162 protein-coding genes, 1 tRNA gene and 1 riboswitch are annotated in these 198938 nt (G+C 34.9%); of the genes, 50 read left to right on the forward strand and 113 right to left on the reverse strand.

Features of this window, described 5'->3' with window-relative positions; translation table 11 throughout:
* Positions 1–171: 171 nt before the first annotated feature.
* From PL77_RS09260 to PL77_RS09275, 4 genes are all read right to left on the reverse strand, one after another.
* Complete coding sequence (locus PL77_RS09260; protein WP_044204050.1) at positions 172–750, reverse strand: RNA polymerase sigma-70 factor; 579 nt, start codon at positions 748–750, stop codon at positions 172–174.
* A 129-nt stretch (positions 751–879) separates the two neighbouring features.
* Positions 880–1587, reverse strand: a complete 708-nt coding sequence (locus tag PL77_RS09265) for a DNA alkylation repair protein (RefSeq protein WP_044204051.1) — start codon at positions 1585–1587, stop codon at positions 880–882.
* Positions 1588–1684: 97 nt separating this feature from the next.
* Positions 1685–2716, reverse strand: coding sequence for a bifunctional diaminohydroxyphosphoribosylaminopyrimidine deaminase/5-amino-6-(5-phosphoribosylamino)uracil reductase RibD (ribD, locus tag PL77_RS09270; protein ID WP_044204052.1), 1032 nt, complete (start codon positions 2714–2716; stop codon positions 1685–1687).
* Positions 2717–2759: 43 nt separating this feature from the next.
* Complete coding sequence (locus PL77_RS09275; protein WP_082026464.1) at positions 2760–4808, reverse strand: T9SS type A sorting domain-containing protein; 2049 nt, start codon at positions 4806–4808, stop codon at positions 2760–2762.
* Between the two features lie 224 nt (positions 4809–5032).
* Here PL77_RS09275 and PL77_RS09280 point away from each other — a divergent pair, with 224 nt between their 5' ends.
* Positions 5033–5938 (forward strand): RluA family pseudouridine synthase, encoded by a 906-nt coding sequence (locus tag PL77_RS09280; RefSeq protein ID WP_052444281.1) that lies wholly within the window; start codon positions 5033–5035, stop codon positions 5936–5938.
* 152 nt (positions 5939–6090) lie between these two features.
* Here PL77_RS09280 and PL77_RS09285 read toward each other — a convergent pair whose 3' ends face one another.
* From PL77_RS09285 to PL77_RS09295, 3 genes are all read right to left on the reverse strand, one after another.
* Positions 6091–6678 carry a phospholipid scramblase-related protein gene (locus tag PL77_RS09285; protein ID WP_044204056.1) on the reverse strand — a complete coding sequence of 196 codons (588 nt, stop codon included), beginning with the start codon at positions 6676–6678 and terminating at the stop codon, positions 6091–6093.
* A gap of 91 nt (positions 6679–6769) precedes the next feature.
* Positions 6770–7444, reverse strand: coding sequence for an alpha/beta hydrolase (locus tag PL77_RS09290; protein ID WP_052444282.1), 675 nt, complete (start codon positions 7442–7444; stop codon positions 6770–6772).
* A gap of 60 nt (positions 7445–7504) precedes the next feature.
* Positions 7505–9202 carry an AMP-binding protein gene (locus PL77_RS09295; protein WP_044204057.1) on the reverse strand — a complete coding sequence of 566 codons (1698 nt, stop codon included), beginning with the start codon at positions 9200–9202 and terminating at the stop codon, positions 7505–7507.
* 332 nt (positions 9203–9534) lie between these two features.
* On the opposite strand from PL77_RS09295, the gene PL77_RS09300 reads away from it, so the two are divergent.
* The 3 genes from PL77_RS09300 (at position 9535) to PL77_RS09310 (ending at position 11517) form a co-directional block, all read left to right on the forward strand.
* The gene (locus tag PL77_RS09300) at positions 9535–9957 is read left to right on the forward strand and encodes a DnaJ domain-containing protein (RefSeq protein WP_044204060.1); all 423 of its coding nucleotides are present in this window, start codon (positions 9535–9537) and stop codon (positions 9955–9957) included.
* A gap of 21 nt (positions 9958–9978) precedes the next feature.
* A complete protein-coding gene (locus PL77_RS09305) occupies positions 9979–10803 on the forward strand; it encodes a PspA/IM30 family protein (protein WP_044204062.1) in 825 nt (274 codons plus the stop codon).
* Between the two features lie 186 nt (positions 10804–10989).
* The gene (locus PL77_RS09310) at positions 10990–11517 is read left to right on the forward strand and encodes a hypothetical protein (RefSeq protein WP_156152303.1); all 528 of its coding nucleotides are present in this window, start codon (positions 10990–10992) and stop codon (positions 11515–11517) included.
* A gap of 260 nt (positions 11518–11777) precedes the next feature.
* Here PL77_RS09310 and epsC read toward each other — a convergent pair whose 3' ends face one another.
* The 6 genes from epsC to PL77_RS09340 form a co-directional block, all read right to left on the reverse strand.
* Positions 11778–12599 (reverse strand): serine O-acetyltransferase EpsC, encoded by an 822-nt coding sequence (gene epsC / locus PL77_RS09315; RefSeq protein ID WP_253273973.1) that lies wholly within the window; start codon positions 12597–12599, stop codon positions 11778–11780.
* Between the two features lie 228 nt (positions 12600–12827).
* Complete coding sequence (locus tag PL77_RS09320; protein WP_063769010.1) at positions 12828–13418, reverse strand: 1-acyl-sn-glycerol-3-phosphate acyltransferase; 591 nt, start codon at positions 13416–13418, stop codon at positions 12828–12830.
* 228 nt (positions 13419–13646) lie between these two features.
* Entirely contained in the window at positions 13647–14366 is a 720-nt protein-coding gene (locus PL77_RS09325; protein ID WP_044204066.1) for a ThiF family adenylyltransferase, read from the reverse strand.
* A 37-nt stretch (positions 14367–14403) separates the two neighbouring features.
* Positions 14404–15066 carry a TatD family hydrolase gene (locus tag PL77_RS09330; RefSeq protein WP_052444283.1) on the reverse strand — a complete coding sequence of 221 codons (663 nt, stop codon included), beginning with the start codon at positions 15064–15066 and terminating at the stop codon, positions 14404–14406.
* A 69-nt stretch (positions 15067–15135) separates the two neighbouring features.
* Positions 15136–16056, reverse strand: a complete 921-nt coding sequence (locus tag PL77_RS09335) for a PfkB family carbohydrate kinase (protein ID WP_044204069.1) — start codon at positions 16054–16056, stop codon at positions 15136–15138.
* Positions 16057–16349: 293 nt separating this feature from the next.
* The gene (locus tag PL77_RS09340) at positions 16350–16718 is read right to left on the reverse strand and encodes a hypothetical protein (RefSeq protein ID WP_156152304.1); all 369 of its coding nucleotides are present in this window, start codon (positions 16716–16718) and stop codon (positions 16350–16352) included.
* A 345-nt stretch (positions 16719–17063) separates the two neighbouring features.
* On the opposite strand from PL77_RS09340, the gene PL77_RS30385 reads away from it, so the two are divergent.
* The gene (locus PL77_RS30385; RefSeq protein WP_216595897.1) at positions 17064–18065 is read left to right on the forward strand and encodes an META domain-containing protein; all 1002 of its coding nucleotides are present in this window, start codon (positions 17064–17066) and stop codon (positions 18063–18065) included.
* Positions 18066–18237: 172 nt separating this feature from the next.
* Here PL77_RS30385 and PL77_RS09350 read toward each other — a convergent pair whose 3' ends face one another.
* Positions 18238–19341, reverse strand: a complete 1104-nt coding sequence (locus PL77_RS09350) for a lactonase family protein (protein WP_052444285.1) — start codon at positions 19339–19341, stop codon at positions 18238–18240.
* 101 nt (positions 19342–19442) lie between these two features.
* Here PL77_RS09350 and PL77_RS09355 point away from each other — a divergent pair, with 101 nt between their 5' ends.
* The 3 genes from PL77_RS09355 (at position 19443) to PL77_RS09365 (ending at position 23060) form a co-directional block, all read left to right on the forward strand.
* Positions 19443–19715, forward strand: a complete 273-nt coding sequence (locus PL77_RS09355; RefSeq protein WP_044204391.1) for a SelT/SelW/SelH family protein — start codon at positions 19443–19445, stop codon at positions 19713–19715.
* A gap of 71 nt (positions 19716–19786) precedes the next feature.
* Positions 19787–21439, forward strand: coding sequence for a glycerol-3-phosphate dehydrogenase/oxidase (locus PL77_RS09360; protein WP_044204073.1), 1653 nt, complete (start codon positions 19787–19789; stop codon positions 21437–21439).
* Entirely contained in the window at positions 21423–23060 is a 1638-nt protein-coding gene (locus tag PL77_RS09365; protein WP_044204081.1) for an FAD-binding oxidoreductase, read from the forward strand. The genes PL77_RS09360 and PL77_RS09365 overlap by 17 nt, the downstream gene beginning before the upstream one ends.
* A 485-nt stretch (positions 23061–23545) precedes the next feature.
* On the opposite strand, the gene PL77_RS09370 is transcribed toward PL77_RS09365, so the two are convergent.
* Positions 23546–25186 carry an ABC-F family ATP-binding cassette domain-containing protein gene (locus tag PL77_RS09370; protein ID WP_044204084.1) on the reverse strand — a complete coding sequence of 547 codons (1641 nt, stop codon included), beginning with the start codon at positions 25184–25186 and terminating at the stop codon, positions 23546–23548.
* 122 nt (positions 25187–25308) lie between these two features.
* Here PL77_RS09370 and PL77_RS09375 point away from each other — a divergent pair, with 122 nt between their 5' ends.
* The 6 genes from PL77_RS09375 (at position 25309) to pgeF (ending at position 30762) form a co-directional block, all read left to right on the forward strand.
* Positions 25309–25770: a hypothetical protein gene (locus tag PL77_RS09375; protein WP_044204085.1), complete on the forward strand. Its 462-nt coding sequence runs from the start codon at positions 25309–25311 to the stop codon at positions 25768–25770.
* Between the two features lie 448 nt (positions 25771–26218).
* Positions 26219–26464, forward strand: a complete 246-nt coding sequence (locus PL77_RS09380; protein ID WP_044204086.1) for a hypothetical protein — start codon at positions 26219–26221, stop codon at positions 26462–26464.
* A 61-nt stretch (positions 26465–26525) separates the two neighbouring features.
* Complete coding sequence (locus tag PL77_RS09385; RefSeq protein ID WP_044204088.1) at positions 26526–28382, forward strand: alpha-amylase family protein; 1857 nt, start codon at positions 26526–26528, stop codon at positions 28380–28382.
* 253 nt (positions 28383–28635) lie between these two features.
* Entirely contained in the window at positions 28636–29223 is a 588-nt protein-coding gene (gene hisH / locus PL77_RS09390; protein ID WP_044204090.1) for an imidazole glycerol phosphate synthase subunit HisH, read from the forward strand.
* A 1-nt stretch (position 29224) separates the two neighbouring features.
* Positions 29225–29959: a 1-(5-phosphoribosyl)-5-[(5-phosphoribosylamino)methylideneamino]imidazole-4-carboxamide isomerase gene (gene hisA / locus PL77_RS09395; RefSeq protein ID WP_044204091.1), complete on the forward strand. Its 735-nt coding sequence runs from the start codon at positions 29225–29227 to the stop codon at positions 29957–29959.
* Between the two features lie 11 nt (positions 29960–29970).
* Positions 29971–30762, forward strand: a complete 792-nt coding sequence (gene pgeF, locus PL77_RS09400) for a peptidoglycan editing factor PgeF (protein WP_044204094.1) — start codon at positions 29971–29973, stop codon at positions 30760–30762.
* Positions 30763–31061: 299 nt separating this feature from the next.
* Here the strand turns inward: pgeF and PL77_RS09405 are convergent, their stop codons facing one another.
* The 5 genes from PL77_RS09405 to PL77_RS09425 all read right to left on the reverse strand — a co-directional run bounded on the left by PL77_RS09405 (position 31062) and on the right by PL77_RS09425 (position 35211).
* Positions 31062–31670 carry a hypothetical protein gene (locus PL77_RS09405; protein ID WP_156152305.1) on the reverse strand — a complete coding sequence of 203 codons (609 nt, stop codon included), beginning with the start codon at positions 31668–31670 and terminating at the stop codon, positions 31062–31064.
* A gap of 101 nt (positions 31671–31771) precedes the next feature.
* Complete coding sequence (locus tag PL77_RS09410; protein ID WP_044204099.1) at positions 31772–32461, reverse strand: hypothetical protein; 690 nt, start codon at positions 32459–32461, stop codon at positions 31772–31774.
* Between the two features lie 351 nt (positions 32462–32812).
* Positions 32813–33310: a hypothetical protein gene (locus tag PL77_RS09415; protein WP_044204101.1), complete on the reverse strand. Its 498-nt coding sequence runs from the start codon at positions 33308–33310 to the stop codon at positions 32813–32815.
* A gap of 152 nt (positions 33311–33462) precedes the next feature.
* A complete protein-coding gene (locus PL77_RS09420) occupies positions 33463–34647 on the reverse strand; it encodes a PLP-dependent aspartate aminotransferase family protein (RefSeq protein ID WP_044204102.1) in 1185 nt (394 codons plus the stop codon).
* Between the two features lie 138 nt (positions 34648–34785).
* Positions 34786–35211 (reverse strand): OsmC family protein, encoded by a 426-nt coding sequence (locus PL77_RS09425; RefSeq protein ID WP_044204104.1) that lies wholly within the window; start codon positions 35209–35211, stop codon positions 34786–34788.
* An 87-nt stretch (positions 35212–35298) separates the two neighbouring features.
* Between PL77_RS09425 and PL77_RS09430 the strand changes: the two genes are divergently transcribed.
* From PL77_RS09430 to PL77_RS09440, 3 genes are all read left to right on the forward strand, one after another.
* Complete coding sequence (locus PL77_RS09430; RefSeq protein WP_044204106.1) at positions 35299–35607, forward strand: rhodanese-like domain-containing protein; 309 nt, start codon at positions 35299–35301, stop codon at positions 35605–35607.
* 150 nt (positions 35608–35757) lie between these two features.
* Positions 35758–36204, forward strand: coding sequence for a GNAT family N-acetyltransferase (locus PL77_RS09435; RefSeq protein WP_044204108.1), 447 nt, complete (start codon positions 35758–35760; stop codon positions 36202–36204).
* 141 nt (positions 36205–36345) lie between these two features.
* Positions 36346–36879, forward strand: a complete 534-nt coding sequence (locus PL77_RS09440; protein WP_044204111.1) for a dihydrofolate reductase family protein — start codon at positions 36346–36348, stop codon at positions 36877–36879.
* Between the two features lie 61 nt (positions 36880–36940).
* Here PL77_RS09440 and PL77_RS09445 read toward each other — a convergent pair whose 3' ends face one another.
* Both PL77_RS09445 and bcp read right to left on the reverse strand, forming a co-directional pair.
* The gene (locus PL77_RS09445) at positions 36941–37783 is read right to left on the reverse strand and encodes a transketolase (RefSeq protein ID WP_044204112.1); all 843 of its coding nucleotides are present in this window, start codon (positions 37781–37783) and stop codon (positions 36941–36943) included.
* 74 nt (positions 37784–37857) lie between these two features.
* Entirely contained in the window at positions 37858–38307 is a 450-nt protein-coding gene (bcp, locus tag PL77_RS09450; protein ID WP_044204115.1) for a thioredoxin-dependent thiol peroxidase, read from the reverse strand.
* A 274-nt stretch (positions 38308–38581) separates the two neighbouring features.
* Here bcp and PL77_RS09455 point away from each other — a divergent pair, with 274 nt between their 5' ends.
* The 5 genes from PL77_RS09455 (at position 38582) to gdhA (ending at position 44053) form a co-directional block, all read left to right on the forward strand.
* The gene (locus PL77_RS09455) at positions 38582–39640 is read left to right on the forward strand and encodes a glycosyltransferase (RefSeq protein ID WP_044204118.1); all 1059 of its coding nucleotides are present in this window, start codon (positions 38582–38584) and stop codon (positions 39638–39640) included.
* A 93-nt stretch (positions 39641–39733) separates the two neighbouring features.
* Complete coding sequence (locus PL77_RS09460; protein WP_044204121.1) at positions 39734–39988, forward strand: hypothetical protein; 255 nt, start codon at positions 39734–39736, stop codon at positions 39986–39988.
* A 34-nt stretch (positions 39989–40022) separates the two neighbouring features.
* On the forward strand, positions 40023–41294 hold the full coding sequence (locus tag PL77_RS09465) for an ABC transporter permease (protein ID WP_044204124.1): 1272 nt from the start codon (positions 40023–40025) through the stop codon (positions 41292–41294).
* Positions 41295–41315: 21 nt separating this feature from the next.
* Entirely contained in the window at positions 41316–42548 is a 1233-nt protein-coding gene (locus PL77_RS09470) for a PP2C family protein-serine/threonine phosphatase (protein ID WP_044204126.1), read from the forward strand.
* A gap of 161 nt (positions 42549–42709) precedes the next feature.
* On the forward strand, positions 42710–44053 hold the full coding sequence (gene gdhA / locus PL77_RS09475; protein ID WP_044204129.1) for an NADP-specific glutamate dehydrogenase: 1344 nt from the start codon (positions 42710–42712) through the stop codon (positions 44051–44053).
* Between the two features lie 168 nt (positions 44054–44221).
* Here gdhA and PL77_RS09480 read toward each other — a convergent pair whose 3' ends face one another.
* The 5 genes from PL77_RS09480 to PL77_RS09500 all read right to left on the reverse strand — a co-directional run bounded on the left by PL77_RS09480 (position 44222) and on the right by PL77_RS09500 (position 50631).
* Positions 44222–44875 carry a hypothetical protein gene (locus PL77_RS09480; RefSeq protein WP_044204132.1) on the reverse strand — a complete coding sequence of 218 codons (654 nt, stop codon included), beginning with the start codon at positions 44873–44875 and terminating at the stop codon, positions 44222–44224.
* Between the two features lie 146 nt (positions 44876–45021).
* Positions 45022–45426 (reverse strand): lipocalin family protein, encoded by a 405-nt coding sequence (locus PL77_RS09485; protein ID WP_156152306.1) that lies wholly within the window; start codon positions 45424–45426, stop codon positions 45022–45024.
* A gap of 152 nt (positions 45427–45578) precedes the next feature.
* Positions 45579–48539, reverse strand: coding sequence for a protein translocase subunit SecDF (gene secDF / locus PL77_RS09490; protein ID WP_044204137.1), 2961 nt, complete (start codon positions 48537–48539; stop codon positions 45579–45581).
* A 146-nt stretch (positions 48540–48685) separates the two neighbouring features.
* Positions 48686–49075, reverse strand: coding sequence for a hypothetical protein (locus tag PL77_RS09495; RefSeq protein ID WP_044204140.1), 390 nt, complete (start codon positions 49073–49075; stop codon positions 48686–48688).
* 113 nt (positions 49076–49188) lie between these two features.
* The gene (locus tag PL77_RS09500) at positions 49189–50631 is read right to left on the reverse strand and encodes a caspase family protein (RefSeq protein ID WP_082026465.1); all 1443 of its coding nucleotides are present in this window, start codon (positions 50629–50631) and stop codon (positions 49189–49191) included.
* Positions 50632–50832: 201 nt separating this feature from the next.
* Between PL77_RS09500 and PL77_RS09505 the strand changes: the two genes are divergently transcribed.
* On the forward strand, positions 50833–51570 hold the full coding sequence (locus PL77_RS09505; protein WP_044204147.1) for an SGNH/GDSL hydrolase family protein: 738 nt from the start codon (positions 50833–50835) through the stop codon (positions 51568–51570).
* Here PL77_RS09505 and PL77_RS09510 read toward each other — a convergent pair whose 3' ends face one another.
* Genes PL77_RS09510 through PL77_RS09520 form a run of 3 tightly spaced genes read right to left on the reverse strand, consistent with a single transcriptional unit; the run spans position 51571 to position 54210 of the window.
* The gene (locus PL77_RS09510) at positions 51571–52692 is read right to left on the reverse strand and encodes a glycosyltransferase (protein WP_044204150.1); all 1122 of its coding nucleotides are present in this window, start codon (positions 52690–52692) and stop codon (positions 51571–51573) included.
* 6 nt (positions 52693–52698) lie between these two features.
* Positions 52699–53505: a LysM peptidoglycan-binding domain-containing protein gene (locus PL77_RS09515; RefSeq protein WP_044204152.1), complete on the reverse strand. Its 807-nt coding sequence runs from the start codon at positions 53503–53505 to the stop codon at positions 52699–52701.
* Positions 53506–53529: 24 nt separating this feature from the next.
* Entirely contained in the window at positions 53530–54210 is a 681-nt protein-coding gene (locus PL77_RS09520) for a DUF4905 domain-containing protein (protein ID WP_156152307.1), read from the reverse strand.
* A 257-nt stretch (positions 54211–54467) separates the two neighbouring features.
* On the opposite strand from PL77_RS09520, the gene PL77_RS09525 reads away from it, so the two are divergent.
* Positions 54468–55805 (forward strand): nodulation protein NfeD, encoded by a 1338-nt coding sequence (locus PL77_RS09525; RefSeq protein ID WP_044204157.1) that lies wholly within the window; start codon positions 54468–54470, stop codon positions 55803–55805.
* Positions 55806–55888: 83 nt separating this feature from the next.
* Here PL77_RS09525 and PL77_RS09530 read toward each other — a convergent pair whose 3' ends face one another.
* Entirely contained in the window at positions 55889–57121 is a 1233-nt protein-coding gene (locus PL77_RS09530; RefSeq protein WP_044204160.1) for an ABC transporter permease, read from the reverse strand.
* A 287-nt stretch (positions 57122–57408) separates the two neighbouring features.
* On the opposite strand from PL77_RS09530, the gene PL77_RS09535 reads away from it, so the two are divergent.
* Positions 57409–58668, forward strand: a complete 1260-nt coding sequence (locus tag PL77_RS09535) for a hypothetical protein (RefSeq protein WP_044204163.1) — start codon at positions 57409–57411, stop codon at positions 58666–58668.
* Positions 58669–59129: 461 nt separating this feature from the next.
* On the opposite strand, the gene PL77_RS09540 is transcribed toward PL77_RS09535, so the two are convergent.
* The 5 genes from PL77_RS09540 to PL77_RS09560 all read right to left on the reverse strand — a co-directional run bounded on the left by PL77_RS09540 (position 59130) and on the right by PL77_RS09560 (position 67662).
* Positions 59130–61553, reverse strand: a complete 2424-nt coding sequence (locus tag PL77_RS09540; protein WP_172665826.1) for a DUF5686 and carboxypeptidase-like regulatory domain-containing protein — start codon at positions 61551–61553, stop codon at positions 59130–59132.
* A gap of 13 nt (positions 61554–61566) precedes the next feature.
* Entirely contained in the window at positions 61567–63021 is a 1455-nt protein-coding gene (locus PL77_RS09545; RefSeq protein ID WP_044204167.1) for a M20 family peptidase, read from the reverse strand.
* A 150-nt stretch (positions 63022–63171) separates the two neighbouring features.
* Positions 63172–64464 carry a HAMP domain-containing sensor histidine kinase gene (locus tag PL77_RS09550; RefSeq protein ID WP_044204170.1) on the reverse strand — a complete coding sequence of 431 codons (1293 nt, stop codon included), beginning with the start codon at positions 64462–64464 and terminating at the stop codon, positions 63172–63174.
* A 15-nt stretch (positions 64465–64479) separates the two neighbouring features.
* Complete coding sequence (locus PL77_RS09555; RefSeq protein ID WP_044204172.1) at positions 64480–65160, reverse strand: response regulator transcription factor; 681 nt, start codon at positions 65158–65160, stop codon at positions 64480–64482.
* 51 nt (positions 65161–65211) lie between these two features.
* Positions 65212–67662, reverse strand: a complete 2451-nt coding sequence (locus tag PL77_RS09560) for an outer membrane beta-barrel family protein (RefSeq protein ID WP_172665827.1) — start codon at positions 67660–67662, stop codon at positions 65212–65214.
* Positions 67663–67862: 200 nt separating this feature from the next.
* Positions 67863–67972, forward strand: a riboswitch (SAM riboswitch).
* A 172-nt stretch (positions 67973–68144) separates the two neighbouring features.
* Between PL77_RS09560 and PL77_RS09565 the strand changes: the two genes are divergently transcribed.
* The 3 genes from PL77_RS09565 to PL77_RS09575 all read left to right on the forward strand — a co-directional run bounded on the left by PL77_RS09565 (position 68145) and on the right by PL77_RS09575 (position 72517).
* Complete coding sequence (locus PL77_RS09565) at positions 68145–68738, forward strand: hypothetical protein (protein ID WP_044204177.1); 594 nt, start codon at positions 68145–68147, stop codon at positions 68736–68738.
* Positions 68738–70021 (forward strand): methionine adenosyltransferase, encoded by a 1284-nt coding sequence (metK, locus tag PL77_RS09570; protein WP_044204179.1) that lies wholly within the window; start codon positions 68738–68740, stop codon positions 70019–70021. Before PL77_RS09565 ends, metK begins: the two co-directional genes overlap by 1 nt.
* An 87-nt stretch (positions 70022–70108) precedes the next feature.
* Positions 70109–72517, forward strand: coding sequence for a patatin-like phospholipase family protein (locus PL77_RS09575; protein WP_044204182.1), 2409 nt, complete (start codon positions 70109–70111; stop codon positions 72515–72517).
* Between the two features lie 145 nt (positions 72518–72662).
* Here the strand turns inward: PL77_RS09575 and PL77_RS09580 are convergent, their stop codons facing one another.
* From PL77_RS09580 to PL77_RS09595, 4 genes are all read right to left on the reverse strand, one after another.
* Entirely contained in the window at positions 72663–74543 is a 1881-nt protein-coding gene (locus PL77_RS09580; protein ID WP_044204185.1) for a 7TM diverse intracellular signaling domain-containing protein, read from the reverse strand.
* A gap of 213 nt (positions 74544–74756) precedes the next feature.
* Positions 74757–75083, reverse strand: coding sequence for an iron-sulfur cluster assembly accessory protein (locus tag PL77_RS09585; RefSeq protein ID WP_044204187.1), 327 nt, complete (start codon positions 75081–75083; stop codon positions 74757–74759).
* 78 nt (positions 75084–75161) lie between these two features.
* Positions 75162–77201 carry a M3 family metallopeptidase gene (locus PL77_RS09590; protein WP_044204189.1) on the reverse strand — a complete coding sequence of 680 codons (2040 nt, stop codon included), beginning with the start codon at positions 77199–77201 and terminating at the stop codon, positions 75162–75164.
* Positions 77202–77292: 91 nt separating this feature from the next.
* Entirely contained in the window at positions 77293–77865 is a 573-nt protein-coding gene (locus tag PL77_RS09595) for a YqgE/AlgH family protein (RefSeq protein ID WP_044204191.1), read from the reverse strand.
* Between the two features lie 415 nt (positions 77866–78280).
* On the opposite strand from PL77_RS09595, the gene PL77_RS09600 reads away from it, so the two are divergent.
* The 4 genes from PL77_RS09600 to PL77_RS09615 all read left to right on the forward strand — a co-directional run bounded on the left by PL77_RS09600 (position 78281) and on the right by PL77_RS09615 (position 83424).
* Complete coding sequence (locus tag PL77_RS09600) at positions 78281–80518, forward strand: ATP-dependent helicase (RefSeq protein ID WP_044204193.1); 2238 nt, start codon at positions 78281–78283, stop codon at positions 80516–80518.
* 111 nt (positions 80519–80629) lie between these two features.
* Positions 80630–81727 carry a hypothetical protein gene (locus PL77_RS09605; protein WP_044204196.1) on the forward strand — a complete coding sequence of 366 codons (1098 nt, stop codon included), beginning with the start codon at positions 80630–80632 and terminating at the stop codon, positions 81725–81727.
* A complete protein-coding gene (locus PL77_RS09610; protein WP_044204199.1) occupies positions 81727–82713 on the forward strand; it encodes a YpdA family putative bacillithiol disulfide reductase in 987 nt (328 codons plus the stop codon). The genes PL77_RS09605 and PL77_RS09610 overlap by 1 nt, the downstream gene beginning before the upstream one ends.
* Complete coding sequence (locus PL77_RS09615) at positions 82714–83424, forward strand: SDR family NAD(P)-dependent oxidoreductase (protein ID WP_044204202.1); 711 nt, start codon at positions 82714–82716, stop codon at positions 83422–83424.
* Between the two features lie 106 nt (positions 83425–83530).
* Here the strand turns inward: PL77_RS09615 and PL77_RS09620 are convergent.
* A tRNA-Gln gene (locus tag PL77_RS09620) sits at positions 83531–83607 on the reverse strand.
* A gap of 798 nt (positions 83608–84405) precedes the next feature.
* On the opposite strand from PL77_RS09620, the gene PL77_RS09625 reads away from it, so the two are divergent.
* A complete protein-coding gene (locus PL77_RS09625) occupies positions 84406–86049 on the forward strand; it encodes an ATP-binding protein (RefSeq protein ID WP_082026467.1) in 1644 nt (547 codons plus the stop codon).
* Positions 86036–86743: a response regulator transcription factor gene (locus PL77_RS09630; RefSeq protein ID WP_044204205.1), complete on the forward strand. Its 708-nt coding sequence runs from the start codon at positions 86036–86038 to the stop codon at positions 86741–86743. Before PL77_RS09625 ends, PL77_RS09630 begins: the two co-directional genes overlap by 14 nt.
* 75 nt (positions 86744–86818) lie before the next feature.
* Here the strand turns inward: PL77_RS09630 and PL77_RS09635 are convergent, their stop codons facing one another.
* From PL77_RS09635 to PL77_RS09700, 14 genes are all read right to left on the reverse strand, one after another.
* The gene (locus tag PL77_RS09635; protein WP_044204207.1) at positions 86819–87250 is read right to left on the reverse strand and encodes a hypothetical protein; all 432 of its coding nucleotides are present in this window, start codon (positions 87248–87250) and stop codon (positions 86819–86821) included.
* Positions 87251–87860: 610 nt separating this feature from the next.
* The gene (locus PL77_RS09640; RefSeq protein ID WP_253273974.1) at positions 87861–88328 is read right to left on the reverse strand and encodes a hypothetical protein; all 468 of its coding nucleotides are present in this window, start codon (positions 88326–88328) and stop codon (positions 87861–87863) included.
* A gap of 96 nt (positions 88329–88424) precedes the next feature.
* The gene (locus PL77_RS09645) at positions 88425–88964 is read right to left on the reverse strand and encodes a hydrolase (protein ID WP_044204209.1); all 540 of its coding nucleotides are present in this window, start codon (positions 88962–88964) and stop codon (positions 88425–88427) included.
* 118 nt (positions 88965–89082) lie between these two features.
* Positions 89083–90129 (reverse strand): DUF3626 domain-containing protein, encoded by a 1047-nt coding sequence (locus PL77_RS09650; RefSeq protein ID WP_044204399.1) that lies wholly within the window; start codon positions 90127–90129, stop codon positions 89083–89085.
* Positions 90130–90616: 487 nt separating this feature from the next.
* Positions 90617–91210, reverse strand: coding sequence for a hypothetical protein (locus tag PL77_RS09660; RefSeq protein WP_044204212.1), 594 nt, complete (start codon positions 91208–91210; stop codon positions 90617–90619).
* Between the two features lie 47 nt (positions 91211–91257).
* Positions 91258–91803, reverse strand: a complete 546-nt coding sequence (locus PL77_RS09665; protein WP_044204215.1) for a hypothetical protein — start codon at positions 91801–91803, stop codon at positions 91258–91260.
* Positions 91804–91915: 112 nt separating this feature from the next.
* A complete protein-coding gene (locus PL77_RS09670; RefSeq protein WP_044204217.1) occupies positions 91916–92935 on the reverse strand; it encodes an adenylate/guanylate cyclase domain-containing protein in 1020 nt (339 codons plus the stop codon).
* Positions 92936–92991: 56 nt separating this feature from the next.
* Positions 92992–93192 carry a DUF2892 domain-containing protein gene (locus PL77_RS31510; RefSeq protein WP_082026469.1) on the reverse strand — a complete coding sequence of 67 codons (201 nt, stop codon included), beginning with the start codon at positions 93190–93192 and terminating at the stop codon, positions 92992–92994.
* A 112-nt stretch (positions 93193–93304) separates the two neighbouring features.
* Positions 93305–93604, reverse strand: a complete 300-nt coding sequence (locus tag PL77_RS09675) for a hypothetical protein (RefSeq protein ID WP_044204219.1) — start codon at positions 93602–93604, stop codon at positions 93305–93307.
* A gap of 419 nt (positions 93605–94023) precedes the next feature.
* Positions 94024–97212 carry an efflux RND transporter permease subunit gene (locus tag PL77_RS09680; RefSeq protein WP_044204221.1) on the reverse strand — a complete coding sequence of 1063 codons (3189 nt, stop codon included), beginning with the start codon at positions 97210–97212 and terminating at the stop codon, positions 94024–94026.
* An 18-nt stretch (positions 97213–97230) separates the two neighbouring features.
* On the reverse strand, positions 97231–98307 hold the full coding sequence (locus PL77_RS09685) for an efflux RND transporter periplasmic adaptor subunit (protein ID WP_044204222.1): 1077 nt from the start codon (positions 98305–98307) through the stop codon (positions 97231–97233).
* Positions 98308–98319: 12 nt separating this feature from the next.
* Positions 98320–99633, reverse strand: coding sequence for a TolC family protein (locus tag PL77_RS09690; protein ID WP_082026470.1), 1314 nt, complete (start codon positions 99631–99633; stop codon positions 98320–98322).
* 281 nt (positions 99634–99914) lie between these two features.
* The gene (locus PL77_RS09695) at positions 99915–101048 is read right to left on the reverse strand and encodes a DUF2971 domain-containing protein (RefSeq protein ID WP_044204224.1); all 1134 of its coding nucleotides are present in this window, start codon (positions 101046–101048) and stop codon (positions 99915–99917) included.
* A gap of 541 nt (positions 101049–101589) precedes the next feature.
* Positions 101590–102273, reverse strand: a complete 684-nt coding sequence (locus tag PL77_RS09700; protein ID WP_044204226.1) for a 2'-5' RNA ligase family protein — start codon at positions 102271–102273, stop codon at positions 101590–101592.
* 306 nt (positions 102274–102579) lie between these two features.
* Between PL77_RS09700 and PL77_RS09705 the strand changes: the two genes are divergently transcribed.
* Genes PL77_RS09705 through PL77_RS09715 form a run of 3 tightly spaced genes read left to right on the forward strand, consistent with a single transcriptional unit; the run spans position 102580 to position 104856 of the window.
* Positions 102580–103452, forward strand: a complete 873-nt coding sequence (locus tag PL77_RS09705; RefSeq protein WP_044204227.1) for a S9 family peptidase — start codon at positions 102580–102582, stop codon at positions 103450–103452.
* 5 nt (positions 103453–103457) lie between these two features.
* Positions 103458–103955: an SRPBCC domain-containing protein gene (locus PL77_RS09710; protein WP_044204228.1), complete on the forward strand. Its 498-nt coding sequence runs from the start codon at positions 103458–103460 to the stop codon at positions 103953–103955.
* A complete protein-coding gene (locus PL77_RS09715) occupies positions 103948–104856 on the forward strand; it encodes an AraC family transcriptional regulator (protein ID WP_044204229.1) in 909 nt (302 codons plus the stop codon). The genes PL77_RS09710 and PL77_RS09715 overlap by 8 nt, the downstream gene beginning before the upstream one ends.
* An 8-nt stretch (positions 104857–104864) precedes the next feature.
* On the opposite strand, the gene PL77_RS09720 is transcribed toward PL77_RS09715, so the two are convergent.
* The 3 genes from PL77_RS09720 to PL77_RS09730 form a co-directional block, all read right to left on the reverse strand.
* Complete coding sequence (locus tag PL77_RS09720) at positions 104865–105659, reverse strand: cation transporter (protein WP_044204231.1); 795 nt, start codon at positions 105657–105659, stop codon at positions 104865–104867.
* Between the two features lie 63 nt (positions 105660–105722).
* Complete coding sequence (locus tag PL77_RS09725) at positions 105723–106145, reverse strand: Fur family transcriptional regulator (protein WP_044204232.1); 423 nt, start codon at positions 106143–106145, stop codon at positions 105723–105725.
* A gap of 282 nt (positions 106146–106427) precedes the next feature.
* Positions 106428–108617: a T9SS type A sorting domain-containing protein gene (locus PL77_RS09730; RefSeq protein ID WP_044204235.1), complete on the reverse strand. Its 2190-nt coding sequence runs from the start codon at positions 108615–108617 to the stop codon at positions 106428–106430.
* Between the two features lie 220 nt (positions 108618–108837).
* On the opposite strand from PL77_RS09730, the gene PL77_RS09735 reads away from it, so the two are divergent.
* A complete protein-coding gene (locus PL77_RS09735) occupies positions 108838–109164 on the forward strand; it encodes a DUF2834 domain-containing protein (RefSeq protein WP_044204238.1) in 327 nt (108 codons plus the stop codon).
* Between the two features lie 92 nt (positions 109165–109256).
* On the opposite strand, the gene PL77_RS09740 is transcribed toward PL77_RS09735, so the two are convergent.
* The 14 genes from PL77_RS09740 to PL77_RS09805 all read right to left on the reverse strand — a co-directional run bounded on the left by PL77_RS09740 (position 109257) and on the right by PL77_RS09805 (position 128036).
* Positions 109257–110918 carry a PP2C family protein-serine/threonine phosphatase gene (locus tag PL77_RS09740; RefSeq protein ID WP_044204239.1) on the reverse strand — a complete coding sequence of 554 codons (1662 nt, stop codon included), beginning with the start codon at positions 110916–110918 and terminating at the stop codon, positions 109257–109259.
* Between the two features lie 124 nt (positions 110919–111042).
* Positions 111043–111861, reverse strand: a complete 819-nt coding sequence (locus tag PL77_RS09745; protein ID WP_044204243.1) for an ABC transporter ATP-binding protein — start codon at positions 111859–111861, stop codon at positions 111043–111045.
* Between the two features lie 46 nt (positions 111862–111907).
* Positions 111908–112792 (reverse strand): ABC transporter ATP-binding protein, encoded by an 885-nt coding sequence (locus PL77_RS09750; RefSeq protein ID WP_044204245.1) that lies wholly within the window; start codon positions 112790–112792, stop codon positions 111908–111910.
* Positions 112793–112797: 5 nt separating this feature from the next.
* A complete protein-coding gene (locus PL77_RS09755) occupies positions 112798–113880 on the reverse strand; it encodes an ABC transporter permease (protein WP_044204248.1) in 1083 nt (360 codons plus the stop codon).
* Positions 113881–114033: 153 nt separating this feature from the next.
* Positions 114034–115437 carry a CmpA/NrtA family ABC transporter substrate-binding protein gene (locus tag PL77_RS09760; protein WP_044204251.1) on the reverse strand — a complete coding sequence of 468 codons (1404 nt, stop codon included), beginning with the start codon at positions 115435–115437 and terminating at the stop codon, positions 114034–114036.
* 21 nt (positions 115438–115458) lie between these two features.
* Positions 115459–116736, reverse strand: coding sequence for an alginate export family protein (locus PL77_RS09765; RefSeq protein WP_044204252.1), 1278 nt, complete (start codon positions 116734–116736; stop codon positions 115459–115461).
* Positions 116737–117106: 370 nt separating this feature from the next.
* The gene (locus PL77_RS09770; RefSeq protein WP_044204255.1) at positions 117107–117469 is read right to left on the reverse strand and encodes a hypothetical protein; all 363 of its coding nucleotides are present in this window, start codon (positions 117467–117469) and stop codon (positions 117107–117109) included.
* 492 nt (positions 117470–117961) lie between these two features.
* Complete coding sequence (locus PL77_RS09775) at positions 117962–119122, reverse strand: TIGR03364 family FAD-dependent oxidoreductase (protein WP_172665828.1); 1161 nt, start codon at positions 119120–119122, stop codon at positions 117962–117964.
* A 205-nt stretch (positions 119123–119327) separates the two neighbouring features.
* On the reverse strand, positions 119328–120860 hold the full coding sequence (locus PL77_RS09780; protein ID WP_044204260.1) for a caspase family protein: 1533 nt from the start codon (positions 120858–120860) through the stop codon (positions 119328–119330).
* 166 nt (positions 120861–121026) lie between these two features.
* Positions 121027–121305, reverse strand: coding sequence for a DUF3144 domain-containing protein (locus tag PL77_RS09785; RefSeq protein ID WP_044204262.1), 279 nt, complete (start codon positions 121303–121305; stop codon positions 121027–121029).
* A gap of 336 nt (positions 121306–121641) precedes the next feature.
* Complete coding sequence (locus tag PL77_RS09790; RefSeq protein WP_253273975.1) at positions 121642–122190, reverse strand: bifunctional precorrin-2 dehydrogenase/sirohydrochlorin ferrochelatase; 549 nt, start codon at positions 122188–122190, stop codon at positions 121642–121644.
* Positions 122191–122498: 308 nt separating this feature from the next.
* On the reverse strand, positions 122499–123275 hold the full coding sequence (cobA, locus tag PL77_RS09795) for a uroporphyrinogen-III C-methyltransferase (RefSeq protein ID WP_044204266.1): 777 nt from the start codon (positions 123273–123275) through the stop codon (positions 122499–122501).
* Between the two features lie 79 nt (positions 123276–123354).
* The gene (locus PL77_RS09800) at positions 123355–125472 is read right to left on the reverse strand and encodes a HEPN domain-containing protein (protein WP_044204268.1); all 2118 of its coding nucleotides are present in this window, start codon (positions 125470–125472) and stop codon (positions 123355–123357) included.
* A 278-nt stretch (positions 125473–125750) separates the two neighbouring features.
* The gene (locus tag PL77_RS09805) at positions 125751–128036 is read right to left on the reverse strand and encodes an NADP-dependent malic enzyme (protein ID WP_044204271.1); all 2286 of its coding nucleotides are present in this window, start codon (positions 128034–128036) and stop codon (positions 125751–125753) included.
* 342 nt (positions 128037–128378) lie between these two features.
* Here PL77_RS09805 and PL77_RS09810 point away from each other — a divergent pair, with 342 nt between their 5' ends.
* Positions 128379–128912 (forward strand): NUDIX hydrolase, encoded by a 534-nt coding sequence (locus tag PL77_RS09810; RefSeq protein WP_044204273.1) that lies wholly within the window; start codon positions 128379–128381, stop codon positions 128910–128912.
* A gap of 9 nt (positions 128913–128921) precedes the next feature.
* On the opposite strand, the gene PL77_RS09815 is transcribed toward PL77_RS09810, so the two are convergent.
* Positions 128922–129779: a histidinol-phosphatase gene (locus PL77_RS09815; RefSeq protein ID WP_044204276.1), complete on the reverse strand. Its 858-nt coding sequence runs from the start codon at positions 129777–129779 to the stop codon at positions 128922–128924.
* A 183-nt stretch (positions 129780–129962) separates the two neighbouring features.
* On the opposite strand from PL77_RS09815, the gene PL77_RS09820 reads away from it, so the two are divergent.
* Positions 129963–130529, forward strand: coding sequence for an NAD(P)H-dependent oxidoreductase (locus PL77_RS09820; protein WP_044204279.1), 567 nt, complete (start codon positions 129963–129965; stop codon positions 130527–130529).
* Position 130530: 1 nt separating this feature from the next.
* Here PL77_RS09820 and PL77_RS09825 read toward each other — a convergent pair whose 3' ends face one another.
* Both PL77_RS09825 and PL77_RS09830 read right to left on the reverse strand, forming a co-directional pair.
* Positions 130531–131439, reverse strand: coding sequence for a lysylphosphatidylglycerol synthase domain-containing protein (locus PL77_RS09825; protein ID WP_044204281.1), 909 nt, complete (start codon positions 131437–131439; stop codon positions 130531–130533).
* A complete protein-coding gene (locus PL77_RS09830) occupies positions 131433–132809 on the reverse strand; it encodes a YfcC family protein (protein ID WP_044204283.1) in 1377 nt (458 codons plus the stop codon). Before PL77_RS09830 ends, PL77_RS09825 begins: the two co-directional genes overlap by 7 nt.
* A gap of 137 nt (positions 132810–132946) precedes the next feature.
* Here PL77_RS09830 and PL77_RS09835 point away from each other — a divergent pair, with 137 nt between their 5' ends.
* Together PL77_RS09835 and PL77_RS09840 are read left to right on the forward strand one after the other, a co-directional pair.
* Positions 132947–135517: a hypothetical protein gene (locus PL77_RS09835; RefSeq protein WP_044204286.1), complete on the forward strand. Its 2571-nt coding sequence runs from the start codon at positions 132947–132949 to the stop codon at positions 135515–135517.
* A 2-nt stretch (positions 135518–135519) separates the two neighbouring features.
* Positions 135520–137220, forward strand: coding sequence for a hypothetical protein (locus PL77_RS09840; RefSeq protein ID WP_044204288.1), 1701 nt, complete (start codon positions 135520–135522; stop codon positions 137218–137220).
* A gap of 449 nt (positions 137221–137669) precedes the next feature.
* On the opposite strand, the gene PL77_RS09845 is transcribed toward PL77_RS09840, so the two are convergent.
* From PL77_RS09845 to PL77_RS09870, 6 genes are all read right to left on the reverse strand, one after another.
* Positions 137670–139355: a DUF6377 domain-containing protein gene (locus PL77_RS09845; protein ID WP_156152308.1), complete on the reverse strand. Its 1686-nt coding sequence runs from the start codon at positions 139353–139355 to the stop codon at positions 137670–137672.
* A gap of 212 nt (positions 139356–139567) precedes the next feature.
* Positions 139568–140113: a hypothetical protein gene (locus PL77_RS09850; protein ID WP_156152309.1), complete on the reverse strand. Its 546-nt coding sequence runs from the start codon at positions 140111–140113 to the stop codon at positions 139568–139570.
* A 172-nt stretch (positions 140114–140285) separates the two neighbouring features.
* A complete protein-coding gene (locus tag PL77_RS09855) occupies positions 140286–142268 on the reverse strand; it encodes a glycoside hydrolase family 97 protein (protein WP_044204296.1) in 1983 nt (660 codons plus the stop codon).
* A 554-nt stretch (positions 142269–142822) separates the two neighbouring features.
* Positions 142823–143314 (reverse strand): Lrp/AsnC ligand binding domain-containing protein, encoded by a 492-nt coding sequence (locus PL77_RS09860; RefSeq protein ID WP_044204401.1) that lies wholly within the window; start codon positions 143312–143314, stop codon positions 142823–142825.
* A 352-nt stretch (positions 143315–143666) separates the two neighbouring features.
* Positions 143667–144515, reverse strand: a complete 849-nt coding sequence (locus tag PL77_RS09865; protein ID WP_156152310.1) for a hypothetical protein — start codon at positions 144513–144515, stop codon at positions 143667–143669.
* A 189-nt stretch (positions 144516–144704) separates the two neighbouring features.
* On the reverse strand, positions 144705–145196 hold the full coding sequence (locus PL77_RS09870; protein ID WP_044204300.1) for a GNAT family N-acetyltransferase: 492 nt from the start codon (positions 145194–145196) through the stop codon (positions 144705–144707).
* Positions 145197–145339: 143 nt separating this feature from the next.
* On the opposite strand from PL77_RS09870, the gene PL77_RS09875 reads away from it, so the two are divergent.
* Both PL77_RS09875 and PL77_RS09880 read left to right on the forward strand, forming a co-directional pair.
* Positions 145340–149248: a chemotaxis protein CheB gene (locus PL77_RS09875; protein ID WP_044204302.1), complete on the forward strand. Its 3909-nt coding sequence runs from the start codon at positions 145340–145342 to the stop codon at positions 149246–149248.
* A complete protein-coding gene (locus tag PL77_RS09880; protein ID WP_052444288.1) occupies positions 149248–149685 on the forward strand; it encodes a BLUF domain-containing protein in 438 nt (145 codons plus the stop codon). The genes PL77_RS09875 and PL77_RS09880 overlap by 1 nt, the downstream gene beginning before the upstream one ends.
* Positions 149686–149729: 44 nt before the next feature.
* Here PL77_RS09880 and PL77_RS09885 read toward each other — a convergent pair whose 3' ends face one another.
* The 10 genes from PL77_RS09885 to PL77_RS09930 form a co-directional block, all read right to left on the reverse strand.
* Positions 149730–150119: a response regulator gene (locus tag PL77_RS09885; protein WP_044204303.1), complete on the reverse strand. Its 390-nt coding sequence runs from the start codon at positions 150117–150119 to the stop codon at positions 149730–149732.
* Between the two features lie 263 nt (positions 150120–150382).
* The gene (locus PL77_RS30390; RefSeq protein WP_082026472.1) at positions 150383–152863 is read right to left on the reverse strand and encodes a SusF/SusE family outer membrane protein; all 2481 of its coding nucleotides are present in this window, start codon (positions 152861–152863) and stop codon (positions 150383–150385) included.
* 27 nt (positions 152864–152890) lie between these two features.
* Entirely contained in the window at positions 152891–154594 is a 1704-nt protein-coding gene (locus PL77_RS09895; RefSeq protein ID WP_044204305.1) for a RagB/SusD family nutrient uptake outer membrane protein, read from the reverse strand.
* Positions 154595–154611: 17 nt separating this feature from the next.
* Positions 154612–157584: a TonB-dependent receptor gene (locus tag PL77_RS09900; protein ID WP_253273976.1), complete on the reverse strand. Its 2973-nt coding sequence runs from the start codon at positions 157582–157584 to the stop codon at positions 154612–154614.
* An 859-nt stretch (positions 157585–158443) separates the two neighbouring features.
* Complete coding sequence (locus PL77_RS30395) at positions 158444–159523, reverse strand: SusE domain-containing protein (protein ID WP_052444290.1); 1080 nt, start codon at positions 159521–159523, stop codon at positions 158444–158446.
* A gap of 44 nt (positions 159524–159567) precedes the next feature.
* The gene (locus PL77_RS09910) at positions 159568–161181 is read right to left on the reverse strand and encodes a RagB/SusD family nutrient uptake outer membrane protein (protein WP_044204307.1); all 1614 of its coding nucleotides are present in this window, start codon (positions 161179–161181) and stop codon (positions 159568–159570) included.
* Between the two features lie 23 nt (positions 161182–161204).
* Positions 161205–164168, reverse strand: coding sequence for a TonB-dependent receptor (locus PL77_RS09915; protein WP_052444291.1), 2964 nt, complete (start codon positions 164166–164168; stop codon positions 161205–161207).
* Between the two features lie 850 nt (positions 164169–165018).
* Entirely contained in the window at positions 165019–165642 is a 624-nt protein-coding gene (locus PL77_RS09920; protein WP_082026473.1) for a DsbA family protein, read from the reverse strand.
* 232 nt (positions 165643–165874) lie between these two features.
* Complete coding sequence (locus tag PL77_RS09925) at positions 165875–166783, reverse strand: LD-carboxypeptidase (RefSeq protein WP_044204311.1); 909 nt, start codon at positions 166781–166783, stop codon at positions 165875–165877.
* Positions 166784–166993: 210 nt separating this feature from the next.
* Positions 166994–167602, reverse strand: coding sequence for a DUF3244 domain-containing protein (locus PL77_RS09930; protein ID WP_044204313.1), 609 nt, complete (start codon positions 167600–167602; stop codon positions 166994–166996).
* 380 nt (positions 167603–167982) lie between these two features.
* Here PL77_RS09930 and PL77_RS09935 point away from each other — a divergent pair, with 380 nt between their 5' ends.
* A complete protein-coding gene (locus PL77_RS09935) occupies positions 167983–169002 on the forward strand; it encodes a hypothetical protein (protein ID WP_044204314.1) in 1020 nt (339 codons plus the stop codon).
* Positions 169003–169047: 45 nt separating this feature from the next.
* On the opposite strand, the gene argH is transcribed toward PL77_RS09935, so the two are convergent.
* The 11 genes from argH to PL77_RS09990 form a co-directional block, all read right to left on the reverse strand.
* Positions 169048–170334 (reverse strand): argininosuccinate lyase, encoded by a 1287-nt coding sequence (gene argH, locus PL77_RS09940; protein ID WP_044204316.1) that lies wholly within the window; start codon positions 170332–170334, stop codon positions 169048–169050.
* 118 nt (positions 170335–170452) lie between these two features.
* A complete protein-coding gene (locus PL77_RS09945; protein WP_044204317.1) occupies positions 170453–171526 on the reverse strand; it encodes a M20 family metallo-hydrolase in 1074 nt (357 codons plus the stop codon).
* 148 nt (positions 171527–171674) lie between these two features.
* On the reverse strand, positions 171675–172454 hold the full coding sequence (argB, locus tag PL77_RS09950) for an acetylglutamate kinase (RefSeq protein WP_044204320.1): 780 nt from the start codon (positions 172452–172454) through the stop codon (positions 171675–171677).
* Positions 172455–172550: 96 nt separating this feature from the next.
* Positions 172551–173501, reverse strand: a complete 951-nt coding sequence (locus tag PL77_RS09955) for an N-acetylornithine carbamoyltransferase (RefSeq protein WP_044204321.1) — start codon at positions 173499–173501, stop codon at positions 172551–172553.
* A 70-nt stretch (positions 173502–173571) separates the two neighbouring features.
* A complete protein-coding gene (locus PL77_RS09960; RefSeq protein WP_044204322.1) occupies positions 173572–174711 on the reverse strand; it encodes an aspartate aminotransferase family protein in 1140 nt (379 codons plus the stop codon).
* Between the two features lie 30 nt (positions 174712–174741).
* Complete coding sequence (argC, locus tag PL77_RS09965; RefSeq protein WP_044204324.1) at positions 174742–175731, reverse strand: N-acetyl-gamma-glutamyl-phosphate reductase; 990 nt, start codon at positions 175729–175731, stop codon at positions 174742–174744.
* Positions 175732–175955: 224 nt separating this feature from the next.
* The gene (gene argG, locus PL77_RS09970; RefSeq protein ID WP_044204326.1) at positions 175956–177167 is read right to left on the reverse strand and encodes an argininosuccinate synthase; all 1212 of its coding nucleotides are present in this window, start codon (positions 177165–177167) and stop codon (positions 175956–175958) included.
* Positions 177168–177208: 41 nt separating this feature from the next.
* Positions 177209–177808: a GNAT family N-acetyltransferase gene (locus tag PL77_RS09975; protein ID WP_044204328.1), complete on the reverse strand. Its 600-nt coding sequence runs from the start codon at positions 177806–177808 to the stop codon at positions 177209–177211.
* Between the two features lie 453 nt (positions 177809–178261).
* Positions 178262–179992, reverse strand: coding sequence for a hypothetical protein (locus PL77_RS09980; protein WP_044204329.1), 1731 nt, complete (start codon positions 179990–179992; stop codon positions 178262–178264).
* 14 nt (positions 179993–180006) lie between these two features.
* Complete coding sequence (locus PL77_RS09985) at positions 180007–180690, reverse strand: hypothetical protein (RefSeq protein WP_044204331.1); 684 nt, start codon at positions 180688–180690, stop codon at positions 180007–180009.
* A 36-nt stretch (positions 180691–180726) separates the two neighbouring features.
* A complete protein-coding gene (locus PL77_RS09990; protein WP_172665829.1) occupies positions 180727–183687 on the reverse strand; it encodes an SBBP repeat-containing protein in 2961 nt (986 codons plus the stop codon).
* A 474-nt stretch (positions 183688–184161) separates the two neighbouring features.
* On the opposite strand from PL77_RS09990, the gene pulA reads away from it, so the two are divergent.
* Positions 184162–186141 carry a type I pullulanase gene (gene pulA, locus PL77_RS09995; RefSeq protein WP_044204335.1) on the forward strand — a complete coding sequence of 660 codons (1980 nt, stop codon included), beginning with the start codon at positions 184162–184164 and terminating at the stop codon, positions 186139–186141.
* A gap of 63 nt (positions 186142–186204) precedes the next feature.
* Here pulA and PL77_RS10000 read toward each other — a convergent pair whose 3' ends face one another.
* From PL77_RS10000 to PL77_RS10030, 7 genes are all read right to left on the reverse strand, one after another.
* Positions 186205–186666 carry a hypothetical protein gene (locus PL77_RS10000; RefSeq protein WP_044204338.1) on the reverse strand — a complete coding sequence of 154 codons (462 nt, stop codon included), beginning with the start codon at positions 186664–186666 and terminating at the stop codon, positions 186205–186207.
* 164 nt (positions 186667–186830) lie between these two features.
* Positions 186831–187292: a biopolymer transporter ExbD gene (locus PL77_RS10005; RefSeq protein ID WP_044204341.1), complete on the reverse strand. Its 462-nt coding sequence runs from the start codon at positions 187290–187292 to the stop codon at positions 186831–186833.
* A 55-nt stretch (positions 187293–187347) separates the two neighbouring features.
* Entirely contained in the window at positions 187348–187896 is a 549-nt protein-coding gene (locus PL77_RS10010) for a biopolymer transporter ExbD (RefSeq protein WP_044204344.1), read from the reverse strand.
* A gap of 2 nt (positions 187897–187898) precedes the next feature.
* Positions 187899–188246 (reverse strand): hypothetical protein, encoded by a 348-nt coding sequence (locus PL77_RS10015; protein WP_044204346.1) that lies wholly within the window; start codon positions 188244–188246, stop codon positions 187899–187901.
* A gap of 59 nt (positions 188247–188305) precedes the next feature.
* Positions 188306–189139, reverse strand: coding sequence for a MotA/TolQ/ExbB proton channel family protein (locus PL77_RS10020; protein ID WP_044204349.1), 834 nt, complete (start codon positions 189137–189139; stop codon positions 188306–188308).
* A 257-nt stretch (positions 189140–189396) separates the two neighbouring features.
* Entirely contained in the window at positions 189397–190476 is a 1080-nt protein-coding gene (locus tag PL77_RS10025; protein WP_044204352.1) for an asparaginase, read from the reverse strand.
* Between the two features lie 4 nt (positions 190477–190480).
* Positions 190481–191260, reverse strand: coding sequence for a TatD family hydrolase (locus PL77_RS10030; protein ID WP_044204355.1), 780 nt, complete (start codon positions 191258–191260; stop codon positions 190481–190483).
* Between the two features lie 148 nt (positions 191261–191408).
* Between PL77_RS10030 and PL77_RS10035 the strand changes: the two genes are divergently transcribed.
* Complete coding sequence (locus PL77_RS10035; RefSeq protein WP_052444293.1) at positions 191409–192239, forward strand: DUF3108 domain-containing protein; 831 nt, start codon at positions 191409–191411, stop codon at positions 192237–192239.
* A 61-nt stretch (positions 192240–192300) separates the two neighbouring features.
* Here the strand turns inward: PL77_RS10035 and PL77_RS10040 are convergent, their stop codons facing one another.
* Genes PL77_RS10040 through PL77_RS10055 form a run of 4 tightly spaced genes read right to left on the reverse strand, consistent with a single transcriptional unit; the run spans position 192301 to position 195640 of the window.
* Positions 192301–192810, reverse strand: a complete 510-nt coding sequence (locus tag PL77_RS10040; protein ID WP_052444294.1) for a shikimate kinase — start codon at positions 192808–192810, stop codon at positions 192301–192303.
* Positions 192811–192816: 6 nt separating this feature from the next.
* Positions 192817–193872: an ABC transporter permease gene (locus PL77_RS10045; RefSeq protein WP_044204357.1), complete on the reverse strand. Its 1056-nt coding sequence runs from the start codon at positions 193870–193872 to the stop codon at positions 192817–192819.
* Between the two features lie 9 nt (positions 193873–193881).
* Positions 193882–195036, reverse strand: a complete 1155-nt coding sequence (locus PL77_RS10050) for a BT_3928 family protein (RefSeq protein WP_044204360.1) — start codon at positions 195034–195036, stop codon at positions 193882–193884.
* A 49-nt stretch (positions 195037–195085) separates the two neighbouring features.
* Complete coding sequence (locus PL77_RS10055) at positions 195086–195640, reverse strand: DUF1599 domain-containing protein (protein ID WP_044204362.1); 555 nt, start codon at positions 195638–195640, stop codon at positions 195086–195088.
* A 79-nt stretch (positions 195641–195719) separates the two neighbouring features.
* Here PL77_RS10055 and folP point away from each other — a divergent pair, with 79 nt between their 5' ends.
* The 3 genes from folP to PL77_RS30400 all read left to right on the forward strand — a co-directional run bounded on the left by folP (position 195720) and on the right by PL77_RS30400 (position 198891).
* Complete coding sequence (gene folP, locus PL77_RS10060; RefSeq protein WP_044204365.1) at positions 195720–196568, forward strand: dihydropteroate synthase; 849 nt, start codon at positions 195720–195722, stop codon at positions 196566–196568.
* 206 nt (positions 196569–196774) lie between these two features.
* Positions 196775–197596 carry a diadenylate cyclase CdaA gene (gene cdaA / locus PL77_RS10065; RefSeq protein ID WP_044204367.1) on the forward strand — a complete coding sequence of 274 codons (822 nt, stop codon included), beginning with the start codon at positions 196775–196777 and terminating at the stop codon, positions 197594–197596.
* A gap of 413 nt (positions 197597–198009) precedes the next feature.
* On the forward strand, positions 198010–198891 hold the full coding sequence (locus PL77_RS30400) for a leucine-rich repeat domain-containing protein (RefSeq protein WP_052444295.1): 882 nt from the start codon (positions 198010–198012) through the stop codon (positions 198889–198891).
* Positions 198892–198938: the final 47 nt, after the last annotated feature.

The following is a 198938-nucleotide window of genomic DNA, read 5'->3' on the forward strand; positions in this document are numbered from 1 at the left end:
TTTTAAACCCATTTCTGAGACCAATAAATCCCACTAATTCATATTTTTTTTCTGATTACTGCCTTCAAAAAACTTTAAATAGAACCACTATTCATACGTTTTTTAGCGTTGTACTCACAAAAAATAATGAAGAATTAATTATTATTTATTTTTGGCTTGGTACTTACTTTCTTAAAGGAATAAGAAATAAAAAAGCAACATAGAAGTGACTGAAATATTTTCTTTTAAGAATTTTAATGCGTGCGAAATATGGGTTTCTACGGTTCTGATAGAGATGTCCAATCTTTTAGCAATTTCTTGATTGGATAAATGTTCAAATCGTGAAAGGTGAAATACTTCTTTACAACGATGTGGTAGCTCTTCTAATAAATGATGGACTTCTTCGTTAAGCTCATTGACAATGACAAGATCATCTGTATTTTGTTGACTAAATATGTGCTCTGCCAATTCTAATTGTTCTTCGGTGAGCACTACTTTTCGGAAATGTTTGGCTACTTGAAATTTTACGGCTTGATGTAAATAAGCGTTGAGGTGAGTAATCTGCAGTGTTTCTTTTTTGGTCCAAAGCGTAACAAAAATCTCTTGAATAATATCTTCACTTAATTGCTGATCGTTCAATATTTGATACCCGAACCGGAGCAAACGGTCAAAATAGCGGTTGTAAATTTCATCAAAAGCAGAAAGTTTTTTTTCTTCTAAAAGAAGCTTTAAAAGTTCAATATCAGATGATTTCGATAGTTTATTTTTCATTGTCTTAGATTTGTTACGCAAAACTAGTAAATAAAAATCGGCAACTATGTGATCACCATATTAACAAAAATGGAATAAATAGTGAAGAAAGAAACATGAAGTATTTCCTTCTTCAAACAGACTATACACTTAACACCTCGCTTTTTTCTTCTTCTTTCCCACTCTATCTTTTTCAATTATTTTCTGAATATAATCAGAAGCCAACGGTACCTTACAACTTGTGTCACCCACATTGACACTTACTTTCCCTATATTTTTAGCCACTTCCATTGCTTTTTCTGTCAAAGCTGAAATATAGGAACCAACAGAGATCACGAATCCATTTTTTGTATACCTCACTCTATTTAATGATTCATGAATATCGGTATTAACTTGGTCTAGTAGTTCTTCTATTTTCTTGATTTCAATTTGATCATCTGCAGTAATAGCTATATAATTGGAAAGCGTTGACCAACCTGCACTTTGTACTCCTTCATCCATATCATTGATCCACTCAAGCCCCAATTCCCAACCATATTTTGATTCAGAAGCAATCCACGCTACCGTATATTCCGACAGCATATACCAATTGGCTTGTTTTACCCACTCTTGTAAAGTTTCTTTAGTAATGATTTTGTTGTCCGCAATTAACCCTGCCAAATACATCGCATCAGAATTGCCTGTAGCATACAGTTCAAGTGCCAAATCATGGTCTTTTTTCACCTTCTTTTGAATGGTTTTCAAATCACCGACCTTCACGCCAAAAAAAGGTTCTTTAGCACCATGCTTTAAATAAATTGACTTTGTTCCTTCATTTCCCAATTGATAAAGGGCATCCATTACTTCATTTTTTGTCATCCTGAATTCGTTTGAGTGAATGATGTGAATCCTAAAATAAAAAAATCTCCTGATTAGAACACTAAGCAGGAGACTTCATTATAATTTTGTAATGGTTTTATCTTCTTTTGTAAATGGAATAATCATCTCCGTCAATCTGTTGAGAAGAAATTTTCCTAGCATTTGTCAAAGTGGGAGCTTCGATACCTTTTCCAAAAGTTGTAGTTGAAGACGTGAATATATGGGCTTCATCCCACAATCCTTTATTGATGAACTGCGTTAATAATCTACTTCCACCTTCCACAATTACTGAACGTACTTTTCTACCCATCAAATCCGTCAGAAGATCTTCAAAGAAAGTATCTTTTCCTAGTGGGATAAATGCTAAGTTTTCGTTTTCTTCATCGAAAGATGTAGTGTAACAAATGGTTTTTAACTCATTATCAAAAAGGCCTAAACTTTGATTAAGTTTATGCTCTCTATCTACCACAACTCGAAGAGGGTTTTTACCTGCCCAATCTCTTGTGTTTAAGGTTGGATTATCATGCTTTGCGGTATTGCTCCCTACCATAATTGCATCTTCCTCCGCTCTCATTTTATGTACCAACTGACGCGACAAACCATTACTGATCCATTTTGAATCATAATTTTCTCTTGCCACAAAGCCGTCAGCTGTTTGAGCATACTTCAAGGTCACATAAGGTTTGTTATGCACCATCGTTTTAAAGAAACGCTTATTAACTTCCAAGCCTTCTTCCTCTAAAATTCCAGTTTCAACATGTATCCCTGCATCTGTCATCTTTTTGATTCCTCTACCCGCAACCAGTGGGTTAGGATCAAGATTACAGACATAAACATTCTTTAATTTTGTTCTCACAATCAGATCAGCACATGGAGGTGTTTTTCCATAATGACTACAAGGTTCCAAAGTCACATACATATCTGCTTCCGTCAGGAACTGCTGATCCTCCTCTTTTACTGATGCAATAGCATTAGGTTCTGCATGGGGTTCACCATATTTTTTATGATACCCTTCTCCTATAATTCTATCTTTATATACTATTACAGCCCCTACCATAGGGTTCGGGCTGACACTTCCCATTCCCTTTTGAGCGAGCTGTAAAGCTCTATACATATATTTTTTGTCCATTGCTATCGTTTGTTAAGTTTTCGATAGCTAATTTAAGTATTCATCATTGGACTGTAAAACGTTGAATCTTCTTTTTTCCGGAGGCAGTAGAAATCATTAACATATAAATTCCTTTTGGTAAAGTGGAAATATCAATTGTGTGATGTGTTGCATCCCATTGTGTTTCACGATACCTTTTACCATTTAAGTCAAAAATCTGATAAGTACTGATCGTTTCATTGATTAACGCTGTAGTTTCAATATTAATCTCAGTGCTTGACGGGTTTGGATAGATGATGTAATCAAAATTATTGGGTAAATCATTATTACCGACCTGTACCCACTCTGAATAAGAAAATTGCCCATCGTAATCCGTCTGTTTCAAGCGGAAATATTGATATGTCTCCCAGAGACCTTTTGTGACTGTTTGAGTATAATTAATTTCTACATTTGAATTTCCTGCACCTTCTATTTTAGCCAGAACATTAGAATATTTTCGATCGGTAGACCCTTCCAACTCAAAATAATCATTATTGATTTCTTGTGCCGTTACCCAATTAAAATTTAGAGCATCGCCTTCTTTCTCTACTTCAAATGATTTCAAAGTAATAGGAAGGTCATGATCATCACTGTCTCCTCCTAAAGTAAATGGACTAAATGACTTTACAGCGTCCACTACAAAACCTGTAACACTTCCACCGGTATAAAGGCCTCCATTAGGAGTAACATGAGTTGAACCTCCTCCTACATTTCCTTCCGAAAACCATTCGGTTGCCCCACTATTATAATGCATAAGATGAAGTGAAGCTGTCTGACTTTCATTCACTCCTGAGTTAGAATGATAAGAGACTGCAACATTGAAGTTATAGTTGGTATTATCTACATCTACCGCTGATCCGTCTACCTCTATTTCCCAATGTTCAACAGAACTTACATTCACCCCCAAGTCACTAATATTTGAGACATCAGAATAAGGTGTATGAAAATATTGTGCGGTGAGTATATATGAACTTGGAGAAGCCACCAAATTTTGAACACCTCCCACTCTCAACATATTGGCATCTCCAATGGGTAATAAAACATACCCTTTTGTACCTGCCGCCACTTCTAATCTCATTTCACCGTCCACATGTGATGCATCTGAGCCACCTGAACTCGTTGCATTTAGGTTTTCAGAATAAGAGGCTCCATCAACGGACCCACCTTCCTCAATTGTAAGTCGATAAGTAGATGTTGTTAGTATTCCATTATCTAAGAATAATTCACCTCCCATCACCAAACTTCTGCCCAGCGTAATGCCTGAAGCAGTATTGATTCTTACGTTATTAAAAGGATTCGTATTTGTTGCCGTAAACGTTCCGGAGGCTCCCTCAAGAAACTCTATACTACCATTATCCTCTGCGTTGGCACTTGTTCCCGCTGCTATTGTAAAAGTCGAAGGAATGGCACTACTTACCTTCAGTGTATAGTCTTTATCCAACGTTATTGAACCTGTTTCTTCTAGAAATTCTGTAGGTAAATCTGCTAGTGTATTTTCTAATGAACCTGAAGGATAACGTAATGTATTATCTGCAGTAATAGTACCATCTATATAGTCACCCAGTAAGCCCGAAACAGTAGGAGAAGCAAGGTCTAATGTCAAAGTGGTGACACTATTACTATAAAACATCCCATTGTGTGTAATATTCGCAACTGATTCTGTTAGATTAAAATTTGAGCCTTCTAAGAAATAAATATTTTCAATCGTCAGGTTAACATAATTGTTCCTGATGTAAAGAATGCCTATCACATTCAAATTTGTCACTGTCAAAGTAGATTGTCCAGCAGTCCCTGATGCCATATGATAAAGGTATTTGCCACTTTTGATGACAATACTTTTTACGGAGATACTTGAACTAGGAAGAGTGACATTATGTTGTACTATAAAATCATGCGTGGAGGGATTACTTATTTCATCTCCTTTCACCCATTGTTCAGAAGAGGAACCACTTTCCGTGGTATACCAGATCGCATCTGAAGAAAAATTCCCGTTACTTTGAGAGTAATAAGTAGTAGCTGATAATTCGTGGGTAAGTGAACAAAGCACCAGTATAAATATTAGATAGACTTTCATGATAGTTTCAATTTGGTTTTAATACTAAGTCGGTTATTCCATCTAACACAAACTTATCTAAAGCAGTTTCCTCGGTTTTATTGTATCAATGTGATTATTTGAATGAAATAGGAGGTTATTTTTTTATCATTAAACTTAATTCTTTTCTTTTCTCTAACTTTATCTCAAAATCCTACAAGTTCATCTCAGTAAGGTTTCAGTGTTTTTTATATTTATTTTTCAGCATGGAGAAAGTAATCCTTGAACAGATTCAAACCCCTGATCAAATTGATCAACAAGAACGTTTTTTTGATTTTATTCTAAAGCAAAGCCAATTTGTGACATCAAGAAATGGCCTAAAAAAGGCTTTCAAAGAAAAACGGGTAGTTTGTAATGAGCAAGTTTTGAAGGGTGCTGAATGGATCACTCCTGATCAAGAAATTGTGATTTATGCTGAAGAAGCTAAAGCACCTAAAATATTTGAAATGAAACTTGAGGTCATTTTTGAGGATGAAGATTTGGCTGTAATCTATAAGCCTTCTGGAATACCGGTAAGTGGGAATCAATTCAAAACCATTGAAAATGCATTGCTGTACAATGTATCACAAAGCCCGCTCCTTGACGCCATGCCTTGGCCCAAACCTTGTCACCGATTAGATGCTCCTACCTCTGGACTTTTATTGATTGCAAAAACGCGATTGGCAAGAGTCAAACTTGGGCAACAGTTTGAAGACAAAACAATCAAGAAAAAATATCATGCTATAGCGATGGGAGCTTTTGCGAGTAAAATGGATGATATAAACTTCGACTTAGAGGGGAAACCTTGTCATAGTTCTTATAAAGTCATTAAAGAGATTCCATCGTTAAGAAGTGAAATTCTCACATTGGTGGAGTTAGAACCTCATACGGGAAGAACACATCAACTTAGAAAGCATCTTGCAATGATACAACATCCAATTGTTGGAGATAAAGAGTATGGAGAGGAAGGAAATACTTTAAAAGGAAAGGGATTATTCTTGAGTAGTACTTCCATTTCCTTTGTACACCCTAGAACCAATGAGAGGCAATTATTTTCTACTAATTACCCCTCAAAATTTGATGCTCTTTTAGAAAGAGAAACCAAAATGTGGGAAAAATATAAGGGTAAGTAGTTGTAACTCTTTTCTACAAGAAGAAAGAAGCTTGGAAGTAATACCTTTAAATTAGGTAGAAATGTTTCTTAAAAGAAAAGATATTGTAGCTTTCAATCTATACTTACCCTTATTTTTTGAAATATGTTCTATCTGCTGAACCTACTTCAACTTTATTCTTTTAATACCATATCGATACACATCACTGCAGCCATAATTAGTAATCTAAGCTTGTGATCTTGTGGTACCTCTGGATTGATTTCTAAACCATAATTATCCGCAGACGTAAATAATTCTTTTGCAAAACCTGCAAATTCTTTACTCACATGAGCAAACTCAAAATCATCTTTCATAAACCTGAAATCCCAGCTTGTCCACTTTCCTTTCAACATACAAAGTGACGTTCCTGCAGCATCAAATACTTCAAATTTACCACCTATTGAAAATAGTTTTTGCTTGAATACACCAATTAATTGATCATTTTCATCCAACACCTCAACGTCTGATAAGAAAATAGAAATTCCCCTTTTAACCGTCAGGATTTTTTGCCCTGATGTTGTTTTAATTTCAATATGAAAAGGGGTCATTCTTTTGTAATCTGTAAAGCGAAGGATTTTAGTAAAGAAACCTAATGAATCCTCACGACATTCCATGATGATCTCATTTGTTGCCGGATCATAAATATCATAGTTGTTCGCGGCTTTGAACATTCCTACATGTTCCTTTACAAAGAATTGATTTTTATTTAATATGGGATGCATAAAATAGTTTGTTTAGTATCTCTATATCTAAGCACAAGAAGGCACTTAATTGTTAGTAACTCAACCGAATAAAATAAGAGATATTAGTTCATTAAAATTTATCATCAAAATGCTTTACGCATTCTTCGAGAACATCTCTTCTCACGTGATGTCCTCCATCAAAGTTAATGAATTTTGAATTACAATTTAGCGAGTTTAATAACTCTTTTTGTTTTTTTATGTCAATGAAAGTTCTGAAAGGATCTCTATCTCCTAACACTATAAAAACAGTAGAATCAGGGGATAAGAAAGAATAATCATCCAGTGTAAATTCTTTTGGCATATCTGCCGCCCAGAGAATAAGGTTATCCACCTTAGGTTTATAATATTTAAGCCATCTTAATAAGGTTGCCCCTCCTTGTGAGAAAGCAAGGTAATTGAATTTTAAATGATCCTTTTGATCTCCCAATTCACTTAAACGATTTTCAAAAACGTTAGAAAGGTATTCCTGCTGATGTCTGATGTCTGCCTCTCTGTCTAATTTTGTCATCCAAGATGCTCCCACTTTTTGATATTGCTTATCCAAATAAAAGCGAGATAAACCTTGGCAGCCTACTACATGATGCCTGTCGGTGTTCAAAATGTCAAACCTCCTCATAAAATGATCCGCTAATTGACCATAGCCATGAAGCACCATCCATAGGTGTTCTGTCTTATTTGTTACTGTTCCGTTTGTGTAGAAAGGTGCCTCAACTTGGAGAGGGACCCATTGTTGATGATGTTCCATAATTTCATAAAAAAAGGTACTGTCTTTTAAACAGTACCTTCAGTTGTAATATTATATATTTTAATGAAGAACCTTTTTAGTATTCTCCAACTCTTCTTCTTTCAAGAATCTTCTCATAATCTTACCCACTGTAGATTTTGGTAATTCAGTTCTGAATTCATAATGCTTTGGTACTTTATAACCTGCCAAATTTTGTTTACAGAATTCCTTCAAAGCATCGGCTGTAAGATGTTGATCTTTTTTCACGATAAAACATTTCACGGCTTCCGTAGATTTATCATCTGGAATACCAATTACAGCACATTCGTCCACACCTTCATGCATGGCTAGTACTTCTTCTACCTCATTTGGGTATACATTAAATCCAGAGACCAAGATCATATCTTTTTTACGATCTACAATCTTGAAATAACCATGATGGTCCATCGTAGCAATATCACCAGTTCTCAACCATCCATTCGGGAAGAAAGTTTCTGCTGTTTCTTCCTCACGCTTCCAGTATCCTTTCATTACTTGAGGACCTTTCACACAAAGTTCACCCTCATCACCAATAGGTACTTCAACACCTTCTTCATTTAAGATCTTTACGTTGGTAGAAGGGTAAGGTAAACCAATGGTGCCAATCTTAGGACTATCCAAACGGTGTACACACACTACAGGAGAAGTTTCCGTCAAACCATAGCCTTCTGCTAACGTACAACCAGTCACCTCTTCCCATCGTTTTGCTACAGCTTCTTGTACAGCCATACCGCCACCAATAGTTACTTTCAATTTAGAAAAATCAATATCAGCGAACTTTTTATGATTTAGCATTCCATTGAAAAGGGTATTTACACCTGTCAAAATAGAGAATTTATATTTGCTGATTTCTTTTAAGAAACCATCCATATCTCTTGGGTTTGTGATCAATAAATTGTGTGCACCGATCTTCATCATCGTCATACAATTTACCGTCAAAGCAAATATATGATACAAAGGCAAAGCTGTAATCACCAACTCTTTTCCTTCTTCAAGACATCCTTGCAGCCATGCATTTGATTGCTCTAAATTGGCTACTATATTTCTGTGTGTTAGAATTGCACCCTTTGCCACTCCGGTAGTACCTCCTGTATATTGTAAGAAAGCATGATCTTGCCCTGTCATTGCCGGGCGTTTGTATTCTACTTTAGCTCCTTCACTTAAAGCTTTCTTGAATGGTACCGCGGTTGGCAATTTATAAGCAGGCACCATCTTTTTTACGTATTTTACAACAGAGTTGACAATAAGACTTTTGGGGAAGCCCAATAAATCGCCTAATTCTGTAATAATAATATTTTTCAGTTCAGGTAACCTACCTTGTATATTTTGGAGTTTATCCGCAAAATTGGCTAAAATCACTATCGTTTTTACTCCAGCATCTGAGAACTGATGCTCCATTTCTCTTTCCGTGTAAAGAGGGTTTGTATTTACTACAACCATCCCCGCTCGAATAGCCCCTATCATTGCAATAGGATACTGCAATGTATTTGGCATTTGAATCGCTATACGATCCCCTTTCTTCATTTTACATTGGTTCTGTAAATAGGAAGCAAAACGTTGTGATGCTAAATCAACATCTTCGAACGTTAATTTTCCTCCCATATTTTCATAGGCAACCTTATTTGAAAACTTCTGGAAAGATTCCTCAAATAATTTGAGTAATGAGTGGTAATTATCCGGGTCGATCTCTTTTGGAGTAAAATCGGCATAGTGTTTATGCCAAGGGAAATTCTGTTCCATTTGCACTTTCGGTTGTTATTAAAGAGGTAAACACCTCTTTTTGTGTATAGTATTAGATAATTAATCTAAGAAGTCAAATTCTTCAACAAGATCGAAGGCCATGACTGCTCAAAAATATAAAAAAAATGTTTGAGTGTGTACTTTCTAAGAGTGCTAATTAACAACTCTTTAGTAAACGTCAAATATACACCTAATGATGAATATCACAAATAAAATAAATGAAAAATCATTCACAAATAACTTTTTATGTATTAAAGTATCTTTTTTAGTAACTTTTCGTCTTATATAATAGAACATGTATTAAAGTTTATTAAGCGAATAAGATATAGAGGATGTTAGTCGACAGATTTAAGAATATATTAAAAGCAACAATCAACGATCAGATTGAAAAAAATCCTGTTTTTCAAAATCTCTTTGAAAACGATTTAAATGAAGATTGGAAAAAATATTACGAAGAAATAAAGAATGATAAATACCAATATCAGGAGCAACAACAGCAGTATCAGAATCATTCACAACAACAATATTCATCTCAGCAAACTCAACAAAAATCAAAAGAAGATGAATATTATAACGCTTTGGAAGTAAAAAAAGGAGATGATTTTGCTACGATAAAGAAATCTTACAGAAAATTGGTTAAATTATATCATCCAGATTTGTATGCCGGTGAACCAGCTAAACAAGAAATGGCACAAAAGGTTACATTACAAATCAATGAAGCGTACAATTACTTTGAAAAAAAATTAAAAAATTAATAATAAAATTAGATTATAAAAATGTTTGGATGGTTAAAAAGACTTTTTGGAATAGCAGAATCAGAGGCACACTCAGTTTTAGATAAATTAGAAAACCCTATTAAACAAACTGAACAAGGTATTAGAGATTTAAAAAGTGACCTTTCCAAGTCCATGCAAGGACTTGCAGAAGTAAAAGCACTTTCTATCCGAGAGAAAAAAGAATTTGAATCGAATAGTAGAAATGCCCGTGAATTTGAATCTAAAGCAGTACTGTTACTCCAAAGAGCACAAAGTGGACAAATTAATGCAGATGAAGCGGACCGTTTGGCGAGTCAGGCTTTAGAAAGAAAACAACAATACGAGCAAAGAGCAGGTGCTAATCAAAAAAATATTGATAATTACTCCGGTATGCTTTCGAAAATGGAAAGTAATGTTCAAAGTTTAAAATCTCAGATATCTAACTGGGAAAATGAATTGAAAACATTAAGAGCTAGAGCAACTGTAAGTGATGCTTCTGCAAAATTAAATAAGCAATTATCAAGTGTTGATTCTTCTACTACAATTGCACGATTAGAGAAGATGAAACAAAAAGTTGAAGAGAAAGAAGCATTGGCGGAATCGTATGGTGAAATTGCCGATATTCAAAATAAATCAGTGGATAGTGAAATCGATCAAGCATTAGGCTTAAGTGGAGGAGCCTCTACAGCTTCTTTGGGTACATCTGATGAGTTGAAAAGGTTAAAAGCGAGTTTAAATCAAAATACAGACAATTCGTCTACCAATGATACTTCTTCTTCTAGTTCAGCGAGTGGTGATACTTCAGAATTGGATAAATTAAAAGAGCAATTGAAAAATAAGCAATAATCGCTTTTAAGATAAATACTTTAATAGGGCAATATACTTCGGTGTATTGTCCTATTTTTTTACCCTTTCTATACTAAAAAAGAAAGTGAATGTTGTATTATTCCAACATGTTCAAATTATTATGTTAATGCCCTGCACTTATTTATTGTGAATAATGTTGTAAAAACGGAACAACCAACCCCTTTTATGCAACGACTCTTATTTTTACTGTTTTTAATTAACACTTTTCACTTTATGAATGCACAGCATCATGTTGTCGTTTCGGATATACATGAGGCTTACGACTACTATCAGTCGTCTCACGAAGGTGCAAACACAGCTTTACACTTTATTGGCGAATGCTTTGACTGTCACACTGTTGAATGTATTAAAGAAAACGTAGTTTTTGCAAAGCAAGAAGCCGAAGAAGCTATGAAAAATGCCCATTATGCAAAGGATGAATCCCATAGTGCACGGGCACAAGCTGAGGATATTTGCACTCATGCCAAAGATAAAGCCGACGATGCTCATGGTTCTTTCCAAGACGCAAAGGTGATCTTTGATATCGCTACCACAACCCTAACAAATGTGGATTATGCCGATGATATGAATGAAATGCATTCTCATCTTACTATTGCTATTGATCATATTCATGATGCCATTACACATTTAAATAACGGTGTTGATGGATTGAACAATGCTTTAGGACATATTGAATATTGTAAGAACCGTTAATAGGGCTTCAAAGAACAGCACCTTTATTTATTTTTCATTTATAAAAAATGCCTCAACGTTTCCGCTGAGGCATTGTCTTTTTATAAGTAGGTACCAAGACAAAATTATTTAATACTAATTCTATTTATTGTTTTGCGATTACTTCCTTCAAAAAACTTTCAATAGAACCACTATTCATACGTTTTTTAGCGTTGTACTCACAAAAAATAAATTAGAATTAACTATGATTTATTTTTGACTTGGTACTTATTTTTAGTTTCCTATATTTTTTTCTTTCTAACACTTACTGTACTCTGGTTATACACTGTTGAGTTAGGTTCAACGCTTTCGGTCAACCAAACATTTCCACCAATAATCGAATTCTCTCCAATTACTGTTTCTCCACCCAAAATAGTGGTACCTGAGTAAATGATAACGTTATCTTGGATTGTAGGGTGTCTTTTCATGGTAGCTAAATCCTTGCTCACACTCAAAGCACCTAAAGTAACACCTTGGTAAAGTTTTACATAGTTTCCGATATTGGTAGTCTCTCCGACTACAATTCCGGTACCATGATCAATGCAAAAGTATTCTCCAATTGATGCTCCCGGATGAATATCAATACCCGTTTTACTATGAGCATATTCTGAAAACAAACGCGGAACAATGGGTACTTCACATTTATATAGTTGATGTGACAGGCGGTACACAAAAACAGCAAAAAAGCCAGGATAAGCTAATATTACTTCTTCGATGTGATTTGCCGCTGGGTCTCCGTCATAAATGGCTTGAGCATCTTTCAATAACTTGGAGTGCACCATAGGTAGACATTCAAAGAAACGTTCTGCAGCACTACTACACCCTACCTCAAACTGATCACGGATGGGTAAGAATAGTTCTTGTAACTTTCCTTTTAATCGGATCAATGCCAATTCTGCAGCATAATGTCCTTGTTCTACTCCTGAAACTACAGGAAACAAAAACTCAAACATATCATCTATAAATTCTTCCGCTTTCTGTTTTGAAGGCATCTGAAACATACATTTGTTTGAATTTATTTGTGCGATTATATCTTTCTCCACGTTTTTTACTTTACTTTCCATAACCATATATTGGTGATTACTCCTTAATAAAGGTACTTAGAGCATTTTGGGATTAATAATTTATGAACGAAAATTATACATTTCGGGTTGTTATTCAAATGTAAATGAGGTTTTAAATCTATTATTGTTCATAAATCTTATTTTTTCTATTCTTTCCCCCTTCTTAGTACTTAAAAACAAAAAAAGTAGAAACTTTCATTTCTACTTTAATTTATCTTTTCCTTTTGACTAAGCAAACCTCTTGTCGTAGGTAAATAACTCTGGGAATTTCGGCCCTGGATTATGTTTCTTATAGACAGAAATAATGTATTTCATATCTTCTTCATAATTTCCTGTTGGATAAAAAGCCTCATAAACACCTGCCGTTTTTTTATCATAATCTAAATAAGCCAAAACGATAGGCACTTTAGCTGTAGTAGCAACATAATAAAAACCTGATTTCCATTCTTCTCTCAATGACCTTGAACCTTCTGGAGGAATTACCAACGAAAGTTCTTCTTTTTGTTGAAATAAATTAGCCATTGCTTCCACCATACTCAACTTTGTTTTTCTTTCGCCTTGAGGTCTTCTATCAATACCAATCGCCCCCATAGGTTTAAGTGCTATACTCAGTGGAAATCTAATCCATTCTCTTTTGATAGCAAACCTTAATTTCACTCCAATTTTTAACATAGCGGCTACCATATATACAGCATCCCAATTAGAAGTGTGAGGAGTAGCTAGAAAAACACTCTTTTTTAAATCATTTTGATCGATATGATCGATACTTAATGACCAACCATTCCACTTGAATAATAAACGAAAAATAAATCGTATCATACTTTGTTCCTTTTCTTGAAAGGATATATAGGTTATATTTTAATTGAAAGACATTAAAAATTCGTTTATATAAGACGGTTTAATAAGGTAGTTTGTGACAAAAGCATCATTTTTTTTACTAAATCAATGTTAATATAAAATGCTCAGCTATTAAAAGTACTTCAATAACTGAGCATCAATATATAAATTCAGAAGTAGTGCAAGATATCTTTATAAGACAACCTCTGTCTATTTCAACAAATCTCTAATAGCCACTGAAGCCACTGTCAAACCAAATACGGCAGGCATATAGGAAATTGTTCCAATTGTAGAAGCCTTATGTTTTACACCTTCTACGGTCACCACTTTATTTTTGTCAATCAATTCAGAAGAGAATACACATTTGATTTTTCTTCTAAAAGATTTCTTTGGAATACGCTTTCTTACTTGTTTTGCTAGAAGACAGTTGTAAGTATCTTTAAGTCTTCCAACTTTTGTTTGAGAGGGATCCATTCTTCCACCGGCACCCATAGAACTGATCACTTTGATCTTTTTCTCCATACAAGCAGATAATAATGCCACTTTAGGAGAAAGTGTGTCAATACATTCTACCACATAGTCATAATCATATTCTTCAAGAAGCTGATGAATTGCTGCTTCATCCTCCAAATATGTTTCTTTAATATCTAATACCACATCAGGATTAATGTCTTTAATTCTATCACCAATCACTGAGGCTTTAGGTTGGGCCGTTGTACTAATCAATGCCGCAATTTGACGGTTTCTATTACTTTCATCTACAACATCTCCATCTACAATTGTAATCTTGCCCACTCCTGCCCTTGCAATAGCTTCTGCCGCAAAACCTCCAACACCACCTACTCCAACGATAAGTACGTGTTTACTTCCTAATTTTTGAATGCCATCTTGACCAATTAATAACTCCGTTCTTTCTTGCCAGTGTCCCATCTTCTTTGAATGTAAATTTTAAAAATCGACTGCAAATCTAAAGAAGATCATTTATTTTGGGAAATAAGTTTTTAGCTATTTGTAATTTTTCTTCCACTACTTCATTTAAATTCTTTCCATAAAGCAAGGCTCCTTTTTGATAAACATCCTCTATTTTAAGGTCGTGAACATCATCCGTTTCAAATAAATGAAACTGAGAAGGAGTCTCTTGTATGACTTGATGAAGTTTGGGCCTTTGCTGCAAAATTCCTTTTCCAAAGGATAAAAAACATCCTTTATCTATTACCTGACGGGCAATTTGTAGGTTTCCCATAAACCCGTGAAAGATCCATGGCATTTTAGGTTTCATTTCCTTTCTTAATTGAAGAACATCTGAGTAAGCCCTAACACAATGAATAATCATTGGTTTTTGATAATACTCGGCAATATCAATATGTTTTTTGAAAATCACTTTTTGTTCTTCCAACGGAAATGCAATAACTCTATCCAACCCTGTTTCTCCGATAGCAGATAAATTATCAGCCTGCTCCTCCAATTTCAAAAAGCAAGAAGTCAGTTCTACTTTATCTAAATGCCAAGGGTGTATTCCTGCACTGACCAAATTTTCACTATTGGAAAAATCATCTTGAATAAATTGATTCACCAATTCCAATCTATTACTTGTTGGATGGTGAGTGTGTGAGTTGAAATATTGATGCATAAAAAAACTTCTCTACTTTATTCAAAAATAAGCAGAGAAGTTTAGTTTCAACAATTGATTCCTTTCTAATTAGAAAGTCATATCAAATGAAGTTAATTTATGGAATTCCTGAACACGTGCTTCTAAATCTTTTTCAGTGATTTCTAATAAACGCTCAGTACCAAATTTTTCAACACAGAAAGAAGCCATTGCTGAACCGTAGATCACAGCTTTCTTCATATTCTCAAAAGAGATATCATCTGTTTTTGCTAAATAACCGATAAATCCACCTGCGAATGTATCACCTGCTCCTGTTGGGTCAAATACTTCTTCCAATGGTAAAGCGGGAGCTGAGAAAATTTGGTCTTCATGGAATAATAAAGCACCGTGCTCACCTTTTTTGATGATTAAGTACTTAGGTCCCATTGCCATGATTTTCTTCGCTGCTTTTCTCAATGAATACTCTCCTGATAATTGACGAGCTTCCTCATCGTTTACAGAAAGAACATCTACCATTGAGATCGTTTTTGCAAGGTCTTCCATTGCAATGTCCATCCAGAAGTTCATTGTGTCCATTACAACTAACTTTGGACGATCTGTCATACGCTCAATAACTGTACTTTGAACTTGTGGAGAAAGGTTACCCAACATCACGTATTCTGTTCCTTGGTAACTTTCTGGAACGATAGGATCGAAGTGTTCTAAAACATTTAGCTCCGTTACTAACGTATCTCTTGAGTTCATATCATTGTGATATTTCCCTGCCCAGAAAAATGTCTTTTCACCTTCTTTGATTTGAAGACCTTCTGTATCAACACCTTGATCTTGTAAAGTTTTGATGTATTCTTGAGGGAAGTCATCACCAACGACTGCTACTACTCTAACAGGTTTTACAAAGAATGAAGATGAGATAGAGATATATGTACCTGCTCCTCCAATGATTTTATCAGTCTTGCCAAATGGTGTTTCAATTGCATCAAAAGCAACTGAACCTACAGTTAATAAACTCATAAGTTTAATTTTATTACTTTATGTGTACCAAGTCATCGTTTCATAAAACAAGGCGACTTAGAACTTAATTTCTAAATATTAGGAGCACAAAAGTAAAAAAATCTGAATGGAAATCCCTCATCCTATAAATTATCATTAAGATAATTACAAAATAAATTAAAACAACATGGGATAGGATTCCTTAAGGTAAGGTGATAATTACTGAAGAAATAAATGTCACACTTCAATGGTAAAGAACTATTTCAACTGATTATAGAATTACAAATCCTCTATAAAATAAATAAAATGTACGCCTAGTTAAAACTAGGGGCAATCTCTGTTTCACATTGGTGACTCAGACCTAAAACGTATTCTTTTATAGTAGCTAAATGATCTTCTGCTTCTCTATCGGTCTCAATACCATTATCTGTCAACACATAGTAGATTACAAGGCAGTTATAGTTATCATCTATAAAATCTACCGTTTCTGTGCTTGTTGATAGTATAGTTTCACAATCAGATTCACTTACTGCTCTGTTAAGAACCTCTTCAAATTCTCTAACCCTATTGGATACTCCTTCATTGTCACATACTGTCAGTGATGATTCTTCTTCTTGACTACAAGAGTGCAAAAAGCAGCAAATACACAACAATGTTAGTAAATTGATAATATATCTTGTCATAATACTTTGATTCTTCTACTATAACGACAAATAAAAAAATACTTAGAACAAAAATTTAGAATTAATTAAGAGGGATAAAAACCACTCTAAATATTCTATTGATTATTGAACGTTATTGTTTCTGTCAAACTTTAAGTCGAATAGAACCGCTTCTTTTTTTAAAAATAAATACCTAATCTTTTTTCTATTATGGTCTAATCGTTATTTCTTTTAACTATTTTTAATCTCAAATAACTGACTGGTTTACAGTATATTTAAAAAGTAATGTCTAAATAAATGATTTTAAAAAAAACTCAAACGTATTTGTATCGTTTAGTTTTACTCAACATAACTACATTAAATAACATGACAAAAGTACTAAAATTCGCTTTATTTATAATAAGCATCGGTTCATTAATCAGTTGTGCAACATCAAAACAACCTAATTTATCTACTAAAACTTTAATTATAGGCAGTAAAAAAGTGGATTGCACAGGTGTTGGTCCTCAAAAATGCTATCAGATCAAAGAAGATGGAGCAGAAGAATGGAGCAATTTCTATGGTACAATAGAAGGCTTTGAATATAAAGAAGGATATGAATACCAAATAGAAGTAGCAATGACTGAAGTTGAAAACCCTCCTGCAGATGCTTCTTCTCTAAAATATAAACTTGTAAAAGTATTGAAAGAAAAACAGGATCCATATATGACACTTGAAGGAACATGGGTCATTGAAAACTTAGAAGGAAAAACGACTGATCCTTTGAAAACATATATCGCTTTTGACCCTGCCACTGGTAGAATATCAGGATACGCTGGATGTAACGGTTTAGGTGGATCAATGAAGTATGATGCTGAGGCAGATACTTTAAGTGCTGGTCCATTTATGTCAACTATGATGTACTGTGAGGAAGTGGCAGAACATGAGCGTACCCTTGGTAAAGTATTGGAGCAATTCAACAAGTTTAAAGTTGAAGGTGAAGTACTGACATTATTCAAAAATGATGAAGTGCTTGTGACCGCTAAAAAAGGAGAAAATCATAGAGATTTATTTAGAAATTGGGAAGTAACTCAAATCGAAGGTGTTGCTGATTTAGGTGGTAACATACCGAATTTCTTTTTATCAAAAGATCTTGAAGCCAATGGTACTGGCAGCTGTAATAATTTCAAAGGGAAGTTTGAGCTAGATGCCTACTCTACAAAAATAAAAATTGGTCCTTTGGCAGCGACTAGAATGATGTGCCCTGAAAATGATGTTGAAGGAGCATTCTTCATGCAAGTAGATAAAGTTGACCGTTACGAAGTGAAGGACAAAGAACTTTATTTATACAGCGGTGATCAATTACTGATCAAAGCTAAACGAAAATAATGCAATAGAATGGTACTTGGTCATTAGACACAAGTACACGGACTCAAAATCCAAATTAATACTATTTTATCATTAAGCTAAAAACCCTGATGTTTTACATCAGGGTTTATTTTTTTCCTTTCAAGGATGTTGATTATACCTTTTTAGTTTTGGTCAAAGACTATAATAGCTTCTACCAAAAAACAACATTAACAGGTAATGGTACTTCCTCCTCATCTTTATATTCTAACATTCCTGTCTTTTTATTCCTTTTTAATAAAACAACATTATTGGATTGCTGATTCGATACCACTACAAAGTCTTGTTTTGGACTAATACTAAAATCTCTTGGTGAGTCTCCATGGATAGGCACAAAACCTAAGTTTTTCAACTTACCTGTTTTTTGATCAATTCTATACACCACAATGCTATTATGACCTCTGTTAGACGCATATAAGAATTTGCCATCTTTTGAAACTTTGATGGCCGCACATGTATTTAACTTGCTTTTATCAAAATCTGAAGGTAGAGTAGAAATTTCTTCTTTTAGTTCATAACCACTTTCCGACATTGAATATGATGATACCGTGCAAGAAAGTTCGTTGAGGACATACAAAAACTTACCACCTTTTGACCATACCAAATGACGAGGACCACCGCCAGGTGTAATTCCTATTGAATTCGTCTCTTCTAGTGCTCCATCCACTACTTTATACTCATGTACTTTATCACTGCCCAAATCTACAGTATAGACTCTTTCTTTTTGAGCTACATAATTTGAGAAGTGAGCGTGTGCTGCTTCTTGTCTGTTTGTTCTTGGACCTTTTCCTTCGTATTGAACTAATGAGGACTTCTCTTCTAAAATTCCATCTTTAATTTTAAAAACGCCTACATTTCCTCCAGAGTAATTGGCTACAAAAACGTTATTTTGGTCATCAAGTGATACATGACAAGGATGTGCTCCTCCACTATTTACCTGATTCACAAAAGTAAGATTTCCAGAAGCCTTATCCACTTTAAATAAACTCACTTGTCCATCCTTACTAGGTAGTTTATTATCTGAGTTTTCATTGACTGCCACCACATATTGATGATCTTTTGAAAAAGCCAGGTAGGAAGGCTGATCTGACTTAGCAGCCACACCATCCAAAATCAGTTTGTTGTTTTTTGCATCAATATGCATTTTATAAATTCCTTCTGATTTAGTGCTAGTATAGGTTCCTACATAAAAATTGTTTTGTGCAAAGATTGGGGTAGAAAGTAAGTATGCTAAAAAAGTTATCAATAATTTTTTCATCTCTTTATTTATTTTATTTAATGTCCCAAAGTACAAAAAATGTAATATTTATTTACTTTTATTTCTATAAACAACCATCATTTATAGATAGAAAAAGAATAATGGAAAAGATTAAAATTACGATTGAATATTGTACACTCTGTCAGTGGACACCTAGAGCAGTTTGGCTTCAACAAGAATTACTGTATACTTTCAATAACGAAATAGAAGAAATCAGTTTAAGACCTACTAACGGTGGTGTCTTTAAAATCTATGTCAATGAACAACAAGTTTGGGATAGAAAAGAGCAAGGTTTTCCGGAACCTAAAAAAGTCAAACAAACCATCCGTGATTTAATTGATCCTGAAAGATCACTAGGGCACACGGACAAATAAATGAATGATTTCTATTGAAATACGAATTGCATTCGTTATTTTTTGGGAACCAAACCAATAAATAAACACTTATGCAACACCCTATGACTCATAGAGGTTTTTCTGCTCCTCACTATGATGCTATCATCATTGGAGGCGGAATTACAGGTGCTTCCATTGCTTATGAATTAAGTCTAAAAGGAGCATCTGTTGCCTTGTTAGAAAAAAGTGATTTTGGTAGTGGTACTTCCGCTGCCACTTCCAAATTGATTCATGGAGGTTTACGTTACCTCAAAAACTTAGAAATAGGTCTTGTTCGAGAATCGTTAAAAGAAAGACGTTATCTGTCGGACATTGCACCTAATTTTGTAAGACCAATCCCCTTTATGCTTCCTTTTTATTCTTTGAAGGATCAATTGATGCTCAAAGCAGGTATGGAAGCTTATGATTATCTATCCTATGATAAGAAGAATACAAAATTAAAAGAGAATGCCCTTCCTAACTACCAAACGTTAAGTAGACGAAAAACCATTATAAGAGAGAAAACAATTCTAGAAGAAGGACTGCTAGGAAGCTATGTCTATTACGATTGTCAAAATGCTTACGCGGAAAGATTAACGTTGGCCTTTATTAAATCAGCCATGTTTCATGGTGCTGAAGTTTGTAATTATTGTAAAGTAACAGATTTCAAAGTGATCAATAATACAGTCAAGGGCATTGAGGGTATTGATCTTATTCATAATAAAAAAGTACAACTCAACGGTACAGTGATCATCAATTGTGCTGGTGCCTGGACCGACTCCATTTTACAACTTGAAAATTCTCCCAAAAGAACCTCCACTCCTTTAAGATCTGAAGGCATTCATATTGTCACTCCTTCTCTAGGAAATAAATATGCTGTTGCTTTAGTAACACCAAAGGGAAGACACATCATGTTACTGCCGTGGAGGGGGCACACTATTATTGGAACTACTGATAAACCCTACAGGGGAAAAGTTGAGGATTGGAAGGTGACTCAAGAGAGTATTGATGAACTGATCAGTGAAGTCAATACTTGCTATGGAAGTGATATCCTCAAAAAAGAAGACGTCACATATTATTATGGTGGTTTAAGACCTTTGGTTGATCAAACCACAGAAAACACTTATAATCAATCCAGAAAGCATGAAATACTAGATCACTCTTCAGAAGGTTTCAAAAACCTATGGACAGTGGAAGGTGGAAAATATACTACTTCAAGGCATTTAGCGGAACTGTTAGGTGAAAAGATTGCTTCACTGATTTCATTAAACAAAAAGCCTGAACAGACGGCAAAGCAACCTCTTTTTGGTTGTGGAATATTGCAAATTGAAAATTACAAAAAGTACTTAATGGAGGAATTTCCGAAGGCATCACATCAACAGATCGATACCTTGGTCAATATGTATGGTGATGAAGCCAAAGAAATTCTTGAACGTCATTTTAATTCTATTACTGAAACGCTTTCAGATGAAGGAGAGGTCGTAGCTCAGATTTATTATGCTATTGATCATGAAATGGCGTTCACTCTGGAAGATCTTTTTTTAAGAAGAACAGGGCTTGGTACTTTACATCAACCCTCTGAAGCTTTGATTCAAAAAATTAGTTTAATTTTAAAGAAAAAATTGAATTACAGTGACGAACAATTAATTCAACAAAAAGAAAACTTATTAAACCATTATCAATTGATTCGAAATCTAGACAAAAGAAATGAAAACATTGCTTAAAAACACTTACAGACAAATTCTTAAATGGGGTGATCCTAATTATAACGAAGAGCTTACTGATGATGTTAAGAAAACGATTCAAGAACTTGTCGGTATTCCTATTTCTGAGGTGAATTTACCCACATTTTTACCTGGAGAAAAAGAGGTTACAGTTGAAAAGGAAATTCAATTAGCACCAAAATATGTAAAGGAATTTACAGAAATTGTTGGAGCTGAAAATATTAAGACTTCAGATTTTGATAGAGCAAAACATGCTGCTGGTAAGTTCTACGGTGAACTTATGGAATTAAGGCAGGGGAAAGTTACCGCTCCACCTGACATAGTAGTAAGCCCCAACGATGAATCACAAGCGGATTTGATTGTTCAGAAATGTAATGAATGGAAAATAGCCATTTGTCCTCAAGGGCTAAGATCATCTGTAACAAAAGGGATTGGTCTTCCTGATGGTGGAATTGCGCTGGACTTGACCAAACATCTGAACCAAATTATTCAATTGGATGAAGAAAGTCTTACCGTCACTGCACAAGCGGGGATTAGTGGCCCAGCCCTCGAAAAGTTTTTAAATCAAAAAGGATATACTTGCGGGCATTTCCCTCAATCATTCGAGTTCTCTACTTTAGGTGGATGGATCGCAGCAAAAGGTGCAGGACAATGTTCTACAGGTTATGGTAAAATTGAAGATATGGTTTTAAGTATAAAAGCCATTACACCTACGGGAATTATTGAAAATGAGAGCTACCCTAAAGCTGCACAAGGTTGGGAAATTATGCCTTTATTTATTGGTGCAGAAGGTACACTTGGCGTGATTACACAAGCTACAATCAAAATCAGAAAGTTTGAGCTCAAAAACCGTAGAAATGCATGTATCATTTTCAAAGACTTTGAAAATGCACAAGAGGCAATGAAAGCTTGTATTCAAGGTCAATTTGGATTACCTCATTTGTTCCGTATTTCTGATCATGAAGAAACGGAAGTTGCCTTTAGAATGAAAGGTTTTGAAGGAACGTTTTCAGATAAAGCACTGCAAGCTATAGGCTATAAACCAAATAGCAGGTCTTTAATGTTTATCTCAGTTGAAGGTGATAAGGACTACACTTCATTTGTAGTGGACAAGATAAAATCTACAGCCAAGAAGTTTGGAGGAAGATCTATTGGCAGTCGTCCCACAAAAAATTGGCTTTCACAACGCTTCCACTCTGCCTACATGCGAGAACCTTTAATGGACCTTGGTTTGATGACTGATACAATTGAAACGTCAGTGCTTTGGAAGGATCTGAAAAAGCTTTGGAAGAATGTTCGTACCTATGTAAAATCAAGACCTAAAACCGTCTGTATGTGTCATATTTCACATGTTTATGAAAACGGTGCAAATCTCTATTTTACATTTATTTCTCCAACGGATAAAAGTGCACCTTTAGAAGATTATCAACAATTTCATGAAGGTTTAGTAAACACGATTTTGTCCAATAATGGTTCGCTTTCTCATCATCACGGAATTGGCAGGGCATTATCACCTTGGTTGAAAGAAAAAGTAGGAGAAAACAGTCATAACTTAATGAAAAACATCAAAAGTATCATTGATCCTAACGGCATTATGAATCCTGGGAGCGTGTTGAACTAAAAGCTCACAACACCAAACACTTATAATGTAATTCAAAAATAAAACCTCATTCTTAAACAGGATGAGGTTTTATTATAAAAGCCTTATTCAGTGACCTTTACCTTCTTGTATAATAATAAGAAGAACAAGAAAATCACAACGCATTGAAATGTTATGTAGAAAAGATTTGTTTTTACATCGAACATATAACGCAGTGCTTGAGGTGCAATAATTAGCCCCAATAACAATAATAGCCTTTTGTCGTTCATTTCCGATTAGTTTTTAATGAAAGTAATAATTTAGTTTTTGTCTTGTAGAAGTTTACGTCAGCGAATGTAAGTTTTTAATCAAATATTAACTAAACAACAACAAAAGATTAATAGTTTTATCCTATAAAAACTATAAATATTTCAATTAGATTTCTCTAAGATTAAAAAATTAGCAAAAAAAATACGGCTAAAGAATAAATCGTTAGCCGCATTTTCTCACATCTATCTAAAAGTGAACTACTTAGAGAGATTAATATCAGCAATACTTTGTATTCTGTTCCTTTCTAAGAAGGCATCAATCGTCTCAAAATGTTCAATCACTCTTTGTTCCTTAAATTCGAATACTTTTTCTGATAAACCTTGTAGGAAATCTCTATCGTGAGAGACTAATATTAAAGTTCCATCAAAATCTTTTAGTGCTTCTTTTAAAACATCTTTTGATTTTAGATCAAGGTGATTGGTCGGTTCATCGAGAATAAGAAGGTTTACAGGCTCCAATAATAATTTCACCATGGCCAAACGTGTCTTTTCACCACCAGAAAGCACTCCCACTTTTTTATCTACATCTTCACCACCAAACATAAATTGACCTAGGATGTTGTTGATATGCTTTCGGATATCTCCTTTTGCCACTTCATCAACCGTTTGGAAAATGGTTAATTTTGGATCTAATAAAGAGGCCTGATTCTGAGCAAAATAACCCACCTTGACATTATGTCCCAGTTCCGCTTCTCCAGCATCAACACCAATTTCTTTTAAAATGGATTTGAGCATTGTTGACTTACCTTCACCGTTTCTACCCACAAAAGCAACCTTCTCTCCTCTTCGGATCGACATGTTAGCATCTTTGAAAATTACTTTATCGTCATAAGATTTTGAAACATCAGTAACTGTCACTGCAATCTCTCCTGATCTTGGTGCAGGAGGAAATTTCAGTTTCAGTGCAGATGTATCTACCTCATCCACCTCTATGATTTCCAACTTCTCCAACATTCTTTCTCTTGAATTGACTTGATTTGTTTTGGAATAAGTACCTCTGAACCTTTCAATAAATTGCTTCGTTTCGGCGATGAACTTCTGCTGTTCCTGATAAGCTTTTAATTGCTGAGCTCTACGATCTTCTCTTAATTCCAAATAGTGAGAATAATTGGCTTTGTAATCATAAATACGTCCCATTGTCACCTCAATAGTACGGTTGGTGATATTATCAATAAAAGCTCTATCGTGAGAAATCACCATTACAGCGTTGGCTTTATTGACTAAGAAGTCCTCAAGCCAAATCACTGATTCAATATCAATATGGTTGGTAGGCTCATCCAATAGAATCAGATCTGGCTTTTGCAATAAGATTTTTGCCAGTTCAATACGCATTCTCCATCCACCACTAAACTCACTCGTCTGACGTTGGAAGTCGTCTTGCTTAAAGCCTAGACCTTTTAAAGCCTTTTCTACTTCAGCATCATAATTTATTTCTTCAATTGCATAGTATTTTTCACTAAGATCCGTCACACGTTCGATGATTTTCATGTACTCATCGCTCTCATAATCTGTACGTGTTTCCAGTTGCTTATTGAGTCCCTCCATTTCATCTCTCATTTCAAAAATATGCTGAAATGCTTTAGAGGCCTCTTCAAATACAGTACAGTTATCCTCAGTTAATAAATGTTGGGGCAAATAGGCAATAACCGCTTCTTTTGGAGCCGTCACTTGTCCTTTAGTAGCTTTTTGAACACCCGCTACTATTTTCATCATTGTCGATTTTCCAGCACCATTTTTCCCCATCAGGGCAATTTTATCAGTGGGGTTAATCACAAAGTTTACATCACTAAAAAGTGTCTGGCCGCTAAATTCAACGGCTAAATTATCAACTGAAATCATAGTCTATTATTTAATGAAGCAAAGATAATGTTTCAATCGGATAGAAATCAGAAGTTGTCAAATAATTTTGTCAAACGAGAAACCGTAATTGTCTTTAGGCGAAAGTAAACTCAAATTAAATCATGACTAAAAAACTCTATTTTGCAATCTTTCTTCTTGTTACACTTCTAACAGGATCATGTGATATTTTCAACAAATGTGAAGATGTTGCTTGTTTTACTCCCCCTCAACCATTCAATTTTCAATTAATTGATGCAGACAGTAATGAGGACCTATTTATCAATGGTACTTATGACTCACAACTTTTCTCTGTGGAAACAGATGACGACTTAGAATTCAATGGAGAAAACCTCACTGACCAATACATCATTACAACGGGCAGCATTGGATGGAAAACTCAGAAAGTGTCCTTCAAATTTTTATACGACGGGGAGACGTTATGCACGATCACGGTGGATGCTGAACGAAAAAGTGGCGATTGTTGCTCCTATACAGAAATCAATGATTTTAATGTAGAAGGGGTTAATTACGAACTAATAAGGAGTAAGGATATTTACCAATTAAAAATCCCAATTGTTCAATAACTGAATTCATAAGGTTGTAAGAAGGCTTGATTGATGTAAATTAATCGAGCCTTTTTTATTATTTATCAAATTAACAACTTCCATATTAGGTTAATTTTTAAAGATAAAATTAATTAAATCACCCCTAAAAAGTTCCCTTAAACAAGGTTTAATTTAAGAAATAAATAAATCACATTTTTGTAAAAACTTATTACAAAAAATTATGGTAATTTAATTTCAAATTCAACTCAAAATTAACTATTATTACTTTATAATATTTCTAAGTACTCAATCAAAATTACCTTTTACTACTTCTAATCCTTTTTCGTTATTACTGTCTTTCAAAAACCTTAATAAAACCAACAAAAACTCGGTTTTTAAAGCATTTTAATCCTAAAAAGTAATGAAGAACGAATGAAAAAATTTGATTTGGTACTGCATCAAATTCATCCCTATCCCTTATTACAATATGAATGAAATCGAGCAAATTGTTTTAAACGCAATCAAAAAAGACAAAGACTACTTGAATGCTTTAAGGAAACAATTAAAAGATACCAATCCTTTCACTGTAGCGGTAAAAATGCAAGATGATCTAAGAAATGTTGATCAGCATAGGTCCCTTTACGATACGATTTTAGAGCAAGTTGATTTATATAAAATCGCCAACTCATTAAACCAAAAGAGACCTTACAATAAGAAAAGTGCAAAGGAATAAGACCTAACCCAAAAACCGTTATTGCTGTTTTTTATTTATAAATTCCTTCTATTGAAATAAAATGATTAGAAAAATTACTATCCTTGGAGCACTCCTATCAATGCTTTTTGCTGGGTGCTCTACATCACATGACAAAGAAGAAAAGAAAGTGAAAAAATTATTGGGGGAATCCCAATCCACCGAGAAAATTGAAGACCACAAAATCATCATCTATCAAATGATGACCCGCCTTTTTGGTAATACAAATAACACAAATAAGCCCTGGGGTACACTTGATGATAATGGCGTAGGTAAGTTTAATGACATTAATGATGCAGCCTTACAAGGTATCAAAGAGTTAGGAACTACTCACGTTTGGTATACGGGCGTTATTGAACATGCTGTTATCACTGATTATAGAAAGTCCGGCATCCCTTTAGATGATGCTGATGTGGTAAAAGGCCGTGCGGGTTCTCCGTATGCCATCAAAGATTATTATGATGTCAACCCTGATTTGGCGGTGAATGTCGACCAAAGAGTGGAAGAATTCGAAGCACTGATCAAGAGAACACATGACAATGGTCTAAAAGTCATCATTGACTTTGTTCCCAATCACGTTGCCCGAAAATATCATTCCGATAAAAAACCAAAAGGAGTTGAAGATTTTGGTGCCTCAGACAATGTTAAAGCGGGTTTTGATGCTAACAACAACTTCTATTATATTCCAGGAAAGCCATTTGTTGTACCTGAGGGGTACCAACCTCTTGGAGGTGACAAATTCCCTACATCAGATGGCAAATTTAAGGAAGTACCTGCGAAAGTATCTGGAAATGGTGCTGTCACATTTGCTCCAACTGTCAACGATTGGTTTGAAACGGTTCGCTTAAATTATGGAGTAAATCATATTTCTGGAAATGGTGAAAAAGTATTTGATATCAATGGAGATGTTCCTTCTACTTGGAAAAAAACGTTGGCCGTTTTAACCTACTGGACAGAAAAAGGTGTGGATGGCTTTAGATGTGATATGGCAGAAATGGTACCTGTTGAATATTGGAACTGGATGATTCCTAAAATCAAAAAAATCAACCCTAAAATACGTTTTATTGCGGAGGTTTATAACCCAACAGAATACAAGAATTACATCTTCAATGGTAAGTTTGATTACCTGTATGATAAAGTAGGTGTTTATGATTCACTGAGAGCAGTGATGGAAGATAGAAACGGTTCATCATTGTCTAACCTTACAAAAGTATGGAAAGATATGGACGGCTTTAACAATCACATGTTACGTTTCTTAGAAAACCATGATGAGCAAAGAATTGCTTCCAAAGAATTTGCCGGCGACCCTGCTTTGGGTATTCCTGGTATGGCTGTAAGTGCAGCTTTAGGAAGCGGTCCTGTTATGGTTTACTTTGGACAAGAAGTGGGTGAACCTGCTATTGGAGCTTCTGGTTTCAGTGGTGATGATGGTAGATCAACAATTTTCGATTATTGGGGAATTCCTGAACATCAAAAATGGGTAAATGGTCACAAATATGATGGAGATCTTTTAAGTGATGAGCAAAAAACACTTAGAAATGACTATAAAAATTTACTGAAAGCTGCGAAGGGTTCTGAAGCAATTCGTAAAGGTCATTTGATCGATTTACAACAGTTTAACCGTACAAATTCTCAGTATAATGTGGATAAAACTTATAGTTTTATTCGTTACACAAATACTGACAAAGTTTTGGTTGTTGCCAATTTTGAAAACAAAGACATTACTACAGAGGTGATAATACCAAATGAAGTATTGACCTTAATTGGAATCAATGAGAAAAAAATCAATGCAAAAGATTTGATCACGGGAGATTCAATTGAGATTGATTTTGATAAAGCCAACGAAAGAGGTTTAAGTATTCCTATTAAAAAATATGGTGCTTTATACCTCTCATTCTAAGAGAAGTGCTCAGTCAAAAATAGATCATATTGAATTCTAATTTATTTTTTGTCTTAGTACTTATAGATTTAGTACAATATCATCTCAACATAAGATAAATTCAAAAAAAGGGAGTGATTTCTACTTATTTGGTAGATTTCACTCCTTTTTGTATGAAAAATAGTAATGTTTTTTTCATTCTATAGAAAGAGTTTTAATTTTGATTTTCAAATTTCAAATCGCGTAACTGCGTAACAATAAAACTATCTGTTAGATGAAAGTTGCCATTTTAAAATACAATGCAGGAAATGTACAATCAGTACGCTATGCATTGCAACGTTTAGGGATTGATCCCATCTTGACAGACAATGCTGAAGAATTGAAAAGCGCCGACAAGGTGATTTTTCCTGGAGTTGGAGAAGCAAAATCAGCAATGGACTATCTTAAGGCACGTCAATTAGATCAATTGATCAAAGATTTAAAACAACCTACACTAGGGGTTTGCCTTGGTCTACAATTAATGTGTAAGCATTCGGAAGAAAGAGATACGGATTGTCTTGGGATTTTTGATGTAAATGTCAAAAAATTTGAAAGCGAAACACTAAAAGTTCCTCACATGGGATGGAATAATATTCATGATTTAAAAACACCATTGTATGAGGGAATCAGCAATGATGATTATGTTTATTATGTACATAGCTATTTTGCTGAATTGTGTGAAAATACAATCGCAGTGACAGATTATGTCAATCCTTATAGTGCTTCATTACATAAAGACAACTTCTACGCAGCACAGTTTCACCCTGAAAAAAGTGGTGATGTAGGACAAAAAATTATAGAGAACTTTCTAACAAAAATCTAATATGTCTACGAAAATAGATATCATTCCAGCAATTGACTTGATTGATGGTAAATGTGTACGTCTCTCTCAAGGCGACTATAATCAAAAGAAAATTTATGCTGACGATCCGTTGGTTATCGCAAAACAGTTTGAAGATGCGGGAATCAAAAGATTGCATTTGGTAGACTTGGATGGTGCTAAGGCAAAACAAGTAGTCAATTATGGAGTGTTGGAAAGAATCACTAAAAATACTTCACTAGTGGTTGACTTTGGTGGCGGAATCCAATCGGATGAAGATTTAGAGAAAGTATTTGACCATGGTGCTGAAATGGTAACTTGTGGTAGTATTGCTGTAAAAGAGGTAGAGAAATTTACTTCTTGGATTACAAAATTCGGAAACGATAGAATCATTTTAGCGGCAGATGCTAAAAATAAAATGATTGCTGTAAGCGGATGGCAAGAAGATTCTAAACTTCCTTTATTTGAGTACTTGAAAGACTATACGGCTAAAGGTATTACAAAAGTGCTTTGTACTGACATCTCTAAAGATGGAATGATGCAAGGTCCTAACACTGAGTTGTATGGCGAAATCATGAAAGACTTCCCACATATCGAATTAATTGCGAGTGGCGGTGTAAGTAAATTTGATGATTTAATTGCTTTGGAAGAAGCAGGTATTCCTTCTGTAGTAGTTGGAAAAGCCATTTATGAGAATACGATCTCAATTGAGGATATATATCAACACATGTCTAAATAGATTGGTAAGAAATGAGTATTGAAACCTTAGTTTTTAAGCAGTTCAGTGAATACAAAGGTCAGATTGATCATTTCATCACCACAAGAAATGGAGGGGTTAGTGCCCCTCCTTTTGCTTCTTTGAACCTAGGCAATATGCTTCATGATGATCATGAGGCTGTTCTTAAAAACAGAGCAATTGTCAAAGGCACTTTAGGCTGTCAACGCCTTTTTATTGCCGACCAAAAACACACCAATAAAGTCTACTCCATCACAAAAGATAATGTTGAACAATACCTGAAAATGGAAAATCCATTTCCTGATTCTGATGGTATGTTGACCAATGTAAAGAATATTGGATTGCTGACTTTAGCCGCTGATTGCACTCCTATTTTATTATTCGATCCTATAAAAAAAGTAATTGGCGCGGTGCATTCCGGTTGGAAAGGAACGGTACTAAAAATTCTAACAAAAGCAGTCGAGCAGATGGTTTCTGATTTTGATTCTGAGGTTAAAGATATCAAAGTCTCTTTCGGTCCATTTATCAAAGAAACTCATTATGAAATTGGAAAGGATGTAATCATCCAATATGAAGATGCTTTTCCAAACGATATAAACAAAATTCTATTACCCCACCCCAATCCTGAAAAAGCCTACCTTAATATCACAGAAGCTCAAAAATCACAATGTAGTGCTTTAGGCATTCTTGATGAAAACATTGAATTCCTACCTTTTGATACCTATAAGGATGAACGGTTCTTCTCTGCGAGAAAGGCATCTCCTGGACAAACGGGAAGGTTTGGTGGAGCGATTGTACTTCGATAAATTTGCAATAAAAACACCAACTTCCAATAGTTCCAAATTTGGTATTCTAATCTCCCCCTGGCGCAAGTGTTAAGCCGGAGGCGTCACTTGTGTCTATATTTAGAAGGAGTCTGTTGACTCCCTACACCACAAATTAATGGTCAATTTTTACTGATGAAAGGATTTATAGAATTTGTTTAGTTGATTCGGAAGTCTGGAGACTTTTCCGATTGTTAGACACAAGTGACGCCTATCGGCTTAACACTTGCGCCAGTGAGAGGAGGACTGATTTATTTTTTAGAGACCCGGCTTATTTCAAATCACATTTTAATGTTATTACTTGGACTTGTAGGAGATGTTGGTTCCAAAGTCAACCATTCATTTAAAAGTTTTAAGCCATCAACAACGTTCAATACTTTCTCCTCAGGTGGAATATATAATAGACTAGAATCATAACTATATTTTCTTTCAATAGATAGCAAAACAACCCACTTAGAAGTGTCTTCGTAATGAGTAACAGCCTCCTTTTTAAAAGGGTAAAACAACTGCAAAACATGACACACACTATCCGACACAGGTTTAATTGCTATATCACTTTCATATATAGGTTCATTTTTCTCTAATTGAATAAACTTTAAATAATAATATGGAGGACCAATTTCATAGTCTTCAGAATTAAACAAATCAATTACGTTATTTGGATTGTGCTTTTTAGAAAAAGTCATTATTTCGTAATCATCTTCATAACTACTCACCCAAATTGAAGGGATTTCTAGAATGTTTTTTTGGGCCCTATTGCCATTGTTTGATATACTAAGTTTTTCAAATTTATTATCACTATTATTCGCACTACAGGATAATAATAACATTAATAATAAATTAATCACTCTATTTCTTATTAAGAGAATCAACATAATCCGTGCTTCCATGATAGGTCTTAAACTCTTCTTGTAAAAATTTATAAACTTTGCCCCCCAACTAGCACAAGTGTTAAGCCAGGGAGACACTAACACGTTGAAGAGAGGGAATACTATACTTTCAGTTCAAAAGGAAGTTTTTTAAAATTGAATCCTACTATATGATTTTCTTCCATTGCATTTTTTAGCCTTTCAGAAATGATTATTTTATCATGAAGTCCATCAAAAACAAATAAATCCAACTTCAAATTAATTTCACTTTTCAATATCAGTTGTATTGGTACTATATCCTTTTTTCCAGCTACATTTTTACTAAGTTTTTCAAAATCGTAATAGCTATCTAGATTAACAATTTCTTTATTAAAATCCCAGTTAGGAATATTCCAAGGAGGTAAGGTCTGAATTGAAATTATCGAGCTTTTAAAATCAATGTATTTACTAAAATCTTCTTGAAAATGTAGGACAAAATAATTATCAATTATGTTTCCTTTTTTTCTTTTTAAAATTACATCATAAAAATCATGCAAAGGTAGCACGAATTGTTCTAATAAGCGTTTCACTTTATGATTGACAATAAAACTATAAGAGGTAATTAAACCACTACTAATAACATCAGTTTTTTTTGCCTTATCACCGAGTATTATTGTATTTAAATCTGGTTTTATACTTGGAATTTTCAAATTCGGTAGTCTAGTGATTGAATTTTGACTATGATAATTATCAGTATATTCTAAACATTTTGCTTGAGGAAATATTTCCCCTATTTCATCCCCTGTTGATTCATGTATTACAAAAAAAGTCATAATTAACTATTGCGTTTTTTAATTATTATCTGTTAGCTTAACTCCCACTCTCTCCTCTATATTTGTAAGAAGTATGTTAACTCCCTGCACCACAAATTAATGGTCAATAGTTATTGATAAAAGGGTTCGTAGAATTTGTTTAGTTGATTCGGAAGTCTGGAGACTTCTCCGATTGTTAGACACAAGTGACGCCTATCGGCTTAACACTTGCGCCAAGGGGAAGACTGATAGCCAACCTACATGCGGATAGACTGACTCTTTTTTTTGTTATAAGTTACAAACTTATTCAATTGGTTAGTTCGAAGTAACGCCTACGGCTTAATACATCGAACAGTGTGAGGGATACAAAAATTAATTTATAAAAGGATCATCTAATTCTGGTTTATTCATTTCCATTATAATCTGATTTTCCAATTCTCTTTTTGCCTTATCTGCTTTTTTCATCGCATCGAGTAATATATCATTATAAACTTCCCACATATTCTGATTTAAACATAATGAATCAAAAAGATAAACTTTCTGTCCATTCAATAAATTAACCTCTATTGTATCATCATTAATTACTAAATATGTATAATTATAGTAATACAAGTTGTAGAAGTCACCCATACTTATGTATGAAATATATTTATTATGTTGTTTATTAAACAAATTATGTTTCCCTGCTATAAAAAAAGAAATATCACTAATAGTGTCATTAGGTATTTCAACTATTAGTTTGCAAGTATCATTAGTATAGATGTTTGATTGTGGCTCAATGACCCAATAAAAATCTAGGTTTTCTTTCTTGGCACAAGAACTTAATAATATTATTATAAATAAATATTTAATCCAATCGATCTGTTTCATCTTTCTGATTATAAAAAATTCTGGGTTGGTAATTTTCCAACTGGTGTAAGTGTTAAGCCGGGAGCATCACTTGAAACATGAATTTATATAAAAAACACCAACTCAGGAATAGCTCCCAAATTGGTGTTTTAATTTATTTTTAAGGCTGATGATTAGCTTTGACTTTTTGCTAAAGCTTGTTTGATATCAGCTAAAATATCATCTACGTGTTCCAAACCAACTGAAATACGGATTAGACCTGGCGTGATACCTACGGCTAATCTTTCTTCCTCTGTTAATTTAGAGTGCGTTGTTGATGCGGGGTGAGTTGCGATTGTTCTTGTATCACCTAAGTTCGATGACTTAGAAATCAACGCTAAGCTGTTCCAGAATTTCTTTCCAGCTTCCACACCACCTTTTATTTCAAAGGAAACCAAAGCACCACCTAATCTCATTTGCTTTTTCGCTAATTCATGACCTGGGTGTGACTCCAAGAATGGGTACTTCACTAATTCCACTTCAGAAAGACCTTCTAAAGCAGTAGCAACAGCATGAGCACTTTCACAGTGCTTCTCCATTCTGATTGATAATGTTTCCAACGATTTCGAAAGAATCCAACCATGGAAAGGTGATAATGCAGGACCTGTATGTCTTGACATAAATTTCACTTTCTCCATCAATTCTTTTGAACCTAGAATAGCACCTGCCAACACTCTACCCTGCCCATCAATGAACTTAGTCGCGGAGTGTGTCACAATATGAGCTCCTAGTTTCAAAGGATTCTGTAAATAAGGAGTAGCAAAACAGTTATCTACATTCAAAATGATACCATGCTTATCAGCAATTGCCGCTAAAGCTTCAATATCAATAATGTCCAATGCTGGGTTGGAAGGAGTTTCGATAAAAATCATCTTCGTTGTTGGAGTGATCGCTTTATCAAATCCTTCTAAATCATGAATATCAACATATGTATGAGTGACTCCCCATTTTGGTAATAACTGCGTTAGGATTTGGTGAGTAGAACCAAATAAAGAACGAGAAGCTACAATATGATCTCCTTGACTTACAAAAGAAGCGATACTCAAAAACATGGCTGCCATACCTGAAGAAGTGGCAATACCCGCTTCTGCACCTTCCAATTGTACTAGCTTATCAATAAACTCGTCATTGTTAGGGTTAGAATATCTTGAATAAATATTACCTTCTACCTCATCTGAAAATAGTGCATTCGCATGGTCAGCATCTTCAAATGTAAAACTTGAAGTGGCATAAATGGGCACAGAGTGCTCTCTGTTTTGCGAACGGGGTGTTTGCGCTCTTACCGCAATAGTTTCAAATTTCTTCTCTTCTTGACTCATACAGTTTGTTAGTTAGATACTTGATTATCAATCAAGTTTCAATATTACTAATTAATAATGAAAATAAAGTCTTCCATTGTGATTTTTTAAGAGCAATTAATGCCAGTTATCGCACACAATAGACTTTCTAGGACTGCTTTATTCTGCAATAATTTCAAAAGAATGCGTAATTGTTGCAGTTGATTTTACCATCTCAGCTACTGAACAATATTTCTCTACGGCTAACTCTACCGCACGCTTTGCTTTTGCCTCGTTGATTTCACCGAATAGCTTAAAATGAACATGTACCTTTTCGAAAGGAGCAGGAACAGCATCTACACGGTCACCTTCTACTGAAATTTTCACATCGTTGATTACTTGACGTTGTTTTTTCAGAATATGAATCAGGTCAAAACATGCACAGCCAGCCACACCTGTTAGAACTAATTGCATTGGACTAAAAGCACTTCCTTCGCCCATGCCATCCATTTTGCCCTTACCAGCATCAATGAATAAAGAGTTCCCTTCTTCTGAGGTAGCTTCGAATTTTACGCCTTCGTTTACTCGATTTAGTTCAATTTTCATGACTGAATGTAATTTTTATACTTGATTATTTGTTCAATACACAAAGGTTTGATAAAATTACGAGAATACAAACTAAATTAGGGAACTATGAAAAGTATTACTGTAGAAGAATTCAAAGAATTACAGGATAGCGGTGCTGACTTCCAGCTTATAGATGTACGTGAAGACTACGAGTATGACGAGGCTAACTTAGGTGGAATCTTGATTCCATTGGCTACTGTTGTTGAAGAAGTAGAACAATTCAGCAAAGACAAAAGAGTGATCGTTCATTGCCGTAGCGGTAAGAGATCTGCTAACGCTATTCAAGCTCTTGAAAGCATGTTTGGCTTCACCAACCTTGAAAACCTAGAAGGTGGTATCTTAGCTTACATCGACGAGTACGGATTAGACGACTAATTCTATTCTAAAAAATACACCTTTTTAGCCTTCTTGATTTAGACCTCCTAATTTCAAGAAGGCTTTTTATGTTTTAATTTTTTAACTGATTATCTATTCCTAAGATCTTTTCCGATATTTGCCTCATTCAAAATCTTAATTTAATTATCAATGTCTGATACATTATCCATTGTCATTTTTCAAGGTACTGACTCTGATTGGTGGCCTGCTGTAATGCAAATCCGTAAAGAAGTTTTTGTGGATGAACAGGAAATCGATATTTCTCTGGAATTTGATGAGCTTGAGCCAAAAGCTTTTCACTTGTTAGTGTTGGATGACGGACATCCTGCGGGAGTTTGTAGGTTTTTCCAAACAGAAGAAGGATACAAATTAGGACGCTTTGCTGTATCAAAGCCTTACCGCGGTCAAGGTATTGGTAATGCGTTACTTCAAGCCAGTCTTTCTGAAATTGAAGATATTGCCGAAGAAGGAACTAGAATGTATCTCCACTCTCAGACCTACGCTACTGCCTTTTATGAAGATGAAGGGTTTACTGTAAAAGGTGATGAGTTTATGGAAGATGGAATTCCACATGTTTTAATGGAACAATTCGTCTAAAACAATATATAGAGGCTGTTAATTAAACAGTCTCTTTTTTTTATGATAGATATTGGTTATTATGTATATGAACTAGGACATTAGTACCAAGACAAAATTATTGAACCCTTTTGAATAACCTAACACATAATAACTACTGAAATGAATAACAAAGTTTATATCGCCACTAGTATTGATGGTTTTATTGCTGACAAAAATGAAGGACTGGATTGGCTACAAACCGTCCCCAATCCCAATAATGATGACATGGGGTTCAGTTCTTTTATGGATTCCATTGATGCTTTAGTTATGGGTAGAAACACCTATGAAATCGTAAAAGGTTTTGGTGGAGAATGGCCGTATTCTAAACCTGTTTTTGTACTAAGTACTTCCATCAAAGAAATCCCCGAGCATTTAACCAACAAAGTATTTATTATTAATGGCACTTTAAATGAGGTATTGGAACAACTTTATGCTCAAAACTACTTAAACTTATACATTGACGGAGGTTCTGTCATTCAAAGCTTTTTAAAGGAAGACTTAATTGATGATCTCATCATCTCTACAATCCCAGTGGTACTTGGAGGAGGTTTCCCATTATTTGGAGAAACAGACAAGCTATTGGAATTCGAATTTGTAAGTTCTAAAGTACATTTAGGGCAAATTGTTCAGACGCATTATTCAAGAAAGAGATAAAACAAAAAGGCTAGGTAATTCTAAAATCACCTAGCCTTTTCAATATTCAGAAAATTACTGATTAGTAATCACCTAAAGTTTCTTCTAATTGTGCTAAAGCTGCTTCAGTTTGCTCTGCGTTTGGAGCAACACCGTGCCACTTGTGCGTACCTACCATATAATCGATTGGGAAGCCCATCTCAGTCTTCATTACGATCATGATTGGCTTACCGTTTCCTGAAAGCTCTTTTGCTTGCGTCAATGCAGCATCTAATTTTTCCATGTCGTTACCTTCAGCAACGATAGTATCCCAACCAAATGCTTTATACTTCGCTTCAATATCGATCAAGCTCAATACGTCAGATACGTCACCATCAATTTGACGGTTGTTGTAATCGATAACACCTACTAAGTTGTCAATTTTGTTGTGAGCGGCATACATTGCTGCTTCCCAAATTTGACCTTCTTGTTGCTCACCATCACCCATTAAACAATACACCATTTTGTCGTCATTGTTTAATTTCTTCGTCAATGCAGTACCTGCAGCAACTGATAAACCTTGTCCTAATGAACCAGAAGCCATACGTACACCTTCTAAGTGCTCATAAGGAGTTGGGTGACCTTGTAATCTTGAGTCGATTTTTCTGTGAGTAGCCAATTCAGATACTGGGAAGTAACCAGCTCTAGCCAGCGTGCTATAAAAAACAGCTGAAATATGACCGTTTGAAAGATAGAAAACATCTTCACCTACAGCATCCATTTTGAACTCTTTGTTGTGTTCCATGTGCTTAAAGTAAAGTGCTACAAATAAGTCAGCACATCCTAGGGCTCCACCTGGGTGACCGTTTCCTGCACCGTTTACCATTCTAACGATGTCACGTCTTACTTGAGACGCTATTCTTTTCAATTCTGCTATCTCTGCCATCTTTCTTTGATGTAAGCTATTTATTATATGTTTATTGGGTTTTTACACCCAACTATTATTTTCCGACTGCAAACTTAACCAATTATCTGTTTAGTATGCTCTTTCGTCTTCACCTTTTTAATAATGTCCGTTAAAATTCCCTCTTCATCGATGATAAAAGTGGTTCTGACCGTCCCCATGTACTCTTTTCCGAACGTTTTTTTCAATTGCCAAGTACCATACAGGTCGTGAACTTTGTGATCTACGTCTGCCAAAAGCGGAAATGGCAACTCATGTTTAGCAATAAATTTCTGATGACGCTCTTCAGAATCAGTACTCACGCCCAATACCACATAACCTTCAGACAATAACTTTTCATAGTTATCTCTCAAGTCACAAGCTTGTGCTGTACACCCTGGAGTCATATCCTTTGGATAAAAATATAAAACTACTTTCTTCCCTTTAAAATCGGATAGTTTTACTGTATTACCATTTTGATCTACGCTCTCAAATTGTGGAGCTGCTTGTCCGATTTCTAATGACATAATTGTACTGTTTTAGTGTAATTTGTTGTGTGTTGACAAATGTAGAATTTTCAAAGGGAGTTACAAAAAATGCGATCTCCTTAAATCAAAAAAACACATTATTGAAACAACTAACGATCGAGAATTCGTTTTGTTTATGATAACACACATATTTTTATCGTAAATTTGGATGAAAAATATATCAAATCATCATCAAGATTAAACACTAAAGTATCTATTGGAATTCTTTTTTTTAATACTAAGTATCCTCTACTTTTTTTATTTGTTAAGGTTAATGCACCTTTGGAATACTTCTATTTCTATTCCAACGAACAAGGATTTCGCTACTTCTGTTACCGTAGTGATTGCTTTGAGAAATGAGGAAAATAACATCGAAGCCTTATTTGATTCATTAAAAAAGCAAACCTACCCTCACTTCCAATGTATTTTTGTCAATGATCACTCTGAAGATAACACACTAAACCTTTTAGAACAGAAAGTAAAATTATTACCCCATCAGTTTCAAGTTATTTCTTTAGGAAAAGATCAAGAAGGTAAGAAAATAGCCATTCGCAATGGGGTTGAGTTGGCTCAAAGTGAGTTAATCATCACGACAGATGCAGACTGTATACATGATCCTGACTGGATGAATACTATCATTGCACATTATCATTATTTTCAAAAACCAGCTCTCCTCTCTGGGCCTGTTCAGTTTTCGCCGAGCTCTTCCTTTTTACAAAAACTGATGGTCATTGAATTTGGAAGTCTTATACTTACAGGAGCTACATCGATCATTAACAAACAGCCGAACATGTGTAATGCAGCAAACTTGGCATTTCAGCGAGAGGCATTCCTCACACAAAACGATTACGAAAAACACATTCATATCCCCACTGGTGATGATGAATTTTTAATGCATCAAATTGCAAAAGAAGACCCTACCAAAATAAAGTTTATCAAAGACCCCAAAGCAATTGTAAAAACGCCACCACCTGCTACATTACCTCTGTTTATACAACAAAGAATAAGATGGGCAAGCAAATGGAGACATTATGAAAATAAATCACCTCAGTTCAGTGCAGTTTTTATTTTCTTATTACATTTTAGTTTTTTAGCTTCACTATGCACTGTTATTTTCTTTTCAGGAAATTGGTTAATATTGCTCCTGGGTTTAGGAATTAGGGTACTCATTGAATACTTTTTCAATAGGATCATTCTAAGATGGCAGACTGATTATCAGCTTCTAAAATGGATTCCGTTTGTCTCACTTCTTTACCCATTTTATGCATTTAGCATTGGCTTGTTAGCTACATTTTCTAAGTATTCATGGAAGAATAGAAAATATAATGTTTAGAATAACAATTAAAATACTGTTTTAATGAAAAATATTTTCTAAACCTGCGCTTAATCTTCCAAATTTATTATTTTTGAAATAAGATTTTTTTTTATGACTGATATTGAATACAACATTCTTGATGAGCTCTATTTTGTTGTGAGTTTCAAAGATTTACTTTCAGAAACATCACTTCAAGAAAATACTTTAAGAAATGAATTAAAGAGTTTGATTGAAAAAGGTTGGGTACGTTCTTTTTCCTCTCCTTCAGAAGAAATTGAAATTGAACTTTCAGATTATGAGAAATTATACTCATCATTGTATTATCTTGCCTCCAAGAAAGGCTTGTTAGCTCATAATTCTCAATAAAGACACTAACTTTTATTCTTTATAAATTGCATAGATGACACCGTACGAAGTACATAAACCACCATCACACTTTGTCAAAAAGAGATTAAGGAGGAATACTCCTGCCATGATTTCTATTGTCTATATTTTTATATTGGCATGTATGGCAATTGCCGGTTATTTGATTATGCCCGATGGTACACACTTTGCCAACGATGGACTTTTGGAAACAGCCAAAAAGCCACCCATGTTTACGGTAGATGTGCTAAAAAAGAAGAAAGATATAGTAGTGCACACACCATCTGTTATTGATATTTTATTAAACGGAGAGGAAAATAAATTCTTCGAAATACCAATAATTGGCCAACCTAAAATATTGGGTGATTCTGTCTTTTTTGTGGTTTATCCGGGCTTAGAAAAAAAATCACTGCACACTACCAAACGGCTCGAAATGGGACTTCCTTTGGTAGAAGTTGTAAAATCAATTTATTCTTCTCCTTCAGAAATTTTGGGTAAAAATCTACCTCATAATTATATTACTAGAGGCGACTCTACTATTTATTTAAATGAAAGACAAAACGTTCAAAAAGCATACAGAAGCGACTTGATCAAAGAGTTTGAGAGTAAACATATAGAAAAGAAAACTTTTATTCTCGGCACTGATAAAATAGGTAGAGATGTACTTAGTCGATTAATTTTTGGAACCAGAGTATCACTAACCATTGGATTTATTTCCTTAATCATATCCTTGACCATTGGTATTTTAATTGGTTCAATGAGTGGATATTTCGGTGGTTACATTGACAAGGTTGCCTTATGGCTCATGACCATTACTTGGTCTATCCCCGCCATTATGCTCGTTGTTGCAGTCCGATTGGCCTTACAAAGTGAAGGAGTATGGGTGACTTTCGTCGCAGTAGGATTAACGATGTGGGTAGAAGTGGCTCGTGTGATCAGAGGTCAGATTTTATCGATCAAACAAAAAGATTATGTAGAAGCAGCGAGAGCTTTAGGTTATTCTAATGCAAGAATCATTTGGCATCACATTTTACCAAATGTTTTAAGTCCACTCGCTGTAATATGTGCCTCCAATTTTGCTTCTGCAATTCTAATTGAGGCAGGTTTAAGTTTCCTAGGTTTGGGTGGTCCTCCATCTATGCCATCATGGGGAACGATGATTAAAGAAGGTTTAACAGAATTAACACCTAGTGGACATTGGCATCTTATCATTTTCCCTTGTCTTGCTATTAGCCTTACAGTTTTGGCCTTTAATTTAATCGGGAATGGGCTTCGTGATGCCTTTGACCCACATTCTAATTCAAAATAAAAATATTGTATTCATATACCTATGGCGAATCCTATTGATAAACGATTAATGCTAAAAGAAATGCAGTTAGAATCTCTTTTTGAGACGATAAGTGCTATCAACGCAAATAAATCGGAAGAAGATCTTTATACCATTTATAAACTAACACTTTCTTCTAACCCAAGTGTTTCAAATCTTCTTCTATTTGTTTTTGATGAGGATTTGCAGGAACATGTTCGCTATGTAAATTATGGCAACCATGATCATGAATTAACGGAGCGTTTTCCGAAAGTGTTTGAAGAATATACCAAAACATCAAAGCTTCAAACAAAACCAGAAGGGTTCCAGAATTTTGATACGATCATTCCGATCAAGCATAAAAATGATGTATTAGCCTATGCGTTGGTTGGAGTAGCATCAGAAAAACATATTGATTTTCATGACTCAGGATTTACCGAAGCTCTGAGTAATATAATCTTAGTAGCAATTGAAAATAAAAAGCTTGCTCGAAAAGAGGAAAAGCAAAAAGAGACCAAAAAGCAATTAAAGATTGCTTCTCAAGTACAGACAATGCTATTCCCAAGAAAACTGCCTTACGGTGATAACGTGCCAGTTTCAATTCACGCAAGCTACATGCCTCACCACTCTATTGGCGGCGATTATTATGACTTTATCCAAATGACGGATACAAAGTTTTTGATATCTATTGCTGATGTTTCAGGCAAAGGCGTTCCGGCTGCAATATTAATGTCCAATTTCCAAGGTACTATACGTGCATTAGCCAGAAGGAATATGGATATTGAGAGTATCGTACATGAAGCCAATACCCAAATTTTAGAAAGTGCACAAGGTGAAAATTTCATCACAGCTTTCTTTATGGTGTACGATACCGATACACAATGCATTCATTACATTAATGCAGGTCACAACCCACCTTTCCTGTATAATGAAAACAAATTCTCTCGTTTAGAAGAAGGTACAACAATTTTGGGGTCTTTTACAAAATTACCTTTCATTGAAGTTGGAGAAATTAATAACTTGCGAAAGTTCTTCATTTTTGGATTCACTGATGGTTTTACCGAAACCTATAATGACGAAGATGAAGAACTAGGAGATGACAAATTATTAGAGTTCTTGGATGCAAATATTCAATACGACCAGAAAAAAATGCATAAGAATCTTATTGCACTCCTAAACACTTTCAAAGGTCACCAGGCTTATGCTGATGATATCACTTTATTGTCATGTAAAGTCGACCTTGACAAGAGTCTGTAAAGGACAAAACTTTGAAATGAATAACCTGAATTTGTAAGTCCATTAATCAAAATAACCAGCTTACTTGTGAGAGGTATTTCTTCTCTAAAGTGATGTCTTGCACACGCTCTAGCAATAAACACATATTTTATTACTTATATTAATTACTAACCTTTAATTAAATGCAAAAGCTCGAGTTAAAAAGCTTCATGCAGGGTTTAATCAGAAGAAATCCTGGACAACCAGAATTCCACCAGGCCGTGGAGGAAGTGGCAGAGAAATTAATTCCATTCATCAACGAAAACCCCAAATACTTAGATGCTTCGATCCTGGAGCGTATGACAGAACCTGACAGAGTAATCAGTTTCCGTGTAACGTGGATGGATGATGAAGGTAACATTCGTGTCAATAGAGGTCACCGTGTACAGTTTAATGGTGCTATTGGCCCTTACAAAGGTGGACTTCGTTTCGACAAGTCAGTATCATTAGGTACTTTAAAATTCTTGGGTTTTGAACAGGTATTGAAAAACTCTTTAACAACCCTTCCAATGGGTGGTGCTAAAGGTGGTTCTGACTTCAACCCCAAAGGAAAATCAGATGCAGAAATCATGAGATTCTGTCATGCATTTATGACGGAACTTTACAGATATATTGGTAAGGATACAGACGTTCCTGCCGGCGATATTGGTGTTGGCGGTAGAGAAGTAAGTTATATGTTTGGTCAGTACCGTCGTATTGCCAATGAATATACAGGTGTTCTTACAGGTAAAAACTTAGCATTTGGTGGATCAAATGCTAGAACTGAAGCGACAGGTTACGGTTCAGTTTATTTCGCTAAAGAAATGCTTGCCGTTAGAAATGATGATTTCAATGGCAAAAAAGCAGTTGTATCTGGGTCTGGTAATGTCGCTCAATACACTGTTGAAAAATTAATTCAGCTAGGTGCTACAGTTCTTACTGTTTCAGACCGTGGCGGTTTCTTACATGATCCTGATGGAATTGATGCGGAGAAATTAGCTCATATCCAACAACTGAAAAATGTAGACCGTGTTTCTTTAGGTGAATATGTGAAGAAATATCCTGGTGCAACTTATACTGAAGGTCAAAGACCTTGGAGTATCAAAACAGATCTAGCTTTCCCATCAGCTACTCAAAACGAGTTAGATGAAAAAGATGCTGAAACATTGATTGCCAACGGATGTATCTTAGTTTGTGAAGGTGCTAACATGCCTTCAACCAACAAAGCCGTAAAAGTATTTGAGAAAAATAAAATTATGTACGGCCCTGGTAAAGCGGCTAACGCAGGTGGTGTTGCTATCTCAGGTCTTGAAATGACACAAAACTCAATGCGTTTACAGTGGAGCTTTGAAGAAGTAGATGAAAAACTTCAAGGTATTATGAAGAAAATCCATGAAAAGTGCCTAAAATATGGTCAAGAAGACGGATGGGTTGACTATGTGAAAGGAGCAAATATTGGTGGCTTTGTGAAAGTCGCTGATGCTTTATTGGCATACGGTGTGATCTAATCCACTCGCTTTTATAGATAAAAAACAGGCTAAGTCGTTTCATTATGACTTAGCCTGTTTTTTGTAGAATAAAAAAACTTTCTACTCTTCTTAACACTTGAAAAGTTAAACAAAAAAAAGTGCAAGCTTTCACCTGCACTCTAATATTATTCTTCAATAATTCAGTTCCTAAAAACCAAATCCACTTGTACTCATCGTTGTATATCCAGCTGTTGATAAGTTGTATTTCTTATTTACAATTTTAGTAGCTTGGATGTCTAATCTTTGGTTTTTCGCTTCATCAACAAAGCTAAAACCTAACAACATTTCTCCATCTGAAAGTTTCACGCCAACTTCTTTTGTGATTACTTTCGTCAAGCTTTCTAAACCTTTTGCTGGTACTGATAACTTACCAATATAAATGTAGACCTTTTGTCCGTCCTTTTCTCCTTCATATACACGGCATTTGCTACCAAGAATCTCTTTTTTGATTTTCTTATTTTCCTTTGCCTTTACAGAATTGATACCATAAACATCTACTTTTGAAGGATCAACAGGTGATTCAATAGCGATCTTTTGGCCAAACTGACGCATTAAAATCAGGTATTTATTATTTGTAAAATCACATAACATATACTGAGTACCAGCATCTTCTTCTGTCACTACTCTTGCTCCTAAAGTGGATTGGTCACCAATCATCAAGGTCACTTTTGGATATTCTATGACCTTACCATTCATTGCTTGAGTAAATACCAATTGATTTTCAAATGGATATGATTGTGCAAAAGCTGAAAGTGATAATGAGCTTAATAATGCGATAATTGCGATTTTTATAAGTTTCATTCCTGTAAAATTTGTGTTATTTAATTCTAGTCAATAAGACTCAAAGCTTATTGATAGATTACTCAAAAATAATCAATTCCGTTACAAAATTACCTTATTATTGATTGGCAGGTAATTAAAGGAAGTTAAATAAAGAAAAATTGGGGCTACTTTGAAGGTCTCGTAGGCATTGAATGGAATACTACCTTACTTCCATAAGCTGTATCAATTAATAAATCTCCCTCTTTTATTAACCTAATATCAGGTCGTTGAGGGTTTAAATGATCCATTTTAATTCCAGCTGAATTCTCACCATGACCTTCAGCAAGGGTTACATTTATTTTCCCTTCAGAAGTGGTGTAAGTCCCTTCATATTCATAATAACTACCATCAGAATAATCTAAAACATATTGTACTTTACCATTGGGCTGAAATGAGAATGCTGCAGTCCCGTAGGCTCTTTTATTGATATAAATTTCATCATCTTCTCCTTCCGAAGCTACTCCCCAAAAAGACACAAAGGTAAAAATGGCAGTCATTAGCAGTTTTGAAATATTCTTTAGATTATTCATAGTTGTCCGTGTTGGTTTGTTGAACTTTTACAAACGTTCAACAACAACCAATTGATAATCCTTAGAAACACTCATTTAAACAATACAACCTATTTTAACGAAAAAAGCCTCCCGATTTCTCAGGAGGCTTCAAAAATTTATCTTTTAAAGAACTAAGCTTTAATCACTTCAGGATCTTTTTTGATTTCTTTTTTAGAAGTATCAAATACTACTGGAGCAGCGATAAATACTGAAGAGTATGTACCGACCATGATACCAATAAATAATGAGAATGAGAATCCTCTTAATGCCTCACCACCGAAGATTAATAATACTAAGATTACTAATAATGTAGTGAATGAAGTAATGATCGTACGGTTTAATGTACCGTTGATCGCAGAGTTCATCACGTCAATTGTTTTTGTACCTGCTGTCGCGTTTGAAGTTTCTTCACGAACACGGTCAAATACTACCACTGTATCGTTGATTGAGTAACCAATTACAGTAAGGATCGCAGCGATAAATACTTGGTCTAATTCGAAACCAGCACCTAATAAGTTCGCGATACCAAATGCACCAAATACAACTAATGTATCGTGGAATAAGGCAACAACTGCACCAGCACCGAAGTTCCACTTACCGAAACGTAATAAGATGTATAAGAAGATACCTGCTAATGAGAACAATACTGCCTCGTTTGCACCATCTGTAATATCATCAGCGATAGTAGCACCTACTTTTGAAGTTGAAGGAATCACGAATGTTCCCGCATCTACTTTTTGCTTATCTGAGTATTTTAAGCCAGTGAATGACTCAATACCTTTGATAATAGCAGTTTGTACTTTATCATCTGCTTCAGTTGACTCATCGTCTACTAAGTATGCAGTAGTGATTTTTAAGGTATTGTCGTTTCCGTAAGTTTTTACTTCAACTGACTTACCTTCTACTTCTTTCACTAATGAACCTTGTAATTTTGAAGGAACAACAGCTTCTTCGAAGTTTACGATATATGTACGACCACCTGTGAAGTCTACACCTAAGTTAAGACCATTTACAGCTAATGAACCAATACCTAATGAAATAACAACTGCTGAGAAAATGTAAGCCATTTTACGTTTACCCATGAAGTCGATGTTCGACTGACCCGCTAATTTCGAAGATAATGCAGTTTCGAAGTTTAAGTTTACATTCTCACCATGCTTCTTAGTGAAGTAAGAAACAATCAAACGAGAAATGAATACTGCTGAGAAGAATGAACAAACGATACCGATCATTAATGTTACCGCGAAACCTTTGATTGGTCCCATACCGAACGTGTAAAGGAAAGCACCAGTCAATAACGTTGTTAAGTTGGCATCAAAGATTGTCCAGAATGCACGGTCGAAACCATTGTTGATTGCTTCTAAAATACCTCTACCTGCTCTTTGCTCTTCACGAATACGTTCGAAGATAAGTACGTTGGCGTCAATCGACATACCGATTGTCAATACGATACCTGCAATACCTGGTAACGTTAATGCTGCACCAAGCTCTGCTAAGATACCGAAGATAAAGAAGATGTTTGCACCCAATGCAACGTTTGCAATCACACCACCTTTCGCATAGTAAGCAATCATAAATACGATTACTAAACCTAAACCGATAAGGATTGAAGTCATACCTTCTGATTGAGCGACTTTACCTAATGAAGGACCAACAACAACTTCCTCGATGATACGAGTAGGAGCTGGTAATTTACCTGCTTTTAATACGTTTGCTAAATCTTTTGCTTCGTTGATATCAAAAGAACCAGTGATTTCTGAACGACCGCCGTCGATTTCAGAGTTTACAGTTGGAGCAGTATATACTTCGTTATCTAAAGAGATAGCGATACGACGACCTAAGTTTTGACCAGTCATTTTCTTCCATTTCTTAGCACCTTCTACGTTCATTGACATAGAAACTGCAGGTTGAGCTCTTTGGTCGAAAGATTGTACAGCGTCAGTGATTACATCACCTGAGATTTTAGCCTCACGGTCTTTCTTTACTACGAATAACTCGAAGTAGCTAATACCTTCTTGAGTAGCCACTGGCTTGTGACCCCATAAGAATTTCATGTCTGAAGGAACTACTGAAGTTACGTTTTCATCACGTAACATTTTGTTTACGTCTGAAGTATCGTTTTCAGAGTAAACCAAACCACCTTGCATTTTTGATAAAAGTGGAGAGATTACAGTTTCGTCAACTTGAGCTGAATCAGCAGCTGCGTTAGTTGAGTCACCTTCGAATAAAGAGTTGTTATCAGCAGCAACTTCTTTTTCTTCTTTTTGAGCAGGAACGTCACCTGCTAATTTCTTACGAGCTTCTTCTTGTTTCACCCACTCTTGGTTCATTTGGAAAATGAATGGCTGAGCTTCTTGGTTAGTCCAAACTTCTAAGAACTCTAACTTTGCTACACCTTGTAATAAGTTACGTACACGCTCAGGGTTATCTACACCTGGTAATTCGATTGAAATACGGTTAGTACCTTGTAGACGTTGGATGTTTGGTTGAGTAACACCAAACTTGTCAATACGAGTACGGATAATTTCGAATGCTCTATCTACAGCACCATCTACTTCGCTTTCTACTAAATCAACTACTTGCTTGTTTGGAGAGTTGAAAGAAATACGACCACGGTTTGCTGAAGAAGCAAAGTAAGTTGCGAAAGGAACGTTTGGAGCAGACTCTTCTAACGCATCGAAGAAGTTAGTAGTGAATGACTCTCTGTTTTCTTTTTGAGCTTTTGCAGCTTCTGCTAATGCTGTTTCAAATGCAGCATCAACGTTAGCACCTGCCATCGCTTTGATTACCTCTACTGGAGATACTTCAAGCGTTACGTGCATACCACCTTGTAAGTCAAGACCTAATGCTAATTCTTTGTTCTTTACTTCTTCGTAAGTATACTGAGTGAAACCTAAATCGTAAACTGGAGTTTTCCATAATGAATCGATGTAAGCTTGTTTTTTGAAGTAGTCAACATGACCTTCTGAATCCATTGCATACTCGTCCGCGTCGCTTTGAATAGAGCGAGATACGAAAGAGAATGACAAGTCAAATAAACTGAATGCAGTCACAATGACAGCAATAAACAGGATAAAACCTCTGTTTCTCATAGTTGTAATTATATAATACTATATGATAGCGGAAATGATTAATTTAATCTATATGTACACACGACTTTGATATATTGTGTATAAGGCTATACACGCCATAAAAGCGTTAAAACGGTGTCAATACGTAAAGGGGGAATTAGAGATAATTAGGGTGCATTGGGTGCTGCATAATAAGAATATATGCAGGTAGCAGTTGTTGATAAGATTGTCTCAACAACTTCTTTAGTAGGTTTGATTTTAGCGACAGGTTTTAAAGTCAACCTGAAGTTTACCAATTGATGAAGTGTTTTTACAAATACATTACACCAATTGACTGTTTCAGTACTCTGCGGGATTGCAGTAGACTGATCTTTCAAGACATTGTAAGTAGGCTTTTGTTGTCCTTCTTCTTGATCAACATCTTTTTCTACGCTAACACTCACCTCATTTCTTTCCGATGTAACAGCATATGCTGCCTCAGCACCTAGTGCTACAAGCATCAGTATCGCCATTAAGAATGGAAATAATTTAAATGATATGGTTGTGTTTTTTTGCATAGATATTTGTTATCAATGGCAAAAATAGAAATCATTTGGAAAAAATCACAGTTTAGACCTCGTTTTTTTGAGTTTAAAAGGGGAGTGCTATCTAAGAATAGTGAAACTTACCCTTATTTTTTTATAATAAAGTCAAGTTGTCCGTGAATTTCAGGTGTTTGCGTTCTCTCGTGCAAGATCCTCGCTTTATAAGAAATTTTTTCATTCAGGTATTGAGAAAGCTCTTTCAACGTGATATTTTTATCTTTATTTACATCAGCAGCTCCTTTTAACCCCTTCAAATAATAATAAGTCAACAGTCCATGGTATTGCTCAGCATAACGTGAAGCCACTTGTTCAGATGAAGCCGCTGTAAGAATTACAGCTTTTTCGTCATTAAGAACTTTATTCTCTGTCTTAATAAAAACAGGAGAAATATTTTTCAATAACATACCGTCATCAGTTGCACCACTAAAAGACACATCCAACACCACTTGAAGAGATTTGTAAGGTACTAAACCTATATTTTCATAAAATGTACTTGCTGAATATCCATTAAAATGAATTAGAGAAGGATCTGTATCGACAGGTACAAAATAACCTTTTTGAGATTCGGGATCCGGAGCACCATGACCCGAATAATAGATAAAGACATCTGATTTTTCTGGCTTCACATAATTGAATAATTTCCCTTTTGGATTGTTTTTCACACCAAAGACTGCATTAAAATCTGCCTGAGTTGCATTTTCAATATAAATAATATTGCCTTCTCTAAAACCAAAAGTTGTGATCAAATACTCCTTCATGATTTGAGCATCATGTAAAGCATATTTCACTTCAGGTACTCCCTCTTTTTTATAATTTTGATTACCGATAATAACAGCAATCGCATCCTCATTTACTTTTAAAGCTCTCGGAATATTAACATCTACATCGCTTTCCATGGTCTCCTTCTCTTCCACTTTCTCTTCTTCGATCACCACCTCTTCTTGTTTTACTACTTCCTCTTTCTTTTCTCCTACTACAATAGGAATCGCAAAAGGCTCAGGTTCTTCGATGTAATTCTTTGCTCTATAGTTTGCTATTGCAGTATGCATTAATCGATCAAAAATACTATTTAATGCCTCTTTCACTTGTCCTTTAAAGTCATTGGTAAACTTTTCTTGGGATTTGGCTTTTTGCCTTACTAATAACTTTTCGTTGGAAGCGTCAAAAATCTCTACCTCCATCTCTACAAAACTACCTTTATAGCCGTTTTTCTTATCAACCTTCGCTACAGCATATAAATTTAGTCCATCATGAGATAGCAGTTGTTCCTGTACCCAATCATTTCCTTTAAAGCAACCTCCTGTATTCCCTAATCCTTGAACAATTTTTCTAGAATTAATCACGAAGTATTTTTTCTGACGATAGGTTTCTTCTATTCCCTCAATCATCAACTTATTATTATATTCCTTGAAAGCGTTACAAAGTGTACCACCTTGTTTTGTTTGTGGTAAAATCACAATTTTCTTTGTCTGAGAAAATACTTGAACTTGAAGTAACATTAGACAGATAAGAAATAAATAATTTTTCATTAGATGAGGTTATTAGAGATGTTTTTGATGAAAAAAATTACTTTGATTTAAAATAGAAATTGAATACCCAATCCTATTATACAAACATAAGACATATTTATAGCGTAATATGACAAACAAAAGTTAAAGCTGAGTGTTCATTGAATAATAATAGAAAGTTTTCCTTCCAGTATTTTTGTATTGATTCCTGAATTAAACACTATGAAAAATACATTCCTGATCTTACTCAGCTTTATTCTGCTCTCTTGTCAAGAGGATGATAATACTATTTTTGTACCACAAACACCACCTGTTATCACTGTTGATTCTTCTTCATTGCAAGTACCTCAAAAAGTGCTACATATGCTCGCATTAGGAGATTCTTACACGATTGGGGCAAGTGTACCTGAAGAAGACCGCTGGAATGCTCAACTGAAAAAGGAATTAGAAAATCGCGGTTTCCAATTGAATGCGATAAAATATGTAGCTCAAACAGGATGGACGACTCGTAATCTAATCAATGCCTATCAAAATGCTTCGTTGCGATCTCAATATGATATAGTAACGTTATTGATCGGTGTGAATAACCAATTTCAAGGGATTGATATTAATGTTTTCCGAGAGGAATATAAATCGTTATTAGAAGCGGCTATTGTAAGAGCTAGGAATGATCCTAAGAATGTAATTGTCTTAAGTATTCCTGATTATGGATACAACTACAGTCCTCCCCCAGCGTCTATTTCTCAACAAATCAATGAATACAATCGCATCAAAGAAGAAATCACCAAAGATAAAGGTGTTGTATTCCACAATATCACTTCCTTTTCTAGAATGGTGCCTTCAAGGCCTGAATTAGCGGCTCCTGATGGTCTTCATCCTTCGGGTGAACAATATAAATTGTGGGTCAACGAAATTATAGACGATGTCTATCGGCAGTTTTTGGTTCCGAAGGAAGAATAGTTAAGGTAATTTCTCTATAAATTGAATAAGGTTCTCTCCAAACTTATCCCATGACATTTCCACTTTTAAGTCTTGAATATGTCTTTGGTAAACCGCAGCATCATTTTCGAAAAAGTGCTCTATCCCATCAAAAAGTAGATTTACATCGGCTTCCGCTACAATTTCACCTGTTTCACCAGGTTTAATCAATTCTTTTAGCCCTCCAACATCAGTGGCTATCAATGGAACTTCAAAATGAAGTGATACTGCCGTCACCCCGCTTTGAGTAGCAGAACGATAAGGGAGAACACATACATCTGAAGCCGAAAAATAGGTCGCTACTTCTTGATCAGAAATGTATTGATTAAAACAATGAATTCTTTCCTTGTTCTTATTTTCTTGGATTAATTTATCATAGCTCTCAAAACTCCCATATACCTCACCTGCAATAACCAATTGATAAGAATCATCCATCAACCCAAAAGCTTCAATCAATAGATCCAAACCTTTGTAGTCTCTGATAAAACCAAAAAATAAAATTGTCTTTAATTCTTCATTGATTTTCAATGCCCTTCTCGCTTCAGCCTTGTCTTCAATCTCACCAAAATGATCATACAATGGATGTGGACGTAATGCGGAAGGTTTCATTGATTCATATTTTCTTAAATCGTTTTCAACCGCTTCGCTCATGGTCACAAAAGCATCATGAGGTTTTAGAAAATACTTTGTAAAAGGTTTATCAAAAAATCTCCCCTCATGAGGAATAACATTATGAAGGATGCCCACTACCTTACAATCTTTACCAACAAAATGTGCAACAGTTCCACAAGATGGCCCAAAGAAGGACATCCAAAATTGTGTCACCAACACGTCTGGTTGATAAGCTCGAATTTCTTTTGCGGTTTTGAAATAAGTGAGAGGATTAATTGAATCCAATAATTCTTCAGAAGGAATGTGATCAGAATTATCCTTTTCATCCACATATTGCGACTTACCTGGAAATAAAAAATCAGGATACTGTCTACTAAAAGTGAATGCCTTTACTTCGTGTCCCTGCTGTTCTAACGCTTTATATAATGCTCCTCCAAATTGAGCTATTCCTCCTCTGTAGGGATAAAAAGTGGATAAAAATGCTATCCTCATATAGTATTATTGATTGTATTCTACTCTGATTCTGAATTCTTGGTTGACGGCCCCAATTTTCTTGGCCACTTCTTCAGAAATCTTTATGATTACCCCATTTTCAATAGATTGAACAGGCAATGCCGCCACCACTCTTACTACTGCTTCTAAATCATTATTGGGGTTGATGACTTTAATGTACGAACCGACTGTTTCTTGACGGTGTAACGCCATCAATTTACTTGTATTATTGGGCAATTCAACCACTTGACCATTTCCGCGCTCCACCTTTTGCATTGGAATATCATAATCTCTTGCTTCTTCTTGTGTTAAATCAGCAAAAGATTTTGATTGCACCTCTTTCGTTTTTTGATCTAACTGATTGACATTACCACTAACGCTCACTACAATTTGCTGCCCGTCAGACAAAAGCTGATCGGGTAAATAGGCATTCCAAACCGATAGGCTATCAACAGGAACCTGATAGATATACGCTATACCTCTTAAGGTTTCTCCCTCTTTCGCTGTATAATAAACAGCTTCGTTATACAACTTGGGTGCTACTTTTTCTACAGTAGTAGTGGCAGGTTGATCCCACTGATTATTATTCTGTGGTACTGCACCCTGTTGGGGGATGACTAACACTTGGCCAATCTTAATGACATTGTTTTGAATTGCATTTGCTTGCACAATATCACTGACACTGACATTGTATTTTCTTGATATTGAAAATAATGTTTCCTGATCTTCTACGGTGTGATTAACTGAAGTTTGTGCAAAACCGTTTTGTAAAGAGAAGCTAAAAAAGCAAAGAATTATGATTAGAAGTCTCATAAGTCAATTGTTAATTACATAGTATTAATTGTTGAGGGCGGTAAGAGATAGTCCACACCATATTTCTTTCTCTTTAATATACAAAAGCATATTATCGACCATAAAAAAACTATCCATAATTTGATCACGGATATCAGTATCAATCACCTCTTGAAATAGAACCTCTCCCTTCCTGCTACAAATTAGTAGTTTTCTTTGAAGAACACTATTTTTCCTTTCAATGAATACAAAAATTATTTGATGAGAAGTTTCATAGTAGTGAATGTCACTTTCTGCTACATCATACTCCAGTTGCTTTAAGAAAGTACTCAAAGTAGCATAATGCTCAGACTCTACAGGGTACACTATCGGTAATTCAAATTCTTCAGCACTCGATAACTGTGGCGGATCTTCCTGACTATCCTCCACCAAAGTAGCTTCTTTAATATTCAGTTTTTGAAGCTTCTTTACTTTTGGTATTGCATCGTTTTGATCAAACTCAGAAAAATATAAAAAACCATCTTTCACCCCTGCCATGGAAATCCACCAGTTTTCCTCCAATTGAAGGCCTTCCCAAAGCACTGTTCCAGTTTTCACTTCCAAAGCGGCGAAGCTTACCTCTTTTTGGTCACCATCTCTCATTTCCAATACAATCACGCCTATTGTGTGATCATACATTACTCTCCAGATAATGCCGTGTGCCTCAAATGTATATTTATTTTCCAATTTAATTTTCTCTCGATTCGTAAATAATTACCGCTAAGATCTGTATTATCCATCATTTTCAATAATGTTGCAGCAAGTTTCTTCTTTAAAGTTACAAGACGGGCTTATCATAGAATACTTAAATTTTGTAACTTAGCTTAGAAGTTGATTAGCCACTAGAGATATGACTTAAAACTATTGCGTTAATTTACTTGTTTAAAAAAGTAAGTGATAGCAGCAGTAAAACTATTACTTCCACCTATTTCAATTTATAAGAAATGAAATCTTTGATTAATACACTGTTATTGTTATTTGTTTCTCTTTCATTGTTGGGCAGTGAAAAAGAACCTATTGTGTATGTATTTGACTTAAAAGCTGAGATCGACCCTAGAACCTCAAGACATGTTGAAAATGCACTGAATGAAGCAACATCTGAAGAAGCCGATTATGTAGTCATTGACCTTGATACTTATGGAGGTGCCGTCAATGATGCGGATCACATTCGACAACTTATATTAGATTATCCAAAACCTGTCTTTGTTTACATCAATAAAAATGCGGCCAGTGCAGGTGCTTTAATCTCCATTGCTTGTGATTCTATCTATATGGAAAAAGGAGCCAACATTGGAGCTGCCACTGTTGTTATGGGCGGTTCTGGCGAAAAAGCACCAGACAAATACCAATCTTATATGCGATCTATGATGCGTTCTACGGCGGAAGCAAATAATAGAGACCCTAAAATAGCAGAAGCTATGGTTGATCAAGATTTGGTGGTAGAAGGAGTTTCAAAAGAGGGAGATGTCATCACATTTACGACAGACGAAGCCATTAAACATGGTTTTTGTGAAGCGGAAGTGAACTCTATCAGTGAAATATTAAAGAGAAATAGCGTCACTGATTATGAAATAAAGAAATACGAGCCTTCTTCTGTTGAAAATATTATTAATATCTTCTTAAACCCTGCGATCAGTAGTATTCTTATACTTATTATTTTAGGGGGAATTTATTTTGAATTACAGTCTCCAGGAATAGGCTTCCCTATCGCCGCTTCAATTACCGCCGGGGTACTTTATTTAGTTCCTTATTATTTAAGTGGTATGGCGGCTAATTGGGAATTACTAATTATCGGGATTGGTTTTCTACTCATTTTATTAGAAGTCTTTGTTGTGCCGGGGTTTGGTGTGACTGGAATATCCGGTATCATTTTAACCATTGCAGGTCTCACATTGGTCATGCTAGAGAACGATTTCCTTGATTTTACTTTCGTTCCGGCTGCAAAAATAGCTACTTCTTTAATCAGTGTGACTGCTGCCCTTCTGGTGGGAAGCTCAGGAATGTTCTTCTTTGGTCATAAACTTTTAGGAAGCTCACTTATGAAAGGGGTGATTCTTGAAAATGACATGACCGCTGACAAAGGTTATACAGCAGACTTTTTGGTTTCTTCATTTGTAGGGTCAACTGGTATTACACACTCTGTATTACGTCCTTCGGGAAAAGTGAAAATTGACAACAAAGTCTATGATGCTACATCAGAAGGTGACTTTATTGGCAAGAATGTACCTGTTGAAGTAGTAGAACAAAATGGCTCATCACTTAGAGTAAGAGAAATCGTATAGTTTACATAACTATTATAATGCAAGAGGGAAGAGATATTAGCAGCATCTCTTCCCTCTTTTTATATATTCTCGACCAGAAGACTTTATTCAAATCTTAAAGATTCAATTGGATCTAATAATGATGCTTTGCGTGCAGGATAATACCCCGACATCACCCCAACAAAAACACACACGATCAAAGAAACGGTCATCCAAATCCATGGTAATACAAATGATTTGGAATCTAAAAATACAGCAATCACATTTCCAATACCAGCCCCTATAAATGACCCTACGACCCCACCTAAAATACAAATGAAAATCGCCTCTAGTAAAAATTGTTGACGGATTGCTCTCGGAGTTGCCCCTAGTGCTTTTCTAATACCAATTTCTCTGGTTCTTTCGGTCACTGACACCATCATAATGTTCATAAGTCCAATTGACGCACCTAATAAAGTAACGATAGCTATTGCTACACCACCAATTCTTAAGGTCATTGTCATTTGGTCAAATTCACTGTTTAATGAATCAGCTCTTTTTATTTCAAAGGAGTCAGGCTTTCCCAACTGATCTTTACGAATTACCCTCAAAATCCCTCTTGCTTCTCCCATAGCATAATCAATTCCACGAGGGTCGGTTGAGTTTACCGTCGCCACATAATTCAGTGTTCTAGTCGTAGCAAACTTATTTGCATTAATCAAAGGAATAAAAACTTTACGATCTGCATCACCTTCACCAATTCCTCCCTTCTTTTCTAAAAGGCCGATAATACGGTATTTCTTACCATAAAAACCAATAGTCTGATCGATAGGTTCTTCGTTTTTATTAAATAAAGCATTAAAAACATCCTCAGCAATGATGGCTACATTTTGTCCTTGAGATAATTCAACAGAAGAAAAAGTACGACCTTTATTGATCTTATATCCATTATTTTTGAGGTACATATCGTCAATACCTACAACTGCATAATTTGGAGTTGTTTTTTTGGACAATCTCTTGATTTCAACACTTCCTGAGATCGTCGTATTAACACTTACTTTTCCTTCAACAGGTAATAATTTCTTGAATTTTCGAATTTCTTCGAACTTTATGGGACTTTTTTTGGAAAACCTCTTACCAAAAGCACCTCTTCTTCTCGTTAAGTCATTAATAGTAAAATTATTAACACCTAAATCTGACATTCCATCATTTATGGAATCTTGCACTGCATCAATCGCTGTCATAATGCCAACTAATGACATAATTCCTATTGCAATCATAGCAGATGTTAGAAAAGTCCTAAGTTTATTTGCTTTTACAGAAGTGATGGCTTCTATTAAATAGGTTAGTATATACATGCGTCAAATGATCAAACTAAGAAAAATACAATCTTTTCTTTCTCAATTTAGTTCAAAAAAATCAAAAACTTTACAATGTAATATTTTTCTAATAAAGTGACTTTTTTGAGTAAATATACTCTAAAAAGAATTGTAAATTAAATATAAATTAAAAGTTCGGCATAATGGATGTTTTTCCTGTTAAACAATTGTTGTACTTATTAACCCTTATCTCAAAAAAACAATAGGCTTCCCTATTTAGTTGCTTTAGAACCACTACTCTACTATTTAAACCTTAATAATTACGTATGAGATTATTGACCACCATCTTCCTAGTATTATTAACCCATATATCATGTTTTGGGAATTACATTTTAATTCCCATGGACCAAACCCAAAGCAATCATCTCAAAGCCTACGGGATGACGTTTTGGGTGCTCGGTCAAGATGTTGAGGCAGAATGGTTACTCAATTATAGAGGAGGTAGCTTTATGTTTAGAAACTCTCACCTTTTTGAACAAGAATTAGTGATAAGAGGTGTAAGCTATGAAGTCATCTCAGGTGCTCAAGCTGTTCAAATAAAAGAAGAAATATCTCACCCAGAATCTAATATGGACATTATGCGGTTAGATGCAGTTCCAAGAATTGCAGTCTACTCACCGCCTTCAAAACAACCATGGGACGATGCAGTCACCTTGGTTCTTACTTATGCAGAAATTCCTTATGATGTGATTTTCGATGATGAAGTGATGGCAGACCTACTACCCAAGTACGACTGGCTTCACTTACATCACGAAGATTTTACAGGACAATATGGAAAGTTTTATGCAACCTATGGCAGAGAAGAATGGTATATGGAGGCTCAAAGACAGTTTGAAGCTTCAGCAAAACGACATGGTTTTGAAAAGGTCTCTCAATTAAAAGCAGGTGTCGTCAATAAAATTAGAGACTTTTGTGCTGGTGGAGGATTTTTATTTGCCATGTGTTCTGCCACTGATACTTATGATATAGCATTAGCTGCTGATGGTGTTGACATTTGCGATTACATGTACGATGGAGATGGAATTGATACAGATGTACATCAAAAGCTCAACTACAAAAATACATTTGCCTTTAAAGATTTTAAATTAAAATTAGATCCTTACCAATATGAATACTCAGAGATTGATAATCAATCTTATGAAAGAGGCTTAAGAGAAGAAAATGACTTTTTTGAGTTATTTGCATTCTCTGCAAAATGGGATCCTGTACCTACCATGCTAACTCAAAACCATGAACGCCTTATCAAAGGTTTCATGGGACAAACGACAGCCTTCAAAAAAAGGTTGATTAAAAATGATGTCATCATATTAGGTGAGGCTGAATCTGCTAAAGAGGCACGTTATATTCATGGCACATTCGGTAAAGGAACATGGACATTTTATGGAGGTCACGACCCTGAAGATTATAGACACTTTGTAGGTGAAGAACCTACTGACCTTAATCTTCATCCAAATTCACCAGGATACAGATTGATTTTGAATAATATCTTATTTCCTGCTGCTAAGAAAAAGAAGCAGAAAACCTGATTTACTACTATCTATGATTCACATATTTCGCTGTCTCGAATACTTTATTTGGGACAGCTTTTTTATTACACTCTAATGCTTAATTATCGTCAACTTTCAATCGGCCTTTCTGCAAGCATTTATAGGATCTACTTTCAAGCTTCTTTCCTCTTCGTTTTTGTCTTGAAACAAAAAGAAGCAAAAAATTCAAGGCTTAGAAGTCAAAAGCTAAATTCCATTCCTTGAGCCTAAATGATTTTAAACTCGCTACGCTCAAACAGCAAAATCATTTTTAACGTCTCAATCCTTGAAATTCTTAACGCTTTTCCCTTCAAGGCCGAAGGAAGAACTGCCAAACTAAAAGGATAGACAATATACTGGTGTGATTGTTAAGTTTTGACGGTATTCAAGTCTTATAATACATCAAAAATCTCCTGATTTCTAACTATAAAACTTAGTTTACAATTTACTTATTTGACAGTCTAAAACTCCGGTGTTATTGCAAACATTAGCCCATACTTTCTTGATGCTCCTTCTTGATAAGTCGCTCTGTATAAAAACATAACCTTCACCATTCTGAAGATATTTTCTACACCTCCACCTACTTCTACATAAGGGGTTGAAGGATCTAAACTATTAAAACTTGCTTCATCTTTATCCCATGGATTTACATTAGCTGCAAGGTTATCACTAGATACTCCTCCCCAAAGTAAGTTTGCAATACCAAATGTCTTCACATTCATTTTTTTGAGTACAGGGATTCTATTGATAAAAAGCCCTTCAAAATGATGAAACATTCTTATACTAGCATATCGATCACTCATAAATTCCCCGAAATCCATAAGGTTATATGAACTACCACTGTAGATGTACCTTAAGTTATTTCCCCGATGAACAAACAACAAAGGAAAGGGAACGGTAGAGGGAGTCCAACCAGATGAAAGTACATAATCCATTCTACCTAAAGCTCCCACTTTAAAGCGATGTCTCATCGATAATTCAAGTTTATGATAACTATCCGTAGCATCAAAAAGTGTTGGTAAACCTCTTTTATAAGTGAATGTAATGGTTGGGTATTTTCCATTTGCCGCAATGTATCTATTCAAATGTCGACTTGATACATATCTTTTCCCAAAGTCAAAAATGATAGAACCTCTGAGTTCTGAGGTGGTAATTCTTGAAAAAGCAAGTGTATCTGTTAACTCCGTCGCAAAGTAATTCTCATTTCTATAGGTAAAACTACCTCTTAACTGAACACCTTCAGCAACATAAGAATTGGCCAATACTCTCGCTTCATCCAAGTAATAAGGGTTTGTAAAAGTCCCCCAAGCTTGAGAAATCCATAAATAAGGATCTTGCCCTGGAAAAGTAACACCTCCACCCAAACGTTGTAAAGAATGTTGAGCACGAGCATAAAGGAAAGTCCAGTTTTCATGATTGAGGATATATTTCCCCATCACACCCCACTTCCACTTTTGATCATCGGTACCATATGCTATATATCCTCCTCCAATTAAATTCTTGTTCCACTGCGTATTGGTTAATCCACCAAACTGAATACGGTTTCCTTCTACATTATTCTGAGCATACAAAACAGTAAGTGGACCAAAATCAAAGCCTCCTACTCGATAATAACCTGTCACAAACATGTCCATTATTTGTGCAGTAGCTTTTACAGAAGGCATTTGTTTTACAGTATCAATCTGAGCATAAATCGTAGTATCGGTAGATTGGGAATACAGTAAGGTATCTTTTGATGGAAAGGTATTTTTGGTATTAATATCCACCAAAAACTTCGTCCAATTCTTATTCAGTTTACCCCCTACCCACATTTTAATATTTTGTTGATAAGGAAACCAAATCTGTGATGTATCAATAACAGCTAGTTTTTGATCTACCGTTATACTATCAATAAAGTTTATGGGAGAGTTCCTCCCTATTGCTGCAGTGACTTTTTTAATGGCAAATCCTCTTTTTTCATCGGTTACCCAAACCGTTCCTCCAAAAGCCATGTCGTTTTCTCTCCGAGGAACAAAATCAATTCTATAGCACCAATCGCCGTCAACTTTTTCATAGGTCACCAATTCAAAATCGTAGTAATTCTTAAAAGAAGCATTAAAAGGAGATGAAAAATCTTTGGCTAAAAAACGCAGCCATTTTTGATAGAAATTAATTGTCGTTTTTTCATTATCTAACCCTTGTTTGAATTGATTTTCAAATTCAGGGCCTAAAAATACTTCTTTATAGTAAGATTGCTCTCGATCTTCAGCCCGTTTTCCAGCTTGATAATTGACTTTTTGTTTAGAGGAAGAAGAATAAACAGGAATATTGGGCATCCCCTTTTGATTAACTGATAAGGTATCAATCTTTTCCATTCTTTGCACCGCCTCTTTTACCAGTTTTTGTTTCAGAAAATCTTCATTGGTATCTGTTATATAGACATTCGTTCTGATCGAAGATTCATAATCAAAATCCTCATTCCCTTGATAATTATGTAATGCAGCATTTTTAATAGCCAACCGGATTATTTCCCATGCAGGATTTTCATAGCCCCTTCTTCCTACCACAACCTCCTCCAATTGTTGAGCATCCTTTTCTAAAAACAAGACCATTTCCTTGTTTAGTAACTCATTATCCAGACCAAAGGAAGTTGTTTTATAGCCAAGACAAGAAACGAGTAATGTATCATTTGATGCTATTTCTCTGATAAAAAAAAGACCTTTTTCGTTCGTTGAAGTTCCTTTATCATCCCCTTTAATAATGAGATGTGCAAATCCAACAGGCTGTAACGTTTCCTTATCCAATATTTTACCTTGAATAGCATGATCTTGTCCAAAAGCTATATGACAAACTAAAAAATGAAAGAAAAGTATATTAAAAAATGATTTATATAGTTGACTCGACAATGAATTCACTCGCTTAAAGCGTTGTATTTTTTATTAATTGTTTATAGAAACGGATTGTATTTTCAAATTCCACAACACCAATCCTCTCATTTTCACCATGAATTGTGTCCAAATTATCTTTATTTAAATGAAAAGGACAAAAGCGATATACATTGGGTGATATTTCAGAATAATGTCTTGAATCTGACGCTGCAATCATGATATAAGGTGACACAACAATATCGCCAAATATCTCTTTGATTGATTGATCCAAAAGTTTAAACGCCTCAGAATAAGCATCTGAAATTGGAGCAGCCTCTGATTTATTCAGTATTCTTAACTTTACCTCATCATTATTGACCTTCTTTTTAATGGACTCAAAAACATAATCTACGGTTTCTCCTGGTAGAATTCTGATGTTCAACACTGCATGTGCTTTTTTAGGGAGCACATTACTTTTCATTCCGGCACTGATTATTGTTGGGGCAATGGTTGTTCTTACTAAAGCATTTGAAGAGGGTGATTTCTCATATACCGACATTAGTACTGGTTCTAAAAGAGTAGAGTTGGCAAAGACTGTCTTTAAGCCAAAAGGCATTTCTGGGCCTACAAAATCAATAAAATCCTTTAGTGGTGGAGAGATGTAAGAAGGAAAAGGATCATTGACCACATCATTAACTGCTTTTGTCAAAACACTAATGGCACTTTCTGTTTTAGGCATGGAAGCATGTCCGCCTTCAATATCTGTTGATAGTTCCACCGTTAAGAATCCTTTCTCTGTTGTCCCGACTAGTGCTACATCTTTTTCCATTCCGGGTACTAAACCTTGTGTAATGTATCCACCTTCATCCAAGACAAACTCAGCCTCTATCCCTTGTTGTTTAAGATAATGAGCCATTGAGCTCGCACCATGTGTACCATTGATTTCTTCATCATGACCGAACGCCATATAGATCGTTCGCTTTGGTTTAAAACCAGATTCCATCAGTGATTGCACTGATTCTAAGATACCAATCACCCCTACTTTATCATCAATAGCTCCTCGCCCCCAAATGACTCCATCTACTATTGCTCCACTAAAAGGAGGATATTTCCACTCTGATATGTTTTCCTCTAAAGCAGGAACAACATCAAAATGCGACATCAAAACGATAGGTTTTAATGAAGAATCACTTCCTTCCCATTTAATTAAATAAGAAAAACCTCCGAAAAGATGATATTCCGTGTTACTGAAAACCACTGGATAAGTCACTTGAAGAAAGTTTCTAAACTTTACAAATTCAGATGAATCAATCAGGTCGGGATCATCATATGAAACCGTCTTTATTTGTATCGCTTCCGAAAGGTGGTATTTAGCAGAATCACTAATGGAGCGTGAGTCTAACTTTGATATTTTTGATTGTTGAGAATCAAATAAAAATAAATTTCCAAAAATGTAAAGAGAGGCAATAGTTAGGGTGCCTGATAAGATTCCTACAAAACGCTTCATAGAAAAAGAGAGTTTGAGATGTAAAGTGAATATTTATCATTGATGACAAATACTTATGTTTGTAATTTATCACATGCTTGAATCTTTATTTCAAATACCGATTCAAGTTTGCATTTAATTAAGTTATTAAGACTTCTTTAGTACTCCAAACTAAGCATTGAATTTTCTTGTTTTTATTGAAAATATATGCTGTTTTCGCTGATATGAATATTGTATTTCTAAATTAGAAACTTTACAAATTTTACTGACCAATGCCAATCCTAAACCTAAAGACTGACTTGATGTAGATCCTTTGACGAAGCGTTTAAAAATCTGATCTTCTGAAATAGTAAGTGGTGCCCCGTAGTTACTGATTATAAATTCAGTTGATGATGTTTTTATTTTGATAGGACCTTCAGTGGACCCGTAACGTATGGCATTTTTTAATAAGTTTTTCAATACAATATCAAAAAGGTAAGGATCAATTTGAAATTGCAACACATCACTTAGTTCTTTTTCAATCTGTAAGTTCTTCAACTCCGCCAATTCCTCAATCGCTTCAACCTGTTTCTCAATCTCTGATTTGATGTTTATTTCTTTGATATCTGTAAACTCTCCATTTTCTATTTTAGTAATCAAGTTGAGTGTAGTACCGATCTTAGAAATATGATTGGCTTCATCGTAGATTGTTTTGATGGTACGAGCATCTTCTTCTTCCAACTTTTCGGAAATCATCAACGCTTCTGACTTATTTCTAATGATCGCCAAAGGCGTCTGCATCTCGTGGGCTATATCTTCTGTGTATTCTTTTAAGTGGTTATAATCCGCATCAATTCTTTTCACCATTTTACTGAAAAGGTCTTGCATTTCTACAAACTCAGTCGTATTCGTCTCCACTTTTTCCAATGGTTTATTACCTCCCACTTTATAAAGCTGCATCTGTTCTAAAATCCTTTTGAAAGGTTGAAGGAAATAACCTGAAAGAATGGCATTAGAAAGTACAATAAGGATGGTCAATACGATGAAGGAAGGAATGATTAGTTCATAGATATCGTCTCGGAAATAGTAATAGTTCTGGACCTCTCTGTTCATTTCCACTCGATACAATTGGCCATTAGAGGTAATTAAAACGATCTTTTTTCTGTGCAATAAGTTTCTATCCAACTCATCATGATACACCGTAAAATCTTCATAAACGGGATATTCTGCTTTTCTACATCGTTTTGAAACTCTTTCAATAGAAGTAACCGAACGCCCCACTAAAGAGTCGGGGTGTACACCTTCATCTAAATGATAAGTTACTTTTCTCTCTATCCATGAAAACCTCCTATTCAAATCTGAATCAATAAATTCATCAGCTTCAGAAGTGAGAAATTGGGCATAAGCCAAAAAAACACCTAATGTAAAAAGTAGGTAGAAAAATGTAATTCTTGATAATAAATTAAAGGTCCTTTTCTTGGCCATATCGCACAGTTCTTTTTAAACAGTAGTAGTAAATTTATAACCCATACCATACACCGATTTTATTCTGTCAACACCCCCATTTTTTTGGAGTTTTTTTCTTAGGTTTTTGATATGAGAATAAATAAAATCGAAGCTATCAGCCTGATCTATATGATCTCCCCAAAGGTGTTCAGCTATATTTTCTTTGGTGAGCATTTTATCTTTATTGTAAAGGAAGTAGACCAAAAGGTCGTATTCTTTTTTGGTTAGTTCAATTTCTTGATCATTGATAAAAACGCTTTTGGATAAAATATCCACCTTCAATTCTCCAATTTCGATGGTGTTGCTCCCTTTGAATTTTTTCCTTCTAAAAAGAGACCTTACCCTGGCAATCAACTCTGCCATATGGAAAGGTTTTGTGATATAATCATCCGCACCTAATTCCAGTCCAAGTACTTTGTCATCTACACTGTCTCTAGCCGTGACGATAAGTACTCCAGTATTAGGGTCAACTTGTTTGATTAGTTTTACTATTTCCAATCCATTCCCATCGGGCAAACCGAGGTCTACGACTAGAATATCATATTCGTAAACCCCGATCTTTTCTTTGGCTTGGATTAATGTGTCAACATGTTCAATATTGATTTTTTGATCTTTAAGAGCAGCCGACACATCATTTGCTAATTCTTTATTATCTTCTATTAATAATAATTTCATGCATTATCATCCTTATTTCCGCTAGAAAGATAGTAAAATACTACCTAACTTCTAGAAATCGTCCATTCCTCCACCATCGCCACCGCCTCTTCGTGACGGCTTGAAGTTATTCAATCTGTACGTTAACGTTGCAGTGAATACATGTGGATATCTAAAGTCTTCTGTAAAGTTGGAGAACCCAATACCTGATGAATAACTCTTACGACGTGCTGTACCTAAAACATCATTCATTGAGGCTGTTAAAGTCAACTTCTTTTTCATCAAGTTTTGTTTTACAGCAGCTGTCATCATAAAGTATCCTTCATTTCTACCTTGTGCAGTCACTGTTTCTCCTGTATATCTATTGTTGATTTGAATCTGCGTATTTTTAGACACTCTAAAAGTGTTATTAAAACGGCTACTCCATGTGATATTTTGACGGTCAAAACTTTGTCCTTCCAATTCACCTTCTACTCTGTAATCATACAAGTTCCCCATCAAATCCATCGTCCACCATTTGAAAGGTTGGTAGTTTAAAGAAACCTCAGTACCGAGTGCATAATCTGTTCCTACGTTGGCGTAAGTATGCATAATAACATTGATATCCTCTGGCCAAACTGTTTGTACTCTCTCGATTTTGTTGTGCGTCATTCTGTAATAAGCATCCAAAGAAAGTGTCAGTTTATCACTAATATTTTTCAAGTAACTAAAATCAAATGAATCAATATTTTCTGGTAGTAACCCTGGATTACCTCTACGTACATTGAAAGCATCTTGCCATGTTACAAAAGGCTCTAAGTACCAACCTCTAGGACGTTCAATTCTTCTTGAGTAACTCAACATTAATTGATCATCTTTTGGAAGATTATAAGAAAGGTGAACAGTTGGGAATAAATTCCATTGATCCACTGGGTATTCATCATCTGAGCCTACCACATTAATATTACGGCCCGTATATTCCGCTCTGACACCACCTTGATAACCAAAACTTCCTACTTTTCCTGAGTAAATACCGTAAAGTGAGTGTATCGTTTGAGTGTAATTTGTAGTATAGCTATACTCTGGTTGGAATTCATATTCTCCGGTTGTGGTATTGTAATTATAGACCTCATTGACATCTTCAGCCTGATTCCAACGAGTTTGCCAACCTGCTTCAATCTTATCTTTTTCTCCCACTGGCAATACATAATCGATTTTAGCTCTTAATCTTCCTCCAGGACCAATTTCAGTTGATCTTTGTCCACTTGAAGGAGTCTCAGCAACGCTACCATCACCATATTTAGGATACAATTCATTGATAGAACTTTCTGTCATATCACGTCCACCATAGTCGATCTGAGCATCAAAAGTATGTCCTTTTTTATCAAACTTATGTTGGTAAGCAATGTTGGCATTATAATATAAGCCACCTCTTTCCCACTGCTCACTTGAGATGTATCTGTTTTCATTAATTGGAGCATCGTCACCACCTATTCTTTGGTATTCATAGAAGTCTGCATCCATTCCTCCATACATTTTGAACTCTCCAACTTTACCAGAAATCTTCAAGAAATCTTTCTCAGAAAGATAAAGTTCAACCCCTGCCTGAGCACCATACATTTCAAATGTACGTTCTCTGTCTCCTTCAGAAATAATGTAAGAAGTGGTGTCACCGTTGGTTGTAATACGCTCTGAATTGTAAGTACCTGGGCCTGGTCTTTTGTTGTAATTTGCTCCTACATAGAAGCTGTAATTTTTTCTTTTAAAGTTTAACAGGAAATCGCCGCCCAAACGGTCATACATACCGCCTGTAGCATTGAAGACGCCACTCACGCCTTCTAGTCTATTTTTCTTCGTGATGATATTGATAATTCCGGCAGTGCCGTCTGGGTCGTATTTAGCAGATGGGTTAGTAATTAATTCTATGTTTTCGATTGTTGAAGCTGGGATTTGTTGCAATGCTTCTGAAGCATCTAATACCGAAGGTCGGCCATCAATAAGTACTGTAAAACCTGAACTACCTCTTAAACTTACATTACCATCACCGTCTACAGTTACAGATGGTATGTTTTCTAAGATATCTACAGCAGTACCTGATAGTGCGGCAAACTGAGTTCCCACATTGACAATTTTCTTATCAATATCGTAAGAAACAGAACTTTGTGTGCCTACTACCTCTACTGCGTCCAACACTTCGGCATCAGTGCTTAAAGTAATCACACCTAAATTTTTCTTTAAATTGGGTCTTTTGACTGCAACATTTTCTATCACAGTTTTTTGGAATCCTATAAAGGTGACCTCTATAGTATAAGTTCCCTCTTCTATGTTTTTGATGGAAAAGATACCATCTGCAGAAGTGACAGTACCTCCAACTAAAGCATGAGAGGCTTGTTCAAAAATAGAAACGGTGGCGTATTCCACGGCAACGTTTGAGTCTCCATCAGTTACTTTACCCGAAATCACGCCAGGCTTAAGTGGGTCATTTGCGAAAATTTGAAACGCGATTGATAGAAGTGTTAATAGTATGTATGCTTTTTTATACATGAAATTTGATAGAATTTTTAAGTTCGCTACAAACATATTCAGTAAATCTGTTTGAAATCTGTAGAAATCTGAATTGACTAAGATTTTTCAAAAAAATGATCTGAATTATGTTTTTTCATATGTAGACAACCCGCATGAAATGAAAAAGTTTGATAATAATCCCTTGAATTTTCTTTCAAATTTCTATATTTGCATCACTATACTTATCAAGAAAGATAGAGGGACTGGGCCCTACGATGTCTTAGCAACCTGCGCTCCCCATAGCAAGGTGCTAATTCCCAGCTCGAAGGTGTTCGAGATTAGATGAGTTTATCTCCTAAATGACATGCTGGTACTAAGCGAAAAGCTTTCTTTTTCGGTAGGTGAAACTAAATTAATGATAAAAGAATATTTTTTATTTTAGATTGAGGATCAGATTATTAATACTTAGTTCTTTATGTTTCTTGACTAGCTGCTTTGAGTTACATGAACAGTTACAAGTCATGAAAGACGGAAAAGGAGATTACACTTTTGTTTTCGATTTTTCAAAAAGTAAAGAATTATTGGATATAATTTCTGCCTATACAACTCCTGAAGGAGAAACTATCTTTCAAGCAAATAAATTCAAAAAGCCTTTATCTTTAATTAGTAATGACTTGAATACTATTCCGGGAATCTATAACTGCAAAGAGATATTAGATTCTACTGCTTGGAAAATGGGTATTCAATTCAATTTTGTAGACATCAACGCTCTCAATGTTGCACTTTCTAAAATTGATGGGAAGGAAGAGGTTGAGTATCTGATCATCAAAAGATCAAAAGCGGAATGGAAGCAAAATATCGATTGGAGAAAAATCATTACAAAAAATCTCCCTGCTTCTACTGAAGCCAAAGACGCTATGTTGGAGGCCGTAGACACTGCTCATTATGTTTATAATTGGCAATTAAATAGAGATATAAAGACGTTAAAGTCTTATGATATAGATCAAATAGGCTCCACGGGAGTACTGTTTAAAGGCACTATTCCGGATGATGAACATTATAAATACATCACCCAATGGAATATTAAATTTAAAAAAGAAAAAAAACGAAAATAATGACATATTTATTCACATCCGAGTCCGTTTCTGAAGGACATCCAGATAAAATTGCTGATCAGATCTCTGATTCAATCCTTGACGCTATGTTAAAACAAGATCCTACGTCTCGTGTTGCATGTGAGACTATGGTGACGACTGGCTTAGCAGTAATTGCAGGTGAAGTGACAACGAAAGCGTATGTTGAAATTCCTGACGTTGTAAGAGAAACAATTGAAAAAATTGGTTATGACAAAGAAGACTATTCTTTCGCTGCTCACTCATGTGGTGTACAAGTAGCTCTTCATAGTCAATCTCCTGATATTGCTCAAGGTGTAAATGTTGGAGAGGGTGTTGATAAAGAACAAGGTGCTGGTGACCAAGGTATGATGTTCGGTTATGCTACTAAAGAAACAAAAGAGTTTATGCCAATGGCTTTGGCTTTCTCTCATGCTTTAGTGAAGCGTTTGGCTGAAATCCGTAAGAATCACACAGACCTTATCGGTTACTTACGTCCTGATGCAAAGGCACAAGTAACAATCGAATACAATGAGGACAATACTCCAAAAAGAGTACATACTATCGTAGTTTCTACTCAACACGATGAGTTCCCAGGTATTTCAGATGATGAGGCTTTAGCTCAAATTGCTAGAGACGTAAAAGAGCATGTAATCAGTGCTGTTATTCCTGCTGAATTAATTGATGATGAAACAATCTTCCACATCAACCCAACAGGTAAATTCGTTATCGGTGGTCCTCACGGTGACGCTGGCTTGACTGGTCGTAAAATCATCGTAGATACTTATGGTGGTAAAGGTGCTCACGGTGGTGGTGCATTCTCAGGTAAAGACCCATCAAAAGTAGACCGTTCTGCTGCTTATGCTTCAAGACATATCGCAAAGAACTTAGTTGCTGCAGGTGTTGCTGACGAAGTATTAGTTCAAGTAGCTTATGCAATTGGTGTTTCTACTCCAGTATCATTGAACGTAACAACTTACGGAACTTCAAACGTTGACCTTACAGACGCTGAAATTTCTAAAGTAGTTGACGGTATTTTCGATATGCGTCCAAGTGCAATTGTAGAGCGTTTAGGATTAACAAACCCTATCTTCACTCCAACAGCTGCTTATGGTCATATGGGACAAGCTCCTTACACTGATACTGTTGAAGTAAACCGTACTGAAGTAGTAGAAGAAGGTGACAAGAAGATCAGTACTGTGATAACAGAACAAAAAGAAGTTGAATTCTTTACTTGGGAGAAATTAGATTACGTAGATCAAATCAAGTCTGCTTTTAATCTATAATTAAGATTTCAAGTATTTTTATAGAAAAAGTTTTTTTTCTGAGTCCTTGTTGGTAGCTTCACTAACAAGGACTTTTTTTTTAACTGTATGAAACTCAATAAGCATCTTTTATTCTGTATTTTCTTTTTTTCTCTTTTCACCTCTAAAAGCTATTGTCAATCAGTAACTGATGAGAGTGCATTTCCTAAAAAGGATAAAAATCGAAAATCCGTTGGACTTGTTTTAAGTGGTGGTGGTGCCAAAGGTATTGCACATGTTGGTGTAATAAAGGTATTAGAGGAAAACGGAATTCCTATAGATTATATCACCGGTACATCGATGGGTGCTATTGTGGGTGGTTTTTATGCAGCAGGATACACTAGCAGTGAAATTGAAGCTTTCATGCGTGATCCTGATTTTCAAGCTTGGGTTTCTGGTCAGATCGACCCTGATGATGAGTTCTATTTTGGACGTCAACAACAAGGTGCCGAATGGATTAATTTTAATATCGAACTCGATTCTAACTATTCGGTAGTATGGGATCCTACTATTATTAAAGATGCCACCTTGAACTTTGCCCTCTCCGCCCGCTTATACAAAGCTTCTCATGATGCAAATTATAACTTCGATAGCCTCAGTATTCCGTTCAGATGTATAGGAAGTGATATTTTCGAAAGAAAAGCGGTCACAATCAAGGAAGGTCAACTTGAAAGAGCTATTCGTGCTTCCATGGCGGTTCCACTGGTTTTCAAACCGATTAAAATTAATGATAAATACTTATATGACGGTGGTGTTTATAATAACCTCCCTGTAGATGTCATGAAAAGCGACTTTAATCCTGATATGGTAATTGTCGTCAATTTGGGAGCCAATGATATGCTGGAAGAATATCCTTATGAGAACGACGAAGAATTGGTTAAAGGTAATGTCTTAAAGTATATAGTAATGAACAACACCTACCCAGAAGAAGACATAGACCTCACAAAAGATGTCTATTTGGGTGTTCCTGTTGATGATTACTCTGCGGCAGATTTTACACCCGTCGATACATTATTAAGCATTGGATATAATTTCGCTTCTTCAAAAATTGATCAAATCAGTGAAATGTACGGGGAAGACCAACCAAGAGCAATCCCTAGAAAAAGTAGTTTCGACAATCTTTTCACTCCTAATATTAAAGAAATCAACTTTGTAGAACTTAATAATGATTTATCGTTTAATCAAAGGTTGTTTGTAAGAAATATTGTGAAGCCTAACAGACGAAAAAGTACTTCTGTTGATGAACTTTTGAGCGGTTACAATATGCTTATTTCAAATAATTATTTCAGTGATATTGACGCTTACTTCTATTATGATTCACTAGATCTTGATCCTAGATTACACATTGATGTCACCCCAAATAAGAAATTAAGAGTTGGTGTTGGTGGAAATATTGCTTCAAGAAATATTGGGCAAGCTTACATCAGTGGTCAGTTCAGTATTTTCACCCAATCACTCAATACAGTTAAACTGAATGCATTTGCAGGTGCGTTTTACAGTTCGTTCAGTGCTGAAATCGAATCCATGTTCGCCAAAGAAATTCCTTTTTCGGTAAGTGGTGAATTTATTCTGAACAGATGGAATTACGCCAATGCTCAAGAATTAATCTTTGAACAAAGAGACAAACTCAACCTTCTAAGAAAAGATAACTATGCAGGATTGAAGGCTTGTTTTGCAACAGGACGCAAAAGTAAGCTTACTGCTTTTGGTGGCTATACCTTTAATGAAGATAAATACGATCAAATTGTTGTCATAGCGGATTCCACTACTGGTCAGGGTGTACCTATTGATTTGATTGGCAATGAGAAATTGGACGGATGGATTTTTGGATTGAAATGGGAATCCAATACCTTAAATGCCCAAAAGTTTCCAACCAAAGGACGCTATTTTAAGATTTCAGCCAAAAATATACTCACTTACAACAGGTTCAATTTGATGTTGAATTCAGCCGTTAATCAAAGTTGGAATAGAGACTGGTATACTCTTCAAGCTGAATACGAGCAGTATTTCCCTATGAAAATTTTCACATTAGGCGTGAAAGGACATGCGGCTTATTCCAATTACACAGAATCGGTGACAATATCAGCCTCATTAGCCAACTCCATGGCTTATTATCCTCTATTAGATTCTAAATCTCACTTCTTTGAAGCCTTCAGGTCTCCTCGATTTCTTGCCGGAGGTCTTAAGATTATACGACCTCTATGGTCTGAAAGCTTTAATGTTCAATTAGAAGGTCACGCATTCCACTCTACCGTGAAATATGTAAAAGGAGATACTCCATTATTCCCAGTAGTACAAGAAAAAAGCTTCTGGGACTTCAGTGATATGGATTACGCATTGGCAGCATCATTAGTATACAATAGTCCAATTGGACCTTTTAGCTTATCTATCAACCATTATAATGTGGAAGATCACAATTTTATGGTATTAATCAACCTTGGTATATTAATCTACAACAAGAGAATGATGGAAGAATAAGACTTTGATTTTATCCACTTTTATATGAAAATCTGTTGATAGTTAAAGTGTATGATTTCCATAAAAATAAGTAGTTGCACAATTAAAGAGGTGATTTGTATTGTTTTCAATATAAATCACCTCTTTATTTCATCGTCTTTTTTAATTAATCTTTCAAAATCAATTCCTCCCAGCCTTTATGTTTTAATTTCTCTTTGGAGCCTAACTGTTCTGCTTTTTCCTGCATTGTTTCTTTGATCTTTTTCGAGAATTTCCAACAGGTATTTTGTCTCATCTCTAAAATCTCAGATAGCTTCGTTGATGAAATATCACCATCCTTAGCAAACACGATAAACACCATATAAAAGGCTTTTTGGATAGGAAAATGTAATCTATGGAAAAGTGTACCGGCTGTTACTGACTCATTATAGTTACACTTTTTACATCTTCTACTGTTCACCCCTGCTCCTTTTGCGTAGGTATCGTTACCACATTTTTTACATTGGAAGCCATTTTTCCATTTGATCTCTTCCAGATATGTATAGCAACTTTCATCAGAAGGGAACATTTTTTCAAATTCATCAAAAGTAACTTCCTGCATCAAAACTCTTGCAGATTCTAACTGTTCTACATCCTCATGCAGTTGCTCATTTTCTACTTTAAGTTGGGCGTTCATCTCTTGAATTTGCTTTCTATGCTCATTCAATTGATCATTTACCCATTGCAGTTCATCATTTTTAAGAGCAATAATTTCCTTTTGCTTTGCAATCTCTTCTGTTCTTTCCTCTACTTTTTCCTCAATGATTTTTTCTCTTACCTGTAAATCCTTGATCAATTGACCTTGTGCCTGTTCCTTTTCTTCCTTTAAAATTTTGAAGCGTTGGAACTGCCCTAAAGTCATAAATAGACCGGTTAATAGTAATCCCACGTTGTAAGAATACACTACAACAATAGCGTGCGAGATAAAAATTTCATAAGCCCTTAAAACCTGTAATGAAAGGCCTATCATGATGACTAAATAGCCCAAAAAGAAGTAGGTCACCTTTACCTCTGATCTTTTTATATCCAAAAGCATGTAGAAGAGGATAATGATGAAAGGCACTAAAAAAGTAGGTAGCTGCCATAAACTATCATTAAACGATTTGAAAACAATAAAGTAAAGTGTATTCAAAAGCGTGATTCCCCAGATTGTCACATAAGTTTTGAATGATTTTTTTCGAATTTTCAAAACACTAACACTTAATGCCACAATCGACAACATACTTAATGTTGACGAATAACGCATCAGGATATAATTCCAATAAGGTTGATTAGCAAAAAGGTATTGGGCTGCTAAATTATCTTCTGATAAATCAACACAAATACTTGCTATTAAGAAACCCGTCAACAGTAAAATATCTTTATCTCTTAGAGTCAACAACAGAAGAACAGTTGCTAAAATAAGACAGATTAAAATACCATAATTTGTTCCCAGTAGCATATATTCTGTAATAGAATAAGTGAACAAGTGATTTGCTCTACTCATCTTATAGAAGAGTACATTGTTGAATTCACTGTTATATTTCAGATAAACCGTAATGACCTCGTCTTCTCCAGATTCTAGCCCTGTAATTGGAAAAATTATATTTTTATGCTTGAATTTCCGTTTATCAAAATCATGGTCATACCCTCCTGTTTCAGCATAAATCACTGGCTTTTTACCTACTTGTACATATGCTTTTACACTTCCCACATGACTATCGGGTACTTCAAAAAACCATTGATCCATCCCTAAAGGTTTACCTTGAATCTGCACTTTTACCCAATAACTCTTCACTCCTTTTGAAAAGAGAAGCATATCCTTTTGTGGAGTTTGAAAGAGATGATTAGGGTCTGTCAAGATATCAGAGATCTCAATATTATTCTCAGGATCTTCTAAGAGTAATATTTTAGAAGATGGAACATATACTACATCCTCATAAAAAGGTATCTCTACTGGTGTTAGATTTTGACCTATTGAATTGGTAGTAAGAAAAAGGGATAAAAAGATAAGTAAATAATAATTCATAAATAAAATTCGGAATACTGTTAGTTAAGCGATAATTCGCCTTTTTACTTGGTATAAATTAGAACGAAATACGTATTTTTTTGAGGTAGTTTAAATTACTTCAATGAGTAAATGTATAAATAATTTCAATTTATTTAAATGATAAGGAACCTTTTAAACAAAAAAATAGCCATAGAACGTATCCTATGACTATTTTGTTTTAAATGATTATTCTTAAATAGAAAAACTTTCTCCACATCCACAAGTTCTACTTGCGTTAGGATTTACAAATTGAAAGCCTCTACCATTTAACCCATCAGAAAAATCAAGTGTAGTACCTGCTAAGTATAACAAGCTTTTTTTATCTACATAGATTTTCACTCCTTTATCTTCAAAGATATCATCTGTATCTTTTACTTCCGCATCGAAGGTTAAGTCGTACATTAAACCCGAACATCCTCCTCCTTTTACAGAAACACGAACATTTTGATCATCATCTCGACCTTCTTGCTCTCTAAGTTCAATAATGCGCTTTGCTGCTGCATCTGTTACATCTATCATAACTATATAATTAAGAAAGGATAACCTTTTATTTGTTCAAACAATTTTTGTGAATAAAACAAAGGTACTACTTTTTTATTAGTTCAACAACCCAGCTCTTCTAAGTAGGGCGTCAACCTTTGGTTCCTCTCCTCTAAAGCGTTTGTAAAGTTCCATAGGATCTTCAATACCGCCTCGGGAAAGAATATTTTCTTTGAAACTACTTGCAGTGTTTTTATCAAAGATTCCTTTTTCTTTGAATAATTCAAAAGCATCGGCATCTAAAACTTCAGCCCACTTGTAAGAATAGTAGCCCGCTGCGTATCCACCTTGGAAAATATGAGAGAAAGCTACACTCATGTTCACTCCTTCCACTTTCGGTAAGGTATCTATAGAGGTTGGTTCCATTGCTTTTTCTTCAAACTGACTAACATCAGCCACTTTTCCATCATGTAATTGGTGATAGGACATGTCTAGCAAACCAAAACTTACTTGTCTTAGGGTTTGATAACCTTCTAAGAAAGTTGACGATGCTTTGATTTTATCAATCATCTCTTGTGGAATTTTCTCTCCCGTTTCATAGTGACTTGCAAAAAGGTCTAATGCCTCTTTTTCATAGCACCAATTTTCTAAAACTTGAGATGGCAACTCTACAAAATCCCAATACACTGATGTACCTGTCAAGCTTTCGTACTTTCCTTCTGCCAACATACCATGTAAAGCATGTCCAAATTCATGGAATAAAGTAGTGACTTCGTTGAAAGTCAATAATGATGGTTTTGTTTCTGTAGGTTTTGTAAAATTACAAACAATAGAAACGTGAGGTCTTTTCTCCTCTCCATTATAAATTGACTGCCCTCTGAAAGAGGTCATCCATGCCCCGCCTCTTTTACCTGCTCTTGGAAAAAAGTCAGCATAGAATACAGCAATATGTCTACCCTTACCGTCCTTTACTTCATACGTCATGACGTCTTCATGATACTTATCGATGTCTGTTCTGGCTTCGAAATGTAAATCATAGAGTTTTGAAGAAACCTCAAAAACGCCACTCAATACATTTTCCAACTTGAAATATGGTTTCAATGCTTCATCATCAATGGCATATCTTTCTTTCTTCAATTTCTCAGACCAGAATCCCCAATCCCAACGTTGCACTTCCTCTGCACCATTCTGCTTTGCATAATTAACTACATCCTCTACCTCTTTGTTTGCCGCAGGGTGAGCTTTTTGTTCTAAATCAGTTAAAAAGTCAACAACAGCCTTCGGTGAAGGGGCCATTCTTTTCTCCAATACGTAATCTGCATAGTTATCAAAACCTAATAGCTTTGCCTTTTCATTTCTGTATTGAACAATTTCCTTGACGATTTCTTGATTATCATTGTCACCACCATCAAAACATCTTGTTCCAAAAGCAGTGAATAACTCTTTTCTTAATTCTCTATTCTCAGCATAAGTCATAAAAGGGATATAACTTGGGTACTGAAGCGTAAATTGCCACTTTCCTTCTTTTCCTGCTTCTTTCGCGGTCATTGCAGCACCTTCTACCACTGCTTCAGGCAATCCTGCTAAGTCCTCTTCTTTATCAATCACTAATTCATACGCATTTGTAGCCGCTAAAACGTGCTCACCAAATGTCAATGACAGCTTCGATAACTTTAGATCAACCTCTCTTAACTTCTCTTTATTTTCTGCATTGAGTTCTGCTCCATTTAGAGAAAAATCCTTATATGTTTTTTCTAAAAGTCTTGCATCTTCTACTTCTAAATTTAGCGTATCTTTTTGCTCATACACTGCTTTTACTCTTTCAAATAACTTCTCATTCAAAAGGATGTCATTTTGGAGTGAGCTTAATTTTGGAGATACTTCTTGAGCAATTTTCTGAATCTCATCATTTGTCTCTGCTGAATTCAGATTAAAAAATATACTACTAATCTTTCCTAGTGTATCTGAACAGTGTTCTAATGCAACAACGCTGTTTTTAAAAGTAGGGGCTTCGGTATTATTTTCTAATGCTGTTATATTTTCTTTCGCTTCTGCAATAGCGGCATCAAAAGCGGGAATAAAGTGTTCTTCTTTGATTGCTGAAAATGGTGCTGTTCCAAATGGGCCTGTAAAATTTTCTAATAGAGGATTGCTCATTAAAGTATTATTTTATTGTTCAAAAAGATAGCCTTTAGCGTTGAATTCACTAAAGGCTATACAATATCGTATGATCTATTTTAAAAGTCTACTAATTCATGCGAATATTCTTGGCTGCATTCGCAAATACTTTATACTTTCCACCCATTTCAGTGAGTGTATTTTTCCATATATCATCCACGGGTTCATCCAATATATGGTTTAATCTTGCATTGGAAACCACCCAAGAATCTTCTTTTAATTCTCCACGAAGCTGTTGGTTTTCCCAACCTGCATAACCCATAAAAAACCTACAATTGCTTTCATTCAAGATCCCTTTTGTATTGAGCTCTTGTATTTCCTCATAATCTCCACCCCAATAAATACCGTCTTTGAGAGGAATCGCATTGGTGATCTCTTTAAATTTATGAATATAGTGCAATGTATCTTGTTCTACTGGTCCTCCCACATAAATTGGACTATCAATAGCTAGACGAGACTCTACTTCTTCAATAGTCACCATAGAAGGTTTGTTAAGAATCAAGCCAAATGATCCTTTTTGTTCATCATGTTCGCAGATTAAAATTACAGCACGTTCGAAGTTACGATCCTTCATATAAGGTTCTGAGAGCAGTAAATCTCCGTTTTCGATAGGACGCTGTCCAAAGTTGATAGTAAAATCCATAGTTCAAAAGGGGCTAATTCAAAGTCATCTATATATTTCTTTAGAAAGTTTTCTTGTTTCGGTGGGAAACTATTTGATCCTTAATTTCAAAATATCATCTAGAAAAGCAAAATGTATTCACATTAAATTGGAATAATACCACGTAATTCTCAGAAAATCACTAAAAATAATGATCTAAAAATTTCAAAAAGGTTCATTTTTTTAAAATAAATTTAAGGAATTTTAAGAACAGAAACTTTAAGCTGTACGGAAATAACTTTTTATTGTCTTTTTTTGTTTAAAGCATAGCTTTGAAACATAAACAATTTAGAGTTGACATTTGTTTGTGCATCTTTTGAACTAAAATCCGAGCAAATGTATAAAAATGTAACAAAGTGGTTGTAACTTCGCAATTCAATCGCAGAAATAAAAAAGTATGGATTATTTAGAAGGATTAAACCCACCACAGCGAGAAGCTGTTGTAAATATGGAAGGCCCAATGATGATTATTGCTGGTGCCGGATCTGGTAAAACAAGAGTTTTGACCTATAAAATTGCACACCTGATTGCCAATGGTGTGGAGCCTTTCCAAATCTTATCTCTTACTTTTACCAACAAAGCTTCAAGAGAGATGCGTGAACGTATTGTAGAAGCAGTTGGTGATGAAGCGAAAAACCTTTGGATGGGTACATTCCACTCCGTATTTGCCAAAATTTTACGTTTTGAGGCCGATAAGTTGGGGTACCAATCTAATTTTACCATCTATGATTCTGAAGATGCTAAATCGGTCATTAAAAGTGTGGTAAAGGACTTCCGTTTAGATGATAAACTATACAAACCGAATGTTGTATTAAGTAGAATTTCTGCTGCAAAAAATGACTTGATCTCTTGGAGAGCCTACGAAGGGAACAATGATAGAAGATTAGAAGATGAAGCTACAGGTAGACCAAAGATTTTCGAAATTTATAAAGAATATGCGATCCGATGTTTTAGAGCAAATGCAATGGATTTTGATGATCTTCTGTTCAATACCAATGTGCTTTTTCATCAGCACTTAGATGTACTCAACAAATATCAGCATAAGTTCAAATATGTATTGATTGACGAGTTTCAAGACACCAACATCTCTCAATATTATATCACGAGAAAACTAGCTGCAAAAAATAGAAATATTTGTGTGGTAGGTGATGATGCTCAATCAATATATGCTTTCAGAGGTGCCAATATTCAAAATATCCTAAACTTTGAAAAGGATTATCCTGAGCTTAAAGTCATCAAATTGGAGCAAAATTACCGTTCTACACAAACTATTGTAGAAGCAGCAAACTCGGTAATTAAGCACAATACAAATCAGCTTGAAAAGAATACTTTTACTCAAAATGCTATTGGTGAACGTATCGAAGTCATTCGTTCAGCTACAGATTTGGATGAAGCAAAAGCAGTTGCACAAAGTATTCAGACTGCAATGATGAGAGACCATATTCCGGCTCAAGACATTGCTATTTTATATAGAACCAACTCTCAGTCAAGAGCATTGGAGGAGGCCTTGGTGAAATTAAGTATTAAAGCTCAGATTTTTGGAGGTCTTTCTTTCTATCAGAGAAAGGAAATCAAAGATATGATCGCCTACCTAAAATTTGTCACCAACCCAAAGGATGAAGAAGCATTTAAAAGGGTTATCAATTACCCCAAAAGAGGAATTGGACCTACAACTGTCAATAATCTATTTGTAAAGGCGGCTGAAAATAAATTAGGTATTTGGGATGTGGTTGCCAATGTAAGACGTTTCTTTGGTGGTAGAGTGGCTACGCAAGTGGAAAACTTTGCCAATATGATCAAGGTATTCCAAATGCAAATGGAATCTAAAAATGCCTTTGAGTTAGCCTCATTCATAGCCAAAGGGTCGGGCATACTAAAGGAGCTTTATGACGATAAAACTGTTGAAGGTAAAAACAGATACGAAAACCTTCAAGAACTCTTGAACGGTATTCAAGGTTTTACTGATGATCCAGAAAAAGAAGATAAAAGCTTAACCACTTACTTGGAAGAGATTTCATTAATCACCTCCGCTGAAAAAGAAGACATGTCTGATGCCATCACTTTGATGACGATTCACATGTCTAAAGGTTTGGAGTTTGATTACGTTTACTTGGTGGGCATGGAAGAAAACCTATTCCCGTCTCAAATGATGTTGGAAACAAGAGCTGATCTTGAAGAAGAACGTCGTCTGTTTTACGTAGCAATTACAAGAGCAAAGATCAAACTATTTATGACTTATGCTTTGCAACGTTACCGTTTCGGAAAATCGATTATGTGTGATCCTAGCCGATTTATTGATGAAATTGCTCCTCAGTACATCAGCATGAAACGTAGTAGTATCAATGATGATTTAGATCCTGGAAACGTCCCTGGCTTCTCTAATTATAGATCTCTTCGTCAAGCACCTTCCAACTTCACAAAGAAAGTTGTACCACCAAAAGACGACCGTCCTTTTGTTCCTTCAAAATCGGAAGAAATTAAAGAGGGACTTACAGTTAGACATATGAAATTTGGTGATGGTGTGGTCGATAAAGTTGCTGAAGAAGGGTTAGACCGTAGAGCGACTATTCAATTTGAAGAAGTAGGCAAAAAGACATTGATCCTTACTTTTGCAAAATTGATGATCATAGAATAGTACACCTCATTTTGGTGATTCAAAAAAACCGTAACTATCTTTAAGTCTTCTAATAGTTTAAGTGATGCTATTAGAAGACTTTATTTTTGATTCATCTACTATCAAACATATATGAAAATCTTTTTTTTATTAATCACATTTATCACATGTATCACTCCATTAATTCAAGGTCAGGACATTCAGGCTCCACCTTATTTCTTGGAGTTTATGGAAAAGAATCCAAAGAAATTCCATCTTACTTATCATGATACTGGCGGTAAATTAATCAAATGGAATGACGAACAACTTTCCAATGTCAACGGTCTTGTCTATTGGCTTTTTGCCTTAGAATATGTAAGACAAGTTGAAAATGATAATTTCTCTGCAACAGAAAGGGTTCCATTAGAAGATATAGTTCGTTTTGATGCCTCAAGTAATAAAATGAAAGTCTGGAATGATTACCTGAACAAGACCAGAAAGCTACTGAATAAAAAGGTAAGAATGAGAGAAATTGTAAGTGGAATTATCAACTTCGGTAATGATGCTAATGGTGATTATATGATTTCAAGACTTGGACTAGACTCTGTAATGTCTTCTGTTCAAACTTTTCAAATGTACAACACCACTGCTCTTTTCCCCCTTTCATCGGCTAATATTTACATTCACAACCCTTATCAAGTTCCCCATCAAGAATTTGTAAATCACATCAAAAATGAGAATCTAAATGAATTCAGACAAGAAGTCTACGCTCTGTTTGATACTCTTGTACATGATTCTTTAGGCACTAAAGTCGAAACTTTCGAATTTGCCCCTGGCAGACATAAAGAGTATGCTGCACTACTATCTGATCGAATGCCACTTGGCCTCGTTTCTGATTTTAATATTCTAATGCAAAAAATCAACGAGAGAACATTTTTCAAAGGTGGAATGGAAAAAGAGTGGTACAAGACGGTAGAAGAACCGCTAATGTCTTCTAAAATTATGCAGGAACACTATAAACACTGCGGTAGATTTGTGTATTCTACTGTCAACAGTGTGGTGATTTCTATGTACGCAACTTTCCAAAATGGCAAGAAGGTACATTTAACAGCCACTTTTGAGAACTTAACAGAAACAGAACATATTGACCTTGCCCTTTCCATCAATGATTTCGGGTTTTCACTTTTAGAAAACAAAGAGTATTTGAAACAAGTACAGGATAAGGTCAACTTCTTAAGAATGAAAAAATAATGGAACAAAAAATATACGATTCACTTATTGTTGGTGGAGGTCCTATTGGGATGGCTTGTGGAATAGCTGCCAAAAAACGTGACCTTTCACATATTATCATCGAAAAAGGATGCTTGGTCAATTCCCTTTACAACTATCCGGTAAATATGACCTTCTTTTCCACTTCTGAAAAGCTAGAGATTGGTGATACACCTTTTGTTTCACACAATCATCGACCTGTTAGAAGAGAAGCATTAGAGTATTACAGGAGAGTACAGACACTTTGGAATTTAAATGTTCACCTGTTTGAGGAAGTAGTAGGAATTAAAACGACCAATGTAGAGGGGAAATTGGTATACGAAGTCCATACATCCAAAGCGAATTATAAGGCTTACAGCATCACCATTGCAACAGGTTTTTATGACATCCCTAATTTGATGAATGTTGAAGGTGAAACTCTCTCAAAAGTGAAACATTATTACGATGATCCACACTTGTATGCCTTTACAGATGTAGCGGTTATTGGAGGGGCAAATTCTGCTATTGATGCAGCACTAGAGACCTATAGAAAGGGTGCAAGGGTCACATTGATTATACGAGAAGAAGAAATCAACGACAGAGTGAAATATTGGGTAAAACCTGATATTGAGAATAGAATCAAAGAAGGAAGTATCAAGTGCTACTTTGAAAGTGAAGTGGAAGAGATTAAGGAAAAGTCGATTGTCATTAAATCAAAAGACGCTTCTGTTGAAATTCCAAATGACTTCGTATTAGCGATGACAGGCTACCAACCTAACTTTGATTTTCTATCAAAAATGGGAATTTCCCTAGCGGAGGATGAATTAAAAACTCCTTCTTATAATGAAACAACACATGAATCGAATATTGAAAATATATTCCTTGCCGGTGTAGTTTGCGGAGGCATGAAAACGAATACTTGGTTTATAGAAAACTCAAGGGTCCACGCTGATATTATTTACGATACACTTAAAGAAAGATTAAAATAGATGAGTACAATTTTTATTACAGGTACAAGTAAAGGTCTCGGAAAAGGCTTTGCTGAGTATTTTTTACAAGAAGATCATCAAGTATTAGGTTTTAGTAGAAGCGAAAATACCGAATTAATAGCCTCTCCTAACTTCAAACATCATAGTATTGATTTAGAAAACTTAAATGCAATTGAGGAAGTGATTGAAAAAGCATTAGAAGGTGTTGAAACATTAGATTTAGTCATTCTTAATGCAGGGGTGTTGGGTGAAATCCAAACTATGGTTAACTCTGCGGTTTCATCCATGCAAAATGTTATGGATGTCAACTTATGGAGTAATAAAGTGATACTGGATACCATTCTTAAAAAAGGCATTGCTGTAAAACAAGTGGTGGGCATTTCCTCAGGCGCTTCTATCAACGGTAATAAAGGTTGGTCAGGTTACTCTATCTCTAAAGCGGCGTTTAATATGATGATTAAGCTCTACGCTGCCGAACATCAAGACACACACTTTACTGCACTCGCTCCAGGTTTAATCGATACAGGTATGCAGGACTATTTATGTGGAAAAGTAAATCATGAAGAGTTCCCTAGTATTCAAAGATTACAAGAAGCAAGAGGAACTACGGCTATGCCTAATGGGACTGAAGCAGGTAAATTGATTGCTGAATTAATTCCTAAACTTTTGAATACACCTAACGGAAGTTACCAAGACGTAAGAAAACTTTAAAATAAGGCCATAATTTATGATTATGGCTGTTTTAAAAACATAAAAAAAAGGCTCGTAAAACAAGCCTTCTTTTTCGCTATTTCTCATTGCTACTTTCTACTATGAGAACGAAATATGGGAATCGAACCCACGTCCTTTACTTAATCAAATTAAGCACTGCTCTGACCACTGAGCTAAATTCGTTGATGATGAAAATATTTTTGAGGTCTTAGCCTTAATTGGTTAATACAATAATACAAACTAGATTTACTTAATTCTAGTGTTTCTTAATCCTTATTTGCTAACAAAATTAAATAAATGCTATTTTTAATTTCAACCTCCTATTTTTCAGCCTCTTAATCTATTTAGTAATACTTGTAAAAATTACTTAATATTTACCGCATAATCTTAATAGATTTTAATCCTCCATTTTTCCACACCTCAAACTACGAATACAACCGATAGAAATGTACTATTACAAAGGTATTTAATGAATATCCGCTCACTTTAAAACAGCTAAATTCCTCTTTTAAAATAGAAGGCTACTTTACCTCTTCTATTGCATTAAAGTGACTATGCCCATAGAGAAACCACTAAAAAGGAGCATTGAAAGCATTACTACTTCACCTTAATTGTACTAATCCATGGATAAGCAAACTTTTCAACATCCTCAAACAAAACCATCTTCAAAGGCATCTGTATTCAACGGATCAAATATCAAATGAACAATGTTATGAGAAATATCAATCTTTTTGCAACTCACTTTTAAAACAAACAAAAAATAAGTATTTATTGTAGAATTAAAATAAGATTTGTTAAATACTAAATAAAATGTAAAACATTACTTTTATTTGCAGTGATCAATGTTACTTTTAACATATTGATTTTTAGTTTTTAATTATACCTATTTTAAGCTACTGATAAAAGAATAATATACTTTTTAGTTATGCTCTAAGTAGATTATTAAATGTTAGTATTAACTTCTTATCGAAAGAATATAATATGGCAAAAAGAAGGCTCATTACAATAATAACCTTGATGTGTATTGCGATGTTCGGATTAGCGGCACTCCAATATTATTGGATTAAAGAGGCTATTCAGGAACGTAGAAGCCACTTTGAACAAGAAGTGGGTGAGCTACTTACAAATGTGGTTAAAAGGCTTGAGCAACAAGAAGTTTTACAGGTTACGAAAAGATATTTAGACGATATTTCTGTCACCAATAGTGATGTAAAAGTAAGATACGATTCTGTTAAACAAGAGGCTTATTGGACAAGCAAACAGAACATTAATATCTCACAAACAATTAGTTCTGATAAATTAGCCAAACAAGGCATTGCCTATAAAGTGCAAGAGAAAGCAGAAATCAAGAAGTCGGGTAAAGCGACTAAGACAATGCTTTCCAACATTGAAGGTGCAAAATATGGTATCAATGATTCTACTAGTCAGCCTAAAATAGTCAGTAATATCACATCAGATTCTACGGCTCGAAAAAGGTTGGATATTGCCATGGATCTGATCATGAAAAAGACAGACCTTGTCAATCAAGTGGTCAGCGAAATGATTCTCGCAGAGAATACCATGTTGCAAGACCGTGTGAACTTTGAGATGCTGGATTCATTACTTTCTCAAGAAATTGAGAATAAAGGGTTAAAAACGGTTTATGATTTTGCCGTTTTACAGCGTGAAGGAGACCGAGAAACGGTAATTATGAGTAGTAATGTGGAAAGAAATCCCAAAATTATTAAAAGTGCTTATCATATTACCTTATTTCCTAAAGATGTTTTTGATAATTCTAACACTTTATTTTTAGAATTTCCGCAGCAAAACAAGTTTTTGATCAGTAAAATGAGGTTTGTCCTCTTTTCTTCTTTAGGGTTTATTTTGTTAACACTTCTTACTTTCATATTTGCTGCCAAAACTATAATTGACCAGAAACGTATTTCTGAAATAACAAACGATTTCATTAGTAATATGACGCACGAGTTGAAAACTCCTATATCGACCGTAGCGTTAGCGACAGAGGCCCTGATGGACCCCGATGTACAAAAGATGCCAAGTATAACAGGTCGCTATCTCAGTGTTATAAAAGATGAAAATCAGCGTTTGAGCAGACAGGTGGAAAGAGTACTGCAAATTGCCCGAATTGAACGTGGCGATTTAAAACTCCGAAACGTGGATGTTGACATGAATAAAATAATGCAGGTTGCTTACGAAAACACCTTGATCAAAATTGAGGACCGTGGAGGTAAATTATCCTTCAATTGGGCAGCCGGTGAGGTAAATGTTAAAGGAGATGAGTTACATTTATCTAATATTATTTTTAACTTGTTAGATAATGCTAATAAATACTCTCCGGAGACACCAAAAATTGATCTTTCTGCTATTAGAAAGAAAGAAATGCTGGAAATTCATATAAAAGATGAAGGTCAAGGTATTCCAAGAGAACATATTAGTAAAATTTTTGACAAATTTTACAGAGTGCCTACAGGCAACGTTCACAATGTAAAAGGTTTTGGTTTAGGCCTTAGCTATGTCAAAAATATCGTCGAAGCACACAAAGGCAGCATTCGTTGTAAGAGTGAGCTAGGCAAAGGAAGTGAATTTATTATACAACTACCAATATCTGAAAATGGACAAAATTAAAATTTTACTTGCGGAGGATGATCCAAACTTAGGAATGTTACTTACTGAGTATTTAGAAGTTAAAAACTTTGATGTAACTCGTACTCAAGATGGTGAGGAAGCGTTAAGAGCCTACCAAGATGGTGACCATGACTTATGTATCTTCGACGTAATGATGCCTAAAATGGATGGTTATACTCTTGCAGAGCGTATCCGTAAATCAGATGTAGATATTCCAATATTTTTCCTTACAGCGAAATCAATGAAAGAAGATACGCTAAGAGGATTTGAAGTAGGTGCTGATGATTATATCACTAAGCCATTCAGTATGGAAGAGCTTTTAGCTCGTATCACATCGATCTTAAGAAGAACGAAGAGTAAGACGGACTCAAAAGAAAAACAAACTATTTTCGAGATTGGTAAGTTTACTTTTGACTTTAATGCTCAAATGTTGAAATACAACGAAGACGGTCATGAGCAACGCCTTACTTCAAAGGAATCTGCTTTATTACGTCTTTTAGCAATCCATAAAAATGAAATTATGGACAGATCTTTAGCATTAAAGAAAATTTGGTTAGATGACAACTACTTCAACTCAAGAAGTATGGACGTATATATTACAAAGCTTAGAAAATTCTTAAAACCAGACGACAATTTACGTATCGTAAACGTTCACGGTCAAGGATTCAAGTTAGTAGAATTAGGTGCTGAATAGTCCACACCAAAAAATATATTGAAAGCCTCCATTTTTTGGAGGCTTTTTTTATGCTTTGCAAAAAAATGAAGGTTTCTAATATTCATAAAGAACATCACCTTCATAATCTTTAATGTTTAAATACACTCGATTTCCTCCCACTTGCAATGCTGAAATATCAAAAGATAATTCTTTAGTGATGTAAGCTTCACAAGCCTCTGGATTTTTCATTGAAAGTCTTAAGTTTCTTTGAGGCGGATCTGATTCCAAAATTATATTGGCATCAACTAATTTTACTTCCCAAGAATCTCCACTACAACCACTTGAACTGAAATTCACTTTCAAACAATTGCCTTCAATTACTACACTGTTGATGGCTACATAATCGGATGGGGCGTTGATGTAATCACTTTCACTCACTACTGTAATTAAATCGCAATCTGTTGGAGTTATAGGAGTAGTTGTAGTGCTTTTAGAGCAGCTTATGAGTAATAGACCTGTTATCGTCAAGAAGAGTAAGTTTTTCATTTTATTATTTTAAATAAGTATTAAAGACTTACAAATAAGACAGTTGAAAAAGAAGTTTGACAACATTTTTGTTAAGGAAAGTACATTTTAAACTAAATTATCTTCATCTTTCAATCGGCCTTTTTACAAGCATTTATAGGGTCAACTTCCAAACTTCCTTCTTCTTCATTTTTCCATTGATGAAAAACGAAGCAAAAAATCTAGGCTTAGAAGTCAAAAGCTAAATTCCATTTCTCTCGCCTAAATGATTTTAAACTCGCTAAAGCTCAAACAAGAAAATCATTTTTAACGGCTCAATACATGGAATTCTTAACGCTTTTCCCTTCAAGGCCGAGGAAAGTACTGCCAAACGAATTGGGTAGAATGCCACTGGCGCGAATGTTAAGCTTTAGCGGCATTCGTGTCTTACAGATCATCAGAAATCTCCTGATTTCTAAAAATCATAAATATTCGAAAACTTAGTTTACAATGCAGTAAGTACTAAGACAAAATTATTTACTGCAAATTCCATTTATTGTTTTACGATTAATTCCATCAAAAAACGCTAAATAGAACCACTATTCACACATTTTTTAGTGTTATACTCACAAAAAATCAATGATACTTTATTTTAACCTTGGTACTGCCTTACACTTACTACAATTCCATTATTTAATTTGATTTCCAAGTAGTCAGGATCTATTCCAAAGAGCGCAGGTACAAAACCCAATTCATAAATAATTTTGTCTTCTTGTTTGGATAAATAGTCTGTCCCCAAAACAGTGATGACCTCATCCAGAGATTTACCTATCAACATTTTACTTTGGATAATATCTTCTGACAACTCATAACGTTGCTCTACATTAGAATTCCATTGGTTTTGTGTAAAATCTCTTGTTGGGTAGTAGCTAACAGAAGCTATCCAAGTCAAAATTAGTCCAACATAAACGATTGGGCTGACGATCACTGTAGGAATCAAAGCCAATTTCTTTCTGCTTTTGATGGTGCCTATATTCAGCTTTTTCATGCTCCATAGACAAACAAAATAGACCGGTACGGAAAGGATTAGAATAATAATTGGTACTTCAGGGCTCATCATATTATTTATTTTGTATTGCTTTAACTAATGCTTAAACTACGTTTAATGGACTCATTAGGTTATGTATATTTCTTCAAAATTTGACTTACAAAATATTTATTTTATTAAAGACAATATCTCCTTAAATTCTTTTCTCTTTGAAGTTCTCATTAATTCATAAAGACACATTTCGACATTGGTGATACCAACTCCTGCTCTTTCAAATTTACGTAAGGCGACATCTATATTTTCCTCTTTTCTAGATGAAATTGCATCTGCAACCACCTCTACGGTATAGTTTTTTCCAATCAGTCCCATCACTGTTTGATACACACAAATGTGAGCTTCAATACCACAAATAATCCAGTTTTGCTTATTGAGTGCTTTAATCTTATTTTCCACTTCTTTTTCAGCCATAGCATTAAAGCAAAACTTTCCGATAGGTGCATTGTCTATAATATGTTCTGCTATTTCTTCAATTGTACTTCCTAATCCATCAGGATTTTGTTCCAACCAAACCACTGGTATATCCAAGATCTGACACCCCTTCAGAAGATTTTTAATATTCTCAATTGTAGTTTCGCTTTCATGTACTTTTCTTGCCAGGTTACCTTGTACATCTACCAAGATTAAACCCGTATATTCAACGTTTAGCATATTCTATCTATTTGTCTTTGAGGTTAAAAATATAAGTTCTTAGCACTTTATTGTTTTTTTCACTAGCATCAATTTAAAGAATTCTTTGATGGGCTACAATAAATCATTTGAAGGAATATCACTTTATGATATGTCCAAATCTCACAATACAATGCCACAAATACTTCAACAGCTGCAAACTTTCATGGTCCCTACCGACATCTTTAGCGGCTTTACCTAGTAAATAAGCATTTAACTTTCTGTCCTTTCCAAACTTCTTTGCATACTCGGGTACATTCGGTCCTCTAAAGTTTGAAGGAAAGTCACTAACATCTAATTCTAGTCCCGCATTCCAAACCAATGCTATATTATATTTCTCACATAGTGTCTTAAAAAGGCTCTCGAATTCAGTATTTAGATAAGAACGATCTGCTACGAGTTTATCGACATCCCTTTCCAACAAAACATCACCATGAATTTGTGTTTCTATGTAAAAATCAAGGTTTTTTGAAGCAGGTCTGAAAGCTGAGTCTTTTTGAAATTGAGAAAAAGACGTATTGATCAAAACCATAAAATCTTCAACAGTTAACTTCGTTGCTCCCAAGGCCATTTCTCTTGTGAATAAATCCTTAAAAACTCCTTCATGTATTAATTCAAAATGGTCAATTGTACCTATCTCTTTCGGAGAATCATAAGTATCTCCATAAGTGAAAGTTGCTCTTTGGTTTACTTCAGGTTTCAATAAAAAAAAGCAAGAACCAAACCTAGGAGCTGGTCCATCACTTGTTATCGTTAAGTTTAATGCACCGTATTTGGGGCGTTCTTTTGGAGCTGCAGAGTGATATGCATCTTTAAAAACCTTTCTTTCCCAAGTATCACGGCCTCCGCCTGTAAATGCAGAAATGCTTCCTGCCGAGATATTGGTTTCATATTGATTCTTATATCTACCGGATTGTATCAGCCCATCGATTACAGTCATTCCTTCTGAATAAATACGGTCAGGGTGAAAATGCATTGCAATTTGAGAAGCTTCCTTTACATTCTTAAAATACAGATCTGATAACGTTTTATTGATGTTGGATTGATATAAAATCATCTCGATTGTATCCATGGATTTACCCTTTGTAGTATGGATATATTCTAAAACGTTTTCAATGGCTAGGGTTTGTGACTTGGTTAGGTTCATATTATCATTTAAATATCTTTTCAAGAAAATACATAAAGTCAAAAAAAGCGTCATTAAACCAAAATATCAATAACAGTAGTAATGGAGGAACTAAAACATCTACTATAGTAAACTTCAATTCAGGGAATTTTAAGTATTTCAAAATAGATAATATAATATTTATTAGGGTATGGAAACCTGTAATATATATCAGTATCAACATATACGCCATATCCATACCTCCTGTTCGATTAAAAATCCAAATATAAAGCACCAACATGTATAACATGAAAATTAAAACTTGCCGAATGACTGATTTTAGTATTGGGTTCATAACTATGATCTTTTGTCCTTATTTAAAAATCCTCTATAGAGAGTTAATACTATTTAGTAGTACTTAAAACCACAACTTATGCAAAATGCAATCAGTAAATTTTTAATGAAATTCAATTTAGAAGTTGTTTGATGAATAATTTTCAAGTTTTAATAGTAATGGTTAATTCTTGTATCAATCAAAAAAATGACGGTCTTTGTAATGTTTGGTCTTATAATATTTAGGTCGAGTATCTAATCTAACATGAAGCCAAAGTACACCTAAGCCTGCCGTATTTAACCAAATTTGTTTTCCTGTTTCCAATTCACAAAACATTTCATCTCCAATCTCGCAGAACAAAGCTCTGATTTGAAATGGGTCGCCTTGTTCCATAAAAGCACCTATGTGTTTGTAAGTCTCACTTTCACCTACCTTGACGGGAACTATCAAACGGGCATTTTTACCTAAATTATAAAAAACAGCCACTTTTTCATCAGTATTAAAGTACTCTTGAAACGCTAATTCATTGATGGTTTTATTGTCGTAACTTCTTGTTTTTCGAACTACGAGTTCGTAATCCCTATCAAGGTCATTTTGTAATAAAGGGGGGTGTTCCCAAAAAAAAGCGTTTCCTATTATCTTTAGCAGTTCCTCTGAATAAAAGCTCACAAATGAATGATCTGTCTTCCAAAGGTTAAAAACTTCTTTAAAAGACAGTTTCTTATCTTCATACTTAATTTTTAGCCTTGCAGCATGTTCGTTTTTACCAAGAATAATGAATGAATACATAAAAATAATGAGGGTTGATCATTTTAAACTTGATACGAATGCCAATATCAAACCAAAAAATAAATACCAAGGGCTATAAGTAACAAAGGAAAAAGAAATACAACTTCACTGACGAATACCCAAAAAATAAATTGAATCCATTGAGGCAACCCCATGGTCGTTTTCTTATCCTTTTTGATTAAACTTTTCAGCTCATCTAATTCCATTTTCATAAAATCTTCTTTACTGATTTTCAAATCAATAACCCCTTTATCATTTAATCCCTTTTTAAAGCCTTCCAATACCGATTTTGGATGCATCCATAATACATACCCCATTGCCCAGAGGCTCAGCATACCTAATAGAAAATACTTCCACATACCTGTTGCGATCTCCCAGCCACATATATATCCTTCTCCTTCCCAAGACGTATCACAATCATTTAATAAATGTTGAATATCATGGATATGCAATGCATCTTTTCTGAATTGAGGATTAGGCATTGTGAGAATTAAACCGAAGATATTAATGTCAAATGTTTTATCATTAATTCCTCCATCATCGGGAATTCCATTTGCGCTGTAGAATTCTACTAGTAGTTGGTTTAAGGTCATTTTCAGTCAGTTTCGGTGTTTAATCAAAGGTGGATATTTTATAAATACGCCCCGCCTTTTTACGCCACAAAAATAGACAGATAAAATGAGTAATACTAAATAAATAACTAAATTAATTGATGGTATATAACCCTAAATTCTCTTTAATTCCTCTTATCTTTTTTGCTCCAAGAAACTTCATTTTATTTTTCTCACTCTGAATATCTCCTAGCACACTTTCTGAAAAGATCATCTCCACCCCCAATTCCTTATTAAATTCCTGAATTCTTGAAGTAACATTGATCGCTTCTCCGTGAAAACTGACTTCTTTCTTATACTTTCCGATGGTCGTTGAAATCACATTTCCTTTGTGCAAGGAAAACCGAAATTGAGGAAAAACACCATATTGAGCGACAAAGTATTCCTTACTTTTTATAAATTCATTTCTACACGCCAAAGTACCATTGATATAACAGTTTTTATGTTGAGAACTTGCCTTCCAAGTAATGACAACTTCATCGCCTACATATTGGAAAATATCTCCAAAATAATCGTAGACTACCGCAAACTTTTCAAAACTTTCTTTTAGAAATTGACTGTACTTTTCCGGTCCAAGTTGTTCTGCTATTTTGGTAGAATCTACTAAATCCGCAAACAGAAATACTCTTTCCTCCATTTTGGGCTTAAGGTATTTGTCATGAAAAAGTTTTTTGAGGTGAAATGGACCAATCATATTATCGACTTCCAAAAGATACAATTCGTATATTTTTAGAGGAATGATATAGGTAAATAGTGGTATTGTTTGTACTTCATTTTGTTGAATAGTATCTGCAATTACAATCAATGAAATACTTAATCCCACTTCTAAGAGATAGAGTAATACCAGAAGCGAAGTTGGGGATATTTTATTTTTTAAGATTGATTTTGTGCTAAGTCTCAGGATAAGGTTAGAAGAGGAGATGATGAGTGAAATGAGAATAACCTCTCCGATTATTTTGATGATTTGGGTAAAGGTTAATACTTCGCTGTAGAAATAGTCTTGAAGGTATAAGGCATGGGAAAATGCGAGAAACCATAATACAAAACCATAAAAAAAGTGGTAAATCTGTTCTCTCGTCTTGAATAAAAGCTTATCCGTTTTCCATCCTCTCATGATTTCTCAAATTTGATATAAAGTATATTCACCTTATGTTTTAACACTCTTCTTCTCTAGCATTTTGAGCATTTAAACTTCGGATTGAAGTACTTTAAGATACTCTCCAAAGGGCACCACTTTGTCAGTGATGACTGCAATAGGTTTACTCCTACAAACGCTGTAAAGAAGAGCCAATTGATATTGACATAAACGGCCAATGCAAGGCTTAACAGGATGAAGGTTCCTGCGACAAAACGTATGATTCTTTCTAGCATAATATTTTATATTTTGGGGGTTAACATGTGATATACACACATGATTGTACAGGTTCCCATGTGATTTATCGGGTTGATGTGTAGTTGGGCGGGTTGACACATAGGTCAACCCCTACGCCATTTTTTCTACATCGACAGTGTAGGCGTGGATTGGAAATTCTGCCTTGGATTGATTTAATGTCGTGATAGCGTCCAAAATCTGATTGGCTTGTTCGTCAGTCACGGCTACTATATCCAATTTGGAATCAGTGGTTATATTTTTTTGACTGAAAAATGCAGGTGTCTCAGAGAGGTCAGTATAAATTCCTTTTACTTTGGATTCACTAAAAACTGCCGCTCCTACTTTATGAAGAAGAGCATACAATTGGTCTTGCTTTCCTTCATCTATGGAAAAAATAAATACTAATTTCATGGTTGTTTGAATTGAAGAGAAAGAAGGAGAAATAAATCTCCCCCTTTCTTAATTGGACACTTTACTACTACTTTACTATCTACTACTTGGATGAATTCTATTTACATGTCCCACGACTGAAGTCGTGGGCTGGTGATACTGACTCCAACAACACTAAAGTATTGTCTTCGTTATCAACCTTAAAGACTTTAGTCTTTATTAGGTTGCTGTACTACTTGCCCATAGTTTTAACTATGGTGCACGAAACACAAACCTAATCTCATCCAAGCACTTATATCTTTGTAATTCCGAAAAGAAATGAATGAGAGTGTGGTTTTATATTCGAAGTCAGGAGACTTCGCCAATAATCAGTTCCAAGTGACGCTATCGCTTAACACTTGAAACATGGTCAGCACCACATCACTCTTACCTCTTCATTCTTACCTCTCTACATGTTTTTTCTTCTCTGTCATATAAAATACCAAAGGCACGATCAGTAAGGTTAATGCTGTTGAAGCAATCGTTCCTCCCATCAGTGAGATGGCCAGACCTTGGAAGATTGGATCAAATAAGATTACGAATGCTCCGATTACTACCGTTCCAGCAGTTAATAGGATCGGCATGGTTCTCACGGCTCCTGCTTCAATTACTGATTCTTTAAGAGAAGCACCCTCTTCTAATTTTATATTGATAAAATCAATCAGCAAGACGGAATTCCTCACCATAATCCCTGCCAATGCAATGGCTCCAATCATACTTGTTGCAGTGAAAAATGCACCCATCATCCAGTGACCTACCAATATTCCTACCATGGCTAAAGGTATCGCTACCATCATAACCAATGGTGTTTTAAAGTCTTGGAACCAACCTACGATCAGCATATAAATGACTACTAAAACGACTGCGAATGCCGCTCCCAAATCTCTAAAGACTTCGTAAGTCACTTGCCACTCGCCATCCCACTTGAGGATATAATTATCTTCCAAGAAGGGTACAGCAGTGAAGTTTTGTTCCAAGTTTTTACCATTTGGTGCCAAGATGTTATCCAACTGTTCACCAATACCCATGATGGCATACACCGGAGACTCCATTTTACCTGCCACATCTGCGACTACATAAGTGACACGCTTTTGGTTTTTACGGTAAATACTTTTGGGTTTAGTTGTTTCTTTAATTGTCACCAAATCTCCAATGGACACCATTTGACCGTGCATTGATTTTACTGAAATCTTTTTAAGGTCGTCAATTGATGTTCTGTTTGTTTCTTTTAGAATCAATTTAATACCGACTTCATTGTAGTCATTTGGAGCATTCAGCTTAGATACCTCATAACCTCTCAAGGCTGTATTCATGGTATAAACTACCTGTTGAGTTGGAATCCCTGCCAATGCCGCTTTCTCTTTGTCTACTTCAAAAGTGTATTCCACTTGGTCACTTTCTAAGTAAGAGTCTACATCTACGATATCTGATGAGGCATTAAAAATAGATTCCACCTCTTGTGCTACTTGCTCCTGCCCTTTTAATTCAGGACCATAGATTTCAGCCACTAAAGTTGAAAGTACTGGAGGTCCTGGAGGAACTTCAACCACTTTTATATTTGCTCCCAATTGCTCCGCCAAGGCTTGTAACCCTGGTCTGAAACTTTTCGCCAGATCATGACTTTGTAAAGAACGGTCTTCTTTATTGGTCAAATTCACTTGAATATCCGCCATGTTAGGACCTCTTCTTAAGTCGTAATGTCTTACCAAACCATTAAAAGTATTTGGAGAAGAAGTACCTACGTACATTTGATAAGCATTCACTTGATCCTGCTTACGGATATAAGCCGCTAGTTCTTTTGTGACTTGATAAGTTTCTTCCAAAGGTGTTCCTTCAGGCATATCGATCACAATCTGGAATTCATTTTTATTGTCGAATGGAAGCATTTTTACGACTACCATATCAAAATAAAACATAGACATTGACCCTAATAAAAGGACTGTGATACTGATGATAAATGACCATCTCAATACTGGTTTTTCCACCAATGGACGCATCATCTTGTTGTACCACTTATAGATGACTGTATCTTCTACTTTAAACTCAACTTCTCCATCTCCATGGTCATCCCCTTTCAATAATCTATAGGCGATAAATGGTGTAATCACCAATGCAACAATCAAGGAGAAGAACATTGCGAAAGCCGCTCCAATAGGCATTGGACTCATATAAGGTCCCATCATACCAGATACTGCAATCATTGGCAATACAGAAGCAATGACTGTAAATGTAGCCAAAATGGTAGGGTTACCCACTTCACTGATCGATGCTAATGCCGCTTGAAGAAAAGGTTGCTTTCTCATCTTGAAATGACGGTGCATATTCTCGGCAATGATAATACTATCATCTACCACAATACCTGTCACGAATACCAAGGCGAATAATGTGATTCTATTTAGCGTGTAACCTAGTAAATAATACGAGAACAATGTCAAGGCAAACGTTACAGGTACAGAAAGGAAAACGACCAATCCGCCTCTCCAACCCATGGAAAGTGCTACCACAAAAGTTACGGCGATGATCGACCCAATCAAGTGCATCATCAATTCATTTACTTTATGAGAAGCACTCTCACCGTAGTTTCTTGTCACCTCCACCTTCACTGAAGAAGGAATCAATGTTGGCTTCAAGTCTTCTGTTTTCTGTAAAACCAAATCGGCCAATTGCATCGCATCTGCCCCTTTTCTTTTGGCGATAGAAAGCGTTACTGCCGCTTCATCACCCTGCATTTTTTCTCCACTTGACACACCATAGCCATATCTCACATATTGGATGGCTTCCTGAGGTCCGTCATTTACCTTTGCGACTTGTTTTAAGTATACTGGAGCACCATTATTTGCCCCGATTACCAAGTTGTTCAGGTCATCTGAGGTTTTGAAAAACTCACCTGTAGAGACTGAAATATTAGTATTTTGTTGGTTAAAAGTTCCCGAAGAAAACTCCTGATTAGCGGCTTGAATCTGCTGTGCAATACTCAATGGATCTACTTTGAAAGATTTCATTTTCTCTCGATCCAACTCTACTCTCATCTCTCTGCTTCTACCCCCGATCACTTTTACCTGGGCGATGTCATTGATTTTTGCAATTTCATTGCCCAACTCTTCACCCAATCGACGAAGCATAAAATCGTCGTATTCATCACTGTGTAATGTCAAAGTCAATGCCGGTACATCATCAATAGCTCTTACCTTAATGATGGGTTGCATGACACCTTTCGGCATCTGATCCATGTGTTTATCAAGTTCCGCATACAGTTTTACGATACTTCTCTCTATATCCTCACCTACAAAAAACTGTACGATTACCATTGCTTGTTCATTCATAGATGTCGAATACACATACTCAACACCTTTGATATTAGAAGCAATTTTCTCTAAAGGTTTTGCCACTCTAGACTCTACTTCCTCAGGGGTAGCTCCAGGATATCCAATAAAAATATCCGCTATTGGCACATCAATCTGTGGTTCTTCTTCTCTTGGCGTCAGGTAACTTCCATAAATCCCCAACCCTAAAAATACGATCATCAATAGAGGTGTCAATTTGGAATTGATAAATACCTCTGCGATTTTTCCTGCTATTCCTTTTTGCATGATTATTCTATTTTGAGGTTAGAATTTTACAGCTTTCCCATCATGAAGTTGCCCCGTCATTGTGAGGATCACTTTATCTCCACTTTGTACACCTGAAAGGACTTCCACTTTATCTTCATAGGTATTTCCTAATCTTACCCAAGTCAAAGAAGCTTCTCCTTGAAGGTTGACCAAATACAAACCTGTCAGTTGACCTTTGTGTATCACTGCTGATTGAGGAACGAGTATTTTATCCGTTTGACCATTGGCTGTAGCTACTTTAGCATACATTCCGTTCGTGATTCCTTCCGTTGGTTGAATGTCAAATTCTACCTTAAACTGACCTCCATTGTATTTTCCAGAAGGCACTACTCTCTTCACTTTTCCTTGAATTGTTTTTTGAATCGCACCTACGTAAAGCTTAGCCTCTTCTCCCACTTCAAATAAGTCAATTTCTGACTCTGGAATACTTGCCAATGCCTTAAATCGATCATTGGAAGCAAATTCTACAACAGGCATTCCAGGAGATGCCATATCACCTTGTGTCATGTATTTTTGGGTAATCACACCGTTGTATGGTGCTTTGATCACCGTATAAGATAAATTGGCGTTTACTTCATCTTCTGCTTTTTTCGCAGACTCCAACCCTGCCTTTGCAGAAAGGTAATGCGTTGTGATATCATCCAATTCCTTGTCTGTCGCACTTCCTAATTGATGTAGCTTTGTGATTCTATCATAATCCTTTTTGGCATTTTTCAATCCCACCTCTGCCATTTCTACTTGAGCGTGTACTCTAGCTTTTGCTGATTCTATACCAGCACTTTCAATTCTGGCAATTACATCACCTCTTTTCACCACATCACCCGCTTCATAGTTAAACTGATAGATTCTCCCCATCAACTTTGTGCTAAGTTGTGTGATGCTAGTGCTTTTAATTTCTGCCGAATAAGAAGAAGCATTATCGACTCCTTCAGTAGAAACAGTTTCGACTTTCACTTGAACAGGAGCGTCTAATTCCCCTGAAGATTGTTGTTTTGCCTCTGACCCACATGATGTTAAATACACTGCAGAAAGGATTACTAAGGCACTTTTATATATATAATTTTGTAATTTCATTGTTTCAAATTGTTATTCTTGAAGTAATAAGTCTAGGTGGAATACAGCCATATTGTATTCGAAAACAGCATTTAAATACGCTAACTCTTTCTCAGATTTCGTCGTCTCTGCTGAAAGCAAATCCACGGTCTTTTCAAGTCCTACTTTGTATCTGTCCGAAAGGATCTTAAAACTTGTCAAAGCTTCTTCTCTAGCGATCTCAGTCATATTAATTTTTGTTTTGGCTGACACTACATTTCGTTGTGCTTTTTTCAGATCGATATCCGCCTTTGTTTTCTCTTTTTCAAAATTCATGGTTGCTTTCTCCCACTCTAATTTTGACTTTTGAGAAGCTGCCATTTGCTGACCACCATCAAAAACGGTCCAGCTTAATGAAATCCCCACCAAATAGCTTTGAGCAGAAGTACCAAATAAGTTTTGATCGTTAAAATCATACTGACCAAAGGCATTAATACGTGGAGCAAACTTGGATTTGTTCATTTTCCACATATTCTTCTGAGCTTCTACTGCAAATGACAACCCCATTAAATCGGATCTCGAAAGTGGTACATTTTCCTGTTCCACTTTTGCGGTTTCCACAACCGTCAATGCGATTTGATCTTGAATCTGTATCTTAGTTCCTGGATCTAACCTTAAAAGAAAAACAAGGTAGTCATTGACAGAAGCCTCAGCATTTTGAGCTTCATTGTACTTCGTCTGCAAATCAAGCTTTCTTACTTTTACTTGAAGAACATCAGACTCCTTAGCGTAACCATTATCCTTATTATTTTCAACTACTTTCAGTGCTTCGTCCACCGTTTTAATCGCTTCAGAAAGTACTTCAGTTTGGTCATGTGCCAAGCTCAACATATAGTAATGCTGTTTTACTTCAAAAAGCACATATTCCTTTACTCTTTTTGCTTCATGCGTCTTCGCATTGTAGACTTGTTTGGTCGCTTTTCTACCATACATTCCATCCAAATTAAAAATAGGTTGCTGAATTGCTCCTCTTGTATTCCAATTGGAAATCGCATCCGGATTATTCAAACGGTTTGGATCAAAGTCCGCTACCGTCACTCTTTCTTGTTGTAATAAAATACCGAACGAGTTCAATGGATTATTTGTGTTTACCCCAGTTTCAGAAAGGGTGATATTCGGAAGAAAAACATTGTTCGTTTTCTTATAATCTTGTAGAGCGGCTTTCACCTCCGCTTCTTTGATTTCAACATCTCTGTTTTGCGTTGCTGCCAACTGTAATGCCTCCTCTAAGGTGAGCATTTTGGTTTGGGCAGTAACGTTCAGCCCTAGCAATAGCGCCACTATTGTAGGTAATATTCTCAATTTCATTTTACTGAAAGTTATTTCATGGTGATAATTTTGTAATACGGTCTACGTAGACCTATTCTATTGTGAAGAGTATTTTATTTCAGAAGTAAATGCATTCGTTACTTCCTGCCGTTAGATCGCAAAACATAATTTCGTTGTATTATTTGTGTTTGAAGTAAATTATAATACAAATGTAAGGGGTGGAATGAAGGTAGTCTGTGATAATAGTTACATAACATATATATATATGATAATTCATTCATGCATTATATACTTGATAGCATTTATATTTAGTCTAAGTCTTATAAAATTGAACTTTTCATATTTTCCGGAATTATATATTTCGAACCTTTCTTAACCAAAAAACCGTCATTCAAAAAGATGTCAATACACTTATTTAGAGCTTCCTCTTTTATAATAGGAGGTAATATTTTTTTTAAATCAGTTAATTCAAAAACCACATTTTTAAATGAGTTAATTATAATTTGAAATATTATATTCTTAATATCTTTTGGTGTATAATATTCTAATTCAACTGGTTCAAGTTGATATTTACTGAGATTTTTTTCCATTTGAAAAAACTTAATAGCGGGATTTTTCTCTTTCAGAATAGTACATATTATATCTCTATCAGTTAAGTCAACTTTTAAACCAAAATAAATTGATTTCAAAGATTCAGTTGGGTATTTATAGCATGTATTAGCTTCGTTATGTATTAACCTAATTTCTTTTTCATATATCCAATCTTTAGATTTATATGATAGTAATTTACTTACTAATAAGAAATCTTTTTCATCATCATTACAAAATATTTCATCAAGATTTATTGATGGAAAATGATTCTCGTAAATTACATTTCTTCCTTTAGAAAAGGGCTCAATAGAATCATCAAATTCTAAGCATATACCTTTATGACAATCCCCATAATGGGACCACATTAACAAGTTATCAAATGATTTAGAAAAACAACATACTCCTATATTTGAATATTTCTCATGTCTAAGATTACTAAAGCTTTTTTTCAAACTTAAATCGATCTTATTTTTGGTACCTAATATGACATCTCTAATAATATTAGAAAGTTCAAGGTAATTTGTGCTTGTTATATGGTTTAATAATTCTTCTTTACTTTTGAATAAACCTAATTGATTATCAAAACTAAAATCTAAAAAGTAATCAATATCTTTCTTCACAAACTTCATGAACTCCAACTCAGTAATTGAATTATTCAAAATTTTAATTAGTGAATCTTTATCCAATTCTCTTTTGATATAATTACAATACAAAGTGATGTAATTCTCATCACTAAAGTTCGTTATGTTTAGTTCTTGAAATGTATCAAAAGGGTCATTGAAATTAATAGGATGATTAAAATAGATCTGATCAAGTTGAATATTTCTTAATGTTTGAGTTGATATGGATGAATACTTATACATATTAGTTCAGCATGGTTTTAATAGTTTACTCCTTTAAAGATCTCTATTTATTCTCAATTGCTCAACAATAGAAGATAAATAATGAGTATTACTTAAATATTTTAGTTCAATGTGGCAAGTACATTGTAAACTAAATTATGGTTAATTATAGTGTTCAGAAATCAGGAGATTTCTGATGATCTGAAGGACACGAATGACGCTATCGCTTAACATTCGCGCCAGTGGTCTTTCTACTCAATTCGTTAGGTAGTACTTCCTTCGGCCTTGAAGGGAAAAGCGTTAAGAATTTCATGAATTGAGCCGTTAAAAATGATTTTCTTGTTTGAGCAAAGCGAGTTTAAAATCATTTAGGCGAGAGGAATGGAATTTAGCTTTTGACTTCTAAGCCTAGATTTTTTGCTTCGTTTTTCATCAATGGAAAAATGAAGAAGAAGGAAGCTTGAAAGTAGGACATAAAAGCCTGCAGAATAAATTGACTGAAAGTTTACAAGAATTTATTTTACAATGTAGTAAGTTATGTTTATTGGTTAATTCTAAACTCTTAAACCAAAGGAAACTCATACAACGTTTTCACCTTATCCACTCTCTGATACCAATCATTATAAACAAGTTCTAAAGTATCAACTTTCATTGTTCCAAAATTGAAATCTCGAAAATCTTTCAAGACGTCTAAAAACTTCTGCTTTTGCTCTAAGTTTTCCTTTAACCTTACCACCGTAGAATGAGCGGTACGTAAGGCATACCTGACGTCCATAGATTGTTCTAATTGAGTTGATTTAAAAACATTTCTCAACCGGTTGCGGATTAAGTTCAAATTATTATTCTCCATAAATCCTTGAACCAATACACAAGAAGGAGATGCAGTTATGCCTTTAAAAGAAATATCAAAGCTTTCTGAACTATTCAAACTTTTCATCACTGCCTCGATATAATCATCGATCGATATTTGATCCAAATGAAATCCGTCGTAACATGAAATAATAGACATTACAGTGACATGTATATCACTATTAGGGTAGTAATATTGATTTGGTTCTACAGATTTGAGTTTTGAAAGAAAATTTTGAATTCGCTCTTTTATTGATTCATCAGGTCTTAGAATTAGAGATATTCCAAACCTCCTATCATCATTCGAATCAATAAGTTTATCTAACTCATAATTATCTGATTGTATTTTAGCTACAGAGTCATGGTATAGTTTGTTATAGTATTCAATATTTATCATATGCTCACTTCATTTTGGTAGTTATTAAATTCACTTAATTGGCAATAGAACAGTACTTATTAAACAAAAAATATAAGATTCAGTGCTTAATAATTAACAAATACAAATTACTAAATATTTTGCTTTATTGTAAAGTTAAACATCGTTACAATAATTAATATTACTAAAAAACTAAGGGTCAAATCATTCTACTTCTGCCAAAAAGAGAAATAGCAGTTCTGCAATATGTATCCTTACTTCTGCAAAATGTGTATTTTAAGTAATTATATAATACTAACCTTTGTATTGAATCAAAAAGAAAATATAATGCTGACTAAATTACTTTCTAATTCCATTGTAAAGGGCAGAGTTTCCCCAGTGTTTGACCTTCCAAGTGACTATGGCTTACCCTATGAAGAGGTGTCATTTAATGCCAAAGATGGCGTAAAACTTTCAGGCTGGTTGATTAAAGGAGATACAGATAAGGTGATCATACAATCTCATTATGGGGTGCAGTCAAGCCGATCAGGTTACACTCCAGAAGGAAAAGGAATGATGAAAATGTGGAAAGAAAATATCTCTTTTTTGAAGCATGCTAAATATCTTCATGACAAAGGGTACACAATTTTGATGTATGATTTCCGAAACCACGGCGACAGTGAAGAAGGAACCACTCCATGGGTCACTTGGGGGCCAGAGGAAAGAAAGGATGTCATTGCTGCCGTTGAATTTATCAGTCATCACCCTAATTATACAAAAGCTCAAATTGGGTTATTAAGTATCTGTATGGGAGCCGCATCATCTACTTATGCTTTTGGTGATGGTTTGGATAAATACGATAATATAAAAGCTATGATCGCCATACAACCCCTTCGATATACTGATTTTATCAAAGCATTGGGGTTAGATAATTTTGTCGGAAAAGGTGTCACCAAACTAAATAATAAAAGAACAGGTATAGCGATGGAAGAAGTATCATTTATGCCACACGTGGGTGCTATCACTATTCCAACTTTACTGATTCAGAATAAAAATGATGAATACCTGAACAAAAAATCCATCAATGAATATTTTGATGCTTTAAAGGTTGAAAAAAAGATGATTTGGTTGGATTTGGAAAAGAAAAGAGCTGCAGGATATGATTACCTCACAAAACACCCTGAAGAACTCTTATTTTGGTTTGATCACTACATAAAATAAAAATCATGGCAATATTCGGTTCAAAATGGTTTATTTTCATTTTCATCGTTGTACTATTTTTCATTATTCTTCTTATGATTGGGACAAAATCGGTAAGCACTCAAGTTCAAATAAAGGCTTCTCCTAAAAATGTTTGGGCAGCATTGTCTAATACTGACAATGTAAAGCAATGGAATAAAGTTTTGATTCCAATCAAAGGTGAACTAAAAGAAGGTAATGTCATCAATTATGATTTCTACCAAGAGGAAAATGGTAAACCTTCCAATATGAATGCAACAGTGAAGGAAATTGTTGATCAAAAAATGATTAATCAACAAGGCGGTTTACCATTGATCTTGACTTTCAATCACAAATATATAATTGAATCAACCTCTTTTTCTACAACCGTAAAAATTCATGAAGAGTATAAGGGGATTATGGTTCCATTTTGGGATCCCTCTCCTGTTGAAAAAGCTTATAGTCGTTTATTACATCAACTCAAAAGCTTCATAGAAAATGAGTGAAATTATACGTATTACAGAAGTTAGCCAAATTCATCAATTTTTAGGATTAGAAAGTCCAAAGCACCCCCTAATTACAGTTCTTCCTATCGATGAACGTATGGTGACTGCTAATTATGGGAATTTTACATTTTTGATGGATCTGTATCAGGTAAGTTTGAAAAGAGGAATTGAAGGTCATATTTCATATGGAAGAAATTCTTACGATTTCAAAGATGGCACAATGGTTTTCACCAAACCTAACCAAAGCATGAAATTTTCAAGTCAAGAGAATTTTGAGAACGTATCGGGTTGGACAGTCATTTTTCACCCCGATTTAATCAGAAAATCAGAGCTAGGAAAAGTCATTACAAATTATGATTTCTTTGCTTATGCCATCTATGAAGCATTGCATGTGTCCAATGAAGAACAAATCATTCTAAGTGAAATTGTTGATAAAATACAGAGAGAATACGAGTATATTATTGATCGACATAGTCAAGAACTCATCGTTTCCAATATCAAACTATTGCTAGATTATTGTACTCGTTATTATGATCGACAATTTTATACTCGTTCTAATTTGAATAAAGACTTTGTGGCGCAGTTTGAATCTTGTCTTCAATCGTACTATGATCATGAAAAGCAATTAGAACTTGGCGTTCCCTCCGTAAAATACTTTGGAGAAGAACTCAATATGTCCTCCCATTACCTAAGTGATTTACTAAAGAAAGAAACGGGCAATTCTGCACAAGAACACATCTATAATTTCTTGATGGATCTTGCTAAAACAAAATTACTAAGTTCTAATGAAGCTGTAAGTCAAATTGCGTATGGATTGGGTTTTGAGTATCCTAATCACTTTAGTAAACTTTTTAAATCCAAAACCGGAATGTCTCCTGTTGCATTTAGAAAGGCTGTTTAATGCATTCACTATTTTCCAAGTTTTAAAATCCGTAATGCCCCCTGAACGACCAATAAAAATACAATTGAACCAATAATCAAATCTGGTTTATTGGATTCCAACCAATGGACTAGTATTCCTGCTACTATGACTCCTGTATTGATAATTATATCGTTAGACGTAAAAATCATACTTGCTTTCATATGTGCTTCTTCTTTATTTTTTGACTTTTGGAGAAGGTATAAACACAGTCCATTGGCCATCAATGCAAATAATGAAATTACAATCATTAGTGTAAAATCAGGCATTTGCTCATTGAGTAAAAAACGTCGTAGTACTTCTATAAAACCAATCATTGCAAGTGTGATTTGGAAATAACCTGAGATCACGGCTATTCTCTTCTTCTTCGCAATTGTTCCTCCTACAGCCAATAAACTTATACCATATACAAAAGCATCGGCCAACATATCTAAACTATCAGCCACCAATCCCATGGAATTGGAAATGAAACCAGTCGACATTTCAATTACGAAAAAAGTTAAATTGATGATTAAGACCCACCAAAGTAATTTTCGTTGATTACTATTTTCATCAAAGTTTATGTCGTCGATGACTTCTGTATTTAAGCGTTGTCCTCCTAGTTTTAAATCAAGTATTGCACTCTCGATTGAATTCAAATGTCCTTGATGATATAGAGTTAACTGCCTGTTGGGTATATCAAAACTCAGATTCTTAATACTAGGAAACTCTTCCAATTTCATTCGAATCAGTGTTTCCTCCGAAGGACAATCCATTTGGTCGATTTTAAATATTGTCTTTTCCATTCTTTGTTATTTTAAAATATTTTACAAAGTTAGAACAGATCCTATGCAACTCAGTTGCAAAGTTTACTTATTACACTTATCACATAATCCTTTAATCACCATATTAGCATGTATCATCTTAAAGTTTTTGGGTAATTCAATAGTGGAAATAGGGTGATCCATGAGGCAAAATGTTTTCTCACAAGAAATACAATAAAAATGATAGTGTAAATCTTCCAATTCACAATTACAACCTTCAGCACAAACCGCATACTTAGTCATTCCTGTACCATCGTCGATACTATGGATTAGTTTATGCTCCTCAAATGACTTTAATGTTCTAAAAATTGAACTTCTATCCATCCTAGAAAGGACAGATTCAATATCCTTAAGGGAAACTGCTTTTTCCTGATCTAAGAGAAAGTTTAAGACATTCATTCTTACAGCCGTAGGTTTTACGCCTTTTTTCTGTAGTATTTCTTCAACATCGGTCGTTTGTTTGTTCATAATATTAGGCTAGTTTTCTAATTGTTTTGAAAAAGAATTTTGGATCTCGGAAAAACAGCAAAATAACACCGATATTCTCCAGAATCCTATCTTATTTCAATGTTAGAGCAATTTAATAAACCTACTTCATTTCTGATCACTATTCTTGTATTGAAAATAAGTTTGTATTCACCTTTAGGTTGAGAATAAAAAAAATCCTGAGCTATAAATTGCACTGTAGTACAATATTATAACCCAGGTAAAATAGTCACTCTAATGAATGAATGTTCGGTTGATAGTCACTTATTTTTTTACAAAACGAGTAGTATAAACCTCGTTACCACTTGTCACCTTTAGTAAATAAGCTCCAGAGGTTAAATTAGATACATTAATTTCTGTTACTGGTTCGTTTTGAGGAAGTATTAATTTCAGTTGCCTTCCAGCAATATTCAAAACTTCTATTTTTTCAATCGTTTCTGTATTGTCTTTCAGTTCAATTTTTAAGGTTTCTCCTACAGGGTTAGGGTATACTTTCAAAACTGTATCCTTCACATCAACTTCTTCAATGCTTGTAATCACCTCGTTCACCTTAATATTTCCTACCTCATCGGTAAGCTTTTCAAAGCTATCGTTTTCAGGAGTAAACTCAATTTTGATTTTATAATCATCTGCAGCAGGAAGTTCTTGGTTTACTTTTATCGTTCGAGTCAAAGTACGTTGCCCAATACGTTCTGTTCGTATTTCATTGGCCATTACGTTATTGTCCTTGTCTAAAAGTTCAATCGTTAAAGTACCATTTTCATACGTACCATAAGAAAATTCCACATTCACTTCAGTTGCATCTCCTTCTAATTCAGTAGGCACGGTTAAAAGGTCTATTGCTGGAACAATGGCATCTTCAACATTAAAATAAATCACTGGTTCCACTGATACCGCTTCAGGGTCTCTCCAATCAAAACCCTGACGATGCATATACACCTTATAAAAATAATTTGAACCAACAGGTGCTGCAGTATTAGTTCTTACATTGACAGTGGCTGTACTGTTTCCTGCTTCTACATTCACGTTTCCACTTCCAAACCAACTTCCATCAGGCTTTCTAATTTCGATATTGATCTTACAAGGTTCATCAGCCTCATATTTTACATTGATAGGATAAGAATTCTGTCCTGGCAACAATGAGGTAGGAATCCCCTCACTCCACAACTTTTTCTCCAATGGTTTTTCAATAACATCAAAAGTTATTGTGCTTGTTTTAAGTACCGAATTACCCTCTTTTATTTCATATACTACTTTATAATTGCTTCCAATAGACAGTTCTGCATCCAAATCAAACTCTGAAAATATTGATTTCACACCCTGTTCTACATTATAATTTTTCACACCTAATACATTATTGGATGGATCATATAACGTTGCTGTCACAGTTCTTGCAACAGAAGCAGCATAAATTAATGTAGAAGAAAATTCATAAGAAGGGTAAGCTGTGATGCTCTCATCATAACTTTTAATATTATCTGTTGAATTATTAAAAGTAGCTTCATCAATGTCTACCAATTTCCAAACTCTTACCCAATCGTACATCACGGCACGTTGTTCCTTTGTACGGAAATCATCCTCAAACATCCATTCCTCTGGTTTTGGATTGGTTGCATTTCTTTCATCATCATCTCCCCAATTGTAAGTTTCCATTACAATAATCACTGGCATGGGTAAGAAGTAATCACGCGTTGGTGTAATTGTACCGAAATACTTATTGTCATTATAAAACATAGCAGTGTTGGCATCTTTCCACCACATACCTACAGTGTTCCACCCCAACGGTTCTGCTAAAGCTGGTGCTTTTACGCCACTATTTGTAGATTCAAAAGGTAAACGCTCACATGTGCCATTGGCATCACTAAACGGTTTTGAATGCGAATTAACATGCTGTATATTATTAAAGGATCCATCACCGTGTTCATTAAACGGCCCAGTGTAACCCATATTTTCGATAATATCTAACTCTGTCGCATACTTTGTGTTACAATCATCTGTTGTTGTTCCCCTTGAATTCATAAATACACCCGACCCCATTGGGAAATCAGAAGGTTTTACACGCACTTCAAAGTAACCGTAAGTTTGTAATACCTTAGTATCCATACCACCACCTGCAAAGTGATAATCTTTTCCATTACCACGAGGAAAACGTTCGTCTTCGTAATACCACATAGGGTTCATACTCATATAGTAATTATCAGAATTTGGATCTTTGACGGGTGCTAAAATTCTTTTATCAAAAGCAGCTGTTCTACCCCATGAGTCTGCTTTGTCAAATAATCTCCATTTATCCGTATTTGGACTATTGGCATCAAATTCATCACTCATAGCATGGTTCAATACCCAAACCTTCCCTGCTGGAGGATCTGGAGGATCAGCCATCAGTTGAGCTGGATTAAAACCAATCAATAAGAGTAAGTAAGTAATTCTTTTCAAAAAAGTAGTTGTTTGCATGGTTTCAAGTATTTGATTTCTATTTCATCTAGTGTAATACTAACCATCTTCATGCACTCCTATTAAAAATAATTTATAGCAATTGGATCACTGATAAATTTTCAACCCGAATATTACGCGATTTTTTTTCTTTGCCTTACATTTTTATCGTCTGACTTATGTTGAAGTAAATCAAGGAAGCATTATTTTTATTCTTCGTTTTTTTGCACAATGAATCACTATGAAAACATCAACATTATACTTCTTTCTCTTTATAGTTGGAACTATTGTTCCGTATTATGAATTTATCAACTTTCTTTTTGAAAATGGATTAAATTTCACACTTTTCTTCGAGGAACTACTCGCTACTCCTATTAGTCGTTTTTTCGCGTATGATGTATTGATTTCAGCTTTGAGTCTACTTGTTTTTATTATACATGAAAGAAAAAAGGCTAAGAATTACTGGATGGCAATAATGGCAACTTTTATGATTGGTGTTTCAGCCGGATTACCTTTATTTCTTTATTTAAAAGAAGTGAAAGGAGATGAAACTAATAAGCTAACTTAGGTTTAATTCAAGATGTTTATACAAAAAAACACCTACTCCAATAACATGAAGCAGGTGATCATAATTACAAATCAATAAATAATCAATTACAGTTACAGTTCTACTCCTACAATTAGAACGTCATCCGTTTGTGCGTTGTTTCCTTTCCATTTATCAAAGACGCCTTCAAGCACTTTCTTTTGTTTCTCCATTGGATAACTCATCGTTCTGTTTAATGACTCTATCAAGCGATTTTGCATAAACTTACTGTTTGAGTTTCCTCCGAATTGGTCTTGAAAACCGTCAGAAGATAAATACAATCTATCACCAGTTTGGTAGTTGATTGTTTCTGTTTCAAAATTCTTTTTGACATTCTTAGTAGAATAACCAATTGTTGATTTTGATCCAGCTATTTTATTAATTTTGTTGTCTTTCCCTACGAAATATACAGGGCGTTTTGCTCCACAAAACTCTATAATTCTTTGATCTTGATTGATGACTACAATCCCTAGATCCATTCCATCATACACCTTCTGTGTATTCCTCAAGTTCATCAATGAATAGAGCTCCATATCCAACAAGTTTAGGATATCATTTGGCGATTTGATTTGCTGATTAACAATCACATCGTTTAGTAAAAGATTACCAATAATGGTCATAAATGCTGCCGAAACACCATGTCCTGTACAATCTCCTACAATTAAGAATCTTAATTCTTCTGTTTGATAGTACCAGTAAAAATCTCCTGAGATGATATCTTTTGGCTTATTGAGAATAAAACCATCTTTGAAGTTTTCTAAAATATCTTGTCTGTAACCTAAGATAGAATATTGCAGCTTTGTAGCGTATGTAATACTATCCGTTACTTTTTGATTTGCTGACGCTAATAAATCATTTTGTGATTTAAGTTCATTACTTTGAGCTAGAATCTCCTCGTTCTTCTCCTGGATTTCTCTAGTTCTTTCATTGATTTTGAGTTCAAGATCTTTATTAATATTGACTTGAAGCTCATGGTTTTTCTCTAATTGTTCATACAGTTCTCTCTCTACTGATTCTTTCTTCTCCTCTGAAGCTAAAAGGTTGTCATGAGCTTCGCGAAGCTCCAAACCTCTATTGATGGTTTCTCTCAGATACTTATCTACTGCTGATACAGCTGGTCTAAAGATAAAGAAAGCTTCTAAGAAGATCGAAAGTAATGTGATCCCTAAAAGGATCATCTCAATAAGCTTTACATGTTGTATTCTTGCTGTTGATTCATGATCATATTGGAAGGTAATGGTGTTCATCTGCTTCAAAAATGATCCTTCATTTCTTAGAATCTGAGATACAAAAGAATCGATCAAATAAGCTTCCTCTGCTAAAAGAATACTTTGGGAAGCTTCATACATTTGATCAAAGTTTTGTGCTATGCCTTCAAACATTTTTTGAATAGTAGCACTATTATCACCTTGTAGTTCCATTTCTGGTAAACGGTCTCTCAAACCATAATGAGAAGATGACCATAGATCTACAATAGTGGCAAATTCTTTTTTTAATGTGTTGAATTCAGTTTGGTCTTCAGCTTTATCTAACTGAAGTGCTAGTTTACTAATTTTCTGACTCAACATCCTTTGTCGACCAGAAATGTTGATTACACGAGCGTCTTTTTCTTGCTTATTCAAAACCGATCGTATCACAATCTGACTAGCAATACTAAGTAAAGCTATGATAGAAAGGGCAATGACATAAGACGCTGTAAATCGTTTCTTCGGATTTTTTAATAGATACTTGTTCATAGTTTAGTACTGTAGTCTGAGATTGCTTTTTCAGTAATATATTTAATCGGTTTATGGAAGCTAACTATCAAGATGAAAAAGGTATTGCTCTTGTATTAAAAAATACAAGAGCAAGCCTCATTTATTAATGATTTAAGAAATCCATCAAATACCCTCTGTACTGATAGTAATCAGGGTGTTCTAGTATATCTACTCTGTTACGTGGTCTCTCAAATGGAATTCTCAATTCGTCTCCAATTTTAGCATAAGGACCACTAGTCATCATAATCACTCTGTCTGCCAAGAAGATAGACTCATCTACATCATGCGTTACCATGATAGCAGTGATCTGTTCTTTTTGCCAAACTTCCAACAATACATCTTGAAGTTCACCTCTTGTCAAGGAATCCAGCATACCGAAAGGCTCGTCAAGTAATAAAACTTTTGGCTTTAATGCAAATCCTCTGGCAATACCAACCCTTTGTTGCATACCTTGAGACAACTCAGAAGCTCTTTTATTAAAATCATTTCCTAGACCTACTTTGTCTAAGTAATACTTACAAATGTCTTGCTTTTGTTTTTTTGTAGCGTGAGGAAATACTTGCTTCACACCAATCATTACGTTTTGTAATGCCGTCATCCAAGGAAATAAACTTGGCGACTGGAAAACTACCGCTCTGTCGGGTCCTGCACCTCTCACCTCATTTCCATCAACGTATACAGCACCTTTACTGATATCATTCAAGCCGGCAATCATTGTCAGTAATGTTGACTTACCACATCCTGAATGACCAATTATAGAGATAAATTCACCTTTCTTAATGGTTAATTGTAAATCTGATAATACAGTATAATCGCCTTTTGGGGTTGGATATATTTTAGCAATATCCTTACAGACCAACATATCTGGTCTTGTATCTTCTATTATTTCTGGCTGTAAAATATCTTTTGCAATAACGCTCATCTTCTTAATAATTTAGATTGTACATGAATTAGAAAATGTTGTTGGCTTAGAAGTATTGTAATTTTTCTTTCTTCTTTCTAAAGCCCCACTTAATACGTCCTGGCATCACAGGCTTTAAGTCAGGAAGCTCATATTGAGCTGTTTTTTGACCTGAACGAGAAGCTCCTACATCAATTAAGTATTCTAAGATCTCATTTCTCAAGTGCTTGTAAACATCATTTTTATTGATTTCTGCAATCACTCTTGGACGAGCTAAATCTACTTTGAAATTTGGACCTAACGTTGCTTTAGGGCCTGGATTCAATGGAATAATCCTATCTGCCATTACAATTCCTTCATCTACATCATTTGTAATTAGAAGACATGTTTTTCTATCCTCTCCCCAGATGTTGACAATTTCTTCTTGAAGTGTTCCCCTTGTTAAGGCATCCAATGCACTCAAAGGTTCATCCATCAATAACATTTTAGGGTTCATGGCTAAGGCTCTTGCTACTGATACCCTCTGACGCATACCCCCTGAAAGTTCAGAAGGTAGTTTGTCAATGGCGTGAGAGAGATGTACCATCCCAACGTATTTCTCTATCATCTCTTGTTTCTCTTTTTTAGGAGCTGATGGATACACCTCGTCAATCGCCAGTTTTATATTTTGTGCCACAGTCAACCATGGCAGCAATGAGTAATTTTGGAAGACTACTCCCCTATCAGGACCTGGGCCAGTGATTGGTTTACCTTGCAGAAGCACCTCTCCTTCATCAGGAAATTCCAATCCATTGATTAGGTTGATTAAGGTTGTTTTTCCACTACCTGTAAAACCTACGATGGCCACAAACTCACCTTCCTCAATCGTTAAGTTGATATCTTTTAAGACTTCTACTCTATCTTTTCCGGTTCCGTAAGACTTGCTTACGTTTTTCAATTCTAAGTACGCCATAGGAATTACTTGTTAAATGACATCATTTTTTGAACTACCATCATGATTCTATCTAACATAAAACCAATCATACCGATCACGAACATGGCTACGATGATCTTTGCATTTGAATCACTTGCACCGTTTTGGAATTCTTCCCAAACAAATGAACCTAATCCTGGTGACTGTGCTAATAACTCAATCGCAATCAATACCATCCATGCTACTGAAAGTGTAATTCTCAAACCTGTGAAAATCATTGGAAGTGACGATGGCAATACTACCTTGAAAATGTTTTGACCGATGCTAAGCTTCAATACCTTAGCAACATTCACGAAATCCTTATCTACAGTGGAAACCCCCATACTTGTGTTGACTAACGTTGCCCACATTGAACATAAACCTACTGAGATAAATGAGATCATAAACGATTTATCCATATCCGAGTCAGACATTACTGTCTTCACGATCATAAATACTAATAATAACCATACTACTGGCGATACTGGCTTCAAAATCTGGATTAACCAGTTAAATGAAGTTCTTAATGTTGTACTCAAACCAATTATAATACCGATAGGAATAGCAATAAATGCCGCTAATAAAAATCCTGCGAATACTGTTTTCAAACTTGTTTTGATCTGATCTACAAATGAAGGTCTACCTGTATAAGTAATTGGGTCTTGACCTTTTGCAATTCTTTTTTCGTTTGTTTTAGCTACTTTTAATTCAAATGCATCTTTCTTCGCTGAAATGATCTTGTGATCTGCTAATAATGAAAGGTATGCATCCCATACTTTTGCTGGAGATGGTAATGTGTTGGGCTGACAGCTTACATCACCTGAAATGATACAGTTTTGCATTTCTAGTGCACCTGCCTCGCCTCTTTCTGTTCTTGCCTTCTCAATCTTTGCTGTCGCCTCTTTGTTAAATAAATAAGTTGCACCTGCGTGCCAGATACCAATAAATAATAAAATTGATAAAAGTGGATAGATATAAGACTTTAATAACGCTTGTACATTTTTTTGTACTTCCTCACCTTTGATGACGCTAATCCATGGTGCTAGAAAGGCTTGGATTCCGGTTAATTGCAGTATTCTCTCTTTCATGATAGTATTATTCTTTTAGTTCCTTTTGTAAATTGATTATTATGATTTCTGTCAGTTTAGTAGAAGTAGAATGGATGATAAGGGTGATGCAGTACCACATGTAGGTGTAAGCCCTGCACCCCCCTTGTACAATCTAACTTTGAAGAATGATTATTACATTGCTTCGTCTTTATTACCTATTTCGAAGCTATTGATGTAACCTAGTGGGTCTTTACCATCAAATAGTTTTCCATCGATAAAATCTTTTGTTGGAGCTTTATATCCATCAGTTTGAGGAATGTCAGACTTTGATAAGTGACCTTCTTCTACTAATAGGTTAGCTGCTTTTAACCAGATATCAGGTCTGTAGATATCTTTGATTGTTTCGTCATACCATCCTTTAGCTTTAGCTGTTGGAATTTGTCCCCATCTTCTCATTTGAGTTAAGAACCACACACCATCTGAATAGAATGGATAAGTTGCATGATGACGGAAGAATACGTTGAAGTCAGGCATTGAACGCTTGTCACCTTTCTCAAATTCGAAAGTACCTGTCATAGAGTTAGCGATTACAACTGAATCAGCACCTACGTATTCTGGCATTGATAAGATACCAACTGCTTTTGCTCTGTTTCCTGGCTCATCTAACCACTTACCTGCTCTAATTAATGCTTTTGTTACCGCTACAGAAGTATTAGGATATTTCTCAGTAAATTCTTTTGTCATTACGAATACTTTCTCTGGGTTGTTTTTCCAGATATCGTAGTTTGTAGTCACTGGAACACCAATTCCTTTAAATACCGCTTGTTGGTTCCAAGGCTCACCTACACAATATCCGTAGATAGTACCTGCTTCAAGTGTAGCTGGCATTTGTGGTGGAGGAGTTACTGACAATAATACGTCTGCATCTACTTGACCTTGAATGTTTTCTTTAGTATACATACCTGGGTGAACACCTGCTGCTGCTAACCAGTAACGAATCTCATAGTTGTGTGTTGAAACTGGGAATACCATACCCATTTTGAAAGCTTTACCGTCGTTTTTGTACTCTTTGATTACTGGTACTAAAGCGTCTGCTTTGATAGGGTGAACTGGCTTACCATCTTTCATTGGTACATTAGCTTTCATCTTTGACCAAACATCGTTCGATACCGTGATACCGTTACCGTTTAAGTCCATTGAGAATGAAGTTACTAAGTCTGCTTGACGACCAAATCCAGCACCTGCTGCGATTGGTTGACCTGCTAACATATGAGAACCATCTAACTCACCGTCAATTACACGGTCCAAAACGTTTTTCCAGTTTGATTGAGCTTCGATTGTTACGAATAATCCTTCATCTTCGAAGTATCCTAACTCTTTAGCAATTGCTAAAGGAGCCATATCTGTTAATTTGATGAAACCAAAAGTTAATTGTGGCTTTTCAATGTCTAACTGATTAGTTGATGACTCTTCAGCTGAAACAGTTACTGAATTTTGTGTTTCTGAAGAAGAAGTTTTAGAACCACTACAGTTGAATAGCATCCCTGCCAGCGATAACGCTACAAGTGACGAGATGATTGAGTTGAACTTTTTCATGAGTAATAAGATTTTTATTGATTATTTAGATGCCTTTGAAGTAAATAATGTTGGCTTGAATGTAAGCATTACGAATGCCCAGTTGTTGATTAAGTCGTTGTTACCACCTTTCAATGCTACCATGTTGTCTGTAGCGAACATTTGAGAGTAACCTACTACTAATGAAGCATCTTTACCTAATGATTTAGCGTAGATTAAGTCTACTTCAGTACCTAAGTTAGAACCATCTAATTCCATTGGTGAGTCTCCTGAACCATATTTTGTTTGCTCAGCCATGAATTGGTGCAATTGAACTTTGAATGTACCTTTTGCTACTTTGAAAGCAGTGTTTAAGTAAATATCTTGTAAACCTACGTTTCCGTGACCGTTACCTACGTAGAAGTAATCCATGAAACCGTTGAATTTGTGGTTAGTACCGTAAGCTGGAGCAAAAGCGTTGCTTTCTGCAGAAGTCACGTCATTACCTGATAATACTTGGTAACCTAAAGTGATTGGAGTAACCTTTGTTTTTAAAGTAAGGTTTAAGTCAATCATGTAAGCGTTTACATCTGCAGCTCTGAAGCTACCTGTTTGGTAGTAACCTTCACCAGCTACTGTGATAGCACCGAATGATCTGCTACCTACTAAACCTAATGTTTGTCTTTGTGACACACTGTCAGAAGTTGCACCATATTGGTAACCGTCGTTGAATACTAAAGCTGAAACTTTACCATTTTCCCAGTCTTTGTGAGCCCATAAGTATTGGAAAGACTTATAACTGTTAACACCTGCGTAATCGTTACCTACTAACATACCTGGCTCGAAACCAGATTGGTTAAATGCGAAACCTGCATGAAGCTTTAATTTAGAAGCTTTATCATCATAGATAAATAAAGCAGCATCATGTCTTCTACCTTGTTGTGCCCATTCTAAACCACCTAAGAATCTTTGGTTATCATAAGAGATCATTTGACGACCTACTTTTAAACCAAATTTATCAGTGAAGTTGTATTGTGCCCAAGCCTCAGAAATATTAGTTAAAGCATTTGGATCTGTCTTATAAATTTGATTTGTAGAACCCCACACACGAACATCTTGCAAAGAAAGTCTCATTGTAAATTTGTCTGACTTATAATCAAGGTTTAATCTTGATCTTTGCTCTGTAAAGAACGCAGGCTCTTGAGTATCTGTTCTCAACTTCTTGAAACCATTTCTTAATTCAGAACGTGGTCTAATTTCAGCTGAAATTTTGAACTCTTGTGCAGTAGCCTGGAACCCTACACCTAATAGCAATACGATAGCGTAAATAAACTTTTTCATTAGCCTTAAGTTTGTTAAACTGATTGAAGTGTTTAAGTAATTATACTTAGATTATACGCAAACATAGAGCGATCCTGAAAGAATATAAACGGTATTTTTCATAAAAAAATATGTTTTTTAAACATTTTAAAAACTGCTATTTAACATATTTACACTTCTAGTTCATTGAAAATCAATTTAATAAACTATTTAAGTACAACTACTTAAATAATTAAGTAAGTAAAAAACACTACTTAATTTTATACTTATTTTTACGTATTTACTGAAAAAATTAGGCTTTGACTACTTAAAAAGTGAAGACACAAAAAAAACTGCTTCAAAGCTGAAACAGTTTTTTAAATACTTTATCTATAATTTTTCTATAATTTTTCTACAATGTCGGTGTAAATTTCTTCATAGATAAGCGGGCATCTTGCTGTGCCTGTCTCACCCATCTTTTGAATAACTCCATTTTTCTATTCAAATCTTCAGGGTTTTGCCCAACTATGGTCTTGTACACCACAAGCTCGTTGTGATTAACATCTTCAATCTGAAAGTCCTCTCTAAAACGATGATTACATAAAAGCTCTTTTATGATGTTCTCGGTTCCTTCACGACTTTCAAAAACGTCATCACTTAATACTTTAAAAGCGAAAGTGGCAGAGTGTACAATACCCTGTCTTACTTTCAAACTCCATTTGAAATCAAGTTCAAATGGAATAGTATCCAATAATGTCGAATTGAACTGATTCATATTTTAGGTCTTTATGGTATGTGTTTAAGATATGGTAACACAAAAATAAACCATAGAGATTAAGTTCCCTAACTTTACAAACGTAAATATCACACTTTTGTATAAGTTTTAAGAAATTATATTATTTAAATACCATAAGTTCTTTTATTATGAATATTTCATGATTTTAAAAAAGACACAAGTGCTGTTATTATATTTTTCTTTGATCAAATTAAGAACAGAAAGACGGGTAAACAGTTTATTTTCTTTAATAAGGTTATTACAGTTCCATATAATAGGTGAGCAAACTATATTTTAAGAATATATGGAATTTAGCTTTTGACATCAAAGCCTGGCTTTTTTACTTCGATGTTTTAGCAATGGAAAAATGAAGAAGAAGGAAACCTGAAAGTAAAACATTAAAAAACTACAGCCCCCCATTGATAGTTTACAATAAATAAGGCCCAAGATTTTTCACCTTGAGCCTTATCTACTTTAGATTAACTACAACTATTAAATCAATGCTGCTTCAGGTCGCTCACTAATTCCCATCCATTTATTGATATGCTTTTCGGCTAAACCAAATGATAATGTCATCCCATTTCCACCTAAACCATTTACTAAATGAACATTTTCTTCCACTTCAGCGTGAAAATAAGTATTACCTATAGTTTTTAAATAAGTACCATTCCACGTTTCCTGTACTTTGAATTCACCTAAATCAACAACTTCTTTCATTTCTTGAAGTAAAAAATCATTGATTTCATTATTGTTCTTGAATTTTTCTGATCCATATTCATGAGAGTCTCCCAAAATGACGTCTTTACTTGGAGTCGTCCCGATCATCAGATTAATTCCCCATTCATTTAATAATGGTGAGTTCGCATTGATTTGTTCCTTTAATTTGCTCATTGATGGACAAATCTCAAAAGAAGAGTAATGCGTCAATGAAGTTCCTGTAGCAATTGGAAGTTTTGGCAACTTTGTCTTATCATGTACTTTCAATTTCATCATTTGAAGGGTACATAAAGTAGTATTCTGCTTTTTTATCTCCTCTGGAAATAAGCTATAAATGTCACTTCCTGTTGAAAGCAAAACCTTATTGGTAGTCAGAGTTCTTGCACTCGTTATCACTTTACCTGTTTCTACATGTAATATTGGTTCCGAGAAAAAGATATCTACTCCCTTAAATTTAAGGTATTCTATCAATTGGAAGATTGCCTGAAAAGGAGATACTTGAATTTCAGTACTACTGAGTAAGCCTGTTTGAATCGTTGAGGATGCTAATGAAGGAATATATTTTCCTAACTCATCTCTATTTAAAAGTGTTGTGTCATACGGTTGGTTTTGAGTAAGTGTATGAAACTCTTCCAACACATCTGCTTCTGTTTTTGAATTGGCTAAAAATAAAGAACCTCTTTTTCGGGCCCAAATTTTAGCTTCTTGGATCATCTGCAACCATACTTCCCTACTTCTGACCGCAAGGTCAAGGTGTTCTCCATGTTGTTGTCCGATAAGCCAGTAGAAGCCAAAGTTTCTTACAGAGGCACCCATTGGTTTGGGAGTTCTTTCAATAACGGCTACTTTCCATCCTTTTTTGACTGCAGCTAAAGCATGTGATAATCCTACAATTCCAGCTCCTCCGATAATTAAATCATAAGTATTACTTTTCATAATGTTCAGCACATTGGGTTTCATTACTTTACGTGCTCTAATATTACAAGAAGTAAGCAACTTAATGATGTATTAATAGTAAACTATAGATGAATTATAAGGGCAAAATAAGCTACTCATATTTCTTTTTTTATCTCAATGTTATCTTCATTTACGAAAAATAAATATCCTACAAAAATGAATTAGTATATTACAAATCAACAATTTAATTCCCCGTTGTTCCTTCAGGATTAATGAAGACAAATTGTCCTCCTTCATCACCTACTTGAAACAAGACACCAAATTGTGGTACATTATAACTGTTGTTTCCTACCGCCTCATTGAAACTATAAAACAAAGAAGATGCGGTCATATATTTCTTTTTGTTTTCTTTTAAAGCTTTCAATAGGTATTTCATAAAAACACTTTCATCTGGCACTGTCTTCAAAGTACCGCTTGTCATCCCTTTTCGACTGACTTTATTATAAGATTGCACAATGCTTCTTCCTGCATCAGAAAAAGCAGATCGTGAAGGTTTGAAAATACTTCCTCCAAAGCAGGCGTCTGAAATCAATAAAGTGTGTTTGGAATGAATTGCATCAATTTTTGTTCTTAAACCTGAATTGGCAATCCACCCAGAATCATCACCTTCTTCTGCATTGGAGGGCAACCAATACCCTTCTTTTACTTTATCATCATAAAATCCATGACCTGCGTAGAAAATGATCAAATTATCATTTTTGGTAATTCGGTTTCTTAATTGATTAAAGGCTTTATAAATCTGTGATCGATTGGGATCTTGAAGAAAAACGATATTCTCTGAAGCAAAACTGTATTTAGAAACCAAAATATCTCTGAATAGTTTGGCATCTCTTATTGGAAATTGTAAATCTTTAATTGAGTTATGGGTGTAATTCTGAACCCCAATAATTAATGCATAATAATTTCCTTTTACATTGGTAGAAGAACCTGTTTTATCTTTAATTACTTTTAATGCCCTGGTTTCACTTTTGGTTTCTTCTTTCTTTGGTTCAGGCGGGTTTGATACTATTGTCTGCACTGATTTGTAATGCTGAGATTGAATTTCCTCCGTTGATTTCTCTTCTGTATTATTCACTTTTGTAATTACCTCATATACTATAAATTCATCTACAGCAATAGAAGTTCCATCTGCCACAAAGCCTGTAAGGTCATGATCCGCAGGAATAGGATCTGCCTTAAAGCTGAAAAAATTGTCATCATTGACAAACAAGTGGTACTCATTTCCTATTTTTTCAACAGCAAGAATATTGAAATCATCGTATTCTAAATAAGGGTTATCTGTCCAAGGCAATAAGTCTACCCAATATCCATCTTCTACTTTCATTACATGCACTTGTCCTTGTGCGTTAAAACCCATTCTAAAGCCAGAGGAAAAATCTGGCGAACCTCCCCAAAACATATCATTGGAACTAGCATCTTCTCCATCCAAATAATGTACTGTTCCTTCTATTATATAATTATCTAACTTTGGATACTTCAGCCCCCGGATCATTTTGATTGCAGGTGTTTCTCTTTCATAAGACATTAGATAGGCTAGGCCATTATGAAATTCGTAATGTACTGCCTCTTCATCATCATAAGTGTACCCTACCCATGGATTTTCAGCATCATTAAATTCTTCTACGAAGTATTCATTAATAGTAGAGTTGTAAGCATCAACTTGAGCATAGGATATTGTCACTGAAAGTGAAAACAAAAGCAGTAATAGAGGTTTCATTCTAGTTTAAATTAAATTTCTGAAGAGTGTTAGTACAAAGTTACGGATTTAAATTTTTCAATTCTAAAGTGGATACATAATCTCCTTTTCAAAACCATTACTGCTTCTTTTTCAATTACAGCTTAAAGGATGAATGGAACCATCCTTACTATTTAGTCAGTATCAACTATTTCATATATTCCTCAAAATTCTCAATATATTCATCAAGATTTTCCTCTAACATGATTTTATATTGGGTCACAAAATAGTCTAATACTTCCTCTTTTTTCTCTTTCATTTCTTCCTTTTCTGAAAAACCACAAGCTGTCACCCAAGCATTAAACCTAGCCACACTATACATCATAGAAGCACTGACTTTCCCTTTTTCTGTCTCTTGTAGTTGTGAATTAGAAAGATTAATATGTTCATCAGCTCTTTCGTAAAATTTATCATCTGTTTTACTCATCGTTTACTTTATTAAAGTGAAGGTTCCCAATCTACCGTTTCTACATTAATGTAGTCTGAGAAAGATATGTAGTCTTTATCGGTAAATACAAAGTCAAAAGTAAATTATAGTTAATTCTAATTTATTTTTTGTGAGTACAACGCTAAAAAACGTATTAATAATAGAATTAGTATTAGATAATTTTGAATTTGTACTTATCTAAAATTACACAAGGTAAAAGTTATGCATATCAGTAGTATTCATTGGTTATTATATAGTTTGCTAATCATTATATAAATCATCAATTATAAAAAAACACAACAACTTAAAATTTCAAGTCATTGTGTCATCAATGTTTTATTCTTTTTTATCAAAAACCTGCTGAGTGATATCGTTGAGCTTTTTCACTTTAAATGCGAAATCACCTTTTAATTTATCTCGTATTGATCTGAGGTTATCTAATAACTCTTGAGTTTCATTTGGAAGGGCATCTTCTAAAAACTCTCTCATACGCTTGGCAAGTGTTGGAGATTTTCCGTTGGTAGAAATACCGATTTTCAAATCACCTCTTGTCACTACCGAACCAAGATAGAAATCACAAAGATCAGGTGTATCGGCTACATTGACCAACATTTTCCTTTTGTTTGCTTCCTTTTGGATTTCAACATGCAATCCGTAATCATCTGTTGCCAATAAAGCGATATGATGTGGATCCAAGTCTGATAATTCAAATGCTTTTTTATGCAAAGTGACATTAGGGAAGTCTTTTGCTAAATCTAATAACGCTTCTCCAAAGTCAATAGAAACAACCGATACTACTGCATTTGGGCTGTTTTTTAGAATTGCCTCTAATTTTTCATGTCCTACATTACCACCTCCAACAATCAGTGTAGAGATTTCTGACATCTTTATAAATATGGGAAACATATGATTCATAATAGGACGAATTTTTTTGTTTTAAAATCTTTTACTCTATACTACAAATATTAAGCTACTAATGTTTAATACAAGGCAATGTTTTATTACACTAGTTAAGTGATTAGTACTCAATAGAAACAAAAAAAGCAGGAAATAATATCCTGCTCTTCTTTAATAAAATGAGCCAAAACAATCAGCGGTACGCAACGACACTGTTGAACCACTAACCGATGTATGTCTCTAATTGATAAATTAAAACACACAACGCCACGTACGCACTGATCGCCTTTAGGCTTTTATACATTAACTGTAGCGTTAACCACTACTTCTGAAAGTCTTTTTGGATATTTAGCATGATGCCTTACCACATCACCTACCACTATTACTGCTGGTGAGCCTAAATTATCTCTTCTCATGATATCAGCAATATCATGAACATGACCTATACCTATTCTTTCATTTGGAGTTGAAGCATTTTGGATAATGGCTACAGGTGTGTTTTCCTTTCCTGCTTCCTTAAAACTATCCATGATCTGATCGATCTTTTTAGTACCCATCAAAATGATTACTGTGGCTGAAGACTGAGCAGCTAATGCTATATCTTTAGAGACATCTCCTTCTTTTGTTGTTCCAGTGATTACCCAAAAACTTTGACTGTCTCCTCTTCTTGTTACAGGAATCCCTTGCAAAGCAGGTGCAGCTACTGAGCTACTAATACCTGGTACTAAATTTACTCTGATACCATGTTTTTGTGCATAAAGCATTTCTTCGTGCCCTCTTCCAAAAACATATGGATCTCCTCCTTTTAAACGAACTACATGTCCACCACCGATAGCATGAGATACAATCAGACGATTGATTTCTTCTTGCTTAGCTGAATGTTGACCTACTCTTTTGCCAACATATACCTTTTTAGCTTGGGGTGCGTACTCTAAAAGTTCCTCAGAGACTAAAGCGTCATACAAAACCACATCCGCTCTTCTTAGTGCTTTCATCCCCTTTACCGTGATTAAATCCGGATCTCCAATCCCTGCCCCAACAAGGGTTAATTCTGGTTGTATCGTCTTTGTCATAGTGATTCGCTTCGTTCGTTTGTTAATAGATTAAATGTCCCCCGACTGACTTTTAAATCAATCAGGGGTATAGTAGTATCTAGGCGTCTTCAGTCGCTAAATCCTCTTTTCTTAAGTTTGAAACGTCATTCAAGAAAACTTTTGCTTCCTCGATGTATTGTTTAGCAAACTCCTCTGATGGTTCGTTTTTGTTGATTCTTAATACGTGATCTACAAATGAACCTTCAGCAAAATTGAACTGAGCATCATAGTGTTCTGCAAAACGGTTAATAACCGTCATGTGGCTGTTTAATTTTACCTTTTTATCTAAAAGCAACGCTTTCGCTGCATTTACATAGCTACTGTAAGCATGGTAGATCGCATCAGCAAATAAACCTTTCTTAAAGGCCTCTTCTGCCCAACCTGCTTTCTCCTCTGCTTCGAAGATCAATGTTTGAACTAAGTCAATGATTACACCTGCACACTCACCTACTGCTTTATGCAATTGGAATTTGTCTTCTTCAGTGTACCAATCCAAGTAATCTTCTGGTGTAAGATCATCCAATACTGCCAATGGCTTTAAGATATCATAGAAGTAATCTTTACCTTGACGCTTGTAATAATCTACGAAATACTCTCCCTCAGTTGAGTTTTCATCATAGTTGTCTACTACGATTCTGAAAGCATCTTCAATTCTTTTACTAGGAATCTTGATTACTTTATCTGCAATATGAGGAGTATTTGTACTGTCAAAACCACCACCCAATAAGATTTGAGCTGCTGGCAATAACATTTTGTTCGCCTTATTTCTTAACGAACTACCATGAATACCAAATTGTGCGATCGTATGCTGACCACATGCGTTTGGACATCCACTAATTTTTATTTTGAAAGTATCATCCGTCACTAAGTCAGGATATTCTACTTTTACTAAATCTTCTAAAACTCTAGCAATACCAGTACTTGATGAGATACCCAATACACAAGTATCAGTACCTGGACAAGCTGTGATATCTGCTGTAGTATCGTAACCTAGTTCAGCAAAACCGATTTTATCTAACTCATTGTAGATCGCTTTCAAATCAGCTTCACGAACGTACTTTAATAAGATACCTTGGCGGATTGTTAATCTGAAATCGTCTGCAGTATACTTCTCAACGATTTTGATTAATTCTCTTGCTGTCGTTGTATCAAAGTTACCTAAAGTCAAACGAACTAAGATACCGTAGAAACCTTCTTGCTTTTGAGCAAATACGTTCGCTTCTTTCCATTTTTGGAATTTCGCTTCGTCCGTTACTTCTACTTCAACAGCTGCATGTTCTTGAGGAAGAACTACTGAATCCACTTTAGATCTGTCTACCCAAATCTCTTGGTTTTTCAATGATTTTCTTTCCTCTTCTGCTAAACGTAATAATTCCTCTTTACCAATATCCTGTAACAAGAACTTCATTCTTGCTTTCATTCTACGGTTACGCTCACCATGACGGTCAAATACTCTTACTAATGACTCAATGAAAGGGATTAATTTTTCCTCTTCCATAAACTCAGCAGCAGTTTCAGCGATGTAAGGCTGTGCACCTAAACCACCACCGATTAGTACTTTAAAACCTCTTTTTTCTTCACCATCAATTGTTTTTACTACCGGAATAGCTCCAACGTCATGAATAAAAGCAAAAGCTGTATCTGCTTCTGATGATGAGAATGCGATTTTGAACTTACGTCCCATCTCTTGGCAGATAGGATTTCTTAAGAAGTACTCAAATGTAGCGTGAGCATAAGGAGTTACGTCAAATGGCTCTTCTGCATCAATACCTGCTTTTTCTGAAGCAGTGATGTTTCTTACTGTGTTACCACAAGCCTCTCTTAATGTAACTTCGTCCTTCTCTAACTCAGCCCATAATTGTGGAGCATCATCTAAAGAAACGTAGTGAATTTGAATATCCTGACGTGTAGTAATATGTAATTTACCATTAGAGTACGTATCAGAAACCTCACAAATACGGTTCAATTGTCTCATTGTCAATTTACCGTAAGGTATCTTAATACGAATCATTTGTACACCAGGCTGACGCTGACCATAAACACCTCTCGCTAAACGAAGGCTACGGAATTTTTCGTCATCAATATTTCCCTCATGAAACAATCTGATTTTCTTCTCTAAATCTAAGATATCCTGCTCCACTACTGGGTTTTCAAGTTCGGTTCTAAAGCTACGCATGATGAGTATATTACTAGTTTTATATCTTATTCCCTATCGATTTACTATACTAATAGTAAAAATGAAAAGACCATTATCCTATGGTCTCATGCAATTTTAAGGAGGAAAATAAATATTTCAAAAGAAAAAGGGATATTTCTTATAAATATCCCTTTTTAAGTATGAAATTATTGAAAATTAAATAGAAACGAGGAAAAATTAGGTTGATTTATATCACCTAAATAAAAATGTAAAATACACACTTTCAATACTCCTATTTGAATTTAAAATTCTACTTTTTAGTTATCATCTAAACTTTGAGCATCAAGATTTGCGATCGTAATCATATCCAGAATCTGCTGTACATTTGCTCCCATTTCAAGAACGTGTGCAGGCTTCTTCATACCCATTACAATTGGACCTACAACAGTAGAATCTGACACTTCTTCTAACATCTTCAATGCAATATTTGCAGCAGACAAATTCGGGAAGATTAATACATTCGCTGCTTTTTCTGCCAACTCTGAGAATGGGAAGTTAGTCTTCGTCTTCTCCGGGTTCAGTGCAAAATCAGCTTGAATATCACCATCCACTACCAAGTTAGGGTTTCTTTCTTTCAAAATTTCTCTTGCTTGTCTCATCTTAGAAGCGTCTTCCCCTTTCTTCGATGCTCCAAAGTTAGAATACCCTAGTAATGCCACTCTCGGTTCTAACTTAAAGAATTCTTTGACCCTTTTTGTCACTGCTTCAGTAATCTCTACAATTTCTTGTTTTGTAGGATTCTCGATCATCGTTGTATCTGCGAAGAATAATGGTCCTTTATTGGTCAATACCATGTACATTGTAGCTACCGGCTTGTCATCTACAGTACCAATTACACGAAGAGAAGGTGCTAAAGATGAAATATAATTACGGTGAATACCTGCAATCATGGCATCAGCATCTCCTTGCTCTACCATCATAGAAGCAAAGTAACTACGCTTACTCATCAAGTCATGTGCCTCATAAAGCGTTGTACCCATTCTTTGACGTTTCACATAGAATTTCTGACCGTACTCCTCACGCTTTTCTTTACTATCATCGGATCTTGGGTTAAGAATTTCTACATTCTTCAACTCATCCAATTCCAATGCTTCAATCATTGCTTTGATTCTTGAACGGCGTCCTAATAAGATTGGCTCAATGATACCTTCGTCCATGGCAATACGCGCAGCTCTTAACACATGCGGATTATCTGCTTCAGCAAATACCACACGCTTACAAGCATTTTTAGCTTTCACACCTAAACGACGCATGATGTCATTTCCAGTACCCATTCTCTGGATCAACTCCTCTTTGTAAGCCTCAATATCATCAATAGTCGCTTGAGCTACACCACTGTCCATAGCGGCTTGGGCAACTGCTGGTGCTACGGTTGTCAATAAACGTGTATCAAGAGGTTTTGGAATAAAGTAGTCTCTACCAAAAATCAAACGATCCACATTGTAAGCTTGCGTTACTGCCTCAGGAACTGGCTCTTTTGCCAATGCAGCAATGGCTCTTACACAAGCTAATTTCATTTCCTCATTAATCTCTGTCGCTCTTACATCCAAAGCTCCTCTAAAGATATATGGGAAACCTAATACGTTATTCACTTGGTTAGGATGATCTGAACGGCCTGTTGCCATCATTACATCATCTCTAGTGCTCATTGCTAAATCGTAAGCGATTTCTGGAGTTGGGTTCGCCAAAGCAAAAACAATAGGGTTTTCAGCCATTGATTTCAACATCTCTGCTGTCATCACATTTCCTTTGGATAAACCAAGGAATACGTCTGCTCCTACTAATGCTTCTTCTAAGTTGTGAACATCAGTAGCTGTGGCTAAATCAAGTTTGTTACCTGTAAGACCTTCTCTGTCTTTACGGATTACGCCTCTACTGTCACAAACAATGGCATTTTCTCTCTGAACTCCTAATTCAAAGAATATATTAATACATGATACCGCCGATGCACCTGCACCTGACACTACCACTTTCAAATCTTTTAAGTCTTTGCCGATAATTTCAGCGGCATTCAATAAAGCAGCTCCTGAAATAATGGCTGTACCATGTTGATCGTCGTGCATAACAGGAATGTTCATTTCCTTTTTTAATGTCTGCTCGATTTCAAAACAGTCTGGTGCTTTAATATCTTCAAGGTTGATACCGCCAAAAGTTGGCTCTAATGTTTTACAAGCCTCAATAAACTTCTTCGGGTCTTTGGCATCGAGTTCAATATCAAAAACGTCAATTCCTGCGAAGATTTTGAATAATACTCCTTTACCTTCCATTACAGGCTTAGAAGCTTCAGGTCCAATGTCGCCCAATCCTAAAACGGCTGTACCATTGGAAACTACGCCCACTAAGTTACCCTTAGCTGTATATTTATAAACATCTTCTTTTCTTTCAGCAATTTCCAAACATGGGTCCGCTACACCTGGAGAATAAGCTAAAGAAAGGTCACGTTGTGTCTTGGTCTTTTTAGTTGGTATTACCTCAATTTTCCCTGGGTTTGGCTGCTCATGGTACTCTAATGAGTCCTTTTTACGTATTACGTTTTTAGACATACCTGATTACTTTATGTTTTGTGTGTGCAAGTACTTGTTATAAAAAAACGATAATTTCATATTATCCGAAAACTTATAGTAAAGTACTTTGTTTAATATAAATGAGTGTTTATAATCGAGGTCAAAAGTAGTTACTTTCGTTTGGATTAAAAATTAGTTTTCTTTATTCTGTAAAGTTTTTTATAATTTGAGCAGGTTTGAAACCTCGTTTTGCATAAATTTTGGTTTCAAGACTATTCTTATGAAGTATATAAGATTAAAAAAAGAAAGTAAAAGACAACCTCTATCTTTATCTTAGTACTTAGGTAATCAGACAGAAATAACTTAATCATAAAACAAAGCATGAATTTTTGTAGCAATTGCGGTAATGGGCAACTAGAGTATATTATTCCAGAAGGAGATCATAAACATCGTTATTACTGTCCGAATTGTGATACCATACATTATCAAAACCCAAGAATAATAGCGGGGTGTATTCCTATGTACAATGGGAAAGTATTACTAGCTAAAAGAGCTATTGAACCTCGATATGGTTTTTGGAACCTTCCTGCCGGGTTTTTAGAAAATGGTGAAAGCCCTGAAGATGGTGCTTTGAGAGAACTATTTGAGGAAACGGGGGCTAAAGGTGAAGTAAAACGCTTACATACCGTATTTTCATTACCCAATTTCAACCAAGTATACCTATTATTTTTAGTGGATTTGACTTCAGAAGAATATGAGAAAACAACTTCTGAAAGCTTAGAAGTACGCTTTTTTGAGTTGGATGAAATTCCATGGAAGGAGATTGCTTTTGAATCTTCTACATTTGCATTAGAAAGCTACATTGCCTCCCCTTCCAAGGAGAAAGTAAACTTGGGTCAATTCGTAAAATATTAACCTGTCATTTTAAGGCAGGTAAACACCCTTCTCATCAAATGGGAAAGGTTGCCATTTTCCATCCCATAAAACATGCATGGTTTTGAATCCTATTTCTTTGAGTTGTAATGCCGTCTCTGCAAAGCCTTTTGTAATTTCTGCAGTAGTATGAGCATCAGAACTTAGGGTAATAGGTATATTTTTTTCAAGAATTTTTTCTAGAATCCAAGGACTAGGGTATAATTGCGAATAGCCTTTATAAAAGCCTCTCGTATTCACTTCCACAATAATATTTTTAGCTTTGATTACCTCTAGGTAATTTTCAATCATTTCCTGATACCACTCTTCATTTTCCTCAAACCATTTTCCGGTAGAGTTGTGCATTTTCATCTTATCTAAATGCCCTAAAACAGTAGGAGTATCTTCCTCGATCATCTTGATATTGAGGTCTACATAACGTTGAAAGGCTCTTTTAATACTTCCTCCAAAAATTTCCTGAAGGCCTTTATCATAATGCTTTTTAGTGTAATCTATTTCCCAATAACTACCATCCTCAAACTGATTAACATAATGCACCGAACCTACTGAGTAATCTAATTCTCGAAAATTATGGACACCACATCTCCCTTCAATATAATCTACTTCTAAACCTGCGTAAATCTGTATTTGATCTTTGTATTTTTCTTTGAGACGCTCAATTTCTGCTAGATATTCCCTGTAGTTTTCCATTTTCATATTCCAAGTGGAAGGAAAAGGGACAGGTGAATGTGTAGAAAAACCATAAGATTTCACATTCTGCTCTATGGCAGCAATTATATAGTCTTCTAAAGGGGATTTTCCATCATCATAAAAAGTATGACTGTGAAAATTTGTCCATGAGGGTTTCATAATCAATGGTTTATAAATTTCATCAATAGTTACTCTTTAATATAATTTCCATTTGGCAATATGTCATAGTAATATCTTATTTTTTTATAGACTTGAATAAAGATTTATTGTTAAGTTTTTTGCTTCGAACAACCATTTTTAATACAATAAGTTAAACCTAATTACTAAAAGTTACCCAATACTATGAACATCTTAGTTGTATTTGCACATCCTAATTACAACCAATCCGTAATTAACCGGAGATTTGTTGAGGAGATCAAAAAGATTTGTGTCATTGATTTCCATCCGTTGAACGAAATGTATCCTGACGGAAGAATTGATATTCATTTCGAAAAAAATGCTCTTTTAAGGGCAGATAGAGTTGTCTTTCAATTTCCTTTACACTGGTACAATGTCTCTCCTATTTTAAAAAACTACATGGAAAATGTATTAAACCATGGGTTTGCTTTTGGAATAAATGGAGATAAACTAAAAGGAAAAGAGTTTTTAACAGCCATCACTGTTGGAGGCCCCAAAGAAGCATATCAAAAGTCAGATGCTAATAGTTTTACAATGGAAGACTTTATTAGACCTTTTGAACAAACAGCAAATCTTACGGGTATGAATTTTAGAAAAACCTACGCTGTTTATAATGCATTGACCTTAGGGCGAGAGAACAATTCATCAAAGTTAACGCAAATTGCAAAAGAGTTTATCAATCATATTACTGATCCTTATTTAGATCCAAGTATGAGAAGAAATGTATCTTAATTTATAATTTCCATCGAATTCCTAAACCCATCAGAGAAGGAATTAAAATATTGATACACCAAATCATTAATGCAGAAACTAATGCGATATTAGGGTCTAATCCTAAATATTCAAAAATATATAAAGTAGATAATTCTCTAATTCCTAAATCTAAAAAGCCTCCCAAGTTTGGAGATACTGTTTTAATCAAAAAGATCACTGGAACTATGATCACCAAGACTTGAAGAGAGATTAATGTATCAATAGAATGTATGATTAAAATAAACTGGAGAGTAAAAACACAATAACGTACGAAACCTAAAACCGTTGTCGTAATCAACAACTTCAAGGTGTATGTTTTGAGAATTAAAAAATAACGTTCAAAAAAATGAATCACTTTTTCATTTTGAAAGGCTTGTTTCCCAATTACAAATAGAAAAGGAAGAATAAGGGCAAGTATCCCTAACAGCCAATACTCATATTGAAGTTTAATGATGTGATTTCTTAAGAACCAAAGTAAACAAGGAATACCAACCCAAAATGTATGGATTCCTTGCGTCAATTGACTTATAAAAAGGGCTCCTATGGACTGGTTTCTATCCACTGACTTGGGAATTGCCCAATATCTTCCTAAAGCATTCCCTAAAGTTTTCCCTGCTAAAAAAGACGCTCCTAAACCCGATAGAACACCCAGCAAAGCATTAATAAAAGAGACTTCAAATAGTGGTTTTAATAAAATCTGCCACCTTTTGGACTCTAACATCCAGTTTAAAGGCATCAACACAAATGCTAAAACTAAAAAAACTGGAGATTGTATACTTACCTTTTCCCAAGGAGCATAAACTAAAAACTGATAAAGGGCATAAATAGCAAAAAGTACTGCAACGCCTTTAAGGCTATAACTTAATACTTTCTGATATTTTGCTACCATATTCCTAAGTACATTGGTCCTAATAATAAAATACCCGCGACGACCATGAGTATTACCAAAAGCGGTCCCATCCATTTCACCCAAACATCATAGGGGATTTTTGCTATGGATAAAACGCCCATTGTCACACCACTTGTTGGGATTATTAAGTTCGTTAAGCCATCACCAAATTGGAATGCTAATACAGCTATCTGACGTGAAATACCCAATAAATCACTCAATGGCGCCATAATAGGCATGGTCAAAGCTGCTTGTCCACTTCCGGATGGCAAAAAGGTATTTAATAAACTCTGAAACAAGAACATTGCTTCAATTGAAGCCACTTTAGGCAATCCATTGACTGCCGTAGCAATACTATTTAAAACTGTATCTATAATCTTTCCGTCTGAAGCAATAATTAAAATCCCTTTGCAAAAAGCGACCACCAATGCAGCTGTCATCATCTCCTTGGCCCCTTTTACAAAACTGCCGTTCATTTTCTCCAAATTCACCCCACAGACTAAACAAGATACCACACCTATGGCAAAAAATAGTCCTCCGATTTCAATCATATACCATTCATACTTCGCAACGCCAATAACTAAAAGTACTATACCAAGGGCAAAAAGTAGAAGAACAAGTATTCTTTGCCATGTTAAATGTACTTTTTCAGCACTCTTCAAAGTTTGATCAGATCCTACACTCTCAGGCATCAAACTCTTCGATGGATCTGCAGAAATCATCAGTACATAACGCATAATATAAGCTACCCCAATTGTGGTGAATACTCCCCAAACAAAAATTCTGTATTGCCAACCACTAAACAGCGGTACTTCCGCAATTGCTTGAGCGATACCAATAGTAAAGGGATTACTCACCGCTCCCGCAAAACCTACTCCTGCTCCCACAAAAGGTATGGCTACTCCAACAATCGGATCTAATTTCATGGCTTTCGCCATGGGAATCGTCACCAGAATAAAAACCAATACTTCTTCTGACATTCCAAAAGTTGCACCTGCAATAGAGAATATCACGGTTATAAAAGGGATTACAATCTTTTTATAGAGCGTATGTTTATTACTCCAATTGACCAAACCTTGTAAACCCGCCTCAATCGCTCCAGTACTGTTCATCATCCCAAAAGCACCTCCTACCACAAAAATGAAGGCAATGATTTCTGAAGCAGAAATAAAACCTTTCAAAGGAGCAGTAAAAAATGAAGTAATACCCTGCGGAGACGCCTCCACTTCTTGGTAAGAACCGGGTACTAGAATATTTCTACCGTTCAGCAGCTCTCTACTGTATTCTCCTGCAGGAATAAGCCAAGTTAGACCAATAAAAACTAATAGAATAACGGAGGCGATGACTAAAGTATCTGGAAGTTTTTTCATTAAGAATAGGTTTCAAGTCAAATAGAACACAAACTTATCGAACACAGAGTAAACAAACTAAAAAAAATCACTTTTATTAATGCGTAACATTGACTATTTTTCAAGAATAAATAAATATTACAATTACACATTTTAAAATGAAAATTAAAGAATTAGATGAAATTTTTGACGATTATGAAAGTTATAAAGCATTAGGAGAAGATAGTTATATAATTGGTGCTCAGCACCCTCAAAATTTTAAGCAGCATAAAAAATTTATTATTCCTTTATTTTATTTCGATGGTGAAGATTGGTTTAAGTTAGATATTAACAAATTAGGTGAATCCATATTTTTGGCGAGTGCGCCTTATACATTAACAACGGATTTTAAGTTAGAGGAATTAATAAAAGTTAAAGGTGTTAGACCCAATAAACAACTCACAGATGATGATGAGCACAATAAGGAACATTCTTTAACGAAACATATAACACACGCTGATCGCTTAAGTGCACTTTCAGAAGATCAATTATTAGAAATTTTCCCTGGTGAAATAGACTTTGAATTACACCTGTTTCATCCAGACAAACATTATTATGACATCATCAACGAGGTGTATGTCGCTCAGGAACGTAAGTTTTTCGTAGAATCTAAAGATGGATTAATTTACGGTCCTTTTGTAGGTGTTAAAACGAGTACTGAAGCCAAAGCAATACGCTTATCAGCTACAGGTGTTCGTAAAAGTGTAGAAGCTTACAACCTACCATCAGAAGCTTTTCTCGAGTTCAATATGCCGGAAGAAGGACTAAAACGTAAGTTAGTCCGAAGTACCCATGATATTGAATACTACATTGAAGATACCGTTGACTTTATCAGCCGACAAGATTTATTCAAATGGGCTGAAGAGCAACTGAATAAAAAGCAATCGTTAGAAGTAGCCGATAAAGTTTGGAAAGCAATCTCAAAAGATAATGCCATTCACTCTTTTCAAGAGCGTTATCAACGTTTGGAAAAGCTTTTCCAAAAACCGCAGGAGAACCTGCAGTATCTTCAACAATTCGTTACTTCTTTAGCTGAAAATGACTTTTTTAAAGCCAGTCTTGATTCTCTCCAAAATGAAAAATTGGAGTTGGACAATGCTGTTGCTCAACAAAAAAGGGAACGTGACCTTGTAAGAAGAGAAACGGGGCGTTTGCAGGAAGAAATGCAAGACCTTGAAGAAGGCATTAATAATTTGAAAGCCAATGAGCAGAAAATTAGAGAGAGTCTTCAGAAGGAAAGAGAGTTTGCCATCAACAAAGAAATTGAAGAAGGACTTTCAAAACTTGAAAAAGTACGCGAAGAACTTTCTGACCGTGCTGAAGCAATTGAATTGGCCCACAATTTTGACAACCTTGCACGTATCAATGAAGAAATTGATAATGCCAAGGAGATCAAACATAATTTAGAAATCTCAATTTCAGCCTTAAAAGAAGAGTTTGTAAAAGCTCAAGAAGATGCCGATACAGCGCTGAAGAATTTATTGAAAACCAAAATGCAATTGGACGTTTTCAGTAATGGTTCTGCCAATTCAAAGAAGAACACTCCAGCGATTGAAGTATTGGACATTAAGGACTATAGAATTGAAAAACCAACTGCGATTACGACACTAAAGGAGTTATCGCAAAAGCTTCATAAGCGATTGGGACGTTTGGGAAGAAGTTACCCAGATCACTTCATTGCCAATTTGCTGATCTCCATGCATCAAAACTCTTTAACGTTGCTTTGGGGACCTCCGGGTTCAGGTAAAACGTCATTGGGTCGATACATGATCCAATCACTTACAAAAGCCGATCGTTACTCGGAGATTTCTGTCGCTAGAGGTTGGTCTTCACAAAAAGATATCATTGGTTTTGCCAATCCACTTTCAAAACGTTTTCAGAGAGCAAATACCGATTTGTATGACCTCTTAAAGCAGTTGGATGGCGAATTCAATAATTCTACTTACTTACAATCTCCAATGTCTTATTGTCTATTGGATGAAGCGAATCTTAGCCCTATTGAACATTATTGGGCTTCATTCTATTCGCTTACGGATTCTAAAGCACAATTAGACAAGGGTTTAAAGATTTCATTAGGTAATAATGAATCGATTGAGTATGCCAACAATTTACGTTTTTTAGGTACACTTAATCTAGATTCTACAACGGAGCAAATCTCTCCACGATTATTGGACCGTTGTCATATCATTAGATTGGATCTTCCAAGAAGTAATATGCCTTTGATCGGGTCTGAAATTATAATGCCTGAACCTTTTGAAATTCCATTTGACAACATTCGTTCATTGTTTGAGTTAAAAGATTTCAAACAAGAATTAGCTCCTGATCAATTAGAATTTATTGATACAGAACTAGAGGAACGTTTTGAGCAAATTGCTTCAGAATTAAGAAATTTAGGTATTCAGATTAGTTTACGTACTCGAAAAGCAGTCATTGAGTACTGTAATTTGGCTCACTCTGCGATGAATGAGCAATTCAGACCATTGGATTATTGCTTAGCTCAAAGAGTATTCACAAGAATTAATCTTCAAGGTGCTGAATCGAGAGAAGGTATTAAGGCTTTATTAGAAATTGTAAAGAGCTTCGCTTTAAAAGATTCACACGCTGAATGGACCTTACAGAAAATGTTGGAAAGAGGCGGTAAAGAAGGCTTCAACCATCACTTCTACAATTATTTCTCAATAGATGGATAAATATGGAGTTCAAAATTTTTCATATCCGAAAAGATAGTGCTCCACCTTACAATACAGAAAGAGAAGAGGTGCTCCCAATCGACGGTTTCCACGTCGTTTTGGAGCATCATTTCTATGAACTAGAATTTCATTATTTTGAACTTCCTGTCAGTACAGATGTTTTTATTGATGAAATTGAGGTCGATAAATCCCTTATCACCAACGACGAGCAAATTGGCATCGTCAAAGTAGGGTTAGGGCAACATTTCTCCAACCAATTAGGACATGCTACAGTAAAGATAGATCAAGATTCTTTTCAAGTTCGAGTAGATGCTTCTAAATTGAGTAGTGAGGATGCTGAAGGCATGATTACTTACCTTTATCGTAAGAATAAATCATTGATCCTCCAGCTTTTCACAAAAGAAGAAGTAGGTGGAGAAAAGAACAATTCCACCATTAGTATGACTAGACTTTCTCCTTTGGAGAAGTTTATCAACGAGATGGAAAACATTCTGCCAGCCTTAGCACATAGCCCAAGATACAGTACTATTCAAGATCGTGAAATCCAAGATTTTGCCACCGCCAATATTGATGAGCAAAGTATTGATTGGCTATTAGAACATCTTGATGAATTGTATTTTGATGATTCGTTAAAAGATCATCCTGACGCCATTGAGATTGATGGGCAATACACTGTTATAGACAGAATTGATGCTCCAGTAATTAAAATGGAGTATGCCACTTATGAAAATGAGTGCATTCTAGGAGGTTTCTATTGGGCGCGAAAACTTGTCGATGACCTCATTAGTCATATTGAAAGAATCAATGGGCAGAAAAGCCTTATTCAGAATGAAGGAAGCGGATACGCCACTTTTGAATCGGCTCAAGTGATTATTAATGCTCAGGCCATTGAGGACGCACAAGACATCAGAACGAGGTTGTACAGATTGGAAAGGAAATACATGCAACTTTTCCCCAATACAACACCTAATGTTCACCCTCCCCTTTTGACCAAGCGTTTTAGTTCTGTAAATGTTTATTCCAATATCTTCTTGAATCTACTTCAGGTTTACAACCTTAAGTTAGATACTCAAAACGATACGGGAGCCGTTAAAACTTCCTTTCTGGATCAAATTTACGAGCTGTACACTTATTATCAGTTATATGATGCGTTGTTGGAATGCTTCAAGGACTTTAATTATAAACTGGAAATAAGCGACACTGAGGAAGGCGAATTTATCCCTAAGCGTGTTTCTATACAGCCTATCAATGGTAAATGGCAAATGAACCTGCTCTATCAACCACAAATTGGTAGAGAACCGGGAGATACACACTTAGTATTACACGGGAAACCACATCGAGACAGTTTCTACTATACGCCTGACTTTGTATTGGAATACTGCGATCCTCACCTATCATTGCGATATGGTATTTTGGATGCCAAATACAAGATGGCTAAAACGGTACTGGAACAAGATCTTAAGGAATCCTCTTTCAAATATTATACTTGTGTAAGGGTAATTGGAGAAAAAAGGGACCATCAGAAACCAGACTTCTTATGGCTGATTTGTCCTAATGCATGCTATGGACGTCCTGTATGGACCATGAATTATGATGATAATTTCTTACCGATTATCGGTATAGTGATGAATAATGCAGAGAGCAATGATCCAATCAAGCAAAGTATCAAAAAGATGATGCGAGAGTGGAATGTAGGAATTTAATTTTAAAACAATCGTTCTTTAAACATAATGAAGGGTTAGGCTAAAATGGTAGTCTAGCCCTTCATTATTTCACACTTTGTTATAAGTAGTGCTTTTCGTTAACTTTCAATCAGTCTTTTTACAAGTATTGATAGGATCTACTTTCAAAGTTCCTTCTTCTTCATTTTTGTCTTAACACAAAAACGAAGCAAAAAAGTCAAGGCTTTGAATGCAAAAGCTAAATTTCATTTCTCTCGCCTAAATGATTTTAAACTCGCTAAAGCTCAAACAATAAAATCATTTTTAACGGCTCAATACATGAAATTCTTAACGCTTTTCCCTTCAAGGCCGGGGTAGAACTACCAAATTAAAAAAGTAGTAATTCCACTTGCGTGAATGTTAAGCATCAGCTTCATTTTCTTTCTAAAAATCACAAATAAAAAGCCTGATATAGAGTGTAATTATTTTCATTAGATCGATGAAATATTCATCAACTGCTCTTCAAAGTCTTTTACATCAGATGGAATTTTTGCTTTGATACGATTTCTGTAAGCGTAAATCGTATTTTTTGTCAGACCTAATATATTAGCCACTCGGTCAGTATCTGAAATACCTAAACGCATCAGTGCAAAAACACGAAGTTCTGGCGTTAATTTCTTCTCTTTAGTAGAACCAAAGCCACCTTTATCATTGGTTATTTTCTCAAGGTCTTTGATAAAAGTAGGGTACAAATCCAAAAACAGTTCATCGAAATTTTGATAAAAAAGATCCCTCTGTTTCTTCGGTTTGAAAGCCTTAATAAGATCATCGATTTTAGTATATTTCTTTTGAACCAATAGACTTCCAACCGTATAATGGAAGTAATCTAACTGTTCAAAAAACTGGGCACTGATTTCAAAAAACCGCTTGACATACATCTCCCTTAAACTATTGGCATTTTGAAGCTGAATATTGATTTCTTCTAATTGTTCATTCTTCTTATTCAATAGCTTTTGATTTTCTTTAATCTGCTGATTATTTGTCTCTAACTCCAAGTTCTGTTTTTTCATCAACTTCTGAGAGCTTTGAATCTGACGGTTTCTTTTATTTAATCTTACAGTTTGCAAGAAAAGGGATGAAATGAATATGGAAAGAATCACGATCAGACTAAACCATATCATTTCTTTTTTCTGATGTAAATTTTCAATTTGTGCTTCAATAATGGGTAGAAAGCTATTGATTTGTGAAATACGCTGACGGGCACCATATTGTCGTGCATTTCTCAATGCCATTTGCATAAAGTGATCTGCTAATTCTAATTCTTTCCTATCAAAAAATAAAACCGCTAAGGCCTGATCTGATATTGCTTCATAAGTACATGAACGGATATCATAAATAGCACTTTGCTGTAGCTCTAAAATTCTTGCTTCATTGTCTTCCAACAACCAAGATTTACTAGCGTGAGTCATAGCTAATTCATGCAAAGTCACTTTATCTTCATGGATAATTCGATCGTATATAGCAATTGCATTGTCTAATTTTCCTCTCCGTGCAAAGTTCGACGCTTTGGTGAATAAATAGGTAAACGAGTATTCATCGGCATATTTCAAAACCGAATCTCCATAAATCATCCCCTGTTCATAGTACTTCCAATAATATTCCTCATATTCATTATACTCCGCTACATCAAAACTTAAACGATTTTTTAATGTGTAATACTTCACAATATATTCTCGTTTAATTAGTGTGTGAGGAGCAATATTTTTCAAAATCTTCTCCGTCTCAAGAAATATTCCTAGAGAAATTAAAACTTCAGCCTTGCTAAGTTGTGCCTCCAATTTTAATTGAGGGTCATCCTGCTGATTGGCCGTTTCAATTAAGACATTGGCTTGTGCCAAAGCTTCTTCCCCTTTATAGGAAATAAGCAATTCTAAAATTTGTCCTTGAGCTTGAAAAGCACGCTGATACTGTTTTGTATCTAAAAAATTATCCGCTTTTTCTCTTAATCGTTTGAGTTGATCATCTCTTTGCTGATCATAGATATATCGACGTTCTTGCTCTTTTTCTAATTCCTCTAGCTTCTTCTCAATCTTAGGCGTGATGCTTCCCCACACCTTTGAAAAAGGATTCATCAATAAAAAATAGAACATTAGAGAAAATAGATAAAAATGCTTCATCGATTGATCGGATTCATTTACAACATATAACTTTCATAAGCACTAATACAAAGATAGCTTGTTTCTGAAGACAATAAATATTTCCATTTAAATACACTGTAAACTAAGCTTACGTTTACTTTCAAACGGTCATTCTACATGATTTTATAGGAACTACTTTCAAACTTCCTTCTTCTTCATTTTTGTCTTAACACAAAAACGAAGCAAAAAAGTCAAGGGTAACTATAAGTTGTACCAGCTTCTAATTGAACGCCGGAAACCTCCCAAGTATGATCACCAACTAAAGTGAGTGGATTATTATTTCCCCAGCCATTAAAATCACCTTTGAGGTATAGTTCTGTCTCGTTCGCTTCAAAAGCCAATTCGACATATTCTTTAATTTTAAAATTGCTGTGGAATTCTTGTGTGTAGTCTTGAGCACTAACTACTTTAAGATTGATCTGATAAGAGCCCACGGGAAACATCCCGATATTTTCAGTATAAGTCCAAGCCAATTGTTCTGGAATTGCTTCTTGTTCCATCACTTGAGTATCATCATCAAGATGAACTAACTCAAAAGAAACATTTTTCAACATTGCTTGATCTTCTGCTGCTAACGAGATGGCGACATCCTCATTATAAAAAAAACTGGCTCCACTTTCGGGAGATACTACCTTAGCAGAAAAGGTGATAAGGTTTACTTCATATGGGTTTTCACACCCAAAAAGGGCACAAAAAACCGGCATCAGTAAAACTAGAAATAAGTGATTACGTTGCATGAATAGATTGATTAAACAATAAAAAAATAAATAGTACGCTTTCCTTTCTTTTGAAAAGGTTTTTAGTGGAAAGTACTAGGACTCATTGGCCAATGGCCCTAATTGGATGTATAGAGAGCAATGAATGTTACATTAATCCAATAGAGTCCTAATACTTTTTCATTTCAATATTTTATCTGTTGATTTGCTCTAAGCGAATGGCTGTTCCTCCTCCAGGTGCTAATGTAAGTTGAACAGTATCTCCTTTTTTCACCATTTTATTTGATATGCGATAATTGTAGGGTTCAAATTCCCAATCTGCATTTTCACCATCTTCAAAATGCGTCATTTGATACATCTTTCCTTCTTCCAAGAAATCTAACTGTATTGTCAAATCTCTTGAATTTTCATTTGTGATACTCCCTATATACCAATTGGGTGTATCCCTATCTTTTCTTGCGACTGTATAATACTCTCCAATAGAAGCATTCAGTACCTTTGATTCTTCCCAATTGACCGGAACATGTGTGATAAATTGGAACATTTCTGGGAATTCTTCATAATGCTTTGGTAGATCACAAGCCATCTGTACGGGCGAGTACATTGTCACATACAAAGCCAATTGTTTAGCTAATGTTGTACTGACTCTACTTGGGTACCCTTCCTCTCTATAAGTTCCGTCAAACGTCATTCGGAATGCCCCAGGTGTAAAATCAATTGGCCCTGCCAATCCTCTTGTAAAAGGTAAAATCACGGTATGTTCCGGAGGGTTAGAAGGGTAAGCCCATGCATTATACTCTTGACCTCTCACTCCTTCACGTGCTAAGAAGTGCGGATAAGTTCGGCGTAAACCTGTTGCTTTGATTGGCTCATGAGCAATAATTGCTACTTTATATTTTGCACCCAAGTCTACTACTCTTTGATAATGATTCACCATCCACTGTCCGTGATGATATTCCCCATTATCAATTTTACCAACGTATCCAGTTTTTACAGCCTTAATCCCTAATCGATGATACAGCTTAAAAGCTTCCTCCATTTGAGGTTCATATTGATAAGCAACCTTACCTCCTGTCTCATGATGCCCAATCAGTGTCATCCCATTTTCTTGAGCATAACGCTGTACTTCTTCAATATCAAAATCATCATAAGCTTCAGTAAAATTCCAGTTATCCCATTTTTCCCAACCGATATTCCAACCTTCAACTAATAAACCTTCAAAACCGTTTTTAGAAGCAAAATCGATATACTCTTTGGCGTATTCTGTTGTTGCACCGTGCTTTTCATCTTTTTTCCATCCACGAGTATTTAAGTGCATATCCCACCAAATGCCCATGTATCTCATCGGCTGAATCCAATCCGTTTCTTTCAGTACATTGGGCTCATTCAAGTTTAATACCATTGTAGATTCCACCAAATCTCCAGCATTATCACCAATAATAACTGTTCTCCAAGGTGAAATTAAATCCCCGTCTTTTTTGACTTTAATTCCATCAGCCCAAGGCACTAAGTCACAATCAACTCCTTGACCGTTGTTTTTTAAAGTCATGGAGGCGTAATCAATCAAAGCCGCCTCGTGAATTGAAACATGAACACCCGAATTCAATTCCATCGTCATCGGTGTATGCGCTGAATCCACTTCGCTTAACTGCGTCTTTTGATACAGCAATTCATACGAATCATAATCAGCATGTATCCACCACGTTTCTGGATTTTCAGGTAGATTGAAGGCTGTTTTCTCGTCTAACAAATCAAGATGTTTTCCTTCATCATTTAAGACCTTGTAACGGAAAGATACTCCATCATTAAATATCCTGAATTCTAACACCAATTTATCTTTATTCTTTGTCAGTGCATTCCATTGTGCTTCATGATAGTTATTTACCACTTCTTTTTGTTCACCCCAAATCATTTCCCATTTCTCATTTACTGAGTTAGTAGAAACTTGTTTGACTTGCTTAAACTGGCTCAGATCAAATTGCTTAAATGTTAAACCAAGTGATGATTTTGTGATAAGGGTTTCTCCCTCTCTTTTAATTTCATAAAATAGTTTTCCTCCAGTAAATATTACTTTTACTTCATTCTTGTTATCAGGAGAATGCAGCACCCATTCCTTTGCGGAGGCTGAAAAACAAAAACTCAAAGCTAAAAGAAATACTAGTACAATTCTTTTCATTTTCTTCAATCGCTCATTTAGTAGACCTTCTGTCTTTTAAGGGTACATCTGTAAGGGATTTTTGCCCTTTCCAAAAGACATTTAATTATATGTCAAAGGTACGATTGAAGACTCCAGTAATGGTAGTCTTTAAGATTTGATCAACCTAAAAGTATAGAAATAAAAATAATTAACAATATGAATATCAATCATTTAAAACAAAACACATATAGATGATGTATAAACTCAGAAAGGCTAGATTATTGAATCTTTATGGAGAATCTTTAAGTTATAATACTCTTGTTTTTGAATTTGAGTAAAGAATCTCACCGAGGTGTCTCTATAAAGTGGATGTAATTCTATGGCTAGATAAAATGAAGGATGTATCAATTGGGGTAACTATAGTAAACTTAGCTTTTTGGGGAAATGATACATCTGATCGATCTGTTCTGTAAAAACAGGTGCAATTTGGGAAAAAGTAAAAAATAAGAGTTAAAATAAAACACAGTAAATTAATTCTGCCTTTTATTTTAACTCTTTATTTTTTCCAATTAGGTCTAATTCAAAAAAGATCGTTATATGATTTCTTCTGTCATATCAGACTCATCAAACGCTAATGGTCTGTTGAACTTCTCTTCTAAAGAGATGAAAGTTTCTGTTCTAGTAATCCCGTTGATGCTTTGAATTTTATCATGAAGCACCTGACGAAGATGATTGGTATCGCGACAGGCGATTCTAACAAAAATACTCCAATCTCCAGTAGTATAGTGCAAGTTTAAGATCTCTGGAATCTTAGCCAATTCCTCACACACTTGTTCATATAGACTACTCTTTTCTAAATATATACCAAGGAAGGACGTGATATCATACCCTAATTTTGAAAAATCAAGGTCCAAAGTTGATCCTTTGACAATACCCATCTTCTCCATTTTTTTCATTCTCACGTGCACCGTACCACCCGAAACGAAGATTCTTTCTGCAATTTCAGTATAAGGAGTCTTCGCATCTTTAAGCAATTCGGACAGAATTTTAATATCCACGTGGTCAATCTCAGGTATTTTTTCCATTAGTTCTGCCATTTTATTAAATCCACTTCATTAATAACCCAAATTTATTACAATTATTGAAAATATGGATTAATAACTTTAAAAAGATTTCAAATTTTTGAAATATACACTAAATTTGTAGTTCAAATACAGAAAAGCTACGTCGAATTAGATGAAAATTCTAATACAGACAGCAGAGGTGTAAATCCTCATAGCTTTAAGCATGTGTTTATTTTATGTGTTGTTTATTGGTTAAGGTTAAAGGTATGTGGATTTTTCGCATACCTTTTTCATTTTAATCTAACAGCACAAAAAAAGTGTACCTCTTTCGAAATACACTTTCCGTGTAAAGGACAAACCCCTACCTTTCCCTTCATTTCAAATCAACTGAAGCTGGGATGACTTTTCTTTTGATCAACCAACTTTTCAATTCACCTTCGAAAGGTTCACCATAAGTACCTTGAATGTACTTATCAACTTCTTCTAAAATAACGTCGTCTTTTCCTTTGATGTCCAAAACTTTTATTAAAGTCTGAACTTCTCTATAAAGCATTTTCTCATTTACGAAGCATATTTTAAAAGAGGCTATCTTTTCTGACTTCTTTGAAATTACATTAGTGATGTAGATTTCAACAGCAGAACCATGTTCAGGAAGATCGTATTGATCAATTGGATATAAAGCTACCTTATTCAACAACAATTCTCCATCATAAATCTTTAAGACTTTATTTATTGGTTGATTGTTGATCTCATAACGATAGATATAAGTTGATCCACTTTTTTTCTTGAAAACTTCTTTATCTAAATGAAGGGTATACTCATCTCCAAAAATAACTCTTTGGTTTTCTCCAAAATAACCGCCTATATCTTTGATATCTTCATTAGGTACTTCTGCTAATCTTCTACTACTCATATTTAAATCAGCTGCAACAGGCATAATCACCTGCGTTAATAAGGCTTCAAATTCACCATGACGGTTATCTTTGGCCTTAGAGCCATCTAAAAGCATTCTCCCCTTTTCCTTACTAATAACAATAGCTTTTGCTGTAGATTCAAAAAAGACAAGTTCTGTATCAGAATGAATCACATCACCTACCATCAGATTTCTTTGTGATTTAATATCTTTTATTGTTCCGTTAATATGTAAAACGTAATAATCTTGAGCGAAACTGAGCGAAGTTGAAAGACCAAAACTGATCAATAATAATAATAAGGTTTTCATAAATTTGTTCATTATCTAAAGCACTTACAAAGATAGAGTTATATCAGAAGGTTTTATTTTACCAACGTGACAAAACATGACTATCTTGCGTTAAAAATGAAAAACATTGTTAATAAACAGATACGACATTAGAAGATAATTGTTCGGTTCTAACCCTTTCAAATTCAAATTCTGTCAAAAAACAGTCATTTACAATCTTTTCAACAGGACATAATCATCCATTACATAGCCTTTACCAATATCTGCCACTACCTCATCTATTTGAACGAAGTTCATTTTCTTATAGGCTTCAATAGAATTCGTGTTATACTTATTGACGGTTAAACGTATTCCCTTTTTTTCATTGTTCTTGGCTTCAACCGTAACAAAGTCCAACCCTGCTTTTCCTATTTTATTACCTCTAAATTTTGCGAGTACATAGATCTTACTCAGAAAAAGGTGCTCCTCTTCAAACTTAAATCCCAAATACCCTGCGGGCTCCTCATCAAAGTAGAATAAATAGTAGTGTAGACCTTCTTGTATTTGTTGATTCATAGCGGCAACAGATTGGAACTTTTCTAACATATAATCTACTTGTTCTTGTCCTATTATTGCTACATAATGTTCATTCCATATCTCGATTGCAAGTTTTTCAACAATTTCAATACTTTCTGCCGTTTGTACTTTTTTTATGGTCAGCATATTACTTACTTTAATAAAAATTAGATTATTATTTATTTAATATTACAAATTTGGTTTAACGCAACATAGATTAAACATCTCTAAATTAGGATATGCAATCCTACTCAATTAATTTGTAAACGAATAAAAAACCGATAAAAAAAATGACTCTTACTGATAAAACAAATTATGTCGTTGGAATTGGCGCTTCAGCAGGAGGACTAGAGGCTATCAAAAGCCTTTTTGAAAACTATCACTCTGATTTAGGAATTGCATTTGTGATTGTACAACATTTGTCTCAATCACATAAAAGTCTAATGCCTGAACTACTGCAAAAAATTACACACTTACCGGTTATTGAAGTAAACTCGACGCATTCTATTGAGCCGAATCATATTTACATCATCAATAACCACTCTACATTAACTATAAAAAAGAAAATGCTTATCAATCAAGAAAGAAATGATAAGCAATTGACTTTTCCTATAAATACGTTATTCAGTAGCCTTGCCGAAGAATATAAGAAAAAGGCAATTGGTGTTATTTTGTCTGGAACAGGTAGCGATGGCACCGAAGGTTTAAAAGCCATTAAAGAGCATGGAGGGATCACTTTTGTACAACATCCCAACTCTGCAAAGTTCAATGGGATGCCTTTCTCTGCGATAAAGTCAGCTAAAATCGACTTTATCATCAGTGCTGAAGAAATTGCTGACTCACTTTCTAACATCATTAATGGTGATGGTGAAATCAACCTAAGCTATTACCATAAAATTGAAAATATTTTAGATTTAATAGGTCAACAAGAAAATATTGATTATTCCGCATACAAACCACAGACTCTTTACAGAAGAGTCTTAAAAATGATGGAATATCAAAATATCACATCTATTAATGAATATTACAGTCTCCTTGAAAACTCTCCTTTTGAGTGTAGAAAGCTTGCTCAAAGTTTTTTAATTGGAGTGACAAGTTTCTTTAGAGACGGGGATGAATGGGACTATTTAGAAAAAGATATTATACCAAAAATCATCCAAAAAGATGTTACCCGCATATGGTCTATTGGTTGTAGTCTTGGTCATGAAGCCTATTCTATAGCCATGATGGTTTTAGAAAGTGTAAAAGATTCAGACCAACTTAAAGAGATTAAAATATTTGCCACTGACTTGAATGCTCAGTCCATTCAAAAAGCTTCTGAGGGAATATATACTACTGATGATGTAAAAAGCATCCCTAAACTGTATGTTTCTAAATATTTTGATAAAATAGGCAGCTATTATCACGTAAAGGAATCATTGAGAAATATCATCACTTTTGTACAGCATGATATTCTTTCCACCCCCCCTTTCCTTAATATCGATTTAGTCATTTGTAGAAACTTATTGATTTATCTCAAACCAAAAGTACAGCAACAAATACTAAATACTATCAAGTTCTCACTCAATAAAAATGGTTTCCTATTTTTGGGGCCATCTGAAAAGAATTTTTCCGATAAGTATCTTGTAGAAGAAAATGCCAAACACAAATTTTTTAAACTAACAGAAAAATTCAGAGGGTTTGAGATTGATAAATCAAGCAATATAAATACAAAAAAAATAAAAGTACCAAAACAAAATAGAGTGCAAGTAGTAAACAAAGATTCTTTTGAATATGAAAATATTGAGAAGCAATTAATTGAATATTATTGTCAGCCTATCATTGTTATTAATGAAAAAGAACAATTAGTTTTTTCTTCTGATGAAGTGGGTAAATACCTCAAGTTTCCCAAAAATGAACTTGTTTTAAAGGAAGTTTTTGATTTTGATGTTTACATAGACATTGTTCGAACAATAAATAAGGCGAAAGAAGACGGTAAAAACAGAAAAATTTCTAACCTGAAGTTACAGTCTCAGACTAAAATCAGTACCGACATCATCATTAGAAGGTTAAAGACTGAAACAAATGACGACTTATTTATACTAGAGTTTTTTGATGGTAAAGAACACGATAACGAAAGTGTTATTGAACAAGACAGTACGATCAAAAACCTTAAGAGTGAAATAAAGCACCTCCATCAAGAATTAAAAATTGCTCATAAAAGAATAGAGAGAATCAACGAGGATTATCAAGTCAACAATGAAGAGTTGATGTCTTCAAATGAAGAACTTCAATCCAGCAATGAGGAATTACAATCTGTCAATGAGGAATTATATACTGTCAATCAAGAATATAAAGACAAGTTAGATGAGATTTCAGTACTGAATGATGATTTCATTAACCTCTTCCAATCTGCAGGTATAGCGAGTTTATATCTTGATAAAGATTTTAGTATTAGAAGAATTGCTCCAAATACTTCTGAGTTTTTTGGAATTGAGAAAGAAGATATTGGTCGTAATATCATGCAGTTCAATACTTTCTTCGAAATTGAAGGGGGACTACTTTCAACAATCGAAAAGGCAGTGCTTGAAAATAAGGTTCAGGAACACGAGGTTAAAACGAAAGAAGATCGAACCTATTTACTTCGAGTATCTCCTTCTGGCGATAGAAAGAGCAATACGGATGGTATTATCCTCTCATTTATACCTATCAGTTCACTGAAACCTATTCAGATTTTACAGCGAAAAAATTCTCTATTAAAAGAACAGCTTTCTCATTACATTCAATATTTCAGCTTGTTGAATATAGAAACTTGGAATTGGGTTGCAGATACAAATACTTTCAATTTTTCAGAAAATATCAAACAGCTCTTCAAATTTGATCATTATGATTCTTTTTTATGGAGAAATATTGATGCACAATTACAACCTGAAAATAGCAAACTGTTTTCTGAAAAAATCAATAAATGTCTGAATAGTGGACACCCTTTTGATATTGTTTTACACATCAATGATAGTTTCTACAACTTCATTTGCCTTGCTGAGAAAAATGCAAATGGAAAAACCGTAGGGATGTACGGTAGCATTGAAAATATCACTAATAAATACAACAGAGAGAAGTCATTAGAAGACATTACCTCTACCTACCAGGGTTTATCTGAACTTAATCAGTTTGGTACCATCAAAGTGCTACAAGATGAGCCAAACCATATCAAGGTCAATGATACTTTATTGAATTGGCTTGGGTTAGATTCTCTTAAAAATACGATTAAAATAGAAGATTTCATCTCATTTATTCACCCTGATGATCATGCTACTTGTAAAAGTATCTTTGAAAATGTAGAGAATAAATTTGATATTACTATTAGAGTAGAAAGGAATGATGGTCAGATAATTTATCTTAATGTCACTGGCCTCAACAAAAGTGCTAAGAATGCAAATATTAAAGTGCTTGCCATCGTTTTTGACAATACTTACAACAAGTCAATAGAATCTCAGTGGGAAGAGACAGTAGAGTTGGCAGAAAAAACAGCACAGACACTTGCTGTTCAAAATGAACAACTTGAGAGTTACACTTATATTGCCTCACACAATATTCGATCTCCTTTATCCAATTTATTGGCCCTAATGGAACTCTATCAGAACGAGGAAAAGCAGGAAGCCAAAGAAAACTATCTGACGCTGTTTGAAAAAGCATTAGTACAGTTAGAAAATACGGTAAACAACCTGACTGATGCCATTAAAGTACAACAAAAAACAAAGCTTGAACGTCAGAAAATAGGCGTGAAAGATGAGTTGATGAAAGTATTGGATATTTTGTCGGGACAAATCAATAAATATGGTGTTGTGATAAGTCTTGATGTCGAAAAAGATTTGACAATCAATTATCATGAAGAGTATTTGAAAAGTATTTTTCTTAACTTACTGAGTAATTCTATTAAATACCGAGCTCCGAAGAGGTTACCCAAAATTGAAGTGGAAGCCTATCAAGAGAAAAAATTCATCTACATTAAGATAAAAGATAATGGTAGAGGAATTGATCTTAAAAAGTATGGTCACCGTATTTTTGGTATGAATCAAACCTTTCATCATAATGAAGATGCTAGAGGATTAGGTCTGTTTTTGACAAAAACGCAGATAGAAGCAACAGGAGGAAATATTCAAGTTTCCTCAGAAGTAGATCAAGGGACCACGTTTTCAATTAACATTCCAAAAGAATAATGATATCATCATACATTTACTCTAGTCAAACCAATGACGAAATAGAAATTGAATCTCTAAAGGATATACAAACTATTGCAAAAAGGGAAAATCTAGCGCATAGTATAACGGGGTATCTAACTTATAAGAAAGAAACATTTATACAATATATAGAAGGCCCTGAAAAGGAGATTGAGCAGTTAATTAAAAACCTTCACAATGATAAAAGACACACTATACTAAAATCCATACACTTCCCACCAAAAACGGAAAGGGTGTTTAAAGATTGGAGTATGAGGTACATTGAATATGGTGAACTCATTGAAATTGGATTTCATGAGCTGCTAGAGACGGTTTTCTTCACCGTTGACAATAAGATTTTTGAAGAAGATAGGGTGATTGAAAAACTAAATCAGATGTTAGAAAAGATAGCCACTACTCAAAAAAATATTAAATAAAAAAGAGCGGTAATTAATACAAAATGATTAATTACCGCTCTTTTTTATACCGAAACATTAATGCCGAGGCATTCTCTTACTTTTGATTTAGAGAGTGGTTTTTCGATATATTTCTGTATATAAGGATGTTTTTCAGCTCTCTCTTTGTCTTTAGGATGCAGACTTGAGCTCAAAACATAAATTTCAAAATAATCCAAGAGTTTTCTCTCGCTCATTTCATCAACAACTTGCCACCCGTCTAAGCCAGGCATATTCAAGTCTAAAAACATCACATTTTCTTTTGATAGATCAATGGTATCAATGGATTGTAAAAAGGCATCACCGCTCTTGAAATAAAACTTATCGATATTGGCAGTTTCTGGCAAGGATTCTATTATTATTTTAGAGATGTCAATTACTAACTGATCATCATCTATAAATATAAGTTGCTTCATGTGTAGTAAAAGTATAGAACAGATAAAGTGTAATAGCGTATTATTAATTTAACAGATTTGCCCTTTATAATCAATAAATTATTGTGCATTCAAATACATATTATAACATTATGCACTATAAATGTAACTAATACTTGATTTAATACAGTTTTTTTTCGATTTATGAGTTGAGTGAAAAGTTGGATAATTTTTAATATAATATTAGAAAATAAAAAAGGGATGCCTTTCGACATCCCTCTTAATATTACAATAAATGTATATTCTTATTGTGTAATAGAACCTGTATTATCAGTGAAATCAAGCTCTACAGTCGCATTACCTGCTACAACAGGTACAGCTGCCTGATCTCCACCATTTCCTCTATACTCAATTACACCATCAAAGATATTGAATTCTGATCTCCACCAGTCTCCTCCACCTAACCAGTAATCACCATCGTGAATTGCAGAAGCGTACATTCTAATGCTGCCTTCTACTAACTCTCTAGTAATTGTCATCTTCTTATTCTCATTATCGATAGTAAACATAGCGTCAGCTTGTTCTGGATCCCAAGATCCTACTGTGCTACCAATCAAGTATACTTTAGCTTCAGTTATTAAGATTTTTTCTGTTGCATAATCAACTACTACAGTATAGTAGCCACTTGTTGCTATATCAACATTGTCTCCACCGAAACCTGAGACTCTTGGAGTTGCAGTATCTGAACCTGCTCCACCGAAGTCACCATTCCAAGCTCTGTTTGGTGAGAATTTGAATCCACCTTGACCTGAAGTAACATATGCAATTGCCCAGAATTTACCTGGAGTTCCATTGACTGGCTGTAATTCCACATCAATGCCTTCACCCCAGTTCCATTCATTAAGACCTCCACCAGTCATCCATAATTTTTCAGGATAAGCTAATTTGTAAGGTGTGACATCAATCTTAACAGGTGCTGATTCTAATTGTGGTTCACCCGCTTTATTAGCAACAACAACAACATCCAAACTATATGATTCACCCGCTGTTGCACCACCTAAGTCGTGAATTGCTTTATTAAAAGTTTTAGCATCAATATCTACAGTTGTTGTTGAAACTGTCGTTAAATCTAATGAACTACCTGCTGATTTTAATTTTACAGTGTATGAATCTGGAGTATCATTACCATATACAGAAGCAGTCCATGCAAATGTAGTAGCAGGAGAATCATCACCTTCAAGTACAATTGAAGAAGAGTGTACTGGTGCTGTTACCACTGAAGGAACAAAATTTTGTAACTCATAAGTACCGTTAGATAAGTCTACATTTACTTTATATAAACCAGAAACAGGTGCTCTAAACGTATACTGTCCATCTTCTTCTACAAAACCTTCTAAGTAAGGATTGTTAGGGTCTGTTGTTTCTGTTACTTCAGGAGAACCATACGTATTTGTAGCTACTAATTTGTTTTCAATTGTATCCACAACCGCTTTTTGTAATCTGAATGCATCAGAAATGTTTTGGTAACCAGTGAAAATGTTAGAACCTTCAGCAGTTTCTACTAAATTATCAGAAGGATTTAATCTCCAACCATTGTGGTCACCAACGATGAATAATGCATTTTCTTCTGGAATTTCAATTGGAGGTCCTTGGAAATCAAGGATTTTGAATTTCAATGTATTTACATTCACTTCCAAAGTGTATAAACCTGTTCCATTGTAGTTATCTACGCTGTGGTTACCTGCACTTGGATCAGTATCTAAATCAAAGTTAGACCCATCAACAGCACCGTAGTTTGTACCATCCCAGTTTGGTTGGTTTGTAAATTTAAATATACTTGTTAACCAAACTTTACCAGTATAAACACCATCATTGTTTTCTGATACTAGGTTTACATGAGTATATGATGTAGGGTCTTCTGGATCTACTTCTTCAATATCATGTGTCCAACCGTTGTGTCCACCTGGAACCCATAAGATAGGTTGCGCTTTAGCGTACTCGAATTTACCGTAATCAGCACCCGCATTTAAGTCTGCTGAAGTACTGTATTTACCTGTTTCAGCAACAGTGAAAGCTACATCACTACCTGCTACTAATTTTGTTGGATCAGTTTCGCTATCTACACCGTAAAGGATTAAGTTTTCTGGTAACTCGTCTTCTTTGTCAGAAGATACAAACTTGTATTCTACACCTGTTTCTAATTCAAAAGTACCAGAATACTTGTGATCCGCATTAGATGAGATCATGTATAAGTTACTGTCTTCTACTTTGAATTCAGGACCTTTTACCAAGAATAATTTTTGGTTAGAAGGATATGGCTTTACGCTTGTTGTTAAAACATTAGAAATTGTAGTAGCAACAGTACCACTGTTAGATTGGTTTGCGATTTTTGAAACCACTCTGATGGTAACATCATTGAATGATGCTGTATCAGCATTTAGTTCACCTAAAGCCTTGTTGATTGTTTTAGATAACGTAGTATCTGTCAATACTTTAACATCTGATGTTAAATCAGCAAAGTTTTCACCTAATCCAATTTGTAATTGATATACAAGTGAAGCTGAAACACCCATATTTGCTTCTGTCCAAACAAAAGATGCAAACAATTCTTCATCGTCTTCTTTTTCAGCAGTCTCTTTTGTTAGCGTATACTGATCTTTCAAATCTGTAGATGAAAGAACTGAAGGAGTAGTAGTATTTTTGTCAAATACTACATCCTCTTTCTCTTTACAAGAATTAAACATTACTACTGTAAAGAGAATTAATATATAATTTAAATATCTCATTATTTTCTACTTTTGATAGCCTTCCAATTAGTATAAAGGATTTTGAGTTAAATTAGGGTTTGCACCTAACTCTGCGTTTGGAATTGGGTAGTAACGATATTTTTCTTCGATTACTTCTTTACCATATCCGTCAGTATTCTCATTGTAAGTACCACCTTTCCAAGGCCAGTTTAAACCTTGTGAGTACTTACCAAATCTGATAAGGTCTTGACGTCTATGTCCTTCCCAATACAATTCTCTCGCTCTTTCATCTAATAAGAATCCTTCTGGATCACTTGTAGCTTTTGCTGTATACTCTGCTCTTAAAGCTGTAGATACACCTGCTCTGTCCCAGATTTGCTCGATAAGACTCATATCAATTGAACCCGATTGTCTGTAACCAATTTCCGCTCTCATTAAGATCGCATCTGCATATCTGAAGAATGGGAAGTTAGTATCTACAAACGTTAAGTTTGGATCTTTACCAGGGCTACCAAAACGGTTAATGTTCTTGAATTTCACAACTGCAAAACCATCAGTAAAATCTGATAATTTAGGGTTTGTTTCGTCTTTCTTACCGATTACGTTATCGTCCTCGTCTTTTAAGTTGTGACCACTGAAGAACATATCTGTAGGAACGGCACTACCAGTAGTAGTTGCACCTCTTGGGTCAGCCATTACTCCTGCTGTGTTCTTGAAGTAAGAGATTAAAGAAGAAGTAGATCTATGTCCACCCCATCCTGAATCAACTCCATATTCAGTTGAAATCATATCACCACCTACGGCACCGTGTACTAAGAAAGTTGTACCACCCCAAGTTTGAGTAGATAAACCGTCAAATGACACTGCAAAGATGATTTCTCTTGATAAGTAGTTATCTGACAAGAAGTTGTTTGCATAAGATTGCTCTAATGAATAAATACCATTGATTGCGTCTAATGCTTGATTTGCTTTTGTCAAGTACTCGTCATAACCTGCTTCAGTGTTTCTGTAGATTTTAGCGTTGATGTACAACTTCGTCAACATCATGTAAGCTGCACCTTTATCTACTTGGCCAATAAGACCTCTACCTGCATCTTTGAAAATTGCATTGTCAAGTGCTACTAATTCAAGAAGTTCACTCTCAATGTAATCAAAAATTTCAGTTCCTTGGAAACCGCCTTCAGGAGCAGTTGGAGGAGTTGAACCTACTGGGCTATTTTCGTCAATCATTGGAATACCATTTCCGAAGAAATCCAATGCGTGCCAGTAGCTAAGTGCTCTTAGTAAACGAGCCTCTGCAATCATACCCTCTAAATCTGCTTTGTCTTCACCTTCATAAGTTGCTACGTCACGAATGAATTGGTTACAAAGTGCAATTTGATAGAAAACTCTATCGTACATGATTTTTACGATTGGGTTGTCTGCAGTCCAAGTGTTTTGGCTCATTTGAGGTTGACCTGGGTCACCCCATCCATTCAGTGCTTCATCAGTTGGCAACTCTTGAAGTTCCCAGTATTTTCTGATGTATTGTGAAGCACCTTCATCAAGTCCTTGTAAATCGGCATCACCAGATGGACCTCTTTGTCCTGAAAGTGATAAACCTCCATATAATTTAGCAAGACCCAATTGATAATCGCTTACGCTTTGGTAAACTCTATCTCTTGTTGCTGAATCCGGATCTATAGGTACAGTATCTAGGTCATTTACACATGATGATAACATCACTGCCGCAACTAGTACTCCTTTATATAATAAGTTTTTAATTTTCATTGTTTCGAAGGTTTATTTTAGAATCCAAGGTTTACTCCAAGTAAGAAAGTTCTAGGACGAGGATAGATGTTGTTATCAATACCTCCAGAAATTTCTGGATCTAAACCACTGTATTTCGTGATTACAAATGCGTTGTTTACAGTACCGTAAACTCTTGCATTGATTTTACCACCTTTAATGTTGTTAAAGTTGTATCCTACCATGATGTTGTCTAATCTGAAGAATGAAGCATCTTCGATGTAGTAATCAGATTGGAATTGGTAATCTTGGAAGTAAGTGTTAAGGATGTCTGTTGTAAGGTTTCTATTGAAACCAGAAACCGTCATGTTGTTCAAACTTTGGTTTGAGTTGACGTTATTGTAAACTTGGTGTCCACCTGCATAACGACCACTGAAGCTAAAGTCCCAGTTTTTATAAGTGATTCTTGAGTTAATACCAATGTAGTAATCAGGGTTTGGATCACCTGCGATATACTTATCGTTAGCATCAATGTTACCGTCACCATTTCTATCTACATAAGCACCTTCGATTGGTCTTCCAGTCTCATCATAAATTTGTTGGTAAGTATAGAAAGCGTTAGGTCTTTCGCCAACTTGGTGAATTTGGATTGTTTGACCAGTACCACCAGTGATATCACCTACATCTACACCTTTGTAGTTTGGATCTTCAACTGCTGTTAACTTAGTAATCTTAGTATCATTAGTAGTGAAGTTGAAACCTAGATCCCAGAAGAAATCACGTTTTTGAATCACTTTGTAGTTTAATGTTAATTCAAGACCTTGGTTCTCTAAGCTACCTACGTTTGTAAGTAATCTGTTTGTTAAGTTAGAACCTGCAGCTACTGGAATTGTGTTTAATAGATCGTTAGTAATTCTCTTATAAACATCAATTGTACCTGTTAAACGATCATCCATGAAACCGAAGTCTACACCAGCATTGTAAGTAGTAGTTTCCTCCCACTTCAAGTTTTGGTCATAACCTTGAGGTCTGATTGTGTAGTAAGAAATCGGGCCAATGTTTGGATCGTAGTATACGTGTTGTGCTTTTTCATCACCGTAAGTGTATACAGGTAGGTAAGGATAATCTAATGGGTTATCAGACGAACCTAAGTTTTGCTGACCTGTGATACCCCAACCTAAACGAAGTTTTAAGTTAGAAACTTTGCTAGAGTTAGCCATGAAGTTTTCTTTGTTGATTTGCCAAGCTAATGCTGCAGCTGGGAAAAGACCCCATCTTGAATCAGGTGCAAATCTTGAAGTACCGTCATTTCTAACTGTTACAGTTGCAATATATTTATCTTTGAAAGTATAGTTTAAACGACCAAAGAAAGATACTAAGTAATTTTCAGTTAAAACGTCGCTGTAAGTAGCGTTTGGATAAACCTCTGGAGAATCGCCTCTTGCGTTAGTCGCCCAATCGTATTTAGCACTCCAGAAATGTTGCCATGAATAACCTGCCATTACATCTAATTTTGAATCGATGCCTGCTAAGTCTTTCACATATTGTAAGTAGAAATCAACTAATTCGTTCTTTTTCTCTTGCTCGAAAGTACTTGATCTACCACCTGCTTCAGGATCATTTACGTTGTATTCCCATGCAGCAGTAGTAGGAACATTTACTCCACCACTCGCTTTAGAGTAATCATAACCAACGTTTAAGTTCGCTTTTAATTCCGGTAAGAAGTGGAATTTGTAATCTAATTGTGCATTACCAATAAAACGGTTAATGTTTGATCTATCATCTTTTTGATCAAGTAATGCAAGCGGGTTACTTGGTGCAATAGAGATTGGGTTACCAGCTCCATCAACCCAAGTGAAATAACCACCAAACTTTTGGTAAGTATCATCATTTGATCTTGTAACTTGAGTAGGGTCCATGCTTAATGAAGAACCAATTGCTCCTACGTCTGCAAAACGGTTTTTAACGTTCATGTATTTCGCAGAAACATTTACTGATAAGTGATCATCGAAGAACTTAGGCGTTAAGTTTAACGCTACAGTAGTTCTTTCCATGTTTGATGTCTTTAAGATACCATTTGAGTTATTGTAACCTACTGAAGCTCTGTAAGGAAGGAAATCTGCAACAGCACCAGAAACAGCCATGTTGTGCTCTGTAGAAACTGCTGTTCTCATTAACTCATCTTGCCAGTTTGTATTTTGATCACCAGCGATTGATAAACCGTTAGTGTTACCAGTTTCTTGCATTAAGTTTCTAAATTGAGTAGCATCTAAAGCCTCAATTCTTCCTGTTTCAGTACCGAAAGATACATTACCTGAGTAATCAAATTTAACGCCTCCTTGACTACCTTTTTTAGTAGTAATAAGGATTACACCGTTGGATGCTCTTGAACCGTAGATTGCAGTTGCAGATGCATCTTTTAATACTGTAAATGTCTCAATATCATTTGGGTTTACAGTGTTAAGTGGGTTTCTCATACCTGAGATATCGTTGTTATCGATTGGCACACCATCGATTACGATTAGTGGATCATTTGATGCTGAAAGAGATGAACCACCTCTAATTCTAATTGTTGCTTTCGCACCAGGAGCACCACCACCAGCAGTAATGTTTACACCTGCTACTTTACCTGTTAATAGGTCTTGAGGTGAGTTGATTGCACCTTGGTTAAAGTCAGAAGCAGAAATAGCTTGAACTGAACCAGTTGCGTCTTCTTTTTTCACGCTACCGTAACCAATTACCACTACTTCTTCTAATTGTTCTGCATCAACTTCCATTGACACATCAATTACTGCTTGTGCACCAATAACGATATCTTTAGTTAAATAACCGATATAACTAAACGATAGCGTTTCATCAGTTGCAGAAACATTTAGGACATATTGTCCGTCGAAATTAGTTGTTGTTCCTTGGGTAGTACCTTTAATAATAACAGCTACACCAGGCAAAGGAGTTCCATTTTCATCTACTACAGTACCTTTGATAGATTTTTCTTGTGCGTAAGTCAGATTACTCCCTAGAATAAAGAGCATACACAAGAGTGTGCAAACAAAATGCTTGCTTGCAAAACGTAATTTTACATTCATAACTAAAAAGTTAAATTAGATTACTTTTTTATCATTAAAAAAAATGCGTATGACGAGCAGGGGTCGAAATTGAAGAATTCAACCGAGCTCAAAAAAATCAGGTCAGACTTGTTATGTTTATAGTAATAAGCTAAACAATTTTCATTTTCATTTTTTCATTTTCATATACTTTTAATTTACAAGTGCAATATAAACACTTTACATATTAAAGTTTAATTAATTTTTTATAAAAAAAACTTAAAATTTAACACCAAAAAAACCAAAAAAAGACCTAAATATTGATATTTAAAGTAAAATACCTTGTTATTTGTTAAAATATGTGAAGCAAACGGTTTCTGAAATTGTTAAATTTAAGTTAAAATTGATGCTATTTTTTAACATTTAAATAGATTTTATCTAATAAAAACTAATTTTTAACAGTCTTTTTTTAACTACTAAATCAACATGATTTACCGAAATCGGTTGCTGAAATACTTATTACTAAAAATCATTCGAAGAGTAGCATGAAAAGATGAAGTTGAATGATAAAACCGAATACTGTTCACTCAAAAAGTCTTCTTCGGGTAGTAATCGTAAATAAAAAAAGGGATCAATATGAATATTTCACTTTAATCCCATTTTCATTGAAGAAATGAAAATCTCAAATCAGACAATAGGTAGCAAAACAGATGTACTCACCTATAAATAAGAAAGTTGCAATCTTTAGACTTCGAAAGAGGAGAATAATTTAATAAGGTCATATTTGAAACAAAAAAAGCACATACTATTTCTAGTATGTGCTTTTTTTGTTTCTGAGTACTTCAACTTACTGTTTTTCCATTGTGTAAGTATAAGTTCCTTTTTCAGTGTTCAACAATAAAGTAATTTTATATCTACCTGCTGAAACTGGAATATCTGGAGCGTTGCTATCTGAAAGTTCACCATCCTTGTCACCTGCACCTAAGTTAATATCCCATGTGTGGTTTGCTCTAAACTTCATATGACCATCTTTAAGATCTACGATGATTGACCATGATGCTGTAGCTGGATCAAGCGTCATCTTTGTTTCATCATCCCATCCTAGAGGTGTAGCATCACCGATAATACCCCACTCGATTGGAACTAGTTCATAAGTGAGTTCATCGATATTGACTTTCACGTCATATAAGTTAGGGTCACCTACAGGGATATCTCCGCCTGTATCTGATAAAGTACCTTCTTCATCACCAAGACCATAGTTTGTGGCACCCCATCCTTTTTCAGTAGAAATCTTAAAGTTACCTCCGATAACTTGTCCTTCTTCTTCAGCTGACATCCATAATCTATTATTATAGTTACCTTGATTTTCTTCATCATGGCTGATTACGTCAGCATCGTTGTGTCCCCATCCATTGAAGTTACCCGCTAACCAAAGCGTTGGTTGGTACCCTAAATAAGGAAATAGATCAAAAGAAGTGAAAGATGATGATAATTTAGGACTATCTTCTCCTCCTTCACCAATATAAGATTCAACTCTTAAAGAAACTCTTACTTCCTCTACTTTTGCGGGGTCAGTAACACCCGTAATTAAGTTGATGGTTTTGCTCACTTCTTTTTCTAATAAGGTACTTGATGTTGAACTAGCTGTCGCAACAGTTAGAATCTCCTCATTTTCAAAACCTTCAACAGAAGCGATCAAGTTGTACTTGTACTCTGTATTTTTACCATAGTCCGCACTCGACCATTCAAGAGTTGTAAATTCTTCATTCTGCGTCTCTGCAGTAAATTCATACAATTTATCTTCAGGAGCATTTGTGATTTCGGGTCCTACCCAAGTGTCATCTTCTCCAATTTGAGTAAGATCTTTATCATTGTTACAAGAGAACAAACTTGCTGTTAGAACTGCTAATGCTAAAATTCTTTTCATAACTATATATTTTTAAGGAACATTATTTCAATAATGTATACCTATTAATAACCAGGGTTTTGATTCAAATTAGGGTTGGCACCTGTTTCCGATGATGGAATAGGATACAATTCATATTTAACATCAACATTATTGATACCGTTTGGCGTTGAAGTGTTTGTTCCTTTATAAGGCCAAGCAGTAACATGTTCACTACTTGTAAATGAATTGAATCTTCTTAGGTCCTGACGTCTGTGGCCTTCCCAGTATAACTCTCTTGCTCTTTCTGCAAGAATATTTGTTAAGTTCATTGCTGGAATCTGTCCTTGACGATTCGCTCTAGCCCAAAGTCTTGTAAATACTCCTTGATCATGAGTACCATACTTTCTTACTTTAATCTCTGCTTGCATCAACATTGCATCTGCTACTCTAAATACAGGGTAGTTTACTTCGGCAAAAGATGCATCTCCTTTATTTCCATTTGAATCAAAATTTCTGAATTTCATAACCGGAACACCTTCATTGAATTCATAGAAGTTTGAAATTTCAGGAGTGTGGCTGTTATCATAGAAAAGTAAGTCTCTATCATCTGAAACATTCTCAAAGTATTTACCTAATGAAGTCATCGAGCGGTTACCTCCCCATCCTGGGAGTCCCATGTAATCTCTGTCCATTCCTCCACCTGTCGCTGCATTGATAAGGTAAGTCATACCACCCCAAGTACGTGTTTGGTTACCAAAATAGTTGATAGAGAAAATTACCTCATTGCCTTCCTCATAGTTATCCATTAAGAACAACGATTGGTATGCACTTACTTTGTTTTTAGAGTCCAAAGACAAAGCATATCTATTTAACACTTGCTCAACATATGTTTCAGCTTTGTCTAAGTAGTCTCCAGGTAAAACACTTGCATTTAAATAAACAGGTGCATTTAAATACAATTTTGTCAATAACATATATGCTACACCCACGTTTGCTTGACCAAACAAACTTTCATTTGTTTCCACAAGGTGTTGCTCATTGTCAGTATCAATAATAGCTTCTAATTCAGAACTAATATAATTGAATAGCTCATCTCCATCATGGCGTTGTCCCCATGGCATTGGTAATTCAGCACCTACAGCATTCTCTTCAGTAACCATTGGTACACCATTACCATATAAATCAAGTGCATGCCAGTAAGAATACGCTCTTAAGAAACGTGCCTCAGCAATTTGGCTTGATAAATCAAAGTCTGATGCATTACAATCTCTGATAAATTGGTTAGCTAGTGAAATTTGATAAATCACTCTGTAGTAAAGTGCCTCATTCAAAGTATTTGTAGGAGACCAAGTCATTGTAGACATATCTGGCTGACCTGGATCATTCCAACAGTTGATTGCTTCATCTGTTGGTAATTCTTGAGCTTCCCAATATCTACGTAGATATTGAGAGGCTCCTTCGTCTATACCACCAAGGTCACCGTTACCAACAGGACCTTCCTGACCTGTAACAGCATAACCTGCATATAACTTTGCAAGACCTTGGTTATAATCTTCAATAGTTTGATACACCTTATCTTTAGTATCCACATTTGGATCTACAGGTACTGTATCTAATTGGTGCAAGCATGATGTAAAAGCAGTTGTTGCTACGATCAGTGCTGGTGCAATATATTTTTTTAATGAATTTAAGTTCATCTTAGTATCTAATTAATTGGTTATTAAAAGTTCACGTTGAAACCGACCATATATGTAGTTGGTCTAGGATACATATTGTTATCAATACCTCCTTGAATTTCTGGATCAACACCTTTATAACTAGAGAACACAAATGGATTGTTCACTGTACCAAATACTCTCACACTTGAATTACTACCCCATAAGTTGTTGAAATTATAACCTACCATGATATTGTCAATTCTTAAGAAGTTCGCATCTTGGATGTAGTAATCCGAGTGTAACTGTCTTGTTTGGAACCCAGTGTTATAAATATCAGTAGTTACGTTGTTTGTATTGCCGTTGGCTGGTACATATAATTGATCATAAGCAGAGTTATTAGAGTCAACATTGTTGTACACTTGTGCTCCAAATTGAGCACGACCAGCCATACTGAACTCCCAGTTTTTATACATTAAACGAGTTGTGAAACCGAAGTATAAATTAGCCATAGGATCACCAGCGATATACTTGTCTTTTTCATCAATAACGCCATCTCCATTTCTATCTACATAAGCTCCTTCAATTGGCTTTCCATTCGCATCATAAATTTGCTCATAAACTAAGAATGAATATGGTGTATAACCTACTCTATGAATTTGTACCGTTTCACCAGTACCACCAGAAATACCACCTACTTTCACACCTTCATAATTAGGGTCATCTACAGTCGTTAATTTCGTGATCTTAGAATCGTTCCAAGTCATGTTCACGCCAAAATCCCAGTGGAAATCTTGCTTTTGGATCACCTTGTAATTTAATGCCACTTCAAAACCAGTGTTCTCCATTGAACCTACGTTTGTCAACAACATGTTCGTTAAGTTCGAACCTCCCGGTACAGGAATCATGTTGATTAGATCGTTTGTGATTCTGTGGTAAGCTTCAGCTGAACCTGTTAATCTGTCATTAAAGAAACCGAAGTCTAAACCAATATTATAAGTGGTTGTTTCTTCCCACTTGATATTTTCATCATAACCTTCTGGACGAACAGTATTAATGTACTCCCATCTTCCTGTATAAGGATTATAGAAACCATACATAGAGTTGTTGTCACCTACAGTATAAGTAGGCATATAAGGGTAGTTATTATCAGTAATGTTTTGTTGACCTGTAACACCTACACCCGTTCTTAATTTCAAACTAGAAACAAAGTCTACAGATTGCATCCATGGCTCTTCCTTGATCTTCCAAGCCAATGCTAATGAAGGGAAAGTACCCCATCTATTATTAGGAGAGAAACGAGATGTACCATCTTGACGTACCGTAACTGTAGCCATATACTTGTTATTAAAAGTATAATTTGCTCTACCAAAGAATGATACTAAGTAATATTCAGTAGCATATAATCTTTCTGGGTTGTCCACGTTACCATAAACGTTATTTTCATAGTTACTACCTTCTTCATAGAAGTGTTGCCATGAATAACCACCCATAACATCGAATCTATGTTTACCTAATTCTTTGTTGTACTGTGCATAAACATCTAATAACTCATTTCTTTTTACTTGAGAGAAATTCGAAACAAAACCACCAACATCATCAGTACCTGAAGGACCATTATTTTCGTTCCATGATGTTTCTATACCTTCGTATACACCACCTTTAGAGCTTGAGTAATCATAACCTGCATTTACTTTTACGGTAAGGTCCTCAAAACCATGAATTTTGTAATCAATTTGAGCATTACCAATACTTCTATTTACATTTGAAGTATTTGAATTTTGATTGATCATTGCCATTGGGTTAGAAGGAGCATTCACTGATCTTCCGGATGTAGGATCATTAGGATCAGTTACCCATGTATGGTACCCACCGTATTGAGGGTATCTATCGTCATAAACCGGCTGCGTAGGATCATAAGCTACTGCACTACCAATAGCACCAGTATTACCAAAATTGTTATTCACAAACATACCTTTCACTGATGCGTTTACCTTTAAGTGATCATCCAAAAATGTTGGAGACAAGTTTAAGTTTAGTGTAGTACGATCCATTGAAGAACCTTCTAAAGTACCATTATCTAATGTATAACCTACTGAAGCACGGTAAGGTAAAAATCCTTTTACATTACCAGAAACACCTACGTTATGGTCAGTAGAAACTGATGTTTTAAATACTTCATCTTGCCAATCTGTGTTTGCATCTCCTAGTAAGTGTTCCCCTAGTCTACCTGACATAATACTTCTGTATTGATCAGCAGATAAAACATCTACCCTATTGTTTAGCGTGTTGACAGAAACTGAACCATTATAGTTCACATTGATAGAAGATTCATTAGAAGAACCTTTTTTGGTTGTAATGATAATTACACCGTTTGATGCTCGTGAACCGTAAATTGCTGTCGCCGATGCATCCTTTAATACCGTCATTGACTCAATATCTGCAGGGTTAATGGCATTTAATGGGTTTCTCATACCAGAAATACCCTCAGAATCAACAGGTACACCATCGATCACAATCAATGGATCATTTGATGCAGAAAGCGATGATCCTCCACGAATACGGATTGTTGCTCCAGAACCAGGAGCACCACCGCCAGTAGTAATCTGAACACCAGCAACTTTACCTTGTAATAAACCTTGAGGTGAATTAATTGCACCTTTGTTGAATCCGTCAGCATTAATAGCCTCTACTGAACCTGTAGCATCTTTCTTCGTAGTACTACCATAACCGATAACTACTACCTCTTCTAATTGTTCAGCATCTACTTCCATAGGGACATCAATTACAAACTCAGAACCCAATGAAATATCTTTTGTTAAGTATCCGATATAACTAAAAGATAAAACCTTATCCGCCGCCCCTACACTCAATGTGTATTGACCATCGAAATTTGTTGTTGTTCCTAGTGTTGTCCCTTTTATTACAACAGCAACACCTGGAAGTGGTGCACCGTTTTCATCTACAACAGTACCTTTGATTGATTTTTCTTGTGCAAATACTAAGCTACTCCCTAAAGTAAAGAGCATACACAAGAGGGTACAAACAAAACTTTTGCTTGTAATACGTAATTTTACATTCATAACTTTGTAGTTAAAATTGACTGGTTTTTAACACTCTGCAAAAACAACTTCCCACTACTTCTTTTAATGTATTATGAATAAGTCCTAAAAAGGCATTAAATAGGCTATAGTATATGCTCTTTACAGCATTTTATTCACAATTAATCATCAAGAATTAATGCAAAACTATTTTTGACTTAGTGCTTAATTATTTAAACATAAAGTGTAAGGTAAGCTCTACAGAAATATCACTTTTCTGACAAGCTTAAAATAAATTAGGTTTGATTTTTATTGTTTATTTAATAATAAGTTTAACAGACTTCTTTTTTATTTCATTTTCAATTTAGTGCTTCAAAAAATACAAGTGCAAGATAAACACTTTTAGTATCACAGTATGATTAATTTATTGTAAATATACGTGTTAAATTTAACCTCATAACAATACAAACTTGGTAATAATATTTGATATTATTTAAATTAATGCTTCATTGATTTAAAATTTAATAAACAAACGGTTTCTATTCGAGTTAATTTTAACGTAAATGAAACCTTATTTTTTAACGTTTAGATTATAAAATTTGGATATAAATGAAAAAAAAGATCAAGTTTTTGAAATTGATTAATCTTGGAATTCTCCTAAACCGGTTGCTATAAAAACGAGCTGTTTTTCACTGTTTAATGAAAATAAAAAAGCCTTTAACAAAAGATCTATTTTGTAATCTTTTATTAAAGGCTTTGAATTAAAATATAACTTTTCTAAGCAGCAACACTATCTAATTATTAAACATAATGGTAAAGCACTTAGTTTACAGAATATCTAAAGGGTATAACCATAGATTTTGTCTACCATCTCATCACCATCAAAATACCCTGCTGCTAATTCGGTCATTTCTCCATCTCCTTTATCAAATAATAATGATGGAAAGCCATTGGCCAACTGTCTTGCTCTATTGATTTCACCGATCGTGGCTTTTTGGTCTTCTTCACTACCCCATGAATCCATGAATAATTTCACATCCAATTCCAGTTTTTGAAGAATAGACAAATAGGTTTTGAAATCATCAAAGCGCTGACCAAAATAAAATTGAGCCTTTTGAAGCTCCGAAATAAAAGCAAGCATTTTAGAAGGAGCATTCTTTTTTACCCAAGTCATCGCCAAAGCAGGCTCAAAACTCGAAAAAGTATACGTCTCGTCTTGTGCTAACTCATAAAACTCTGTACTTACTAATGCTCCCGTTCTCTTTTCCATCACCGGTGAATGCTGTTTCATGAACTGATACGTCGGTGCACCACCTTTAGGGGCTTGTTCACCAATCCACATGCCTCCTACTAAAAATTCAAACTGAATTTCATCTTTATAAGCTTCATATACTTTTTGTATACTTTCGCTATTGCCGTAGCACCACCCACATTGAGGGTCCATTATATATATAAGTTTCATTTTATTTATTGTTTGAACAAATATTCATCATTTTATCAGGATAAAAAAATAGTTCACCTTATACTAAAGTGAACTATGAAAAAATATGGGTCAATTACCTTTATTTTTTGAATTTATATTTTGCTAGTACTCAGCAATATAAATCATTAATTTATTACAATATAGTGGTATTCAAGTCGATAATAAAATTTAAAACACATTATGATTTTTTACGTCTGACAAGAAAATACTACTATCGATTTAAATCAACAGAAGTGGTTACTTCAATCAGTGCTTTATCTCCAATACATTTAATCTGATATTTTCCTCCTAGCTTTATGGGTGTATTCGGATAATCATGTCCTGCTGATACATCCGTAATCACTGGAACATTGACTTTTTCCTTCACCATTCTACTAATACTCAGTGGGAAAAAAGGTTCTTCTTCGTCCGGTATACCTGAAAATTGTCCTAGAATAATTGCTTTCACATTTTTAAATGCACCACTACGGTTTAAATGTGTTAAAGAACGATCAATCTGATAGGGTTTTTCTCCTACTTCCTCTATAAACAATATCTTATTTTCAGTATTCAACTCTGAATAAGTAGCAATTTGATCGGCCAAAAGACATAAATTACCACCAACTATTTCACCTTCTATCACTTGATCACTAAACTTTTCGTTTACTTCCCCTTTAATACACGGGTATTCATCATAAAAGAGAATACCTTTCAATTGACTAAGGCTGACTTCTAATTCTTTTTTTGAAAACTGTCCGACCATTGGAGCATGGATCGAGGAAAAACCAAGGTTATTGACACAAGTATGTAATGCTGTCACATCTGAAAATCCAATGATATACTTTGGATGATCTATAAATTTTGACCAGTCGATTCTATCAATGATTCGTGTAAGACCGTATCCACCCCTTGCCATAAAAATAGCTTTAATGTCAGGGTCATCTAATGCCATTTGTAATTTCCCTGTTCTTCTACTATCTGCTCCTGCAAGGCTTCCCCATTCTGCAGCCCATTCTTGATCATTGAGCACAATCAAACCCCACTCTCTCAATACCTCAATACCTTGTAATGTTGCTTCTACATCTACTTTACCTGAACTAGCCACAACGGCAACTTTATCTCCTCTCTTTAAAGTATTCATATATTTTGTCCCTTCGTTGATTCAATTAAAAATAGTCAATACAGTTTATATTCAATCAGATTCTACCTCAAACTTTACTTTTAGTATCATATTATCTTCTAAAAGCAAAAAAGGCTGACTCAAAAAAACGAGTCAGCCCTAAAATAATAAGTTTGAGCAATGGAGTGTTAAGCAAAAAAATCTATAGCAAACAAACAGTTACCTTATATATTAAAACATTGTAATTCGATCAGAATAAGTTACATCATTCTCCACTACATTCAAGATGAACTGAGTAACACCTAAAGATCTTAAATCTATACTTGTTATTGCATTTTCACCTGGCAGAAATGTAGTTTCATACAATAACTCATCATCTCCACTTGGAGATTTAAAGACAAGATTTACATTTTCTGTTAAAACAGAAGTTGTTTCTACTTTCATTACCGTTCCCTGCATTTTCACAACAAAACCTCTGTTTTTAGTATGCATTGTGTAGTCTCTCATTGAGACTCTTTTAGACTTTGATAACTTAAATTCTCTTGTGACAACTTTATCTTCAAAAGTCATTTTAAAAACATAAGTTCCTTTTTCTAAAGATGACATATCAATCTCTTCAAGAGTACTTTCATTCACCGATAAATTTTCTTCCAAGAATTGATGTCCTTCATCGTCTAAGACTTTAATTTTGACATCTTTATTTTCATTAATAAGAGAGGAGAAGTTAATAGCTACAACTGATTTTTTAACAGAGATAGTATAAGAGATGTCATTCGCAAATGATGCAATTGATAGAACATTTAATAGTAATGTGACGATTAGTATTGTTAATTTCTTCATATTTAGTAAAAAGTTTAAATATTGTTTCAGTTCTAAAGTTCTTAAGGCTAATTTAAAGGAGAGTTTTAAGCAATTTCCTGTCAAATTACAGTTTTCGTAAAAAAACAGTGATTTTATTACATTAATTGTAAAATGAACTATTATTAAATTGTATTATACAAATAAATTAAGTGACTATTCCCAGATGAAAAGCTTCAAATAGTAAAGATTCTATTGACACTAAGGTATTCAAATTCAATTTTTTAGGAGATAAGAATATCAAGAGTAAAAGTCATAGGTTTTTAGAAAACATATTTTAAATTATATAGCAACTCGTTCATAAATAATTATTGCTCCAATTTTCCTAGCTAATGAAATGTATAAGCTTAACCTTCCTTATAATGATGGTTTCATTATTAGTGACAGCCCAGAAAAAAGTCTATTTTGATGAAGATTTAAATGAAGTGTCTACTACCTCAAATGAAAAAAGATATTACAGTGAATATGACTTTTTGGAAGTAAATCAAGATGGTTTTTATCAGCATAACCTCTATGATCTTGAAGAAAACTTATCTCAACGTTTTCTAACTGAAGGTTCCTCCATACGGAGTAAAAAATTTGGTGACTTTACCTCTTATTTTCCAAATGGTCAGATCAAGATGGAAGGACAGTTTTCTAAGGGTGAAAAAACAGGACTATGGAAATTGTATTACGAAAGTGGAAAAATTAAAGAAGAAGGTGGGTTTGAAAATAATCTCAAGATTGGAGTATGGAAAAGATATTATGAAAACGGGCAATTAGAATATACTTTCATTGAACATTACAGTATGGAAGGGCAATATATTGAAAGAATTTTTGAAAATGCCTGGGATAAAACAGGAAAACAAACACTTACTGATCAGACAGGTTGGGTTAAGTTTTTCAATGAAGAAGAAAGATATTCTGAAGAAGGAACACTCAAAATTGGGCAAAAGGAAGGTACTTGGATTGGTACTTATGAAAATGGTCAAAAATTTTACGAGGAAGAGTATGAGGCTGATTCTTTAATAAGAGGCGTAAGCTGGGATAAAAACAATAAAAGTTATAAATACACAGATTTGAAAATAGAAGCCTACCCAGAGATGGGGTACAAGAAGTTTTACAAAAAATTTTATAACCGTTTCCAATCTAAATATCTTACTAAAAACATATTCAACAACAGTTACACGTTTGCAGAAACCCTATATGTGGCTTTTGATATTGGTTTGGATGGTACGATCAGTAATATCACAGTTTTGAATCCTCAACTTCCAAGCATCAATAATGCTGCTATTAATACATTGCAAGAACTAGAAAATTGGGTCCCTCCGGTCATAAGAGGACAAACAGTTGCTTCTACTCACATATTTCCTGTTGAACTTTACTCAAGCGATGAGTATTAAAAAAGCCAACTTTTGTGATTAAAAGTTGGCTTTTTGAGAATTGAATTAGAAGTAAGTGGCTTCCATTCTTTTCTTGATAATATCGTTACCCAAGTTACCAATACTTCCTTCATGACTATGGTTAACCGATCTTTCTGGATTGTATTCTCCTTTTTCGATTCCTTCACCTACGATCACATAAGCCTCTCTAAAAGGAATACCTTGAAGAACCAATTTATTTACTTCCTCAACCGAGAATAAATAATCATAAATAGGTGCTTCTAAAAGGTCTTTCGTTGGCTCCATTTTTTCGAACATCAGCTTCGTCATTTCCAAGCAATCGTTCAGCATTTCTATGGCAGGCAATAAGATCTCTTTGATTTGCTGTAAATCTCTATGGTATCCAACAGGTAGGTTGCTTAAGATCGACATGATTTGAGTTGGTAATGATGTAATTTGATTACACTTCGCTCTTGTCAACTCCAATACATCAGGGTTTTTCTTATGAGGCATAATACTCGAACCTGTTGTAAACTCATTCGGAAATTTAATAAAACCAAAGTTACCACCAGCATACATACAACCATCCATTGAAAGTTTGGCTACTGTGGCAGCTACTGAAGCCATAGCATTAGCAACATGGTACTCTGTCTTTCCTCTACCCATTTGAGCATAAACTACGTTAACTGCCATCGACTGAAATTCCATCAACTCAGTAGTTCTAGTTCTATTCAATGGAAATGATGAACCATACCCTGCCGCTGATCCAAGCGGGTTTCTATCCGTAATATCGAAAGCTGCTTTCAACATCACCATATCATCAACCAATGATTCAGCATAAGCCCCTAACCATAAACCAAAAGATGAAGGCATAGCCACTTGCATGTGCGTATAACCTGGCATTAAGTAATCCTTGAACTCTTCTGACTTCTCGATTAATGTATCAAATAATGCTTTTGTATTATTCGCTACTTCTTTAAGGGCATCTCTTAAGTATAATTTAAGATCTAATAAAACTTGGTCATTTCTTGATCTACCTGAGTGTAATCTTTTACCAACATCTCCATAACGTTGTGTCAACAACATTTCCACCTGAGAGTGTACATCCTCTACTCCATCTTCAATTACAAAATCACCTTTTTCGATCTCCTCATAGATTTCCTGAAGACCTTTCAATAAGATATCTTTATCCTCTTCTGTCAACAACCCCACCTCTGCTAACATTGTTGCATGAGCCATAGATCCTTTTACATCATAAGGAGCTAATAAAATATCTAATTCTCTATCTTTCCCTACTGTAAACTTATCTACTTTTTCGTTTACAGTATAAGTGGATTTCTGCCAAAGTTTCATCTATATCTATTTTTATTTTTTTATTTCTAATATCGTGGTTTGGGATGTCAATTGAACATTCTTTGGTTTAATTAATTATATCCCATTTTTATACACGGGTAGACACATAGGTCGATCCCTAATGGGCCATGATAAACGCCCCTTCTAGAATGCGAATATAATCATTTATTCCATCAGCTATTTCATCCAATAGAATATACTCGTTAGCAGTATGAGATCTTGCAGAGTCACCAGGCCCCAACTTCAAACTAGGAATAGGCATCAACGCTTGATCTGATAGGGTTGGTGAACCATACGTCTCTTTTTGATACTGCAACCCTGCTTTCACTACTGGATGATCCATAGGTGCTCCTGACGGGTTTAATCGGGTAGAACGAGGTGTTACTTTACAATTTACATGCTCTCTGATATGCTCCAAGGTTTCTATATTAGAATAGGCATCTGTCGTACGTACATCCACTACAAATTTACATTCAGAAGGTACTACATTATGCTGCGTTCCTGCCTCAATACAAGTTACAGACATCTTAATTGGTCCTAAAGTTTTTGATTCTTTAGGGAAATGGTAATTTCTGAACCACTCTATGTCTTGCATCGCATTGTAAATGGCATTTACTCCTTCATCTCTAGCTGCATGTCCTGATTCTCCTTCAGCCACACAATCCAATACCATCAATCCTTTCTCCGCTACTGCCAATTGCATTTGCGTAGGCTCACCTACAATAGCAAAATCAATCTTAGGTAGTTGATCCCATACATCTGCTATTCCTTCTCTTCCTGATATCTCTTCTTCAGCAGAAGCACACATAACAAGGTTATAAGGAAGGTCTTTTTTCTCATAAAAATAAAGAAATGTTGCAATCAAACTCACTAAAGGTCCTCCCGCATCATTACTACCCAAACCATACAACACACCATCTTCTACTGTAGGAGCAAATGGATCTCTTGTCCAATCCTTGTTGGGTTTTACAGTATCAATATGGGAGTTTAAGAGAATGGTTTCTTTTGAAGGGTCAAAATGTAAATTTTTTGCCCAAAGATTATTTTTATATTGATGAATCTCAATGTTGTTCTCTATAAAAAAACGAGCGACAATTTCTGCTACATCATCCTCTTCTTTACTTAAAGATTCAGTGGCGATCATCTGCTTTAATAGCTCGATGGCTTTTTCGACTAATTCTTGGTGTTTCATCTTATGCTTTAGCTAAAGAGTGTAAAATTGAATCATTATTACTTCTATACTACTTAAAGAAAATCTGATTGTTTATAGTAAATACACCATCATGCCCTACTTATAAACAACCAGATAAAAATAAGTTTTTAAAGTACTTTATTTCAAATTACCCTCCAATAATTTTAGTCCCTTTTGGAGAATTGGCTAATAAACCTTCTACCTTACCCAACCATACTTCTTTTACAGAAGCATCGATAGCATCAAAGGCATTTTTGAGTTTTGGTAACATACCATCTGCTACCACACCATCTGCTTTGAACTGCTCAAACTTCTGAGGGTCTAATTCTTCAACAAGTGAATCATCATCATTAATATCCAATAAAACACCTGCTTTTTCAAAACAATACCTTAAAGACACTTCATGCCCTGCCTGACCCAATGCGACAGCTACGGCTTGTGCCATTGTATCTGCATTTGTATTCAACAATTGTCCTTGCTTGTCGTGTGTCAAAGGAGCAATTACTGGAGTAATACCTTCTTTTGCAAGGTTGGCAATTGGCCCTGCATTGGCTTTTCTAACATCACCCACAAAACCAAAATCAATTTCCCAGCCTGTTCTTTTATCAGCTTCAATGATATTCGCATCGGCACCTGTCAATCCGATTGCATTAGTACCTTTGGCTTGAAGTTGTGCCACAATTCTTTTGTTGACCAAACCTCCATACACCATGGTTACTACTTCTAATGTATCAGCATCAGTAATGCGTCTTCCGTCTACCATTTTTGGTTCGATTCCTAAACGTTGTGCCATAGCTGTAGCCAATTTACCACCTCCATGAACTAAGACTTTGGCACCTTCCAGTTGAGAAAATTGCTCTAAAAAAGAGGATAATGCTACCTCATCATTGATCACATTTCCTCCTACTTTGATTACTGATATTTTCATTGTTATTATTTTCAAAACAGGGACATAGCATTGCTACGTCCCTTGTTATTATATATGTGGGATGTGAGACATTTATTATACTTTGTCTCAAAAGTATTATTCTGTTTCAAGAATGGCTTTTAAAACGGCTGCTGCTGCAAACGTTCTATTATTTGCCTCTTCAATAATAAGTGAGTTATCACTATCCAATACACCATCAGAAGCGACAACGTTTCTTCTGATCGGAAGACAGTGCATAAACTTACCATTATTGGTTAAAGCCATTTTTTCCTCTGTTACCTGCCAAGAGTTGTCTTTGCAAACTACTTTACCATATTCAGTAGTTGAAGACCAGTTTTTAGCATAAACAAAATCAGCATCTTTTAATGCTTCATCTTGGTCTGTAGTAAATGTAGCATCACCTACAAATTCAGGATCTAATTCATAGCCCTCAGGTGCAGTGATTACTAATTCTACATCATCTGCAGCATTCATCCACTCTGCAAAAGAGTTTGGTACTGCTTGAGGTAATGCTCTTGGATGAGGTGCCCAAGTCAATACAACTTTCTTCTTTGGCTTGTCAGAGTTCTCACGAATAGTTACCAAATCTGCTAAAGATTGTAGTGGGTGTCTTGTTGCTGATTCTAAACTAACAATCGGTACATGAGCATACTTTACAAAGTCTTTCATAATACCGTCTGCATAATCCTCTTCTTTATCTTGTAGGTTTGGAAACGAACGAACACCAATGATATCACAATATTGACTGATAACAGCTGCAGCATCTTTTAAATGCTCCGCTTTGTCACCGTCCATGATTACGCCATCTTCTGTTTCGATTTTCCAACCGTCTTTATCTATATTCATCACCATCACGTCCATTCCTAAATGACGTGCGGCACGCTGAGTACTTAATCTTGTTCTTAAACTAGGGTTAAAAAAAAGTAAACCCAACATCTTATTTTTTCCTACATCACCGTATGCTTCCGGATTGGCTTTAATCGATAATGCACTTTTTACGATTTCATTTAAGTCCTGAACATCGTTTACTGATAAAAACTTTTTCATTTCTAATTCTATGTCTTTGATTGTTGTAGTAAGGACATTGTAATACAAGATCCTTACACTTTCACTTTATTTATGCTATTTCTTTTGTTACATCATTGAAAGCATCTACAAATAGCTGCGCTTGCTCTTTTGTCAATGTCAATGGAGGTAACAATCTGATTGTATTTTTATTCGATGAAGCACCAGTGAATATCTTATGCTTCATCAATATTTCCTTTCTTAAAGGTGCTACCGCTTCATTCAATTCGATACCCAACATCAGACCTTTACCTCTGATCTCTTTGATCGCTGGATTTTGTTTCAACTGTTCTACAATCCATTCTCCTACTTCAATTGATTTCTCAATCAAATTCTCTTTCGCCAATACATCCAACACTGCAATACCAGCTGCACAAGCCAAGTGGTTTCCTCCAAACGTAGTTCCTAACATTCCGTATGAAGCTTCAAATTTTGGTGAAATAAATACACCGCCAATTGGGAAGCCATTACCCATACCTTTTGCCATTGTCACAACATCTGGAACTACATCATACCATTGATGAGCAAAGAAACGACCGCTTCTACCGTAACCCGACTGAATTTCATCTGCAATAAATACCGCATCTTGATCGTCACACAATGTTCTGATCGTTTGCATGAATTCTTCAGTTGGCTCATAGATACCACCAATACCTTGGATTCCTTCTACAATTACTGCACAGATTTCATTTTCAGCAAAAGCTTTTTTCAAAGCGTCTACATCATTAAAAGGTAATATCAAAGTATCGTGTACTGCATTTACAGGAGCAACAATGTTTTTATTATCTGTAGTTGCTACCGACAATGAAGTTCTTCCGTGAAAACCTTTAGAGAAGGAGATGATCTTTGTTTTCTTATTGTAGAAAGATGCTAATTTGAAAGCATTTTCATTCGCTTCCGCTCCAGAGTTACATAAGAAAAGGTTCCAATCGTGATAACATGAAGCTTCACCTAATTTGGATGCCAATTCTTTTTGCAATGGATTCTGAATACTGTTCGAGTAAAAAACCAAGTTTTCTAATTGATTACTTAGTTTTTCTTTATAGTGAGGGTGGGTATGACCGATAGAAATCACAGCATGACCACCGTATAAATCTAAATATTTTTGTCCCTCTTTATCATAGATCCAAACATCTTCACCTTTAACAGGCTCAATATCAAAAAGAGGATATACATCAAATAAATTTGCCATTTTTCGAAACGTTGAATGTAAAAAGTGAGATTAAAATGCCATTGGCTTAAGGTTCAAACCAAGCTTCTCGTCCAATCCAAAGATTAAGTTCATGTTTTGAACAGCTTGTCCTACTGCACCTTTTAATAAGTTATCAATTGCTGAAGTGACTAATAATGTATCGTCATGCTTTTCAACACTGATAAATCCACGGTTAGTATTAACTACTTGCTTCAAATCCAAAGGACCATCAATCACATGTGTGAAAGCTGCATCAGCATAGTAATCTTTGAATAACTTCACAGCTTCTTCTTGAGAAAGATCTGATTTCAAGTAGCATGATGCTAAAATTCCTCTTGTAAAGTTACCTCTATAAGGGATGAAATTAACTTTGTGATTAAACCCGTCTTGTAACTGATTTAATGACTGACCAATCTCTAATAAGTGTTGGTGATTAAAGGCTTTGTAATGCGAAATATTGCTTGTTCTCCAAGTAAATGCTGTACTTGCCATCAATTTCACACCAGCTCCAGTTGAACCTGTAATAGCACTGATATGCACCTCGTCATTCAGTTTCTGAGCTGAAGCCAATGGTAATAATGCAATTTGAATAGCAGTGGCAAAACAACCTGGGTTGGCAATATTCTTAGCCGATTGTATCGCTTCTTTGTTTAATTCTGGTAAACCATAAATAAACTCACGATCTCCCAATTTCATTGATCGATTTTCAACGATTCCTTCTCCTAATCTAAAATCTTGGCTTAAGTCGATAATGATCGTTTCAGGAGCAAAAGTATTTTCTTCTAAAAACTTTACTGACTCACCGTGTCCTAAACATAAGAAAATCACTTCTGAATCTTTTACTTCACCAGTAAATACCAATTCAGTTTCCCCAAATAAATCTTTGTGTTGAGCATACAAAGGTTTTCCTACTTGACTACGGCTATGTACATAATCAATTTCTACTTCAGGATGATTAATTAATACTCTTAGTAATTCGCCGCCAGTCATTCCGGCTCCACCTATAATTCCAACTTTCATCTTCTTATGTTTTTAATATTAGTGAGTTTGTTTTGTTTGTTTAATTTCTTCTGTCCTGAAAAATAAATTGATTTAAAAAAGGATGCAGAATATTTCCCGCACCCTTAGTTTTCTTTACCAATTCAAGTTATCAGGTTTAAAAAACTTTGAAGTAGTGAATGCTTAATATCAGTGAGCGAGTAAAAAGGTTCACCCACTCACTAAATTAAGGTTCCAACTTACTTTTATTCAGAAACAGTCTCTTCGGCAGCTTCTTTTACTTTTCCGAAGATCATGTTTTGATTAGCTAAAATAGTAGCAAAACCACGAGCGTCTTCACCTGTCCATGCATTGTTCATTTCTCCATAAGCTCCGAATGTGCTGTTCATTAAGTCATATTTCGACTCAATTCCTTCTAATTCGAATCTGTAAGGGTACAATGTAACGAATACCTCACCTGATACGTGATCTTGTGTATCTTCAAGGAACTTCTCGATGTTACGCATTACAGGATCAATCCATTGTCCCTCGTGCGTCAACATACCATAGTAGTTACCTAATTGTTCTTTCCAGTATAATTGCCACTTCGTTAAAGTGTGCTTCTCTAATAAGTGGTGTGCTTTGATAGTTACTACAGGAGCTGCAGCTTCAAAACCTACACGACCTTTGATACCAATGATCGTATCACCTACGTGGATGTCTCTTCCAATACCAAATGGAGAAGCGATCTTGTTCAATTCTTGAATAGCTTGTACTGGCTTGTCAAAAATATGACCGTCAATACCTACTAATTCACCTTTCTCAAAAGTTAAGGCTACTTTCTTTGGAATTGACTCTGTTACTTGTGTAGGGTAAGCGTCTTCAGGTAAAGTATTTCTTGAACCTAAAGTTTCTTTACCACCTACTGAAGTACCCCATAAACCTTGGTTGATAGAGTAAAGTGATTTTTCCCAGTTACCTTCCACTCCTTTAGAGATTAAATAATCAATCTCATCTTGTCTTGATAATTGATTATCTCTAATCGGTGTGATGATTTCTGCACCAGGACAGATAATTTTGAACGCCATGTCAAAACGGATTTGGTCGTTACCAGCACCAGTAGAACCATGAGCAATACTATCTGCACCAATTTTCTTAGCATATTCAGCAATTGCCAACGCTTGGAATACACGCTCTGCACTTACTGATAATGGATAAGTATTATATCTTAAAGCATTACCAAATACCAAGTACTTTACACATTGCTCATAAAACGTTTCCGTTTGATCCAAAGTGATATGTGACTTAACACCTAACGTATATGCTTTTTCTTCAATTTCTTTCAACTCCTCGTCCGAAAAACCTCCTGTCTGAACGATAGCGGTATGCACTTCTAACCCTCTTTCTTCTGAAAGATACTTTACACAGTATGTTGTATCTAATCCACCACTAAAGGCTAAAACCACTTTCTTACTCATTGTCTCTATTTCTTTTTTGTTTGTTAAATCTTTTTCGGTCTCTACTCTACAGTAGATTTGTATCTAGGATCATTCGGATCGAAGATCATTCCAGTACATAAACAGTGTTTTCTTTCTGTTCTTTGTAAAATGTCATAGTTCACACAACTTTGACATCCTTTCCAGAATTGCTCATCATCTGTTAATTCAGAAAATGTAACAGGACGATAACCCAGCTCGCTATTGATTCTCATGACAGGTAAACTTGTTGTCAAACCAAACAACTTTGCATCAGGGTATTTCTTTCTTGACAATTGGAAAGCTTTTTTCTTAATCGCTTTTGCCAAACCAGTCCCTCTGAATTTAGGATTTACAATTAATCCTGAGTTTGCAACATACTTGTTATGTCCCCAAGATTCAATATAGCAAAAACCTGCAAAGGTTCCGTCATCGGCAATTGCAATAACTCCTTTCCCTTCCTCGAATTTCTTTTCGATATAATCCACGCTTCTCTTAGCAATACCAGTTCCTCTAGCTTTTGCTGATTCTTCAATTTGATGACAGATATCTTTTGCATACTCTTTATGCTCACTGATACTGGCTTCAATAATTGAAAAACTTGATATATGTTGCATCTCTTGAATTAGATTCTTAACTGTCATTTCCTTAAAAACTTTATAGAGCAAGCTGTTAGTTAGTTTTTATACTTCCTCTCGTAAAACTTTGTTTGAAACACTATAATCGCGAGCCGACCAACACAAGTAATCACATTGTATTTTTAGTCGATCTAAAATAGAACTAACGTCGAAAAAAGCATCCTTCAACGGACGGCTTTACCGAATTTTCCAAACCTGTTATATGTCCTATTTTCTCTGTCATTTTTCTTTATTTGATAATCAAAATTAGGAAATTAAATACGATATATTCAAGTAAACCAGTGAATTATTAATACTTTTTTAAAATATAATTTTCATAGATGAAATATTTTTAAGACACCGTGTTAAATTTTGAACATAGTGATTTAGGGTGTTAAATTTTGAACAAAATAAAAAAAGTTCAACAAATGATATTTCATCAAATGCTGAACTTTTAATGGTTAAATTGTTACTAAAAAACTACAGATTTTCCAGTATCTTATCACAAAATTCATCAAGATTTAAGTTAGTATTGACCATTCTATCTGAATCAATATGTAATGAATCTTCGTAGAAAGTGTCTCCCCAATAGAATCCAAATAGATACGTTGAATCTAATTTAGGGACAGACATTGTAATTACTCCTTTATCAACATACCCCACAAAACCAAATTCACCATCCGCTTTCTTTCTATATAAATTTACAGAAGGAGCAATCTTTCTATTATCACAATATCCTGCATATTCAACATATACCTCAACACTTGCATCTAACTTAGAAAGGTGATCATATAATGAAATAGAAATATTATTGTCACAACCATTGAACACCTCTGATCTATAAATATGCTGTGTCCATCTATAGGTATGTGACCAATGATTAATATATTCATAAAAAACTACCGAATCTGCATCTGGTAAAGCAGGCGAATGCCAATCATCTCTTCCTGAATAAGTCAATACTCTATCTCGAACAATCAATAGTTGCATATCCATATCAATAGAATTATTCAATGTAATCTCCTTTGTATCTTTAGTAATATTGATGATTGCTCTACCATTTCCCAAAGGTTGACTAGAATTAGGTGATACCAAATAAGCTTTTAATTCATAACTATTACCACTAGGTAATCGATGTGCATCTTCTATCTCAACAACCACATTTCCTGAAGAACATCGTCTGTTATTTGTAAAAAAGTCTAGGTTGTAAGAAGAAAGGTGAGTAGTTGTATACTTCACTTCTAGGCTTCCATCAACAGCAGGTGTAACAACTCCATCTCCATGAAATACCCATTGTCCATCATCATTACTGTAAGACCAAATTGGCACTATGTCTCCAACTTTAATAGGTTCATTTGTTTCTGGGTTGTAAGTGTCATCATTTATTTTCATAACAACCTCTATAGGTTCAGAAAACTCAGTTACCTCTTCACCATCAACAAACATATCAATTGAAGCGAAACCTGCAGTAACAAAATTACCGGTTGTTACTTCTTCACCACTTTGGTCGATTACTGAGTTAGGAGAAAAACCACCTGGAAAAGATTCTAAACTCGACGGTTCATTACTATCAAAATTTATGACCTGAACTTCTAATTCGTTTCCATGTAAAACTTCGCCTTCAGCATTTTTAAAAACAGTACCTGTATGAATACTAATTTCTGTTGAGGGGCCTTCAACGTCTTCAGCATTTTCATCTGACGATGTGGAAACCACAATTTCTTCTGTAACTGATCCATCACCCACAATTGTTGCTACTTCCTTTTCTACCTTTACTCCTACTGGAGGTGTTTCAATATTCACAACATTTGCATAGAGTTGCATCAATTCACTAGTGCCATCAATGACAACTGGAATAGTAGTCGTTAAATAGTTTTCTCCTGATACTTTTACTGTAAATCTCAATGGATCTACTATATCCGAATACTTTTTATTCACGGCTAAATTGATAATTCCATTTTTTGCAGAAAATGTCGATTCACCTGCATTATTCAAGATTTTATCAGCATCAGGTCCAAGTAATTCTACTTCCAAAGCACCTTCTTCTGATAAACTAGCAGGATTCGACACATCACTTACTTTTATGGACACTTCATAAGTAGAAAGCTTTGGAGATATAGGAATTATAATATTTTCAAGAGGGTTTTGACATGCATATACTATAAGTAAAGTTATAGATAAGGTCAATATAGAATAATATATCTTTTTCATATTTGTTTACTTGTTTAATTAATTCTGTAAGAGAGTCTGAGTTTCATAATCGGTAGCCAAGAATATCCTTCAAGATTTTTTCTTAGCTGTTCCTGCTGTGATTCAAGTTGAGAAAACATCTCTGTACCTGAGAATGTCACATCAGGGCTACCCATGTAATAAGCTCCCAAATCAAAACCAAATCCTATTTTCCTCTTCGGCACCGCACGTCCAAAGCCTAAGCCAAAATAAGGAGCAAATTTTGCCCATTGACCGTTAAAATAGATTTCTCCAATATCATCAGTTGTGAATTCAATCTCTCCAATTGTGATTGGTTTAGCATATTTACCTTTTACCTCTATTTGGTTTTCTGGAATATAAGCTACACCTGCAAAAAGTTTAAAACTACTTTTATTAAATGGGAGATACTCTGCACGTAAATCAAGGCTAATCGAAGCCATTGATAGTTTTGTATCCATCAACTCACCTTGAACGGTCACGCGTTGTTCCAAGTCCGATACTTTTAAATAATTAAAACCAAAAGCAAAGTTGAATTTTGAATAATTTCTAGCGATGTCAATACCTGCTCCGGTAGTTCCTCCGTAAATTCCAATTGCCATTTTTCCTTCATAAGCAGGAGAAGCTGGAGTCTCATCTTGAGCAACGGTAAGCAATGAAATTCCTATTGTGAAATAGGTTATTAATAGTAATACTTTCATGTTAGTTCTTCTTCTGAATTTAAATTTGAATAGCAATTATCTTATCACCTTTTTTGTAAAAGATGCTTTATCTGTATTGAACTGAAATAATAATATTTCACCCTTTTCAGTAGGAATGAATAGTTCTCCCTGAGGAACCTCTAATACATCGATAACCTGACCAGAAGTGTTGAAGATCGTTAAGCTGGCAGCAATCGTACTTATTACATTTACCCCATTATCTGTAGATCCAATGACTATTTCATCTTCAAGAGTATTTTTGAGGCGCAATACTTCGCTATTTTTAGGTTCAATACTCAATGAGAAACGCTCTTCTTCTCCTTCTTCAGCTTCGAACTTATACCCATTTTGAGATAATATCCATGTAGTCCCTTTTTTATGATCAAGTAACTTTACCTGATAATCATCAAACCCTTCGATATCGGAAATGTTAATTTCACCTTCTCCCACATAATTTCTTAGATAAAGAGGTATCAAGTATTCTTCTTTAGTTGGAAGAGCCTGAATTGATAGAGGTTGAAGTTCTTTATCAAGCGTTGCAAATAAAAAGTTATTTGACTTCGAGCTAAAATCCAATGCATCCCAACCCTGATCAAATCCTTCAGTAGCCCAATCCATTGATGCTATCAAAATCTCTCGTTGTTTTTGTTCTCCTTCAAACTTCAGCCAAAGTCTACCATTTAAGCTTCTCTTTCTCAATAAAGACTCTGTTATTGATTGACGTTGACTATTTAAAAAAGTAATCTCTTGATCTATTGTATCTACCTGTACAAAAAATCCTTGTCCAACTGATATATTCCTTAATCTAGATGAAAGATCATGACCACGAATATTTACCCCTGACAAATTCCAAGTCACATAATCATTACTACTGTAATCCTCACCCTCTGTATAGTCATCTAACCAAAAGTAAAGTGCTGATATTTTTGGATTATCTAATAAAAGCTGTTCACCACTGATTGGAGACGGGTATGGATTACCTATTAAATTATTACCATCTTCATTCACATATTCTAATGGTACTACTATCTCACCACTATTTGGTTTACCTCTAAAATATATATTACCTCCTTTCCAAATTGCAAAGCCTTGCCCTTGTTGCATGGTTAAAGTGGAATCCGTAACATGTTTCCAGTTATCAGCTTTCAATTCCAAAGAACTCCCTACATCATAAAAAAGGCTTCTAGAACTTGATGATAAACTAGGGAGTAATACATGGTTTTGAACTGGAGATGAAATAAATTTATAACCTGCCCCCCAGCTAGGGTACACCTGTTGATAAAAAGTTCCTTTCCCTTCATAAGAATCATGCAGTAGAACTGAATTACTTCCTACTTGTATAACCCCATTATTCTTAATTTCACCATCAACCTCTACAAGGCTACGGTTTCCGTAGTAATAATAATAATGAGAACCTACAATTAATCGAGCTTTTGATGTAACTACAAGACTTGAAGCTATTAAATTACCATCTGTACTTGTATAATAAATTCCATCAATAATTGCTGGTTTATCAATAGTTGGCTTTCCATTTGACCATGCATCTCCATTCCAAATAGTAGTGTCCGATGAATAATCAAACTGAAAACTACTGATATAATTTGCAGCTTCCGTCCCATTCAACCCTAGAATAGAAGAAGATGTATTTAAAAGTCCTGCCAAATAATACCCATTATCAAGTTTGCTCTCATTTGCAAAGTCAATACTAATCACATCAAGTTGTTCCTTTTTTAATATTGTACCCCTTCCACTTGCCACTTCTATCATGAAAGCACCAGGTTCAAGGTCTACATTATCAATAGATACACTTCCATGAATTTCACCAAAAACATAAAGGTTACCATTTTGATTAACTGAGATTGAGTTAGCATAATTATCACCACTCGCTTCTATTCTTTTAAACCACGCTTGTCCACCATTAAAACCTTGAAATTTTGACACAAAAATTTCCTTTGACGCATTATCATAAAATTGATCTACATTTATGGTATCTACACCCAAACGAATATAAATTGTATCAAGTTCATAATAACCTGAAAGGTAGACATCTCCTGTTTTGCTCACATCAATAGACTGTATACTTTCAGTATAATAATTAAAAGCACCTGTCTTAGGTGAATGATAAAAGAAGGGTCTTTTCTTCCATTTTGATTCACCTTGACCACTCAACTTCATTACATAGCCAACAGTATCAGAATCTACAAAGGTAGTTCTAAACCATTCGTCTGTATCTCCACAAACAAAAACATCCCCTAGATTATCAGTTGCAATATCATTAACCGAAAACATTCCACCGTTTTCCTTGTTAAATTGGTAAACCCAATCATAAGTCAAATCATCATTCAGTCGTAAAATAAAATGGTCACTTCCATCACCAAGAGGGTTCGTAGATTGAAGAGAATCTACTACAGATTCATCAGGATTAAAGTCTAATCCACTCTGAATATGACCATCAAAGCTACCAGTAAGCACCACTTTTCCAGAAATATCTACAAATAGTTTTTCACCCTTCTCTGCACCTTTACCACCAAAAGTTACTTGTGAGACAAGTGTACCAGTACTATCTAATTTGACCAAGGCAATATCTCTATAATCACCTTCAGCAGTTACTTCTACCGTTTCTGAACTCGGATCTAAATCAACGGTATTTTTATAATCTCCTAGCAAATAAATATTACCTGAAGTATCAGCAGCTATATCTGAAACATATAATGAAGTGGTACTGTCCCCGTAAAATTTAGACCAAAGGAAGTTTCCTTCTTTATCGTATTTCACGATTCCAATCCCCTTTCCACTTGCTGTATTACTAGCATTAAAAGTAATACCATCATTAAAGTGTGTAAGCAGGATCAAATTGTCGTCTGGATCCATTGACTGAGCAACTATACTTGCTTCTGAAGGGAACAGATTTGCCCACTTCTTAGTTAAGTCTTGTGCCACGCCTACCAGAGATAAAGAATATAGGTATAGCAATAGTAGTGTAGTTTTTTTTAGCATATAAATTTTGAACATTAAGTTTAAAAAGAAAGCAATGAGATCATATCCATCAAAAGTATAGCATGCTTTGGGTTTAGTCTTTTTATGGAATGATCTTAGAAAATAATGACGCCGAAAAGTACCATTGCTTTATTTAAAAAAGTATACCCATAATGGGGTATTTTTTAATTATTTCTCATTCATCAACAACTTTATCTATAAAAGCATATAAAAATTTAAAAATAATTCTTGTTCGAAACCGGTAACAACTGCTCAGTTTAATTTTACTTATTGTTTATTACATAAAACCTAGACATTTTGAAGATAGGTTCTAATTGAAAGTAGTTTATAGGTTGATATTAGTTAACTTATATATACTGACAGAGAGGTATTTCTTTAATACAGAGCCATTGTCAATTCAATTTTATAATACAAGAAAATTCATTTTAAATGAAAGGGTTATTCATACTATTTTCGACCATAATTCTATCAAGTATGCTATTTTCATCGTGTTCTTCCACTTCACCAGAAGGCCATAATGATTTTGATGTTTCCAACTTTGAAGCCTACCCTTATTATGAAGGAGATTTAGGTGTAAAATATTCAAAAAGTGCTACTACCTTCAAGCTTTGGTCACCAACAGCTAGTAAAGTCACTGTTCAACTTTATGAAAGTGGTTTAGGAGGAAGCTCTATTGAGAATATTCCTATGACGGCAACAGAAAAAGGAACTTGGACTCTCAAAATTGATAAAGATTTATACGGTCAGTATTATACCTACCAAGTGCAAATTGGAGATAAAACACTAGCTGAAACACCAGGTATTTATGCAACAGCTGTAGGTGTTAATGGTAAAAGAGGTCAAATAGTTGATTTAGCAAATACTAACCCTGCAGGGTGGGAAAATGACAAACGTCCAGAACTTAAAGAATTAACAGACGCAATTCTATATGAAATTCACGTAAGAGACATTACAATTGCCGAGAATTCAGGAGCCAAGAATAAAGGAAAGTTTTTGGGTTTAACGGAAACAGGTACAGTAAGCGATAAAGGTTTAAAAACAGGTCTAGATCATATTGAGGAACTTGGTGTAACTCACGTACATCTGCTTCCATCTTTCGATTATCACAGTGTAGATGAAACAAAACTAGAGGAAGGGCAATACAATTGGGGATATGATCCTGAAAATTATAATGTTCCAGAAGGGTCTTATTCAACAGATCCTTATGATGCGACTGTAAGAATTAAGGAATTCAAGCAAATGGTACAAGCTCTCCATAAAAAAGGAATTCGAGTAGTTTTAGATGTTGTGTATAATCACACATTTTCGGGAGACGATTCTAATTTCTCGTTGGAAGTACCTCAATACTATTATAGACAAAATGAAAAGGGTGGTTACTCTGATGCCTCAGCTTGTGGTAATGAAACTGCTTCGGAAAGAGCCATGGCTCGTAAGTATATTGTCGAGTCTGTTTTGTATTGGGCCAAAGAATATCATTTAGATGGATTTCGTTTTGACCTTATGGGTATTCATGACATAGAGACAATGAATATATTAGCCAAAAGGTTAAAGACTGAAGTAGACCCTAGTATCTTAATTTACGGTGAAGGATGGAATGCTGCGGCTTCTCCACTTCCTGTCGAAGAGCAGGCTATTAAAGCAAACACTCCAAAAATGCAGGGAGTTGCAGCCTTTTCCGATGATATTCGTGATGGCTTAAAAGGAAGTGTATTCTATGATGATGAGATAGGTTTTATTCAAGGAAATAAAGAACTTCATGAGACAATTAAGTTTGGCATTGTAGCTTCAACAAAACATCCTCAAATTGATTATAGCAAAATCAATTATTCAAAAGCACCTTGGGCTCCAACACCATCGCAAACTGTAACTTATGTTTCTTGCCATGACAATCATACCTTGTTCGATAAACTGAGTATTTCTCAACCCAATGCAACTCCAGAAGAAATCAAGAAAATGCATAAACTTACAAGTGCTGTAGTTCTTACTTCCCAAGGTATTCCTTTTATCCACTCTGGTGTTGAAATGTTAAGAACCAAAGGCGGAGAACATAATTCTTATAATAAGCCTGATGCAATCAATAAAATCAATTGGGATTGGAAATTCGAAAACAAAGACATCTTTGAATATTACCAAGGGCTTATTGAGGTTAGAAAAGCACATCCTGCATTTAGAATGACATCCACAGAGATGATTGCCAAAAACCTAAAATTCATTGATTTCAAAGACCCACTAGTTGTTGGGTATACAATTTCAAATAATGCCAACAATGATAGTGCAAAAACAATAGCTGTCGTTTTCAATGCTAATAAATCGGCAAAGAATATCAGTAAGTTTTTACCAAATGGTCAGTGGAAAGTACTAGTTGATGGTAATAAAGCATCAACAAAAGGTATAAAAACAATGAGTTCTGTAAAAATTGATGGTACCTCTGCATTAGTTTTAATTCAAGAGTAATAGAACTCTACTTTTAGTATAAAAAAAATACCTGCAGTGTCAAAGTAAACATTGCAGGTATTTTTATTTCACCCTATTCTTCTCTTTTTTAACAGTTGGACTTGAATCGAATATTAGATGATCGGTGTGTGCAGAATAAATTATTTCTCCACTCAGATCAAAGAACTGAAGTGTACATTCAAATCGCTGTTCATCCACCGCCTTATATTCAATTTGTAACCATCTAAATGGCCCCCTCAAAAAATTAAACCTCATTCTATTACAATTATCTTTGATTGATTGAGATTGTAATTTCAAATCATAACCTTCTTTATATTTCTCATCCTTTGACATGAATAGGATATGCTCATTTTCTACTTCAATAAAATGAGCATACCTCAACGCCATCAATTCAAGGGTTGGATCAAAATTCAATGTAGGATTTTTAATCACAAAATGAGGGAAGGTTAGAAGCTTATCTTGACTATATGTAGTTGTATTAAAGCTGACTAATAGAGTGATAATGAAGTAAAGAATATATTTCATAACGGATTAATCAGTTTAGAATAAAAACGGGTAATAAACTCTTATTGTTTTATTAAAAACACATTATAAAGAATGGTTAACTACTTAAAACTTGAAGAGTATAAAAACAAAAAGGTCAAGCCTTTATAAGACTTGACCTCTTCAACATTGATAGCTATGTGATCTTAGAAATTACGTAATTTCTTGTTAGCAGCATAGTTCACTTTCAATGCGTTAGCCTCTCTTAGTTTCTGACGAACGTCAGAGATGATACCCATTTTAGCTTCTCTATCAATTTTAAGTGACATAGTGATTTTATCACCATCCTCACCTAATTTGTCTTTTTCCTGAATCACGTGCTGAACAATTTGTTCTGGATCGATCAATACATCGTTCACTTGAATACGTGCTTCTGTGCCAAATTTTCTTGTATCACTTGGTTCCCCAATATAGATATAAGAAACTAATGATTTCTTTTCAAGCTTTGTTAACTCAGATGCTTGAGGCAATGAGTTCTTCACTAATAACTCTGACTCACGGAAAGTCGTAGCAATCATGAAGAAGAACAAAAGCATGAAAATGATATCTGGCAAGGCTGAAGTAGGAATATCCTGCTTCGTTTTTGTTTTCTTCTTAAACGTTGCCATAAGGTCAATGTATTTAAATAAACGCCACCACGAATGATGGCGTTTGTTAGACCAATTATTTTATCTCAGAAGGTTCAGCATCCGATACTTTGTAAGGGATTGCTTTTCTTGCTCTATCAAGCTTTTCCTTCTGATCTGGATTTTCCTTATCCAAATTTTGATAATCTTCTAAAGGCATTTTCAAATACTGAGAACGCATTTCAGCATAAGCAAGTTTTAACTCGTCAATTACGCCAATGTACATTTCATATGATGTACCACGGTCCGTTTTCAATGAAATAATTGCCTTAGCTGGAGACTCTGATTGGTTTTTGTCCTTACCGTTGTTAAGTACAAATTCTTTAACCATCGTACGAAGTTTTGGTAAGTCTACCATCTCTTCTTGTGCTAACATGTCATCGTTTGAGTTAACAAGAATGTTAAACACGTTACGAGTTTTCACCTTAACATCTACGTCTTCAGCTTTTGGAGGTAACATTACTGTTACACCTTTATCAGATGCAATTGTTGTTGCCACCAAGAAGAAGATCAGCAATAGGAAGGCGATATCCGCCATTGCTCCACCATTAATTTCTGGTGCGTCTTTTTTCTTCTTCTTTAACATAACTATCCAATAGATTTAACTACTCTTTGAACAACATCTAATACTACCGCAACACCTGCGATAATGAATAAGTAATAAGTCATGTTGAGGATACCACCGATCTTTTGTGATAATGGCTCATCCACACCGAACTCATTTAACTCTCTTGCTGTCACAGAGCTATCTGCTACCGAATAACCGATAAAGAATAATACTACCAAGCCTACGATTGTAATCAATACTGTGATCGCTGATTTAGGATCAGTAATGATTGACATCAAGAAGCCGATTACTGTAGCTACTAATGCAATAATGATTAATAGTCCAGTGAAAGGTAGCAAGTATTCTGTAAATATAGCTTCACCGTTCATAACTATGTGTAATTTCTTTAATTCTACAATTACTATTTACAATTTGTAAATAGGTACTACTACTTAGCAGTCAATTCGTTCTTAACCAAGATATCGATTAAAGATACAGAAGCTTCTTCCATTTCTAATACGATACCGTCGATTGTTGAAACACAATAGTTGTAGAATACTTGAAGGATTACACCAACGATAAGACCTGCTACTGTAGTAAGAAGGGCTACTTTAATACCACCTGCTACTAGTGAAGGAGAGATATCACCTGCTGCCTCGATCGCATCGAAGGCACCGATCATACCGATTACCGTACCCATGAAACCTAACATTGGTGCCATAGCGATAAATAATGAGATCCATGGTAAACCTTTTTCTAATTTACCCATTTCTACTGAACCGTAAGAAACAACTGATTTCTCAACCATGTCAATACCTTCAGAAGCTCTCATTAAACCTTGTGTGAAGATTGAAGCAACTGGACCTCTTGTAGCTTTAGCTACTTCTAATGCTGCATCAGCACCACCTGATTGTAAAGCTTCGTCGATTTTCGTTAAAAGCTTTTTAGTGTTTGTAGTTGAAAGTGATAACGTGATAACACGCTCAATAGCGATTGCTAAACCAAGGATTAATGTAAGCAATACAGCTCCCATAAATTCCCAACCACCTTCGATGAATTTTTGTTTCACTGCTTGAGTGAAAGATAATTCTTCTACTTGTGCCAATTCATCAGAAGATACTTCTTGAACTGTAACTTCTTCTTCGACTGCTGCAGATGTCTCTTCAACTGCTGCTACTTCTTCAGTAGCAACTTCTTCTGTTGTTTCATCTTGCGCATACGACTGTGCGATACCTAAAGTAAGTGCACAGAAAAACATCAATAACGCGAATACTTTTTTCATAACTCTCTAACGTTCAGATTGCGATTAAAAAACTAAAATCACAGAACTGATACTGTAATAATAAATTTGTTTTGACTATCATCCGTAATCGTCGAGCAATTTAGTACTAATCTTTCGAATTAGTACTTTTTTTGATAGTTTTTAACGACTACTGACTCGCAAAGAAATATATAATTATAATTATAAACAAATTGATTATTCATTTATAAATGGCAAAATCACACTAATTAGCCTAATAAATGTTACATTTCGTTAATTTACTGAGTCAATTCCCCCTTTAACGGTATGCCTACAAGCTCTTTGACCCTGTTCACGTCTTTATACTTTGTTAACAAACACATTAGTTTTGTAACACTTGCCTCTGTGGTCATATCCTTCCCTGAAAGAACTCCTATCTCATTGAGTTTAGTGCTCGTAGCATAGTGCCCTTGCATTACCATGCCTCCTGTACATTGAGAAATGTTGACGACAACCACCCCTCTTTTGATCGTTTCTTGAAGCAACTCAATGAACCAGTCGGATGTAGGTACATTACCTGATCCATAGGTTTCTAGCACCACACCCTGTAATTTTCGATTTTTTAGCATTTGTATTATGAAATCTTTAGGCATTCCTGGGAAGATTTTTAACACAATTACATTAGCATCGATCTTCTTCATAGAACGTACAGGATCTGAAATTGGATCTTTCCAAAACATTTCCTTTTTATATTCTATAAAAATCCCAGCCTCGGCTAAGGATGGATAATTATAAGATCTGAAGGCTGTAAAATTAAAGTTCTGTGATTTTTTAGCTCTATTACCTCTCAGAAGCTTACTATTAAAACAAATACAAACTTCTTGTATCAACATTTCACCATTAGCATCACGAGCAGAACACATTTCTAATGCTGACATCAAGTTTTCGCGAGCATCTGTCCTCTTTTCTCCTATAGGTAATTGTGAACCTGTAAGAATAATTGGCTTATGTACTCCATCCAACATGAAACTCAATGCTGAGGCGGTGTAGGCCATTGTATCGGTGCCATGCAAAATCACAAAACCATCAAAATCTTCATAGAAATACTCCATTAGATTCCCTAATTGAATCCAATGATCTGGTGTTATATCCGATGAATCAATTAATGGATCCAAGGAAATTACCGTTAATTCAAAGTCGAACCCTTTTAATTCAGGTACTGCATCAATTATTTTCTCAAAGTCAAATGGCGTTAAACTCCCATTTACGGGGTGTCTGTCCATTCCAATTGTTCCTCCTGTATATAATATAAGTATGGATGTATCTGAAGTTTTTGGGCCTGTGGAATTAATGTTTACAGTTTTATAGTATTCTCTCATCTTTTCATTTCTTTAGATATTCATCTATTTTAAATAGATCATATGCATTCTTATCTGTTATTTCTTCTATTTCTTGACCGCTTTTCCCTGTCAAATCGGCTACTCTATCACAAACATAAGTAGTGTATAAAGGTTGGTTTCGTTTTCCTCTAAAAGGTTTTGGTGCTAAATAAGGACTATCTGTTTCTAATACTATTTGAGATAAATCTATGTGTGGAATAACTTTATCTAACCCTCCGTTTTTAAAAGTCACTACACCACCAACCCCAATTTTAAAATTGACAGCTTCAAGTCTTTTTACATCTTCTACAGTTCCAGTGAAGCAATGAAGAACACCAAACAATTCATCTGAAGCAATTTCTTCTAAAACATTCAATGTTTCTGCCATAGCATCTCTTGCATGAATCACTAATGGCAATTGATATTTCTTTGCTAATTCTGCTTGAATTTTGAATGCTTCAATTTGTTGTTCTTTGTAAGTTTTGTCCCAATATAAGTCCAATCCCATTTCGCCTACTGCCACAAACTTTCTTTTAGAAAGCCAATCTTCTACAACGTATAGTTCTTTTTCGAAGTTTTGGTCAACATGACAAGGGTGGAGCCCCATCATTGAAAGGCATTTGCCTGGGTATTTTTCTTCTAGTTCCAACATCCCCTCTATTGAAGTATGATCAATATTGGGCATTAAAATGTGTTTGAGTCCTGCGTTGAAAGCGTCACCTAAAATTTTGTCAATATCTGCACTAAATTTGTCTGAGTATATATGTGCGTGAGTATCTATCATAATTTTAATTATTTGGTATTTCGCACAAACATAACAGCTTAGGTTTAAATCTATAAAAAATACAAATCGAATTTTTTTAATAGGTTGACCTTATTTCCATAATTATGACTAATATTGAAATTAATTATTAAGTAATTCATATAATTCTATGAGACTGAATAAAAAAAACATAATAATAACTTGCTCTTGTATATTTTTTGGAATAGCCGCTTTTGGCTTTAAAGCACAACAAGATCTTCCTAAAGACACATCCATTTCTTTCGAACAAGGTGAAACACTAACGTATATCGCAGGCTATTCGGTGTTTGAAGCAGGCCAAGCTGTTGTACATTTGGATAAAAAACTACACGATGTAAATGGTAAAAATTGTTATAAAGTAGATGTACATGGAAAAAGTATAGGCATGTTCGGAATGGGCATGAAAATCCGCGATCTATGGCAAAGTTACTTTGATCCTGAAACTATATTACCCGTTCAGTTCAATCGCGATATTCTTGAGGGTGGATATACTCTAGAAGAAAAAATAGATTTTGACCAAGCGAATGGTAAAGCAAAGGTTGAATGGAAAAAGAAGGACAAGCCTGAAATTCATAATGAAGAATATGAAATGTCCCCAGGTTCCTTTGATGTCATTTCTGGCTATTACTTGCTTAGAACACTAGATTATGAACAATACGCAAAGGGAGACACTATTAACATGAATACCTTTTGGGAAAATAAAGGGTACGACTTTGATATTATCTATTTAGGTGTTGAAAAATGTCACACTAAATTTGGTAGAATAGAATCGTATGTTTTATCTCCAATAATGCCAGAAAATCAACTTTTCTCAGGTACTCACCCTATTAAGTTTTGGGTATCAAAAGATGTCAATAGAATACCGTTAAAAATACAAGCAGAACTGATTGTGGGTGCTGTCAATGTTGACCTTGTGAGGTATAAAGGGCTCAAGCAAAAATTGAAAAAAACCAAATCTTAAACACGGTTTGCTTATCATAAAAAGAGCATGTTTGATGAATCAAACATGCTCTTTTTATTTTTTATTTCTTCAAGACCTTCTTAATTTCCAAAGCTAACTCGGCAGGTGATTTAGTTCCTGCTTCAATTACAAATTCCGCTTTAGAATAAAAAGGCAGTCGGTTTTCCCTTTTTTCTTTTATAGCATTATAAACTGCTTCTTTTTCATTTTGAGCTAATAAAGGTCGAGTTCCTTGTTGCTGCCATACCCTTTCCACTAATTCATCTTCATGAACATCTACAAATACGGTTACTCCATTTTTCAACATCACTTCCATATTATCATAAAAACACGGAGCTCCTCCACCTGTTGCTAAAATTGCATTATCGGGAAAAAATGTATTCACCACCTCTTTTTCTACTTCTCTAAAGTAATCTTCTCCTTTTTCGGTAAAAATCTCAGGAATAGATTTCTTCTCTCTTTCTTCTATCTCTGTATCCATATCAAAATAAGGAAGTGATAGTAAAGATGATAACTCTTTAGCCAATGTAGATTTTCCACTACCTGGCATTCCAATTAAATAAATTCGCATTATTTGTTAGTGTAATCTTACTTTTGGATCGACAACAGCATAAAGAATATCCACAAAAATATTCACCACCACAAAACCAAAAGCTATCAATATAGTTGACCCCATCACAACGGGTAGATCAAGATATTCTACTGCTTGTATTGTTTTAAAACCAAGTCCTTTCCATTTAAAAATATATTCAATAAAAAAGGCTCCTGCCATCATTGTAGCCAACCATCCAGAAACAGCTGTAATTACAGGATTCAAAGCATTCCTTAATGTATGCATAAAAATAACCCTTAAAAAACCTGCTCCTTTTGCTTTCGCTGTTCTGATATAATCTTGTGACATAATATCCAGCATTGAACTTCTTGTCAGCTGAATGATGATGGCTAAGGGGCGGGTAGCTAAAGTGAATGCTGGTAATATTAAGTTTTCTAAATGTAGAACTCGTCCTCTTAATGGATCATTCATCCATAAGGAACCTGTCATATTGAGATGGGTAAAATCAGCCAAATAATAACCAAACGTAATAGCCATTACAATGGCTAAAACAAATGAAGGCATTGAAATAAATACAACTGATCCTCCTACAATAAAGTGATCTATTTTTGAACCAAAGTTTACCGCAGCAGTAACTCCTAATAGGATCCCAAATGTTGTGGCAATAATAATTGCGGCAAGTGATAACCAAAAAGTACCTGGTATACTTTCTATTAATATCTCATCCACTCTTTTGTTGGTCTGAAATGACTTCCGTAAATAGGGATACTTTAATACCAAAGCACTACTTCCTAGAGGAATTAACCTCAAATAATCGTATTTTTTTTGTGCTTCAGGAGTATTCTTTTCTATAGAAATAGGAAGTAAATCCCCTATATACCTTCCATACTGTACTACTAAAGGATCATCCAAACCTAATTCATGACGAATCAATTCCCTTGTCTCTAAATCAGCGTGCTGTCCAGACATTAAATCGACAGGATCTCCTGGTAATGCATGAAAAAGCATGAACACAACGGTGATCACTCCCCATATTACTAAGAGGCCATATAAAAATCGATTAATAATAAACTGTAGCACTTCGTATAATTAATTTAAGAGTTGAGAAATTTCGTCTTCACTTGGGATATCGTTATGGTGCCATTTACCTAGTATTGTTCCATTATCAACAAGCAATATACCTGGGTTGGCTCTCACCATCGCCAATAGAACGGTAGCATCTGCATAATAAAAAGGTACATTCCATTTGGAATCATGCATAAACTGCTCAAAGTTATTCGCATCACTAGTAATTACCATCGTTTCAACAGTTCCTTCCATTGATCTAAGCATCTGTCTCACTGACTCTACTTCTTCTTTTTCAATTTCAGAAACATTTTGAACAATCACTAACAAACGTTTTGCATTTGTAGTTAAGGCGGTAAAATCTTCCCCTTCTGCATTCGAAATATAATAATCAGGAATTAAAGATTTACACTCTTCCTCATTTGTTATTTCCATTCTTACAAATTTCCATGAAGGATCTGTAGGATAATTGGTAAACATCTTCTCTTCTCCATCTTTTTCCATATAGTATACACTTTCACATGGAACTTCAGGAGACATCATTTTCTGAATATTAGCACCTACTTTATAAGGACGAAAATCCACTGGAGGCAAATGATTTAATGCATAATAACATGTTCCTAATGCAAACGAAGAAGCGATAATCATTATAATCGGCTTCCAAGTAGGAGCTGCTTTCTTTACAGTGTAAGCGCTACCATACATTCCATATTGAGTGATGGTCTTTTTAGGCTTAAAGGCCATTGCCCCTAGCAGTAAAACTAAAAGCACAAGGTCTTTTGTGAAACTTCCCCATGGTGTAAACTTGATTGCATCACCAAAACAGCCACAATCAGTTACTTTATTGAACCACGCTGAATAAAAAGTTAATAAACCAAAGAATAACAATAAAGCTAAAGTTGCTCTCATGGAGAACTTTTCTTTAAATCCAATGACTAATGCAACGCCCAATACCAATTCAAAAGAGGAAAATAATATAGACATTGGCATAGACCAATCTGCAAGGAATAAGAAAAAGGTTTCAAGAAAACCTATAGTACCAGAAACATCATCTGCAAAAACATGAAAATACTCTTCAAACTTAATTGCTGTTCCAGTGGGGTCATCTACTTTTACTAATCCCGAAGCAATAAATACCAGCCCTACGATTATTGCTAAAAATCTATATAAATTCTTCATAGAATTATTTGTGTATTGTTATGTTGTTAGTTACTCTTTGTTTAAAAAATTATTTATTTACAAAATCGGATAATATTAAAGCGAAAATTGAATAATTAATCATATCCTGATAGTTTGCGTCTACTCCTTCAGACACTAATGTTTGTCCATCATTTCCCTCGATCTGCTTCACTCTCAATAATTTCATAAGGATGATATCTGTAATGCTAGAGACTCTCATCATTCTCCAAGCTTCACCATAATCGTGGTTTTTATCGAACATCAAATGCATTGTATTGGTTGCGTGTTTATCATAATGTGACATTACTTCTTCTGGAGACAATTCCATTCGGTCATCATTATGTAAATCTATTTGTGTTAAGGCCATTAGACAGTAATTTATAATAGCAATAAACTCGCCTAAAATGTCCTCATCAATTTTTTGCTCTCCTTTTTCTTGAATTGAGCGAATTCTCATCGCCTTTATATATATTTGGTCTGTAATAGAAGGTAATCTCAAAATCCTCCAAGCAGTACCATAATCTACTGTTTTCTTCTCAAATAAAGTTCTACACTTTTCAATTACCGCCTTGAATTCCTGTTCTGTTTTTTCCGCTTGTGTCATATTTATCTAACTTTCTTAACTGACTTTTTTCAGCTAACTTTGCACAAAGTTAGAGTAAACCTATACAACCTCAAACTAAATGATAAAATCACAGCATCTTTCCATCAAAATTAGGCAAAAAATCTTAGCGTTCGACACTCCAAAAGTAATGGGGATCATTAATGCCACTCCTGATTCATTTTATAATAACAGCAGAAAAATATATGTAGATGACGCCCTCATTCAGGTGGAGCAAATGCTCGCTGATGGTGCCAATATATTGGATATAGGAGGTTATTCTTCTAGACCTGGAGCAGAGCACATTAAGGTACAAGAAGAACTCAATAGGGTTTTGCCAATTATAGAAAAAATTAAAGAAAAATACCCCGACACTATCATTTCTATTGACACCTTTAGAAGTGAAGTGGCTAGAGAGGCCGTTTTAAAAGGGGCAGATATTATTAACGATATCTCAGGAGGAAGCTTGGATGATAAAATGTATGATATTGTCAACCAGTTAGGCGTTCCTTATATCATGATGCACATGAGAGGAAATCCTCAAACTATGAGTGAATTAACGGACTACCCAAATGGGGTGACACATGAGGTAGTCAAATATTTTTCAGAAAAGAAAGCTGAATTTATTAGTAGTGGAGATAACGATTTAATTATTGATCCAGGTTTTGGTTTTGCGAAGACGTTGGAACAGAATTATGAATTATTAAACAACTTGGAATTATTGCAATCGCTTCAGCTTCCTATACTTGTAGGAGTATCACGAAAATCAATGATTAACAAGGTATTAAACATCACTGCTCAAGAAGCACTTAATGGCACTACTGTTATAAATACAATTGCATTAAGTAAGAAAGCTAATATTTTGAGAGTACACGATGTAAAACCAGCTGTAGAATGTGTAAAACTTATGCAGCAAACCGTTTCATTTTAAAAGAAAGACTCTATTTTTGTATTGAGAAGTAGGAATTACTTCTTAATACAAATTTTTCTTCTTATTATAGAAGAGGGTAATATAGAAATTTGGAATTCGACTTACTTTTGGAACTACCTTACTTCACTAAATTTTATTTTCAGTTCTTGAAGTAATACTTAAATCTATAAATGCTCAAAGCAATTCACATCTCGAATAATAGTTAAATGTTTTTATTTACCGTAGGTTTTTTAGATATTAATTTTGTTGATGTACTCGATATTCTTTTAGTATCGGTATTGCTTTTTCATTTATACAAACTCATTAAAGGGAGTGTTGCTTTAAAAATCTTTGTTGGAGGGTTATCAATTTATCTCACTTACTTAGTCGTGAAAGCCACTGACATGGAGTTGCTTTCCGAAATTCTAAGTCAGTTTATAGATGTAGGGGTAATTGCCGCTATTATACTTTTTCAACAAGAAATTCGTAAATTCCTTTTAATCATTGGTAAATCTACTGATTTCAAAAATTTTCCACTTTTCCAATTGTTTAGAGGAAAAGGAAAACAAGAAGAAATCAACCTTGACATTTTGGCTATCATAGATGCCATGAAGGATATGTCAGGAACAAATACGGGAGCTTTAATTGTTATTTCAAAAGATAGTGATTTACAATTTTATGCTGATACAGGAGATTATGTTGACGCTAAGATTTCAAAAAGACTTATTCTTTCTATTTTTTTCAAAAACTCCCCTATGCATGACGGTGCTTGCCTGATTTACAATAATAGGATTCAAGCAGCAAGATGCATTTTACCTGTTTCTGAAAACCCCAATATACCAGCTACAATGGGATTAAGACACAGAGCAGGAATAGGAATGACAGAAGACACAAATGCAATTGTATTGATTGTATCTGAAGAAACTGGACAAATGTCATTTATTAAAAGTGGTAAAATTGACCACAACTTATCCGCAATGGAATTGAGAACCAAAATTCGTACTTATATGAACGATGGTCAAGAAGAGCAAGCTCAAAAAACAGCTTAACTCTTATACAAACAAGTTAGTATTAAGACGAAATGAATTGAAGTACTTAAACGAAATTATTTTACATTACTTATCGTCATTATTTTTAATTTTTGCCTTTTAAATATTTAACCAGAGCAACATTAAAGGCTTTTTTCGTTGTACAAATCAAGTAATAAATATGATTTTCGGGTCAGTATTTTAACTACAATTAACTTCTTCAGTCTTAAGGTTACTACCTCTAAAAAATGGAAATAGTCACACTATTCCTACATCAAATTGGTTTTGTGATCAAAAAAAGTAAAAAGAGAACTCATTGTTTACTACCTTTATATTGATACATAACAAACACATAATCAATTTTTTAATAAATAAAACTTTCTTTTTCAAATTAACGTTAAGAAAGTGTAAACCTATTTTACTTTTTATATAATATGAATACATCAAAGAAAACATTGCTCATTTTTGCTTTACTAGGACTCTTCTCTTTCACCTTCAACAACGACCCTAATACTTTCCTTAACAAAGGACTTAATAGTATAGCAAAAGAAGACTACTTACAAGCCATTAGTAACTTTACAATGGCCATTAGCATTCAAAATGATTTAGCAGAAGCTTATTACCATAGAGCTGTCAGTAAAAACTTATTTGGAGTCAAAGAAGGCTTCCACAATTCCGATTTCTGTCTTGATTTTATAGATGCTATGAAATACGGATATACACCAGCCGTTGAAAAGCTTTACGAATTAGGAAGGTCAGAGTGCTTCCTATTAAAATCCGCCTCTTTAATGCCTGAAAAAGCTTTTTGTATAGATATTTCCTCACAAAATATTGATCTCATTTCGAATCAGTTTAGTGAGTTTAGCAATTTGGTGTCACTTAATGCTTCCAATAATAATATACAAGACCTTGGTACTCTTTATAATTCATGCCCTTACATTATCGCTTTAGATTTGGGTGACAATAACATTTCTTATATGTCTTCTGATTTATCGAAATTGAAGTATCTGTATGAATTAAACCTTAGTAATAATGACATCAAGAATATGCCAAATGAAATTACAGCATTAGAAGCTATGGCATTATTAAATCTGCGAGGTAATCAACTAACCGCTTTACCTAAAGATTTAGGTGCGATGAAGTCCTTAAAGCTTTTAGATCTTTCATTGAATAAAATTGAGAAGCTTCCTAAAAGTATTTCTGAATTAGAAAACTTGGAAACCTTAGTACTTTCTGGGAATCCAATTGCTAAGTCAGAAATTAAAAGGTTACATACTGATTTACCGAATACAGAAATTATTTTTGATGTGCAATAAACTGTACGAGCTTATCATTAAAAAAGAGGCTGTCTCATAACTCATCA

Source organism: Flammeovirga sp. OC4, assembly GCF_000812565.1.
GTDB lineage: Bacteria > Bacteroidota > Bacteroidia > Cytophagales > Flammeovirgaceae > Flammeovirga.

Bases quoted from the DNA above. Each gene is read 5' to 3' on its own strand.
- PL77_RS09275 (WP_082026464.1), bottom strand. From the start codon at position 4,808: ATGAAAGTCTATCTAATATTTATACTGGTGCTTTGTTCACTTACCCAC.
- PL77_RS30385 (WP_216595897.1), top strand. From the start codon at position 17,064: ATGACAAAAGTACTAAAATTCGCTTTATTTATAATAAGCATCGGTTCA.
- pulA (WP_044204335.1), top strand. From the start codon at position 184,162: ATGCTATTTTCATCGTGTTCTTCCACTTCACCAGAAGGCCATAATGAT.
- folP (WP_044204365.1), top strand. From the start codon at position 195,720: ATGATAAAATCACAGCATCTTTCCATCAAAATTAGGCAAAAAATCTTA.
- PL77_RS09625 (WP_082026467.1), top strand. From the start codon at position 84,406: ATGGCAAAAAGAAGGCTCATTACAATAATAACCTTGATGTGTATTGCG.
- PL77_RS09635 (WP_044204207.1), bottom strand. From the start codon at position 87,250: ATGAAAAACTTACTCTTCTTGACGATAACAGGTCTATTACTCATAAGC.
- PL77_RS10010 (WP_044204344.1), bottom strand. From the start codon at position 187,896: ATGTTAAAGAAGAAGAAAAAAGACGCACCAGAAATTAATGGTGGAGCA.
- PL77_RS09380 (WP_044204086.1), top strand. From the start codon at position 26,219: ATGAATGAAATCGAGCAAATTGTTTTAAACGCAATCAAAAAAGACAAA.
- PL77_RS09715 (WP_044204229.1), top strand. From the start codon at position 103,948: ATGAGTGAAATTATACGTATTACAGAAGTTAGCCAAATTCATCAATTT.
- PL77_RS09885 (WP_044204303.1), bottom strand. From the start codon at position 150,119: ATGAAGCAACTTATATTTATAGATGATGATCAGTTAGTAATTGACATC.
- pgeF (WP_044204094.1), top strand. From the start codon at position 29,971: ATGAGTATTGAAACCTTAGTTTTTAAGCAGTTCAGTGAATACAAAGGT.
- PL77_RS10030 (WP_044204355.1), bottom strand. From the start codon at position 191,260: ATGATAGATACTCACGCACATATATACTCAGACAAATTTAGTGCAGAT.
- PL77_RS09755 (WP_044204248.1), bottom strand. From the start codon at position 113,880: ATGAAAGAGAGAATACTGCAATTAACCGGAATCCAAGCCTTTCTAGCA.
- PL77_RS30390 (WP_082026472.1), bottom strand. From the start codon at position 152,863: ATGAGATATTTAAATTATATATTAATTCTCTTTACAGTAGTAATGTTT.
- PL77_RS09770 (WP_044204255.1), bottom strand. From the start codon at position 117,469: ATGAATCAGTTCAATTCGACATTATTGGATACTATTCCATTTGAACTT.
- PL77_RS09815 (WP_044204276.1), bottom strand. From the start codon at position 129,779: ATGAAACCCTCATGGACAAATTTTCACAGTCATACTTTTTATGATGAT.
- PL77_RS09515 (WP_044204152.1), bottom strand. From the start codon at position 53,505: ATGAGACTTCTAATCATAATTCTTTGCTTTTTTAGCTTCTCTTTACAA.
- PL77_RS09415 (WP_044204101.1), bottom strand. From the start codon at position 33,310: ATGAAACAGATCGATTGGATTAAATATTTATTTATAATAATATTATTA.
- PL77_RS09630 (WP_044204205.1), top strand. From the start codon at position 86,036: ATGGACAAAATTAAAATTTTACTTGCGGAGGATGATCCAAACTTAGGA.
- PL77_RS09355 (WP_044204391.1), top strand. From the start codon at position 19,443: ATGGAAAAGATTAAAATTACGATTGAATATTGTACACTCTGTCAGTGG.
- PL77_RS09820 (WP_044204279.1), top strand. From the start codon at position 129,963: ATGAACATCTTAGTTGTATTTGCACATCCTAATTACAACCAATCCGTA.
- PL77_RS09550 (WP_044204170.1), bottom strand. From the start codon at position 64,464: ATGGCCAAGAAAAGGACCTTTAATTTATTATCAAGAATTACATTTTTC.
- PL77_RS10015 (WP_044204346.1), bottom strand. From the start codon at position 188,246: ATGAACGGTGAAGCTATATTTACAGAATACTTGCTACCTTTCACTGGA.
- PL77_RS10000 (WP_044204338.1), bottom strand. From the start codon at position 186,666: ATGAAATATATTCTTTACTTCATTATCACTCTATTAGTCAGCTTTAAT.
- PL77_RS09900 (WP_253273976.1), bottom strand. From the start codon at position 157,584: ATGCTCTTTATTCTAGGGAGTAATCTGACTTACGCACAAGAAAAATCT.
- PL77_RS09555 (WP_044204172.1), bottom strand. From the start codon at position 65,160: ATGAAATTATTATTAATAGAAGATAATAAAGAATTAGCAAATGATGTG.
- PL77_RS09575 (WP_044204182.1), top strand. From the start codon at position 70,109: ATGAAACTCAATAAGCATCTTTTATTCTGTATTTTCTTTTTTTCTCTT.
- cobA (WP_044204266.1), bottom strand. From the start codon at position 123,275: ATGACAAAGACGATACAACCAGAATTAACCCTTGTTGGGGCAGGGATT.
- PL77_RS09870 (WP_044204300.1), bottom strand. From the start codon at position 145,196: ATGCTGACCATAAAAAAAGTACAAACGGCAGAAAGTATTGAAATTGTT.
- PL77_RS09530 (WP_044204160.1), bottom strand. From the start codon at position 57,121: ATGTATATACTAACCTATTTAATAGAAGCCATCACTTCTGTAAAAGCA.
- PL77_RS09760 (WP_044204251.1), bottom strand. From the start codon at position 115,437: ATGAAAAAGTTCAACTCAATCATCTCGTCACTTGTAGCGTTATCGCTG.
- PL77_RS09985 (WP_044204331.1), bottom strand. From the start codon at position 180,690: ATGAAAGTATTACTATTAATAACCTATTTCACAATAGGAATTTCATTG.
- PL77_RS09745 (WP_044204243.1), bottom strand. From the start codon at position 111,861: ATGAGCGTTATTGCAAAAGATATTTTACAGCCAGAAATAATAGAAGAT.
- PL77_RS09945 (WP_044204317.1), bottom strand. From the start codon at position 171,526: ATGAAACACCAAGAATTAGTCGAAAAAGCCATCGAGCTATTAAAGCAG.
- PL77_RS09580 (WP_044204185.1), bottom strand. From the start codon at position 74,543: ATGAATTATTATTTACTTATCTTTTTATCCCTTTTTCTTACTACCAAT.
- PL77_RS10040 (WP_052444294.1), bottom strand. From the start codon at position 192,810: ATGCGAATTTATTTAATTGGAATGCCAGGTAGTGGAAAATCTACATTG.
- ribD (WP_044204052.1), bottom strand. From the start codon at position 2,716: ATGGACAAAAAATATATGTATAGAGCTTTACAGCTCGCTCAAAAGGGA.
- PL77_RS09300 (WP_044204060.1), top strand. From the start codon at position 9,535: ATGTTAGTCGACAGATTTAAGAATATATTAAAAGCAACAATCAACGAT.
- gdhA (WP_044204129.1), top strand. From the start codon at position 42,710: ATGCAAAAGCTCGAGTTAAAAAGCTTCATGCAGGGTTTAATCAGAAGA.
- cdaA (WP_044204367.1), top strand. From the start codon at position 196,775: ATGTTTTTATTTACCGTAGGTTTTTTAGATATTAATTTTGTTGATGTA.
- PL77_RS09680 (WP_044204221.1), bottom strand. From the start codon at position 97,212: ATGCAAAAAGGAATAGCAGGAAAAATCGCAGAGGTATTTATCAATTCC.
- PL77_RS09670 (WP_044204217.1), bottom strand. From the start codon at position 92,935: ATGAGAGGATGGAAAACGGATAAGCTTTTATTCAAGACGAGAGAACAG.
- PL77_RS09910 (WP_044204307.1), bottom strand. From the start codon at position 161,181: ATGAACTTAAATTCATTAAAAAAATATATTGCACCAGCACTGATCGTA.
- PL77_RS09545 (WP_044204167.1), bottom strand. From the start codon at position 63,021: ATGAAGCGTTTTGTAGGAATCTTATCAGGCACCCTAACTATTGCCTCT.
- PL77_RS09640 (WP_253273974.1), bottom strand. From the start codon at position 88,328: ATGATGAGCCCTGAAGTACCAATTATTATTCTAATCCTTTCCGTACCG.
- PL77_RS09260 (WP_044204050.1), bottom strand. From the start codon at position 750: ATGAAAAATAAACTATCGAAATCATCTGATATTGAACTTTTAAAGCTT.
- PL77_RS09350 (WP_052444285.1), bottom strand. From the start codon at position 19,341: ATGAAAAAATTATTGATAACTTTTTTAGCATACTTACTTTCTACCCCA.
- PL77_RS09265 (WP_044204051.1), bottom strand. From the start codon at position 1,587: ATGACAAAAAATGAAGTAATGGATGCCCTTTATCAATTGGGAAATGAA.
- PL77_RS09735 (WP_044204238.1), top strand. From the start codon at position 108,838: ATGAAAACATCAACATTATACTTCTTTCTCTTTATAGTTGGAACTATT.
- PL77_RS09610 (WP_044204199.1), top strand. From the start codon at position 81,727: ATGGAACAAAAAATATACGATTCACTTATTGTTGGTGGAGGTCCTATT.
- PL77_RS09500 (WP_082026465.1), bottom strand. From the start codon at position 50,631: ATGAAAAATTATTTATTTCTTATCTGTCTAATGTTACTTCAAGTTCAA.
- argC (WP_044204324.1), bottom strand. From the start codon at position 175,731: ATGAAAGTTGGAATTATAGGTGGAGCCGGAATGACTGGCGGCGAATTA.
- PL77_RS09775 (WP_172665828.1), bottom strand. From the start codon at position 119,122: ATGAAAAGTAATACTTATGATTTAATTATCGGAGGAGCTGGAATTGTA.
- PL77_RS09720 (WP_044204231.1), bottom strand. From the start codon at position 105,659: ATGGAAAAGACAATATTTAAAATCGACCAAATGGATTGTCCTTCGGAG.
- PL77_RS09445 (WP_044204112.1), bottom strand. From the start codon at position 37,783: ATGGCAGAGATAGCAGAATTGAAAAGAATAGCGTCTCAAGTAAGACGT.
- PL77_RS09665 (WP_044204215.1), bottom strand. From the start codon at position 91,803: ATGACCTTAAACCAACTACTAGTAGAATTCTACAGCGCAAATGGAATT.
- PL77_RS09485 (WP_156152306.1), bottom strand. From the start codon at position 45,426: ATGAATAATCTAAAGAATATTTCAAAACTGCTAATGACTGCCATTTTT.
- PL77_RS09440 (WP_044204111.1), top strand. From the start codon at position 36,346: ATGAATAACAAAGTTTATATCGCCACTAGTATTGATGGTTTTATTGCT.
- PL77_RS09590 (WP_044204189.1), bottom strand. From the start codon at position 77,201: ATGAGCAATCCTCTATTAGAAAATTTTACAGGCCCATTTGGAACAGCA.
- PL77_RS09525 (WP_044204157.1), top strand. From the start codon at position 54,468: ATGAAATCTTTGATTAATACACTGTTATTGTTATTTGTTTCTCTTTCA.
- PL77_RS10005 (WP_044204341.1), bottom strand. From the start codon at position 187,292: ATGGCAACGTTTAAGAAGAAAACAAAAACGAAGCAGGATATTCCTACT.
- PL77_RS09650 (WP_044204399.1), bottom strand. From the start codon at position 90,129: ATGAACCTAACCAAGTCACAAACCCTAGCCATTGAAAACGTTTTAGAA.
- PL77_RS09710 (WP_044204228.1), top strand. From the start codon at position 103,458: ATGGCAATATTCGGTTCAAAATGGTTTATTTTCATTTTCATCGTTGTA.
- epsC (WP_253273973.1), bottom strand. From the start codon at position 12,599: ATGGAAAGTAAAGTAAAAAACGTGGAGAAAGATATAATCGCACAAATA.
- PL77_RS09600 (WP_044204193.1), top strand. From the start codon at position 78,281: ATGGATTATTTAGAAGGATTAAACCCACCACAGCGAGAAGCTGTTGTA.
- PL77_RS09860 (WP_044204401.1), bottom strand. From the start codon at position 143,314: ATGGAAAAAATACCTGAGATTGACCACGTGGATATTAAAATTCTGTCC.
- PL77_RS09930 (WP_044204313.1), bottom strand. From the start codon at position 167,602: ATGAAGAAATTAACAATACTAATCGTCACATTACTATTAAATGTTCTA.
- PL77_RS09675 (WP_044204219.1), bottom strand. From the start codon at position 93,604: ATGAAATTAGTATTTATTTTTTCCATAGATGAAGGAAAGCAAGACCAA.
- PL77_RS10055 (WP_044204362.1), bottom strand. From the start codon at position 195,640: ATGACACAAGCGGAAAAAACAGAACAGGAATTCAAGGCGGTAATTGAA.
- PL77_RS09730 (WP_044204235.1), bottom strand. From the start codon at position 108,617: ATGCAAACAACTACTTTTTTGAAAAGAATTACTTACTTACTCTTATTG.
- PL77_RS09565 (WP_044204177.1), top strand. From the start codon at position 68,145: ATGAAAGACGGAAAAGGAGATTACACTTTTGTTTTCGATTTTTCAAAA.
- PL77_RS09305 (WP_044204062.1), top strand. From the start codon at position 9,979: ATGTTTGGATGGTTAAAAAGACTTTTTGGAATAGCAGAATCAGAGGCA.
- PL77_RS09780 (WP_044204260.1), bottom strand. From the start codon at position 120,860: ATGAAACCTCTATTACTGCTTTTGTTTTCACTTTCAGTGACAATATCC.
- PL77_RS09455 (WP_044204118.1), top strand. From the start codon at position 38,582: ATGCACCTTTGGAATACTTCTATTTCTATTCCAACGAACAAGGATTTC.
- PL77_RS09685 (WP_044204222.1), bottom strand. From the start codon at position 98,307: ATGAAATTACAAAATTATATATATAAAAGTGCCTTAGTAATCCTTTCT.
- PL77_RS09920 (WP_082026473.1), bottom strand. From the start codon at position 165,642: ATGAAACTTATATATATAATGGACCCTCAATGTGGGTGGTGCTACGGC.
- PL77_RS09725 (WP_044204232.1), bottom strand. From the start codon at position 106,145: ATGAACAAACAAACGACCGATGTTGAAGAAATACTACAGAAAAAAGGC.
- PL77_RS09480 (WP_044204132.1), bottom strand. From the start codon at position 44,875: ATGAAACTTATAAAAATCGCAATTATCGCATTATTAAGCTCATTATCA.
- PL77_RS09915 (WP_052444291.1), bottom strand. From the start codon at position 164,168: ATGCTCTTTACTTTAGGGAGTAGCTTAGTATTTGCACAAGAAAAATCA.
- PL77_RS09585 (WP_044204187.1), bottom strand. From the start codon at position 75,083: ATGATAGATGTAACAGATGCAGCAGCAAAGCGCATTATTGAACTTAGA.
- PL77_RS09535 (WP_044204163.1), top strand. From the start codon at position 57,409: ATGAGATTATTGACCACCATCTTCCTAGTATTATTAACCCATATATCA.
- PL77_RS09840 (WP_044204288.1), top strand. From the start codon at position 135,520: ATGGAGTTCAAAATTTTTCATATCCGAAAAGATAGTGCTCCACCTTAC.
- PL77_RS09810 (WP_044204273.1), top strand. From the start codon at position 128,379: ATGAATTTTTGTAGCAATTGCGGTAATGGGCAACTAGAGTATATTATT.
- PL77_RS09615 (WP_044204202.1), top strand. From the start codon at position 82,714: ATGAGTACAATTTTTATTACAGGTACAAGTAAAGGTCTCGGAAAAGGC.
- PL77_RS09595 (WP_044204191.1), bottom strand. From the start codon at position 77,865: ATGGATTTTACTATCAACTTTGGACAGCGTCCTATCGAAAACGGAGAT.
- PL77_RS09605 (WP_044204196.1), top strand. From the start codon at position 80,630: ATGAAAATCTTTTTTTTATTAATCACATTTATCACATGTATCACTCCA.
- metK (WP_044204179.1), top strand. From the start codon at position 68,738: ATGACATATTTATTCACATCCGAGTCCGTTTCTGAAGGACATCCAGAT.
- PL77_RS09700 (WP_044204226.1), bottom strand. From the start codon at position 102,273: ATGATAAATATTGAATACTATAACAAACTATACCATGACTCTGTAGCT.
- PL77_RS09975 (WP_044204328.1), bottom strand. From the start codon at position 177,808: ATGACAGTTAAGAATCTAATTCAAGAGATGCAACATATATCAAGTTTT.
- PL77_RS09825 (WP_044204281.1), bottom strand. From the start codon at position 131,439: ATGGTAGCAAAATATCAGAAAGTATTAAGTTATAGCCTTAAAGGCGTT.
- PL77_RS10025 (WP_044204352.1), bottom strand. From the start codon at position 190,476: ATGAGAGAATACTATAAAACTGTAAACATTAATTCCACAGGCCCAAAA.
- PL77_RS09740 (WP_044204239.1), bottom strand. From the start codon at position 110,918: ATGAACAAGTATCTATTAAAAAATCCGAAGAAACGATTTACAGCGTCT.
- PL77_RS09660 (WP_044204212.1), bottom strand. From the start codon at position 91,210: ATGTATTCATTCATTATTCTTGGTAAAAACGAACATGCTGCAAGGCTA.
- argG (WP_044204326.1), bottom strand. From the start codon at position 177,167: ATGAGTAAGAAAGTGGTTTTAGCCTTTAGTGGTGGATTAGATACAACA.
- PL77_RS09375 (WP_044204085.1), top strand. From the start codon at position 25,309: ATGACTAAAAAACTCTATTTTGCAATCTTTCTTCTTGTTACACTTCTA.
- PL77_RS09370 (WP_044204084.1), bottom strand. From the start codon at position 25,186: ATGATTTCAGTTGATAATTTAGCCGTTGAATTTAGCGGCCAGACACTT.
- hisA (WP_044204091.1), top strand. From the start codon at position 29,225: ATGTCTACGAAAATAGATATCATTCCAGCAATTGACTTGATTGATGGT.
- PL77_RS09460 (WP_044204121.1), top strand. From the start codon at position 39,734: ATGACTGATATTGAATACAACATTCTTGATGAGCTCTATTTTGTTGTG.
- PL77_RS09980 (WP_044204329.1), bottom strand. From the start codon at position 179,992: ATGAAAAAGATATATTATTCTATATTGACCTTATCTATAACTTTACTT.
- PL77_RS09470 (WP_044204126.1), top strand. From the start codon at position 41,316: ATGGCGAATCCTATTGATAAACGATTAATGCTAAAAGAAATGCAGTTA.
- PL77_RS09850 (WP_156152309.1), bottom strand. From the start codon at position 140,113: ATGCAACGTAATCACTTATTTCTAGTTTTACTGATGCCGGTTTTTTGT.
- PL77_RS09360 (WP_044204073.1), top strand. From the start codon at position 19,787: ATGCAACACCCTATGACTCATAGAGGTTTTTCTGCTCCTCACTATGAT.
- PL77_RS09875 (WP_044204302.1), top strand. From the start codon at position 145,340: ATGACTCTTACTGATAAAACAAATTATGTCGTTGGAATTGGCGCTTCA.
- secDF (WP_044204137.1), bottom strand. From the start codon at position 48,539: ATGAGAAACAGAGGTTTTATCCTGTTTATTGCTGTCATTGTGACTGCA.
- PL77_RS09805 (WP_044204271.1), bottom strand. From the start codon at position 128,036: ATGTCTAAAAACGTAATACGTAAAAAGGACTCATTAGAGTACCATGAG.
- PL77_RS09280 (WP_052444281.1), top strand. From the start codon at position 5,033: ATGGAGAAAGTAATCCTTGAACAGATTCAAACCCCTGATCAAATTGAT.
- PL77_RS09935 (WP_044204314.1), top strand. From the start codon at position 167,983: ATGATGGTTTCATTATTAGTGACAGCCCAGAAAAAAGTCTATTTTGAT.
- PL77_RS09295 (WP_044204057.1), bottom strand. From the start codon at position 9,202: ATGGAACAGAATTTCCCTTGGCATAAACACTATGCCGATTTTACTCCA.
- PL77_RS09845 (WP_156152308.1), bottom strand. From the start codon at position 139,355: ATGAAGCATTTTTATCTATTTTCTCTAATGTTCTATTTTTTATTGATG.
- PL77_RS09865 (WP_156152310.1), bottom strand. From the start codon at position 144,515: ATGAAAACCTTATTATTATTATTGATCAGTTTTGGTCTTTCAACTTCG.
- PL77_RS09560 (WP_172665827.1), bottom strand. From the start codon at position 67,662: ATGTATAAAAAAGCATACATACTATTAACACTTCTATCAATCGCGTTT.
- PL77_RS09435 (WP_044204108.1), top strand. From the start codon at position 35,758: ATGTCTGATACATTATCCATTGTCATTTTTCAAGGTACTGACTCTGAT.
- bcp (WP_044204115.1), bottom strand. From the start codon at position 38,307: ATGTCATTAGAAATCGGACAAGCAGCTCCACAATTTGAGAGCGTAGAT.
- PL77_RS09385 (WP_044204088.1), top strand. From the start codon at position 26,526: ATGATTAGAAAAATTACTATCCTTGGAGCACTCCTATCAATGCTTTTT.
- PL77_RS10050 (WP_044204360.1), bottom strand. From the start codon at position 195,036: ATGAAGAATTTATATAGATTTTTAGCAATAATCGTAGGGCTGGTATTT.
- PL77_RS09505 (WP_044204147.1), top strand. From the start codon at position 50,833: ATGAAAAATACATTCCTGATCTTACTCAGCTTTATTCTGCTCTCTTGT.
- PL77_RS09960 (WP_044204322.1), bottom strand. From the start codon at position 174,711: ATGGCAAATTTATTTGATGTATATCCTCTTTTTGATATTGAGCCTGTT.
- PL77_RS09855 (WP_044204296.1), bottom strand. From the start codon at position 142,268: ATGAAAAGAATTGTACTAGTATTTCTTTTAGCTTTGAGTTTTTGTTTT.
- PL77_RS09880 (WP_052444288.1), top strand. From the start codon at position 149,248: ATGATATCATCATACATTTACTCTAGTCAAACCAATGACGAAATAGAA.
- argH (WP_044204316.1), bottom strand. From the start codon at position 170,334: ATGAAACTTTGGCAGAAATCCACTTATACTGTAAACGAAAAAGTAGAT.
- PL77_RS09895 (WP_044204305.1), bottom strand. From the start codon at position 154,594: ATGAAAATTAAAAACTTATTATATAAAGGAGTACTAGTTGCGGCAGTG.
- PL77_RS31510 (WP_082026469.1), bottom strand. From the start codon at position 93,192: ATGCTAGAAAGAATCATACGTTTTGTCGCAGGAACCTTCATCCTGTTA.
- PL77_RS09365 (WP_044204081.1), top strand. From the start codon at position 21,423: ATGAAAACATTGCTTAAAAACACTTACAGACAAATTCTTAAATGGGGT.
- PL77_RS09320 (WP_063769010.1), bottom strand. From the start codon at position 13,418: ATGATACGATTTATTTTTCGTTTATTATTCAAGTGGAATGGTTGGTCA.
- PL77_RS09310 (WP_156152303.1), top strand. From the start codon at position 10,990: ATGCAACGACTCTTATTTTTACTGTTTTTAATTAACACTTTTCACTTT.
- PL77_RS09925 (WP_044204311.1), bottom strand. From the start codon at position 166,783: ATGAATACTTTAAAGAGAGGAGATAAAGTTGCCGTTGTGGCTAGTTCA.
- PL77_RS09990 (WP_172665829.1), bottom strand. From the start codon at position 183,687: ATGCTAAAAAAAACTACACTACTATTGCTATACCTATATTCTTTATCT.
- PL77_RS09765 (WP_044204252.1), bottom strand. From the start codon at position 116,736: ATGAAAAAGTTTATTTACGCTATCGTATTGCTATTAGGTGTAGGGTTC.
- PL77_RS10035 (WP_052444293.1), top strand. From the start codon at position 191,409: ATGAGACTGAATAAAAAAAACATAATAATAACTTGCTCTTGTATATTT.
- PL77_RS09430 (WP_044204106.1), top strand. From the start codon at position 35,299: ATGAAAAGTATTACTGTAGAAGAATTCAAAGAATTACAGGATAGCGGT.
- PL77_RS09420 (WP_044204102.1), bottom strand. From the start codon at position 34,647: ATGAGTCAAGAAGAGAAGAAATTTGAAACTATTGCGGTAAGAGCGCAA.
- PL77_RS09335 (WP_044204069.1), bottom strand. From the start codon at position 16,056: ATGAGTTTATTAACTGTAGGTTCAGTTGCTTTTGATGCAATTGAAACA.
- PL77_RS09325 (WP_044204066.1), bottom strand. From the start codon at position 14,366: ATGGGACACTGGCAAGAAAGAACGGAGTTATTAATTGGTCAAGATGGC.
- PL77_RS09785 (WP_044204262.1), bottom strand. From the start codon at position 121,305: ATGAGTAAAACAGATGATAAATTTTACGAAAGAGCTGATGAACATATT.
- hisH (WP_044204090.1), top strand. From the start codon at position 28,636: ATGAAAGTTGCCATTTTAAAATACAATGCAGGAAATGTACAATCAGTA.
- PL77_RS09330 (WP_052444283.1), bottom strand. From the start codon at position 15,066: ATGCATCAATATTTCAACTCACACACTCACCATCCAACAAGTAATAGA.
- PL77_RS09830 (WP_044204283.1), bottom strand. From the start codon at position 132,809: ATGAAAAAACTTCCAGATACTTTAGTCATCGCCTCCGTTATTCTATTA.
- PL77_RS09495 (WP_044204140.1), bottom strand. From the start codon at position 49,075: ATGCAAAAAAACACAACCATATCATTTAAATTATTTCCATTCTTAATG.
- PL77_RS09750 (WP_044204245.1), bottom strand. From the start codon at position 112,792: ATGGCGTACTTAGAATTGAAAAACGTAAGCAAGTCTTACGGAACCGGA.
- PL77_RS09465 (WP_044204124.1), top strand. From the start codon at position 40,023: ATGACACCGTACGAAGTACATAAACCACCATCACACTTTGTCAAAAAG.
- PL77_RS09510 (WP_044204150.1), bottom strand. From the start codon at position 52,692: ATGAGGATAGCATTTTTATCCACTTTTTATCCCTACAGAGGAGGAATA.
- PL77_RS30400 (WP_052444295.1), top strand. From the start codon at position 198,010: ATGAATACATCAAAGAAAACATTGCTCATTTTTGCTTTACTAGGACTC.
- PL77_RS09955 (WP_044204321.1), bottom strand. From the start codon at position 173,501: ATGAAAAAGTTTTTATCAGTAAACGATGTTCAGGACTTAAATGAAATC.
- PL77_RS09645 (WP_044204209.1), bottom strand. From the start codon at position 88,964: ATGCTAAACGTTGAATATACGGGTTTAATCTTGGTAGATGTACAAGGT.
- PL77_RS09695 (WP_044204224.1), bottom strand. From the start codon at position 101,048: ATGTATAAGTATTCATCCATATCAACTCAAACATTAAGAAATATTCAA.
- PL77_RS09835 (WP_044204286.1), top strand. From the start codon at position 132,947: ATGAAAATTAAAGAATTAGATGAAATTTTTGACGATTATGAAAGTTAT.
- PL77_RS09340 (WP_156152304.1), bottom strand. From the start codon at position 16,718: ATGACAAGATATATTATCAATTTACTAACATTGTTGTGTATTTGCTGC.
- argB (WP_044204320.1), bottom strand. From the start codon at position 172,454: ATGAAAATATCAGTAATCAAAGTAGGAGGAAATGTGATCAATGATGAG.
- PL77_RS09290 (WP_052444282.1), bottom strand. From the start codon at position 7,444: ATGGAACATCATCAACAATGGGTCCCTCTCCAAGTTGAGGCACCTTTC.
- PL77_RS09790 (WP_253273975.1), bottom strand. From the start codon at position 122,190: ATGTCAGAAATCTCTACACTGATTGTTGGAGGTGGTAATGTAGGACAT.
- PL77_RS10020 (WP_044204349.1), bottom strand. From the start codon at position 189,139: ATGAAAAAAGTATTCGCGTTATTGATGTTTTTCTGTGCACTTACTTTA.
- PL77_RS09425 (WP_044204104.1), bottom strand. From the start codon at position 35,211: ATGAAAATTGAACTAAATCGAGTAAACGAAGGCGTAAAATTCGAAGCT.
- PL77_RS09690 (WP_082026470.1), bottom strand. From the start codon at position 99,633: ATGAAATTGAGAATATTACCTACAATAGTGGCGCTATTGCTAGGGCTG.
- PL77_RS09405 (WP_156152305.1), bottom strand. From the start codon at position 31,670: ATGGAAGCACGGATTATGTTGATTCTCTTAATAAGAAATAGAGTGATT.
- PL77_RS09285 (WP_044204056.1), bottom strand. From the start codon at position 6,678: ATGCATCCCATATTAAATAAAAATCAATTCTTTGTAAAGGAACATGTA.
- PL77_RS09705 (WP_044204227.1), top strand. From the start codon at position 102,580: ATGCTGACTAAATTACTTTCTAATTCCATTGTAAAGGGCAGAGTTTCC.
- PL77_RS09800 (WP_044204268.1), bottom strand. From the start codon at position 125,472: ATGCGTAGCTTTAGAACCGAACTTGAAAACCCAGTAGTGGAGCAGGAT.
- PL77_RS30395 (WP_052444290.1), bottom strand. From the start codon at position 159,523: ATGAAAAGAATTTTAGCATTAGCAGTTCTAACAGCAAGTTTGTTCTCT.
- PL77_RS09410 (WP_044204099.1), bottom strand. From the start codon at position 32,461: ATGACTTTTTTTGTAATACATGAATCAACAGGGGATGAAATAGGGGAA.